Here is a 230,686-nt window from a genome sequence, read left to right as displayed (position 1 = left end):
AATTACTTTTTACCTTGATACTTCGCAATACTCGCTTTGAGGTCTCTGTACTCTTCACAACTAAATAAACATGCCTTGTCGAGTCTTGCCAACATAGCCTCAGCTCCAGGTAAATCCTTCTTCATTAAAAGTAGCTCACCGTAATACTCCAAAGCAGCCCGATGACTTGGGTCGATCTTGAGTGCCGCCTGGTAGTACTTTTCAGATGACACTAAATCTGGTGGCTGTTTTTTACGAAGGCTGTATCCCATGAGATTGTTCCAGTCTGCCGAGTTGACTTCGTTTGCCGACTGCAATTGCTTTATTGCTTGATCATAATTATTGGATTTAATGCTGGCGCGGGCATCCGTTAGCCAAGCTGGATCAGACTTAGCTGGAGTACTGTCAGCAGCTACTGAAACTACCCAGGGTGCTATTGCAAGGGCAAAGGATAAAAATAGTTTGCTAATTAAATTACGCTTCGTTGCCTTAATCATGTGGGGCCTTATATTTATCCTGCTTTGTGCAAATAGTCGCCAAAACTAAAAATAGAGTTTGGTCCCAAAGGAACATCTTCTACTTTTTTAAATGGCGTCTTGATGACCCTCTGAATCTCACCCTTAGATGGCTTATGCACCTTCAATTCTGGATAAGAAAAAGTTTTGCGCTCTGGAGCGGTTTTGGCCTCACTAAATCGCGGCACATAATCTTTAATAGCATCAGAGAGGTTCATATTGGCCATGCAACCAAGCATATAAGTCTCCAAGGATTGATATAACTCACTTGCAATGTCGCAAGCCTCAACCTTACGCTTTTTGATGTAATTCATAGCCAGCACTACATCCTTAATGGTGACCATTCGCGGATCTTGCAGTAGCGTATAACCACCATTACGGCCCTTAGTACCTTTGACGATTCCTGCAGCACGTAAGGCGCTGAGTAAAAGCTCTATTCTGCTAATCGATAATTTTTGGCGTTGCGCCAGCTCTAATCCGGTAATGGGCTGAACGCTGTTTGAATTGGATGCAATATCAACCAAAGTATTTAGGGCGGCCTTCACTGCTGTATTGACGTTCATGATTAATTTAGCAAATATGTTGAATTGAATTCAGTATCAAGTTAAACGCTTCTTTCTGCAGGCCCCCAAGCTTTAACCCTGAGCGGCACATGGTTGCAATCAACCCAAATACGGTCTTAGCTCAGCAAGAAGATTCTTAAATTGCTCGCGCCTAAGAAACTGGCCAACCTCAACCCTTTGTCCCGTTTGCTCAATAAAAAATACTTTTTGATGCTCTTCCGGCTGAGATAGCCTGACCCAGCGAGTATTAAATTCAATCACCGTCTCCTTATAGGCAATAAATTTCCTCACAATTAAGCGGGTCCCGCTAATTTCAATCTCCTCAAAATCTAAAGCATGTCGGCAGTAAATCAAGAAGCCGGCAGTCACAGCGGTCAACTCAATAGCCGTGAAGATGAGGATGATTTTTACACCAGCCAATAGAAAACCAGTGGCTACAGTTAGCGAAAGGCAAACCAAGGCAATGTAGAACTTGAGCAACTGACCTGGGGTCAGCGCACAATTTCGTCTCATCTTCCAGGCTTTCATCATGGGATACGGATTTACTGAATTTGACGGCCTAGTTATTAGTTGCTTTGGCTTGTTTAGCTTTTTCAAGCTGATCAGCGCTGCGCTGCTGAAAATCAACCATCGGGTGATAGCCCATTTGGTAGCAAGGGCAATGCTTACCTAAAATCAAGCGCGCGAGCTTAACTCGTAATTTTTGAATCATGTTAATTCTCCTGTGAACACCATGCAATTTAGCTGAAATCTAGGATTGTTGCCCGATGGATCCAAGAAGGAGGCTATTCCTCGCGAGAGGAGTCTGGGTTACCAGGGGTTGGGTCAACGGAAGGGCTTTTTGCCGATAGGAGGGGTGGCGCGCTCATTTTCTCGCCATCCCAAACTTGGCCACACCAGCACTCCCCTGCTTCATTAATGATGCAAACCCCTGAGCCACAGCAACGTTTATCTGGCGCTTTCATGATTAACCTATTTGTCCTGAACAATTCATAATGAAGTCTATTCTAGGGTTTTTATCGTAATTGCGTACAAACTCCGCCTGGATTTACCAAGCATGAAAAACTCCTTATTCAATCAAGCCAACTCATCTGATCCAATATGCCTATTGGAAAAAGATGGGCGAGCTGAATATTTCAATCATTTTTATGACGCGGATGAATCTGATCATCTTTACAAAAGCTTACTGAACTCTCTTCCCTGGGAGGTGGACGAGATCATGATGTTTGGTAAGTCAGTAAAGACCGCAAGAAAAGTTGTCTGGGTGGGTGACCCAGAGTGCGCATACACCTACTCTGGAGTTCAAAAAACACCTCAGGCCTGGACTAATGAGTTATTGCAAATGAAGCATAAGCTTGAACAATTCACTGGCCATACCTACAACTCCTGCTTGCTCAATCTGTACCACAGCGGCGCTGAAGGCATGGGCTGGCACAGTGACGATGAGAAGGAGTTGGATGGCGCAAGTCCTATAGCATCAGTCAGCTTAGGTGCTCAACGTAAGTTTGCATTTCGCCACAAGCAAGATAAAACAACCTACCCAGTATTTTTGGAGCATGGCAGCCTGCTGATCATGCATCCGCCCACTCAAGAGCATTGGCATCACAGCCTTCTCAAGACGGCAACCATTACAAGTCCCCCGAATTAATATCACCTTTCGGAAAATACTTCCCCGAATATGAAAGAGCCTGGTTATTGTGTCTTGAGTTAGCTTTGAGGCTAAAAGAGATGGGCGCTAAATTACTTCCAACGCGCCATTGCAGCATCGTCAGTCACGCGTGCATCTACCCATTTACTACCTTCTGGGGTTTCTTCTTTTTTCCAAAATGGCGCTGCTGTTTTTAAGTAGTCCATGATGAACTCACAAGCTGCAAATGCTTCACCTCGGTGGGCGCTAGTGACAGCCACCAAAACAATTTGATCTTCAGGTAGAAGTGGTCCCACTCGATGAATGACTAATGTTTTATAAAGATCCCAGCGGCCTCTTGCTTGCTTGATGATTTCCTCTAGGGATTTTTCTGTCATCCCGGGATAGTGTTCCAGCGTCATGCCCTTGACTTGACTGCCGTCATTTATATCTCTGACGGTACCCACAAAAGTGACTACAGCGCCAACGCGCGGATCATTCTTACGAAGCGTTTTCACTTCAGTCGTGAGATCGAAGTCTGCCTCTTGAATGCGGATGGAATCGTTTTGCATCTCAGCCACCCGTAACCGGGGGGAAGAATGCAACTTCAGCACCCTCTACTAGCGGAGTGGAATCAGCCACCATCTCTTGATTTAAAGCGCAACGAATCACCTTAGTGCTAGCCAACACTTCGGCCCAAGGATTTCCCCGCTGAGCAAGATAGCCTCTTAAGTCAGCAATGGTTTTCACTTCCGGCGGCGTAGTGATGCTCTCACCAGAAAGTCCAAGGCCCTCTCTTAAGGAGGCAAAGAATCGTAATTCGAGTTTCATAAGGGAATCGTAATACGATTAGGCAAGGAGCGCGTTAAACGGAATGTACTTCACCAGCTCACCTGCTTTAAAGGTGTGTCCAGGCGGGCAATCTAGCAAGCCATCACCCCATGAAGCGCTTGTAAGTACGCCAGAGCTTTGATTGGGGAATAGATCTAACCCGCCCTGCGCATTGATCTTGACGCGCAGGAACTCATTGCGACGATCGCCTTTAAGCCAATCAAAGTCAGCGCGCATTGGGTAAGACTGAGGCATACCTGCATCTCGCCCCTGTAGCTTCAAAATAAATGGGCGTACAAATAGGAGGAATGTCACAAAGCTAGAGACTGGATTGCCAGGAAGCCCAATAAACCAAGTTTCCCCATCCCTACTCTCGCTTGACTTACGCACAGCACCAAAAGCCAGAGGCTTGCCAGGCTTAATCGCAATTTGCCAGAGATCTAATCTACCCTCAGCGGTCACAGCTGGTTTGATGTGATCCTCTTCACCAACCGATACGCCGCCAGAGGTAATAATCAAATCATGATCTTTGCTGGCCTTGCGAAGCGTTTCTTTAGTGGATTCAAGACCGTCAGGAACAATTCCAAAGTCGGTAGCATCACATCCCAAAGATTTAATACACGCTAACAAAGTATCGCGATTGGAGTTGTAGATGCCACCTGGTTTGAGCGGTTCACCCGGAAGAGAAAGCTCATCACCAGTGAAAAATGCTGCAACCCTGACTTTGCGCTTCACATTTAAATGCGTAAGACCAGCAGACGCTGCAACACCTAGTTCTTGTGGGCGCAGAAAAGTACCTGCCGTCAGAGCTACTTTTCCTGCAGTCAGATCCTCGCCTCTTCGACGAATCCACTGGCCTGATATTGGCGCAATATTGACCTGCACTTGATCGGTTGAGCCCTCTGGAATAGCGCAGTCCTCTTGCATGACAACCGCATCAGCACCTGGAGGAACTGGAGCCCCAGTGAAGATTCTGGCGGCAGTACCTGGCTCTAGCTGCGTACCCATCGAGCCCGCCGGAATTCGCTGGGCAATCTTAAGGGTGCTTCCAGGAGCTTGGGTATCCGAAGTGCGCACCGCATAACCATCCATTGAGGTGTTATCGAGTGGAGGCACGTCGACCAAGCTATTAACATTTTCTGCAAGCACACGGCCGAGCGCAGCTTGCATAGCGACCGTCTCACTCTCACCTACAGCTTTTGTATTTGACAACAGGTGATCTAAAGCCTGCTGAGCAGTCAACATCGGAGGCTTGGTCATAGTACTTTTTCTGAGTTAATTGACGTGGGCAGTAATGAAGTTTTTAACTTGATTGACATCAGCATCGATATTTTCAACGCGCTGGGGCTTTGACTTGATATCTTTAAATGCTGCTGGGCACTCTGCAGGACGACCCAATGCCACCTCAATCGTTTCTTCAAACTTAATAGGTAAGGCAGTCTCTAAAACAAGCATCGGAATACCTGCTTGCAAATGCTCGCGAGCAACTTTTACACCATCGGCTGTATGCGTATCAATCATCACGCCATACTGAGAGTCAATGTTGCGGATCGTCTCAAGGCGGTTTTCATGAGTGCTGCGGCCCGACTGGAATCCATACTTTGCAATATCTTTAAAGACAGCGTCTTTAGAAATATCAAAGCCACCCGCTTCGTCTACCTGCTTGAACATCCCAGCAGTTACCTTACCGTCTTTACCCATGAGATCAAATACAAAGCGCTCAAAATTACTTGCCTTCGAAATGTCCATGGATGGGCTAGAGGTATGCAAAGTCTCAGCAGACTTACGCGCACGGTAAACACCGGTTCTGAAGAACTCATCAAGAACATCGTTCTCATTGGTAGCAGCAATCAAATGCGCAACTGGCAAACCCATCATGCGAGCAATATGGCCAGCGCAGATATTGCCAAAGTTGCCAGAAGGTACAGTGAAAGAGACTTTTTCTGAGCTTGATTTTGTCGCGAGCAAATAACCTTGGAAGTAGTAAACCACTTGGGCAACTACACGACCCCAGTTAATCGAGTTCACAGTACCGATTTGATTGTTTGCTTTAAAGGCATGGTCATTGCTGACTGCTTTGACAATATCTTGGCAGTCATCAAATACACCAGCAACCGCCAAGTTAAAAATATTAGGATCTTGCAAGGAATACATCTGTGCGGATTGGAAAGCGCTCATCTTGCCGCGTGGTGAAAGCATAAATACCTTCACGCCTTCTTTGCCGCGCATGGCATATTCAGCTGCGCTACCAGTATCACCAGAGGTCGCGCCCAAAATATTGAGTTTCTGACCTTTTTTCTTAAGCGCGTATTCAAAGAGATTACCGAGCAACTGCATCGCCATATCTTTAAATGCCAATGTTGGTCCGTTAGACAAGCTCAATAAGCCGATACGGGCACCCTGCTCTTCACCCAGCCAATGCAAGGGAGTAATGTCTTTCGCATTATCTTCAGAGCGGCCATTGCAATAGACCTGCTCTGTATAGGTCTTGCGCAACAAAGCGCGTAAATCTGCCTCAGGAATATCGTCGCAATAGAGGCTCAAGACCTCATAAGCAAGATCGGCATAAGGCAATCCGCGCCAAGAATCTAACTGCTCTTTAGTAACCTGAGGATACTCAGTAGGCAGATATAAGCCGCCATCTGGCGCCAATCCGCCGAGCAAGATTTCTAAAAAGGATTGCTGTGGGCTATTGCCCCGAGTAGATTGGTAACGCATGCTTTGTATTAGGACAGATTTTCTAAACGGATCTTCACCACTTCACCGGCAACAGTTTTCAGATTCTGAATTTCCTGAATCGCTGCCAACATGTGCTTTTCTTTGGTCTCGTGAGTTAGCGCCACTAAATCAGTTTGGCTTTCGCCCTCATCTGCTTCTTTTTGCAAGAGCGCATCAATCGAGATACCGTGAGCTGCCAAAATCTTTGTGATGTCAGCCAATACGCCGGCTTGATCGGCTACGCGTAAACGTAGGTAATAACTGGTGGTGATCTCGCCCATTGGCAACACGGTGATGTCGCGTACTGCATCAGGCTGGAACGCTAAATAAGGAACGCGATTCTCAGGACTTGCGCCTAATAAACGAGTGATATCCACTAAGTCAGCAATCACAGCAGAAGCGGTTGGCTCTGAGCCAGCACCCTTACCGTAGTAAAGCGTAGTACCTACAGCGTCACCAAATACCTGAACGGCATTCATGGCACCTTCTACGTTTGCGATGAGACGCTTAGTCGGAATCAAAGTTGGGTGGACGCGCAACTCAACACCCGTTGTTGTCTTCTTAGCAATACCCAACAACTTAATGCGATAGCCCAACTGCTCAGCGTATTTAATATCAATGGCATCTAACTTCGTAATGCCTTCAACGTGGGCTTTCTCAAACTGCATTGGAATACCAAATGCAATTGCGCTCATGATGGTTGCCTTGTGGGCAGCATCTACACCTTCAATATCAAATGTAGGATCTGCTTCTGCGTAACCTAAACGCTGCGCCTCTTTTAAGACGGTCGCAAAGTCCAAACCTTTGTCGCGCATCTCAGAAAGAATGAAATTGGTTGTGCCATTAATAATGCCGGCGATCCACTCAATGCGGTTTGCAGTCAAACCTTCACGAAGCGCTTTGATGATTGGAATACCACCAGCAACAGCCGCTTCAAACGCAACCATGACACCCTTCTCATGGGCAGCCTTAAAAATCTCATTGCCATGAACGGCGATCAAAGCCTTATTGGCTGTCACAACATGTTTACCGGCGGCGATTGCCTCAAGCACTAAGTCTTTAGCAATGCCGTAACCACCGATCAACTCAACAACGATATCAATCTCGGGATTATCAATAACTGCACGAGCATCGCTCACTACTTGAGCGTGATCCTTAACCAACTCTTTGGCACGCTCTACATTCAGATCAGCAACAGTATTAATACGAATACCACGACCTGCACGACGCAAAATCTCATCTTGGTTGCGCTCGAGAACAGTAAATACCCCACCACCTACGGTGCCAATGCCTAATAGACCAACTTGAATCGGTTTCATGATGCCTTTGTTGCTGTTGAATTAGTCGCTTTACGACTATGTTTTTGACGATAACGCTCTAGAAAACGTGCCAGACGACCAATCGCCTCTTTCAGCACATCTTCATGAGGTAAGAACACTACGCGGAAATGATCCGGCTTGCCCCAGTTAAAACCAGAGCCCTGAACCAATAAAACTTTTTCCTCTTTCAAAAGATCGGCCACAAATTGCTGATCATCTTCAATCGGATACATCTCAGGATCGAGTTTTGGGAATAAGTACAAAGCGGACTTTGGCTTAACGCAAGTCACACCAGGGATTTCTGTAATGAGTTTCCAAGCAAGATCGCGCTGCTTAGCCAGGCGACCGCCTTCATTTACCAAATCATTAATGCTTTGATAGCCACCCAATGCCGTTTGTATGGCGTACTGACCTGGCACATTAGCGCATAAGCGCATTGAGGACAGCATGTTCAGGCCCTCAATGTAATCGCGGATCATCTCTTTATCCCCAGAAACCACCATCCAGCCAGCACGGTAGCCGCAAGAGCGATAGTTTTTGGATAAACCGTTGAAAGTGATAGTGACTACATCGGTAGATAAGGACGCCAAGGAGATATGCTTCTCTTGGTCATACAACATCTTGTCGTAAATCTCATCGGCAAACAGAATCAAGCCATGCTCACGCGCAATTGAAGTTAATTCTGTCAGCACTTCTTTGGAATAGATGGCGCCAGTTGGATTGTTCGGATTAATCACCACAATCGCTTTAGTACGCGGCGTAATTCGTTTACGTAAATCTGCTAGATCTGGAGCCCACTCTTTCGACTCATCACACAAGTAATGAACTGGAGTGCCGCCAGATAGACTGACAGCAGCTGTCCATAGTGGGTAGTCAGGGGCCGGCACCAAAACTTCATCGCCGTTGTTCAGCAATGCGTTCATTGCTAAGACGATTAATTCAGAAACGCCATTGCCGGTATAGATGTCATCCAAAGTAACGCCCTGGATGCCTTTTTCTTGGCAATACTGCATGATGGCCTTACGAGCCGCAAAGATTCCCTTGGAATCGGAGTACGCTGAGGCATTACCCAAATTGCGAATCATGTCCAACTGAATCTCTTCTGGAGGATCAAAACCAAAAACACCCACATTGCCGATGTTTAATTTGATGATTTTGTGACCCTCTTCCTCCATGCGCTGAGCGAGCTCCAGCACGGGTCCACGAATGTCGTAACAGACGTGATTGAGTTTTTCGGACTTTAGGATCGGTTTCACAATAAATTAAAGGGTAAGTTCTTGAAATCTAGGAAAAAACAGCTAGCTATAATCCTCATAATTATGACAGAGAGTCCATGTGAAGCTTCAATCTGACCCCCATTCCGGAGCCAATACGATCACCGGTTACGGCGATGACTACATCGAGATCAATAAGATCCCCTATAGTCACGCGGTTTTATTGAGTTCCGACGGTGAAATCCTCGAATGGGCCATCAAGACCTTTGATGATCTGACCCCAGCAGATTTCACTCAAATGGCCTCTCTTAAGCCTGAATTAATCATTATTGGCACTGGTAAACGCCAGCGCTTTCCTAAGCCCGAGTTACTCAAGACCCTCATAGAGGCCAAGATTGGCTTTGAAGTAATGGATTCTCAAGCAGCCTGTCGCACCTACAATATTCTTGTAGGTGAAGGTCGCCAGGTTCTTCTCGCCCTCATTGTGGAAGCTGCCTAATGCAATTTGGCCAAATTCGGCAGTCAAGCGCCCTCAATCCAGCATCGATTTTGATTCTGGTGCTGATCTATGCCTTGCTATGGTTTGGCACCCTCAACTACCGTCACCTCATACCGTCTGACGAAGGCCGCTATGCCGAGATTGCTCGCGAGATGCTTGTGACCGGAGATTGGGTCACCCCACGCTACAACGGTTACAAGTATTTTGAAAAACCGCCATTGCAAATTTGGGCTACTGCTACCGCCTTTAATCTCTTTGGCATCGGTGACTGGCAGGCGCGCTTGTGGACAGCACTCACTGGATTTCTGACGATCGTATTTATTGGATTTACTGGTGCACGCGTCTACAGCGCAAGAGCAGGCTGGTTGGCTGCTATCGCTTTAGCATCCAGCCCAATGTGGGTGATGGGTGGACACATCAACTCACTAGACATGGGATTGTCAGCTTTTTTAGTTGCTGCACTGTGCAGTCTTTTGTTGGCGCAAACTTCTCATAACTCAAACGACACTAGAAAGTGGATGTGGGCCTGCTGGGCCTTCATGGCCTTAGCAACATTATCCAAAGGCGTCATCGGAGTCGCCATCCCCGGCATGGTCTTCATTGTTTATTCCATTACTGCATGGGACTGGAAGATTTGGAAACGCCTACACATCATTAGTGGCACGATTTTATTTTTAGTAATTACTACACCATGGTTTGTGCTGGTGGCACAACGCAATCCAGAATTTCTAGAGTTCTTTTTTATTCATGAGCACCTGCAACGTTTTACGCAGACAGCGCATAGTAGAACGGGTCCGATTTATTACTTCATTCCACTACTGCTGCTGGGCTTTTTGCCATGGATTGCACAAACCCCTGGAGCCCTTGCTCAGGCTTGGCGGGAACGCAACCGCGAGTTCTCCAGCGGTTGGTTGCTGACTTGTTGGTTTGCGGTGATCATGGGCTTCTTTAGCATGTCCCAATCAAAATTACCCGGCTACATCATCCCGGTTTTTCCAGCGCTGGCAATGCTTGTTGGTCATCGCTTAGACCGCAATCTGGGTTTCAGTAATTCAATGGGATTGCCTTGGAAATTGCAAGCTCTCTTCTTCGCAATCTTGGGCGGCGTTGGCTTTTTCTTTTTAAGCGAAGTTGGCAAACAAGCAAGGCCAGATGAAATTGAATCCTACGCGCAATACACTTACTGGATCATTGCAGCGCTAATCGTATTGATTTCATTTAGCCTAATAGCATTTGTCCAAAGTAAGCGCAATGGCTTGAGCAGCATCACCAGTTTTGCTTCTGGCTTTTTTCTCTGCACAATCATCGCGGGTACAGGTCATGAAACCCTTGGTCGTGCAGTCTCGGGTATAGATTTAGTTGAGCAAGTTAAAGCGGGCATTCCGGAGAAGGTCAACTTCTATTCAATCAGAATCCTCGATCACACAGTACCCTTCTATCTTGGTAGAACCATGATCATGGTGGAATCTCCAGATGAACTTGAGTTTGGTGTGAAGCAAGAGCCTGAGTTGTGGCTCTCCACCTTCGACGCCTTTATTGAGCGCTGGAAAGAAGATCAAACTGCTTACGCTCTCATGGTTCCAGAACAATTTATTGAGCTGCAAAAACTCAATGTGCCAATGCAAGAAGTGGGGAGAGATTCTCGGCGCGTCATTGTTAAACACCCAGAGTCACTAAGTAACTCTGCACAATAATTTTTAAGGCTCCCATGTCAGTCACTCAAAACTCCCTGCCTTTTATTCCTTTTACGCGTCCACACTTTAATCAAGAAACGATTGATGCGGTTGCAGAGGTATTGCGCTCTGGTTGGGTAACCTCAGGACCGAAACTGGCGGAGTTTGAAGCTACTCTGAGTGAATACTTTGGCGGCCGTCCTGTGCGTTGCTTTGCCAATGGCACTGCCACCATGAAAATCGCCCTCCAGGTTGCTGGTATTGGGCCGGGTGACGAAGTCATTACCACCCCAATCTCTTGGGTAGCTACCTCCAATGTGATTCTGAGTGTTGGTGCAACACCTGTCTTTGTGGATATTGATCCCATCACCCGCAATATTGATTTAAACAAGCTGGCCGCAGCGATTACACCGAAGACGCGCGCCATCATGCCCGTCTATTTAGCTGGGCTACCTGTCAATATGGATCAACTCTATGACCTAGCCAAGCAATATAAGCTACGTGTGATTGAAGATGCAGCGCAAGCATTTGGGTCAGAGTGGAAAGGTCGCAAGATTGGCAGCATTGGTGATCTCGTGAGCTTTAGTTTTCAGGCAAATAAAAATTTATCCACTGTTGAGGGTGGCTGCCTTGTTCTCAACAATGCTGACGAAGCTAAACTTGCAGAAAAGTTTCGCCTGCAAGGGCTCACACGCCAAGGCATTGATGGCATGGATGTAGACGTCTTAGGCGGCAAAGATAATTTGACTGATGTGAATGCTGTAATTGGCTTGCATCAACTCAAACAGCTGCCAGCATTTCAGGCGCGTAGGAGTGCATTAGCCAAACAATACTTTGATGCCATTCGCAGTGAAATGAAATCCGCCGGCCTAGCTAATCTCAATTTAGAGCTGCCAGTAGAAAACTTCACCGATAGCAACTGGCACATGTTCCAAGTTGTTCTTCCGCTTGAGCAATTGAATGTAGATCGCGCGCAAGTGATGACTGAACTTAAAGATTTAGGCATTGGCACTGGCGTTCATTACCCCATCATTACTGGATTCACGCTTTACCAAAAACTGGGTTACAAAGTTAATGCCACCCCAGTAGCAGAGCGCATTGGCCGCGCCATTTTGACCCTCCCCCTCTTTCCGGGCATGGCAGATGAAGATATTGGCCGTATAGCTAGTGCTTTGACTGGAATTCTGAAGAAACATCGTAAAAACTAGTATCGAGAGCGGAATCAGGCAAAATTGCAGCATGACTGCAAATTTAGCTACCCAAGCCTGCAATCCGATACTCAGTATTGTCATTCCCGTTTACAACGAGGAAGATGGTCTTCAAGCCCTCTTTGATCGCCTATATCCTGCGCTAGATGTCATGGCGAGCAAGCGCAACATTGCTTATGAAGTGGTGTTTGTAAATGATGGCAGCAAAGATCGTTCTGCCGGCATTTTGGCTAAACAAGTTGAACTGCGCCCGGATGTAACTCGCGCAGTGCTATTTCATAGCAACTTTGGTCAGCATATGGCGATCATGGCTGGCTTTGAATACTCCCGTGGTGAATACATCATCACGCTGGATGCAGACCTACAGAATCCTCCCGAAGAAATAGACGCCTTAGTAAATGAATTACTCAAGGGTCATGATTACGTTGGCACTATTCGTGCGGATCGTCGCGACAGCTTCTTCAGAAAATTTGCCTCTCGCGCGATGAATCATTTGCGCGAAAAAATTACTCGTATCACGATGACTGACCAAGGCTGCATGCTTCGCGGCTACAGTCGTCGCATCGTCGATCTCGTTCGTCAGTGCGATGAAAGCAATACCTTTATTCCGGCGCTGGCTTACACCTTCGCATCCAACCCTACCGAAATCAGCGTCAAGCACGAAGAGCGTTTTGCCGGTGAATCCAAGTACAGCCTCTATCAACTCATTCGCTTGAACTTTGATTTGGTGACCGGCTTCTCCGTGATGCCTTTGCAGATTTTCTCAATCTTGGGAATGCTGTTGGCAATGGCAGCTGGCAGCTTGTTTATATACCTCTTAGTTCGCCGGTTCGTTTTAGGTGCTGAGGTTGAAGGCGTATTTACCTTATTCGCTCTCACCTTCTTCTTAATTGGCGTAATGCTATTTGGCCTTGGTCTACTTGGTGAATACATTGGTCGCATCTATCAACAGGTACGCGAGCGTCCACGCTATGTTGTGCAAACTGTTTTAGAGAAAAAATAATTGCACGCAGTCGTCTTTGCTTATCACGATGTTGGCGTTAATTGCCTCAAGGCATTGCTGAATGCGGGCATACAAATTGATCTAGTAGTTACCCATCAAGATGACCCCAATGAGAATGTCTGGTTTGGGAGTGTTGCCAAGCTCTGTGAGGAAAAAAAGATTCCTTACATCACACCAAATGCAAATCAGTTGATGGATCTTGTACCGCAGATTCAGAAGCTAGCACCCGATTACCTCTTCTCCTTTTATTACCGCCACATGATTCCAGCGGAGCTCTTGGCATGCGCCAAAATTGCCGCACTAAATATGCACGGCTCACTGCTACCAAAGTATCGCGGCCGCGCTCCAGTCAATTGGGCCATCCTTCATGGGGAAGCGAAAACTGGTGCCACATTGCACATCATGGAAGTTAAGCCGGATGCAGGCGATATCGTGGGGCAATCTGCAGTCTTAATTGACCCCAATGAGACTGCTACAGAAGTCTTTGGCAAAGTTAGCCAAGCAGCTGTTACCGTAATGAACCAAGTCCTTCCGGAACTTGTTCAAGGCCACATTCCCAGAAAACCCAATAATCTAGCCGAAGGAAGCTATTTTGGAGGCCGAAAGCCTGCAGACGGGCAAATTCGGTGGGATCAGACAGCTCAGCAGGTTCACAACCTCGTCAGAGCCGTTGCACCCCCTTATCCCGGGGCTTTTACCGACTGGCAAGGTCAGCGCATGATCGTGGCTCGTACCAGCCTAGAAGGGCCATTTCCGGGGCAGCTAGATCTTCAGGCTTCCGGTATCCAAGTGGTTGATAATCAGGTATTCGGCGTTTGTGGCGACCAGAGAGCGGTAGCGATATTGGACTGGTTCCCAGCAAACAGCTAACAAATTAAAAGCAGCACCCTTTAGATTAAATACGAGGCAGTAAAGATGAAAAAAGTACTCATTCTTGGCGTAAACGGCTTTATTGGTCACCACCTTTCAAAACGCATCCTAGAGACAACCGATTGGGATGTCTATGGCATGGACATGCAGAACGATCGCCTCGGTGATTTAGTAAATCATCCTCGTATGCATTTCTTTGAAGGTGATATCACCATCAATAAAGAATGGGTTGAATATCACATCCGCAAATGCGATGTCATTCTGCCTTTAGTTGCTATCGCGACACCAGCGACTTACGTTCAGCAGCCATTAAAAGTATTTGAACTCGACTTCGAGGCAAACCTTCCAATCGTTCGCTCAGCCGTTAAATACAAAAAGCATTTGGTATTTCCATCCACATCCGAGGTCTATGGCATGTGTGAAGATAGTGAATTTGATCCCGCTAAATCCAATATGGTTTACGGCCCAATCAATAAGCCACGTTGGATTTACGCTTGCTCTAAGCAATTGATGGATCGTGTAATTTGGGGTTACGGTATGGAAGGTTTGCGCTTCACCCTCTTCCGCCCATTTAACTGGATTGGCCCTGGTTTAGATAGCATCTACACACCAAAAGAAGGCTCCTCCCGCGTAGTAACTCAGTTCTTGGGTCATATCGTTCGCGGTGAATCTATTAACGTGGTTGATGGTGGCGCTCAGAAACGTGCCTTTACTTATGTTGACGATGGTATCGACGCTCTAATGCGCATCATCGATAACAAAGATGGTGTTGCTAATGGCAAGATCTACAACATCGGGAATCCAAAGAACAATCACTCTATTCGCGAACTAGCTAATCAGATGCTGGAAATCGCTCGCAGCATTCCAGAGTATGCAAAGACAGCCAATGAAGTGAAGATTGTAGAAACTACTTCTGGTGCTTACTACGGTGAAGGCTATCAAGACGTTCAGAATCGCGTTCCTGCAATTGATAACACGATGAGTGAATTAGGCTGGAAGCCAACTACCAATATGAGCGATGCGCTGAAGAATATTTTCGAAGCCTATCGTGAAGATGTAGAAAAAGCACGTCACTTGGTTGATAACGAATAAGCATAGGGGTTCATGGCTAAGATTGCTCTCAAGGTAGACGTTGACACCTTACGTGGCACCAAAGAAGGCGTACCCAATCTAGCGCGTACGCTTGAGCGTTTTGGCCTCAAAGCCACCTTCCTATTTAGCCTAGGCCCCGACCACACTGGCTGGGCTCTCAAGCGGGTCTTTAAGCCGGGTTTCCTAAAGAAGGTCAGTCGCACTTCGGTTGTTGAGCACTACGGCATCAAAACCCTACTCTATGGCGTCCTCTTACCTGGACCTGACATTGGTAAACAAGCTGCTGCCGAAATGCGCGCAATTGATGCAGCCGGCCATGAGACTGGCATTCATACTTGGGATCATGTGGCTTGGCAAGACGCCGTACGCAATCGTGATGCCCAATGGACTAAAGCGCAGATGCAAAAAAGCTGGGATCGTTTTGTGGAGATCTTTGGCCATCCGCCAGTTACTTATGGCGCTGCTGGCTGGCAAATGAATGAGGCGGCATTCGAGCAACTCGATCAATGGGGTATTAAATATTCCTCCGATGGCAGAGCCGAGCCTAACTTAATGCCCTATCGCTTTGACCTACCTTCTGGCAAAGCTAAGCACGTGCAATATCCAACGACCTTGCCCACCTTTGATGAATTGATTGGCATTGATAATGCCGACGAGTTTAGCGCCGTAAAGAAACTCTTGGAAATCACCCAAAGTAATCCAAATGATCAGGTATTTACCTTGCATGCAGAATTAGAAGGTCAAAAGCTGCTTCCCGCCTTTGAGCAATTGCTCGCTGGGTGGCTAAACCAAGGCCACGACCTGGTCACCATGGGCGAGCTCCATCAATCCTGGGAAGCCACTAAGCAACTCGATAAAATAGCAGTGCAGCCAGTAACCTGGGGCGAGATCCCCAACCGAAGTGGCGAACTCATTTTGCAAGCAGTTTAAGTAACATCAGATTACGTAATACATAAAGTTAAATTAGAGAGACCATCATGACAGTAGAAATCGGCAAGCTAATGCCCCAGTGCGCAATCCCAGCAACATCGGGATTAACTTTTACGCCAGATTCCGCTAAAGGCAAAAAGCTGGTTATCTATTTTTACCCAAAAGATATGACTCCTGGTTGCACCGCTGAGTCTGGTGAATTCCGCGACAATATTGACGCCTTCACCAAAGCTAATACCTTGATCGTTGGCGTATCTCGAGATAGCCTCAAATCACACGACAACTTCCGTAGCAAACTTGAGCTGCCATTTGAGCTCGTTGCCGACACCGAAGAAACCCTATGTCAGCTCTTTAGCGTGATGAAGCTCAAGAATATGTATGGCAAGCAGGTGCGCGGTGTAGAGCGCAGCACCTTCCTCTTTGACTCATCGGGCAAGCTCGTTAAAGAGTGGCGCGGTCTGAAGGTTCCCGGGCATGTGACAGAGGTATTACAAGCAGCTCAAGCCGCTAAATAATTTTTTAAATTAATTTAATCCGGGGTACTTGCAAAGCCCAAAATTTGGGGTAAAGTTGTTTATATGCACCGTAAACGACGGGAAAGTCTAACAATCCGTTTGACTCATCAGCCTGAATATTTAAGAACAGGCTCGGTAAACAACCCCCGCCGTTTTACAGATCGTTTTACACCCAGTTTCGTTATAAACCGTCAATGCAATCCGCTTGACGGTTTTTTCTTTTAGGAGAGTCTGCATGCCATTGCCCCCAATCCCAACTCAAATTGCTGGCCAAGTAAAAATTAGCAGTAAGGACACTCCAAACTTAAAGAAGCGTCCTGCACCAGCAAAAACTGTTGTGATGGAAAGCCATGCGCCAGATTGGGCCACAGATGCTGAAGAGGATCTCTCTGCTGCTGAAGTAGCGCTTGAGAAAATCAAAAGTGATCGCAGTCCAGTTGCGCCACGTAATGAGCGCAGTGATAAGAGAGTATCAAGCGTTCCGGAGAAACCAAAGCGCATTATTCGCACTGGACCTCCAACTCTATTTGTCTTGGATACCAATGTATTAATGCATGATCCAAGCTCCCTGTTCCGCTTCTCTGAGCACGACCTCTTCCTACCAATGACTACTTTGGAGGAATTGGATAACCATAAGAAGGGTATGACTGAGGTTGCGCGTAATGCTCGTACCGTTAGTCGCTCTTTAGATCAATTGGTTGCTGGCACTAGTGGCACGCTGGATGAAGGTATTCCGCTCAATAAGCTGGGTAATCAGGATGTCTCTGGTCGGCTCTTCTTCCAAACCAAACTCACTACCCAGGCATTACCTGAGGGCTTACCTGAAGGTAAAGGTGATAATCTCATCTTGGCGGTTGTTAGTGAGCTACAAAAGACTCGTAAGGGTCAAGAGGTGGTATTGGTATCCAAAGATATCAATATGCGCATTAAGGCACGCGCCTTAGGATTGCCTGCTGAAGACTACTTCAATGACCAAGTACTAGAAGATCGTGACTTGATGTATTCAGGAGTCATGACCTTACCAGCAGACTTTTGGCCTAAGCATGGCAAAGACATGGAAAGTTGGGCTGATGGTAAATCCGGAACGATGTTCTATCGCGTAACTGGCCCTTCAGTACCTAGCATGCTAGTCAATGAGTTCGTGTATCAAGAAAATCCTGATGGCTCCACACCTTTCTACGCTCAAGTAAAAGAAATTAATGGCAAGACTGCCCTCCTCCAAACTTTGAGAGACTTTTCACATCAGAAAAACAATGTGTGGAGTGTGACTGCGCGTAACCGCGAACAGAACTTTGCCATGAACTTGCTCATGAACCCTGATGTGGATTTCATCACACTATTGGGTCAAGCAGGTACCGGTAAAACCTTGCTAGCCTTAGCTGCCGGCCTTGAGCAAGTTCTAGATAGTAAGCGCTATAACGAAATTATCATCACCCGCGCTACCGTTCCTGTTGGTGAAGATATTGGTTTCTTACCAGGCACTGAAGAGGAGAAAATGCAGCCTTGGATGGGTGCATTTGACGACAACCTTGAGGTATTACAACGCAATGAAGATGGCGCCGGCGAATGGGGTCGTGCCGCCACTCAGGAGCTAATTCGTTCACGCATCAAAGTGAAGAGCATGAACTTCATGCGCGGCAGAACCTTTGTGAGTAAGTTTGTGATTATTGATGAAGCGCAAAACTTAACACCTAAACAAATGAAGACTTTGGTTACTCGTGCAGGTCCAGGAACGAAGATTGTTTGTTTAGGCAATATTGCCCAGATCGATACGCCTTACTTAACTGAGGGTTCCTCAGGCTTAACTTATGTAGTCGATCGCTTTAAAGGCTGGCGTCATGGTGGACATGTGACTCTTGCCCGCGGTGAGCGTTCACGTCTTGCGGATCATGCTGCTGACGCACTCTAAGCAACCCCTCTCATGCCGCACTCTAATGGGGTGCGGCATTTTTATTTGTGCCCTGCTCTCGCTATCAGGATGCACTAGCTTTGGCTCAAAAAATAATGCAGCTAAAGTTTCTCAATTCAAACAAGATACGAGTGTAGGCACAGAGGACATCTCTATTGCGGCAGTAGGTTTAGTTGGCGTGCCCTATCGCTACGGCGGAAACAATCCTAAGGGTGGATTTGATTGCAGTGGGCTGATTGCTTACGTCTACCAAAAGTCGGCCAATATCAAGCTACCGCGAACTATTCAAGAAATGAGCACCAAAGGGCAAAGCGTTGAAAATCAACCCCCTGCACCAGGCGATCTGATTTTCTTTAACACCACCGGTGAAAAGTATTCCCACGCAGGGATCTATGTGGGTCAAGGCAGATTTGTACATGCCCCAAGCGCTGGAGGAACTGTGCGCCTGGAGTACATCACTACGCCCTACTGGGCAGCTAGATTTACCGAGGCAAGAAGACTGACCTCAACTAATACACAAAACTAGTTACAAGCCAACCGTATAGGTAGCCATTACTGTAGTTGAGGTAAGCGCTTGATAAGCCTCTTGACGATAGATGGCTGAAATTCCGATCCGTTCATTGATGCTGAGATCATGAAAAACACCCAAACTTGCTGTTGGTCTTGTGGTTCGGTAGTTGTTATTCATCGCAATATTGAAGTAGCCATTACCAGTAGTCACTAAATTTCCAACGTTAGTATTGGTATCTTTTTCTACGCCGGCACTCGCAAGTAAGCTTGTTTTTTCACTCAACTTATGAACTCCAGAAACTCCTGCGAGCACAGTGGTAGTGTAGTTATTGATAGCGTTGTAACTTAATGGACTAGAAACAGTGCTGGATTGACCCTCACTATATCCACCCATTCCTCCCACTAGGTAACGCATCCCAGCATAAGGTGACACAACAGTTTTATTGCCGAGACCAAAACCATATTTGAGCAATCCTAGAACACCTTGCGAGGTTAAAGAGGTGGAGCCTGAGCCAGCCTCAGAGACCCCAACCACTGGACGAGTTAAGGTTGCACCCTTGTTGGCATATCCCGCTGAAAGCTTTGCCTCTGCACCAGTACCATCAGGGTTTTGCGACCACACCCCAAATACCCCAACCATCGGGCTGCCATTATTTAATTGAGCGATGCCGCCTGGCGTACTTTGAGACAGGTTTTGATCTAGGTATCCACCAATTCGAATATTATTTGACAAGCGATATCCACCAATAATCAGAGCACTACTATTGTTATATGGATATGCACTGACATTGGTGAATCTACCACCGGCAGAAACGCAAACATTATTAGCCCTGAATAGTGAGCAGTCATAGCTCATGCCGTTTATCACGCCGGCAGATTGCATTGCAAAGAGGCCTTGAAGAGCGGTACCCATCGAGGATAAAGCAACTTGAGTGTCATACTCAATCGGTGCAATTAAATAAGACTGTGTAGCAAGAGTCTCCTCAAGTGCGACTAAAGTCGGCTGTACAACAGTACTCAATACCAAATCTGTCTGATCAGCAGATCCATTAATACGATGCACCAGTGCCCATTGATACTGAGTACCCCCGATAGTTACATTGCCGTAGGAGTTACCAAGATTGTTGACCTTGATCCCCGAGAGCACGGTGGAGTAAGTTGTTGCAGAAACAGTTGAGCCATTAGCAATTGCGAAATTCATCACGCCAGTTACAGTGCCATTACTAGCATCCAACTTACCGTAAACGGTTGGGCTTGCAATGGCCGCATTGTAATTTGTCGGCATTACACCAGAAAATGTCAGTGGATTAGAGCCGCCCTGTGAGTTAGTCAAAGTGCTGATTTTTCCGGCACTATAAATACCAAATGAATTTGCTCCATTGGTTGTAATGGTTCCGGTGTTTTCAATGGTGACAGCGCCCACCCCTGATACTTGAATGCCGTGAGCTGCCGAGCCATTAGTAATAATGGTTCCGCTATTAACAATAGAGTTCACTACGGTGCTTGTAGTAGCACCAGATACTAAGCGTATGCCTGCAGCACCAGTGCCATCAGTCTGAATACGTCCATCATTCGTTAAGCTATTGGCAGCTGAGGAGGCATTCGTAGCACTGACATACATGCCTGCAGCATATCCACCTCCGGTATAAATCGTTCCGTTAGACTCATTAACAAAAGTATTGCCACCTGCCTGAGATCGGCCATTTGCACCGGAAGACATGCCATACCCATAATAAAAAGAACTGGTATTTAAATTTCCATGGTTACTAATATTTGCGTTACTACCTATGCCAATAGTAGAACCATCAATAATTAATGAAGTTCCATTGGCAATATTTACGGTGACATTATTTCCAACAGTTGTGGTGTTCTGAGTAGAAATTACACCAGCCGTTGCTACCGGAGTAATGCTCGAGTTACAGGCAACTGTCTGTGAAGAGCCACTTGCTGTGTTTGGCGTGTAGCTGTCGCAACCACCTGCCGCCACTGCCGAAGCGGCATTGGGCATCAAAATAAATGCGCTCGCCAAAATAAGAGCGGCTGAATATTGGGGTAATTTTTCTATAAATTTCATAGCTTTAAACTGAAATTAGGCAGATGAAACGGCTTAAAAAGCACGTGTATGTGAATACTAGTTATGATAATTAGCTATAAAGTTAATATCTATTAACCCTAGAGCTAATACTCTTAGGTCTACTTATTGGAAATAATGGATTACAGCCTAAAAATTATTTGAATTCCAAACCAAGGAGAAGTTCGCATGAAGAAAATCATTATCGCTTTAAGCATTGCATTCAGTTTTGCAATTCCATCTATCGCTTTTGCTGATCAAGCCGCTTGTGAAGCTAAGGCAGTAAGCAAAGAAGGTAAGCCACTACACGGCGCAGCCAAAGATGCGTCCATTAAAAAATGTATGGGTGATGCCAAGCCTAATGATTGCGAAGCTAAGGCAGTAAGCAAAGATGGCAAGCCACTGTATGGTGCTGCTAAAACTGCATCCATCAAGAAGTGTGAAGGCGGCAAGTAAACACTTCTCGTATCAAGTTAAAAGCCTCGCATTGCGAGGCTTTTTCTATTGAGTTAGAAGGGTTCGTATCCACCAGAGGAGTAGCCAACTGATCCCATCGCCAAGTTATCAAACTTAGTATATGGACCTTGCCAGCTTAAGCGCACAGTACCAATTGGTCCATTACGCTGCTTACCAATAATGATCTCCGCCATGCCTTTGTCCTGAGTCGTATCTGGGTGATACACCTCATCGCGGTAGATGAACATAATTAAATCGGCATCTTGTTCGATCGCGCCCGACTCACGCAAGTCAGACATGATTGGACGTTTATTAGGCCGTTGCTCAAGGCCACGATTTAACTGTGACAACGCAACTACTGGGCACTGCAATTCTTTTGCGAGTGATTTGAGTGAGCGAGAGATTTCTGAAATCTCAGTCGCACGGTTCTCAGAACCAGAGCCACTCATCAACTGCAAGTAATCAATCACAACGAGGCCCAGTGTTCCACCAAAGTTACGAGCAATACGACGCGCACGTGCGCGCAACTCTAAACTTGAAAGAGCGCCAGTCTCATCAATCAAAATTTGGGTATTACTTAAGCGGGCAATCGCATCAGTAACGCGCGGCCACTCATCATCCTGCAACTTGCCGGTACGCATACGACCTTGATCAACGCGCCCTACCGAACCCAGCAAACGAGCCGCTAATTGCTCGCCTGACATCTCCATAGAGAACACAACAACCGGCAAGCCCTCAGCCAATGCAACGTTCTCAGCGATATTCAATGCAAACGCCGTTTTACCCATCGACGGTCTTCCAGCAACAATCACTAAGTCACCTTTTTGAAGACCGCTAGTTTGTTTATCCAGATCAATAAATCCAGTTGCAATACCAGTGATATCACTTCCACCTTGACGGTTGTAGAGCTCATCAATACGAGCAACAACGGTTTTGAGTAAAGGTTCAATCTCGAGGTAATCTGCTTTGCGACTACCCTCTTCACCAATTTGCAGAATGCGTGATTCTGCTTCATCCAAGAGCGTTCTCACTGAACGGCCCTCTGGAACAAATGCAGAGTTCACGATGTTGTCAGATACTTCGATTAGGCGACGCAGAATGCTGCGGTCACGAACAATATCGGCATAGCCTTTGATGTTCGCTGCACTTGGAGTACTTTGCGCTAATGAATTGAGGTAATCGATGCCAACTAAATCACCACCCTGCTCGGACTTAACAGCCTCATGAACAGTAATGACGTCAGCGGGATGATTGTCGCCAACTAAACGCTGAATGACCTTATAGATCAAAGCATGTTCAGGACGATAGAAATCTTTATCAGTTAACACGCCACCTAGACGATCCCAGGCTGTGTTATCGATCAGTAGACCGCCGAGCAAAGATTGCTCGGCTTCTACAGAATGCGGCGGTACTTTGAGCGCCTGCAAGACTGGATCCCCAGAACCCATCATGCCAGGATTTGACATAAGAGAGCGTGAGCGGGATTCAGCCATGAGGCTAGCTTACAGATCTAAAACTTACGCTTGCTCGCCAACTACACGGATAGTGATGTCAGCCACTACATCGGTATGAACAGCTACCGCTACAGGGTGATCACCAACCATCTTCAACGGGCCAGTAGGCATACGTACAGAAGCTTTTTCAATTACAAAGCCTTTAGCTTTCAAAGCATCAGCGATGTCATGGTTGGTTACAGAACCAAACAAACGACCGTCAACACCTGCTTTTTGACCGATTTCGAGAACCAAGTCTTTGAGCTTTGCGCCAACCGCTTCAGCAGCAGCCAATTTCTCAGCAGCCAATTTTTCCAACTCAGCGCGACGAACTGCAAAGTCAGCGATAGCTGTTTCAGTTGCACGACGAGCTTTGCGTTGTGGGATTAGGAAATTACGAGCGTAACCGTCTTTAACACGAACGATGTCACCGAGGTTGCCCAGGTTAATTACTTTTTCTAAAAGAATGATTTGCATTGAGGGCTCCCAATTATTTCTTGTGTTGATCGGAGAATGGCAACAAAGCCAAGTAACGAGCACGCTTGATAGCAGTGTCTAACTGACGCTGATATTTAGCTTTTGTGCCTGTCAAACGTGCAGGAGTGATCTTGGCGTTTTCGCCAATGAAGTCCTTCAATGTGTCTACATCTTTGTAGTCAATCTGTTCTACGCCAGCAACAGTGAAACGGCAATAACGCTTACGCTTGAACAATGGGTTCTGAGCTGGTTTCTTTTTGAAATCGGGTTTCTTTCCAAACGCCATGATGATTTCCTCTTTAATTTTTCAATTGAATATGGGTGATATGGAAAACAAGTCTTTGATTACGTAGAGTCTTGGGTGCTAAGAATCCCTCAAACACTGCCTCAGCACCTAAATCCATTTGCTCTAAGCCCTTTTGTATCGGACCAATTGCTATGGCTTCAACACTCATCTGAATTTTCCTAGCCACTCCTACCTCGCTTACCTCACCGCTATGTTCTAGCTGGCAATGCATCACCGGTATTCCTGCTGGTGTAAATCGAATCGCGTCTTTAGCTACCAAGAATGCAGTTAGGGTGAAATGATTCAACGCCGCTCCGTCACTCTGATACGTTTTCTAGTCTGTGTATTCCTCTTCAAATTTCTAACTTAAGCCGCTGCTACAGGAGCGTCGGATTGAGCTGTTTTGCGTGCTTCTTCACGTTGCACTTCTTTCATCATGATGGAAGGCTCTGTTTCAGCTTTCTTAGTCTTGATGATGAGGTGACGCAAAACAGCATCGTTAAATTTGAATGCGTGCTCGAGCTCGTCCAGAGTTTTCTGGTCGCACTCAATGTTCATACAAACGTAATGGGCTTTAGCAAGTTTGTCGATCATGTAAGCCATCTGACGACGACCCCAATCTTCCATACGATGAATTTTGCCGCCAGCAGCAGCTAATGTCGCTTTGTAGCGATCGATCATCGCAGGCACTTGCTCGCTTTGGTCCGGGTGGACGATAAAGACGATTTCATAATGACGCATCTAACACTCCTTAAGGATAAAGTCACCTGGGCGTCTTGCTAACTTCCGATGGTTTTAAAGTTAGCGCCAGTGTGACAAGGTAGTAACAAATTGTAGGTAAAACTAACTACAGAAATTTACAGCTTTTAAGTCCTTACCGAATTTCAGGTAAGTCCGCTATTCTAGCAAAAAAATCCTGCCAAGTCAGGGGTTTACCAGCTTTATTTGCCTGCTTTGCCGCATTTAAAGCCAATTGGAGCGCAACTCTGGCCCTGGGTGCAGTCAACCCCCCAGATGCTCGGCATCCAGGCGCATCTACCTCAGGAATGTTTCGCAAAGTAGCGCCCGCACCGGTTCTAGTCGTTCTCACCAAGGCAATGCCCTGAGCCATTGCTTGCTCCAGAGGTTTTGCCCAGTCATCATGAAAGCCACCATGGCCTGACCCAGCAAGCACAAAGCCCTCTACAGTACTACCCAGCCACTGCAAGATGGTTTCAGGACGAGCGCCTGCATGGCTAGTCAAAATCTCAACCCAAGGCCACTCGCCTTCCTGTGGGATCGGTAAATCTTCATTCCAAGCAGCCTGTACCGCCTTGACACCAGATAACCAAGAAGGATTAATGAGGCCCACTGAGCTTGATGGAGCATCTTGTAAGGGGGCATTGAGGGCTGTGGCGTGTCGCTTAGCTAGATCGAGCGCCATACATCCACGCCCGTCCATTACGGCATAGATGCCGCCAGGACAGTTATCAATCGATGTAGAAGCCCAGCGTAAGGCATCCAATAAATTAGAGGGGCCGTCAGCTCCAGGCGCATTGCTTGGCAGCATTGCCCCCGTCAAAATCACCCGCTTGCCCTGTGTCTGGGCCAGCTTTCCACAAGTTGCTTGCAAAAATAAGCCTGTTTCTTCAATCGTATCTGTGCCATGAGTAATCACAATCCCCTTTACAGCAACATCCAGCAGGGCTTCTTTTACTGCAAGCCCTAGTGCGGCGAGATGGGCATCAGTCAAATTGCGACTATTGATATTTGCCACCTGACAGGACACCAGCTTGACCCCCTCAGGCACTACTGACTGAACATGCGCCACTAAGGCATCCACCCCAACTTGGCCAGCCTGATATTGGAGAGGGTTTTCTTCCGGGTTTGGCGCGAGGCCTGCAATGGTGCCCCCCATGCCTAAGACCAAGAGATGAGGTGTATTTTCAGAAATGCTGGGTTTTGAGCTCATTCCTCCATTATCCGCCTGCAAATTGCTTGAATATTCAAATAGTGCTGTATACAATCCCAGTATGGACATAAATACAGTCGATTTTCAAGAGGAGCTGACTGCCCTCCCCAAACTCACCTCACGTCAAAGTGAGATTTTGGAATTAATCACCAAGGCCATTGATGAAAGTGGCTCACCTCCAACGCGCGCTGAGATTGCAACGCAACTAGGTTTTGCTTCCGCCAACGCTGCTGAAGAACATTTACGTGCCCTGGCAAAAAAGGGATACATCGAGCTAACGCCAGGAACCTCTCGCGGCATTCGGATTCCACAACGCTTTAACCAGACTCACAATCCAAACAAATATCGTCAGATGTCTTTACCTTCTGGCGCGCTTCAGCAACTTACATTGCCACTCATTGGTCGCGTTGCAGCAGGCTCTCCAATCACAGCTATCGAACACATTGAAAAACAAGTGCCGATCGATCCAAGTTTATTTAGCAAGGGTGCTGATTACTTATTAAAAGTAGTTGGCATGAGTATGCGCGATGCCGGAATTTTGGATGGCGACTATCTTGCAGTGAGAAAAACTTCTGAAGTACGCAATGGCGATATTGTGGTTGCACGCTTAGATGATGAAGTCACAGTGAAGCGTTGGAACCAAAAGAAAACTGCGGATGGCATAGTCATTGAATTACAAGCCGAGAATCCAGACTTCAAAAATATTTTGGTAGATAGACGCCAACCGAACTTTGCCGTAGAGGGTCAGGCTGTTGGCCTAATTAGGGCTGGCGGGCTCTGAGCCACCTCACCCGATAAAGCAAAAGGCCTCGTTAGAGGCCTTTTTCTATTCACGATGGAGTAACTATTTTTATTTCTTAGTTGGTGTCACTACGTTTGCATTCTTTGGTGATGCTGTAATCGTGATGATTGTTTTAGGTCCGCCAAATGAGCCTTCGTTTACCTCGATAGTAGAAGTACGATCACCTTTAGTGAAAACCAAAATACTGGTTTTAGATTTCACGGCACTCACAGTAGTCCAACCCACTTTAGGATATTCCGCTTGGAAGAAAGCATAAATATCGGTTGGAGATTGAACGCCAGACAAAACAACTCGACCAACCCAGTTATCACCACGGCCAATAATTAAAGAATCTGAACCAATAATTTTTGATGCCGCAGGTAATGGCATATCACCCAAAAGTTGCGCCTGAATTTCTTGGATTTCACTAGGCGTGCCAGTTGGAGAATCCCCTGAAGATGCACAGGCCGCCAAGAGCACAGATAACGCTAACGCCGATGTGATTGATTGGATTCGTTTGAGTTGGATCATATTCTTGCCCTGGTAATCAATCTAAATTACTGGAGGCGCGTGAGGGAATCGAACCCCCGTACGAAGCTTTGCAGGCTCCTGCCTAACCACTCGGCCAACGCGCCATATGCTTGAATCAAAAATGGGAAGCTTTTTAGGGCTTCCCATCGAACTTGGAGCGGGAAAGGAGGTTCGAACTCCCGACCTATACCTTGGCAAGGTATCGCTCTACCAGCTGAGCTATTCCCGCATAACAGGGCAGTAGTTTAACAAACAATTTGAGGGAACGCATTATTTGTGTTGAAGACTAAAAACTGGCTGGACTCACGTTTCTACCAAACCCTTATCAGCTATGGGTTTGTGGACTTTAGTCAGCCTTATCAACCAGCTGAGGCAAAGCTTTTTTCATGTAATAGAACATTGACCAAAGCGTCAAAAAGCATGCAATCCAAATTAGCCAAGTGCCAACTTGTGCGCAATTTAACCATCCAAATAAAGTGTCGTTTAGCAATAAAAATGGAATGGCGACAAGTTGAGCGGTAGTTTTTAGCTTGCCGACCATGTGAACGGCAACGCTTTTTCCAGCACCCAAGAGCGCCATCCACTCTCTTAATGCTGAAATAGTAATTTCACGACCAATAATGATCAAAGCCACCCAGACTTGGACGCGATCCATATTGAGCAGAACTAACAATGAAGCAGCCACAATTAATTTATCAGCTACGGGGTCCAAGAATTGGCCAAATGCCGACTCTTGCTTCATGCGTCTAGCCAAAAATCCATCCAACCAATCAGTTACAGCCGCAAACACAAAAATAACTGTAGCAGTGAGGTTCTTATCGAAAGGGGTAAGCCAGCTATTTGGCAAATAGAACACTGCAACAACCAGTGGAATTGCAGCGACGCGCAACCAGGTTAGAGCAATGGGTAGATTAAAAGGCATGACCTAAGCATAAACCAATGTGAGCGCACTGGGAAATCAATGGAGTTGCTTATAGATTTGTTCGGCCAATGCGGTGGATATTCCCTCAACACTTGAAAGCTCTTCAATAGTGGCATTGGAAACACCCCGCAAACCCCCAAAACGGGCGAGTAGTTTTTGACGTCGCTTAGCCCCTATTCCCTCGATCTCCTCTAGCTGAGAAACCGTTCTAGCTTTTGCTCGTTTAGCTCTCATGCCAGTGATGGCAAAGCGATGTGCCTCATCACGTATTTGCGCCACTAGCAACAAAGCAGCGCTATCAATACCAAGCTCAAGCGATTGACGTCCATCCGCAAAGATCAGGGTCTCTAAACCCACCTTACGACCCTCCCCTTTGGCAACACCAACAATCAATCCAATGTCCATGCCAAATTCAGAAAGGACTTGTCTTGCCATCTCAACCTGACCTTTGCCGCCGTCGATCAAAATGACTTGCGGCATCTTTTCAACAGGGAGCTCTTGAAAGTTCGCATAACGGCGTTGTAAGACCTGACGCATTGCTGCGTAGTCATCACCCGGCGTAATGTCATTAATATTAAATCGGCGGTATTCACTAGGCTGCATCGCATTTTTGGAATACACCACACAAGAAGCTTGAGTGGCCTCACCAGAGGTATGGCTAATATCAAAACACTCAATACGAAGCTGCTCAAGACTTTCTAATTCCAAAGCTAAGACATCCGCCAATGCTCTTGCTCTTGCTAGTTGACCACCCGTCTCTACCAAGCGCTTTGCGATCGCAATCTTGGCATTACCTTCTGCCATGGCCAACCAATGACGTCTCTGACCTTGTGGCTGGTGCAAGAAAGTAATGCGCTTACCAGCTTGTGCATTCAATAAATCGTGTAGACCTTCCGGGGCTGATTGCTCAGAAAGATCTTCAACACCTTCTTCTGGAGCTGCAATGTCATCAACTAGCTTTCTCAGAGGATGATTCAGAATCAATACAGGCGGAATTAAATTGGTGGTCGCTTCACCATCGCCAGCCTTCTCCTCTAAGTAATGTTGAGCAATAAATGCCTCCAGAATTTCAGCTGGTGGTGGCAACTCTCCAGACGTTGAGCGCAAGCCCTTAGGGAAGTAAGCGCGATCACCCAAATGGCGACCGCCACGAATCATTGCCAGATTGACGCAGACCACACCCTCCATTTGAGCGACAGCAATCACATCCACATCGCCCTCACCATCAGCAACAGTGTCCATCGACTGTTGTTGTAAGACACTCGAAAGATCAGCAATACGATCCCTTAACACTGCCGCCATTTCAAATTCCATGGCATCACTGTAGGCATGCATTTTCTTTTCAAGTTCAGAAAGCACGCGACTATGGTCACCCTCTAAAAAGCGTGTTGCCTGGGCTACGTCCTGCCCATACTGCTCGACACTTAAACGGCCAACACAAGGCGCACTACAGCGATGTATTTGATGCAATAAACAAGGGCGACTGCGGTTTTTAAATACTGAGTCTTCACAAGTTCTCAGACGAAATACTTTCTGCAAAATCTGTACGCTGTTGCGTACTGCCCATGAATTGGGGAATGGGCCAAAGTAGTGATTACGCTTATCCGTCTTTCCTCTATACGAGGCCAAGCGAGGAAATTGATGCCCCGTCAACATGACGTAGGGATAGGACTTATCATCTCGAAAGAGAATGTTGAATGGAGGGGCCAACTCCTTAATGAGATTGTTCTCTAGAATTAAGGCTTCGGTTTCTGAGCGTGTTACTGTAGTTTCGTAACGGGCAATTTTTCCCACCATCAGCTCTATTCGTGGTGAAAGCTGGGTTCGCTGAAAGTAACTAGATACACGCTTTTTGAGGTTGCGCGCTTTACCGACATACAGAATATGTCCCGCCTCATCAAAGAAGCGATACACCCCCGGCAATCCGGGTAGCCGTTTAACATCCTGCTGAAGGGTTTCAAAAAGCGAATTGCTCATGCGTTGGGATATTTTCTGTCAAATCGTAGACAACTATGGTGATGCTGGTGTTTGCTGGCGTCTAGCAAGAAGCTTAACAAGTCTTCATGGCCAAGACGTGCGCATTTTCTGTGACGATCTGCCAACCCTTAATTTACTCGCTTCTGGGGTAGATCCGGAAATTAAGCGCCGTATCGATATCCAACCCTGGGAAGCAAGTCATCACAATAGCCGTCATCCAGTAGAAACGCCTGACGTGGTGATTGAGGCATTCGGATGCGACCTTCCAGAGCGCTACCTTGCGGGCCTGCTAATTGCCCCCAAAAAACCCATCATCATCAATCTAGAGTATTTGAGTGCTGAGCCCTGGATTGTGGACTTTCATCAGAAGGCGTCCCCTCAAGCACACGGCATTCCGAAGTACTTCTTCTTCCCAGGCTTCCAGAAGAATGCGGGCGGTATTTTGATTGATCCAATCCCCAAGGAGCCATCACCAACTGAACAATGGATTCCCAAGAGCCTCGAGGCGAGCTGGAAGCTATTGCGGCCAAATACAAAACGCATCAGTGTTTTTTGCTACCCAGGTGTACCGCTCCTGAAATGGTTGGAGGATCTGGCCACCTTGGATGAGAACTTCGACATTGTTTTGACACACGGTCAACGCGAGCAATTGCAGTTCAGTTCTGCCCATCCCACCCAGCCACTTGCTTTGCCTGACTCCATTCAGTTGATCTCGATTCCATTTGTTTCTCAAGATGAATACGATTGGGTGCTTTCACAATGCGACTTCAATATCGTTCGAGGTGAAGATTCTTTTGTTCGAGCGCAGTTGGCTGGTAAGCCCTTTATTTGGCATATCTACCCCCAAGAAGATGGTGCTCACAAAACTAAGTTAGCTGCATTTTTAGATCTCTACCTTGAAGATGCATCACAAGAGCTTAAACACGCTGTAATAGCTGCGATGACTTGGGCAATGCCTAGCGAGTGGTACCAGTCTATTGATGAATGGAGCACCCATTCCGAGGCTTGGCGAGCAGATTTACTCAAAAAACAAGCTGATGGTGGCTTGGCTGCCCGTCTAATGGGCTTTGTAGCCTGATCTTAGGCGAAATCTGCCTGCGGGCGGTTACAATCTTGTTTTTGATAAAAACCGCAGAAAATCAGCTCTGCACCCAGGAATAGCAAGATGAAAACAGCACAAGAACTCCGCGTTGGTAACGTAGTAATGATCGGCACTGATGCCATGGTCGTTTTAAAAGCAGAATACAGCCGCTCAGGCCGCAACTCTTCTGTTGTAAAAATGAAATTTAAGAACTTGTTAACTGGTGCGCCCAACGAAGGCGTATTCAAAGCAGATGACAAGTTTGATGTAGTGATCTTGGATAAGAAAGATTGCACCTACTCTTACTTCGCAGATCCAATGTATGTATTTATGGATACTGAATACAACCAATACGAAGTTGAAGCTGAATTCATGGGCGATGCATTGCATTACCTCGAAGAAAGCATGCCTTGCGAAGTGGTGTTCTACGAAGGTAAAGCACTCTCAGTAGCAATGCCAAACTCATTGGTTCGTGAAATCATTTACACAGAGCCAGCAGTTAAAGGCGATACCAGCTCAGGCAAAGTATTGAAGACTGCAAAATTGGCTACTGGCTATGAATTGCAAGTTCCATTGTTCTGCAACACTGGTGACAAGATCGAGATCGATACTCGCACTGGTGAATATCGTAGCCGCGCTAACTAATTAGCTCGCTCGATAGTAAAAGGCCCGGCTTGCCGGGCTTTTTTATTTTCTAAAGTGCAGTCATAATGAAATCCATGACTGATACCATTTCCCCAGTAATCACCACATTAGCCCTTGAAGATATTCCCCACCTGATTGACTGCGTTCGACGTTGCTACGGGGAAAGCTATACCAATCCAGTGATGTACGACGCCGCGCTACTGAAAGATGCAATCGTCACACAGAAAATGCACTCCATAGTTGCTAAATTAGAAAATAATCAAATTATTGGGCACTGCGCATTAACCTTTGACGGCGCTAATAATGCCTCACCAGAGGCTGGAAAGATGATGGTTGATCCTGATTACAGGGGGCATCATATTGCTGAGTTGATCGCAAAAAAGCGTATAGAAATTGCCGAATCTTTGGGCTTGCCAGGCTTTTGGACTGAGTGCGTTACCAATCACCCTTATAGCCAGCATGAAATGATTGCATTTAACGCAAAGGAAACCGGCCTTTTTATTGGAGATGTTCCACCAACATTTGCAATGCAGGGTCTGCAAAACTTTAGCGATACCCGTATGTCCTTATTGGCCTTTTATCTCCCGCTAAAAGATCGCCCACATGATATTTATGTTCCAAGTAAACATACTGAGCACTTGAATGCGCTTTTAAGCAGCTTAAATCTCCAGCGCAATATCAGCAATTCGGAGATACAAGGAACTGGGGAAACAATACTTAAAACTGAAATTGACTCTGAAGACCAGGTTGCGAATATATCCGTAGACCATATTGGCGAAGATTTAGTTGCATCAGTCACGGCGGAGCTAAAAAAACTTGAGACTTTAAATATTGCTTCCGCCTATCTTGATCTACCTATTACGCAAGAGGCGGCGGCCAATGCCTATATGGCATTAGAAGATCTGGGCTTCTTTTGGGGCTCTTGGATTCCACACTACTCTACCCAGGGTGATATTCTGCGTTTACAGAAGATCTACCAAACAGTGAACGTTAGTGAAATCGTTTGCGCCAGAGAGCAAGGCGAAGAGGTTAAAAAGTTTGTAGTCTCTGAATGGGAAAGAGTTTCAAAGAAATAGAAGCTCTAGCCAATTAAATTCAGTTGCTGCAGTAAGCCTTTGGCATGTTGATACTGCGCCTCAGACTGCAACTCATCCCACGCTGGAGCTGTGGCAGTTGGCATCAAGCGATTCAATCGAATAGCAGACTCCGCTTGTTTTGCTTTTGAGACTTTCAACTGACTTAGCAATTGATCCGCAAGATCCGGGCGGTTGCAAATCAACACTGCATCGCATCCTGCCTCAAGCGCCATATCAGCACCCTTGACTACAGAACCAGCAACGCTCGCACCTTCCATCGAAAGGTCATCACTAAAGATAACACCTTCAAATCCTAATTCTTGGCGGAGAATGGAATGTAACCAAACCTTAGAAAATCCAGCTGGGTTCTTATCGACTTTTGGATAGATCACATGGGCCGGCATCACTGCAGTCAAACTGAGGTCTAACCACTCATAAGGCTTAGCATCGTCATTCAGAATTTGTTTCAACGGACGCTCATCCACCGGAATGGCCACATGAGAATCCGCTTCCGCCCAACCGTGGCCTGGGAAGTGCTTACCGCAGTTCGCCATGCCTGCAAGTCGCAAACCTTCATTCAAGCTCTTAGCCAAAGCAAAAGTAATTTGCGGATCACGACTAAATGCGCGATCCCCAATTACACCGCTACGACCAAAATCGAGGTCCAGAACTGGAGTGAAACTAAAGTCCACACCGCAAGCGCGCAACTCGGCAGCCAGGACATAGCCGCAAGCTGTTGCTGCAGCCATCGCAATCGCAGCAGATTCAGCGGAATGGGATGACTTATTTTTAGAACCCCAAAGCTCGCCGAGCTTACGCATGGCAGGCAAATGGGTAAAGCCATCAGTCCTACAGCGCTGAACACGGCCACCCTCATGATCAATCGAGATCAATACGTCAGAGCGGAGTTTTTTGATTTCAGCAGTGAGTTTGGTGAGTTGCTTGCGATTAGCAAAGTTTCTGCCAAACAAAATCACGCCGCCAGTAAGGGGGTGCAAGATGCGACGACGATCCTCTGCATTTAACTCAAAACCAACAACATCTAAAGTAACTGGGCCCGGTTTCATAGTCGACTTAGTCATGTATTCCTCGAAATTTTTTAGATTTATATATTTTTGATGCTTATTTATTTTTGAACTACGATGACATGAGCAATTGCCATGTCTTGCTCGTCACTAACGGTGACCTGAGCCTCCCAATTTTTGTCCTGCATAAATTGTGCGAGTGCACCTAAATATGATGTCACTGGCTTACCGCTAGGTTCATTAAGCGTTTGTAGCGATCTCCAAGTCATGGGCATTCTCATGCCTAGACCAATTGCCTTGGAGAATGCTTCTTTTGCAGCAAAGCGCGTTGCCAAGAAAGCAATGCCCCTCTTGTGATTTCTAGCTAAGCGATGCTTGAAAACCAACATCTCATCTGGCCCAAGAATTTTTTCAGCTAAGCGGCCATTGGTGCGATCGTAAGCCGCTTGAAGCCGCTCGATTTGTAAGATGTCTGTGCCTATGCCAATGATCATTTGATATTTAATCTTTTAAGCTTTAGCCCTACCCTGAACCATCAGGACCTTCATGTCGGTAATCGCATTTTGCCAGCCCTTAAAGAGGGCTTCAGCAACAATAGCATGACCAATATTGAGCTCAGAAAGCTCGGCAATAGCGGCAACTGGGATCACATTACCCTCATTTAAACCATGGCCTGCATTTACGCGTAAGCCAATACTCTTTCCAAACTGCGCTGCTTTTCTAATGCGCTCGAGCTCTTGCTTCTGTTGATCACCAGCTAGATCTGCATATCGACCAGTATGTAATTCAACGACTGTTGCACCAACATCTTTGGCGGCTTGAATTTGCTTTTCCTCAGGATCAATAAAAAGAGATACCCGAATACCTGCAGCTTTTAACTGTGTAGTGGCAGATTTAACTGCTTCAAAGTGTCCCACTACATCCAAGCCACCCTCAGTAGTTACCTCTTCACGCTTTTCAGGAACCAGGCAAACATCGTGAGGCTGGACTCGACAAGCAATACTGATCATCTCCGGAGTAACGGCGCACTCCAAATTCATACGTGTCTGTATCAAAGGACGTAAGGCCATTAAATCCGCATCTTTAATATGGCGACGGTCCTCACGCAAATGCAAGGTAATTAAATCAGCGCCCGCCTCTTCAGCCAAATGGGCAGCTTTTAAAGGGTCAGGGTAAACCGTGCCACGTGCATTACGCAAAGTGGCCACGTGATCGATATTGATGCCAAGCTCAAGCTTTGGTTGGGTGTTCATTGAGGTAGATTACTAGATTTTCTTTAGATCAATCAAAATCTGACGGGTGGTAAGCACTTGATCCTGAAGATGCAATCCCAATAAGAAGCGCATTAACTGCTTACTCTCAGAAAGCGTCTCTTGATCAGAAAAGTCTCCTGCAGCAATGGCCAGCAGGGATTTACCACTCAAGACTGGCCAGTGACCTGGATCATCCCCCTGAGCGGGCCTCACACCACGCTCTGGCTGATAAACATATTGCTCATTCGAGATCGGAGCACTATTGGTTTCGACGCAGCGATCAAGCGCTGCTGCATAACCAGTTTCTTGCAAAAGTGTTAACTCAAAGGGACGCAGAATTTCTTCTAAGCCCTTGGATTCAAATTCGAGATTAGATAAAGCGGAGATCGTATCGGTGTAATGGTCGTAGAGTTTTTCATAGTCATCTTCACGAGCCAGGAACTTGACTAACAACTCGTTAAGATAAAAGCCGCAGAGCAATGCATCACCCACCAAAGATGGTGTGCCACCGACCCACTCCGACTTCGTTAAAGTCCGTAACTCAGACTTGCCACTCCAAGAAACCAATAAAGGCTGAAAGCGCTGTAACACTGGACGCAGTACCGAGTGCGGGCGCTTGGCACCCTTGGCAATTAAGGCCATACGACCATGCTGACGTGTAAAGACATCCAGAATTAAGCTAGTTTCCTTGTAAGGAATGCTGTGCAATACAAAAGCGGGTTCGTCAGCAACACGAATAGATGCCATGAATAATTACTCTAGACCTTGCGCCCGTAATTCAGCGCGATCATCTGCCCAGCCACGTTTGACCTTAACCCAAGTCTCCAGGAAGACCTTGCCATCAAAGAGCTTTTCCATATCAATGCGGGCATCGGTAGAAATCTTCTTCAGTCTCTCACCCTTAGCACCAATAATCATTGCCTTGTGGCTATCGCGATCAACCAAAATCGTTGCTGCGATACGGCGCATCTTGCCATCCATCTTGAACTGATCAATTACCACGGTGCTGGTGTAAGGCAACTCTTCGCCGGTAAAGCGGAAGACCTTCTCACGCAAGATCTCGGCAGCCAAGAAACGCTCACTGCGATCAGTAATGGTATCGCCATCGTAGACCGCTGGCGCCTCTGGCAAGTAACCCTCAAGTACATCCAATAATCTCTCAACATCCCCAGGACTCTTGGCGCTCATCGGCACGATTTCAGCGAACTCAGACTTCTGATCTTCATGGCCGCCTAATTCACACCAAGGGCGAGCCATCTCTTTAATAAAGTTCAGTAGCGCCTGATCACGCTCCGAAGGAGTCTGAAAACGGCTATTAAATAGATCTAATTTATTTAAAACCAAGACAATGGGTAAGTCATCTGGCAGTAATTTCAAAACCTTCTTGTCATCCTCACCAAAGTAACCAGCCTCAACTACAAAACAAGCCACGTTTACATCTTGCAAAGCTGTAGTGACAGTGCGGTTCAAGGCCTTGTTCAAGGTATTCATTAAACGTGTCTGAAAGCCTGGCGTGTCAATGAAGATGAATTGCGCCTCTTCACGATTCTGAATACCCAAAATACGGTGACGCGTGGTTTGTGCTTTACGAGAAGTAATACTGATCTTCTGACCAACCAAAGCATTCAAGAGGGTTGATTTGCCCATATTGGGACGGCCAACAATGGCGATAGTGCCGCATCTAAACACGATTAGCCCTTCAGCTTAAGATTTAACTGCTCTTCGGTCGCTACTTTTTTTGCTGCCTTCTTTTTAGCCGACCGAGTCTTTTTAGGTTTACCTAGCGCTTGTGGCAAGGCTTTTAATGCAGCGATTAAGGCGATCTTCGCGGCTGCCTGCTCTGCCGCACGTCTAGATGCACCCTCACCCTTAACCGATACCTTGAGGTTAGGGATTAAACACTCCACCTCAAATTGCTGGTTATGGGCTGCACCGCTTGTGCCAGTAACGTTATAGGTTGGTAATGGCAATTGATAGCTTTGCAAACACTCCTGCAATAAAGTTTTGTCGTCCTTACCCAATGTTTTGGGATCAACATTGGCCAGAATAATGGAATAAAGTTTGCGCAAACACGTCTTGGCAGCATCAAACCCGCCATCTAAGAATATTGCACCAGTGACTGCCTCAAGTGTGTCGGCCAAAATGGATGGGCGACGAAAGCCTCCACTCTTCAGCTCGCCCTCACCTAAGCGAAGGTAGTCAGACAGCGACAGTGTTTGAGCAATCTCATAGAGCGCTTGCTGCTTAACTAAGTTAGCCCGCACGCGCGAGAGATCACCCTCATCTAGATCGGAATAACGCTCATAGAGCATTTCAGCGACGACGCAATTGAGAATAGAGTCACCTAAAAATTCCAAGCGCTCATTATTTTTCTTACTGTGACTACGATGCGTTAGAGCTTGATTCAGCAGCTCTAGCTTTTTAAACGTGTAGCCCAGTTGCGCTTGTAGCGGTGCGGTTTCGATGACGGCGCGGGCGTTCATGACTTTATTCGAAGCCGCCAATGCGACCTAGATTTCCGAGATTTAACCAAACAAAGAATGCCTTACCGACAATATTTTTATCCGGCACAAATCCCCAATAACGAGAATCAGCGCTGTTATCGCGGTTATCGCCCATAGCAAAATAATGCCCCGCAGGCACCTTACATGTGAGGCCAGCATTGATATATTGGCAATTTTCAAATCCAGGAAAACGCTCTGCAGGGAACATGCCGGCAGGACGGTCGGGATCGTTCAGAATCTCATGCTTATTGCCACCTAAATCCGCAGGAAAAGACTCTCCAAACCGTTTGGCATAACGCATGTTTTCTGGATCTAAGTAAGGCTCACCACCACTATATTGAAGTGGCTGAGCATTTACCGTTAAACGCTTATCTTGATAAGTAATAGTGTCGCCAGGCAAAGCCACGACGCGTTTAATGTAGTCAATAGATTCATCACGGGGATAACGGAATACGACTACATCGCCACGTTTTGGAGAACCTAGTTCAACTACCTTCTGATTGATTACTGGCAACCTAATACCGTAGGTAAATTTATTCACCAGAATAAAGTCGCCAATCTGCAGGGTTGGAATCATCGAGCCCGATGGAATTTTGAATGGCTCCACAATAAAAGAGCGTAATACAAACACCGCGCAGATTACCGGGAAGAAACCAGCCGTGTATTCCAACCACAATGGCATGCGATCGATGCCAGCCATACGTCTTTGCGGCGCAAAGTAGTAACGGTCAGCAATCCAGGCGATGCCCGAAACTACTACCAAGATAAATAGGATGAGCGCAAAGTTCATTAGTCGTCTACCTGCAAAATGGCCAAGAAGGCTTCTTGTGGAATCTCCACATTACCTACCTGCTTCATGCGCTTCTTACCTTCTTTTTGCTTCTCTAACAATTTGCGTTTACGAGAAATATCACCACCGTAACACTTAGCCAATACGTTCTTACGCAAAGCTTTTACGTTTTCACGAGCAACGATGTTGCTACCAATTGCCGCCTGAATAGCCACATCAAACATTTGACGCGGAATAATCCCGCGCATCTTGGCAACCACTTCACGCCCGCGATGCTGACTATTGCTGCGGTGAACGATCACCGACAATGCATCAACTCGCTCGCTATTAATCAGGATATCGACCTTAACCACATCGGCAGGACGATATTCTTTGAACTCGTAATCCATCGATGCATAACCACGAGAGATGGATTTCATTTTGTCGAAGAAATCCAAAACAATCTCGGCCATAGGCAACTCATATGTGAGCTTTACTTGGCGACCGAGGTAATTCATATCCATCTGTATGCCACGCTTGCCGACGCACAAGGTAATGATCGCGCCCACGTACTCTTGCGGCATATACAGATTAACTGTCACGATCGGCTCAAGAATCGTATTGATCTTGCTAGCCTCTGGCATCTTCGACGGATTGTCTACCGATAAAATTGTGCCGTCAGATTGCTCTACCTGATACACCACTGTTGGTGCGGTAGTAATGAGATTCATACCGTACTGACGCTCTAAGCGCTCTTGTACGATCTCCATATGGAGCAATCCCAGGAAGCCGCAGCGAAATCCAAAACCGAGTGCTTGCGAAACCTCAGGCTCATACAAGAGTGAGGCATCGTTTAATTGCAGCTTCTCTAAAGATTCGCGTAGTTGATCGTATTCACTCGACTCTACTGGGTATAGACCCGCAAAAACCTGAGGCTTCACTTCTTTAAAACCTGGAAGTGGCTCGGTAGCGGGAACTCGGCCTTGCTGCCCAGGGGTATGGGTAACTGTGTCGCCCACCTTAGCGGCTTTTAACTCTTTAATACCGGCAATCACAAAGCCTACCTGACCAGCAGACAACTCTGGACGATCTACTGACTTTGGACTAAATACACCAACGTGCTCGACGAGATGGCTTGAACCATTGGCCATCAAGGTAATTTTTTCTTTTGGCTTTAAGGTGCCGTTCACAACCCGCACCAACATCACCACGCCAACATAGTTATCAAACCAAGAATCAATAATCAAGGCTTGCAAAGGATCTGCCGCACTGCCTTTTGGTGGAGGCACGCGTGCAATCATCTCTTCGATGACATCTTGAACGCCTAAGCCAGTTTTGGCTGAACAGGTCACTGCTTCAGATGCATCAATACCAATCACATCTTCAATTTCTTTTTTGGCGCGCTCAGGATCGGCCTGTGGCAAATCAATCTTGTTCAGTACTGGCACAACCTCAACACCCAACTCCAGCGCCATATAACAGTTGGCAACGGTTTGAGCCTCAACACCTTGACTAGCATCTACCACCAACAATGCACCTTCACATGCTGATAGAGAGCGGCTAACTTCATAAGAGAAGTCGACGTGTCCCGGCGTATCGATCAAATTGATGTTGTAAGTTTTACCGTCTTTGGACTTATAAGTCAGCGCTGCTGTTTGCGCTTTAATTGTGATACCCCGCTCCCGCTCGATATCCATCGAGTCAAGCACTTGGGCTTCCATTTCACGATCAGATAGACCGCCACATAGTTGAATAATGCGATCAGCAAGCGTTGATTTGCCGTGATCAATGTGGGCGATGATAGAAAAATTGCGGATTAAATCCATAGCGTCTTATGTGGTCTTCAAAAAACGCCTTGTCAGAACGCACCACAATGATGCGCTGCAAAAAGCCGTCTTAAAGTGATTGTAATGGGTGGCGCTAAATTAGCGCCGAACCCGTTTATTCCATGCAAAAACCCAGGTTTTGGCTTATTTTGGCCTGACGGGAATAATCATGGTGCTATCAGCCCTGCGGACAAAAACTGGGACTGACTTATTGGCATCCAGGCCCTTAACTAGCCCCTCAAACTGCTTTACCCCAGTAATGTCAGCATCTGCAATCCGGATAATGACATCGCCAGGACGCACCCCTGCACGCGCTAGGGGGCCGTCTCCTAGGCCCGTAACCTCAACCCCACCGCGGATATTGAGCTCCTTCTTCTTGCTATCTGAGGGCTCAGAAACGGCTACTCCTAGAGAATTAGTATTCCCACCAGATGATCCCGAGTTATCCGATTTCTTAACCGCTGCCTGACCGGCTTCGGTATCGGCCACAGTCACCATTAAATCCTTGGTGCCGCCTTTGCGCCAGACTTGTACTGATGCACCAGTTCCAGGCTTGGTTTCACCAACCGCCCTAGGCAGATCAGTCGACTTACCAATATCACGGCCGTTAAAGCTCAAAATCACGTCGCCTGACTCAATGCCACCCGCTGCCGCTGGACCACCAGGCTCAACATTGCGAACGTAGGCTCCACGCGGTTTGCCCAAGCCCAAGCTCTCAGCAATCTCTTTAGTCATTTCTCCTAAAGCAACACCAATACGACCACGAGTCATTTTTCCATTGGTACGCAATTGATCCGCTACACGCATGGCCTCATCAATTGGAATCGCAAATGAGATACCCATATAGCCGCCAGAGCGGCTAAAGATTTGTGAGTTAATACCAATCACTTGTCCAGCTGTATTCAATAAAGGTCCACCCGAGTTACCAGGATTCACTGCAACGTCAGTCTGAATGAATGGCAAGTAGTCGCCAGTGTCACGACTCTTGGCAGACACGATGCCCGCGGTCACAGTATTTTCCAAGCCAAATGGGGAGCCAATGGCCAACACCCACTCACCCACCCTCACGCGGGAAGAATCACCCAGCGGCAACTTAGGTAAATCGCGTGCATCAATTTTGACAACCGCTACATCGGTACGCTTATCCATGCCTAGTAACTTTGCCTTGTACTCACGCTTATCAGTCAAGGTGACGTAAATCGTATTTGCACCTTCAACCACGTGGGCATTCGTCAAAATCAAACCATTGGATTCAATAATGAAGCCTGAGCCTACGCCACGATCGGCCTCTTGAGGCTTACCAGGATTTGGCTGGGATTGTTTAGGTGTACCAGGCAAACCTGGAATAGGCACTCCGAAGAAGCGACGAAAGAATTCAGCTTGATCCTCTGGCATTCCTGGGAAGCCACCCTGGGCTTGCTGCTGCATCACTTTTTCAGTGGTGCGAATATTGACTACGGCCGGACTGGCTCGCTCGACCAGATCAGCAAAATCTGGAATAGAGACGCGCGGGCTCTGAGCACTAGCCTGAGGAATGAATGCAATTTGCCCCAAGCTGAAGATAGCCAAGAGCGCAATAAGATACTTTTTCATAATGCTATAGACCTGCTTGGTAAAAACCAATAATTAAAGAAACGAAGAAAGGAAATAACCTAGTAAGAATATTAGGTCAGTTTGCCAAAAATCAAGGTACCGTTAGTACCCCCAAAGCCAAAGTTGTTTTTGACGGCATGGTCGATCTTCACGTCACGAGCAGTATTGGCGCAGTAGTCCAAATCGCACTCTGGATCTTGATTGAAGATGTTGATTGTTGGTGGAGACTTCTGGTTATGTAACGCCAGAATAGTAAAGACAGATTCCAAACCGCCCGCACCGCCTAAAAGGTGGCCAGTCATCGACTTAGTAGAGTTAATCAGCGTCTTCTTAGCGTGATCGCCAAGAGCAGCCTTGATAGCGGCAGTCTCGTTCTTATCACCCAAAGGTGTCGAGGTACCGTGCGCGTTAATGTATTGAATCTGATCGGCGTTTAAACCAGCATCGCGCATTGCGTTGAGCATGCAACGACGTGGGCCGTCCATATTTGGGGCAGTCATGTGATACGCATCACCACTCATACCGAAGCCTAAGAGCTCACAGTAGATTTTCGCGCCACGTGCTTTAGCGTGCTCATACTCTTCCAGAACAACAACACCAGCACCCTCACCTAGAACGAAACCATCACGGTCTCTGTCCCATGGGCGTGAAGCTGTTGCAGGGTCATCATTACGAGTAGATAGTGCACGAGCTGAAGCAAAGCCACCAACACCTAATGCAGAAATCGTAGATTCAGCACCACCAGCAACCATCACATCGGCATCACCGTACTGAATTAAGCGTGCAGCCAATCCAATGCTATGCAAACCTGTGGTGCAGGCGGTCACCGCAGCCACGTTTGGACCTTTGAGACCAAACAAGATGCTGAGGTGGCCAGAAATCATATTAATGATTGAGCCTGGCACAAAGAATGGGGAGATGCGACGAGGACCGCGAGCGAGCAACTCAGCGCCAGTCTCTTCAATCATCGGCAAACCACCGATACCTGAACCAACCATGACACCAACGCGCTCGGCGTTCTCTTCGGTTACCTGTAAACCGCTATCGCGAATTGCTTGCGTACCAGCAGCGATACCATAATGGATAAAGGTATCCATATGGCGCGCCTCTTTGGCAGAAACATATTCTTCGACATTGAAATCTTTCACCTCGCCGGCGAAATGCACGCTCAGCGGAGTATGGTCAAACTTAGTGATGGTAGCGATGCCTGATTTGCCCGCGAGCAAATTAGACCAAGCTACATCAACCGAGTTACCAACTGGTGAAATAAGGCCTAAGCCGGTAACAACAACCCGGCGACGGCCATTTGATGCTGACACAGTAATAGCTTTTAACTAAGCTCGGGAATTAACCCTGAGCTTTTGACTGAGCAAAATCGATAGCGAGCTGAACAGTAGTAATTTTTTCAGCTTCTTCATCCGGAATTTCAATTCCGAATTCATCTTCCAAAGCCATTACCAATTCAACAGTGTCAAGAGAGTCTGCGCCCAAGTCGTTCACAAAAGAAGATTCATTCTTGATATCTGCTTCTGCGACGCCCAATTGCTCAGCGACGATCTTCTTAACGCGTTGTTCGATGTTATCCATTAATTCCCCCAAGGGTTGTAAAAAAACGATGAAAAGAATTTTATCAGCTTGGCAGACCGAATTAGCAATTCCGCCAAAAAATGATCAAATTTCTGCTTTATTTTTAGGCTAAATACAGGCCGCCATTGACATGTAAGGTATTACCCGTAATGTACCCAGCTGCCGGGGATGCCAAAAACGCCACTGCCTGGGCCACATCCTCTGGACTACCCAGACGAGCCAAGGGAATGTTCGCTTTTAGGCTATTTTGCTGTTCTTCGCTCAAAGCGCGGGTCATATCGGTATCAATAAATCCGGGCGCCACACAGTTCACGGTGATATTGCGGCTACCGATTTCGCGGGCTAAAGCGCGGGTCATACCTGAAACGCCTGATTTAGCAGCTGCGTAATTAGCCTGTCCAGGGTTGCCCATATGGCCAACGATCGAGGTGATATTGATAATGCGGCCAGCGCGCGCCTTCATCATTGGGCGCATTACCGCCTGTGACAAGCGGAAAACAGCACTTAAGTTGGTGTCGATCACATCGGTCCACTCATCTGTTTTCATGCGCATAGCTAGGTTATCGCGGGTGATACCTGCGTTATTCACCAAAATATTGATGCCGCCAAAATCCTTGACGATCAATTCAATGATGTCCTCACAAGCCTTTGGGTCAGTCACATTCAATACTTCACCACGACCACCGCTCGCTTGTAAACGTGCATTGATAGCCTTGGCACCATCCTCAGAAGTGGCCGTACCAATTACCTTGGCGCCACATTTCACCAACTCATCCGCAATGGCTTGACCAATACCGCGTGATGCGCCGGTTACCAATGCAATTTGTCCGCTTAAGTCGAGATTCATATTTGTCTTCCGTTGTTTCTTTGTTATTTCTTATTTATGTTTTTACTTTACTGTAGCCAAGGCTTCAGTGAGACTAGCTTCATCAAAAATAGGAATGCCAACAACATTCTCATTAATACGCTTAGTCAGTCCAGCTAATACCTTGCCAGGGCCACATTCCACTACTTGAGTGATGCCCTGCTGAGCCATAGCATTAATAGTCTCTTGCCAACGTACAGGTTTGGCGGCTTGACGCACTAAGGCATCTTTAATAGCTGCTGGATCATTCAAAACATTGACATCAACGTTATTGACTACAGAAATAGTGGGGACCTTAAATTCAATATCCGCTAAGTAGCCTTTGAGTTTTTCAGAAGCAGGCTGCAGCAATGATGAATGAAATGGTGCAGATACCGGCAATGGCAGAGCACGTTTTGCGCCAGCTGCCTTGAGTAATTCACAGGCCTTAGTCACCGCATCGCTTCCACCCGCAATCACTACTTGTCCTGGCGCATTGAAGTTCACTGCCTCTACTACACCACCAGAGGCTGCAGCAGCTTCAGCACAAACCGTCTTCACAATTGCATCATCTAAACCTAAGATTGCAGCCATACCGCCAGTACCAACTGGTACAGCCGACTGCATCGCTTCAGCACGAAAGCGCACCAAAGGAACTGCATCTTTAAATGAGATTACGCCAGCAGCAACTAAAGCAGAGTATTCACCCAAACTGTGACCAGCCATCATCTGAGGAACCGCACCACCAGAGGCCAACCAAGCGCGATAAAACGCAATTGCGGCAGTCAACATCACGGGTTGTGTATTGGTCGTTAAAGACAATGCTTCGGCAGGACCTTCAGCAATAAGTTTTGCAACATCTTCGCCCAAAGCCTCTGAGGCTTCCTGCAAAGTCGCACGAACTTCTGGGCGATCAGCAATGGAGTTAAGCATCCCAACTGATTGGGAGCCTTGGCCAGGAAATACAAATGCAAATGTCATAGGAATAATCGCTGAAGAATGGTTATTAATGTATTTTTTGCTTAGTACTTAATTGCTGCTGCACCCCAAGCAAAGCCACCACCCACACCCTCTAACAAGAGGTGTTGGCCGCGTTGAATTTGACCAGAGCGCACGCCGACATCCAATGCAAGCGGAATAGATGCAGCAGAAGTATTGCCGTGCTCATGCACAGTCACAATCACTTTATCCATCGACATACCCATCTTGCGAGCTGTGCTCTCCATGATACGAATGTTAGCTTGGTGTGGCACCAACCAATCAATTTGCTCTGGTTTGAGATTGGCTTTTTCTAGAGCTTCATGAGCAACTTGCTCAAGCACCTTAACGGCCAGCTTAAATACCGCAGGTCCATCCATAGTTAAGTACGCAGAGCCTTCTACGCCACCCTGCTTTGCACGTCCTGGAACACAGAGGATGTCGCGTTGACTGCCATCAGCATGCAAGGCAGTAGCCAAAATGCCAGGCTCTTTCGAGGCTTCGAGAACCACTGCCCCAGCACCATCACCAAATAAAACAGAAGTAGTGCGATCTTGGAAATCCAAAATACGGGAAAAGGTTTCTGCACCGAGAACTAAAACTTTCTTATAAGTGCCTGTACGAATAAATGCATCCGCAATCGCGAGAGCATAAGTAAAGCCGGCACATACTGCCTGGACATCAAATGCTGCGCAATTGGTATGAGCACCCAACTTATCCTGCACTACGCAAGCAGTGCTTGGAAAGCCACCTAAATGATCCGGTGTAGATGTTGCCAAAATAATCAGATCAAGATCTTCTGAAGTACAGCCAGCCGCCTCTAATGCAGCCTCAGCGGCTTTAACTGCTAAGTCACTGGTAAGTTGATTCTCTGCAGCAAAGTGACGAGCAGAAATGCCGCTGCGAGTCACAATCCATTCATCACTAGTCTCAAGACCAATCTTTGCTAAACGCTCAACTAGATCTTGATTGCTTAGACGTTGCTCCGGAAGATAACTTCCGGTGCCTGCTATCCGTGAATAAGTACTCATGATTATTTTGTCTCCGCCACAAAAGCTTGAGCGATACGCTCCACCATGCGATTTTTTGCTGCTTCATATGCGCGATCAAGCGCAAAACCAAAGGCAAACCGATCTGCCGAGCCATGGCTCTTAATCACACAACCGCGCAAACCTAAGAGTACTGCACCATTGTAACGACGATGATCCACGCGCTTGCGTACACGCAACAATGGCACCATGGCGCAAATCGCCATCAGCTTAGTAAGCCATGATCGATTGAATTCTTCTTTGATCAAGCCGCTCATCATCTTCGCCAAGCCTTCGCTTGCCTTGAGGACTACGTTACCAACAAAGCCGTCACACACTACGATATCCGTTGTGCCTTTAAAAATATCATTACCTTCTACGTTACCGTAAAAGTTTAAGTTGGTTTGGCGCAGCAGCTCACTCGTCTGCTTAACCACTTCATTCCCTTTAATCACTTCTTCACCGATATTGAGGAGGCCAATTGAAGGGTTTTGTGTCCCGTCTACTACCTGAACCATCACGTTAGCCATTTGTGCAAATTGCACCAAGTGCATTGGTTCACAATCCGCGTTGGCACCAAGATCCAGCATGGTGGTACCACGCCCTTTTTCGTTAGGGATCGCAGTAGCAATTGCAGGACGATCAACACCATCAAGTGTTTTGAGAATGTAGCGGGAGATTGCCATTAAGGCGCCCGTATTGCCAGAAGAGATGATCGCGTCAGCCAGACCTTCTTTCACCTGCTCGATAGCAACGCGCATGGAAGAATCTTTTTTACGACGCAATGCCACCTCAATGGGATCATCCATTAAGACAACTTCACTGGCGGGAATAATTTGTATGCGCTCAATTGGCGCTTTTGGAAATTTACTCAAAGCTTGTTTGAGCACTTCCGGATTGCCAACTAATGCAATCTTCACATCAGCATGTTTTTCGAGAAAATCACAACAAGCGGGAACCGTGACAACTGCTCCGTGATCTCCGCCCATGGCATCGATAGCAAGAGTGACGCTCATAAAATCATGTATTGCTGCAAGTGGTTTTATCCAAGAAAAAAGCGGCTTTTATTGGAGCCGCTTCTATCTTTTTAGACTAAAGAATTAGTCGTTTTTGGTTTTAACAACTTTACGGCCACGGTAGTAGCCGTTTGGTGAAATGTGGTGGCGCAAATGAGCCTCACCAGTTGTGGCTTCAACAGCCGTAGCAGGTGCGGTCAAAAAGTCGTGCGCACGGTGCATGCCACGTTTGGATGGGGATTTTTTATTCTGTTGGACGGCCATATTGAACTCCTAAGCAAGGCGACATTCTAGCATGAAAATTGCGCTAAATGCTTGATTAATTGATAAAACGGGTTTGAAAAGCCACTCCCAATACGAGAGGTCTAATCAATTTTTCTTCATATTTTTCAATATGTTAAAGGGATTTTGGGGCTTTTCAGCGGCATCTGCAGCCTCCTCGCCCTCCCCGAATGAAGAGGCATGTGGTTTGCAAGTACCCTCTGGATGCTTTGGAATTAAGGGCATAGACAGGAGAATTTCGTCCTCAATTAACCCCAAAAGGTCGAAGTGCTGGCTTGCTACCAAGGGCTCTTGTTGATCATCCTCCATTGGGAAGGCATCCGCTTCCTCCTCAGAGGCCACCATGACAAATCGACTCTCTTGAGCCAAATCTAGGCCGCAGTCCTGCAAACAACTCTGACAAACCAGGTGAATACGGCCTTTTATGGCTAATTCCAGAATTTGCCGGGGCTCAGAACCCGGAGAATCGGCAAAATGGGTCTTTACCTGCCAATGGAAACCATCGCCCGGCTCGATACTGGAGGCCTCCTCAGCCACCCTTGGCAAGGCTGAAATCTCCAAAAAGCCAGACCCTTGATAGGACTGGGGGGCACAAAAATCGATCCGACTCAAAGCCTTGGGATCAGTGGAGAGCTCAACTTGAGGTAAAACTTGATTACGATTCATGACATCAGTCTAAATGAAGGCTTCAGCGAAAGTACAAGTAGTGATGAGTAATTCTGCAAAAAAACTAATTCTGGCATCCACCTCGGTCTATCGTCGAGAGCTCTTAGAGCGCCTGCGCATCCCTTTTGATGTCATCTCACCCAAAGTGGATGAAACCCCCTTACCCGGTGAAAGCACTTTAGATTTAGCCCTGCGCCTAGCAAAAGCCAAGGCTGCCGCAGTTGCAAAAGATCACCCTGAAGCTTGGGTCATTGGCTCTGATCAAGTAGCCGACCTTTGTGGAGCCGCTATCGGTAAACCAGGAAACTTTGAGCGTGCAATGGCGCAACTACAACTCATGCGCGGTGCGACAGTGACTTTTCAAACAGCGCTATGTCTGATGCATGGCGATGTCGAAACAACCATCAATATTCCTACGGAAGTTACCTTTCGCAAACTATCGGATGATGTTCTAGAGGCATACCTCCATGCCGAAGAACCCTACGACTGCGCTGGTAGCGCCAAGTCTGAAGGCTTAGGAATTTCACTCCTAGAATCCATCAAGAGTGATGATCCCACTGCATTAATTGGCTTGCCATTAATTGCGCTGAGCGGCCTCTTACGTGAAGCTGGCTTTGTTATTCCAGCCAAGAAATAAAACAAACATAAAGTTAAGCAACTACATGAGTTCGACACTAGGTACCCTCTTTTTAATTCCCAATACTTTGGGTGATGATTCTCGAGTTGAGCAATTACCTTGGGTCTTGCCAAGTGAAACCATCGCCCAAACCGCCAAGCTCACCAACTGGATTGTTGAGGATGCAAAAACAGCACGTGCTTTTTTAAAAGCAGTCGATAGCGTTTCACCTTTAGCCTGCACCATTCAAGAAATGCAAATGAGTGAGTGGCGTGGCGTTGCGCGCAATGCTAAGTACGGTGATGCCGTTAAACCAATGGATTTACTCAAGCCTCTCATCGCTGGTAAAGACATGGGACTCATGTCAGAGGCAGGTGTTCCCGGTGTTGCGGATCCCGGTGCCGAGCTCGTGCTAGCAGCACACAAGCTAGGCGCTAAAGTAAAGCCCTTGGTTGGACCAAGCTCGATTTTGTTAGGTCTGATGGCGAGCGGTTTGAATGGTCAGCGCTTTGCATTTCAAGGCTACGTTCCTCATGATGCGCAAGATCGCATTGCACGACTGAAACAGTTAGAAGTGGAGTCTAGAAAATTACAACAGACGCAAATTTGGATTGAGACGCCGTATCGCAATACTGCGATGCTGATGGCCTGCCTAAGCGCACTATCACCACAATCATTGCTGTGTCTTGGCATGGATCTCAGCCTTCCAACTGAAACCATTACAACGCTTTCGATTGCAGATTGGCGTAAGCGCTTCCCCAATGAGGCTGCCTGCGCTTCATTACAAAATAGGCCAGCAGTATTTCTATTGCTGGCCTAGGTGTTTTGTTTGCTACCTCGTTGATCTATCGTTTTTTACTTTAGATCAGGAGTTTTAATTAAGGCCTTGCCTGCTGCAGAACCCACCTCAGCCCCAAAACGTTTAGCAACACGTTCAGCGAAATTCTCTTTCATGGTGTAGTCCAGGATATCCGGCGCTTTAAAGATATCGCGCGCTACAGTCTCTACTGTTCCATAGCCATCCACTAAACCAATTTTGATTGCCTGCTCGCCATTCCAAACGCGGCCTGAGAACATTTCTGGAGTTTCTTTTAAGCGATCGCCACGACCTGCTTTAACCACCGCAATAAATTGCTGATGAATCTCATCGATCATGGTTTTAATCATTTCCACTTGTTGTGGATTTTCTTTAGAGAACGGATCCATCATTCCCTTGTTTGAGCCCGCAGTAATCATGCGACGAGTCACACCCAATTTATCCATCAGGCCAGTGAAACCAAAGCCCTCCATGATCACGCCGATAGATCCCACTAAGCTAGCCTTATCAACCAAAATTTGGTCGCCTGCAACAGCAACGTAGTAACCACCTGAAGCGCAGATATCTTCCACGACGACATAAAACGGTTTACTTGGATAGAGTTTGCGTAAGCGATGAATCTCGTCATTCATCATGCCCGCCTGAACCGGAGAACCCCCAGGACTATTGATGCGCAAAACTACGCCCGCACTATTTACATTTTCAAAAGCAGCTGTTAAAGATGAATTGATATCCAATGCATTGGCCATCGAGCTTGAAGAAATCTCACCCTCTAGCGTGACTAAAGCCGTGTGCTTCTCCATTCCCATCCCGCGCCCCGGTAGATGGAAATCAAAAACTGATATCACTACGCCAACAAAGACGATCAGAGTGAGAATACGAAACACCGCTTTCCAGCGGCGGGCCTTGCGAGTCTCTTTTAAATTCTCAAGCAATAAATGCTCGAGAGCTTGACGTTCCCAATTTTGATTGGCGCTCTCGGATTGATTCTGATCCATCTTTTTAATCCTTAATGACTAACTAATTTTTAATTGTGAGATTGTCGCTAAGCCATTGACCTAACTGCGAGACATCATCCACATGAATCAGTGATGGCGCCTCTTTTAAAGTACTCGGTGGGTGCGCCCCATAAGTTACCGCTACCGCATCAACACCAGCATTTGCAGCCATATCTAAATCATGGGTGGTATCGCCAACCATCAACATACGGCGCATCGGCACTTGCATGACATCCGAAAGCTCTAGAAGCATTCCAGGGTGGGGTTTAGAGAAGGATTCATCCGCAGTGCGTGTTTCATGGAACATCTGCTCTAGCTGGTGGTGCTTTAAAGATCGATCCAATCCAACGCGAGATTTACCTGTGGCAACGCCTAAAAGATAGCCATCCTCACGCAAACTGTGAAGTAGCTCACGAATACCTGGAAATAGATCAAGCTCGTGATCCTTAGCGAGGTAGTGATAACGAAAACGTTCAGTCAATTTTGGGAAATGTGCAGGCTCAATCCACGGCACCGCTCTTCTGAGTGAATCTTGAATACCCAAGCCGATGACAGAGCTAGCCAAAGTGTCATCTGGTTCCTTGAAACCTAAATCACGACACGCCTGCTGAATACAGTTCACGATCGTCGGCGTGGAATCTATGATGGTTCCATCCCAATCCCACACAATCAGGTCGTAACGTCTATCGGGTTTTTGCTCTTCAGGCATTGTTGGGCACTTCAAAGGTTTTCATCATCGCTGTAAATTCAGCGGGTAGTGGTGATTCGATACGCATTTTCTCGCCAGTACGTGGATGAGTAAAGCCAGCCAAATGAGCATGTAGATACAGGCGTTTAGATTTGACAATCTTGTCTTGATCTTCAAAGCCGTACTTATCATCACCCAAAATCGAGTGGCCTAGTTTTTGGAGATGTACGCGGATTTGGTGGGTACGCCCGGTTTTCAACTGAGCCTCAGCCAAGGTAATGGCTAGCTCTCCGCGCTTCATCACTTTCGTAACACGCAAAGCAGTATGGCTTGGTAGGCCATCTGGATCAACGCGAACACGGCGCTCACCATTAGCCAATAAGTATTTATGTAATGCAAACTTCAGTTGCATCGTGCCAGCACTCTGAGCAATTTCTCCATGGGCTAGCAAGTAGTAACGCTTGTCTGTTTGACCTTCGCGGATCTGGCGATGCAATTCCACTAGAGCACTACGCTTTTTAGCCAAGAGTAGGACGCCCGAGGTATCTCGATCTAAACGATGAACCAATTCTAAGAATTTGAGCTCTGGACGGGTAATGCGCAGAGTCTCAATTACACCCAGGGCGATACCAGAACCACCATGAACTGCCAAACCTGCCGGCTTATTCACTATTAATAGCGCCTCATCCTCATACAAAATCGGCATTTTGTCGGAATATCCCTGGGCCCGAGACTTGGTTTGAGCGGTATTGACTGCCGCCATTTGGGCGGGCTCAGCGATCCGAACCGGAGGAACTCGAACCACATCCCCCTCAATTAAACGCGTAGTTGGCTCGGCTCTTTTCTTGTTCACCCGGACTTCGCCAGAGCGAATAATCCGGTAAACGTGGCTTTTGGGAACCCCTTTAGCCCAGCGCAAGAGGTAGTTATCCAAGCGCTGGCCGGCCTCTTCCGGACCAATAGTCTGGAGATGAACGGCAGCCGGAGCGGTGGTTTTTACCTGTGAAGGCTTGGAAATGGGTTCGGATTTCATGATTTATCTCTCTTGTCGCCTCGACAGGGGTCGACAAGGGACTCAACAATACCCCATTGTCGTTCAACTTGTGCCGTATAATCAACGCTCTAGCCAATTTATTGGCCCGAGACTGACCTGATTCAGGTTGGAATCGTGGAGCTTGGAGTCGCCCTTAATAGACTCCCGGGGTTGCCCCTCCCCCGTTGTAATGAGGCGCAGGGTTGGTGTGCCGTATGCCGCGACCCGCGATTAGAAGACAGTTTTCAGGCGCGCGCCTGCATTGATGACCTAAAGGAGGTCTCTGCGGCGATCGTCAAGTGTGGCACCGGTTTAACAACATTGAACTTGGTGTACTAGGCAATAAATGCCTGGATTTGCTTGATCCACACTCCAAAACCGCCAATGGGCTATGCCCCAAGCGGTATCTAACTGAACCCTAACGCAGCGCGCAACGACGCACTCCCAATAGGAGAGTGTTATGAAACGCATGTTATTTAATGCAACTCAACAAGAAGAGTTGCGAGTTGCCATCGTCGATGGTCAAAAACTCATCGATATCGATATCGAAGCTGCCGGTCGTGAACAACGCAAAGGCAATATTTACAAAGGTGTTATTACCCGCATTGAGCCATCGCTCGAAGCTTGCTTTGTAAATTACGGCGAAGAACGCCATGGCTTCCTGCCATTTAAAGAAGTTGCCCGTACCTACTTTAAAGAGGGTATTGATGTCCGTAATGCCTCTATTAAAGAAGCCTTACGCGAAGGTCAAGAAATCATTGTTCAGGTAGAAAAAGAAGAGCGCGGCCAAAAAGGCGCTGCCCTCACCTCTTTTGTCTCTCTAGCAGGTCGCTATTTGGTATTAATGCCAAATAACCCACGTGGAGGCGGCGTTTCTCGTCGCATTGAAGGCGAAGATCGTCAAGAACTCCGTGAAGCAATGTCCCAATTACAAGTACCAGATGGCATGAGCATCATTGCTCGTACAGCCGGTATTGGTCGCGACGCTACTGAATTGCAATGGGATTTAAGTTATCTCATGCAGTTGTGGACAGCGATTGATGAAGCCGCTAAAGGCAACTCAGCACCATTATTGATCTACCTCGAATCCAGCCTAGTGATTCGTGCGATTCGCGATTACTTCCAACCAGATATCGGCGAGATCCTCATCGATACGGACGACATCTACGAGCAAGCTGCAGCCTTTATGTCTGTAGTAATGCCAGATAACTTACCTAGAGTGAAGCGTTATCAGGACGATGTTCCATTGTTCTCCCGCTTCCAAATCGAGCATCAGATTGAAACTGCTTACTCACGTACCGTGCCATTGCCTTCAGGCGGCGCGATTGTGATTGACCACACTGAAGCTTTGGTTTCAGTTGACGTTAACTCTGCACGTGCAACCCGCGGCTCTGACATTGAAGAGACTGCTACTCGCACCAACTTAGAAGCTGCCGATGAAATCGCCCGTCAAGCACGTTTACGTGACTTGGGTGGCTTGATCGTGATCGACTTCATTGATATGGAATCGAGCAAAGCTCAGAAGGATGTTGAGAATCGCTTACGCGACGCTCTGCGTCATGACCGTGCTCGCGTTCAAATGGGCAAGATCTCCAAGTTTGGCTTGATGGAGATGTCGCGCCAGCGTTTACGCCCTGCCCTCTCTGAAGGTAGCCACGTAACCTGCCCACGTTGTAATGGCACAGGCCATATCCGTGATACCGAATCTTCTGCATTGCAAGTCTTGCGCATCATCCAAGAAGAAGCAATGAAAGAAAACACTGCCGCTATTCATAGTCAAGTTCCAGTCGAAGTGGCTGCATTCTTGCTAAATGAGAAGCGTGCTGAAGTCATCAAGATTGAGACACGCTTCAAAGTTAATGTCTTGATGATTCCAAACAAGCATTTAGAAACGCCTCATTACAAACTTGAGCGTTTACGTCATGACGATCCACGTCTTGATGATCAAAAAGCGAGTTATGTAATGGCTGAAGAAGCTGCTGCTGAACTCGAGACCGATACTGCAGTAAGTCGTAAAGATGCCGACGTTAAAGTTCGTCCTGAAGCTGCCGTTAAAGGTATTACGCCAAATGCACCAGCACCAGTAAGTCAGCCACGTCCTGCACGCTCTGAAAAAGCGAGCACTGAAACTGCAAGCACTGGTGGATTCTTCGGATTTATTAAGAGCCTATTCTCTTCAGCGCCTGCGCCAGAAGTAAAGCCTGCTCCTAGCGCACCACGCGGTCGCAATCAAAACAATCGCAATGGCAATAACCGCAATCGCGGTCGTCGCGGCGAACGTAACGATCGCGCTGAGCGTCCAACCGAAGGTGCAGCAAGCACTGAAGGTGGAAATGCTCCACGCGAAGCAGGTTCAGGTAGAGGTCGTCAAGACGGTCGTAACCGCAATGGCAATCGTAATCAAAATAATCAAAATCCAAAACCAGAAAATCAAGCTGCGGTAACTCCAGCTACTGAGGCTGCTCCCGGTACTGATACAGCACCAAGCGCGGATGGCGAAGAGCGTCGTGGTCGTGGTCGCAACCGTCGTGGTCGTGGCCGCGGTCAACGTGGCGAGCGCACTGAGTCCAACGGTGATGCAGCAATTGCTTCTGTTGTTGCAATAGCAACTTCATTCTCAGGCCCACCAGTAGGAATGGCAGGAGCATCTGCTTCAATGCCGATTCAGAATATTGCTCAAAGCTTTGGAAATACTGTTGCGCCTGTAGCCTCTAACGAAGTAAAAGAGCGCGCACCCCGCGCACCGAGAGAGCAACGTGCACCACGTCAAAGCAATCGCCCTGATAACGCTGCCGCAGCTCCTGCCCCACAGGCAGTAGCTAAGCCAGCGCCAGCTATTGAGGTAATTGCAAAGCCGATGCCTGAGCTTCCTAAGGTTGCCTTCCAGGCGCTTGAGGAAACTCCATTGCATAGCGTAGTTCAATCTGCTGGCATGGTTTGGGTAGCTACAGACTCAAGCAAGCATCAAGAAGCGCAATCGCAAATCAAAGCTGAGCCAGAAGTTTTGCCTATGGGCAGAACTCCTAAAGCTCCAGTTAGCTTGCAAAATGGTCCAATGGTTTTAGTTGAAACCGGCGGCCAAGAAAAAACGGTTTAATCCAATTTCTCCAGACTGCTATTTATCCCACAAGGATATTTGGCAGTTTGGCAGAAACACCGTTTCACAGCCATAATTAGACATGGTTGAAAAAGTCATCCCCATACGTATAGATGAAGGCAAAGGCCTGACGCCGTCCATTCCTGGACAGCTTGTTGCCGCCAATACTTCAACCAAAGATACTCGGGGACGCCCCCTACGTGATTTACGAATCTCCGTAACGGATCGATGCAATTTCCGCTGCACCTATTGCATGCCTAAGGAAATCTTCGACAAAGACTATCCCTACCTCTCTCATAATGAATTACTCAGCTTTGAAGAGATCACACGCTTAACGAATATCTTTGCTTCTCTAGGCGTGGAAAAAATTCGCCTCACGGGCGGTGAGCCTTTGCTACGTAAAAATCTCGAAGTACTGATTGAGATGCTCGCCAAGATTCGCACTACGGCAAATCAACCCCTTGATTTAACACTCACTACCAATGGCAGTATTTTGCGCAAGAAGGCGGCTGCATTAAAAGCGGCAGGCTTGCAGCGCCTGACTATTAGTCTTGATGGGCTGAACGATGAAATCTTCAAGAAAATGAATGATGTCGACTTCCCTGTTACGGATGTGCTCGACGGAATTGCTGCGGCTCAAGAAGCGGGCTTCACTAATCTTAAAGTCAATATGGTTGTTAAGAAGGGTACGAACGATCAAGAGATTATTGGCATGGCCAAGCACTTTAAAGGTAGCGGTGTGACGCTACGCTTTATTGAGTTCATGGATGTGGGTAGCTCTAACGGCTGGGATATGTCACAAGTACTCCCTTCCCAAGAAGTCGCCAATCGCATTAATGCAGTTTTTCCAATTGAACCCATTGAAGCTAACTATCCTGGCGAAGTTGCTCAACGTTGGCGCTATGTAGATGGCTCAGGAGAAATTGGCTTTATCTCTAGCGTGACGCAAACTTTCTGTCATGAATGCACCCGTGCGCGCATCTCCACAGATGGGCAGATGTATCTCTGCCTATTTGCAAATGAAGGTTTTGATTTCAAAACGCTATTACGTTCCGATAGAAGTGATTTAGAAATTGCCAACGCCATCATGTCCACATGGTCCGGACGCAATGATCACTATTCGGAAATTCGGGGGTCCAATACCGCTGGATCAAAATCCTCGCGCAAGGTAGAGATGTCTTACATCGGCGGCTAATGATTACTTCAGCACAAATTACTGGCCTCATTTTGGCAGGCGGCCGCGCCCAAAGAATGGGTGGGATTGATAAGGGCTTAATACCTTTTCATGGCAAACCCCTCATTGAATCTGCTATTAGCCGACTCAAGCCCCAGGTCAGTACTATTTTGATTAATGCCAACCGCAGCATTACAAAGTATTCGCACTATGGCTATCCAGTACTCATGGACGAAACTCCAGATTTCTCTGGCCCATTAGCTGGATTCTCGGTCGGCCTGAAGCATTGCAAAACACCCTACTTACTAACATCACCTTGTGACTCGCCTTTATTACCAACTGATCTTGCCAAAACAATGTCAGCCGAGCTGGAAGACAATAATTTAGAACTCGTCTTTGCCTCCTCTAAAGAGGCCGATGGAAAGGTTTGGTCACAACCCGTTTTCTGTTTAATGAAAAGCAGCTTGCAGGATTCTTTGAATACCTTTTTAAGTAAAGGCGACTTAAAGATTGACCGCTGGTTTAAAGAGTTACGCTCTGGCACCGTGGTATTTGAAAACCCGCAAGCATTTGCCAACGTCAATACACCTGAAGAGTTAGCTGCCCTAGAAAAAGTATCATCATGACGGATTTAATGAAGCACTCTCCCAACAGCCCCATTCTTCTGACTGCCTCTCTCCATGTGGATGAAGCGCGTAAGGCAATCGCCGGTCTCGTTAATGAATTGATTCATGAGTCTCGTAAGTTGAACAACGCGAGCGATATTGAGTCGGTCACGTTGGATCAAGCGATCAACCGCATTTTGGCAGAAGACTTACTTTCCCCGATTGATGTCCCCGCCGCTGATAACTCAGCTATGGATGGCTTTGCCTTTAATGGCGATTGCTTAGGAGTCGATGAAAATATAGTCGCCCTGAAGATCGTCGGCACGGCCTATGCTGGCAAACCTTATGAGGGCGCTATTGGTTCGGATGAATGCATCAAAATCATGACTGGTGCACTCATGCCTGATGACTGCGATACGGTAATCCCTCAAGAATTTACTGAATCTGCAAATGAATCCGTTGTCAGTTTCAAGCAAAACCAAGTGAAGCGCGGAGAGAATCGTCGCTTACGTGGTGAAGATTTACAAAGCGGAAAAGCTGCTATTGCAGCCGGTCGTTTATTACGACCATCCGATCTTGGTCTAGCTGCATCACTGGGTATTGCGACTCTCAAAGTCCATCGCAAACTCAAGGTTGCCATTCTTTCCTCTGGAGATGAATTGCGCCCTCTTGGACAGAGCCTCGATGTCGGCAGTATCTATGACAGCAATCGCTATAGCCTGACCGGTCTACTCAATCGCCTTAATTTAGAAATCATGGACTGCGGAATTGTGCGCGATGATCCCACCTCACTGAAAGCCGCCTTCATAGATGCCGCCTCTAAAGCAGATGTCCTAATTTCTTCTGGCGGAGTCTCAGTCGGTGAAGTGGACTTTACAAAGCAAATCATGCAAGAGTTGGGTGATGTAGGATTTTGGAAAATTGCTATGCGCCCAGGTCGCCCCATGGCCTTTGGAATGCTCAAGCCAGTTGATGGGTCTAAGCGCAAAACCCTCTTCTTTGGTTTGCCTGGGAATCCAGTTGCAGTCATGGTGACCTTCTACCAATTTGTCCGCTCCGCTTTATTGCAACTGAATGGCGCAAGCCAGACCGAGCCGCCAATGACTCAAGCAATTGCCGAGGCACCGATTCGGAAAAAGCCTGGTCGGACAGAGTTTCAGCGCGCTATTGTGGGGCGCGGCCCAGATGGAAAGCCCACAGTCAAGCTGACTGGTAGCCAAGGTGCTGGAATTTTGCGATCTATGAGTGAGGCAAATTGCTTTGTCATACTGCCCCACGACCAAGGAAATGTTGCCGCTGGTGACTGGGTAGATGTGGCGCTTTTCGACGGACTGCTTTAAGATTGCACCTCATGAAACTCACCAAAAAAGAAATTGCCTTCGTAGATCCAATGCATACCGCCAAAACCCTGGTTTTGGTTTACCTCTGCTTCTCTGTACCGATTGTGTTGTTGGCTTTGTTTGTAGCCTTCATTCGTGACGGTGCCATTCCTGGATTTACCGTTCTCTCCGCACTGATCCTCAATGCCTTACTGGGTTTTGCTTTGCTTTGGATTGCCTGCAAGGTTTACAACTGGGTAGCAGGAAAATTTGGCGGAATTGAACTTGCTCTTCGCGAGCTTCCAGAAGAAATCGAAGCCGACTAATTATTCAGTCGACTTCGTTTCATTTCTTAAGTCTGACTTTTACCCTCTAGTACTTCAGCATTAATTAAGCTTGGTGGTTTTTTTCCATCAAGCGCTGCTCGTAAATTTTCTACTGCGAGATCTACCATCGCTCTACGCGTTTTTTCTGTAGCGCTCGCAATATGCGGAGCCAAAACAATATTGCTGCACTTGAGTAACTCTGGATGCACTTGAGGTTCACCTTCAAAAACATCTAAGCCAGCCGCAAAGATCTTGCCGCTTTGCAATGCTTGTGCCAAAGCCACATCATCCACAATACCGCCACGGGCAATGTTAATCAGGGTTGCAGACGGTTTCATCATCGCAATTTCTGCTGCACCAATCGTATGATGATTTTGTGCGGTGTAAGGTAGCACCAACACCACATGATCAGCAGTGCGGAGTAATTCTTCTTTTGAAACATAAGTTGCACCACAGGATTTTTCATCAGCAACGGAGAGATGGCTGCGGTTGTGATAAATCACTTTCATCCCAAAACCTAAAGCGCGTTTCGCAATTCCTTGTCCAATGCGACCCATACCAATAATGCCAACGGTGCTGTGATGCAAATCCATGCCCAATGGGTTATTCACAATTGACCATTGATCCCACTTACCGGCTCGCACCCAATGCTCCGATTCCGTAATACGCCTTGCAGTGGCCATCAATAATGCAAAGCCAAAATCCGCAGTGGTATCCGTAAGAACATCAGGGGTATTAGTAGCCATGACACCAGCAGCAGTAATCGCTGGGACATCAAAATTGTTGTAACCGACAGAAATATTGGCAACCACTTTCAAATTCTTGGCCTGAGCTAAGGCCACTGCATCGATTCTCTCGCTACCAGCAACCAAAGCCCCCTCCACCACTGAAAGTGCCTTTTGAAGCTCTTCTGGGGTCAAAATCTTGTCAGACTGGTTAGAGTGAACCTCATAGGATTCCTCTAATTTGGCTAGAGCCTCAGGAAATATCGCCCTTGCGACCAAAATCTTCGGTTTGGAGGTGTTTGTAGAGGTATTGGCTGGTGTGTTCATAGCGTGACTTTACCTCAAGTAAATTGATGCTTTTGCCTGAAAAATAGGCTGATTCGGCTAAAATTGAGGTTTTATAACTTGGCAGTCCATTGATTTGGACTCCTCACCTGTTACCCATCATGACTTACGTTGTTACCGAAGCCTGTATCCGTTGCAAATACACTGATTGCGTTGATGTCTGTCCAGTCGATTGTTTTCGCGAAGGTCCTAACTTTTTAGTTATCGATCCTGACGAATGTATTGATTGCGCAGTCTGCGTACCTGAGTGCCCAGTCAATGCGATTTATGCTGAAGATGATGTGCCAGGAGATCAACAGGCATTCATAAAATTAAATGCTGAGTTGTCACCTTCATGGACATCCATTACCAAATCTAAAGCTGCATTACCAGAAGCTGAAGAGTGGAAAGACGTTAAAAACAAACTTGACCAACTGGTAAAGTAAATTGCACTCCCCCATTGAAACCGATGCAGTCATTATTGGCGCCGGTCCGGTGGGGCTCTTCCAAGTCTTCGAGCTTGGTCTCCTAGAAATTAAAGCGCATGTCATTGACTCCCTGCCTGAGGTAGGCGGTCAATGTATCGAGCTCTATCCAGACAAACCAATCTATGACATTCCGGCGATTCCGGTTTGCACTGGTCGAGAGCTCGTTAGCAACCTACTCAAACAAATTGAGCCATTCAAGCCACAGTTCCACCTAAATCAAGAGGTTTCCACTCTTGAGAAGCAGGCTGATGGGCGCTTTTTGATTTGCACATCCCAGGATCAACAATTTTTGAGCAAGGCTATTTTTATTGCTGCTGGCGTTGGCGCATTTCAGCCGCGCACTCTCAATCTGGATGGCATTGAGGCATTTGTAGATAAACAAGTTTTCTATCGCGTCAGAAATCCTGAGCAATTTGTAGGTAAGCGTGTGGTGATTTGTGGTGGTGGAGATTCTGCCCTGGACTGGGCATTACATTTTGTTGATCAAGCGGCAAGCGTGACACTCATTCACCGCAGAGATGAATTCAAAGCAGCGCCTCAATCTATCACTAAGATGCGCGCGCTTTGCGAGGCCGGCAAGATGCAACTCATCATTGGGCAAATTACCGGCCTTGAATCCTCCAATGACAAACTCACTGACATTGCCGTCACCGATATTGATGGTGAAGTACAAAACATTGCCTTAGATGCCCTCTTACTGTTTTATGGCCTCTCACCTAAATTGGGTCCAATTGCCGACTGGGGTCTCGATATCGATCGCAAACAAATTGCTGTGGATACCGCCTGCTTTCAGACCAGTACGCCCGGTATTTATGCCGTTGGCGATATCAACATCTATCCAGGCAAGAAAAAGCTGATTCTGTCAGGCTTTCATGAGGCAGCCTTGGCAGCCTTTGCTGCAGCAGCTTATCTAGCCCCTGAAAAGCAGATTCAACTCCAGTACACCACCACCTCCCCAAAGCTGCATAAAGCGCTTGGGGTGAGCCCGCCAACATTCGAGTAAGCTCTTAATATCACTGAATCATTTAGCTGAATACACCTATGCGTCAATATCACAATCTCATGAAGGAAGTCCTCGAAAAGGGCGTCCAAAAATCCGATAGAACCGGAACCGGAACGATCTCTATCTTCGGCCACCAGATGCGCTTTAATCTGGCCGAAGGCTTTCCGATGGTCACCACTAAGAAGCTCCATCTCAAGTCCATCATCTTGGAACTGCTCTGGTTCCTCAAAGGTAGCACCGATAACAACTGGCTCAAAGAGCGTGGTGTTTCCATTTGGAATGAATGGGCAGCACCTGATGGTGACTTGGGTCCAATTTATGGTTACCAGTGGCGTTCATGGCCTGCACCTAATGGTGAGCATATTGACCAAATCGCTGAAGTTGTAGAGACCCTTAAAAAGAATCCAGACTCTCGTCGCATTATTGTTTCCGCTTGGAACGTAGCTGATATTCCTCGTATGGCTTTAGCACCTTGCCATGCCTTCTTTCAGTTCTATGTTGCTGATGGAAAATTATCTTGCCAACTTTATCAACGTAGTGCGGATATCTTTTTGGGCGTACCTTTCAATATTGCTAGCTACGCTCTACTGACCCACATGATGGCTCAGCAGTGCAATTTAGAAGTGGGTGACTTTGTGTGGACTGGTGGCGACTGTCATCTCTACAGTAACCACTTAGAGCAAGTTGATCTTCAGCTATCTAGAGACTTCTTCCCGTTGCCTAAGCTCAACATCCTGCGCAAGCCAGACTCCATCTTTGATTATGAATTCGAAGACTTTGAAATCGCCGGCTACGAATCCCATCCCGCCATTAAAGCTCCTGTAGCTGTTTAAGAAATTAGATCCCCATGACTGCAGCTAAGCACCCCGCTATCTCAATGATTGTTGCCCGTTCACGTAATCACGTGATTGGCCGCGACAATCAAATGCCTTGGAAAATTTCTGCTGATTTGCAGTTCTTCAAAAAAGTAACAATGGGCCACCCCGTCATCATGGGTCGCAAAACTTGGGAATCGATTGGTCGCCCGCTTCCTGGACGTCGCAATATCGTTGTAAGTCGCAATGCCGATCTCAAGTTGACTGGCGCGGAAGTAGTTAACTCACTCGATGCGGCACTCGCCACCTTGAATGAATTCCCCCGCGTATTTGTGATTGGTGGGGAGCAACTCTTTACTCAAGCTTTTCCTAAGGCGGATCGCCTTTACATCACCGAGATTGATATCGATGTAGACGGTGGTGATACTTTCTTTGAAGTTCCAAACCAATCCGAATGGAAAGAGGTTGAGCGTACCCCAGCCTCTGAAGGTGAAATCACCTTTAACTTTATTACGCTCGAACGCAAGTAATTAGACGGGCTGCACTTCAAAAGATAAAGGGCCCTGAGGGGCCCTTTTCTAATCTACTGATTGCACTTATAGGATCACAGCTTCTTAGCAAAACTGTATTGCGCAAATGCTTGCTCAGCCACGTTAAACCATTGCGCTTCCATATTTCTGAAGGCTCGATAGTCTTCAAATATTTTCTTGAACTGAGGATTCTTGGCAGACTCCTCGGCATAGGTTTCTTGGCTAGCCTTAAAGCAGGCATCCATTACTGAGGTGTTGAACTTACGCAATACTGCGCCACCTTGAACAAGGCGTTGTAATGCCGGTGGATTCAAGGCATCGTACTTGGCGCACATATCAGTGTGAGCCTCAAAACATGCTGCCTGCCATGCTGCCTGGTATGCGGGTGGCAATGAATCCCACTGCTTTTTATTTACCAAGAATGAGAGGCCAGCTGCCCCTTCCCAAAATGCAGGGTAGTAATAATTTTTAGCTACTTTAGCTAAACCTAATTTCTCATCATCGTAAGGACCCACAAATTCAGCGGCATCAATCGTGCCTTTTTCTAGGGCTGAATAAATTTCACCAGCAGGTAACTGTTGGGGCACTACACCTAACTTCGCAAGAACTTGTCCGGCAAAACCAGCGATACGGAATTTAAGTCCCTTGAGATCCTCTGGAGACTTAATCTCTTTACGGAACCAGCCACCCATCTGAGTTCCAGTTTGTCCACCCAAGAAGTTCACAATGTTGTAACTGGCATAGAGCTCACGCATCAACTTCATGCCATTGCCATGCAACATCCAGGCAGATTGCTGGCGCGCTGTCATACCAAATGGCGCGGCCGTATCAAAAATAAATGCACTGTTCTTGCCTAAGTAGTAATAACTAGCGGTATGACCGCATTCCACCGTCCCGTTTTGCACGGCATCCAATACTTGCAATGCTGGGACCACTTCACCAGCGGCAAACACTTTGACATTGAACTTGCCATCAGTGGCTTTACGCAAAGCATTGGCAAATACCTCTGGGGTGCCATACAAAGTATCTAATGATTTTGGGAAGCTCGAGACCAAACGCCAATTGAGGGTTGGCAAGCTCTGTGCAATGGATGGGGCAGCTAATGCTGCTGCACCCGCGCCGATAGTGGCTTTCTTTAAAAAGGAACGTCTTTGCATTTTCTTCTCCTCCAAAATTATTTACCGCCAACAGTCATCGATCCAATCAGAATAGAACCCGTTTCCTTGGTTCCGCGGATTAATGAATCGCTGCCAATCATCTGAATATCCATCAGCATATCGCGCAAGTTGCTCGCAATCGTAATTCCTTCTACCGGGTATTGAATCTCACCGTTCTCTACCCAGTAACCAAAAGCGCCACGAGAGTAATCACCGGTGACATAGTTCACGCCCTGTCCCATGAGCTCAGTAACCAGCAAACCTGTACCCATCTCTTTAAGGAGTGCAGGCAATCCACCCTTAGGCGTCTTGCGACTTTGCAATGTCAAATGATGAGAGCCTCCGGCATTACCGGTGGTCTTCATACCGAGTTTTCTGGCAGAGTAAGTGGATAAGAAATAACCTTGCAATATGCCCTTATCGACTACCGTCCTTGCGCTTGTCTTTACACCCTCTTCATCAAAAGGTGCACTACCTGTCATCGACTTCAGATGAGGATTTTCAAAAAGGCTAACGTGCTTTGGTAAGACTTGTTTGCCTAAGCTATCCAATAAAAAACTGGAGCGACGATACAAAGCGCCCCCGGATACCGCCTGCACCAATCCACCCAGTAGACCAGCTGCTAAGGGCGCTTCAAAGATCACTGGACAGCGTCGAGTAGTTAATGACCTCGCCTTAAGACGTGAGAGTGCACGCTCTGCTGCGTACTTGCCAATCGCAGCGGGATCAGCCAACTCTTCAGGGATACGCGAACTGGAATACCAGTCATCTCTTTGCATAAGTGACTTCTTACCGCCTTCATTTGCAATCGGTGCACAAGAAATATAGTGGCGTGAGAACGGGTAGCCGCCCATAAACCCGTGACTTGTCCCCATCATGAAATGCGCATGATGTGCCGATACCGAAGCACCATCGCTGTTTTTAATTTGTTTGCTAACTGCAAAGGCAGCGCCCTCGGCGGTACGCGCAATATCAATTGCTGTTGCCGAATCTAAATCCCATGGATGAAATAAATCTAGGTCACGCGGATGTTTTTCAAGAAGCTCTTTTTCAGCAGGGCCGGCGCACAGATCTTCGGCTGTATGCTGGGCAATATGGTACGCAGCCTCAACTGTCGCCTTTAAGGAATCCTTAGAGAAATCACTGGTACTGGCGTTACCGCGACGATGACCCAAAAAGACAGTGACGCCAACTTGCTTATCCAGGCTTTGTTCAATGGTTTCAACCTCGCCTTTGCGAACCGTAACCGAAAGACCTTGCCCCTCTGAAACCTCCGCAACAGCATCCGAGGCACCCCGCCTTTTGGCTTCCGTGAGCATGAAATCAATGATTTCTTGAAACTGATTTGATGAGTATGTAAACATGCCCTAATAATAGCTAGAATAGAAACATGAAGCATACCGAAGCCTGGAAAAGATCCTCCCCAAACGAAGTCAAAATCGGCCTAATCTCGATCTCCGACAGAGCGAGCAAGGGCGTCTACACCGACGAGGGTATCCCTGCCCTGCAAATGTGGCTACAAACCGCTATCAGCACCCCCTGCGTCTTTCATGAGCGCCTTATTGCCGATGAACGGGAGATCATTACCGAAACAATCGTGGAGCTGACTGACGATCTCGGCTGTGATTTAGTCCTCACCACAGGCGGTACAGGACCTTCTCGTAGAGATGTGACACCTGAGGCCACAATGGATGCTGGAACCCGCGAAATGCCCGGATTTGGCGAGCAAATGCGCCAAATTAGCCTACGCTTTGTACCTACAGCGATTTTGTCCCGTCAAACAGCTGTTTTACGAGAAATCGATGGTCACGCTGCCCTGGTCATCAACCTGCCAGGTCAACCTAAATCTATCAAAGAAACACTCGAAGGATTAAAGGATGCCGAAGGTAAATCCATTGTTCCCGGTATCTTTGCCGCCGTCCCCTACTGCATCGACTTGATCGGTGGCCCCTATATCGAGACAGATGAATCTATCGTCAAGGCTTTTAGACCCAAGAGTGCCATTAAGAAATAAGGCGAGCGGTCATTTTGGGAAAGCAAAAGGGTCTATTAAATAGACCCTTTTTTATTACTCGTTGCGCACTTTTAAATGCCACTCACTCCGGCAAAGGCACGATGAACTTTTCTCGGTAGTACTTGAGTTCCTCAATGGATTCTTCAATGTCTGCCAAGGCGGTATGAGCCTGCTTTTTAGTAAAGCCCTTCACCAGCTCAGGATGCCAACGCTTGCAGAGCTCCTTGAGGGTAGAAACATCGATATTCCGATAATGAAAAAATGCTTCAAGCTTAGGCATGTATTTAGCCATGAAGCGTCGATCTTGACCAATCGTATTGCCGCACATAGGCGCAATTCCGGGTTTGATGTATTTCTTCAGGAAGGCAATACATTCAGCTTCGGCAGTGGCTTCATCTGTGGTTGAGGCCTTGACCTTATCAATGAGGCCAGAGCGTCCATGGGTGCCCTTATTCCAGGCATCCATCGCATCCAATAAGGCGTCGTCTTGGTGAACCACCCAAACAGGGGCAGTAGCAATCGTATTGAGGTGTGCATCGGTCACGATCACGGCAATTTCCAAAATGCGCTCTTTTTCAGGGTCTAAGCCTGACATCTCCATATCCACCCAAATCAGGTGTTCATTGGCTGGCGCCGCCTTTGGTGCAGGGGTACTTGTTTTTTCACTCATATCTATAATCATCTCATGACATTCACAATTGTTTTTCTAATCGCCTTCATCGCCAGCTTTGGTCTACGCCACTGGTTATCCCAACGCCAAATTCGTCACGTTGCACTCAACCGTGATGTGGTGCCCGCTGAGTTCGCCTCACAGATCTCTCTGGCCGAACACCAAAAAGCTGCCGACTATACGATTGCCAAACTACGCCTCGGTATTTTAGAGAATGGCTTCAGCGCAATTGTTTTGATGGGCTTCACGCTCTTGGGCGGTTTACAGATTTTGAACTTTTCTCTTCTGCAACTATTGGGAGAGGGCATTGCACAGCAAATGGCTCTATTGATATCGATTGTCTTGATCTCCGGAATTATTGACCTACCCTTCTCCTGGTACAAACAGTTTTACCTAGAAGAGCGCTTTGGTTTCAACCGCATGAATGCCAAACTCTTTTTTAGTGACATGTTTAAGGGCTTAGGCGTTGGTGGTGCAATTGGCGTTCCACTGCTCTGGGTCATTCTCAGCTTAATGGCTCAAGCAGGTGACTTCTGGTGGCTATGGGCGTGGGGTGTTCTTACTGTTTTCAGCTTATTGATGCAGTGGATATTTCCAACTTTTATCGCGCCTATCTTCAATAAGTTTGAAGCACTAGAAGAGGGCGCACTAAAGACCCAAATCGAAGCTCTGTTGACGCGTTGTGATTTTGCAAGCCAAGGCCTCTTTGTGATGGATGGCAGCAAACGTAGCGCGCACGGCAATGCATTTTTTGCCGGCATGGGTAAAGCCAAGCGTATTGTCTTTTTTGATACCCTAATCGAAAAACTCAACCCTGGAGAAGTGGAAGCGGTTCTGGCTCATGAACTAGGCCACTACAAGTGCAACCATATTCGTAAACGTTTACTGGTTTCCTTTGCTTTGAGCTTTGCGACATTTGCACTCCTAGGTTGGATCAGTACGCAGCCTTGGTTCTATAGCGATCTTGGTGTGATGCCCAACCCTAATGGCTATAACGGTGGCCTAGCCTTAGCGCTCTTCATGTTGGTATCGCCCGTCTTTAGCTTCTTCCTGACTCCGCTATCGAGCTTGGCATCACGTAAACATGAATATGAGGCAGATGGTTTTGCTGCAGATAAATCCTCTGCAAGCGATTTGATCTCTGCCTTAGTCAAGCTCTATCAAGACAATGCATCGACCTTAACGCCAGATCCGATCTATACCGCGTTCTATAGCTCGCACCCCCCTGCTCCATTGCGCATTTCCAATCTCAAACGTTTTAACTGAGTAAGCCGGAACATATTTAGTTAATGGAACAATTTCACGCGCTACTCACTGCCTCCTACGGAAGGCATTATTTAGCGCAACGCTTAGTCAAAGATGAGCGTGGGAATGAATCCCCTGTCGGTGAATTAATTCAGGTAAGTACGCCAGCTAAGCAACACATTGGTGCAGTAGGTGATCGCATGCTCCTGGAGATGACCTCAGTAGATCAAGCACGCATTGTTCGCATCGAGCCACGAGAAAATTTACTCTATCGATCTGATGCCTTTAAAAGTAAATTGATCGCCTCGAATGTGGATCAAATATTAGTCGTCCTGGCTACGCAACCCGCCTTCTCCCCCGATCTTTTGGGAAGGGCTGTTGTCGCCGCAGAGACAAATCAAATTGGCTTGCACATCCTATTGAACAAATGTGACCTCAAAGATAACTTAGAGCACGCTCGCAAAATCATTGCGCCATACGCACGTATGGGCTATCCCGTAACTGAGGTATCCGCCAAGTTTGATGAAGCCTCCATCGAAGCATTGCGCCCTGCTATCTGCGGCAAAGTCTCGGTGTTTGTAGGTCAATCTGGCATGGGCAAATCAAGTCTACTCAACGCCTGGGTTCCAAATGCAGCAGCAATTACTCAAGAGTACTCAGTTCGCCTCGATACCGGCAAACACACCACCACAGCTTGCCGCTACTTTGAGTTACCTGAGGCTTGGGGGCGGGGTGAGAACGGCAAATTGGGTGCTTTAATCGATTCTCCAGGCTTTCAGGAGTTTGGCTTGGCACATATGTCGGTTAGCGAACTCGAGCATGCCTTTAGGGAGTTTCATGACTTGCTGGGCAAGTGTCGCTTTCATAACTGTGCTCACCAATCTGAGCCGGACTGTGCAATACGAGAAGCTGTAGACAGAAATGAAATAGCGCCAGAAAGACTGGCGCTATTTAGGCAATTACGATCCGATTCAAAAACGGCCGATACGCAGATTCAGGGAATTAGCCAAGCCAAAGAGCGATGGTCAGCATTAGCAATAAAGCCATCCAAGCGATAACTAAGCGCCACACCAAACCAATTGCAGAGCGCATCGTGCGCTCATTCGGCTCAAGGCCTACTTCGTAAACAACGGGCTCACCAGCTTCAGCCATGCGCAAAGCTTCATCGCTATCAGGCTCGCTCATAGGCTCACCCAAACGAACACCCAGGGCACCACTACCGGATGCCAAGATCACTGCTGATAAAGAGTCAGACCATTTACCAGTCAAGTGACGCCATGCATAGACTGCGCCTTCAAAGTTGCCCACAATCGCAAAGCCCATCGCGGTAATACGTGCAGGAACCCAATCCAATACGTAGAAGAAATGACGCGCTGCTTCACTTAAATTGAAATCGCCCTTTTCTGACCAGCGCTGAGCAGCTGTATCAGCCAGGCGATATAAGACCACGCCCGCTGGACCCATTGGCATTAAGAACCAAAACAGCACACCAAATACATGGTGATGAGAACCAATGATGGCGCGCTCTAGTGCAAGAGAAATTACTTCAGTCTCTGTGAGATTGGATGCATCTAATTCAGGGCCATACCACTCAGCCAGAGCCGCACGCGCCGCTGGCAAATCATGATTTGCAATCGCCTCATGGACCAATGTGAAGGAGTGACTAAATTGGCGAAAGCCAAAAAATAAATACGCAATTAATACGTTCCACAAGAATCCCAAAATTGGGAAGGTCACCATGAACACAACATAGAGTACAAATACTAAAAATGTTGGCAGAATGAAAGCTACCAAGCACGCCATACGAGCACCCACTGGGCTCGCACCTTCTTCGGTCTTACCACCGAATTCACCGGCGACCCAATCTAACCAGCGAGCGCTCATGCGCGCGATCCAATGGGTCGAAGTTACTGGGCGATATTGCTCAGCAATGAGGGCAAAGAGAATAGAAAAGAAAGTCATACTTTTAATAAATGATAAAGGTTACGCAACATACCAGCAGTAGCACCCCAGATAAAACGATTTTCATAGGGCATTGAATAAAACCGACGACTACCCTGATCACTCTCCCAGACTCGTACTTGATGATTTGCAGGGTCCATTAAAAAATGTAAAGGCACTTCAAAAACATCTGCGACTTCAAAGGCATCTAAGGCATATTCTGCCTGAGGTTTTACCAATCCCACAACTGGCGTCACACTATAGCCCGAAACCGTTAAATATTGAGGCAAATGGCCAATGATCTCCACCCCCTGCCGATCCAAGCCAATTTCCTCTTCGCTTTCTCGCAAAGCGGTGTCATTGGGACTGGAATCGCCTGGATCCATACGCCCACCCGGAAAGCTAATTTGACCAGCATGGTCGTGTAAATGATCGGTCCTTTGGGTTAGCAGCACTGACAGTCCATCGGCTTTCAACAGTAAAGGGATGAGCACTGCTGCCTGAGTTATTTTTCCAGCGGCTTGGCGGCTTTGAATAATGCCTGCTGCAATAACCTGTCGATTCTCATCCGTGATCTCTGGCTGCCAATCGGGAGGACTTAGAAAACGACTCTTTAGATTCTCTGGATGCAAATGATGGTCAGCTACCCTGGGTTGATCTGCGCATACTCCATGAATCGGAATCGCCTGCGCATCAAAGCTCAATGGAGTGGCTGCACTCAATTTTTGCTCTTGGGGTTTCTGATTCTGAGTCATTAGCTTATTTTAGGGCAATAAAAAAGGCGACCTAGGCCGCCTTCTTTTTGGATTAAAGCAAACCTTATTCCGCTACAGTCTCAGCAACTGCTTTAACTTTGCGTGCAGGAAGTTTTTCTTTAATACGTGCAGACTTACCTGAACGATCGCGCAAGTAGTACAACTTGGCACGACGTACATCACCGCGACGCTTCACTTCAATGCTAGCGATCAATGGTGAGTAAGTTTGGAATGTACGCTCTACACCTTCGCCAGATGAAATCTTACGAACGATAAAGCTTGAATTCAGTCCGCGATTGCGCTTAGCAATCACAACGCCTTCAAAGGCCTGGGTACGCTTACGTGTACCTTCAACTACGTTTACGCCAACAACTACTGTGTCGCCAGGAGCGAAAGTAGGAAGTACTTTGTTAGCACTTAAGCGAGCAATTTCTTCTTGCTCAATTTTTTCGATCAAATTCATTATTAATCCTTAAACATCTTGTCAGCGTTTAATCCCGAGACTTTCATCAACGGACCAGACAGAGGATGCAGTTAAAACCATTTCACTAAATCAAAACACAAACACTTCATTCAAAACCATAATTACTTACAGCGTTCGAAGAAATTGCTCATCTTCTTTACTTAGCAACCCAGTAGCTCTTGCTGATTTAATTAAATCAGGTCTAAGCCTTAGCGTCAGCTCTAAAGACTTCTGCCGACGCCAATCCGCTATTTTAGCGTGATGTCCGCCCAAAAGCACGTCCGGAACAGATAAATTTTCATATATTTCAGGGCGGGTGTAGTGCGGATAGTCCAAAAGACCATTAATAAAGCTATCTTGGACGGCAGATTCTCCATCGCCTAAGGCCCCTGGGATGAGGCGAATAACTGCATCCATCATGGTCATAGCAGGCAATTCCCCGCCGGAAACCACAAAATCGCCCATAGAAAGCTGTAAATCGACGTTTCGATCAATAAAACGCTGGTCAACAGCCTCATATCGACCACAAATAAAGGTTAAATTACCGTAATTGAGTATATCTGTCGCTATCTTCTGGGAAAAGATCTCCCCTTGAGGTGCCAGGAGACAAATTGGCCCAGAAGCGACATTTTGAGATTGATGTGCTGCTTTAACAGCGGATATCGTGTCTTCCAATGGTTTTGCCATCATGACCATACCAGGGCCACCGCCATAGGCGCGATCATCCACAGTCTTACGGGGATCAGAACAATAGTCACGGGGATTCCAGAGATTGACACTGGCAAGACCCTGCTCACAAGCGCGCCCAGTAATACCCCACTGCGTTAAAGCAGGGAACATTTCAGGAAATAAGGTGACTACATCAAAGCGCATATTGGAAATAGAAGATCAATTACTGTTTTGCATTTAGCGCCAACTACCAGTCGGCTTGCCAATCTAAAGTAATGAGCCTGTTCGGCAAGTCGACGTTTTGCACCGCTTCTTTTACGAAAGGTACCAACTGTTTTACTGTTTTGGTTTCTGGATCGCCAAGGGCAATGATTCCGTGGGCGCCGTTATCGTTGATGTCAATTACCTCACCAAGACTTGCGCCTTGAAGATTAATTGCCTTGCAACCAATCAGATCAACCCAGTAATAACTATCGCTCTCTGCTTTTGGAAATACTTCACGAGCAACTAAGATGCGAGCGCCTTTTAAAGCCTCAGCCTGGTCACGATCAGTTATGCCATCTAAAGCAATCACTACAGTACCGCTATGCATCTTGGCCTGCTTCACCTTGTACAGCTTTAATGAAGCCTGCTCATGAGACGCAGCAACACCCGCACTCCGTCGAGGAATGAGAGATAACCAAAGTTCTTTGCTAGATAAGAGTGCTACGGGATCGGAAGAATGAGGGCGAACCTTAATCTGACCCTGTAAGCCTTGAGCGTCCTGAACTGCACCGAGCTCAATCAAATCATCTAGGGAAGGTGTATTCATATTGAAGCCACCTCAACTCCCCAAATAACACTACAAGTAAATTCTGCTACCAAAGACTTCATCACTAAGAAAAAGTCTTTGGATTTGAAGTCTTTAGACCGCAGGATTGTTTTTGATCAAACGAACTACTGTTGGAGAGATCTGCGCGCCAACACCAGTCCAATAGGTCAAACGATCTTGAGCAATACGCATTGCTTGCTCTGTCGCTGCTGCCTGTGGATTGAAGTAACCAATACGCTCGATAAAGTTCGAGTCGCGACGATTGCGCTTGTCTGTAGCCACGATGCTATAAAAAGGGCGCTTCTTTGAACCGCCGCGTGCCAGTCGAATGACGACCATACTTATTCCTTAAAATCTAAAATGAAAACAGGTTGATTACAACCCAATGAAATTACTACAAAATCTTGGGCTCCAACTAACTGAGCAAATTAACAAAACAAATGCACGGTATAGCGGAAAACCTCATATTCTAGACGAAAACCCCTACTTGATCCACCTATTTAAGCGGGCACCCTTTTGGCTTCAACAGTAGAATAGAACCCAGTAGCTCATTAAATAATTATTAAAAACAATAACTTACAGAAATACCGCTATGAAAACTGCCATTTTTAGCCCCTCCAGAGGCCCTATAAAGCGCTTTTTTCTTGTTCTTTCTTGCCTTGGCTTAGGTTTTTTGACCGCCTGCGCCAATGTCATTCCGCCCTGCAATGCCAAAACCAGCCCTCCAAGCAGTGAATTCAGAAACACTAAATGGGAGTTAGTGCGCTGGAATCTCGCACCCAATGCTAAAGGTGAGGTACGTGCCCGACAAATTCCACAGGGCGACAACAGCAACCCAATCCAAATAATCTTTGATGCGAATGGTGAGCGTGTGAGTGGATCTACAGGATGCAATCGCTTTACAGCTCGTATTACTGAAGATGCCAGAGGCTTTACGCTGGATCAAATTGCCGCTACAAAGATGGCCTGCACGCCACAAAGAATGGAGCTAGAGAATGACTTTCTCTATGAATTAAATGATTACCGCTCGATTGTGCGCAACGGCGATCAACTTCTGATGATTGGCGCAGATCGTGAAGTTTTAAGCTTCATGCAAAAAAATAATTCTGCAAAATAACTCAATACTTAGATAAGCACATTACTGAAAGTCCGCATGAAAAAATACAAACTCCTATTCTGCTCACTCGGATTATTTTTTCCCGGGACTGGTTTGAACTGTTTTTATTTGCAAGGATTTAAATCCTTCTGGGGATGGGCTCAACTATTTTCATTTATTGGCGGAATCGCCGGCTGGTTGATTCTTAAAGATACGCACTTCCACTCTGCACCAGGTTGGGTTCTCATCACCTTCGGCTTCATCACCCTTGAGGCAAGCTGGTTAACCACCATCGCTTATGGCTTACGCGCCGATGAAAAATGGGATGCCCAATTTAATCCGGGTTTAGAGCCTAGCCGAGCAACTCAATCTGGTTGGCCAGTTGTGCTGACAGTGATTTTTTCTTTGGTCTTTGGTGCAGGCGTCATGATGACCTTCTTGGCAATTGCATTTGAACAATTCTTCATTTCTCAACTCCAAGAAGCAAGAAAGCTATCCCAGTAATGCGGATAGCTTTTTAATGGCGGTGGCAATTTTTTAAACCTTAAAACTGCTCCGCCGTTAGTGCATTAGTGGAATGACCGCTCTCTAAGATCGATGTTGCGAGAGCTTGCGATTGTGGCAATAGATTTTCCGCAAAGAAGCGAGCAGTAGCAATCTTGGCATCATAGAAATTCGGATCACCGGCACGTAACTCTTGCGCAGCCAATAAAGCGCGTGCCATTTGCCAGGCACCCAATACCAAACCACATAAACGCAAGTATGCAAAACTACCTGCATAGACTGCTTTGATATCCGTTTTGGCATTCGCCACAATGTAAGCCACCGAAGCTTCAAATGCTTCACGCGCTGAAGTTAATTGCTTCAACACTGCTTTTGCATCTGCGGTACCGCTGCTTGCGAGATCTTTTTCAGTTTGCTGGATTTTTTCTGAGAATAGCTTTGCAGTTGCGCCACCATCACGCACTGTTTTTCTACCGATCAGATCATTTGCCTGAATAGCTGTGGTGCCTTCATAGATTGTCAGAATACGAGCATCACGATAGTGTTGTGCTGCACCAGTCTCTTCAATGAAGCCCATGCCGCCGTGAACCTGCACACCTAAACTGGCAACCTCAATCGACATCTCAGTTGAGAAACCTTTCACAATCGGAACCAGAAATTCATATACCGCTTGGTTCTGCTTGCGAGCCGCCTCATCAGGGGATGCATGCTGCGCATCATATGCAGCTGCGGCGTAATACGCCAAAGCTCTAGATGCTTCAATGTAGCCACGCATAGTCATCAGCAAGCGCTTCACATCGGGCTGATGAATAATTGCTACAGGGCCTGGAGAGCCCGTCAGATCGCGACTCTGAACTCGGTCCTTGGCATACTGCACTGCCTTTTGATATGCACGCTCTGCAACTGCAATACCTTGCATACCAACTGCAAAGCGAGCGGCGTTCATCATGACGAACATGTATTCAAGGCCACGATTTTCTTCGCCAACTAAGTAGCCGACTGCGCCACCATGATCACCAAACTGCAAGACTGCAGTTGGGCTGGCCTTGATGCCAAGCTTGTGCTCGATCGAGACACAATGAACATCATTACGCTCACCCAGTGAACCATCCGCATTCACCAAGAACTTCGGCACTACAAATAAAGAGATGCCCTTCACACCCTCTGGCGCATCTGGTGTTCTAGCCAATACGAGATGGACAATATTCTTTGCCATGTCGTGCTCACCATAGGTGATATAGATCTTGGTACCAAAAATTTTGTATGTGCCATTAACGTCGGGTACGGCGCGAGAACGAACCATCGATAAATCGGAGCCTGCTTGAGGCTCAGTGAGGCACATGGATCCAGTCCACTCCCCAGAGATCATCTTAGGCACATAGCGCTCTTGTAACTCAGGGCTTGCTGCAGTTAATAAAGCCTCAATCGCACCATCGGTCAGCATCGGACATAAGGCGAACGACAAGCTAGCTGAATGCACCATCTCAAAGCAGGCGGTGGCAATCAGCTTAGGCAAGCCTTGACCACCAAACTCTGCAGGGTGCACGACACCCTGCCAACCTGCCGCAGCAAATTGCTCAAAGGCCTCTTTGAACCCAGGGGTAGTAGTGACAACACCGTCCTTTAATGAGCTGGGATGCTGATCACCTGGCCAATTGAGAGGCGCTACAACGTCTTGATTGAATTTGGCAGACTCCTCCAGAATCGCTGGGGCCAAATCAACATCAGCACCGGCCTCAGCGTAGGAGGGATAAGAAACAACCTCAGATAGCCCCGCTAGTTCGTTCATCACAAATAGCATGTCTTTTACTGGGGCTACATACGGCATAAGTATTCCTATAAATCAGAGGTAAAGATAGTTAAAAAATATCTCGAATCGCCTTAACCGAGTAAGTTAGTCAGTTCAGGAACGGCGGTATTTAAATCCGCAACCAAGCCGTAATCAGCAACACTAAAGATTGGCGCTTCAGGATCTTTGTTAATCGCTACGATCACCTTAGAGTCTTTCATGCCCGCTAAATGCTGAATCGCACCAGAGATACCTACTGCGACATATAACTGTGGAGCAACAATCTTGCCAGTCTGACCTACCTGATAGTCGTTAGGAACATAGCCAGCATCTACTGCAGCACGTGATGCGCCAAGTGCCGCACCAAGCTTGTCAGCCAAAGGTACAACAATCTCTTGATACTTCTCACCAGAACCTAAACCACGACCACCGGATACGATAATCTTGGCAGCAGTGAGCTCAGGACGGTCTGACTTAGTGAGTTCACGACCCACGAAAGAAGATTTACCGGAAACTTCAGTAGCTGCTTGCTTTTCAACTGCAGCTGATCCACCGCTTGCAGCGACTGGATCAAATCCAGTAGTACGCACCGTAATGACCTTAACTGGATCGCCAGACTGCACGGTAGCAATCGCATTACCCGCATAAATCGGACGCTCAAAGGTATCAGGTGAGACAACCTTAGTGATATCCGATAGCTGTGCTACATCTAACTTGGCGGCAACGCGTGGCAATACGTTCTTACCATTAGCAGTTGCTGGCGCCAGGATGTGGCTGTAGCCATTAGCAATAGAGAGAATCTGTGCAGCCAAAGGCTCAGCAAGTTGATCAGCCAAAGATGGGGCATCTACTTGAATCACTTTACGCACGCCAGCGATTTGGGCCGCGGCGGAAGCTGCGGTATCAGCGCCGCTACCAGCTACCAATACATCCACCTCAGGGGAGCACTGCAAAGCAACCGCTACCGCATTGAGCGTAGCTGCCTTTAAGGATTGATTATCGTGTTCAGCAATAACGAGTGCGGCCATTTAAATCACCTTCGCTTCATTTTTAAGTTTATCTACCAAAGCCGCTACATCAGCCACCATCACACCAGCAGAGCGCTTTGGCGGCTCTTCTACTTTGAGGGTTTTAAGACGTGGAGCAATGTCAACACCCAGTTCTTCAGGCTTCACGATTTCTAAAGTCTTCTTCTTGGCTTTCATGATGTTTGGCAAAGTCACATAACGTGGCTCATTCAAACGCAAGTCAGTTGTAATGACTGCAGGTAAAGTAATCGCAATGGTTTCTAAACCACCATCCACCTCACGAGTAACACTCGCTTTACCATCTGCAACGACCACTTTGGAAGCAAAGGTTGCTTGTGGAATATCCATCAAGCTCGCCAACATCTGGCCGGTTTGATTGCTATCGTCATCAATTGCCTGCTTGCCCAAGATCACAATCTGCGCTTGTTCTTTTTCAGAGAGCGCCTTGAGAATTTTTGCAACTGCTAAAGGCTGTAATTCAGCATCGGTTTCTACCAAGATGGCGCGATCTGCACCAATCGCCAATGCAGTACGCAAGGTTTCTTGACATTGCGTTGGGCCAGCAGAAACAACTACTACCTCAGTTGCCACACCTGCTTCTTTTAGTCGAACTGCTTCCTCAACTGCAATCTCATCAAATGGGTTCATGCTCATTTTGACGTTTGCCAGATCGACACCAGAGTTATCTGATTTCACCCGAATTTTGACGTTGTAATCAACGACACGCTTTACTGCTACTAAGATTTTCATGCTGAATTCTCTATTTTTGAGTAACTTTTCTATTTTATCCGTCTAGTGCCAGGTAAGGCTAGACGTCGATTGCTGAAGCGGATCCCGCCTGCTTTCGCAATTCAAACTTCTGAATCTTGCCAGTAGAGGTCTTGGGTAACTCACAGAACACAATCGCTCTTGGAACCTTAAATCCAGCCAGATGCTGCTTGCAATGGGCGATGATGTCAGCAGGGGTCACTTCCATACCAGGCTTAATTTCTAGGAAGGCGCAAGGCGTTTCGCCCCACTTAGGATCAGGCTTCGCAACAACCGCAGCGGCTATTACTGCAGGGTGACGATAGAGAACATCTTCAACCTCTACGGAAGAAATATTTTCGCCGCCAGAAATAATGATGTCCTTGCTACGATCTTTCATCTTCACATAGCCATCAGGGTTCATCACCGCTAAGTCGCCCGAATGAAACCACCCTCCCTCGAAGGCCTCTTTGGTTGCCTTCTCGTTTTTAAGGTAACCCTTCATGGCGATGTTGCCCTTAAACATAATTTCACCCATCGTCTCGCCATCAGCGGGAACGGGTTCGAGGGTTTCAGGATCAAGAACGGCAATTGCTTGTTGCATGTGATAGCGAACTCCTTGGCGAGCATTAAGACGAGCTCTCTCACCAATATCCACTTCATTCCACTCATCCTGCTTCACACAAACAGCTGCCGGACCATAAACTTCAGTTAATCCGTAAACGTGTGTCAAATCAAAACCAAGCTTTTCCATGCCCTCAATAATTGAAGCAGGAGGTGCAGCACCTGCAATTAAGCCTTTCACGCCAGCAGGCACTCCCTCTTTTAATTCATCAGGGGCATTCACTAATAGGTTATGCACAATCGGGGCGGCGCAGTAATGCGTGACAGCGTGGTCTTTGATAGCGGCAAAAATATGTTGTGCATCCACGCGACGTAGGCAGACGTTAATACCAGCGCGTGCAGCTACCGTCCATGGGAAACACCAGCCATTGCAATGGAACATTGGGAGCGTCCAGAGGTAAATGGGGTGCTTATTAATATCCCAATCCAAAATATTCGACACAGCGTTAATCGCTGCGCCGCGATGGTGATACACCACACCCTTTGGATTGCCAGTAGTTCCCGAGGTGTAATTCAGGCAAATCGCTTGCCATTCATCTGCAGGGACTTGCCATGCAAATTGAGGATCGCCCTCAGACAGGAATTTTTCATAAGTGAGTTTGCCAAGCTTCTCGCCAGGAACATCAAATTCTTTTTCTTCGGCATCAATCACTAAAAACTCGCGCCCACTTTCTTTCTTGGCGATCTCGAGAGCTTTTTTCATTACCCCAGAAAATTCTGGATCTACGATCACGACTTTTGCTTCGCCATGATTCAACATAAAGGCAACTGACTCTGCATCAAGACGCGTATTCAAGGCGTTTAATACCGCTCCAGCCATCGGAATACCAAAATGCGCCTCAACCATAGGTGGCGTATTGGGCAACATCACAGCAACCGTATCCCCTAAGCCAATGCCATGCTTTTGCAGCGCGCTTGCAAAGCGACGGCAACGTTCATAGGTCTGACCCCAAGTCTGACGCAATTTGCCATGAATGATTGCCAAGCGGTCTGGATAGACTTCAGCTGATCGCTCAAGAAACAATAGTGGAGTAATCGGTGTGAAATTCGCTGGGTTACGATCTAAACCCTGCTCAAAAATATTAGCCATGCGTTCCTTGAATGTTGCTCTTTTTTAATCTAAATTTCGATGACGTTTAAATGTCGGCAAGTGCCTTTACGTGCGCCACCACACTACGGCCTAATGCGGAAAGGTTGTAGCCACCCTCAAGGCAACTGACGATGCGGCCTTGGGCATATTGGTTTGCAATGACTTTAAGCTGCTTGGTAATCCAGGCATAGTCATCTTCTACCAAGCCCATCTGCCCTAAATCATCCTCACGGTGAGCATCAAAGCCCGCAGAGATGATGATGAGCTCTGGTTCAAAATCCCGTAGACGCGGCAACCATTGCTCTTCAACAATCGAGCGCACGACATCACCTCGAGTAGAAGCCGGCAAGGGGACATTCACCATATTATTGGCGCCATCCAAGCCGCTGTATGGATAAAACGGGTGCTGGAAGAAGCTACACATGAGCACACTAGGATCATTAAAAAATGCAGCTTCAGTTCCATTGCCGTGATGCACATCAAAATCGATGATGGCTACACGTTCGATGCCGTATGTCTCCATCGCATAGCGCGCAGCTACAGCAACGTTATCAAAAACACAAAATCCCATGGAGCGAGTTGGCTCTGCATGGTGACCAGGAGGGCGAACTGCACAAAATACATTTTCAACCTCGCCCTTCATCACCGCATCAACACCCGCAATAGCGGCACCTGCTGCACGGAGCGCAGCGCTCCAAGTGTGCGGGTTCATGATGGTGTCACCATCGAGCATGAAATAGCCGCTGGCTGGTGAGCGCTCTTTAACAAAGGCAATGTGATCTGGACTGTGAACCAACTCCAGTTGATCTTCAGTTGCTAACGGCGCATCGAGATGGTGCAGAAAGCGATCGATGCCGCTACGAATGAGTTGATCATTGATTGCCTGAATGCGCTCTGGGCACTCGGGGTGATGACTACCCATCTCATGTTTTAGAAAATCTGGATGAGTTATGTATCCTGTTGTCATTACTAGAAATCCTCAATAGCAAAACTATAATTTTTATAATCTAATAAAACCTGCCAACCCTTCAAAAACCCATTTTCTTATCCATGAATTTTCGTGTCTCCTACCTTGCTTCAACACTCTTCATAACGCTACTACTTGGCGCCTGCTCAAGCACCCCTATCCAGCAAGTTAGCCCTACAGAGACTATCGTAAACCAGTCTGAGGATGCCGCGACAGAAGCCCGTTTTAGCCAAAACCTCAATCAATTAATCGCCCAAATTGCCCAAACCCAGGAAATCCCTCAGGCAAGCCTTGAATCAGGCTTCTCAGATGCTAAAACGATTCCGTCCATACGCAAATTGGTGTTACCCCCATCGGGCACCTTTAAAAAGAATTGGGTGGCCTATCGCAAGCGTTTCATTGAACCGGTTCGCATCAAGGCCGGCAAGGCCTTTTGGGAGCAAAACCAGGCTTTCTTGAGCAAGGTTGAGCAAGAATCAGGAGTTCCAGCGGAAGTCATTGTCTCCATTATTGGGATCGAAACCATCTATGGCCGTCAAACTGGAAATTTCCGGGTAAAGGATGTGCTCTCTACATTGGCCTTCAGCTATCCAGATACACCTAACAAAGCTAGCCGAGAACAGCTCTTTAAAGACCAGCTTAAAGAACTCATCCTCATGTGCTGGACCGAGGGCGGCGGCAGCTTGCCCGCCAACAATAGTAAGCAAGGATTGAATCAAACTCGCTTCAATACCTGCTTAAATCAGAACAGTTCTTATGCTGGCGCCATTGGATTACCCCAATTCATGCCAAGTAGCATTCGCAGCTTTGCAGTAGATGGTGATGGCGATGGGCACATTGACCTCAAGCAGAGCCCTAAGGATGCGATTGCTAGTGTGGCTAACTTTATGAGAAAGCATGGCTGGCAACCGGGAATGCCGATTTACTTCCCTGTGCAGGAGGGAGCCATCAGTGAGGCGAGAGCCCTAGCTGACGGCGAACCTCAGCTGAAATACTCAGTTCAAGAACTCATCGCAAAAGGCATATTGACTAAAGAGCAAGGCGACCTTCAATCAGGTGGAGTTGAACCACAAAGTAAGGCGCTCATTGTTGATCTTCCCTACCCCGATAAGTATGGCAATGATCAGGTTCGTTATGTAGTTGGTTTAAATAATTTCCTGACGATTGTGCAGTACAACCGCAGTTACTTTTATGCACAAAGCGTTGCTGAGTTTGCAGAAGCATTGGGATACAAGAACCAAAGTGTGGTTCCCATAACTTCAACTAAAGCGAAGCCAGAAGTAAAGTCAGGTGAAGCGGTTAAATCCAAACCCAAGAAGACTGCTGGCAAGAAAAAACCAAAGCAGACTTAATTCACTTTTGGCTGAATGTATTACGCCGGGAACACTCCGGTCGACAGATAGCGATCACCACGGTCGCAGACGATAAAGACAATCGTCGCATTCTCTACCTGGCGAGCGATTCGCAAGGCAACTACTAAAGCACCGCCAGCTGAAATCCCACAGAAAATACCCTCTTCAGCCGCAAGGCGGCGGGCCATTTCTTCAGCATCCGCTTGGCTCACATACTCGATGCGATCAACCTTGTCGCCTTGATAAATCTTCGGCAGATACTCTGGAGCCCATTTACGGATACCTGGAATTTGCGAACCGTCCTCTGGCTGAGCCCCAATAATTTGGATATTGGGATTCATGGACTTCAGATAGGTAGAAACTCCAGTGATTGTTCCAGTAGTTCCCATCGCAGAAATGAAATGGGTCACTTGGCCATCCGTATCGCGCCAGATTTCTGGACCAGTAGTTTCAATGTGAGCACGTGGATTATCAGGATTCGCGAATTGATCAAGCAATCTGCCGCGGCCCTCTTTCTGTAATTGCAGCGCATAGTCACGGGCAAATTCCATGCCACCAGAAGCAGCCGTCAAAATTAGCTCAGCACCATACGCAGCCATACTTTGTCGACGCTCAATACTCTGGTTCTCAGGCATCACTAAAACCATCTTGTAACCCAACATCGCAGCAGTCATCGCCAATGCGATGCCAGTATTGCCGCTAGTAGCCTCAATGAGAGTGTCGCCAGGTTTAATTTCGCCACGCTCTTGGGCGCGCAAGATCATCGACAGCGCAGGCCGGTCTTTCACCGACCCCGCTGGATTATTACCCTCCAACTTTCCTAAGATCAGATTATTTTTGGAATCATTTTCTGCGCCAGGAATGCGTTGCAAACGAACCAAGGGCGTATTACCCACGGTCTGAGAAATAGTTAGGTATGAAGGTGTGCTCATGAAACCATTTTAGCCATAAGCCAGGCTAGACGTAAAAGGGTTTAATTTCGGCGGCTTGGTTCCGCACGATCCGCAGGATGGCGCGAACCGCTTTGACCGCGTGAGCCACGTCTGCTAGCCTTGGAGCCCTCTTTATTAGTCCTGCCGTGCGGTTCACGAAAAGAACTCGGGGCCTCAATGGTTAAACCGTTATCCACCATCTTTTCTACGGATTTCATGCCAATACCGCGCACCCGTTTTTGCAGGTCATTGGCATCCTGAAAATGCCCACCATCCAAACGTTCGGCAATAATTGTTTTCGCTTTGGATGGTCCGATCCCTTTAATACTTTCCAACTCAGACTGAGTTGCGGTATTAACGTTGACTGGTGAGGCTGCGGCTAATCCTGAGACAGCTACAAATACTGAAAATACCAAAGACTTTAATAATTGATTCATTTAATCTCCATCGGTTAATAAAAAATCCACTTACACGAAGTGCAAGTGGATCAGTTACAACGAATGAAGATTCAGTCGGTTGACTATTTTTACCTACTTATAGCGGGCTTGCCAAGAAATCTGCATTGGCCGATAGCCAGGCAATATAACGACTGACGCCCTGCTCCACATTTAAGAAGGGCTCTGAGTATCCAGCCGCGCGTAGCTTGGTTAAATCCGCTTGTGTAAAGCACTGATACTTGCCTTTAAGTGCATCTGGGAATGGTATGTACTCAATCGCTTTTTCTTTTACCAACTCTTCTAAGCTAGCAGGATTGGCATTATCAATTTTGCGCATAGCGTTTGCTACTGCATGAGCAACATCATTGAATGGCTGTGCACGACCGCTACCCAAATTAAAGATACCGCTGATTTCTGGGTGGTCCAAGAAATACAAATTCACTTTTACTACGTCCTCTACCGAGACAAAGTCACGACTTTGCTCGCCAGCGCCATAACCACCATATTCACCAAAAAGCTTAACTTTGCCATTGGCCTTGTACTGGTGGTATTGATGAAAGGCTACGGAGGCCATGCGACCTTTGTGGGATTCACGTGGGCCATAGACATTGAAGTACCTAAATCCGACCACTTGAGCGGCAGTGGATTTTTCAGCAAAGCGCTTGCGCATCACCTGATCAAATAAGAACTTAGAGTAACCATAAATATTTAATGGCTTCTCATGCTCACGGCTCTCTACAAATACATCAGAACCACCATAAGTGGCGGCTGAAGAGGCGTAGAGTAACTGCACTTTTTGTTCAGTGCAGATATCGAGCAAGTCCATGGTGTAACGGAAATTATTCGCCATCATGAAGATGCCGTCAGTTTCCATCGTATCGGAGCAGGCCCCTTCATGAAACACTGCCCTCACCTTGCCAAAGCGACCACTTCTAAATGCTTCCAGAAATTCGTCTTTATCAAGGTAATCAATGATGTCTAAGTCCGCAAGATTGCGGTACTTATCAGCGGGACGTAAATCATCGACCGCAATAATATTTTTCTCACCACGCGCATTGAGCGCCTGAACAATATTGGCACCAATAAACCCAGCAGCGCCAGTTACGATAATCGTCATTGCAATTCCTCAGAAGTTACGGTGGCTGTACCTAACTTGCCTACCACTATGCCACCAGCTCGATTAGCCAAAGCCATCGCCCTTTCAAGTGGCCATCCAGCTGCTAAGGCCACTGCGAGCGTGCCAATAACAGTATCGCCCGCACCAGACACATCAAATACTTCACGCGCCTGCGCCTTAACGTGACTCACTCCGGCATCGGTAAATAAGCTCATACCCTCTTCAGAGCGAGTAAGCAGAAGCGCCTCAAGGTCTAAAGATTTTCTGAGATCCTGCGCTCTCTTTGTGAGATCTTCTTCGCTAGTCCACTGACCAACTACCTGACGCAACTCACTGCGGTTTGGTGTGAGCACTGTGGCACCACGATATTTGGCGTAGTCATCACCCTTAGGATCAACCAGGATCATTTTCTTTTGAGCGCGTGCTTGCTCAATCATCAAGGCTACCTGACCTAAGGCGCCTTTGCCGTAATCAGACAAAATCACCACATCAGCATCGCCCACCAACTTCTCGTAGCGCTCTAGCTTGTGAGCCAAAGCAGCCTCACTAGGAGCCTCTTCAAAATCCAAACGAATCAATTGCTGCTGTCTTGCAATCACACGCAACTTCACAGTAGTCGGAACTTTGCTATCAATTTCAAGCTGGCTATCGACACCACTTGACTTGAGCAACTCGGTAACGCGATTACCAGGCTCATCATCACCAATCACACCCAGGATAGTTGTCTTTGCGCCAAGGGCCGCAACGTTGCGTGCCACGTTGGCAGCGCCACCTAAACGCTCATCAATCTTGCCAACTTGAACAACTGGTACCGGTGCCTCCGGAGAAATACGATTCGTATCGCCAAACCAGTAGCGATCAAGCATGACATCACCCACCACTAATAAGCGGGCTTTAGAAAATTGTTCTCGGTTAGCTTTTTCCACGATGTAACTAATCTCTCTAATTGATACTTTTTACTTCTAATTAATTATGACGACCAATACCTTGGTACTCAATGCCTAATTCTTGCATAGCTTGAGGCTCATATAGATTTCGGCCATCAAAGATGATGGGGTTCTTGAGTTTGGCTTTGAGAAGCTCAAAATCAGGGCTATGGAAGGCCTTCCACTCAGTAACGATTACCAAGGCATCCGCATCTTGGGTTGCTGCCATCGGGTCATCCACCAACGTAACTTGTTTAAGGCCTTCTGGGTTGCCTTTAAAGTCCATCTCCAGGCAATGTTTGGTTTCTGGCATCGCTACTGGATCGTGAGCCACAATCTGGGCTCCGCGTTTGACCAGCTCTTGAATAATCACTCGACTTGGGGCCTCACGCATATCGTCAGTATTGGGTTTAAATGCCAAACCCCACATAGCGAACTTCTTACCCTTAAGGTCAGCACCAAAGCGTTTTTCAATCTTTTCTACCAAGATGTACTTTTGGGCTTCATTGACCGCTTCAACGGCATCGAGGATCTTCAGATCTCTGCCATGCTCAATAGCTGTTTTGGATAAAGCGGAAACATCCTTTGGAAAGCAAGAACCGCCATAGCCAGTACCAGAGTACAAAAATCCATAACCAATACGAGAGTCTGAACCAATCCCCTGGCGCACTGCTTCAATATCAGCGCCGACTAAGTCAGCCAGATTGGCTAGCTCGTTCATAAAGGAGATGCGGGTAGCTAACATGGCATTGGCGGCGTATTTAGTGAGCTCGGCGCTTTTGACATCCATGTAATAGGTGCGCTCATGATTCCGGTTAAACGGGGCGTAGAGCTTGCGCATTTGCTCTTTAGCGCGCAGACCCGCTGGGGTATTTTGCGTACCAATCACAATGCGGTCTGGGCGCATAAAGTCTTCTACTGCAGCACCTTCTTTAAGGAACTCAGGGTTCGAGACTACGGAGCATAGCTCTGGTGAGAGGCTTCTTTTTTGAAGCTCTTCAGCAATAGCAGCGCCAACCTTATCAGCGGTGCCAACAGGTACAGTCGACTTATCGACAATCACTTTAGGGGTGGTCATATGACGACCAATATTACGAGCAGCCGCTACAACGTACTGAAGATCAGCTGAGCCATCTTCATCAGGAGGGGTGCCAACAGCAATAAATTGAATATCGCCATGAGCGACAGAAGCGGCAATATCGGTAGAGAACTGCAAACGGCCAGCAGCACGATTACGCCCAATCATCTCTTTGAGGCCTGGCTCGTAAATCGGTACGCCACCAGAATTGAGAACCTCAATCTTCTTAGGATCTACGTCAACGCAAAAGACGTTATTACCCTGCTCTGCTAAACAAGCGCCGGTAACAAGACCAACGTAACCACTGCCGATGATGGTGACTTTCAAGATATCTCCAAGTAATTCAGATTACATTGAAGGGCCGCTAGGAACGGCTCCCTCACTACGTCTTGGGGAGTAAGCCTCCCAATGGTTGCAACCCGGGCACTGCCAGTAAAAACGTCTCGCACGGAAACCACAATTGCCACAGGTATAGCGGGCCAAACTAGTTGTGCGCTGTTTCAACAAGCTGAGTGTTGCCTGTAAATCCGATACTCGCTCTGGCGTACCGTTACTTTCCGCTAAGGCCAAACGTGTCTCGGCCAACTTAGAAAGCGCACTTAAGCTTGGTGAATGCTGCATCACTTCAACTAGCATCACTTCAGCAGCTTGAGCTCCACGAATTTGAGTCATGTGCTTTTGAACAATATCGAGCAACTCACCAGAAGCTTGTGTTTTTAATAATTCGCAGAGCGCGCTTAAGCCTTCATCCGCTTTATTCAGAGCGGTGTGCGCCGCCATCCAACGATCTGCGAGTAAATGCATATAGGCAGGATGTGTTTTAGCAATGACAGCCCATACCTCGATAGCTTGTGCTGGACGATCCATTGCAATCAGATAATCCCCTTGCAAAATCAGCGCACGCGCATGATGCGCAACTGCTTGCAAGGCCAATTGAACTGATTGCTCTACCTCTGGCAAATCCTTGCGGCGCAATGCTTCTTGACCCAACTCGCAATGAAACTGGGCAATCTCAGTATGGTGGGATTTTCCTTGCAAGCCCTCAAGCTCACTAGCAGCAATAATGGCTTTCTTCCAGTCTCGCTCGATCTGATACATCTCCAGCAAACTCTCTTTTGCAGGGGCGGCGAACTTGCCTTCACCCACACGATTTAATGATGCTTCGGCACGATCTAATAGACCTGCACGTAAAAAGTCACGGCCTAATTCATATGCGGCATGATCTCGATCGCGCGGCTTTAAGTCATCACGATTAGCAAGGTGCTGGTGAACTCGAATTGCACGCTCGGTCTCACCACGGCGACGGAATAAATTCCCTAAAGCAAAATGAAGTTCAATGGTTTCAGGATCAAGTTGAGCGATTTTGACCAAGGTTTCAATCGCCTGATCCGGCTGCTCATTCAATAAGAGACTTAAACCTTTAAAGGTTGAACGCTGCTGGCGCATGCGCTCGCGCTCATCCATGCGATTCTCAAGACGCAAATCCCAGCGCGAAGCCAACCAGCCAATGCCAAACATGACTGGTAGTAATAGTAGCCAGGAGGTTGCAATCTGAATCATGCTGTGCAGATCTTAAATAAAAAAATGGTCCGAATGGACCACTGGATATGCGCTATGTGACTAGGCACCAGAACCCTCTTTAGGGCTCACTTGCTTCAGAGGCTTGTAATCCACGCGCTCACGTAATTCTTTGCCAGGCTTGAAATGGGGTACACGTTTTTCTGGGATCAACACCTTCTCACCAGATTTTGGGTTGCGACCAGTACGCGCAGGACGGTGATGCAAAACAAAGCTGCCAACACCCCGCAACTCAATCCGCTTGCCCTCGGCTAAAGCGTGAGTCATGGTGTCTAACAATGTTTTTACTGCCAACTCCACATCGCGAGGTAAAAGCTGGGGAAACTGTTCCGCCAAGCTCTCCACGAGTTCGGAGCGAGTAATTGCTTGTTGCTCTTGATCTGACATGATCTATCAATAAAAAACCGCCGCTCTCCTAATGGAGAGCGGCGATATTGATTTAGCCTTGATTGTCCAACTTCGCTTTTAACAAAGCACCCAAGTTGGTTGTGCCGGACTGCGCATCACCTTGGAGTTTGCTCATAGCGTCTTGTTGGTCAGAGCTGTCTTTAGCTTTGATTGAAAGATTGATTACACGTGACTTACGATCAATGTTAATGATCATTGCAGTTACGCTATCGCCTTCTTTCAATACATTGCGTGCATCTTCAACGCGATCTGTTGAGATCTCAGAAGCACGTAAGTAAGCTTCAACTTCATCAGCCAAGTGAATAGTTGCACCCTTAGCATCAACAGCCTTCACAGTACCAGTTACAAGGCTACCCTTGTCGCTTACGGATGTGTAGTTATTGAATGGGTCACCAGACAATTGCTTGATACCGAGAGAGATACGCTCTTTCTCAACATCAATGGCCAATACAGTAGCTTCAACTTCGTCGCCTTTTTTGTATTTCTTAACAGCTTCTTCTCCTGGCTCATTCCATGAGAGGTCTGAGAGGTGAACTAAACCGTCGATACCGCCAGGCAAACCAATGAACACACCAAAGTCAGTAATAGACTTGATTGCGCCAGTCAGCTTGTCGCCTTTTTGTTGGCCACGTGAGAACTCTTCCCATGGATTAGCTTTGCACTGCTTGATGCCCAAGCTGATACGACGCTTGTCTTCATCAATATCCAGAACCATTACTTCAACTTCGGTTCCTAATGCAGTAGCTTTGCTTGGAGCAACGTTCTTGTTAGTCCAGTCCATTTCAGAAACGTGTACCAAACCTTCGATACCAGATTCGATTTCAACGAATGCGCCGTAGTCAGTCAGGTTAGTTACCTTACCGAATAAACGGGTGTTTGGTGGGTAACGACGAGCGATACCAACCCATGGATCATCACCAAGTTGTTTCACGCCGAGTGAAACACGGTTCTTCTCTTGATCGAACTTCAAAATCTTTGCTGTAACTTCTTGACCAACAGTCAACATCTCGCTTGGGTGACGCACACGACGCCATGCCAAATCGGTAATATGCAAGAGGCCATCGATACCACCGAGGTCCACGAATGCGCCGTAGTCAGTGATGTTCTTAACGATACCTTGAACAACGCTACCTTCTTTGAGGTTAGACATCAACTTCGCGCGCTCTTCACCTTGGCTAGCTTCAACAACCGCACGACGTGACAACACTACGTTGTTACGCTTACGGTCAAGCTTGATAACCTTGAACTCCATCGTCTTACCTTCGTAAGGGCTGGTGTCTTTGATTGGGCGTGTATCAACGAGTGATCCAGGCAAGAATGCGCGGATACCGTTAACCATGACTGTCAAGCCACCTTTAACCTTACCAGTAACAGTACCGGTAACGATCTCAGCTTGCTCGAGAGCTTTTTCCAAGTTCATCCATGATGCCAAGCGCTTAGCTTTGTCACGGGAAAGGATTGTGTCGCCATAGCCGTTCTCAAGAGCGTCAATAGCAACAGAAACGAAATCGCCAGGAGCTACTTCAATCTCGCCAGCGTCGTTATGGAATTCTTCAACAGGAATAAACGCTTCGGATTTCAATCCAGCGTTAACAACGACGAAGTTATGGTCGATGCGAAGTACTTCAGCCGAAATAACTTGGCCGGTCTTCATATTCGATCGGGTTAATGATTCTTCAAATAGTTCTGCAAATGATTCAGACATTTATATATTCACTTTGTGCCGCCAGAAGGCCTGACGGGTTAGGTTAAAAAAGCCCCAAGAAACACGCTAAATTAGAAAATCGCGTTGTAGAGTTTCTTAAGACGCCAAAACAACTTCTACTGCCCACCAAAAATTAAGCTATTTTTGATTGATACCAATCCAAAACCGTCTTAACTGCTTGATCTATCGATAATTCTGATGTTTCAAGTACTTTGGCACCGTCTGCAACTAACAAAGGTGCGGCACCTCGACTACTGTCTCTGGCATCGCGCTCTTGTAAATCATGCAGCAAGTCGTCTAGTTTAGCAGAAATTCCCTTAGCTATCAATTGCTTATACCGACGTTCGGCTCTAGCCTGAGCTGTTGCGGTGAGAAAAACCTTCAAAACTGCATCCGGAAATATGACACTTGCCATGTCGCGCCCATCAGCAACCAAGCCTGGAATAGCCCTAAAACCATGCTGAACACCGACTAAAGCTTGTCTAACCTCAGGATGCACCGCAATTGCGGAAGCGCGCAAACCAATACTTTCAGTGCGAATGGCATCCGTAACATCTTCAGAATTGAGCAAAATTTGGCCATTTTTGAAGGAAATCACGAGTTTTTTGGCCAAAACACCAAGTTCTGGGCCATTTTGGGGGTCAATGGATGCTTTTTGACTACCTAAGGCAACCAGTCGATATAGCGCCCCACTATCCAAATAATGAAAGCCCAGTTTTTCAGCTACCAAGGAGGCGACCGTCCCTTTGCCAGAGGCGGTAGGTCCATCAATCGCGATGACTGGAGGTAGATTCATCAAAAAAGACTTTTAGGAAACAATCTTTGCAAATTCAGCAAAGTAAGTGGGGAAGGTTTTTGCAACGCAATTGGGATCATTAATCTGTAGTGCATTAGGACCGAAAGCGGCCAATGAGAAACACATCGCCATGCGGTGGTCATCATAGGTATCAATACCTTCAGCAGGAGACTTCCAATCAACAAGTGATGCAGGCGCCTGAACCACGATGTAATCTGCGCCCTCTTCAACAATAGCGCCAACTTTTTTTAATTCTTTTGCCATCGCAGCAATACGATCGGTTTCTTTCACGCGCCAACTGGCAATATTGTTTAAGCGGGTTGGGCCTTCAGCAAATAATGCAGCAACAGCGAGCGTCATCGCTGCATCTGGAATTTCAGTGCAATCAATTGTGATGCCATTAAGCTTGCCATTCGCATGCTTCACGCCGGCAACTTCAATCCAATCTTCACCAGAAGAAATCTTTGCACCCATTAATGCAAGCGCATCAGCAAAAGCAACGTCACCTTGAATACTCTCGCTACCAACGCCTAAGACGCGCACTGGTCCTCCACCAATCGCGCCAAGCGCTAAGAAGTAAGAGGCGGAAGATGCATCACCCTCAACCGATAAGGTACCAGGGCTTTGATATACCGCATCAGAAGTCTTAGCAGGAATTACAAACGACTGCGCATCAGGGCAAGCCACTTTGACACCGAAGCGCGCCATTAATTTCAGCGTGATATCGATGTAAGGGCGAGAAATCAATTCACCAATCACTTCGATCCTGACGGGCTCTTTTGCCACTAAAGGCAAAGCCATCAATAAGGCAGTTAAGAACTGACTAGAAACATCGCCGCGCACTCTCACAACATCTTTGATTTCAATATCAGCAGCAAGAATCTTGATTGGCGGATAACCTTCTTGCGATTCGTAATCAACCTTTGCACCGACTTGTCGCAAGCCATCCACTAGATCCCGAATAGGACGCTCATGCATGCGGGGCACACCTGACAAGCGGTAGTTACCGCCCTGCATTGCTAAAGCCGCCGTTAAGGGACGAATGGCTGTACCTGCATTACCCATAAAGAGGTCTGCATTCTGAATCGGGAACTTACCACCGCAACCTTCAACCACACAAACTTTGTCGGCATGATCGGTTACCGATAAACCCAACTGGCGAAGCGCATTACGCATCACTTGCGTATCGTCAGCATCCAATAAATTTTTAAGGGTTGTTGTACCAGTAGATAACGCCGCCAATAACAAAGCGCGATTTGAAATACTTTTAGAGCCCGGCAAAACAATCGAGCCTTGCGCTCGCTTGAATGGTCCAATTTTAATATCCGGCAATCCACTCATCAAAGCACATCCAAATCTTGACGAGCTTTACTTGCTTTATTAAATAATTTCTCTAAGCCTGCACCATCATTATCAGCAATCAATTTACGCATGTGATTGACGATGAGTAGATATTGATCTAGCTCTTTCAGAACTGCTGTGCGATTACCCAAGCAAATATCACGCCACATCTCTGGACTCGAGGCAGCGATGCGCGTGAAATCTTTGAAACCTGCACCAACATGACTCAGTTTTTGATCGGCATCTTCAGAGTTCACTACGCTTGCCATTAAGGCGTAAGACAGAATATGTGGCAAATGAGAAACAGCTGCGTAGATCGCATCATGTTGCACACAAGAAATCTTTTTCACTACAGAGCCAACCGACTGCCAAAAACCTTCAATAAGATCTGTATCTTGCGGAGAGTTTTCTTGTAGCGGACAAAGAATCGTTTGCTTGCCTTCAAATAAATCTGCTTTAGCAGCGCTAGCGCCATGTTGTGCGCCACCTGCTATCGGGTGGGCCGGCACAAACTGGCAGGCCTTTTTACCCAAGACTTCCTTGGCAGCCAAAATCACATCGCCTTTAGTGCTGCCAGCATCTGTCAGCATGGTCCGGGACTCTAGGTGCGGCTCAATCACTTCAAAAGCAGTACGCATCTGCGCCACTGGCACACACAAAACAATCACATCAGACTGTTTTGCTGCTTCGACTAAATCGACTACAGCATCAATCGCACCCATCTTGAGCGCTTGATCTAAATTTGCAGCACTACGACCAACACCCAATACCTTATTCACTACGCCTGCTTTTTTTAATGCCAAGCCCAAAGAGGCGCCGATCAAGCCAACGCCAACAATGGTGACGGTACCGTAATTACTAGATGGATTAATGATGGCCATTGATTGATGAAATTTGTCTGTTCGCTATTAAATTACTGCTTCGCCAAAATATCTTTAAGCCCAGCAATAAAGGCTGCATTCTCTTCAGGCAAGCCAATCGAAATACGCAACCATTGTGGCAAGCCATAATTTCCGACTGGGCGAACAATAATGCCGCGCTTAAGGAGTTCTAAATTAATGCGAGCGCCAGCACCATCATCTTCGCCCACCTTCACCAGCACAAAGTTTCCAGCAGATGGGAGGTAAGTCAGACCAAGCTCATCAAAGGCTTGGGTTAATTGGGCAAAGCCAGCACGATTGAGCTCAAAGCCTTGCTGCAAGAATGCAGAATCCTGAAATGCTGCAATCGCTGCGGCTTGTGCAAGACTGTTCACGTTAAATGGCTGACGGATGCGATTCAATAAATCGGTCAAAGCGGGTTGAGCTACCCCGTAGCCAATACGTAAACCCGCTAAACCGTATGCCTTAGAAAAGCTGCGCGACAAAATCATATTAGGGAAACGTTTTACCCAAGCAATCGCGTCATAGCGCTGATCAGCAGAAAGGTACTCGTTATAGGCCTCATCTAAGACCACCACCACATGAGCTGGAACCGCGGTGAGGAAATCTTCAATTTCTTTTGCAGTCAGGTAACTGCCAGTAGGATTATTTGGGTTGGCTACGAACACCAACTTGGCTTTATCACCAGCAGCTTTTACTGCTTGCAACATGGCAGGCAAGTCATGGCCGTACATTTCAGTTGCAGCTACTTCAACCGCTTTAGCGCCAACAGCTTGAGTGGCTAATGGATAAACAGCAAAGGCATGTTTAGAAAAAATCACTTCATCACCAGCCTGCGCAACTGCACGAGCAGCCAACTCTAAAATATCGTTACTACCATTACCTAAGGTAATCCAATCAGTTGGAACACCTAAGCGCGCCGACAATACATTCTTTAATTCAAAGCCATTGGAGTCTGGGTAACGACCCAAGTCTGCAGCTGCCTTAAGCATGGCATCTTGCGCTGACTTTGGCATGCCCAGTGGGTTCTCATTAGAGGCTAACTTCACAATCTTGTTTTCATCAAGACCGTATTCGCGCGCAACTTCACTAATGGGGCGCCCACCGACATAGGGCGCTATCGCATGAATATGCTTTAAACCAATATTGGACTTAGAACTCATGCTGAGTGGGGATAAGAGCCGAGATTTTTATAAAAAGCGGCTGTTATTTTTAATTCATTCAAGGCTTTGGCAACTTTTACATCGTCAGCATGTCCTGCTACATCGATATAAAAGTGATACTCCCAAGTTCCCTTGCGAGCTGGACGAGACTCAAAGCGATTCATGGAAACACCATGCTTAGCCAATGGCTCTAACAAGCGATGTACCGCACCCGGCTGGTTATCCACCGACAACACCAAAGAAGTTTGATCTTTGCCAGTTGGCTGACACTCGTAAGTACCAACTACGACAAAACGTGTACGGTTATGCGGGTCGTCCTGAATCTGTGCGGCCACTGCCTGCAATCCATAGGCCTCTTGCGCAGGATCGCCAGCAATTGCAGCCAAGCTTGGGTCAAGGGAGGCCATGCGCGCCGCCTCAGCATTGCTACTGACTGCCTGGCGCTTCAATTGAGGTGCATGCACACTCAACCATTGCTGACATTGGGCTAAAGCCTGAGCATGCGCACAAACGGTTGTAACACCATCCAAATTTCCACTCTTAGTTAAAAGATGGTGACGAATAGGCAGCACCACTTCGCCGCTAATACGCATTGGAGAATCTAGAAGTAAATCTAAAGTACGAGAGATGGCACCCTCGCTAGAGTTCTCAACTGGAACTACTCCGAATTGAGCTGCGCCCTTTTCAACCGCCTTGAATACTTCATCAAGGCTATTGCAAGGCAAACCAGCAATCGAATGACCAAAATAGGTTTGCGCCGCTTGCTCAGAAAATGTTCCTACTGGTCCAAGATAGGCGATTGTCTGACGAGCCTCTAAGGCGCGACAAGCGGACATCACTTCACGCCAAATTGCGGCAATGCCATCCGGTAATAGCGGGCCTTTACTGAGCTCCTGTAAGCGCGCAACAACTTGACGCTCACGCTCTGGCCTAAATACCGGAGATGAAAAACCACCTTTGATATGGCCAACCTCTTGAGCTGCTTTTGCACGCTGCGACAACAAATCCAAAATCTGTGCGTCCAGCGCATCGATCTTGTCGCGGATTGGCGCAAGGCGCTGTTCTTCGGTACTCTGATCTTTAGAGCTCATTAGGCACGCCTTTCAAAGTCACGCATAAATTCCACTAAGGCCTTAACGCCTTCGAGCGGCATTGCGTTGTAAATACTGGCGCGCATACCCCCGGCCGCCTTATGACCACGCAAGGCAACCAAGCCAGCCGCATTAGATTGCTCTAAGAACTGAGCATTTAAATCTTCATTCTTCAAGAAGAAGGTGACGTTCATTCTGGAGCGATATTCTTTAGGAATACGATTTTCGTAAAGACTGCTTTGATCCAAGAAGCTGTAGAGTAATTCTGCTTTTTCTTGATTACGCTTCTCAATCGCTTTTACGCCACCTTGTTTTAGCAACCACTTAAATCCTAATCCAGCCATATAGATTGAAAAGGTTGGAGGCGTGTTCAACATCGAGTCAGTTGAAGCCTGCTTAGACCAATCCCAAATCGATGGAGTGATCTTCATGCTGTGCCCCATCAAATCTTTCCGAACGATGACGATAGTTACCCCGGATGGGCCGATATTCTTTTGCGCACCACCAAACCATACGCCACACTTTGTGACATCCATTTCTTTGGAAAGGATATTGCTAGAAATATCGGCAACCAATAACTTACCGTTTACATCTGGCACATCTGGAAACTCTACGCCACCAATAGTTTCATTGGCACAGTAATGAACGTAAGCAGCATCATCGGATAACTGCCAAGTAGAACGTTCTGGAATCGTATTGAATTTTTCAGAAGCTGAAGATGCAGCTAAATGAGCCACACCATATTTTTCAGCTTCTTTAAATGACTTTTCAGACCACACACCAGTTACCAAAAAATCCGCTTTGGGGCCATTCTTGGCTAATGGCATGAGGTTCATTGGAATAGCAGCATTTTGACCTAAGCCACCACCTTGAAGCATCAATATTTCATAAGAATCTGGAATACCCATGAGGGTGCGTAAATCTTGCAGCACTTCCTCATAAAGAGCCATGAACTCTTTGCCGCGATGGCTGACCTCCATGACGCTGGCACCTAAGCCTTGCCAATTCAACATCTCTGCAGCAGCCTGCCGCAATACCTCTTCAGGCAAGGTAGCAGGCCCCGCAGCGAAATTGAAAATGCGGCGGTCAAACGTCATGATGAATTAATTAACCTTGTATGAATGCCAATTAGGCATCACCAGCTTCATCAGAATTGGAGTCAACTGCTGGATCAGCGGAAACATCTTCCTCTTCACCATCATCCAAATCATTCTCATCATCAGAATCGCTTTCAGCAATACGCTGCAAGCCAGACAAACGCGTACCTTCATCGACGTTGATCAAAGTGACGCCTTGTGTTGCGCGTCCCATCTCACGAATCTCTGAAACACGTGTGCGCACCAAGATGCCGCCAGTAGTGATCAACATAATTTGATCTTCAGGGGACACCAAAGCAGCGGCAACAACTTTACCGTTACGCTCAGTTGTCTGAATTGCAATCATGCCTTTGGTGCCGCGACCATGACGGGTGTATTCACCAATCGGAGTGCGTTTACCAAAACCATTTTCTGTTGCAGTCAATACGCTGCTTGGAATAGCGAGGCCATTCGCATCAACCACAACTGCTTCGGCACCTTCAGCAGCTTCAGCTGGGGCAACTAACATGGCAATCACTTGATGACCTTCACCCAAGTTCATACCGCGCACGCCGCGCGCTGTACGACCCATTGGACGAACATCATTCTCATCAAAACGCACCGCTTTACCAGCGTCAGAGAACAACATCACATCATGCTGACCATCAGTAATGGCTGCACCAACTAAGAAGTCGTTTTCATTTAAGTCAACAGCAATAATTCCAGCTTTACGTGGATTGGAGAAGTCAGACAAACGCGTCTTCTTCACTGTACCCAGGCTCGTTGCCATAAAGACGTAATGATCATCTTGATATCCCTTGATTGGGAGAATCACAGTAATCTTTTCGCCTTCAATCAATGGGAACATATTGACGATCGGCTTGCCACGTGAGTTACGGCTACCTTGTGGAACCTCCCACACCTTGAGCCAGTACATGCGTCCACGATCAGAGAAACACAGAATGATGTCATGCGTATTCGCAACGAAGAGTGTTTCAATCCAATCTTCATTCTTAGTAGCTGCAGCTTGCTTGCCACGACCACCACGTTTTTGCGCACGGTATTCACTCAGAGGCTGACTCTTCATATAACCAGTGTTAGAAAGTGTGACCACCATATCTTGCGGAGTGATCAAATCTTCTGTGAACAACTCGGTTGCATTCATTTCAATAAATGAACGACGACCAGTGTCACCACCAGCAATACCAAATTCAGCTTGCACTTCTTTTAATTCAGACTCAATGACTTGAGTGACGCGCTCTGGCTTAGCAAGTAAGTCGAGTAAGTCAGAAATCTCTGCCATCACATCTTTGTACTCATTAACGATCTTGTCTTGCTCAAGGCCAGTCAAGCGTTGCAAACGCATCTGCAAAATTTCTTGCGCCTGGCTATCAGACAAACGATAGAGGCCGGTAGATTGCATGCCGTACTCAGGCAATAAACCTTCAGGGCGATAAGCGTTGCGACCGCCCGGAGTATCCGTCTCAGCGCGCGCTAACATCTCGCGCACCATAGAAGAATCCCATGCCTTGCTCATCAATTCTGACTTAGCAATCACTGGGTTTGCAGCAGCTTTAATGATGGCAATAAATTCATCAATGTTTGCTAATGCAACAGCCAAACCTTCTAAGACATGACCACGCTCGCGTGCTTTGCGTAATTCAAAAATCGTACGACGTGTAACCACTTCACGACGATGCTGCAAGAAGTACTCAAGCATTTGCTTCAAGTTCAACAGGCGCGGTTGGTTATCTACCAATGCCACCATGTTCATACCGAAGTTATCTTGCAGTTGAGTGCTCTTGTACAAATTATTGAGAACTACTTCAGGCACTTCACCACGCTTGAGCTCGATCACGACGCGCATACCTGACTTATCAGATTCATCGCGCAGATCAGAAATACCTTCTACTTTTTTCTCATTCACCAACTCAGCAATTCGCTCGAGCAAGTTCTTTTTATTTACCTGGTATGGCAACTCATCGACGATGATGGCCTGACGAGCACCCTTATCAAGGTCTTCAAAGTGGGTCTTGGCGCGCATCACTACACGGCCACGGCCAGTGCGATAGCCCTCACGAACACCTTGAACCCCATAAATAATGCCGGCGGTCGGGAAATCTGGGGCCGGAATGATCTCAATCAGCTCGTCGATCGTGCATTCTGGGTTGTGTAGGACGTGTAAACAGGCTGTAACGACCTCATCCAGGTTGTGCGGGGGGATATTGGTCGCCATACCCACGGCAATGCCTGAGCTGCCGTTAATCAGCAAATTAGGCACTTTTGCAGGAAGAATCAGGGGTTCTTTCTCGCTACCGTCGTAATTTGGCCCGAAATCCACGGTTTCCTTGTCCAAATCGGCCAATAACTCATGGGCGATCTTACGAAGGCGGATCTCGGTATACCGCATTGCAGCAGCGTTATCGCCGTCTACGGAGCCAAAGTTACCCTGTCCGTCAACCAGCATATAGCGCAGAGAGAAGTCCTGGGCCATGCGAACAATGGTGTCATACACCGCAGAATCGCCATGTGGGTGGTATTTACCGATCACATCGCCAACTATACGGGCAGATTTTTTGTAAGCACGGTTCCAATCGTTGTTTAATTCATACATCGCAAATAAGACCCGGCGATGAACCGGTTTGAGGCCGTCACGTACGTCTGGCAGGGCTCTGCCGACAATGACGCTCATTGCGTAGTCCAAATAGGACCGCCGCATTTCGTCTTCTAGGGATATTGGTAGTGTTTCTTTAGCGGCTTGTTCCATTTAGAAATAATATCATTTTGATGACTGATAGCCCCTATGCTAATATTCTGTCAGTTTGTACGAAATTGAGATGTGTCGCTTTGCGGTTTTTTGCTTCAAAGTAGGGCGAATTACATTTAAGTTTGACTTTAATTAAAAAAGAGATTTTTGAGGACTAAAAATGAACAAAACCCTAAAAGTGTTGCTAGCTTCTGTTATCACTGTTTCTGCTTCTGCAGCAATGGCTTCTGATAACTGGGAAAACAGCTCTGGCTTGAATTGGAAAAACGGCGACGGCACATTGTGCTGGCGTGATAACAACTGGACACCTGCAACTGCTGCTAAGGGTTGTGATGGCTGGTTAGCTCCTAAAGCTGCTCCAAGCATCAGCCAAAGCAAGATCACTTTGCAAGCTGACACACTCTATGACTTCGACAAAGCTACATTGAAGCCAGAAGGTAAAGCTACATTGGACAAGATCGCTGCTGACTTGAACAAGATCAAATTAGAAGTAATTATTGCTGTTGGTAACACTGATAGCGTTGGTACTGATGCTTACAACATGGCTCTCGGCCAGCGTCGTGCTCAGTCCGTTAAAGCTTACTTGGTAAGCAAAGGTGTTGACGGTAGCCGTATTTACACAGAATCAAAAGGCAAGAGCAATCCAGTTGCATCAAATGCAACTGCTGAAGGCCGCGCTAAGAACCGCCGCACTGACATCGAAGTTGTTGGTACAGCTGCAGTTAAGTAATTCTTTTTACTTGTAAAAAAGCCCGGTTCTGCCGGGCTTTTTTATTTCCGCTATATTCGTAATTCATTCATCTCCACGCGCTTCTGCGTCTTTAATCCTATGAACGTCGATCAATCTGAAATCGCTAAATTTAGCGCCCTAGCCCATCGCTGGTGGGACCCCCATAGCGAATTCAAACCCTTACATGCGATCAATCCGTTGCGCCTCAATTGGATTAAGTCTTTTGTTGATCTCCAAGGCAAGAAGGTTCTGGATGTCGGCTGTGGCGGTGGAATTCTGGCGGAATCTATTGCTCAATCTGGAGCTGATACGTGCGGCATTGATTTATCTGAAAAAGCCCTTAAGGTCGCTGAATTACACGCCCTCGAAGTAGGCGCTACCCTCAAATACCGCTCTATATCAGCAGAGGCGCTAGCTGAAGAAGAGCCAGAACAATACGACGTTGTGACTTGCATGGAGATGCTAGAACATGTTCCAGACCCTGCCTCAGTAGTTCGAGCTTGCGCAAAGCTCTGCAAGCCGGGTGGTACCCTCTTTTTTAGCACCTTGAATCGCAGTCCTAAGTCCTACTTATTTGCCATTATTGGCGCGGAATACATCCTGCGCCTCCTCCCTAAAGGCACTCACGAATACGCTAAATTCATTAAACCTTCTGAATTGCTTGCATTTACACGCCAAGCAGAGTTGGACATGATCGGCATGAAAGGCATGAGCTACAACCCCATCACCCAGGTCTATAGCCTTGGTGAAGATGTTGACGTGAACTACATGATTGCGGTGCGTAAATGAGTAGTGGGTTAGCCAGTCCTTACAAGGGTGTCTTTTTTGACCTAGACGGTACCCTTGCCGATACTGCCCCAGACCTTGTGGCAGCTGCAAATCAACTCCTAATCGCCAGAAATCTCACGCCTAAACAATATGAAGTCTTGCGCCCTTGCGCCTCTGCTGGAGCCCGTGGCCTGATTGGTGGGGCATTTGGAATTAACCCTGACCACCCTGACTTCATTCCCTTGCGGGATGAGTTTTTTGCGAACTATGAGAAGGCTTTGCTAGTCAACAGCGTGCTTTTTGAGGGCATAGATCACTTATTGAATCAACTGGATGGCGCTAAGCTTCCTTGGGGCATTGTGACAAACAAGAGCGAGCGCTTCACCAACCCCCTTACTGATTTAATGGGCCTGCGCCAAAGAGCCGCATCAACAGTCTCTGGCGATACTACCCCTCATTCAAAACCACATCCTGAGCCAATTTTGCACGCCGCCAGAATCGCCAATGTTGACCCAGCTAGCTCCGTATACGTTGGTGATGACATTAGAGACATCTTGGCAGGCAAAGCAGCGGGTATGAAGACGATTGCAGCAGCCTACGGCTATTGCGGCTGTGATGAGCCACCAGAAGCTTGGGGCGCCGACTATCTTGTGCGCCACCCAAAAGAATTGCTAGAAATCATCTTCCCGCGATAGGGCTTAATTGGGAATCTGCAAGATATCCAACAATTTAAGGCTAAGAGCCTTAAAATAGAGCTTCCAATGCATGAACTCCGGGGTCGACATGGTTTCGACGTGGATTACAAAGCATCAAGGGCATACCGAGGACCCGTTATCTCGTAAATCAATGGGAATGTAATAACTGCAAACGACGAACGTTTCGCACTAGCCGCTTAATTGCGGTTGCCCCTGAACTGATTCTCTCTTGGGTCAGCTAGCGCAAGCTAGATCAGGGTCATTTACAAGAGATAAGATCATTTCATGTCACGGGGAATGGTTCGAAAACTTAGTGAATCGCCAGCGTGGAACATGTCAGTCTGTGACTAGCTAGCTAAATTAAATGATATGACTAAGTATGTAGAACTTGTTGTAGAGGATTTGCGGACGCGGGTTCGATTCCCGCCGACTCCACCAATTAGCAGTCAATTGATTTGATCAATAGGCAAACGCCACCTTCTTAGGTGGCGTTTTTCTTTCCTTCTCTTTTTTACTTCACATTGATTACATCAACGCTTTGGTGTCTTACCAATAATCTTCACTGCCCTCAAGAAATCAAAGTCGACACCCTTATCTGCTTGTGTGACTGTATCCAAAAATAGTTTTAGGTAGCCACGCTCTGCAGTCGGTTCGATCACTGGATTGTCTTTTGCACGCTTCGCTAACTCTTCATCCGAGATCAATAAACTAATCTCGCGATTCTTCACACTGAGCCGAATACGATCACCATTCTGCACATGCGCAAGCGGCCCACCTACCGCCGCTTCTGGAGTCACATGCAAGACGATGGTTCCAAATGCAGTACCGCTCATGCGGCCATCAGAAATCCGCACAATATCTTTTACACCAGCACGAGCCAGCTTCATCGGAATCGGAATGTATCCCGCTTCAGGCATGCCTGGAGCGCCCTTCGGGCCAATGTTCTTAAGCACCAAAATATCGTCAGCCGTTACGTCTAGATCTGGGCTATCAATACGATTGGCGAGGTCTTCACTATTTTCAAAGACAACAGCGCGACCCTCATGCTCCATGAGTTTTTCATTAGCAGCAGATTGTTTAATGATGGCGCCGCCAGGAGCTAAGTTTCCATGCAGGACCGCAATGCTGCCACGCGGATAAATTGGGTTATCAAACTTGCGCACGACATCTTGCTTAAAGCTTGGCGGAGCCGCGTCAATCTCCTCACCTAAAGTGCGCCCTGTTACTGTCATCGCATCTAACTTTAATAAAGGCTTGAGCTCACGTAGCAATGTTGTCATACCGCCAGCATCGTGGAAGTTCTCCATGTAATGATCACCAGAAGGCTTTAGGTCTACCAACACCGGCGTCTCATCGCCCATCTTATCGAGGGCATCCAAATCAATCTCTAAACCCATACGGCCAGCGATAGCGGCTAAATGCACGATGCCGTTTGTAGATCCACCAATCGCTAATAAAACGCGCATTGCGTTTTCAAAAGCGTCTGCTGTTAATACCTTATCAATGGTTAGGCCGTCTTTTGCCATTTGCACAGCACGAGTACCAGTCTCTTCCGCAACCCGAATGCGGTCTGCAGTTACTGCCGGAGGGGTTGCACCACCAGGCACTGTCATCCCCAATGCCTCAGAGATACAAGCCATCGTGCTTGCCGTACCCATCACAGAGCAAGTGCCTACGCTGGCCACCAGTTGATCATTAACTTCATCTTTTTCAACTTCATCAATTTCACCAGCGCGGAATTTTCCCCAATAGCGGCGGCAGTCCGTGCAAGCACCCACACGCTCGCTACGATGAGAGCCGGTCAGCATGGAACCAGTGATCAACTGAATTGCTGGAAGACCTGCAGAAGCAGCGCCCATCATTTGCGCTGGCACTGTTTTATCGCAACCGCCAATCATGACTACAGCATCCATCGGCTGAGCTCGTAGCATCTCTTCGGTATCCATCGACATCAGGTTACGCAAATACATACTGGTCGGAGCAGCAAAACTCTCATGAATAGAGATCGTTGGAAAATCCATCGGCAAACCACCAGCAAGCATCACACCACGTTTCACAGCCTCAATGAGTTGCGGCATATTGCCGTGGCATGGGTTATATGCGCTACCGGTATTAATGATGCCGATAACTGGACGATCTAGCGCGCTATTAGTGTAGCCTGCACCTTTAATAAATGCTTTACGCAAAAACAAAGAGAAGCCTTTGTCGCCATAGCTCGTTAAGCCCTTACGCAAACCACTCTCTGTGGATTGCTTTTTCTCTTTGTCAGCATTACTTGTCATAAATAATTCTTTAAATAAAAAAATAAATAGAAATTACTACTCAGCTTTGATGTCCGCTTCTTTAATCACTTTTTCCCAGCGTTTTACTTCTGCAGCCAACAACTCTGCAGATTGCTTAGGTTTTGTCGGCGTTGCAGCATAGACTCCCTGCTTTAAAAAAGCCTCTTTAACCTCTGGGTTTACCAAGAGTTTAGCGATAGCGCTGTTGAGTTGATCAATGATCGCTACCGGCGTGCCAACTGGGGCTAAAACGCCAAAGGTGGAGCTCACCTCTAGAGCCGGCATACCCGACTCAGCGGTGGTAGGAACATCTGGCAACATCGAGATGCGCTTAGCAGTTGTCACTGCCAACGGACGCAATTGACCAGCGGTAATGAATGGCAATGCTGCTGGAACCGTCTCCACCATCATATTGACCTGACCTGCAACCAAATCGGTCATTGCGGGGCCACTACCTTTATATGGGACATGCGTGATTTTGATGCCCGCTTCTTTTTGGAAAATCTCAGCACCCATTCTTTGAGGCGCACCCGCACCGGAAGAGGCGTAATTTAATTTATCTGGATTAGCCTTTGCATAATCAATTAAGCCTTTCAAAGTTCTTACCGGGACATTGGGATTCACAACGACCACCAAAGGTACTGAACCAACAATCATGACTGGCGTGAAATCCTTCAGTAGGTCGTAGCGCAATTTACCCTTTTCGAGAGTCGCCATAGTTGAATGCGATGTAACGGCTCCCATCAATAAGGTGTAGCCATCTGGGTTTGCCTTAGCAACAGCCTCTGCACCTATATTGCCACCAGCACCACCGCGATTTTCAACTAAAACTTGCTGCCCTAAGGATTCACCAAGATTCTTAGCAAGAATGCGTCCAATCACATCAGTAGCCCCGCCTGGAGGATAGGGAACAATCAGCTTAATAGGTCTATCTGGATAGGCGGCGTGCACTGCAGCAGAAAATCCAAGAATGAGGATACCCCGAGCTATAGCACGACATAATTTACCGAATTGAAACGTAATCATTTTTGTCTCCGTAAACAACTTTATTTTTATGATCTCAATATACTAAACTTTGCTTTCGCACACATTTGAGCGTGCTAAGCTCAGCACCACATTAATGCCAAGGACCACCATGTCAACTATTCAACCTTTTCATCTTGCGTTTCCCGTAGATAACTTGGAAGCAGCCCGCACGTTTTACGGAAGTACCTTAGGTTGTGCAGAGGGTCGTAGCTCAGATGAATGGATTGACTTTGACTTCTTTGGACACCAACTGGTTGCCCATCTTGCACCCCAAGAATGCGGCAATGCAGCCTCAAATGAGGTTGACGGTCATCAAGTTCCCGTAAAACATTTTGGGGTGGTTCTGACGATGCCGGATTGGCACGCTTTAGCTGATCGACTAAGCAAGAGTGGCATCAAATTCATTATGGAGCCGCAGATACGGTTCAAGGGCAAAGTTGGTGAACAAGCTACGATGTTCTTCTTAGATCCTGCTGGCAATGCTTTGGAGTTCAAGGCATTTGAAGATCCAAGTCAGCTATTTGCTAAATAATTTCTGATTTCTTGCGTTGACTACTTAATACTCAATCGCCAGAGTGAGGTGGTTTCAGCGGCCCTAGCAAAGTAAAGTAAATCAGCCTCATCCCCTGATTTTGGATGCTTGGGCTTGGTATCAATACGCCCCAGAACAACTAAGCCAGCACTCTCAATCCAAGAGAGTAGCTCTTGCCGAGTTCTTAACTCGAGATACTCAGCCAAATCAGACAGAATTAACCAAGCCTCACCCTCCGGCAATAAATGATCTTTTAATCCCGCTAAAAATCCTTTGAGCATTTGACTGTCCGGATCGTAAACCGCATGCTCTAACGTAGAGCTAGGTCTTGCAGGAACCCAAGGTGGATTGCACACAATCAACGAAGCTTTTCCTGGTGGGAATAAATTGGCTTTCACAATTTCTATTTGCGAGCCCAGATTTAGAAGTGCGATATTTTCTTTGGCACAAGCAAGCGCTCTATCATCTTGATCGGTGGCAACAATTTTCTGTATGTCACGCATTGCCAAAATAATAGAGAGCACCCCAGTACCAACACCAATATCAAAGGCCGTAGATTCAGCATCTAAAGCCTTGGGCAATGGAGCGTTACAGACTAGCTCAATGTACTCACCACGAACAGGTGAGAAAACACCGTAATGAGGATGAACAAACACTGGCTCACCATTTTCATCAGCAAGAATAGGCAAGCCATTTTTGCGCCACTCATGAGCACTAATTACACCCAAGAGCTCACGCAAAGAAACCACATAAGACTGACTAACAGCGCCATATGCTTCTTCACATGCCTGTGAAATATTCGGTGCACGACGCAATGAAATCGTATGGTCTGGGCTGCATTGGATTAACAACATACCCAGTATTCGGGCTCGTTGAGACTGAACGAGTCGATGCTGATTGAAGATATCTTTTGCTGTTTTCTTTGGGGTAGCGTCATCCGACTTAAATACCCTCTTGCCTGCGCGCTTGGATTTTTTGGAAGGTTTATCTATTCGTCGAACCAAAGCCTGTAATAGCTGGCGGGCATTCTGGAAATCACCTTTCCAAAGAATTGCAGTACCCTCGCAGGCTAAATGATAGGCATCATCTGCCGTCAAAGTGTCATCAGCAGTGACCACTTTCTTATGGGCTGCAATACCATTCTCAGAATGCCAAACTGCAGAGCAAGCTTGACCGCCCTCTTCCCAGCAAATGGAAACATCTTGCATCATGGCTTACTCAGGAGGATGCTCCTCTGGATTGACATTTAAAGCAATTAAAAAACGAGAGACCATGTTGTAAGCTGCCACCACCGTCACCAACTCCACCGTGTCAGTATTTCCTAAGGTAGCTTGCAAACGCTTCATCAAAGCGCTATCGACCTGAATATTTCGCGTCATCTGAAAAGTCAACTCTGCAGCATCATTTTCAACATCTGAGAAAAGAGCCTTCGGGAAGCTAGGCTGCCCAATTAAGCGCAATGCCTGAACCTGCTCTTCAGTACCGCCAGCTTTGATAAACGGAGGTGCGTGATGAAAGAACTCATATTCCGCACCATTGAGAACTGCGACGCCACACATTGCAAGTTCACGCAATTTTGGATCTAAGGAAAGATTGTTGCGGATCTCACCTACAAAATGATTCCATCCCTCAGCAATGGGGGTGCTATGCAAGAGCATGCGGTCTAAATTAATAAACTGACCACCACGCCTCTTGCGAATAGCTGCCACAAGCTCAGCAGGCTCAGCCAAATCCATCGGCTGGTAAGGAATTAAACGTTCACTCATCTTTAATCCTTATTGCGTTTCTTTAATATTGTTTTCAATGACAAACTTGCCCCAGACTGCAATTTGCTTGCCAATAAAGTCGCGCAGAGTCTCTGGATTGCCAGCAACAATTTCAATGCCCTGTGTTTTTAATTTCTCAGAGACTGATGGTGTCTTGAGCGCCTTCGTCACAGCCTGATTCATCGCATTCACAATTGCTGGGGGTGTTTTACCTGGAGCCAATACTGCCCACCATGCTGGCGCATTAAAGCCAGGGAAGCCGCTTTCAGCGATGGTCGGAACATTTGGCAACTGAGGAGATCTTTTGGCAGTTGTGATAACCAGAGGAATTACGCCGCCACTATCAATGTGCGGCTTAACCAAAAACTCTGAACCAATAGCCAACTGCACTTGACCGCCAAGAACATCTTGCATTAAAGGGCCGCCGCCGCGATAAGGAATGTGATTCCAATCAAAGCCAGCTTGTTTAGCCAAACGTGCCATTGCTAAATGACCTAAGCTACCAATCCCGATAGAGCCATAGCTAAATTGTTTGCCAGCCTTGGATAGATCAACTAATTGCTTAAAGCTGGTGATTCCAGAATTCTTACTTGCAACCAGAACCATTGGCGAGGTACCAATTAAGGTTACAGGCGCGATATCTTTAATCGTGTCGTAGGGAAGCTTATCTTTGAGGCTTGGATTTACGCCATGCGTGTCAAATACAACCGCAAAGGTATAACCATCTGGATCCGATCTTGTTAAAGCTGCAGTGCCAATTACACCGGATGCCCCACCTATGTTTTCAACAATGACGTTTTGCTTTAATTCAGCCTGTAGTGCTGGGGCTAAGGTTCTCGCCACTTGGTCCACAGACCCACCTGGCGGGAAAACAGCAATCAAGCGAATTGGCTTTTGGGTGGGCCAGGTACCTAGTCCAGCCGTCTGAGCGCTAACAATAGAAGCGCCAAACATTAGAAATACGCTCAATAAGAGCGCTTTTTTAGTTATTTTCCAGAAAATCGGCATTACATCATCTCCCTCGATTAAGACTGCAAGATTAACACCCATCTCAGCAGCTTGTTCGATAATAGATGCCGGAGCCAGATGAGATTAACCATGAAACCAATTTTGAACATAGCCGCCTATTTATTTGTCAGCCTAGACAATTTGACGGAGCTACGCGCCAAGATATTGGATGACTGCAATGCTCGCCATCTAAAAGGAACTATTCTCTTGACTGCTGAAGGCATCAACATGTTCTTGGCAGGAGATGAAGCGGAATTACGCGGCTTTCTAGATTGGCTGCGCCAAGATTCTCGCTTTACTCCCCTTCAGGCAAAAGATAGCTGGTCTGAAACACAGCCGTTTAAAAAAATGTTGGTCAAGATTAAGAATGAAATCATCCGCATGAACCATCCGACGATTCGTCCGGAAGAAGGTCGCGCAAATTTCATTACGCCAAAAAAATTACAAGAGTGGCTTGACCGAGGTACAGATGACTTCGGGCGCCCTGTTGTGATGGTGGATACACGCAACGCCTTCGAGGTCGAATACGGCACCTTCGAAAATGCACTGCATTTCAATATTGAGAAATTTACAGAATTTCCCGCAGCAATTACTGCGCATAAAGATGAGTTGGCTGATAAAACTCTAGTGAGCTTTTGTACTGGCGGAATCCGTTGTGAAAAGTCCGGCCTCTACATGCGTGAAATTGGCATGCAACATAGCTACCAACTTGAAGGCGGCATTCTCAAGTACTTTGAAGAAGTTGGCTCCGCACACTACACCGGTAGCTGCTTTGTATTTGATGAACGGGAAGCGCTGGAGCCTAACTTAGACTCCATCCCACTAGAGCGCTCTATCCGAAAGAAACAAACTACCTAAATAGCAAAGGTCTTAACCCGATTTACCCACCAAAGTCATATGCTCAACAAAAGGTGGTTTTACAAAAAATGGGCCAACAATTGCACGCCATTCAGCAAAGGCGTCAGAACCCCTGAAGTCCACCGTATGGTTCTCAAGGCTATCCCAATAAATCAATAGCAAGTAGCGCGCTGGGTTTTCAATGCTGTGATTAACTTTAAATCCTCGAAACCCTTTAGCTTTGGCAATGACGGTATTAACGCCACGCAAAATAGCCTCTTCAAACTCAGCGGCCTTACTAGGGTCAATTTCTAGATCGCAGTGCTCCAAAATCATGGGAATTTCCTTTGTCAAAATTGCTTAGGGATCGATAGTAAACTCAAACAGAATAACAAATCAGCAAAGAGAGACATGGCCAATTTACCCAATATTGTCGTCCTAGGAGATTACGAACGCGCCCTGCGTCGCTTCTCTGATTGGAATCGGATAGAGCAAAGCTCAAATCTCACCATTCACCATGAGCCATTCCGCGATGAAGCTTTATATGAAGCGGTTAAGGATGCCGATGTCATTGCCATTGTGCGTGATAGATCGCCTTTTAATGAGGCCATGATTGCGAGACTGCTAAAACTCAAATTATTAATGTTCACAGGCAAACGCAATGGCACTCTAGATAGCGCTGCCCTCCTTTCGCGGAATATTCCGATCGCCTGCACGCCAGGAGGCCCATCTAAAGAAACTACCACTGAGCTAACTTGGGCCCTAATCTTGGGAGCATCAAAACAACTGGTAGGCCAAAACAATCTGCTGACTTCTGGTGGCTGGCGTAATGAACTCTCGGTCCTGCCGATGCTTGCGGGTGAGCGCCTCGGAGTTATTGGTCTGGGCGCCATCGGCAGCTCTGTTGCTCGCGTTGGCAAAGCATTCGGGATGGAGCTTGTCACTTGGAGCCCCAATATGACGCCAGAGCGCGCCGCCGTTGAAAACGCAAAATCCGTTAGTCTTGATGAGCTACTCAGCACATCAAAAGTAGTTACCATGCACTTAGTGGCTGGCCCAGGAACCAAAGGCCTCATTAGCGCTGATCAACTTGCCTTAATGCGTCCAGACTCGATTCTGGTAAACACATCACGATCCGCATTGATCAATATGCCTGACTTATGCGCCGCCCTTAAACAGGGGCGTCCTGGCCAAGCTGCAGTAGATGTATTTGATATTGAACCTTTGCCATCCAATGATCCGCTACGCAATACCCCGAATCTACTGGCAACTCCGCACCTTGGTTTTATTGCAGAACCTATTTTTGAAACTTTCTCAAAAGGTATTACTCAAACGCTAGAGGCTTGGCTTGACCAAAAGCCAGTGCCGCATCCTTTTGAACCCTAATACTTTGAAGACACTCACCCCATCGCAATTATTTATCAGCTTCAGCAAAATCGGCATGTCTGGTTTTGGTGGGGTGTTGCCATGGGCACGACGTACCCTAGTTGAACGCGACAAGGTATTGAGCTCGGAAGAATTTAGCGCCATTTTGGGCATCTGCCAAATTGTTCCAGGCCCGAATATTGTGAATCTTGCGGTGTGTATTGGCTCTCGCTTTGCTGGCGCCAGAGGCGCATTGGCAGCCGTCCTTGGTTTAACACTGGGACCCATCTGCATTGTGATGCTGTTGGCCATTCTCTATACACATTACAGCTACATGGAGTCGATACAAGGTGTGCTGCGAGGAATTTCTGCAGTTGGGGTTGGTTTAATCGCCTCCACTGGCATCAAAATGTTGCGCGACGAGTTACGCTTTCCGGCAATGCTACTGGTGGTACTGGTTACCGTAATCGCAGCCAGCTATTACCAGCTAGGACTTGGTTGGGTAGTGCTCATAGCCTCACCACTTGCCTGGTTCTTGGCGCAAAAGAAGGCTCGCAAACTATGAGCATATTGCTAAGCCTATTTTTAAAACTCTCTGCCTTTTCTTTGATTGCCTTTGGCGGCGTAAATGCCTTGCTTCCAAGCTTGCTGAAATTATCGGTTTATCAAGAGCATTGGATAGACCTTCAAACTTTTGCTGATTATTTTGCGATTGCGCAAGCTGCACCAGGGCCGAACTTTATGACGGTCACGTTAATTGGCTGGCATGTTTATGGTGTTTTAGGAGCGCTAATAGCTACTGTTGCAATTTCATGGCCATCATCCATTCTGGTCTTTCACTTACAGCGCCTGATACTAGGCATGCAGGATGCTCATAAAAAGAAGTCGATTCAATATGCGGCTGCAGCTCTAGCCATTGGCCTAGTGCTCTCTTCAGCCTGGCAGATTGCTTTACAAATCAATCATAGCTACGCAGCCTATGCGCTGACACTATTCACTATTGGAATCACTGTTTTTACTCGTTGGCATCCTTTGTATTTAATTGGACTTGGTGCCGCTCTAGGAGCATTGGGGCTTATATGAAGATATTCAAAATATTGCAAATTGCTCTTTTGTGTTCAGCGAATATCCTCATTGGATCCGCACATGCGCAAGCAAACTATCCCAGCAAACCGATCAATTTGATCGTGCCTTATGGCGCTGGTGGTAGCGCTGATTCTCGCAGCAGGCAGCTAGCTCAGAAAATGAGTTTGATTTTGAAGCAACCGATTGTGATTGATAACAAACCTGGCGCCGGTGGAAATATTGGTACCGAATTTATTGCAAGATCAGCGCCGGATGGCTACACGATTGGCATGGGGAACTTTGCACCCATGGCAGTTAATAAAACCTTGTTTGGCAACCTCCGCTACGACCCTGAAACCGATATCAGCCCAATCATCTTGATTGAGAAGGGGCCCTTAGTTTTAGTTGTTCACCCAAACTCACCCTATAAAACTATTCAAGATATTGTCACGGCAGCGAAAGCGAAACCAGGCACCCTCACCTTCTCTTCAGGGGGTATTGGCGGCAGTCATCAATTATCTGCAGAACTATTTATGCAGAATGCCGATATCAAAATGATTCATGTTCCGTACAAGAGTGGGTCTGCTGGTTTAACAGACCTCATGGGTGGCAACGTCGATATGATGTTTGATCAAATGTATTCAGCAGTGCCCAACATCAAAGCAGATAAGTTACGCCCTATCGCCATCACAAGTAAAAAGAGATCCCCGCTCCTGCCAAATGTTCCTAGCTTTGCCGAGGTTGGTTACCCCAAGGTTGAGGTACTAAATTGGCAAGGATTTATCGCGCCCGCTAAAACTCCCAAGCCGATTATTGACAAGCTAAATGCTGCAGCTAATGAAGCTCTAAAAGATCCACAAGTACGTGAAATCATGCTTTCTCAAGGAAATGAAATTGGCGGTGGAACTCCAGCTGATTTCGCAGCACTGATTAAGTCTGAGGCCGCGAAATGGAGTACCGTAGTCAAGGCCGGAAATATCAAGCCCGAATAGGCATGACTGAAAAGCTTACTTCAGTGCTTGGTAAGTCAAAATACCCAAGAAAGTAAGGCACAGCGAGCCGAGCAAATGCAAGAGCGCAGTACCCAGCGCCCAAGTCACCTCACCACGCTGCATAAATCCTACAACTTCAGCAGAAAAGCTGGAGAAGGTTGTAAGACCACCCAAGAAGCCGGTAATCACAAACAGCTTCCATTCTGGAGAGAGATTGGGATTATTGCCAAAGAAAGCTACCGCAATACCAATCAGATACCCGCCCACCATATTGGAAATAAAGGTTCCCAAAGGAAGCATTGAGGCAACGCCCACTGTTGCAAGATTAAAACCTGCCCTCAGTAATGCGCCAAGACCGGCACCGAAGAAGATTGCAAGGATAGATAGCCACATAGAAATATTTATTGGATTGTAAAAGTAAGCATACCGATGGAACCCATTTCTATTCCATCAACTTGCGTCTTAGGCATCTCACCCTGCTCTTGCTGGGCGAGCACATACAATGCCGGCCAATAGTGCTCGGGGGTTGGAATAGATAAATGAGCAGCATCACCAAATTGCTCCCAATGAATCAGAGTCTCATGGTGATTAGCTTTCATTTCTGAAACAAAGAAATCGTTGAACTCTTTAGCCCATGGATAAGGGGTTGCCCCCTCCTCCCAATGGATTGTGCGCAAGTTATGCACCACATTGCCGCTTGCCAGAATCAAAATGTTTTCATCACGTAAAGGGCGCAATTTTTTAGCCAGCTCGTAATGCTCATTTGCAGATAAGGAGCCATCTAAACTCAACTGAACCACAGGAACATTGGCGTCTGGATAAAGATATTTGAGAACAGACCAAGCGCCGTGATCAATACCCCATTCATTCTCTTCAAGTACGACAGGAACGCCAAGTAATTCTTTTACGCGATCGGCAAGCGCAGGACTTCCTGGTGCTGGATACTGAATATCAAACAAGGCTTGCGGAAATCCGCCAAAGTCATGAATCGTTTTTGGTTTGGGCATTGCGGTAACCCATACTCCACGGGTTACCCAATGAGCCGAGATGACTAAGATAGCATCTGGCCGTTTGAGTGATTTACCAAGATTGGCCCAAGCAGCTGTATAGCGATTGGGCTCGATGGCGTACATCGGACTGCCATGGCCAGCAAATACTGCAGGTTGGCGATGGCTAGTCATTAATGCAGATTAACCGAATACGTAACCAGTATGAGCTGCAACCAATGCAAACAAAATAGCCAAGCTTGTAGCGGCTGCCAACATCACGATCAAAGTAATGATCTTCTTGTTGATTTCGTCTTTCGTTTCTTTATGCCATTCGTTCATGCTAAATCCTCATTAAACACATTAATTAGTAGCGTAATTATCCACTATCGGCCGCGGCCAGCCTTACGCATCATGGCTTTTCCGCCTCCAAAGCCTGCCTGAGGCCTACCACCAGGACCAGATGGGCCTTTGGGGGCTGGTGGACGGGCTACTGGCTTCGCCGCTACTGGCTTGGCTGGGGTTTTTGATTCAGGTTTTTTATCGTCAGTCACTTTTTGCTCCTATGGATATCATATTGCCATGATTACTGACTATTCTATCCAAGCTGTCGCAATTAATGCGATTCCCTTGATTTTTGCCATCACTATCCATGAGGCCGCCCATGGCTATGCAGCACGTCAATTTGGTGACAATACAGCCTATATGCTGGGTAGAGTAAGCCTTAACCCTATTAAACATATAGACCCCGTGGGGACAATCCTCATCCCCTTGCTATTGATTTTGTCAGGATCCCCTTTTTTAGTTGGCTATGCCAAGCCAGTGCCCGTGAACTTTGGGCGCCTACGCAACCCCAGAATCGACTCCATTTGGGTAGCTTTAGCTGGCCCTGGCTCCAACTTCATTCAGGCCCTAATTTGGCTAATCCTGCTTATTGGATTTGTTGGGCTTGGCATCAATGAAAAGTTCCTCATATCCATGTCACAGGCTGGCATTACCTGGAATTTAGGTTTGCTGGTTTTCAACCTATTTCCGCTTCCGCCTCTCGATGGGGGCCGGATACTTGCGGGCCTTCTCCCGGCGCGGCAATCCATTGCCTTGGGTAAGTTGGAGCCCTGGGGCTTTTTTATCGTTCTCGGCCTAGTGTTTACTGGGATTATTGGTAGCCTTTGGATGACTCCTTTGATGGCCTTTTTTGAGTGGTTGATTCTCTTGCTGACCAGCCCCTTAAGAATGATTTTCTAAGGAAATTCAAATCGGCAAAAATCAGCATTCGAGAGTATGCTGAACCAATACAGCGTCGTATCTTCCATCTATTGAAATCATTGGAGTCCTCATGAAAATCAAACATCTTGTTTTAGCCACCCTTGCACCAACACTATTGCTGAGTGGAATTGCCTATGCGCAATTTAAAAAACCTGAGGATGCAATTAAGTACCGTCAAAGCGCGTTTACTGTGATGGCAAATTCTTTTGGAAAAATTGGCGCCGTAGTTAAAGGCGAAGCACCATTTAATAAAGATGAAGTTGCTAAGAATGCAGCCGTTGTTGCAATGCTTTCCACTTTGCCATGGCAAGCATTTGGTCCAGGCACTGAAGGTGGCAACGCACTACCAGCAGTATGGTCTGATAACGCCAAATTTAAAGCTGCAGGAGAAAAAATGCAGCTAGCTGTAGCCAACCTCAATACTGCTGCGCAGTCAGGCGATCAAGAAGCAATTAAAAAGGCATTTGGTGCAGCCGGCGCTACCTGCAAAGGTTGCCATGACGACTTCAAGAAAAAGTAATTAGTTCGTTATCAAGTAACCCACAATCACCGCAATTAGGCTGAGCAGCAACATCGCCAAGCCGCGTTGCCAAGCTCCATCCTTGGAGGCTTGACCCAAGTCAGCAGGTAGATATTTTGCCTCCTCGCTTGGGTCGATTTCTTTATCGCCCAGCAACATTGGCTTAATTAAATTCTCACCCTTGAATTTTTGATAATAAAAAATTGCACAGAGGTGAACAACAATCAAAATAATCAGAACCTTTTCATTCTGATGATGAATCGAAGTTAAAAGCTCAACCGTTCCATTGGAAACATGTTTTGCTAGCGGCCCCTCAAATGCGATATCGTCATTTGCAAAAAGACCGGTCACCGCTTGAAGGCCAATCGAAAAGAGTAAACCCAGAACAGATAGCGCGCCCAAGGGGTTGTGGCCAAGACTCGCCTTAGCTTTGCCAGATAAATAATTCAGAAGGCCTTTTGGGCTTGGCACGAAATGAATGAAACGGGCGTGGCGAGAGCCAATCAAGCCCCAGCAGATTCGAAAAACAACTAAGGTCAGAACGCAATAACCGACTCGCGCATGGAACTCCATCGCATTACCGCCAATCTTGACGGTCACAAAACTCAAAATAATTCCGAGAACCAAAAGCCAATGAAAGAGGCGGATCGGCAAATCCCAGACGCGAATGATTTTTTTCATAACTTAAGAATAAATCACCACATGGGATTGCTCCCGATTTATTTAATCTCCGGCAGATCCTTCTGAATGATCTTCAAGCCTTCACGTAAAGCTTCTTGATAACGCTCTCGCTCTGCTTTCATCGTCTCTGCCGTCCAAGAATAAAAACCTTCACCAGTTTTCATTCCCAACTTGCCACTAGCGATACGATCGCTCAAACATTTTGCAATATCTGGAGAGTTATTCAGAGTGGGATAAATTGTTGCGCCACCGGCACCATGCACATCTAAACCGGCGTGGTCTCTCTGCATTGCTGGTCCAGCAGCGATATAGCGGAAACCAAAACCAAAACGCACTGCCTTATCAATATCTTCTAAGCTCGCAATACCTGCATCGACCATGGCGAAGGCTTCACGTGATAAAGCGTGTTGTAAGCGATTTGCTAAGAAACCTGGCAGATCTTTTTTAACAGTAACTGGCACCATACCGCAGGCCGTCATCAATCGAGAAAGGCTTTCGCCAACCATGGGGGAAGTCTTCGCTCCATAAACCACTTCTACACAAGGCACTAAGTGGGCAGGCATAAAGAAATGCAGTCCAATCATTCGCGCTGCCGTTTTCAAGCCTTTTGAAATATCACTAATCGGGAAGCTCGTGCTATTACTTGCCAAGACCGCTTCTGGCTTTGCATATTGTTCAAGCTTGGCAAACAACTCTTGCTTAATATCTAAACGCTCAGGCACGCACTCAATGACTAAATCCACCTCTGGCCAATCTATCTCCTCTAGTGAGCCGGCGGTAGAGAGCAAATGCAGGCGATGCTCGTAGCCCAAATCAATCATGGTGTTGGCAAAATAATCGGGCAACAGTGCCCTGCGCTCAGTAGTGGGTTCTAGAACCTGCACAGCACAACCCCCGCGAGCGCAAACAGCCGCCACATCAGCGCCCATAGTGCCGCCACCAACGATGACGACTTTAGTTTCGGATGGGGTAAACAACATCTCAATTTCTCCTTCGGGGGCAAGATAAGGATTACAAATCCTCTTACAATGTTTTCATTATTCCAATAAAAAAGTAAGTGAGACATGATCCCAGTCAATTCGGTACTGCAGGTCGGACAATTTCCAGAAATAATGCAATTGGAGATTGATAAGCGACTGAGCACCACTAAACTACTCGATCCCCAGGGCGGCCTTCCCGATGGCAACTTCACCGCCATCCTTACCCGTTCAAATACTCAAATCCCAAAAGAATTGCTGGAGAAAATACCGGGCATACAAATGGTCGCCACTTGTGGTGTGGGCTATGACAACCTCCCCCTGGACTATCTCAAGACCAATGGAATCAAAGCCAGCAATACCCCGGGCGTTCTGAATGATGCGGTCTGTGAGTTAGCCATTGGCATGCTGTTTGGCTTATTGCGCCGCATTCCTGAGGCTCAGGACTTTGTCAAAAGCACTGCTTGGTCCAAGACTCCCTTCGCCATCACCACCACCCTCGCAGGGAAATGCGTTGGGATTGCAGGGATGGGTCGTATTGGACAAGATCTAGCAAAACGCTTAGAACCTTTTAAGGTCAAACTGGCTTACACCGGTCCCACTCGAAAAGAATTGCCTTACGAGTACCTTAGCGACATTAAGTCCCTGGCCAAGGCATCGGACATTCTTATTCTTGCGTGCCCCGCTAGTCCAGAAACAGAAAAAATGATTAATACAGAAGTTCTAGAAGCTTTAGGGCCGAAAGGCTATCTGATTAATATTGCACGAGGCAGCGTAGTGGATGAGGCTGCACTTTTAGTTGCACTGCAGCAAAAAATGATCGCTGGCGCAGCCCTCGATGTATTTGAAAATGAGCCAAATCCAAACGTCGGCTTCTTAAATATTGATAATGTCTTACTAACCCCGCATATTGGAAGCGCCACTTCTGAAACGCGACAATTGATGACGAACCTAGCAATAGATAATTTAGAAGCTTTCTATAATAAAAAACCACTTCTGACTGAAGTAAAAAATTAAATTGGAGTAAGCATGACGATTTCCCTACACCCTTCCACATTACCTGCAGTGCTCTCGCCTGTATTAACTCCATTTAAAGAAGATGGCACTCCAGACGCCAAAAAATTACTGAAGCAATGTCAATGGCTCGAAGCCAATGGTGTTGGCCAAGCAATCTTCGGTACAAACTCAGAAGCCAACTCTATGTCTGCTCCACAAAAGATGGGCACATTAACAGCGCTTATTGAAGGCGGCTTAAATCCTGCGCATATGATGCCTGGTACGGGCGCCACGTCGATTGATGCCACAGTGAATATGACACGTCACGCAGTTCAACATAAGTGTGCGGGTGTCTTAATGTTGCCACCTTTTTATTACAAAGACGTCACTGACGATGGTCTCTTTGCCTACTTCTCTGAAGTGATTCAAAAAGTAGGTGATGCTGCATTACAAATTTACATCTACAACATTCCGCCGGTTACCAAAATCAATCTGAGTCTTTCTTTGTTGGAGCGCTTAACCAAGGAATATCCAAAAACCGTTGTAGGCATGAAAGATAGTTCTGGTGATTGGGCTTATACAGAATCAGTCATTAAACTTTTAGCGCCTTCAGGCTTCCGCGTATACGCAGGTAGCGAAGTCTTCTTAATGCGCGCCCTGCGTGCAGGTGGCGTTGGTTGCATCTCCGCCACTGCTAACGTAAACCCTAGGGCTATCGCTGAATTAGCGGCCCATTGGAGAGAATCTGACGCAGATCAACGTCAAGCCGCCTTAGATCAAGTACGCTCAGTATTTGCTCAATATCAAATGATTGCCGGTATGAAAACTGCAGTTGCCCATTTCAGCAAAGATTCAGAGTGGTTACGCGTACGCCCACCACTCATGCAGCTCAGTGCCGACCAGCAAGCCAAGTTGCTTGGCGAGCTACAAAAGATTAATTTCAGCATGCCCGGCCTTTAATTAAATAGAAATAAAACAGGAGACAAAAATGAAGCTAATTAAAATAATTGCTCTATCGCTCACTATGTTGTTTAGTGCAGCACAAGCACAAAATATTTCAGTAGCAACCGGTGGTACTGGCGGTGTTTATTACCCAATGGGTGGTGGACTTGCCTCAGTACTCTCTAGCAAGGTTCCTGGAATGTCTGCAACCGCTGAAGTTACTGGCGGCTCAGTAGATAACCTAAACCTCATCGGCACAGGCAAGCCTTATGTTGGCTTCTCGATGGCCGATGCTGCTAAAGATGCTAAAGATGGTGAAGGTAAATTCACTAACAAGAAAATTGATTTGCGCACACTCTTGGTCCTTTACCCAAATCTCATGCACGTTGTGACAGTAGACTCTACTGGCATTAAGTCCATGAAGGATCTCAAAGGTAAGCGCATTAGTACAGGTGCCCCAGGTAGCGCAACTGAAGTGATGGCATTTCGTTTGCTTGAAGCTGCTGGCTTAGATAAAGACAAGGACGTCAAGCGTGAGCGTTTGAGCGTAGCCGAATCTGTTAACGCAGTAAAAGACCGCAAAATTGATGCATTCTTCTGGGTTGGTGGTTTACCAACTGCCGCTGTAACTGACCTCGCTAATAGCCCTGGCATGAAAATCGTCATGATTGATAACGCTGCTGAAGTCGCTGCCATGAATAAGAAATACGGCAATTTGTATTTCGCTGCCAATATTCCTAAAGAAACCTATAGCGGCATGGGCAAAGACAATAAGGTTGCTGGTGTAGCCAACATCCTCGTAGTTAACGCCAATATGCCTGATGATGAAGCCTACAAAATTGTGAAAGCTGTCTTTGATAACAAGCTTGAATTGGTTCGTACTCACAAGGAGTACATCAACGTAACCCTTGAGAATCAAAAACAAAGCTCCTCACCAATCGCATATCACCCAGGTGCAGCAAAGTATTTCAAAGAAAAGAACATTAAATTAAATTAATTTAATTTCACACTGACATCAGGAGTGCCTACAAGCACTCCTGAATTTTTTGATAGTTCCGCATTAGCAAGACAAAAAAAGACGTATATAAAAAAATAGGTAGAGACATGACACAAGCTGTGATTGATAACGAAACACAAGAAAAATTAGATGCCTTCATTAAGCAAGAGGAAGGTGATTCAAATGACTACAAAGGTCTCTTGGCCAAGTTCATCACCTTGGTGGCGGTTGGCATGTCACTCTTTCACCTCTATGCTGCTTACTCGATTGTTCCAACCCAGCAACTGCGTGTTATCCACGTAGCCTTAGTACTGTTTTTAGTTTTCCTAAGCTTTCCGATTGCAGCCCGATTTAAGAACCGCCTCATGTGGTGGGACATCCTATTTGCTGTCGGCTCGATAGCTGTCGCCTATTACATCCTCAGTGGAGGTGACGATCTTTTTGATCGCAATACCGCCCCGAATTCAACTGACGTCATGTTTGGCGTCTTTCTCATCGCCCTAATCCTAGAGAGCGTCAGAAGAACGAATGGCATGGTCTTGGTAGTAGTGACCTCTCTTTTCTTGGCATACGCCCTCTTTGGCAACTACTTACCTGCCCCATGGACACACAAAGGCTACGACCTTGATCGTCTGGTTGGTTACATGTTCATGACGCTGGAGGGTATTTATGGAACTGCGGTAGACGTATCAGCCACCCTCATTATTCTGTTCACTATTTTTGGCGCCTTCCTCCAGTTCACCGGTGCTGGCAAATTCTTTATTGACTTCTCTTTTGCTGCTATGGGCGGTAAATCTTCTGGTGTTGGTAGAACGATTGTTCTCTCCTCATTCTTGTTGGGCGGCCCATCAGGTTCCGGCGTAGCTACTACTGTTACCGTTGGTTCAGTAGCTGCTCCAATGCTCGATAAAGTCGGTTACGAAAAAAATGCGGCAGGTGGTTTGCTAGCTGCCGGTGGTTTAGGCGCAATCATCTCTCCGCCTGTTCTTGGCGCAGCAGCATTCTTGATCGCTGACTTTTTAAAGATTTCTTATTTAGATGTGTTGCTAATGGCAACCATTCCAACCATCCTTTTTTACCTTGGCTTATTGGTCATGGTGGAAATTGATGTACGCAAGTATGGAATGAAGAACATCCAGTTCAAAGCAGCAGAATCTGCCTGGCAGTTAACCAAAAAATATTGGTTCCACTTTTTCTCATTAGTCTCGATTGTGGTCTTCATGATGTTTGGCTTCTCGCCAGTCATGTCCGTGTTCTGGGCGACCGTGGTATCGGCGCTCTCGAGCATGCTGCGTCGTGACACCGCCATCATTCCTTGGGAATGGTTCCAAGGCAAAGAGAAGATTTTTTCTGGTCTTTACAACTCCAACCTTACTAAAGCGCTGGCATCTGGCTCTACCGGTGTTCTAGCTATTGCAGTAACCTGTGCTGGAGCTGGATTAATTGTTGGCACTGTTACATTGACCGGTTTAGGCTTGAAGTTCAGCTCTATCGTCATTCAGTATGCGGGTGGCTCGCTCTTGCTTACCGCCATCTTCACAGGCCTCGTAGTTTGGGTTGTCGGGCTTGCTGTTCCAGTAACTGCGTCATACATTATTTGTGCCGTGATCGCGGCACCTGCGCTGATTAATCTCGGCGTTCCAGAATTTGCAGCGCATATGTTTATTTTCTATTACGCGGTACTTTCTGAGGTATCCCCTCCGACAGCGCTTTCCCCTTTTGCAGCTGCAGCTATTTGTAAAGGTAATCCATACAAAACCACTTTGCAAACTTGGAAGTATGTTGCCCCAGCAATCTTGGTGCCATTCATGTTTGTGCTTGATAAGTCGGGTGTGAGCTTATTGCTAATGGGCTCCACTACTGCTTTAGAGCAAGCGGATTGGGCTCAGATTGCCTGGGTTTCATTTACAGCGGTAGTTGGCATCATTTGCTTGGCTGGTGGACTGCAAGGCTGGTTTATTGAAAAGACCAAAATCTTTGAACGCATCATTATGGTTATCGCAGGTGTGGCACTGGCCTACCCATCAACCGAGGCTGACATCATTGGATTTGTAGGATTTGGTTTGGTACTGATTACTCAGTCAATCACCCATTTCAGATTGAATCCGAAATCCAGCTAAGAGTACTTACGCGGTTTCAGAACATAAAAAATCCCGCCTCATGTGCGGGATTTTTTATTGTTACAAATTTAAATAGAACAATTATGCGATCTTTGTCCAAGCAGTCTTACCGGCATACTTTTTAATTGCAGCCTCATCAAACTCAAATCCTAGTCCTGGAGTTTTGTGCAGGATCAAGTCACCATTCTTAAAAGTAAGTTGCTTATTGATCAATCTGCGGAAATTCAAGACCTGATCATCTAAGAAAAATTCTACGAAGCGGGCATTTGGTGTTGCTGCTACTAAAGGTGCATGCAGATCATGCATCCAATGCGGGCAAACAATCACACCTTTTAAATCGGCATAAGCAGAAATACGGCGCCACTCGGTAATGCCGCCACACACAGCTGCATCAGACTGCAAAATCGCCGCCCCGCCAGCATCGATAAGCTCTCTGAAACGCCAGCGGCCAGCCTCCATCTCACCAGTAGCAACGTTGATTTTGGTTTGGCGCGCTAGGGCTGCATGTAGATCAATGGCATCGGGTGAAAATGGCTCTTCAATCCAATAGGGGTTATAAGCCTCAAAGCGACGAATGTATTCCAGGGCAGTCGGTAGATCACGCCAAGCGTTATTGGCATCCAATGTCAGTAAAACATCCTCACCAACGGCCTTACGAGCAGCCTTAACACGCGCTTCTTCCTCTCTTGGGGATAGGCGCCCTACTTTCATTTTGACGGCCTTAAAGCCCTGTTTGACGTAGGACTCCATTTCCTTGCCTAACTTGGCAGGAGTTTTACCGTCTAAATAGTAGCCACCACTGGCATAAGCTGGGACACGATCGTCTACGACTGATCCCAAATAATGGTGAAGGGGTAACTTGGCAGCACGGGCATTTAAATCCCAGAGTGCCGTATCCAAAATCGAGATACCGCGCATGACTGCACCAGCACGCCCTTGCAAAATCGACTCGTTATACATATCCATCCACAGACCTTCACTGCGATGGCTATTTTGACCAATTAGTTTTGGGGCCAGCAATTGCTCTACCGCAATCTTGGCAATATCGCCACCAGCACTACCCACATAGCAAAAGCCAATACCCTCATTACCATCCTTGCCACGTACCTTGACTAGGCAATAGTGACGCTCTGAAACCGTCCGAGTGGAAAAAGAGGTAACTTTATCTAGAGGCACCGCTACTGCAGCAACTGATACTGACTCAATGATGGGCATAGGGACTCCTGTATTGAAAAAATTATTGTAGCCATAATTAGGAATGTATGACGACTCCCAAATAAGGAATAATGAGTCGCTTAAGAATTCGGAATCAGCTTCATCTACGATGATTTGGAGACATTATGAGCAAAGTTGTTGTCATGGGAACGGGCACTATGGGGGTGGGCATTGCAGCCAGCTTTCTGGCTTATGGCGCCAAAACAATTTTGTTAGGTAGGGATCTCAACAAAGCAGAGTTCAACCTTTCTAAGGTGGAGGCCTGCGCCGATACTATCAATCCCACATGGCGAGATAGTGGCTCCCAGCTAGTTGCTGGCAGCATTGCAGATTGGTCTGATTGGCAAAATACCGACCTTGTTATTGAAACCATCTCTGAGCGTCTTGATCTTAAAAAGGCGTTGTTTAAAGAACTTGATCAGCGCGTGCCGCCTAATATTCCGATTGGCAGCAACAGTTCAGGCTTTCCTATTAGCGATATTGCGCAAGGCCTCGCAACAGGCCATCGCATGTTCAACACCCACTACTTCATGCCAGCTCACATTGTTCCCTTAGTGGAAGTGGTGTTGGGTGAAAAATCTGATCCACAGATAGCTGAGCAAATTTGTAATCTGTATCGTAGCCATGGCAAAAAGCCAGTCTTGGTCAAGCGAGATATCCCAGGATTTTTAGCCAACCGAATTCAGCATGCCTTAATGCGCGAGGCACTTTCTTTGGTGCAAGAAGGAATCGCCTCGCCAGATGATATTGATACTGCAGTGCGCTATAGCTTTGGCTTTCGGTATGCTGCAGTTGGCCCAATGACTCAAAAAGAAATCTCTGGCTGGGAAGGCATGACACTAGCTGCAGAGGTAATCTACCCCTCTCTCTCAAATATCCAAGCACCGCCTGCCTGCGTTATGGATCTGGTCGATTCTGGAAAAACAGGCATTGCCAAAGGCGCAGGTTTTAAAGAGTGGTCACCGGAGGAAGCAGCTCAAATGAAGCAAGTCTATGAGACTCGTCTTAAGGCAGCCTTTGAAGTGCTAAAAATAGCACCTGAATTGAATTAAATCAGACTTATTGCGATACAACACACTTCAAAATGCCTCGATCTTCCACAACAATATTGGATAATTGCAGTGTGAAGAAAAATGTCTGCGCGCGGCCCCTCTTTTTAAAAGGGGCAATCAACATCATTGGATTTGCCTTAGTTGGCCTCATTCAACTGCCAGGGATTGAACTCGTCTCTAGCGCTCTAGCGCAAACCACAAGTCAAACCAGCAAGGCTCCGCAAGTTAAACAAAAGACCGTTACACAAATCAGCAAGCAAGCCGGACTTAAAGTTAAGCCAAGCTCACCAAATCAATCCTTCAAAAGCATGAGCCTGAACCCTGAGCTATTCAAGCGGATTGAGGGCGAGTACAGCAATGATGGTGGCTCGAATTTAGACTACCGCGTCCAACGTGGCTGCCTACGCCGCAGTTATAACGAAGAGAGTCTCCCAGCGAATCTAGGTCTTGATGATCGCAACTTCAATGATTTTTTTAAAGCACAAACCAAAGGCTTCTTTGATCGGATGCGTGGCAATTGCATTCCATATGCGCTGGCCCTAGGAAGTCGCAACCGCTTTGAATCACTCAGCATCATGAACGGCCCCATGCAGGACGCCAAGACAGAGATTTGGACTTTTACGCCGTCAGTGGCAGGTAGCTTCTTAATTCAACAAGACTATCTTAAAGATGAGTCGAAACGCTTTACAGAAATTCAGTTGCCATTACGCGATGTTTTATATGACCCCAAAAAAGTAGGCGACAAATTACCGGTAGAGCTGATTTGGGAATTGAACTCTGTCATCAAACAGATCTACCCCGAAGAAAGTAGTGCCCTAGAAAACACCAACAGCGTTGTGCGTTTGATAGTGGACTTCGGCGATAAAGAGCGTTGGGCGCAAATATGGGCTGCTGAAATTATTGATCCGGCTTCTGGTGAAGTATTTTCTAGTGCGTTTTGGGTTGAGAGAAGCGATATTCCCGGCGCCTTTTATACCGCCAGTGGCGAGTCTATCGAACGCACCTTTTGGACCAACCCCTTGAGTTATCGCCGCATATCCAGAGGTGTTGGAAGCGTAAGGGCATCTAGTAAGAAAGTTGCTTCATCTAAAAACACCAATGCAGCAGTAGCAGCGCCGAAGCAACGATATCGAACCCACATGGGGATTGATTACTCAGCACCGATCGGGACGCCAATCTTTAGTGTAGCGACCGGTAAGGTAGTGCATTTGGGCTATAGCGGCGCATTTGGCAATCTCATCATCCTTGAGCATCCTGGAAACTATCGTACCTACTATGCGCACTTAAGTAATTACAACGCTGAACTAGAGGTTGGTAACGAAGTGCGACGTGGTTTAGAGATCGGCTATGTTGGATCAACTGGACGCTCTACCGGCCCCCATCTTCACTTTGAATTAAGAAAAGATGGTATCTATGTTGACCCTTATGGCGCTAAAACTGAATTAGATTTATGGAATATGCGCGATAGCGATAGCGGATTACTTACTAGAGAAATTCTGTTGCTGGGTACACCCCCAAAAAGTTAGATAGTGTTTAAAAATTCAGAAATAAAAAAGGGGCCACTAGGCCCCTTAATTTTTTTAGTCTCGCGTATTAGCCGAGAACCAATACTGGCAACTTAGCATGCACAATCACTTCATGTGTTTCGCTGCCCAACAAAACACTCTTAATACCAGTGCGCTTATGTGAAGCCATCACGATCACATCTGCCTTGGCCTTCTTGGCACCCTCCAAAATACCCTCAGATAAATTACTATCTGCGATATGTAAGGTATTAACCTTAATGCCAGCGCCTAATGCAACGGTTGATTTTTTAAAGATATCCTTAGCAAACGCCTCACATACCTTCTTATGATCCTTTTGAGAAATGCCATAACCCATGGTGCTATCGGAATACACCATCGGCGGCATTGGATCGGAAACATAAACCAGTGTCACAGCCGCTTTATCTGCCTTAGCAAGCGCAGCAACCTTTTTTAAGGACTTTTTACTTACATCTGAACCATCAACCGGTACTAATAAGTGCTTGAACATATTGACTCCTGTTAAATTAAACCCTAATACCTTTCATTCCATCATAATCCTTATTATTGATCTATAAAAGCATAAAAGGGACACTGAATTGCTCAAGTACTTAGCGGTCTATTTTTCATTTTTACTGTCATTGGTCGTCATTGATTTAATTTGGCTTCTAGGTATTGCCAAGAACCTCTATCGCGACGACATGGGCTCGCTCATGGCTAGCGAACCTAAATTGCTGGCTGGGCTCGGTTTTTACCTTTTATATGCGCTTGGTGCATCCATTTTTGTCATCCTCCCAGCAATTTCTAAACAGTCTTGGATATATGCAGCGCAATATGGCGCCCTATTTGGTTTCTTTTGCTATATGACTTACGACTTAACCAACCTCGCAGTCATTCGTGACTTTCCTATTCGATTGGCATTTATTGATATCGCCTGGGGTTCCGCAGTGACAGCACTTTCCGCTACCGCTGCCTACTGGGTTGGTAGTCGCATAGCCTGAAGTTCTTTCCCCAATGAATTTCTTTCACCCGAAACTACTCGATTCTTTTAAAGGATATAGCGGGGCCCTGCTCAGTAAAGATATATTGGCGGGCATTACGGTTGGCGTAGTTGCGCTGCCATTGGCAATGGCATTTGCGATTGCCAGCGGACTTAAGCCTGAAGCAGGCCTCTTTACAGCAATCATTGCTGGTGGCCTGATTTCAATACTAGGCGGTAGTCGCGTTCAAATTGGTGGTCCAGCTGGCGCCTTCATAGTGATTGTGTACGGCATTGTTGAGCACTATGGCCTTGCAAATCTACTCTTAGCGACCGCTATGTCTGGAGTATTTTTATTTCTGATGGGGCTCTTTCGCCTTGGCACTTTAATTCGCTTTATTCCAGTCGCCGTCATTATTGGATTTACCAATGGCATTGCCGTACTAATTGGTCTATCTCAAGTGAAAGAATTTTTTGGCCTGCAAATTACCAAGATGCCTGCTGAATTTTTTCAGGCCATTCAAACTCTTTATGCAGCTGCAGACACGGTGAACCCTACCGCCCTCATGCTATCGATGGGGAGCCTTGCTCTGTTAATTTCTTGGCGGGCATTTCAAAAGCATCTCGGCTACCTAAGTCACATTCCAGGAACAGTCATTGCAATGGCTGTAGCTACCATAGTTACCGGAATATTTAATCTTCCTGTGGATACGATAGGTAGTCGCTTTGGTGGCATACCCTCAGGGCTACCTAGTTTTGAGTGGATCCCCATTAGTTGGGGTACCGCACAGTTTGTGATCGTACCGGCAATTACTCTCGCCCTCCTTGGTGCAATTGAATCGCTACTATGCGCACGGATTGCCGATGGACTCATCCACGATCGCCACGAGTCAAACCAAGAGCTTATGGCTCAAGGCATTGCCAATGTGGTTAGCCCATTTTTTGGCGGCATGCCAGCCACAGGAACAATTGCAAGAACAGTTACCAATATACAGAGCGGTGCAAGCACTCCGATTGCCGGAATCGTTCACTCGATCACATTACTCGTGATTATTTTGTTTGGCGCTCCATTGGCTAAAGATATCCCCTTGGCTAGCCTGGCCGCCATCCTCATGTTTGTTGCCTGGAATATGGGTGAGTGGAGAAAGTTTGCAGACCTTAAACAATTTCGTCTGCCTTATCGCCTAACCATGTTGAGCGTCTTTTTTCTGACAATTATTCTGGATCTCACAGTAGCAATACAGGTAGGCCTACTTTTAGCATTCATTACTTTCATCTATCGCATCTCAAGTCTTTCGCGCTATGAATCAGCAAGTGCTAGCGACTTTCCAGAACTGGAGCAACACCGAGGAAGTATTGCTGCGTTCAGAATTTACGGTGCCATCTTTTTTGGCGCAGTAAAAATTCTAGAACGCATCGAAAATGAATTGCCTTCAAAAGTGTTAGTGCTTGATCTCAAGAATGTAATCTACATCGATGTTTCCGGCATGGATGCCCTGCTTGAGCTTGAAGAGGTTTGCAAAAATCGCGGTATTAAGCTCATGATTTGTGGGTTGGCACACCAACCCTATGAGATGGCGGTACGTGGAGGCCTGTTGGAGCGACTCCCTGCTGATTGTATTTACCCAGATCTACATCACGGTATAGCGGCAGCCGCAAGTTAGAAGGCTAGCTAATACAGAAGCCGCCTTTTAACAAAGCTTCCGGTAAATACCAAGCGCGATAGAGGCCAAATAATCCTGCGGATATCAAAAGGCCAGCGGCAATATATCTCACCCAAATGTATTGCCCAAATTGAGTTAACACTGCCGAAAATTTAGAGATCAGTAAGAGGTTAGGCAAGGTGCCCAAACCAAATGCCAGCATCAGTGCGGCCCCTGTCAGGACATCACCCGATAAAAAAGCGAGAGGTAAAACGCTGTAAACCAAGCCACAAGGAACTAAGCCCCACACCATTCCGCTAAACCAACGAGATGAGCGGCCTGTAAAACTTCCTAAGTATTTAGCCCAATAAGTAGCCATACGTGCACCAAGCCACTTTCCGACTAATAAAGGGCTATTGGACCTTTGGCGCAAAAGACGCACGCCCATCAACAATAAAACCAGAGATGTAAAAGCAAATAAGGGGCGCTGAATCGGCACTATGTTTTGCTGCCAAAGAACTACCCCAACCCAAGCTGCGGCAGCGCCAAGCAACACATAAGTAGTTAAGCGTCCCAAGTGCATGATCAATTGCAGATAAAAGAGCTCAGACTTGCTTTGTAAAGGGATGTGAGCCACCCCCTGGATACTGCCTTGGCGCTCAATTGCTGCAGCGATACCGCCACACATTAAGGCACAGTGCCACCCGCTGACCAGAGCACCTAAAAATACGGCCAACAAAAGGCTGGAAGTCAGCATTTGGGTGTCCAGTAAGGTAGGGAAATATTAAAATTACGCATTATCCGAGTAGAATAAACTCATCTGATAACTTGATCCAATATGAATTACACCAGCTCTGATGCCCCAAGCAGCAAATGCTCAGTATGCGTACTGGGCCAGTTTTGCCTGCCAGTTGGCATTAGCTCAAGTGATATCGCCAAGATTGATACCCTCGTAAAAGAGCGGGTCCACTTACAAAAGGGTGAAAGCCTCTACCGTCACGGCGACCCACTCTCTGCGGTTTATAGCATTCGCTTTGGCACTCTCAAGACTGAGTATGGTCTTGAGGATGGTCGCCAACAAGTCATTGGCTTTCATCTTCCAGGCGAGATCTTAGGGCTTGATGGCATTGGTGAAGGCAGCTATCAATCCGAGGCAATCGCCCTTGAAGAGAGTGAAGTTTGCATTATTCGCTACGAAGCATTTGAAGATTTGGCACGCCAAATTCCAGTACTACAAAAGCAGTTCCATCGCATTCTGAGTCGCGAACTCACGCAAGACCAACGTCACCTACTCTCATTGGGTAGCCTGCGCGCAGAAGAGCGTTTAGCGGCCTTCTTGCTGAATCTATCCCAACGCCTAGCTGCTCGTGGATATCAAAATAATGAATTTGATTTACGCATGAGTCGCGTGGAAATTGGTAGTTACTTAGGCATTCAGATTGAAACTGTGAGCCGTATGCTTTCGCGCTTCGCGGAATCGGGACTAATTCAAATTAAACAACGTCACATCAAACTCATTGATATGGATGGGCTTTATGAATTAGCCAGCATCCCCAACCCAGACCGCGCCATTCAAATCAAGCCAATAAGCGCTTAAGCAATACCGCTTTAAATCAAGCTGCGATCCGAGCCCTTGTTTCCGTCTGCATCAATGCCAGGCAAGATATAGGCAGTCAAAGCGCTTGAGAATGAGCAAAAGATCCAGATAACAAAAAATCCGATGGTGTAAATACCTTCATCGGAAATGTTTGGGTGGTAGCCAAAAAATAATAGCTCAGCAGGATGCACAATGCTAAAGAGTAAACCTTCGGCCAAAATAGAAACCAAAAACGAGGGCCACATAATCCAGATGAATAGGCGGTACTTCATTTGCGATCCTGCTCTACCTTGAGCTGCTCAACTTTGAGCCCTCGCTTCACCACACCATCGCGAACCGGCTTATCCGAATATAGGTTTACTGCCAAATAAATAGTAATCACACAACCAATGGCAGCGACTGCTGGACCACTGATGAGTAGCCATGGCCAAAGCTGCTTAAACCACGGTTTATTTGATTCATGTTGTGACATTTTCATCCTCTCCATCTTTCGCTATACAGCTTAGCGGGGAACAATAAAACTTGATTTTTCATCGCGCGTCCTGGTGATCGTCTCATTACCAGACATCTCTTGGCCAATCACATCAAAATGAATTGGGTAATTACCAGGCTCATGCGCACCAACAGTAGTACTAACTTTAACCGGAATTAATAGATTGCTAGCTGGGCCTACTTCAATCTCAGTAACAACCTGTCCTTGCGAGTTTAGGATTTTTAAATCGTCTAAGCCAGTTGCCTTCACACGAACATTCATACTATTTTCAGAGGCATTCATGATCTGTATACGATAGATATTCTCAATGCGAACCCCGTCTACTTCCCGAGCTAATGCCCCACGATCTCGCATCACATCCACACGCAATGGATTTCGAGTAATCAAGGAAATGAGGAATGCGCTTGTAAGAACTGTGATGAAAGCCATGTAAATCAAAACACGTGGTCGCAAGATATGGCGAATTGCACTTTGATTCGTTTCTTTATCCTCAATAGCTCGCTCAGTCGTATACCGAATCAATCCTTTTGGATAATCCACCTTCTCCATCACTTGATCACAAGCATCAATACAAGCACCACAACCAATACACATATATTGGAGACCATCACGAATATCGATACCCGTTGGGCAAACTTGCACGCAAATACTGCAATCAACGCAATCCCCCAAACCCAGGGTGGCATGATCAGCAGACTTGCTACGGCTCCCGCGTGGTTCGCCACGAACCTTGTCGTAAGTAACCAGAAAAGTATCTTTATCCACCATGACGCTTTGGAAGCGAGCGTATGGACACATGTATTTACATACTTGCTCACGCATGAAACCAGCATTACCCCAAGTTGCAAAGCTATAAAAACACAACCAGAAGGTTTGCCAAGGGCCAAGCGATAAATGCAGAATGGCTGCAGCAAGGGTTTCAATTGGTGTGAAATAACCAATGAAAGTAAAGCCAGTCCAAAAGGCAATTAAGAGCCATAGGGCGTGCTTGGTAACTTTGAGACGCCACTTACGAATACTCCAAGGCCATTCTTCCCCATCCAAACGAATACGCGCGAATCGGTCACCCTCGACCTTACGCTCGATCCACATAAAGATTTCGGTATAGACCGTTTGTGGGCAGGCATAGCCACAAAATAAGCGGCCGGCAATTGCAGTAAATAAAAAGAGTGCTAAGGCGGAAAGAATTAACAAGAGTGTGAGATAAATCACATCCTGCGGCCAAAGTACAAGACCAAAGATATAAAACTTACGCTGTATTAAGTCAAAGAGTACAGCTTGACGGCCATTCCAACTAACCCAAGGAAGACCATAGAACAATAATTGCGTTGCAAATACCAAGATAAAACGCCAGCGGGCAAACAGCCCGCTCACAGATCGTGGGTAAATCTTTCGCCGGACCTCGTAAAGAGATTCCTCGATTACATCAATCGGAATAGGCTTCCCAACCGGCGAATTATCTGACACGGATTACTTGGCTGCAGCAGTTTTGTTGTTAGATAAACCCCAAACATAAGCAGTCAAGAGATGAATCTTCTCAGGACTCAAAACTTTATCTTGAGCAGGCATCATTGCCATGCGGCCCTTAGTCAAAGTCTCAATAATTGTTGCCTCTGATCCACCATATAACCAAGTTTTATCAGTCAGGTTAGGCGCACCCAAAGCAATATTGCCTTTACCATCCGCACCGTGACAAGCTACGCAATTGGCTTTAAACACTTCTGCACCACGAGCTGCTTTTGCTTCATCTACAGGTAAACCTGAAAGACTGCGCACATAGTTAGCCACATCCACAATCTGGTTGCTGTCTAACTGTGGGAACGGAGGCATTACACCCATACGTCCATTAATCAATGTTGTCTTGATATTTTCTGGGGATCCACCGTAGAGCCAGTCGCCGTCAGTTAAATTCGGGAAGCCTTTTGCACCACCTGCATCTGAGCCATGGCATTGAGCGCAAGAATTCAAGAACAAACGCTGACCCATTTCACGTGCTTTTGGATCTGCAGCAACTTGCTCAATATCCATCTTCACGTACTTAGCGTATACCGGCTTTAACTCATCATTCGCTTCTGTCATGGAGCTCATCAAAGCACCATCAGTGGAATAACCCACAACTCCAGGGAATGAACCTAAACCTGGGAACAAAACCAAGTAAACCAATCCAAAGATACAAGAGAGCAAGAACATCCACATCCACCAGCGTGGCAATGGATTATTGAGCTCGCGCAAATTGCCATCCCAAACATGACCCGTATCAGCTACGGCGCCATCGGCTGTGTGAACTACCTTAGCCTTGCGCTGAGAAAACAGAAGCCAGATACACCAAACAATACCGACTAATGAAACTAGCGCGATGTAGTTGCTCCAACCGTTATTAAAAAAGTCACTCATGATTTGTCCTTACTAAATTCATCTGGAAGATCAAATGGAAGTTCAGCTGATTCTTCATTGGCTGACTTTCTACTCGGAGACCAAGCCCACCAAACAATTCCAACAAAAAATAGGAGTCCTATGACTGTTGAAAATGCGGAGAGATAAGCTGTGATCTGTTCCATTTGATTTATATAGTTTTAAGTTAATAACTTTGGCGCTTATTTCGCTACAGCTTCATCAACAATGATGTAGCGACGATTTACACCCAAACCTTGAAGATAGGCAATCAACGCATCTTCCTCAGTCTTGCCTTCCAACTCTTTAGGAGCTTCTGCAATCATTTCATCGGTGTAAGGCACGCCTAAACGACGCATTGCAACCATATGAGACTGAATTGAAGATGCATCGGCAGCATTTTTTTGCAACCAAGGATATCCAGGCATATTGGACTCAGGAACCACATCACGCGGATTGCGGAGGTGAATGCGATGCCAATCATCAGAATAGCGTGCACCAACGCGAGCTAAATCAGGACCGGTACGCTTACTACCCCACAAGAATGGATGATCAAATACTGACTCACCAGCCAAGGAGTAAGGACCGTAACGCTCTACTTCAGAACGCAATGTGCGGATCTGTTGTGAATGACAACCAACACAACCTTCGCGCTGGTAAATGTCGCGACCAGCTAAACGCAAGGCTGTGTATGGCGCTACGCCAGGACTTGGTTCTGTTGTTGTGTGCTGAAAGAACAGCGGAACAATTTGCACCAAACCAGCAATAGAAACAACGATGATCGTAGCAATAATTAACCAACCAACGTTTTTCTCAAGCGTTCCGTGGGAAAAGAATTTATTTTCATTAGACATTTTTCTTCTCCTTAGTGAGTAGTTGCAGTTGTTTGTGGAATTGGGGCGTTCACGAATGTTTTACCAATCACTGTCTTGTAAACGTTGTATGCCATCAAGAACATGCCGCTTAAGTAACAGACGCCACCTAACAAACGAATCACATAGAAGGGGAATGTTGCTTTTACTGACTCAACGAAGCTGTAGGTCAAGGTTCCGTCTGGCTCGAAAGCTCTCCACATCAGACCTTGCATTACTCCGGCAATCCACATCGCAGCGATGTAAAGAACAACACCAATCGTAGCGATCCAGAAATGCACTTCAATTAAGCGCGTGCTGTACATATCTTTTTGCCCAACTAAACGTGGGATCAAATAGTACAAAGAGCCGATCGTAATCATGGCAACCCAACCAAGGGCGCCTGAGTGTACGTGTCCAATAGTCCAGTCGGTGTAATGCGACAAGCTATTCACAGTCTTAATAGACATCATTGAGCCTTCAAACGTAGACATACCGTAGAAAGACAATGCCACTACCAAGAATTTCAAGATTGGATCGGTGCGCAATTTAAACCAAGCACCAGACAAAGTCATGATGCCGTTGATCATGCCACCCCATGATGGAGCCAACAAAATAATTGAAAACACTGTTCCAAGTGACTGAGTCCAGTCAGGCAAAGAAGTATGTTGTAGATGGTGAGGGCCTGCCCACATATAGGTAAAGTTCAAAGCCCAGAAGTGGACGATAGACAAACGATATGAGTAGATTGGACGTTCTGCTTGCTTAGGAATGAAGTAGTACATCATGCCCAAGAAGCTGGTAGTCAAGAAGAAGCCAACTGCATTATGACCATACCACCACTGCACCATGGCATCTTGCACACCAGCGTATGCGGAATAGGATTTCCACAAACTTGCTGGCATTTCTAAGTTATTAAAAATATGCAGAATGGCAATCGTCAGGATGTATGCGCCAAAGAACCAATTGGAAACATAAATGTGTTTTGTTTTGCGCTTCATGATGGTGCCGAAGAACACCACTGCATAGGCAACCCAAACCAAGGTAATCAAAATATCAATCGGCCACTCAAGCTCTGCGTATTCCTTAGAGGTTGAAATGCCCAAAGGCAATGTCACCGCTGCCAACACAATTACAGCCTGCCAACCCCAGAAGGTAAATGCTGCTAGCTTGTCACAAAAGAGTCGTGCTTGGCAGGTACGCTGCACGATGTAATAGGACGTTGCAAACAACGCCGATCCACCGAAAGCAAAAATCACCGCATTGGTATGCAAAGGACGCAAGCGACCGTAACTTAGCCATGGAATATTAAAAGTGATATCAGGCCAAATGAGCTGCGCGGCAAGTACAACCCCCACGAGCATGCCCACAATTCCCCAAAGAACCGTAACGATGGCAAATTGGCTGACAACCTTGTAATTGAAGGTATCTTGATTGTTCCCCACGGTAAGTCCCATGGTTTCTCCTTTTTTTGTGACCAAACAGCGACATAATCCAAATAGACTGAAGCCATTATCAAAGTAAGCCTAAGGGGGTGTTTTGATCTATATCAAAAAGGATGCGTGCATTTACGCTTTTTACAACTCAATTGATTTCGCTATATTGGCTAAATACTTAAAAAATATAGCTATTTTTGTGAGTATTCACTAACATTTTTGGATTTGGGGGTATCATCATCCATCAAAATGGCCTCCGCTGGACCCTCTAAATCATCAAATTGCCCTGCCTTCACAGACCAATAGAAAATCCAGGCCAAAAGGCCAATTAAAAGCAAAGAAATGGGAATTAAGAGAAAAAGGCTTTCCATCCCTCTAGTCTAGGCCTTTCTGAGGCGCCAGGCGTTTAATGTGACTGCAAGAGAGGATAAGGACATACCTATGCCCGCAACCCAAGGGTTGACCCAACCCATCATGGCCGCAGGAATCGCTAGCAAGTTGTAAACCAAAGCCCAGATCAAGTTTTCTTTAATAATCCGCTGGGTTTTATCCGCCAACAGTAGAGATTGAGCTAAAGGAGCTAAAGAGCTCGCAGTCAAAATCGCATCTGCACCTGCAGTAGCAAGAGGTGCCCCAGCTCCAACAGCAATCGAGACATCTGCCCTCGCTAACAAAGGCGCATCGTTAATGCCATCACCAATTGCCCAAACGAAGTGGCCCTCTTTTTGCAAATGCTCAATGTAGTGATACTTATCTTCTGGCGAGCAGGCACCTTTAAATCTGTCGATACCTACACGCTCTGCCCACCACGCTACCGTACCAGGATCATCGCCAGACACTAAATGCACAGTGATCTTGCGAGATTTTGCAGCAGCCAATAATTTTTCAAGCCCCGCTCTTGGAGTATCCAGAAATAGAAAGCTCGCAATTATTCCTTTGTCATCCGCCAAATGCACTTGACCATACTGCCCCTCTTGCGCAATCTGTTGAGCACCTATCCAGACGGCACTTCCTAATCGATATACGCCTGAGCTCAGGCCTTTCCCCAATTGATTAGTAACCGCTTCAGATAAAACGGCTGGTGAGCAATTCTCGGCTTGAGCAGCACGCAATATGGACAGTGCAAGAGGATGTTTTTGGCCCGCCTCAATTGACGCAGCCAGACTGAGAACATCTCCTCTTGAAAACTCTGGGCGAGCAATCAGGACTTCTTTGAGTTCTGGTTGACCCATAGTGAGCGTGCCAGTTTTGTCCAGCACCAAGTCGGTAGATTTGACCAAACCTTCAAGTACGTGGCCACGCACAATCAATAAGCCCAATTTAGTAACAGCACCTTGAGCTGCTGCCATCGCCGTCGGTACAGCGAGTGATAAAGCACAAGGACAACTAGCAACCAATACAGAAACCAAAACTGTCCAAGCCCTGCTGGGATCGACATACCACCAAATTGCTGAAGATAGAAAAGCAGCAATCAACAGAAAGCCGACAAAATATCCAGCCCACTTTTCTGCGAGACTCACCATCAAAGGTTTAGCTTGCAATGCCTGATCAAGTAATGATGCGATACCGGCGATGCGAGTCGACTGACCGACTGCATCGATTCTCATCAACATGGGATTCAGAATATTGTGTGTGCCTGCGTAGACTCGATCGCCAATTTTCTTGTCAATCGGCTTTGACTCTCCAGTAAGAAGCGATTCATCCAGAGCGCTCTCACACTCGATCAAAATACCGTCAGCCGGAACAACATCACCCGGAGGAACACGAAGAACCTCACCAGGGTTGCAGTTAATCACTGGAACAATTTCCACTTGCTGAGACGCGGGATAGTTCGGTACTCTCTCACAAGTCGCTGGCAACTGTTTTGCTAAAGCCTCTGCTCCACCCTGCGCATCTTGACGAGCTAATAACTCCACGTAGCGAGCGGCCAAAATAAAGGCGACAAACATAGTGATGGAATCAAAGTAACCTTGACCGGAACCAGTTGCGAGATTCACGGTACCGGCACTAAATGCTAGCGCCAACGCTAGGGCAATTGGCACATCCATACCGAGCATATGCGTTTGACGAAATGAAGCAACACTTCGCCATGCTGCTTGAAAAATTGGACCAGCTGAATAGACCATTACTGGAACAGTGAGAGCCCAACTAGTCCAACCTAATAGCAGGTCATACTCCGCAGTGATATCGCTATCGCCAACATAACTAGGCCAGGCATACATCATGACTTGCATCATGCCTAATAACGCAACCCCAAGCCTCGTGAGTAATTGACGGCGTTCTTTCTTGGACTTTTCAATAGAAAGTGAGGGCTCAAAAGGCCAGGCCTCATAACCAATACGTTCAACCTCAAATAGTAAACGCGCTAGGCTAGTTTGCTCTGGCGAAAATTCTGCCTTGACCTTTTGGCTCACGTAGTTAATCTGCACATCTTTAACACCAGGAATGCGTCGTAAATGTTGCTCACATAGCCAGACACAAGCAGCACAACGAATTTTCTCGAGCCTTAAGGTAGTCTCTAAATTTCCTTCCTCACCACTGGGTCGGGTATAGCGCCCAAGCAAAGAGGGATCATCATAGGGAACCAGGCTATCGGGAATTTCATTTGAAGCAAGGTAAGCCGCAGGCTTATCGCTTGACTGTGCGCGACGTGCATAGAAGACTTCTAAGCCTTCGCCATGTATGGTTTGTGCAATCGCCATACAACCAGCACAACAGAATTTTCTATTAATGCCACTCAGCTCAAGCTCATATGAGTCACCGGGAAGAATAAAACTTCCACAGTGATAACAGCTATTGCTTGGCAAACTAGAATTCATGAATGAATCATTTATTGTGACTTAGAGGCTTGCTAACCCAACCATTACGACGCTCATACAGAACAAATAACACGCCCCAAACTACTACGGCGGCGTAGGCCCAAACCCAAGACATTTGCGATGCACGTGAACCCGTTAAATCGAGAACAAAACCAAAAATGGCCGGGCCTAATAAGCCGCCTCCAAAACCCATTAAGGAGTGAAGGCCCATCGCAGCACCTTTAATGTTTTCTTGAGCGCTAACCACTAAACCAGCTGTCAAAGTAGCAGAATCTGCCATGATGAAAATGGTGTGCCCGACTGCTAAAGCAACAATTAACCACCAAGATTGTCCAGTTGAAGAGGCCAGCGCCACTCCACATGCCGCGCTAGATAGCATGACAAAGAAGATCCATTTTTGGCGCCCTATTCTTAAGGCAATCTCATTTCCAATGATGGATGCCGGAACACCAAAAAAATTAATCACGCCAGCAAGGGTAGTGGCGGTCAATAGAAAAGGGTCGCCTGTCACAATCGCACAGAAACCAAAAAAAGCCACTATCCAACTACGAGAAGCAAACAACTCTATTGAGTGCACGGTGTAACCAAAAATAAAACCTGAAGCTGTTTTATCTTGCAAGACCAAACGCCATTTATCCACTGGAAAAATATCGTGCAATCGAATCCGAATTGGGCCATGCCATTTTTCATGAGTGAGCGCAGGAATAAATAGAAGCACAATCAATAAAGCGGTGAATGGGCCTAGGGCAATGATTCCGAAAACATAGCGCCAACCTAAACCATCCAAGATCCAACCTGAGCAGAGGTAAGAGAAGCCGGTACCAATGCCAAAAAAAGCTGTATAGAAGGCAATGTGGCGACTTAACTCACCCGTCTTAATACGATCCGATAGAATTTTTAAGCCGGGCATATAAGTGCCGGCTAAACCAGCACCATTCAGAGCCATAAAGATCAAGGCGGTCCAGAAGTTATAGGCAAAAAGACCCATACCTAATAAGCCACAAGTCGCGGAAAGACCACCTATAAGATAAACTTTTTTTGCATCAACGCGATCAGTGAGTGCTGTCGCCAATGGGACCATCAACATATAACCAAAGAAGAAGGCACTGGCAATTAAGCCTGATTGCAAGTTGCTGAGATGCCACTCTTCTTGCAGAGTTGTCAGAACTACGGCGTAACAAGCAAAACCTAAGAGCGCACAAGTTTGCGCCATGAGCATAAAAGGTGTGTAGCCGGTAGGTTTAAGACGCATAAGGGTTTACTGCTGACTACGATTAGGTGAATCCTGGAAGCCATTTGAGCGGAAGGTGAGCACTAAGGTATCCCTAAAACCGTGAGGCCCTAAAGGCTGAATAGGGGTTGATTCATGAATCATTCTTTCATCATTCATGAGCAACAAAGACCAAGGTTCAGTCAGCGTAAACCGCAAACCAGCAGAACCACCTGCATCAAAAATTCGAGTTTCCCCGCCTTTGATACCAACTCGATTAAGTAAAAATACGGCCACAAAATCTACGCCATCGCGATGGGCCCCCTCAGGAGTTGGCCGCCCAATGCCATCTGTCGTATCAATCCTAAATTGGTGCGCCTCAACAAACCAGGTATTGACTTGCTTAACACCATTCAGTACATGAGCCAAACCAAGTAAAAGAGATCCCCAGGCAGGATTGCTTGTGAGTTGAGATTGTGATGGCTCAAACCAGCGCTCTATACCACCATGTAATGCGTTGTAGTTCACAGACTGCCAATGGGCACGATGTGGAACCATAGTCAAAGAATCACCTTTGATCTCAAAACTAGAATGGCGGCGAAAACGATAACGCCCACCATCCCTGAGATAAGGATCACGCGGCAACTCTTCCCAAAACTGGGTGAGGTCTTGCAGTTGATCAAGGTCAACATGCGCTATTTGCGCAACATCACTCGCGGAGACAATCGCAAAACCATCACCCCGAAGAGAATCAGCCAATTCTTTAAGGGGTGTAAGCGGTGGCGACAGGCTGGAGAGGGTCATGTGCTTATTTTAGGCGCTGACCGTTAAACCGATTCGGAATGCAAATTTAAACGGCCGCGTACCTCGCCGACATGCCCTTTTAAGTCATACAACTCTTTGGCATCGAGCATGGAGACTTTGATATTACCTACTCTCCGTTCAATATCCGCCAAATCCTTATAGTTCTTTTCTTTTAACTCTGGGATAGACGCATTTCTTTCTATGATCTTGAGCTCTTCATACACCCTAGATAACTTCAGTCGTAAGAAGAAATTCTTAGCTGCTGGAATATAAGTAAATAAGGGAATGAAAATCACCAACAATGGAATGACAATTTTGGCGAAGCGTCCAATCCAAACTGCCGTCCAGAAAGGAAGGTGGCGATGCAAGAAAGATGGGCCATCTTTTAAGTAAATTTCAGCATCTACATGCAAAGGAAAATCTAGACCAGTGCCAGACGGAAACTCTCCCGGCTTTTGTAGATAAGAATAAGTTTTTAAAATATCGTATGTATCGCCAAGCAATAAAGTTACTAAGGCGGGGCTAATATCATCCTTCCCCACCAAAGTTGCTGTGGCAGCCAAGACCTGGATGTCTTGACGCGGAAGATCGTACGCAATACTGACAACCCCACGTGGAACGGTGACCTTTGATAAGAAAGGGAACAAATGAACATAAGCATCCGCCTGCTCAAAACTCATCAAGCGAATACCGGGGGTTTCATAAAACTTTCTTAGAATGGGTGCCTCAGCAGCGCTAACAATAAAGACAGCATCTAGCTCGCCTTTTTTAAATTTCTCTAAGGCATCAAGAGGCTTCAACTTTTCAGCATGAAAATCATTCATGCCTAATCCGCTTGCTTCAAGCAGCTGGGAAGCCAAAGTCAATGTGCCACTACCGTCATTACCGATAGAAACGCGTTTACCCTTTAGCTGGCCTAATAGACTTAGCTTTCCAGCTTCATTTTTAAAGCTCGACTCTCTGTACCAAACCCAAACTGGCTCATAAAACACACCCGCAATCGAAACTAAGTTGGGATGTTTAGACAGGTCTGCCACACCACCTTGGACCATCGCAAAATCAACGCCAGAGTTCTCGTCAGCTAATAGGGCTAAGTTGTCACCTGTTCCGCCAGTAGTACGTAACTTCATCGATACGCCCTGCTCAGCAAGCTCGCTTTGGAGTCTTTCTCCAAATTTCTGATAAAGGCCAGTTGGGAAACCAGTTGCCAACTCAATTGACCGAGGTGGTGGTGGTACCAAAACCCACAGCGTGGAAAAGAGGATGGCGACCAGAATCAAAAAGGCAATGCCAACTGCCAAGGGGTTATAGATATTTTTGCGTATGAAGTCCATAAGAATTCTTCTCGTTTTTGCCATTATGCCCCGAGCCCAGGGATCGAGAGTAGATTGAATTCATTCCAATTGTTTCGGGATAAGATGGGGGTTTTCAGAGAACTATTAGGATCACAATGAACTCAAGCCCCAATAAGGTAGCCCTAGTAACAGGAGCCGGCACGGGTATCGGCAAGGCTGCGGCAAAAGCACTTTTGCAGGGTGGATTTCGCGTCGTCCTTACCGGTAGAAATCTTGAAAAACTCAATCAAGCTATCCACGACATTGGCGGAACCAAGCAAAGCTGCCTAGCAGTCGCCTGTGACGTAGGGAAGCCAGAGGAAGTAAAGCACTTATTTTCGGCCATCCAAAAACAATTTGGCCGTATTGATGTGCTTTTTAATAATGCCGGCATAGGAGCTCCAGCAATACCTATGGAGGATCTGAGTTACGAGCAATGGATGAATGTCGTTAATGCCAATCTCTGTGGCACCTTTCTATGCTCGCAAGAAGCTATTCGCATGATGAAGGCGCAATCACCTCAGGGCGGCCGAATTATTAACAACGGCTCTATTTCAGCGCACGCACCCCGCCCCATGTCAGCGCCATACACAACTACCAAGCATGCGATTACTGGACTAACCAAATCTATTGCTTTGGATGGGCGTCCATTCAATATTGCCTGCGGTCAAATTGATATTGGCAATGCAGGTACTGAAATGACTATTCCTATGGCAGCCGGTATTTTGCAAGCTGATGGCTCAAAAAAGGTGGAGCCACTCATGGATGTTGATCATGTTGGGCAAGCCGTACTGCACATGGCTCAACTGCCCCTAGAGAGCAATATTCTGTCGATGACCATCATGGCAACCAATATGCCATTTGTCGGTAGGGGCTAATTAAGGCCTGACTTGATTGATCATCAGGCGAGCATTGGTCGTGCCCACCTTGATCGTTTGGGGCGCAGATATCAAGTCACCCGATTCTGGCATGGCCATTCCCGTTTTGGAGATGCGCACCTCAACCGATACTTCAGGTAATTGAGAGATTAAGGCGTTGGGACTCATCGCCAGAGCATCATTTAAAACAAAATTCATCGGGAATGCAGCAACCGCAGTCTTGAGAACTGCAACGGGCATGCGTTCACCTGGCTTACGGGCAATCACCATCAAAGTATCACCCGCTTTAACTTTAGATTGCAGTTCAGAAGAAATGCCAACCTGGCCGCTCACACCTTGATTGCTGATCACTGGAGCACTAGCAGGAGGAAGCCCACCCTTGCTACGAGCTTCAGCAATTGAAGCAGTAATTGCGCGAGTCTCATCTGTATCGGGAGGCAGCTGTTTTGCTAACTTCTCCCAAGACTGCACTGCCACCTTATAGTTTTGCGCATTAAAGGCTGCTGTGCCAGAGAGCCATAGCGCCAGCAAATTATTCGGATCTAGAGCTAATGCTTTGTTAATCAATTGTTGAGGCTTGCCTGCAAAATTGCCATCTGCATTTGCCGCCAACACATCGGCATAGTCTGCCAATAATTGCGGGTCAGAATCGACAAAAGATCCAGCACGCGCGTAGGCTTTTGCAGCCTCAGCATTGCGGCCCAATATTCGATAGGATCGCGCCAGCATGGCCCAGCCCTTCAAATTATCCGGCTCTTTTTCCATCTTCGCTGCAAACTCTGCAACCATCTTTTCAACTGACTCTTGAGTCATTGGCTGCTCGGCATTCTTTTCCGCAATTCGAGAAGCATCACCAAGATAGAAATAAAAGCCTGCTGAAAGCAAGATTACAAAAAGGCAGATTCCAAGGATGGTTTTCTTTGGAGATCTCAGTACAGCGAAATCATCCGCCTCATCCGTATCCTGAAAAAGTCGCTGACGCATTTCTGTATGAGACTGTTCGTAACTACCCGCATCAACAGTACCGGCGGTACGCTCAGCCTCAAGCTTATCGAGCTCTTCCCTGTAAATGGCAGCATTCATCTGACGGCGTGAGGTTGCAGATTCTTTTGCCGGAAAAAATAATGGACGTAGTAAGAGGACCAGAACCAAGATCAACAAAAGGAGAGCGGATATTAAAAAACTAGTCATGTGCATTTTCTGTTGAGCTGGATTTTGCATCCTGAAGTAGCGCATCAATACGACGATTATCCTCAGCGGATAGCGTAGCACTTGGCATACTTTGATTTCTACGGCGTAGATAAACCATTAAACCAATAATTCCGGCAAGCAAAATAACAAAAGGGCCTATCCATAGGAGCCAAGTAATCGGCTTGACAGGCGGACGGTATAGAACGAAATCACCATAACGTTCAACCATAAAATTCCGAATTTGCTCGTCGGTTTTTCCCTCAACAATCAGGACACGAATTTCTCTGCGTAAATCATTCGCCAAATCAGAGCGTGAGCCTGCAAGGGATTCATTCTGACAAACTAGGCAACGCATCTCTTCAGAGATGGTAATGAGACGCTGTTCGGTGACTGGATCATCCGCAAGAGGAGCTGCATCTTTAGCCGAGGCAATATTCATTGCGCAAGCAAGCACAATCGCTGACAGAATGAGAGGGAGAAACTTTTTCAAAATCACTTGAGCTCACCCAGCAGCGGAATAATCTTCTTATTCAATAGATCCATCGTGATTGGTCCAATATGTTTGAACCGGATCACACCAGCCTTATCAATCACATAGGTCTCTGGAACGCCATATACGCCGTAATCAATACCCACTCGACCATTAGCATCAAATGCAGACAAAACGTAAGGGTTACCTTGGCGAGTAAGCATAGCCATAGCATCATCCCGCTTATCTTTGTAATCCAAGCCAATAATCGGTGCGACCTGTAACTTGCCCAACTCTACTAAAACGGGATGCTCTTCACGGCAAGCAACGCACCAAGAGGCCCATACATTCAAAATCCAAGGCTTACCTTTCATGCTTTCAGGCGAAAAGGTTTTTTGAGGATCTGCCAATTGAGGTAATTCAAAAGCAGGGGCTTGTTTACCAATCAGTGGCGAAGGGACTTCATGGGGATCACGATTTAAGCCTACCGCTAAAAATCCAACCAAAATCACAAACAAGAGAAGAGGAATTAAAAACTTAGCCTTCATGCTGCGACTTTCTTCAACTTCATGCGATAGCGCTTATCCGACATTGCCAATACGCCACCCAATGCCATCAACAAACAGCCACCCCAAATCCAATCCACAAAAGGCTTGTAATAGACACGCACTGCCCATGCCTTATCTTCCAACTCTTCGCCCAATGAAACATAGATGTCTCTGGTGAGGCCTGCATCAATTGCTGCCTCAGTCATTGGCATGGTTGAAGAGAAGTAGCTGCGCTTTTCTGGATACATTGTGGCTTCTAGCTTCCCATTACGGCTTAACAAGAAAGTACCTTGCATTGCTTTGTAATTGGGGCCAGGAACAGCGCTGACACTTTTCAGCTGAATGTCGTAACCACCAACACTCACGCTTTCACCTGCCAGCATGCGTACATCTTTTTCTTCTTGATAGGCGCCAACCATGGTGACGCCTATCACGAACACAGCTATACCTAGGTGCGCTACCTGCATTCCAATAAATGAACGCGTTGGCTTACCCGCTTTTGCCTGGCGAATAATTTGCAGAATGCCTGAAGTAATCACCCAGAAAGCCAATAAGAATCCAAGACTGCTAAGCCAGGTAAATTCACCCATGACAAATGGAATCAAAGCTGCGGCAATTACTGCTACTAATGCTGCAATCCATAAGCGCTTGATCACATCCAATAGATTAGAGTTTTTCCAACTAGTCCAGGGCCCTATTCCCATCAGCACCAGTAAAGGAACCATGATGGGCACGAATACGCTGTTGAAATATGGAGGCCCTACTGAGATTTTTCCTAGATGCAAAGCATCAATCAACAATGGGTAGAGAGTTCCCAAGAGTACGGATGCTGCAGAGACCACCAAGAAAACATTGCCGAGCAAAATAAAGGTTTCACGCGAAGTGAAGCTGAACTTACCGCCAAGCGTACTTTTAGGAGCGCGCCAAGCGTAGAGCGTTAAAGAAGAGCCGACTACCAGCACCAAGAAAATCAAAATAAAGATGCCACGTCTTGGATCGGTCGCAAAAGCATGAACTGAAGTGAGCACTCCAGAGCGTACTAAGAACGTTCCTAGAAGTGACAGCGAGAAAGCGGTAATGGCTAACAACACTGTCCAACTCTTGAATCCACCACGCTTCTCGGTAACCGCCAATGAATGAAGTAATGCAGTGCCTACGAGCCATGGAATGAATGAAGCATTTTCAACGGGATCCCAGAACCACCAGCCACCCCAACCCAATTCGTAATAAGCCCACCACGAACCTAGTGCGATACCGAGCGTTAGAAATACCCAGGCAGCCGTTGTCCAAGGACGTGACCAGCGCGCCCAAGCAGCGTCGAGGCGACCAGACAGTAAAGAGGCGATAGCAAAAGCGAATGCTACTGAAAAACCAACATAGCCCATGTAGAGCATTGGCGGATGAAACACCAAACCTGGATCTTGCAGAAGCGGATTTAATGAGCGGCCATCTTGCGCGGCTGGTAAGAGTCTTTCAAAAGGATTGGACGTAGTGAGCACAAATAAGAGTAGCCCTGTGGTCACTAAACCCAAAACACCAATCACGCGAGCGACCATAAATTCATCGAGCGATTTAGAAAGTTGAGCAACCAAAAATGTCCAAGTAGATAGCAAGAAGATCCATAGCAATAAGGAGCCTTCGTGACCACCCCATACCGCACCTAAGCGATAGATAACGGGCATTTGCGAGTTTGAATGTTCTGCTACATAAAGAACGGAGAAATCATTCGAGTAGAAACTCCAGGCCAAAATCACAAATGCTATGGCGAGCAAAAGGAAAACAGTTTGCGCAGCCGGTCTTGCCAACAGAATCCATTCACGACGACCTTGATGTGCGCCAACCAATGGAAGAATGCCCTGAATAATGGCGACACATAAAGCAAGGATTAATGCGTAATGCCCAAACTCAGGAATCATTATTTATTTCCGTTTTTTTGAGCTTGCTCTAAAGCATGCTTAGCCTCTGGAGGCATATAGTTCTCATCATGCTTAGCCAATACTTCGCTAGCAACAAATTGTCCATCTGGATTAAGTCGACCCTGAATCACCGCGCCCTTACCCTCTTTAAATAAATCCGGAAGGATGCCGGTGTACGCCACCGGAATATCCTTCACCATATCGGTAATGACAAAGTGCACCGTTAAACCATCTCGTTTAACTGACCCATCCTTAACCATGCCACCAATTCGGAAAACTTGGCCAGCAGGTGATTTACCAGCAGCCACTTCACTTGGTGTGACATACAAAGCGATATTGCTATTAAGAGCATTCAAAATAAGTACTGCTGCAATACCAATAGCAATGAGTGCGCCAACAATAATGGCTGCCCGTTTATGTCTTGGTTTCACTTGCCACCCTTTTGATCAAACTGCTCCGCCATCACTTCGCGTTGAAGTCTACGAACGATCGCTTTATGGCGTGCGCGGACAGCTAAAGGCTCTAAGAAGAGCACTAAAGCGCAAACACCAAAGCTGCACCACACATATAGTGCGTAACCACCCATTGCAAAGAATTCAGCTGGACTATTCCACATTAAGGCTTTACCTCGTTTAATTGCTTGACCCAGTCAGTATGGGCCTCGCGCTCCAAAATGATGGCGCGTACACGCATTAACCCTACTGCGATTGAGTACATCCAGAAGCATAAAGCCATCAAGAGCATTCCCCAAAGCATGGTCTGGGCCATGGCCGGGGCCTTCGTTAATGAAACTGAAGCACCTTGATGCAAGGTATTCCACCATTTCACTGAAAAATAAATAATAGGCACGTTCACCACGCCAACCAAAGCCAAGATGGCGCCTGCTTTATCTGCACGACGAGCGTTATCTATAGAAGCTTGCAAAGCGATAAATCCAAGATACAAAAAGAGCAGAATTAATTCGGAAGTTAAGCGCGCATCCCATACCCACCAGGCACCCCACATCGGCTTGCCCCAAAAGGCGCCAGTCCATAAAGATAGAAATGCCATCCAAGCTCCAATTGGAGCTAAGGCCTGCGCCATCATGGCGGATAGACGGGTATTAAATACCAAGCCCAAGCCCGCCCAAGCAGCCATGACTAAATAAATAAACATGGACATCCAAGAAGCAGGAACATGGATAAAGATAATGCGGTAACCCTGTCCCTGTACTGCATCTACCGGCGCCACGAAGAAACTCACCCACAATCCGGCAACTCCAAAAATAACAGTGAGCGCCCAGAACCAAGGAATCATTTTTCCAGCCAGCGGATAAAAAGTGCTCGGGCTCGAGAACTTGAACCAGTTCATCACGCGACTAGAGGATAAATTATTTACATTACTCATTCGATAGCAATCTTGACTGCATTAGCACTAACCCAAGGCACAAATGCTAATGCCAAAATGAATAAAGCGCCCAACAGCGAAAAATGTCCTGTGATATCAAGCCCTACGCTGCTGGCATAAACGGCACCAGCACCAAAAATCAATACAGGTATATAGAGGGGCAAGATCAGAAGACTCATTAATACACTGCCACCCCTAACCCCTAGAGTTAAGGCTGCACCGATCGAACCCAGCAGGGATAAAACGGGCGTTCCCAGCAATAAGGCTGCCATCAATACCTTTAAAGACTGAGCATCCAAATCAAACTGAATACCAATCACCGGCGCCAGCAAGACTAAAGGCAGTCCGCAGACCAGCCAATGAGCAACTACCTTGCCAAGCACTAATGCCGTGAATGAATTTGGGGATAGAACTAATTGCTCCAAGGTGCCATCTGCATAATCAGCCGCAAACATTCGCTGCAATCCCAGTAATGTAGAAAGTAAGGCGGCAACCCAAATAACGCCAGGCGCAATCTTTCTCAGTAAAGCGGTATCAGCGCCAATGCCCAACGGAAAGAGACTGGTCACAATCACGAAGAAAAATAATGCAGTCAACACCTCGCTCTTGCGACGCATTACCAACAATAGATCGCGATGGACAATGGCAATAAAGGCGTTCATAGATCCAGCACTCGCAGACCAGGAATGGCTAAGGGCTGATGACTTGTCAGTACCGCAAGCCCACCATTCTCAAGATGTTCCGCTATTAAGCCTTGCAACTCCACTACTGCATGAGTATCTAAAGCATTAAAAGGTTCATCCAAAATCCATACTTGCGCACCACGAGTCAACATACGCGCCATCAACACACGTTTTTTTTGACCCGCTGATAAACAATTGACAGGTAAATCTTCGCGCCCTTTTAAACCAAATCGCCACAAAGAATTAAAAGCATCTTGCTCCGAAAGTGCAATGCCATCGATTGCCGCATACATGCGTAAATTTTCCAGGGCGCTGAGATCTTCTTTCAAGGCATCGCGATGTCCCAAAAACAAAAGCTGACTGTGATATTCCGATACATCTTTTTTGATGGAGCGACCATTCCAAAGAACCTCTCCAGCCTCTGGGGAAGCTAGACCAGTGAGTAAGCGTAATAGACTCGTTTTTCCAACGCCGTTCTCGCCGCGAATATGGAGGCACTGGCCAGGCAATACCTGCAGGCTCAGCCCTGAAAAGAGTTCTCGCTCACCTCGCATACAGGTAATCGCGCGAGCCTCAAGGGTCGCGACTGCTGATGATGGAAAGGAGGAATTAGTGGCTGTCATCGGGAGAAATGGCTTGAATCAAACCACCTCAGGCATTGTCCAAGACCCACTTAGGGCTGTCAAACGGCCTAAAACAGCATTTAAAGAATAAATTTCTTTGAATTCAAGCGCTTAGCCAATTATAAGCGGAGTGAGGGGTAAATGCCCCTCACTTAGACCACGGCGCTATTCAGGCTTGATGCCGGCGCTTTTAATAATCTTGCCCCAGCGAGCGGCCTCTTTCTTCTGAAAAGCCCCAAAAGCTTCAGGCGACATAGCGTAATACTTTGCCCCCTCTGACTCTAGCTTTTTCTGAACAGCGGGCTGTTGCATGATTTTGCCAATCTCCACATGAAGTTTCTTCACAATTGCAGGGGGAGTACCCACAGGAGCAAATAAACCAATCCAATTCTTAACGTCAAATCCAGGTAGCGTTTCACTGATGCTTGGTAAATCTGGCATAGAAGGATCTCTTGTAGCACCCGTTACCGCCAAACCGCGTAATTTATCGCTCTTCACGTAGGGAAGAATTGTGGGCATTGTGGCGAACATCAATTGAGTTTGACCGCCTATTAAGTCAGTAATTGCCAATGCATTTCCTTTATACGGAATGTGCGTCATATCAACCTTGGTCATGAGAACAAAAAGCTCTCCCGCCAAATGACTAGCGGTACCAATTCCGCCAGACCCATAAGATACTTTTCCTGGATTAGCTTTGATATATGCAATCAGCTCACTAACATTTTTTACTGGCACATTTGGATTAACAGCCAACAAACCTTCGGCATCTAGTACAAAAGCCACCGGCACAAAATCTTTCAGCGGATCATAGGGCATGCTCTTTACTAGATAGGGATTTACCGCGTGCGTACCAATACTACCCATGATCAAGGTATAGCCATCTGCTGGTGATTTGGCCACAAAATCAGCCCCGATATTACCCCCACCCCCAGTTTTATTTTCTACGATTACTGGCTGTCCATAGGCCTCACTTAATCCCTGCGCAATGATTCTTGAAAACCCATCAGCAATGCCACCGGTAGCAAATGGGGAAATGATTTTAATTTGATGGTTTGGGTAAGCACTTGCTTGAGCAATAGCGACTTGATGGGTCAAAAAACCACCAACAAAAATAAGGGCTGAGAGTAACTTTTGCATATTAGCTTTCCGAGGAGACGTGAGAGAGTGGTGCAACTGATAGACCCTGCACCTGATATTGCCTAATGAGATCAGCCACCAAACCAGAAGCAATAAATTCTTGAACACAAGTATTCAAAAACTTAATCGCCTCTAAGTGGGATTTTTGAGTGGCAATCGCCTGCTGTATTCCAGTAAATTGACCATCCAAAACCCTTGACCCAGGAATATATCGAGAGGCTGAAACTAGGCCAGTTTTTAAACCCGCCAAAGCATCTAAATTATTACTAACAAACAATTCATTGCTAGCTTGCACACTATCAGCATGAACTAAGCTGGCATGTTTGAGGTTGCGCTGTAGCCAAAGGTCATAAGCACTCTTATGAAAAGATGCAATCCGAATTCCCGGTTGGTCTACCTGCGATAACTCAGTTATAGGGGAGTTAGCGGAAACCAGGTAACTGGCTTCTAGCTCAACATAAGCAGGGGTAAAGGTGACCATTTGAGCGCGAGCAGGATCAGAACCCAACAATGAGATGCCGCACCTTCCGCTGACGGCAGCCTCAACCACCTCAGCCTGTGTATTAAAGCCCAGCAGGCTAAGCTCAACACCTAAACGTTTTGCAATGGCTCGACAGATATCAGGTGCAATGCCGGTAGGCTCACCAGAAGGCGATTGACCAGTAACCAATAGGAAGTTACCTAAATAGACAGCAGCAGAAAGAACGCCATTAGGCGCGAGCTGATCGCGCGCTTTAGCTGAAATGCTATTCAAAAAGGTCTCCAGATTTTTATAGGTTTTTTAAACTATAACGGATAAAGAATAAATACAAAAAAGCCCCGCTACATCAGCGAGGCTCTCCATCAATCCACATCCGCAGTTCGGTTAAGGCGTAATGACAATCGCACCCGAAACTTTTCTACCCTCGGCCGCCTTATGTGCTTCAACTGCTTGCTCAAGCGTGAACTTAGCACCGATCTGCACCTTTACACGACCTTGTGCAATCGCATCAAATACTGCGCGAGCATTTTCTTGAAGCAACTCTGGAGTAGCGTTATGTGGGAACACAGAAGGTCTTGTTAAGAAAAGGCAACCCTTCTTATTCAGAATTTCTGGATGAATCTCTGGCGCTGGGCCAGAGGCGGCACCAAACAAAGCCACCGTACCAAATGGTGCAGCACAATCTAGTGATCCCAAGAAAGTGGTCTTAGCAACTGAGTCGTAAACCACGTTGGCTTTGCGCCCACCTGTTGCCTTAATGACTTCCTCAACCCAATTGGGTTTTGAGTAATCAACCACAGCATCACATCCCGCTTCTTTTGCCGCAGCAAACTTCGCTTCAGAGCCAACGGTACCCACTACAAAAGCACCCAATGATTTTGCCCAGCCTGCCAAGATTTGACCAACACCACCAGCGGCAGCATGCACAAGCACAACATCACCAGCTTTAACCTTGTAGGTCTTTTGAATTAAGTATTGCGCAGTCATTGCTTTGAAGAACACTGCAGCAGCGACTTCATCAGACACATTGTCTGGAACCGACACCAGCTTATCCACGGCCACATTACGTGCGCTCGCATAAGCGCCAATACCAGCATTCATATACATTACACGATCGCCTACCTTGAATCGAGTAACACCTTCACCAAGCGCCTCAACCACGCCAACTGCTTCGTGACCAAGGCCTGTTGGTAATTCGAGTGGATACACACCCGAGCGCTGATACACATCAATAAAATTAAAACCAATTGCAGTTTGACGAAGTTGCACTTCACCTTTTCCTGGAGCTGGCAGCTCTTTATCGATTAATTTAATTACGTCGGCGTTACCGAGTTCTGAGAGACTAACAATTCGAGCAGTTGTCACAAGTCACCTTATTATTTTTATAGAAAAATTTATCTTACCGCAACAGCAGAAGATGAGTTCTCTTCATCTTCAACGATAGCCCAGGTACTATCACCGAGCTTTTTGACTGCCATGACATAGGTCCAGGAATCAGGAATACCGCAACTCCATTGATCGGGGCCATTTTGGATCAACACATTTGTACCAATGCGGCTATCGAAATACAAGTGATAAGTTTTGCCATGCAGAGGATTAAAACCAAATTTAGCGCTGTGCACCATTTCTGTTGCGTCTAATCTTGCTTGAAGAGCACGCGCTTGCTTCATTAGTACTTCAGCCTGCTCCATGATGCGGTCGTATTCAAGCTTGGCATTTTGGCGAGCGACATTGACTGCCTTGTCTTTCTCTTCCAAGACTTTGATCGGCGCAAATACGGGCGCACCCACCTCCATGGGATATTCAATGCCAGCATGCCGTGCTGGATCGGTGTCTTCTATTCGCATTGCAGTCTTTAAGCTATTGATTTAATTGGTCAAAGTGTGACACAAAACCCAGAACCTTGCCGCCCCTGCTTACAGCGCGTTCAGATTGCCCAAAATGGTCTTAGCGTGCCCTTGAATAGACTCTTGATCTCCATCGCTAATGCGGGATAAATTAGCCGTCATTAAACGGGTACGCGGGCTTGCCTCAAACTGCTTGCGATGGTTAATGAGGAAGTTCCAGTAAAGGGTGGTCATTGGGCAAGCGCTCTCCCCAAATCGGACATCGGGCTTGTATTGGCAAGAGCCGCAATAGTTGCTCATTCGCTTGATGTAAGCGCCACTTGCAATATAAGGTTTGCTCGTGAAGCGCCCACCGCTGGCAAATAAGGCCATACCAGCAGTATTGGGCAACTCCACCCACTCGATCGCATCCACATAAATAGCCAGATACCAATCACATACCTCTTTTGGCAGAATTTCTGCGAGCAAGGCGAAGTTACCGGTGACCATCAAACGCTGGATATGATGGGCATAGCCGTACTGCAGCGTTTGCCCAATAGACTCCTGCATGCATTTCATCTTGGTATCACCAGTCCAATACCAGTCCGGCAATGAGTTCTGGTGCATGTAAAAATTATCTTCGGCCATTTGCGGCATGTCGAGGTAGTACATACCACGCACAAATTCTCGCCATCCCAAGATCTGGCGAATAAATCCTTCTACAGTTGCCAACTCTAGGTCATGTTTTTTCCAAGCAAGCAAAACGGCATCGATGACTTCTCTGGGATTAAGTAATTTCAGATTGAGCGAACTAGATAACAGCGAATGCCAACCAAAAGGCGTATCCGTCCACATCGCATCTTCATAAATCCCGAAGGTCGCTAAGCGGTGTTCCACAAATCCCTCTAGGGCTTGCAGCGCTTGCTGGCGAGTCACCGGCCATTGAAAGTGGGCTAGTGAGCCAGGATGATCCTGATAGCGCTCCTCCACCTCAGCCAGGACAATTTGTGTGATAGTGTCTGGCTCGAATAATTCAGGAGGAGGAATTAAACCAGGACCTTTCTTTGGAAAGGGTTTGCGATTATCTCGATCAAAGTTCCACTGGCCGCCTTCAGGGTTACCTTCTTTATCGACCAAAATATTGTGAGTCTTACGCATCAGTCGATAGAAATACTCCAGACGCAATTCTTTCTTGCCAGCAACCCAATTAGAAAATTCCTGACGGGAGCAATAGAAATGTGGATCTTCCTGCATTTCTAATTCAATTTTTAATTCAGAAGCTAATGTTTCAATTTCACACTTGAGTCGATACTCCCCAGGCTCAAGACAAACTAAATTAGTACATTTTTCTTTTTTAATAATCGCTCGTAGCGTGTCACCAATAGATTTAGGAGACTGCTTGATATATTGCAGCGGTATACCAAGTTCTTCTAGCTGCTTAGCAAAGTGGCGCATTGCGGATAAAAACAAAGCAATTTTTGCCTTATGAGACCAAACATACTTGGCCTCATCCGCAGACTCAATCATGATGACCTGGTCGGTCTTGGGATTAAGTTTTTTTATTACCGGGCTATTGATATCTAGTTGATCACCCAGAATGAGAACAAGCTTCTTCAAATATCCATCCTCGCTAATTGCTGGGCTTAGCGCTTGTAAAAGCTCAGGGTAACCTCGCCAAGATCAATACCAAATTTACTCATCTTGGCTTTATTCAACATGACCTTGGGCGTTACAAGGTACATCCAATCATTGAATTGCACGTGATAGATCGTGCCATCTACCGGCAATGCCAAGGTGTAGGTCCAGTTGAGAGCATTGCCCGCTGATTCGCCCAGTGCATCACCTACAACATCATCTGCCCTACCAATATATTTACCAGGGGCGGTTTCAGTCAAAGTCCAAATACGCTTTTGCTTAGTACCATCAGAGTATTCAAAGCTCTCATCGAGGGTACCCACTTTTTTACCGTCAATCACTTTCCACTGGGCAACCAATAGAACAGTAAACCGTTTTTTAACCTCGCCACTACGGTCAGTAAAGATTCCGTAAGCATCTATCGTGCCATTGAAGTATTCGCTAAGATCTAAATTCGGCTTCTCATTTGCGTACTGCGTTACTGAAGGTGAGGAGCAGGCAAACAAACCTGTAATCACTAAACCTACGATCATCCATTTTGCAGCGACATAAGTTTTGCGCATTAACATGCTCCTGAAATAAGCGGTGGTGGGCAACCTTGCCCCAATAATTCTGTCCTGAGTTTTGGCGCACTCGTTTTTGAATCTAACCAAATACCAAAAAAGGCTTTTGCAAAATCAGCCCCCTGAATTTGCGATATCTTCCTGCCCTCATAAAAGAAGCTGGTGCCCTGCTTAGGAATATAGACAGCCGCAATAGTCTGGCCAGGCTCTACATTAGGAAGAATGCTTGCTAGTTCTTTACCCCAAGCTGTTGCCTGAGTATCCGAGACGCCTAAATTTTTCATCTCTTCAGCAGTACGGTTAGCAATTGCTTCGCCAGTAAATGATCTCTGATACTTCAGCTCGAGAGCAAACTCCTGAGAATCCTTAGCGGTACCGCGATATAGATTGGCATCGTAAACATGAAAACCCCAAAAGTTCAGTCTTCCCAAACCCTGCAATTGGACTTGACCCATCATGCTCTTAATATGTGGCGGCTCCTTAGCGAAACTACTTAGAGTAAGTACACCAAGAGCTAAGGTAATTGCCAATGCACGCGAGAGCTTCATATCTTTATCCCTTTCTATTTACTAGCCGTAAAGCAAGGGGTCCAAACAAGGCTGAGATCGCATGGCGATGCTTTGCGAAGAATCGATAAGCTACATTCCAAAAAGGCTTAAGAGCTGGTCTAGAAAAAATCCATGCCAGCTTAGGAAGATTTGCTCGACTATAGGCCGCTGAAAATACTTCAACCCCTTGGATCAGTTCACCATCCTCATATTGCGCGCACATGGAAGCTAAAGCTTGGTCACAAGAGACGCCGACACGATCAGGAATATATTGATCCGAATTGATATCGACAAAGCTGAGTAAGCCCGCCTGATTACGCCCAGAGAGAAATTGAATCTCTGCCTGACATAAAGGACAAAGACCGTCATAGAACATAGTCAGCTTTTTCATGATGCTTATTTTTGCTTGTATTGAGTTGTGCAGTAGGCGCGGTTAACCAATTTGCTGCGGAGAGCCACATGCTTAGTTGCTCTGCCAGTCACCCGCTTACGCCACAATTCAAATGAGTTACGTTTAAGCTGTTTTCTCATCAAAGCAATCACTTGGGGCTCCGAATACCCGAAAGTAGCTTCAATAGCGTCAAAAGGCGTGCGATCTTCCCAGGCCATCTCAATTAACCTCGAGAGATCCGCTTCTGAAAGCGTTTGGGGTAGTCGTGTCGTCATCGAGCAAGTTTAAGACTTATTCAATAAACTGGCTGAACCCCTATTCATTCACCCCATTCATGTCATTGATTCCAAATCCCTTCCGCGCACTCGTGATTGGCTCCTCAGGAACCATTGGCTCTGCCTTTGTGGAATTGCTAGAAAATAATCCGGCATGCTTGGGGGTAACAGGAATTCATCGAAATTCTGACAACCCGATTGATTATCAAGATCTCAGCACCATTGAAGCTGCAGCGAAGGCTCTCTCGGGTGAGGCACCCTTTCAGCTCATTATCAATACCATCGGCATATTGCATTCTGCCGATTGGATGCCTGAAAAGAAACTCGATGATCTCAATGCCGAACAATTGCAGATGTTGATGCAAATTAATGCCATCGGACCTGGATTGACTATCAAACACTTTTCCAAGTTGCTCGACCCCGCTCACTCTGTCATGGCAACGCTCTCTGCCAAAGTTGGGAGCATTGAAGATAATCGCCTTGGCGGGTGGTACAGCTACCGCGCCTCTAAGGCAGCATTAAATATGCTGATCAAGACAGCATCGATTGAGTTCTCTAGAACTAAACCCAACAACGCTTTGGTGGCAATGCATCCGGGGACAGTCAACTCTCACCTATCAAAACCTTTCAAGGGAGAGCAAATTGGCAGGCCTCCTTTAGATGCTGCCAACGATATGTTGAATGTTCTTCTCTCGATCAATAAAGAGGATTCAGGAAGTTTCCTAACTTACTCTGGCGAAAGATTACCTTGGTAACTCACAACACCTTATGAAATATTGCCCCCAATTTCTAATTGCACTGCTTATGTTTGCCGGCGTGCAGACCATGACCCTCGCTCAAACCGAGTTAGCCAGCGCGATGCAAGATGGTCAACATGTCTTACTGATGCGCCATGCTGACGCCCCCGGATATGGCGATCCTCAGGGTTATCAACTGAATCAATGTTCCACACAACGCAACCTAGGAGAGCGTGGCAGGAAACAAGCTCAAGCCATTGGTGAGTGGCTAACCAAACAGGGTATTAGCAAGGCGCAGGTCTATAGCAGCGCTTGGTGTCGATGTCTTGATACAGCAGCCCTTCTCAATAAGGGAGCAGTCACCAAGGAAGCGGCACTTGGCTCTTTCTTTGACGATATGAGTCAATCTAAAAAACAGACTGAAGATTTAGCAAAGCTCATTCAGGCTGAGCGCATTAAATATCCAAAAGCACCAATCATTATGGTGACTCATCATGTCAATATCGAATCTTTTACGGGGAAGGTCCTTAATTCGGGTGACATGATCTTAGTAAAGGTCAATTCCTCAGGCCAAGCCGTATCTCACAAGCTCTACCCTAGCCCATAACTTCGTCAATCAACACATCACTTCCATAAGAACAACCATGTCGACTGAATTACCCCTCAACGTTTTAGGCCAACCGCTGGTCCCCTGCTCCTTTGATCCATTAACAGGATTTTTCAGAGATGGTTGCTGCAAGACCAATGAGCAAGATGCTGGGAGTCATTTGGTTTGCGCAATCGTCAGTAATGACTTTTTGCAATTTAGCCTGAAGCGTGGCAACGATTTAATTACCCCAAGACCGGAGTTTCAGTTTCCAGGGTTGATTGCAGGTGATCAATGGTGTCTATGTCTTAATCGCTGGATCGAAGCTCTAGAAGCCAACTGTGCGCCCATGATTAAGCTAGAAAGCACTCACATCAAAGCTTTGGAGAAAGTCTCTCTAGAAGTACTAGAGCAATATGCGGAAGTAGAAAAACTGTAAAAACTTACTCAGGTGAGAGCCAAAGTTTGCGATAGACTCCCTGAGCATCATGATCCTGAGTTTGCTTGGCAACATTAAATGGCCTGCCTCCTCTAGGATCTGTTCCACGTCCAGCGATATACAGCCAATTACCCTGATTGCTGTAAACGTCATAGTCTATTAACTGAGATTCAAACCAGGCTGCGCCAGCACGCCAGTCGCCCTTCATATCGTATATCCAGTAACTTGCCACAATCTGACGCATGCGATTGGAGAGATAAGCGCTTTGATGTAATTCGAGCATGCCCGCATCCACTAGTTCAGTGCCGGTATTGCCGGTACGCCATTGCTCAAAGCTAGATGTGTACGAGGGACTTACGGGGGCGCCAGTTAAACCACTGGCGCGATACAGCTTCTGACCATACTTAAAGTGAATAAAGCGGAAATAGTCACGCCATAGCAATTCAAACCAAAGCCAATAAGTACCATCATTGGCGCCATGACAATTCTCATACTCATTCAGTTGCGCGGCAATATCACGTGCTGAGATACAGCCCAAGGCAAGCCATGCCGAAAACTTACTGGAGTAATCCATGCCAATGAGTTGGTTGCGAGTCTCTTTATAACTATCAGGCAAACGCCGCTCTAGATATTGCTTCAGGTGAGCTTGCGCATGGCTAGCTCCTCCTAGTAAATAGGGATGTAAAACTGACTGAGCTCTTGAAGGCAATATTGAGCCCTGAGGCAAAGCTGCCGGTAGCGAAGGAATTTTCTTGGGCGCATCGATGGACTGGGCGAACTTGAGCCGCGCTTTTTCAACCTCGCGGCGAAATGCAGTAAATACATCAGGCATTTTTTCCAACTCAAATGGGAAGGTCTGCGGATCCAACATACTGGATTGCCAGAACTCTTTTACATCAGCGCCCTGCTCTTGCAACATTCGCACTTGCTCAATTTCTTCGGGAGCTTCGATTTGTTCGCAATAGATTGCTTGTGCAGACGTATCTTTGAGTAAGCGCAGCAGCACCTGTGCTGACTTACCAGAAAACTCCAACAAGTCTGAACCCTGTGCGCGTAACTGAGACCCTAGGTCATCCAGGGATGCCCTCAAGAAAGCCTGGCGATGCGGCCCTTGTCGCTCAAAACCATAAACTGGTTCTTGCTCTTTTGAGTCATGTACATACACTGGCAGAAGATAATCCGCATTCAAGCAGGCCTGCGTAAATGCCGGGTTATCTGCTAAGCGCAAATCATTACGAAACCAGTAAATCAATGTGCGCATAGATTAGGTCTCAGCCTTAGCGCTAGACTTTTTAGAGCGACAGGAGTCAGAGCAATACTTCACCTCATCCCAGTTTTTAGCCCAAGATTTACGCCAGGTCATCTCTTTGCCGCAGACGAGGCAAGTCTTGCTAGGCAAAAATGATTTATTCCCCTTAAAACCTGCTTTTTCAGAACGAGACATACTTACCTATAGAAAAACGAATAGACTCATGTGCATACTGCATGCGTGAGGCTGGCTTTGAAAGCTTTTTATACCGACCACTATGTTTTACCACTTCCACCGGGGCACCGCTTTCCGATGGAAAAGTACAGTCAGCTACGAGACCTGGTCACCAATCTAGATGGGGTCGAGCTTGTCGAGGCACCAGCCGCTACCGATACGCAGATTCTCTATGCCCATGACCCTCACTATCTGATTAAAGTCATTTCAGGGGGCCTTAGCCCAAAAGAGCAACAGGAGATTGGCTTTCCTTGGAGTGAACTCATGGTGGAGCGCTCTAGACGCTCGGCCGGGGCTACTGTCGCAGCCGCCAAAGCCGCATTAAATGAAGGCTTAGCAGCAAATCTTGCGGGTGGCACACACCATGCCTATCGCAATATGGGTAGCGGCTTCTGCGTGTTTAATGATTCCGCAATTGCAGCAAGAGTATTGCAAAAAGAAATTCATCCAAAACTCAAGGTGGCCATTGTGGATTTAGATGTACACCAAGGTAATGGCACGGCATCCATTCTGCAAAATGATGCCTCTATATTTACCCTCTCTATCCATGGTGAAAATAATTTCCCATTTACTAAAGAGCAAAGCGATTTAGATATTGGGCTACCCAATGGATGTGAAGATGGTGATTACCTCAGCGCTCTTAATCAAGGTTTAGAAAGGCTCAATAGATTCAAGCCTGATTTCATTATTTATCTAGCTGGCGCTGATCCACATGAAGGAGACCGCCTAGGAAAGCTCAGCATTAGTAAAGATGGCATGCGCCAGCGAGACGAATGCGTTTTTCAGTATGGCTTAGATCACCACATCCCGATTGCATTTAGCATGGCAGGCGGCTATGGCAGAGAAATTCAGTCGACCGTAGATATTCACTTTCAAACCATTCAAACTGCACTGCGATACCAACAACAATTTTTGTAAATTACTGACTCTTTGATGGTAAGGAGTTTAAAGTTTTTACATCGTTTAATTGCTTATCGACCAGGTATAGCGTTCCACCATAATTTGCCTGTAGATCATATCCAGACAAACCAACCGTATAAATTGAAATATACGGATTGAAGGAGCGAACAGTTCCACCAGAACCTGCAGAGAAATTGGCATCAACGTCCATGCCGCCACGCTGTCCATCGATTGAAGTTAATAAGAACTGATCGATAGCGTCCGTATTTTTAAAGATGATGACCTGGTACTGCTGCTGATACCCCGCACCGACTCCCTCACCAGTTTTCATTGCCTCCATAAAGACGGGGGTTGGACGGCGCTTATCAAACAGCACACCCTCACCCCTGGCAAGCACCAGCAACACAACATTCACATTCGTTGTATCAAAGACTGCATACCCTGGGGCAGCTTCGATCTCTTTTTGGATCGCTGGATTTTGTTTAATTAAAGCTGCTAAGCCCGTCTTCGACATCGCTAGAGTAGCTTGTCGTTTCTGCAGAATCTCTTGCTCGGTCAAGGGCTTTCCATCACTCCCGGTTGACTGACAGCCCACTAGAATCAATGCAAAAAGAAAAACGAACAACCTTGAGATGAGCAACATAAAGCCTTAAATGAGAAAAATGAAAGCCCACAAAACTTATAAGGCTTATGGAATTTAGACATAAAAACCATATTTTATATGGTTTAAAGAAGCAATATTGGTAATCGTTGACGGTAAATACCAATCAAAATCATCGCCTTTATAGCAAGCACTCGCTAAAATACGAGCGCTATGTATTTCCTTCGAGTCACCTTTCTCTTGTGCACCCTTTTCACGTCATTTATGACGTGGGCAGTCGACTTGCAACCCAACGATATTGTTGCTCCACTGCCCAATAAAAATTATGTGACGATTAGTTACCTCAATACCGAGAACTCTACGCTTTACAGCAATGGCTCTAGTGTCTCGAGGGCGCCATACGCAAGCCCCGTCATCGATACTCAAAGTGCAATTCTGCGTGGCGCCAGAACTTTCTCGCTTGGCGAGCTACCTGCTGTCACCTATATTCAGTTGCCTTATGGAACTGTCAAACCAGCTGGCTCTCTATCAGGCTTTTCTAGTGATAGCGGGATCGGCGATCTCACCCTTGCCACTGCAATCTGGCCGTATCATAACAGAGCGACTAGAACCTATCTTGGCTTAGCAGGATATCTCATTAGCCCAACTGGCAGCTACTCTAGCCAAAGGGCATTTAATACTGGAGAGAACCGCTTTAGAACAGATCTACAACTGGGTTTTCAGACTCCGATCACCAGCAGTATTGATGGGATGATCGCAGTCGATACGATGTGGTTTGGGGGTAATAGTCAATGCGGCCTTGCATGCACTGGAACCACTACCACTGCTTCATTGACACAAAAACCGCTCACCACCACCCAGCTTGGACCAATCTATCGCATTAACGAAATATTCACAGTAGGCGCATCCTATTTTTATGTGACTGGTGGCGCTACCGCAATCAATAACAATTCCTTGAATAATGTCGTCAACACTCAGCGTTTTTTATTAAGCGGTCAAGCACATACGCCAATTGGTAGATTCTCACTGCAATATGGCAGAGACATGGAAGTCAAAAATGGCTTTGTTCAAACGCGCTTACTTGCTGTCCGACTCATGAAAGAGTTTTAACAAATAAGCCTGGCTTATTTATATTGCTTAGTCTGGGTATTTTTGTAAGTGGTCCAGTATTTCTGCATTTCAATAAATAGAAATGAAGCAGACCAAGTAATGAGGATGAAGCCAGTTAGCGCCTCTACCCCAGTGAGATATCTCAAGTAACCCTGCGCCACAATCTCCCCGTAACCTAAGGTCGTAAAGGTAACGAATGATAGATAGGCACAATCAAGCAAGATGCCGTGTCCTGAGAGGTTGCCAACAAGGCCTCCCATGGAAGGGAACTGCAAGGTAAAGAAATAGCCAAAGGCAAATAGCCAGATCTCTGCCACGTGTGCCATGAAGATGGCACCAACCCCTACTAGCACCCTAAAACGGGGGGCAATATGAGCCAACTTAGGCAGCAATCTATCTAACTGAAAAAGCGCCTCGTAATGAAGCAGAATCGCTAGGAGCGCTAGAGATGCATTGACGATGAAGGCAATAATGAGCAACATGAATAAATTATCCCCCATTTACAGGGGGATAAATAAATCAACCATTAATGATGGTGTCGCCTTTTAAAGCATCAACTCTGGCAAAGTATTTTTTAGCGTAAGCCAGCAACTGGCCATCACTTGGATGATCAACAGTCTCAATACCAACTACTTTTTCAGCAATACCATGATCATGCTTAGTAGCATGCTTCATTAAATCCAATTTTGCAGAGCCCGGGCCCACAATCAAAATCTCTTTAGATTCCATGACCGCTTGAATGACTTCATGCAAGTAATGCTGATCTGGTTCAGCACGCGCACCACTGACAGAACCACTTTTGTGATGAACATTTTTATGAGTAGACCGAGTCTTAATGACTTCGCTCTCACTTGCAGTGGGATTGAAATAAATAACGTGGGCTTCTTGATGATCAATCCAAATAACTGAGTGATTAAATGACATATTTTCTCTTTCTAATTAAAAAACGGGTTACTACAACAATAAAAAATGGTTAATCCAAGATCAAATCATGGCTAAATAAGTGAACAGCGCCATCAATGGCATGGCCATTCAGAATCTTTTGCTCGGCTATTGAGAGCAGCTTTAATTGATGGGCCTTAAACAATTGCAAAGCATTTGTTTCAACGCCATCAGGATCTAAATCTTGCAGGGCCTCATAACTAAAGCTGCACTTCAGAGGCTTACCCTCAAGCATTGCTGGGTAAGAGACATCGCCGTTATCTAAAACAGCTGCAGGACCAACAAATTCAAGCTTCATGGGGGCTCACTTTATTAAGAATAATCAAATAACTCTAATATTTTGAACCTAATAGGAAGAGTGTACTTGATACATATCAACTTACTCACCCTTAACTAGCGTGTATCTAGCTTTCTTTGTACTAAAAAGTTCTGAGTGGTTCGAGCCAGATGAATATCGTGAACTTTACTTAAGGCTGCAGATCGCCTCAGAAGATCCTCTGCTGGGGTTTTAAGGCCTGGGTCATTACTCACAAATAGAATTTGATTCATCCGGTCGTCCTCCACTACCAGCACGGATGGATGCTCAAAGACTCGGTCGATTCTCTCTTGATAAACCTGGTTAAGCCCTGCTGCGCCCGAGAAATTAATTACCAAGACGCCATTGGGATTTAAGCATGCCAAGCAGCTGGCATAAAAATCTTCACTGCATAGCTGAGCTGCTTGTCCTAGCTTGGTATACCCATCTACAAGCAACACGTCAAACTTCTCTTCAGTATTTCGTAAGTACGCTGCACCATCAGCTTCTAACACCTTAAAGTGAGTGCTATTTTCTGGAACATGGAACTTATCCTTAAGTGCGATTACCTTAGCGTTGTTCTCTAGCACCAAGATGGATGTGCCTGGCAAATGGTGATGACAGTATTTGGCGAGTGATCCGCCACCCAATCCAATCATGGCGATGCTCTTGGGGTCAGGATGAAATAGGAGGAAACCCATCATGGTCTCGGTGTAGCTGACCACCAATCGTATTGGCGCCTGCATATCCATCAGACTCTGCGTAGAGTCGCTATCAAAATAGAGTGCTTTGAACTTCTTGCTCTCTACAACATAGGGCTCACCTTGGGTGCCGTCAAACCGTTCTTTTAATTTAGAGAGACTCTCTTTAAGGCCTTGGAGCCCGTTTGACTGGATGAGTGACATCACTCATGATAAAGCCCGCTACCAACAATCGAGAAGATACTAGTCTTTTCTGCTGGCAAGGTACTGAACGCCTTGATTGCCATAGCTTTCCGCATGCTCTTGGCTATGCATTAAATGAAATACATCACCCACTAAATAAGTTTGCCTAAGGCCATCAATGACGATATCGATTTGACCTTGGGTGACCAAGGCCTTCACCTCAAATGGGTGGGTATGATTTTCTAGAAAGCCGCTCCGCTCTCGAATCACTAAAACGGGCTCAGGAAATCCATCCTGTCTCAACGCCTTTAGAAAATCATCCTGGTTCATACGGGAGTAATTAGATTAGCTCGCTAATTTCAATCAGATTTTGATCCGGATCTCTGACATAGACTGAGTTAATCTTCGCGGTTGCTCCTGTGCGAATCACTGGTCCCTCAACAATGGGCCAATTCATTTCACCAAGTTTTGAAATCACTTGATCTAAAGGTCTATCGGCAATAAAGCACAGATCAAGAGAGCCTGGCGTTGGGATATCTGCTTTAGGCTCAAACTCTTTTCCCTTGATGTGCAAATTAATCTTTTGATTGCCAAACTTAAATGCCTTGCGCTCTACCGGTGGCGTACCACCAATAAAACTTTCTAACTTCATCCCTAAAACGCGGGTATAAAAGTCAACGCAGGCATCTTCATTTCCTGTAGTTAATACCAGATGGTCTAAATGATCAATCATATCGTTGATAACTCCGCATTAATCAGCTTCAATTTTTGCAGCTTTCACAACCGCAGTCCATCGAGTGTTCTCACCCTTAATGAATTCGTCCAATTGCTTAGGATTCATATAGGTTGCTTCTGCACCCATTTCAATTGCCTTTTGCTTAAAGGCTGGTGTGGCCATGACCTTAGCAATCTCAGCAGTCAATTGATTAACGATGGGGGCTGGAGTATTAATAGGCGCAAACACAGCAAACCAAGATGTGGCATCTAGCTTAGGTAAGCCTGCTTCAGCAGCAGTTGGCACGTCAGGCAAACTTTGTAAACGCTTCTTGCCTGTTGTTGCTAGAGCGCGCAACTTACCAGTCTGAATGTGAGGAATGAATGGTGGAGGCGTGCCAAATGTAAGATCTACTTGACCACCTAACAAATCAGCCAATGCTGGACCAGTTCCTTTGTAGGGAACATGGGTCATTTTGATACCCGCTTGTTGTTCAAGCATTGCGCCTGTTACATGCTGCAAAGAACCATTACCGGAAGATGCGTAATTTAGCTTCCCTGGATTTGCTTTTGCATAAGCAATGAGCTCGTTCATTGTTTTAAATGGCAGATCAGCGCGGACCACGACAATTTGTGGCGCCGAGATCACATTCGCTACGGCTTGAAAATCCTTAAGCTCCCACGGCAACGGATTCTTACTCACCAGGGGAGTAATTACGTGATATCCGGAGTACTGCACTAGTAAGGTGTAACCATCCGGATCAGCCTTCTTGACGGCTGCCGCTGCAATTGCACCAGAGGCACCCGCTTTATTCTCAACAACAATGGTTTGCCCCAATGCAGCACCGAGAGGTTGCGCAAGGACCCTGGCAGTGAAATCCGTTGTGCCGCCTGGCGCAGATGATGCGATGAATGTAATCGGTTTATTTGGGTACTTACCCGAATCCTGACTTTGAGCCACAATCGGCGTTTGTGCAAGCAACATTAAAACCAAGATTTGGAGTGTTGAAAAATATCTGCGCATGAGACTAGCCCTCAAATGAAATCAAAAAGAATTAACGTAACTCTGCCACATAAGCGGGAGCAGGATGCAAATCGCAAGTACTGCCAGCCTGAGCTACCTGCCCCGGAACGGAGTGCCCCACAATCAGCGGTAACTCACGCGCCAAACCAATTAAACGTGCGATATCTATTCCTGTGTCATACCCCATCGCATCGAGCATATGGATGGCATCTTCACTTGAGATGTTGCCGCTAGCGCCTGGTGCATAAGGACAGCCACCAAGTCCACCTAGCGAGCCATCAAAACGCACAATCCCAGACTGCACTGCTGCAAGCACGTTAGCTAGACCCATGCCACGGGTATTGTGGAAATGAAATGTCAGTTGCAAATCAGCAAACTTCTTCTGTAGATCATTCGCCATCGAAGCAACCTGTGCAGGATGTGCCATACCTGTGGTGTCGCAAATAGTCACACCGCGCACCCCTAGATCCGCAAAACGCTGAACAAATTGCTCAACAACAGACTGCGGCACATCACCCTCCATGGGGCATCCAAAAGCTGTTGATAAGGAAACATTGATAGGCGTTCTGCCATCTACATAACGAATCACTTCAGCCAAACCAGCAAAACTCTTTTCTCGGCCCATACGCAAATTAGCTAGGTTATGGGTTTCGGAAGTCGACATTACGAGATTGAATTCATCTGCGCGAGACTCAAATGCACGCTCTGCGCCACGCAAATTAGGCACCAAGACTGTGTACTCAACACCAGGCACGCGTTGAATTCTGCCCATGACCTCCTCAGCGTCACGCAACATCGGAATGGCTTTAGGCGATGTAAAAGAAGTCACCTCAATTTTGGCAAAGCCACATTGACTTAATTCATCAACTAATTTGACCTTGTCATCAGTGGGAATGAAGTTAGGCTCAATCTGAAACCCATCCCTAGTAACAACATCGTTGAAATATATTCGAGTCATATTATTTGGCCATTTATTTAATTGAATTCATTATTTAGTAAATGCAACGCCGCGCTCTTTTAAAGAGGCGAGCTGCGCATCCGTTAATCCAATGCTGCGAAGAATTTCATCGGTATTCTCACCAATATTAGGCGCTAGGGTTTTGATGGACCCTGGTGTACGCGACAACTTAGGAATGACTCCAGGTACATCTAACTCGCTACCATCTTGCATCTGAATCGTCTGAATATTGCCTCTTGCCTTGTAGTGCGGATCGCTAGCTATATCAGCAATGGTATATATCTTGCCAGCCGGCACCGCAACTGAATCTAACAACTGCAATGCCTGGTCTGTTGTCATCGTCTTAGCCCATGCGCCAATGGCTTGATCTAACTCTGCAACGCGCGCTACTCTGCCATCATTATTCTCAAGTGCTGGATCATTGGCCAAGTCATTACGACCAATCATGCCCATTAAGCGCTTGAAGATGCTGTCGCCATTGCCAGCAACTAAAACATACCCACCGTCGGCACAGAGGTAGGCATTACTAGGGGCAATACCTGGCAAGGCACTACCACCAGCCTGCCTGACCTCACCAAATGCGCTGTACTCGGGCAACAAACTTTCCATACAGTTAAATACTGCTTCGTATAAAGCAATATCAATTATTTGTCCCTTGCCACTTTGATGGCGCTCTTGCAGTGCCAACAAAATACCAATCACACCATGCAAAGAAGCCAAGGTATCGCCAATGCTGACACCAACTCGCACTGGCACTCTGCCCGGCTCTGCAGTGAGATGACGCAAGCCACCCATTGCCTCAGCAACCACACCAAATCCCGGCTTATCGCGGTAAGGTCCAGTTTGACCATAGCCACTAATTCTGAGAACGATTAATTTGGGATTGAGCTCAAGTAATTTCTCTGGATCTAAACCCCAACCCTCTAAGGTGCCAGGACGGAAATTCTCAATCAGGATGTCCGCCTCACAAATTAAGGTTCTAACAATTTCCTGAGCCTCGGCTTGCTTCAGGTCAAGCGAAAGAGAACGCTTATTCCGCGACTGCACTTGCCACCAGACGGAAGTCCCATCCTTTAGTAGGCGCCATTTGCGCAAGGCATCGCCCACTTTAGGGGGCTCTATCTTGATGACATCCGCACCAAAATCAGCAAGTGTCTTAGCGGCAAATGGCCCAGCAATTAACTGCCCCATTTCGATGACCTTGAGATTAGCTAAGGGCTCCATAACCTTCCTTTAAAGATGATTTTTACTAAAGTTACGCCATTTTGATCCGCTTGAGAATTGCTATGAGGCGACCAAGCCTTCTCATTTTGCGAAGGCTTAGCTAGAATAAGGGTATGAATCCTCAAATAAACCCTGCCAGAATCGACTTTGTTACTCTCAAGCTGTTCTGTGCAGTTGCCCAAAGTGGAAGTATTACCAAAGGTGCCCATGAATGCAGTCTTGCCCTTTCGGCCGCCAGCCGCAGAATCTCCGAGCTCGAAGAAACGGTGGGCATTTCTCTTCTCGATAGGTCCGCTAGAGGGGTGACCCTCACCCAGGCAGGTCATGCAGTAATGCAACATGCCCTAAGACTATTTCAAGGGTTTGAACAATTTAGCCATGAGTTGGGCGAATACTCCAAGGGCATAAAGGGACATGTTCGTCTCTGGGCGAATATGTCGGCCCTCACAGAATTTCTGCCTTCAGCACTTTCACAATTTTTAAAAGAACATCCAGAAATTCAGCTTGAGGTCGAAGAGCAAATTAGTGGGGATATTGTGAGGGCCCTAATGGATGGTATTGCAGATATTGGAGTTTTCGCCGAGGGATCGCCCACTACAGGATTGGACACTCAAGTGATTGGGAGCGATGAGTTGGTGATTGCCTGTAGCAAGTCTCACCCACTAAGTAAAAAGAAAAACATTTCTTTTGAAGAGTGTTTGAACTATGACTTTGTAGGCCTTAATCGAGGCAGCTCTTTACTAGAGCTCACCTCAAGAAGTGCTGAGAAGCTGGGCAAGCAAATGAGATTAAGAATCCAAGTGCGTAGCTATGATGCAATGTGCCAAATGATTGCCGTTAATCTAGGCATTGGCGTACTACCCATTCAAGCTTGCGCAGCGCAGATCCAGGCTATGGGCCTAGTAGCAATACCCCTCACAGAGTCATGGGCGCAACGTAAGCTATTGCTCGCAATCAGAGAAGGCTCCACCCTCTCACCTTCAGCAACACTACTTCGGGAACATCTACTGCGGCAGTGCGCGTAATGAGCTCACTCAAATAATCCCAAATCACATTACACTGCTTGAATCACTACATTGATGAATCTCAAGGAAGAAAAATGACTCTGATTGATAAGCTGCAATGGCGCTATGCCACCAAAAAAATGGATGCGACAAAATCCGTCTCCCAGGAAAAGGTGTACCAAATTCTTGAGGCAATTAGATTGACTGCAAGCTCAAGTGGACTACAGCCGTATGAAATCTATGTCATCACCAATAAAGAAATTAGAGCGCAAATTAGAACCGTTTCCAATGATCAATCCCAAATTACCGATTGCTCCCATTTGCTAGTTTTTGCCGCCTGGGACAACTACACCGCTGAGCGCATTAATGCTGCGTTTGATATGACCGAAACCATTCGTGATTTCAAGAGTGAGTCTGGAACCGCTTATCGCCAAATGCTTCTCAAAAGCTATCCTGCCAGAGATGCTGAGGTCAATTTCACGCATACCGCTAAGCAAGCCTATATTGGCCTTGGCACTGCCCTGATTACTGCCGCCTATGAGCAAGTGGACTGCACACCCATGGAGGGCTTTAATCCAGCAGCGGTAGATGAAATCTTGGACCTGAAGGCTAAAGGTTTGCGTAGCGTAGTCATGCTTCCCTTGGGCTATCGAAAAGCTGATGAGGACTGGCTAGTGAACCTGAAGAAAGTTAGAAGAGCCAAGGACCAATTTATTTCTTGGATTCAGTAATCTACTAGTAGTCAAAGTAGACAAAAAAATACCAACCCTAGGGTTGGTATTTTTCATCTTGAAAGCTTTTAATTTAATTCAAAGGTCTAGGCTTCTTAGTTTCTGAAACCGGAATGACCTTGCCACCCAAGACCGTTGCATAAACTCCTACATCCTTGATCTTGATTGCAGGTACAGTTTGCGGGTCAGCATTTAGTACTGCGAAGTCGGCAAACTTGCCTGCCTCAATACTACCTACTTTAGATTCAACCCCCAATGTATAGGCAGCATTGATCGTTACCATCTTCATCGCTTCTGCTGAAGACAAAGCTTCTGCTGGAGCCCATACTTTGCCATCGTTATAAACATCGCGACGAGTAACAACAGACCACGCCTCCTTCAATGGATCAGGCGCAGCAACTGGGGCATCCGAATGGATGGAGGTGACGATACCATTACGAACTAATGTACCAACGCGGGTTGCGTATGATGCTCGATCCACTCCAAGGGCGTTATATTGAAGCTTTGCTCGCTCGGATACATAAGTAATATTAGCTGTCACAACTGCGTTGAGAGCTTTAATCTTAGCCACCATTGCAGTAGTAGGAATACCAAAGTGATTTACTGTGAAGCGATGATCAAAGCGTGGCTTGGAATCTTGCAATAGCTGCAATGCATTAATTGTGTGCGCATTACCTACGTCACCGTTGCTATGAACATGAATATGAAATCCTGCGTCCCACCAAGGCTTCATGGCAACAGAGAAATCCTGAGCTGTTTTGTAAGTTGATGTCCCGATAGTTCCATTGACGAAACTAGGATGTTCCATACGCATCGTTTCTGGCATATAGCCTGCATCGCTATAGAATTTAACGCCCTGAAAAATCAACTGATCGTTATCGTTCTGACTCAGGTTTAAAGCCTCTTGAATTGCCTGATCACCATACGTTGCCTTAAACGGATCAGCATAGATTACGGGAACCACTCGAATTGAGCTAGCAGGTGATTTAGAAAATGCCTTAGCCATTTTCATTTCAGCCTCAAGATTAAGTGATCCAAAGGCTAAATCGCCTGTAGTGGTAATTCCGGCCTGTTGCATCAGATCACTCATATAGAGGTAATCATTTGGAACTTCATTTGGCTTCAGGATATCCTTACCAGCAACTTTCATCACATACATTACGGCAGCCAAATCAATAAATTGGCCATTGAGCTGACCATCCTTATCAATACCCACCCCCGGAATACCTTTTACTTTATCTGGAGTAATGCCATAGTGGTTGATCATCCCGCTGTTGACATACATATCATGTCCAGAACCATTCCAAAGAATAATTGGGCGAGTGCTGGAAACTTGATCTAACAACTGGCGATCAGGGACTTTGCCCATCGCAATCTCATCCCAACCCCACGCTAAGAGGGTTTCATTCGGATCTTTAATATCGTTGGAGTACTTCTTCAATGCATCCATAGCCGCAGGTAGATTAGGCACGCCTGCAAAAGGAGCCCCCCAAGGGTTAGGCATTGGTGAAGGAGTAACTAAGGGTTTGTTAAATAAAATTCCACCCAATAAGACGTGAGCATGAGGTTCAACAAAGCCAGGGTACATTACCTTATTGGCAAAATCTCTATTGATCTGGGTTGGGTACTTATCAGTCCAAGGCTTCAGATCTTCCAAAGAGCCTACAGAAAGAATGCGGCCATCAGCCACAGCAACGGCTGTTGCATTCGGAATAGCCGGATCCATCGTCACAATTTTTTTGGCCACAAATACGGTGATATTAGAGACCTTGGGTGTAGATGGAGGATCAATTAACTGAACCGCACTAGTCAGACCCGAGAAGAGTCCAAGAATGCCAATAGAGATAAGTTTAGATTTGAGATTCATAAGTATTCCTGAGGTGAGTCATTTTCGAACATGATACTAAATAAGATAACTTCAACAAACTAGGGTTTGTAAGATGTTGCTAATGTAAACACCCGCCGAAGCGGGTGTTTAGAACAATACAAAATTAGTAAAAACCAAACTAGTTCAAGTTAACTTGCTTACCGCTAACCCAAGTGCCTTTTACCTTGATATTACGTATATCGGCTGGAGCAGTCTGGCGTGGATTCTTTTCAAGAAGAACCAAGTCAGCTTGCTTGCCCACTTCTAAGCTACCAACGATATTGTCAGCAAAGAGTTGATAAGCAGCATCAATAGTCACAGCACGAATTGCGTCATCAACTGAAACAGCTTGATCTGGTCCCAATGCTTTCTGTGGTGGCAACTGCCATAAACGCGTTACTTCCTCACTGATGTAATTCAGAGGGCCCACAGGGGATACAGGGGTATCACTATGCAGAGTAAATTTGCCGCCTGCACGCTTAAAGTCTCCAGCAGGGTCAATACGCTTTGCACGGTCTGGACCAACCAAATGATTATTAAAGGCAGCGCCCCAATAATCCACGTGACCAATCGTAAAGCTAGGAATTACTCCTAATTTAACGGCTTTTTTCACCTGAGACTCATTGTTGATCGTAAAGTGCTCAATTCGCAAACGGCGATCTTGCTTAGGGTTATCAGCCAGGAGTTTAGAGTAAGTGGCCAAGGTTTGATCAATGGCTTTGTCACCATTTGCGTGAGTAGAAATTTGCCAGCCTTGATCGAAAAATGATTTTGCAGAAGCGTAAATTTCCGCATCTTTGAAATCCAGCTCTCCACTCCATTGAGAATTCTTAGGGTATGTATAAGGCTTAGTTAACGCAGCTGTAAGCCCCTGGGTAGAACCATCAGAGATATATTTAATACCAATAAAGCGTAATTGATCATCACCTTCGTTTGGCTTAATTGAAGTCTTGCCTGATGGGATGGACTCGCTAAACAAATAGCCACGTATACGAACAGGTGAGGCATTTTTTGCAAAAATAGACTTATAGATAGCAACTTCTTTATCTACGCCGAAATTACCACCAACACTCATCTCAGAAACAGTAGTTACACCAGTTGATGCAATCTTTTTCATGGTGCCCTGAATAGCACCCATTAGCTGAGCTTCAGTTGGTGCTGGCATCTTTGCCATAAATGCTAAATATGAAGGCGGTTCAATCAATTTACCAGTCAGCTTACCTTTTGCATCCTTGACATAAACGCCACCACCCTTAGGATTAGGAGTTTGATCTGTAACGCCAGCAAGCTCTAATGCCTTGTGATTGACATAGCCAATGTGACCAGATTGGTTAACAATAAAAACTGGCACATCTTTTGAAACTTTATCCAAATCATCAGCGTTAAGTTCAGCCATGAAAGGTGTGGTGCGTGATGGATCGACGCCGAAGCCAAATAACCAACCGCCGGCAGGAACATCCTTAAGGGCAACCTTCATTTTTTGAATCAATGACTCTTTGGTGTCATATGGCAACGTAAAGTTGCTTAAATTCAAACCTAGACCTTCAAACACGGAGGTCACAATAATATGTACGTGAGGCTCAACAAATCCAGGCATCAATGTTTGACCCTTGAGATCAATTACCTTAGTGTTATCAGCTTGCCACTCTTTGGTAACCGCGTCTTTAGTGCCAACTGCAACAATCTTGCCGTTCTGCACTGCAAGCGCTTGCACTTCTTCATTCTTGGCGTTGACCGTAACAATTGGGCCGCCATAAAAGATGGTGTCAGCATTGCCTTTGGCAAAGGTGACTGCGCACTGCGCCATCAATAATGCGGAAAGTAACTTTGGTGCGAATTTCATATTGAATTCCTAACTTGAGTAAAAATTACCTCAGAATCACGAGGATGCCTGCTGATATCAGCAGAATTCATCAATATTAAATAAAATTGATACCTAAATCTTACCAATCCCTACAAGATCCCACCCCAAAATACAGGGCAAAAGCTCAAAAATCGCCCCTTAGCATTTCTAATGCGGATTTGTTAGCAAGGTAATATCTAACTACCCAGTCCAGTGAAAGCCAGTCATGTTTTTAGTGAATCTTCTATATACCTACAACCTGAATATTCCCACATGGCTCATTTGCATCGGGGCTATCGTTTTCTCAGTGATTTTTGGCTCGATTGGCCTAATGATATTTAGAAAGGTATTCCCTAACCCATTAAATAAGGCAAACAATGACTGCATTAGCCTGTCCCTAAGTACAGTTGGATTATTTAGCTCCGTATTGATTTCATTAATTGTGGTGAACGTTTGGAATTTCTATAACGACGTGGATCGCAAGGTGAATATTGAGGCTCGAGGCGTAGAAGATTTCTATCACCTAACCCAAGCAATGCCAGAACCGATTAAATCTCAATTGGTTGCCGATGTAGCTAAATATGTTGATGTTGTAGTTAATGAAGAATGGCCTGCCATGGCAGACAATAAGGCAGTGAGTGATAAGGGGAGATTAATATTAATTCACTCCAAGAATCTTCTGCTCTCATTTAAAACAGCCGATTTAGTAACGGCCAATACCCAAGCCGCGCTCTATTCCAAAGTTAGCCATCTGTTTGATGCGCGCCGAGATCGTTTAATTGCGACAAAAGATCATGTGCCTTCGGTTATCTGGTTGGTGATGTTCCTATCAGCGTTTTTGACAGTTGCCGTGAGTTACCTATATACGGCTGAGAGCTTTAAGATGCATTTAATTTCGACTGGCTTTATTACGGCAACCCTATCGGCCAGCTTGTTTTTGATTGTGATCTTTGGTCATCCATTTCAAGGCAATATGCGCATTGAACCAACCAACTTTATTGAATTTAAAAAACAGAATCTTGTATCAACAACTGAGCCTGAGGTTAGCGAAAAACTTGCCAAGCCATAACTGATTGAATGGCTGCATACCCCACCTTCAATTAGTTAATAGATGTCCTGTTTTGACAAAAATTGTGCAGCCTTCCTTACTAAAAGGCTGATGCAAACTCATGTGTGGACTTCGAATCCATGAGCCAGCTGGATAGCGCCCATGCTCATCTTCGAAGACACCCTCCACTACAAAAATCTCCTCGCCGCCATAATGCTTATGCGGATTAAAGTAGGTTTGGGGTGCCCAACGAACTAATGTAGAGCCTGTACCCTGCCTCATTAATGGCATGACAGTTAAGCCCGGAACCATTCCTTGAAACCATGGTGTTGAATGAGTATCTACAATCTCTCGCTCAACTTGCTCAGAGCCAAGATGTCTTAACTTCACAAAAAGGGTGCAACCACTATCGCTAAATGGCGCATGAGACGAGCCGGGAGGATTCATGATGTAAGTGCCGGCAGGATAGCTGCCTGTCTCATCACTAAATACACCCTCTAAAACAAAAATCTCTTCACCCAATTCATGGACATGGGAGGGGAACTTTGCTCCAGCCTCATAACGAACAATTGAGGTAGCCTTCGCTATCTCATCTCCTTGGCGATCCAGCATCCGCCTATCAACACCCGCTGATGGACTAGAAATCCAAGGCAGATCATGATGATTAAGAACTACCCGCTTGCTGTAGTCGGAGTGTATGTCCATTGATAAATCTTTGCGTTAATTGACAGGAATACCCAAGAATACCAATGGAACGGAATTGCCGCTCAAAAGAAAACACCCGCAATTGCGGGCGTTTTGAGGTGATCACATAAATTCTAATTACATTATTTAAGCGCAATAGGCTTGCCATCAATATAAGTACCCATCACTTTAATATTGCGAATTTCCGCAGGAGGCGTTATGCGTGGGTTCTTTGCCAGAACCACCAAGTCAGCCTGTTTACCTACTTCTAGGCTGCCAACAATATTGTCTGCGAACATACTGTAAGCAGGATTAATGGTCACAGCACGGATCGCATCATCAACTGATACTGCCTGATCAGGACCCAATACCTTTTGTGGCGGCAACTGCCATAAGCGAGTGACTTCTTCGCTGATGTAATTTAAAGGTCCAATCGGGGTGACGGGTGAATCACTATGGAGCGAGAATCTTCCCCCTGCACGCTTAAAGTCACCAGCTGGGTCAATACGCTTGGCGCGCTCAGGTCCAAGAATTTGATTATGAAATGTCTCACCCCAATAATCGACGTGACCAATCGTAAAACCAGGGATCACACCCAACTTAACCGTCCTTTTCACTTGAGCTTCTGTACTAACTGTGAAGTGCTCAATACGCAAACGGCGATCCTTTGAATTGCCACCGCTAGTCAATAGCTTTTCATAATTATTCAGAGTTTGTTCAATCGCTCTATCGCCATTCGCATGAATCGCAATTTGCCATCCTTGGTCGTAATACGGCTTCATCAAACCATAAATCTCAGCATCCTTGTAATCTAAGCTTCCGCGCTCTTTAGTGCCTTTAGGGTAAATGTATGGCTCGTTTAATGCGCCTGTTAAACCTTGAAGCGATCCATCGGAGACGTATTTAATACCAATAAACCGTAAGTAATCATCGCCTTCATTTGGCTTAATATTGTTGTATCCCGCTGGGAGGTTATCGCTAAACAAATATCCACGTATTCTGATTGGCGAAGCCTTATTGGCGAATATTCCCCTCCACAGAGCAGCCTCTTTATCAACGCCAAAATTACCGCCAACACTGATTTCAGTAGCGGAAGTGATACCTTTAGCAGCTACCGAATTTAAGGTGGCGAGAATGGCATCAACTAGCTGAGATTGACTAGGCGCAGGCATTAGGGCTACAAAAGGAAGAAAGGCTGGCGCTTCAACCAACTTACCCGTCAAATTACCGTCCTTGTCTTTTACAAAGACGCCGCCCCCTTTAGGATTAGGAGTTTTATTGGTGATACCAGCAATCTCTAGAGCCTTGTGATTAGCATATGCAATATGACCTGAGGTATTCACAACCAGGATGGGTACCTCTGTTGAAACTTTGTCCAAATCATTGGCAGTTAATTCGGCCATAAATGGAGTTGTTCGAGATGGATCCACTCCAAAAGCAGTTAACCATCCACCCTTGGGAACATTCTTTAACTCTGCTTTTAGTTTTTGGACAATACTTTCGATCGAACTTTGTGGCAAAGCATAATTACTTAAATTGAGCCATAAACGTTCAAACATCGTAGTAAGAATCAAATGAGTATGTGGCTCAATGAAACCTGGCATCAAGGTTTGACCTTTGAGATCAACTACCTTGGTATTATCAGCTTGCCATTCTTTAGTAACAGCATCTTTAGATCCAACAGCAACGATCTTGCCGTTTTGCACTGCAAGTGCTTGAACCTCTTCATTCTTGGCATTGACAGTCAGAATTGGTCCGCCATAAAAAATGGTGTCGGCATTGCCCTTAGCAAATACCAATGCGCATTGCGCCATCAATAAAGCAGAAAGTAGTTTTGGTGCGAATTTCATATTAACTCCTAACATGTAAATTTATTACTTCAAAATAACAACAGTTGCCGTTGCTCGTGCACCCCAGCCCGAAGGGCCGCCTGGCGTATTGCTAACGTAATAGATTGGGCCTGCTCCAAAAGAGAAAGGCACACCGTCAATTACAAACAATTTAGAAACACCGGCATAAAGCGGATTGGTCGTACGATGGGAATCATAGTTATATTGCGCTTCCATATTGGCGGTATAGGTCCATGCCGTTTTAGTTGTGTATGCAACAAAAGGCTGACCATAGAGATTGTTTTGGGTACCAAAGGCTGGATTGCCACCGACATTCCATGATTGGTAGCCTAGCAAACCGTATGTCCAAGGGCCGTCACGATTGAGAACAACACCGGTGACACCGGCACCTGTTTGCTGGGAGCCAAACTTACCGCTATTACCTGATGGTGATTGCGCATACGGACCAATACCCCAAATCCATGAAGAGTTAGTGTTTGGCGCGTAAAAGGATTCAAGCGTCACGCTGGCAATACCGTAACCAGAAAAAGAATGTCCTGGAGCAGATTGGATACTTGTCTCTCTCACACCGGCAACAATCGGACGAACGATAAAGGTATCACCACCGCCCAAATTAAATGGCATCACTGGCTGAAACAGCAAGGTTTGCTCTGAACCACCTTGATTAAGACCAAGGCCACGGCTGAACTCGTACTGCAAAGGTACGGAGATCATGTTGGCAATCGGGTTAGCCAACTTCTTGGCAATATCGACACTATCAACCGCTGGTTTAGCTGGCGCTAACGCTCCAGATTTTTCAGCAGCAATGGTTCCAGTGCGAGCAGCTGCTTCTTGAGCTAATGCAGAAGATGCAAAAGTCAACGCTGTAGATGCGATGACTGCAATTTTAAGAATATTGTTCATGAGAATCAGGTATGGAAATTAGAAGTTAAATGTAGCCATCACCTGCGGGCCATGGAAGATGCCCTTGAGCAATGTTGAGTCGTTGTTGCCGCTCTTGATTTCAAAGCCAATAGCGCGATAGGTTAACGACAGGTCCACCATTTTGCTCAGTGCAACACCTACGCCAGTTGATGCCTGCCAAGTTTGATGATTAGGGCCGCCAGCAGTGCCAATATCAGCATAAAGAGGAACATACCAATTAGAGCCTAGGATGCGATAGCGGCTATTAAAGCCGACAACACCATAAGTCGCAGGCGTAGCTGATGAGACATTTTCTCGCATGGAAGGATCGGACTGTAGCGCCACATCAAATGAAGTGGTCAAACTAATCCAACGCACACCAAGCAAAGCATCTACATAGGCATCTTGGTTATTGAATACGGTGTAAGTACCCATCAAGTTAAATAATGACGCTTGTAGAGTTGATTTATCGCCAGCTCTAAATGCCGGATCACCTTTGAAATTAAAGCTACCTGATTTTTGTAAGGTAGCAGTAGCAAAGTCAGCCAACACACCCCATTTACCGTAATGCGCTTCACCCGCAATCATCGCACCTGACTTGAGATTGCTAAGTAGATTATTCATCGAGATGTCGGCATTTTTAGATCCAGTGCCACCAGCACTAACCGTAGTGTTTACCTGTGGAATCCAGCCGTATGGGGAGACTGAAAAACGCCATCCATCTGCCACTTGAGGAATTGGTGAAAAAGCTTCTTGAGCTTGGGCAGCGCTAGTCAAAGCAAATGACGCGCAAGTTATCAGGAGGGAGGCAAGGATTTTTTTAGTCATAAGAGTGGGATAAGTGAAATACGAATTAAGAAACTGATTCATCGATTGAATCCTTACTGGTATCTAAATAATGATTCAAGGAATTAACCATTGAGATGGTGGATGATGCTGCCCAGGAAAATGAAAACAGTCCTGAGAATGCAATAAAGGCTGGGATTAAATGCCAACCATCTGGAAGCACACCCGGAAAATCACCTAAGGTCGTATAACTGCTAGCACTTAAGCGGACCGCAGAAATCCAATCGGGAGAAAGTCCTGTAGACAGCAAAGCAATTGCCCAAATTGAAATAGCGCCAAGCTGTGCAAGAGCAAGAACTTGGGTGCAAATGATGAAGAAAAAAGTTGCTCTGAGTTTGGATGGCTTGGGCGCAGTCCCAACAGAGGATCTGAAAAAATGAATCATGCCCACATTAACAAACCCATTTACACCTAAGACTAGCCCAACCAAAAAAATACCAAATGCAGCCTCTTTCATCGTGGCATATAGGTAGGCTGTCGTTGAAAGAAACATGATGCGAGCTTATATTTGGTGTGGGTTGTAGGGGTAAAGCCATTCAAAATAACTGGCCCTCAATTTAACCAAATTCGTGTTCTGAGACTTGCGAATACTTTCTATTCCTTGCAATTCCTTACAAGATGATATGCACGCTCACTAAAAGCTGATACCCATTGCCCCGCAAGGCCCGAAATGACTTTTCAACCCCTACCTCAACAAATTTCTTACGCAAACGCGTAATCCGAACCTCCAGACCAGCCTTGCTAGTCTCATCTACTGGCTCATTACAAATCTCCAGCAGCCTGTAATAAGGCAAATTCGATGATGGGGACTCGCTTAAAGCCTTAACAATTAATGCCTCTTGCCTATTAAGTTCAACTGCTTTTAGGCCGGATAAGGTCAAGCTTTTGAGATTGAGCGTGATTTCTGGGGTGACCTTTTGGGAAATTACACGCCTAGAGATACTTCCAATGACAGCCAATAATTCAGGATTTGAAACTGGCTTAGTAAGATATAAATCAGCACCAGACTCATAGCCCTTTATCTTGTCTTCTGCTGATGTGCGAGCAGTGAGCATGACAACCGTAAGATAGGTATTCAGTCTTTTATAGCGGGCAGCTATATCAAAACCGCTTTCTCCAGGTAAATTGACGTCAGCGATCAAAACATCAAAGTTATTGACTGCAAAAATTTCATCCAACTGCTCACCAGAATCGGCACCCTGAACAAAATACCCTGCAATAGAAAGGTCTTGAACCAATAGCGACCTTAAGTCGTCATTGTCTTCAACAATGGCAATTTTTAGATTGGTATCCATACCGTAAATGTAATTTGATTATCGTTAACGGACAACTTTACCTCACCCTGCAAGGCGTGAACCAACTCTCGTACCAGAAATAAGCCTAAACCAGAGCCGCTAATTTTGCTTGCGGCTGGGCTTCTGTAATATTTCTCGAAAGCTAGCACTGGATCTGGCGCACCCATGCTACCGATCCTATTTTGAACGCTAAATTGCAGGCGCCTTGATTCATGCTCATCGAGGATATCTACACGAATATCGATGTCAGTTCCTGGTGCCGAGTATTTAATGGCATTACCGAGAAGATTTGAAACAACAATACTCACGATATCTGGATCAGACTCAACATTGACGTCTGCATGACCATGAATTAAAAATCTTTTATCCAGCCTTCCGTCTGAAATAATTGAATTTAATAAAACTAAAAAATTAAAATTAGATTTATTGACCTGCAGAACATTCAACTCAAGACGATCGAGCTGTATACATTTATCAATAATAGAGTCAATATTATTGACCGCCCTATTGGCATATTCTTCTAACTCAGATCCAGTAACCTTGCGATCTACCACTAGCTTTAAAACTGAGAGGGGTGTTCTTATCTCATGGGTAAGCATTGACATCAACTTACCCTGCTCCTCTCGCCGAATACGCTCATTCTCAACCTCTTCCTTAAGCGCGGCAGACTTAAGGGCTTCATTTTTCAATATGAATTTAGCGCGATATTGTAATATCCAGCAAAAAATTAAGCCGCTTAACGCACTGTAAATAATATTAGAGTGCGCCGCTAACTCATTGGATGGAGCAACTCCCAGGGCTGGGAACACAACCATTGCCCACATGAATAGATTTAATGTGAAATACACGCGCAGTATATTGATCGGCAGATTGGTATTTTTCACACCATCTATGCCGGTACCAAAAAGTGATGTTACCCAAAATAGAATCGCTACCAATATGACAAGTAATGCATTTATCTTTAAGGCAAGCCCTGGATTCACAAATATCAATATGGCAATAATACAAATAGAGATGCAAATCGCACCATTAAATAAATACGCATAAAAACGTTTTAAAGCGTACTCCCTAAAAAGAAACTTGTTCGCCAAGACCCCAATTACTGGGTAGATCACAACTGAGACATAAGTAAAGTAATTAATGACTGATTGATCAATGTGAGGATCAAAGAGAATTCGTGCATACCCGTACAAAAAGAACACATGACAAAATGAAATGAATTGCTGAATAACAAACATTCCCAAAACAATCTCTCGATTACTTAGCCAGGCACCTAAAAGCCATAAGCCAAGTGAAAATACAAAAACGATGTAGGCCACCAAAATGAGACTGCTTGTATGCTCTGCATCTAAAAAATCCGAGAGAGGCATCACCTCAAAATTCAGCAAGTAAGTTCGGACTGATTTAATCTTTAAATAAATAACTCGCTCATGAGTATTTGCGCCCAAATAGAAACCATGGTTAACGGATCGTACCTCTGCATCACTTGTACTGTATTTAGCGCCCGTTAGTCTTATACCGTTGGGTTCCAAAGCATCAAACAATTGAATGCTTTCTACATAAGCTGGTCGTACCCTTAAAACTAAATCCCTATCTGAAGGGCGTACATCTAATTTGATCCAGTAGGTTGATGGTCGATAGCCTTGCGATAACCAACCTTCATACGCAGTGAACTTTTCTTGCCTTACCTGCTCAAGAGTAAGCGCATTAGTCGTATCTTCAAAATAGGCCTGACTCTGTAGATAACCATCACTAGCACTAGCACTAGCAATCCTTACGGAGAGAGTCAGAAGCAAAATGAGGATTGAGAAGAGGGTCTTCAGCATGCAAGGAAAGGTCTATTCAGGGCTTAAGTAATCATAATCAGTAATGGCAATAAAAAACCACTCCGAAGAGTGGTTTTAGCTTTCCAGAACTGCAATTACTTCAAAATAACAACAGTTGCCGTTGCTCGTGCACCCCAGCCCGAAGGGCCGCCTGGCGTATTGCTCACGTAATAGATTGGGCCCGCTCCAAAGGAGAAAGGCACACCGTCAATTACAAACAATTTAGAAACACCGGCATAAAGCGGATTGGTCGTACGATGGGAATCATAGTTATATTGCGCTTCCATATTGGCGGTATAGGTCCATGCCGTTTTAGTTGTGTATGCAACAAAAGGCTGACCATAGAGATTGTTTTGGGTACCAAAGGCTGGATTGCCACCGACATTCCATGATTGGTAGCCTAGCAAACCGTATGTCCAAGGGCCGTCACGATTGAGAACAACACCGGTGACACCGGCACCTGTTTGCTGGGAGCCAAACTTACCGCTATTACCTGATGGTGATTGCGCATACGGACCAATACCCCAAATCCATGAAGAGTTAGTGTTTGGCGCGTAAAAGGATTCAAGCGTCACGCTGGCAATACCGTAACCAGAAAAAGAATGTCCTGGAGCAGATTGGATACTTGTCTCTCTCACACCGGCAACAATCGGACGAACGATAAAGGTATCACCACCGCCCAAATTAAATGGCATCACTGGCTGAAACAGCAAGGTTTGCTCTGAACCACCTTGATTAAGACCAAGGCCACGGCTGAACTCGTACTGCAAAGGTACGGAGATCATGTTGGCAATCGGGTTAGCCAACTTCTTGGCAATATCGACACTATCAACCGCTGGTTTAGCTGGCGCTAACGCTCCAGATTTTTCAGCAGCAATGGTTCCAGTGCGAGCAGCTGCTTCTTGAGCTAATGCAGAAGATGCAAAAGTCAACGCTGTAGATGCGATGACTGCAATTTTAAGAATATTGTTCATGAGAATCGGGTATGAAAATTAGAAGTTAAATGTAGCCATCAACTGCGGACCATGAAAGAGGCCTTTAATTAAGTCTTGATTGTTGCTACCAGACTTGACGTCAAAGCCAATAGCACGGTACGTTAAAGAAACGTCTACCATTTTGCTAAGTGCTACGCCCACACCGGTTGATGCCTGCCAAGTAAAGTGATTTGGGCCACCAGCAGTACCAGCGTCGGCATACAAAGGAACATACCAATTAGAGCCCATGATGCGATAACGGCTGTTCACACCAAGAACACCATAGGTAGCTGAAGCTACAGATGAGCTGCTAATTTTGTCAGTCGTTCCGACTAAATTCAAATCCAAAGTAGTCGTCAAACTAATCCAACGCACACCAGCCAAAGCGTCCACATAGACATCTTGATTGTTAAATGCAGTGTAAGAACCCATCAAATTAAATAATGAGGCTTGTAAAGTGCCCTTATCTCCAAATTGGTATGCTGGGTCGCCATGATATTTGAAGCCGCTTGATTTTGATACAACTGCATTAGCAAAATCCAGAGACACGCCCCACTTACCGTAATGCACCTCACCCGCAATCATCACGCCTGACTTAAGGTTGCTGATAATGTTGTTCAGGGAGAGATCTACACTTTTAGATCCAGGCCCACCACCACTATCAGTAGTGCCAACAGTTGGGAGCCATGCGTATGGAGAAACGGAAACGCGCCATCCATCTGTCACTTGAGGAATTGGTGAAAAAGCTTCTTGAGCTTGGGCAACGCTAGTCAAAGCGAATGATGCGCAAGTTACCAGGAGGGAAGCAAGGATTTTTTTAGTCATGAGAGTGCACTGTATTGGGTGTTATTAAAGGGATATTGGTACTAATTTTGAGAGCTATTATAGACTGCAGAGCCAATTAAAGTGGGCTAATGCGCTAAAAATTGAAGGAGATCTTTGCATAAGCAGACCAGTCATATTGTTTATAGGTTTGCACTACCTGTTTGCTGCCGCCGACCGCAAAAACCCAGTTTTTAGCAAAGCGATGGGTCACCATGGCATCAATTGGCACAAACCACCCTCCTCCAGCGGAGTTATAGACCATCCCGTTCTCATCCCAAAAGCGCAGCATCGTATCAGGAGTCAACTGGAAGCCAATTGTAGGAAATAACTGCAAACTCCTTAACAAGGCTGGCTGACTAGGATTGGCGCTCACACTATTGTTTTTCGTGTCAAAGCCATACATATAGCGAATTAACGGTGAGAAATCGGTTACATGCAAGAGGGTATCGATCTCCGGCTGGAATGACCACCCCAACTGAGGCCCTACTGCCCACTGCCCATTATTCCCAAAAGGAAAGATCACGCGCCCACCAACTAACGCACCTAGAGACTTTAATAAACCATTGTCTTGCCCCCAGACAGTGACCATGGTTTGACCAGCGCTGTACTGCCCTGAATTATTGGCGGATGATATTGAATTGAAATTAGATACATAAGCAGTATCCAAACGAATACGCCCACGCCATTCACCAAGCGCTAAGGGGTTGTAATAGCGCAGCCTAAGCGTATTTTGATAATTATCATCACCGTTGTAATTGTGATACGCCCAAAATTCCAGCACCTTACTATCTGTGAGCTGCTGCGAATCATTGTCAAATTTTGAAACGGGCACTAATAAATCTTCGGCATGGGCTACCGAGACAAATAAGCAGATGAGAAGCGATAAAAAATATTTCATTACTGGGAACTAGTTACTGTTTGACGATTTTCATATTTGCATCCTTCATGATCTTTTGAACTTCTGGAGAGCTGAGGATAATTTTTTTAGCAGCAGCTCTTAAGCGATCTACTGCCTCAGGAGGCAATGAAAACGAAGTAGGCAAGCCATTAAGGTATTCATATTCTGCTTTGTCATCGAGCATATTAAATGCAACATTCACAGCATATAAACCAATATCAGGCGTATTTACAATCTTGGCTAATGCAGGATCTTTGTTACTGGCAAACAATTTAGATTTACGTAATTTGCGCATGCTATTCCAGCGGGCCTGAGTATCCTTCAAGGTCTCAACCTCTTCATAAGAATAGTGATCAATCGGAACACCAGTGGCCTTAATTAGCAAATCAATACTGCCCGGGCCGTTAACCGATTTATTCCATGAAGTTTCAGGGGAAGAAAGGGAGTTGACTACCACGACAATAATTCGCTTTACACCATCAAATGGTGTTGATAAGCCCGCGAGTTGCATGGCCTCAAGCCCTTCTAAAAAATCAAGCAGCTCACGCATAGCGAGATTATCGGCAAGACCACCATCGACTACATGTATGTACGGATTATCTTTTTGATCGTGATATGCCTTTAATTCTTGCATCGATTTAATTAAACGTGCAGCTGGCCTTGGAGCATTAGCTGAGTTTTCAAAATAACGCAGGTAATCAGGCTCAGTAAATTTGCACTGGCCAGCATAATTGTTATAGCTTACCGGCGATAAGACAAAAGGAACTGCAGAAGAGGATGCAGCCGCACGGGCTAAAGGTACGCCATACACATCTGAGCACAGGTAATCGAAAAAATCTTGATCAAAAGCAAAGCCAGCACCCGAAGAAATATCAGTGCCTGAGGCTAAAACAAAGGGGGCATTGCGCTTTGGTAGATCGCCATAGGTAGCACCATGAAATAAAATCTCATCATAGAGTTCGGCGGCTAATTCAGAACGCCCCCACCCTGTTGAGGCTAAGTTGGTCCAATTTACAGGATTGACTGCTCTACTTATTAACTCACCCTGCACATCACGCTTTAAAAAATCGGCATCATAAAAATCAAATAGCTTTTCACCATGCAAGCCATAAGCAAGTGCGGTAAAGCTACCACCTGATACACCAGTAATGAAATTGACCTGATCAAGAGCGCGAATTTTTTTACCATCTGATTTAACTAGCTCAATTTCGCGAAGAGCCTCGAGTACGCCATAGGAGAATGCAGCGGCCCTAGTACCACCTCCAGAAAAAGCCAAGACCACCAAAGTCTCGGGCATTATTCCATTCTCAAATCTATCTGGATTTAAAAAACGGTAGCCTTTTTGCAGCTCAATTTTATCTATGGCTGGATTGATTGGCCTGCTGGCACACCCCACCACACCCAAAAGCAAAAAAGCGCTTACTAGCATTAGAAGCGCAGATCTTGCCTCGTGACGAGTGGTATTTAGTGACTTCAAGAAATTATTTCAATCTAATTGCGATTAATCGACATTTAAAAATGCAAAGAAACCACCCGTAGGTGGCTTCCGATTCATTGCATCAGCAATAAATTATGGCGTTACAACATGCCATGCATTGTTGACGTTATCACCAGTCTTATCTCCAGGATTCTTATCCTTTATGTAGAAATAAAGTGGCTTGCCCTTGTAGGTCAATTGCTTCTGACCATTGTTACGGGTGATAGAAGAAAAATCTCCGGAAAGCATGATGCCTGGCTCTACGTAGACTGGAGGCCAATTATCTGCACAGGTTAATGTGCACTCAGATTTACCTGAGCCAGCCTGATCTTTATCAAAGGTATAAACGGTTTTGCCATAACTGCTTGTCAAAATTCCATTAGTAACTTTTACAAAATCCGCTGAAGATGTTTTTACATCAGGCGTACCTGAGCATGCAGCCAATGACAGCGCAACAATTGCTAGCGCACAAATTTTCATTAAATATTTCATTCTTTATCCTTTACTTGTGCTGTGAATTAATTACCTGGTCCAACCAAGGTAACTTCAATACGACGATTTTGTGCGCGACCATCTGGGGTTGCGTTAGAAGCTACAGGATTAGATTCGCCCATACCTTGCGCAGAAATCAAACTTTGACTTACGCCTTTACGAATCAGGTAATCAACTACGTTATCTGCACGCTTAGAGGATAAATCGAGATTAGTTGTAATACCTTGATTGCGCAACTCAGGCCCAATTGAAAGATTGTCTGTGTAACCACGTACAACTACCTTGGTATTTTGGAAGCCAGAAAGTGTTGGCGCCATTTTTGCTAGCACTTGATCTGCTTTTGCATTTAAACGGTAGCCACCCTCTGGGAACAAAATCTTGTCGCGAATAGTAATGCGCAACTCGCCCTGTAATTGACGAATCTCGACCTCATCACCTTGATAGGCTTGTTGAAGCTGGGTGTACGCCTGGTCTAGCTGATTGTATTTATTTTGGCTTACACAGGCACTCAAAAGGGCCAGTGCTGCAATGGAAAACGCGATAAAACCTTGTTTCATGAAGCTCATGTATTTTCTCCAGAATCTTTAAAAATGGTTGCTTAGATGCTTAGTTAATATAGCCCAAAGGCGTACTCAAACCTTACAAAAGCCTACAAAACCCAAAATAACGACCCATAAAGGGGTATTTTTAGGGTCCGTCATTCATAACAATCCCCCCGCAGGGCTTTCTAGTTTTGAGGGCATCCATTAGCCAATGGCTTACCAGCCACTCGATCCTTCACCCACTCAAGATACATCGGCGCTGAAACTCCAGGGGTTGTGAAGTGAGTTTGCTCACCAGGCAACTGGTTTCTTCCTACGTTCGCACCCATAGCGCACATTTGCTTTTGATAAAGCTCATGCATGACTGGAGGAACTGCAGTGTCTTTAGTGCCCCAGTAAATTACAACTGGCGCTACCGGCTTAACAGGCTTCACGCTACCATTAACAAATGCCTTTACCCATGCTAAAGAATTACTGGGTTCTGGCTTTAAAAGAGATTTATAGCTATCTCCATAGGCATAGTTGAAGGTATCTGCTAGCGCATGGATACATTTATTTTTCGCCAGCTTATCGACAACCTTAGCCCCATCCTCTGTTAGCACATCAGTCAGCTGTAAACCAGGGAATGCCGCTTGAGTACCCCAAAGACCGATCATATAGTGAGCAAATAAGAATACATTGGGGACGTTAGCCTGAGTAAATCCATTCATGAGCTTTTTTGCGGCAGCTTCATCGGTCGGTATATTGGATAACATGGCTGCCACGTCATCTGGCGCTAGGGCAACAAATCCAAGGTACTGCAAGTTATCCGCAGCAGTGCCCTGAAGAGCTTGATACTCAGGCAGGCTTGCTGCAGCAATAGTGGCACCACCACCCTGCGACCAACCGTAAACTAGAGTCTTCTTGCCGGCACCCACTTCTTGCATAGAGCTAGCCGCTCTTGCAGAGTTAATAACATCTCTACCGTTTGTTTGTGCCACAGCATATTGATGCTTGCCGCCTCCACCAAGACCTTGGTAGTCTGTAGCTACAACAACATAACCCTGATTAATAAACTCTTGACCATTTGGAATGCCGTAATCAGTCCAAGAGTTGCCGCCCATCAAGAAATATTCATTTAAAGCAGCCGTTGGATCAATGATTTGCGATGGCCCACAATTTTGCGCTGATCCCGTTGTGCCATGAGCCCAAGCAAGAATAGGCCTACCTTCTTTTGGAGCCGAACCAACTGGAGCAATGATGGTTCCTGTAGCAATCGTTTTGCGTCCCGCCACATCGGATGAGATATAGGCAATCTTCCAAGCCTGCGCACCTTTAATAGAAGTCTCTATTTTTTCTTTCTTGATCACTTGCCCTAACTTACCTTCGGGAGCCATTTTCATGACGGAGGCATAAAAAGGTGGCATTGGTGGATCTGCGTACACAACCGGAGAAAGAATACTCAAGGCTGCACCGAGCGCCAATACTGAAAGGATGGAAGTTTTTTTCATGATCTAAGGGAAATTTGGCTTTGAAAGTCATATTAAACACTAAACCCGTATGGGCCCACAATCATATTTGAATATTTCAAATGCGTTGAACGGCCAAAAGAAAAAACCACCCCGAAGGGTGGCTTTTATTTAATGGCGCTCTAACGCTAAAACAGAAATTAATTAGAAACTGTTTTATAGCTAGAAGATTTAGGAATAGACCACTGCTTACGTTCCTTGGCATTCCAATCGTAATCCTTCATATTGAATTTGAAGATATCACTTCCACCAAAGAATCTTGCATAGTAGGTCAGATTTTTTTGATCGCCAACAACAGTTTGTTGTGTGTGATCATAAAAATACTTGCCTTTTGCATCGGCCTTACCACCATTGGAGAGGCTCGTGCCAGGCGGAATGTCAAACATATTAGCAATATGCCAAGCAAGCTCTACTCTTGGTAGATCAGCAGCGTACTTGTCTGCCGCCTGCGAATACTCAACAGCTCTTAAGAAGCGGCTCTGACTCATAAAGTCGCCTGGAAGACCGTGCATACCGCTGCCAGCACTTTTAGGGGTGAATTTAACTCCGCCAATTGTCTTGGTGCCTACATCTACGGGAGATAAATTCAAATAATTTGTGAGATTTGTCATCATCCAGTCAAATGGTGGATCATTTGCCATTGCGCCAATTGGGTTATCGTAAAGATTAAGTTGACCCTTCACATATTCAATAACAACGCTCTTGCCATTTGCATCGTGGAAGCCAAAATGCATTTTCACAACTTCATTATTCCACTTATCAAACTTTGAATTGTTGACAAAAATCTTCTTCATTCCCGCTTTGATTTCTTCAACGGTAGCGAAGTTACTCAAAATGTAATTGACTACTTGGTACGAAGCGATACTATTTTTGGCATCAGCACCGGTTGGATTTTGATAATCAGAGGAAACGGGCAAATACTGCATACCGCCCATCAAGCCTTTTTCGTTCATGCCATCGCCGATAAGATCCATATCATAGGCATTAAGACCAATAAGAGCATATTTACCATTCCAAGCTAAACCAGAACCAGCCACACCATCAGGGCCAGTTGCCTTGAATTGGTGATTTCTTGGATACAAAGCAATTTTCATCGGCAATTCCATAGCGAATTCAATTGTTCTGGCATATACAAGGCTGCCGTCCTTGTTTTTTAAAATAAAACTGGTGCATGCATTGCTAATTGCAGGTGCAATACCAAATGCAGCTATCAGCACGATGCTGACAATTTTGGCTAAATTAGTTTTCATGGAGTCTCCATATAGAGTTGTAATCAAGGGCGAAATTTAACAAAAGCAGCTAGAGATTTCTTACAAAACATTTCACACCCATTAAAGCCAGCCGAATTGGGGTGATTTCAGGCCAATTCGGGGTTAAAGCACGAAAATACGCTTTATAGACCCCAAATAGAAAAACCACCCAAAAGGGTGGCTTTTCTTGTTAAAACTTAAATATAAGAATTAAGACAAATTACTTCATCTTTTTATAGGAAGAAGTGCTTTCGTTATTCCACTGCCTTACTTCTTTGGCATTTAAGTCATAGTCATTCATATTAAATGCGTAGATGTCACTGCCACCAAAGTATCTTGTGTAATAAGTCAGATTTTTTGCGTCTGCAACAGTGGTGTATTGAGTGTAATCCGAGCCATAGTTTCCTTTTGCGTCAGGCTTAGCGCTTCCCAACACTGATCCAGGCGGAATATCAAACATATTGATCAGGTGCCAGGCCATCTTCACCTTAGGAACATCTGGGGAATACTTATCTGCTGCCTGTGAAAACTGAACAGCTCGTAAGAAGCGGCTCTGACTCATGAAGTCGCCAGGCAATCCATGCAAACCACTTCCAGCACTTCTTGGTTTAAACGGAACGCCATCAATTGTTTTGGTGCCAATCTCGACAGGCGATAGATTCAAATAATTTTCGACATTCATCATCTGCCAATCGAATGGCGGCTCATTGGCTAGAGCTCCAATTGGATTATCGTAAATATTCATTTGGCCTTTAACGTACTCAACCACAATACTCTTGCCGTTCAAATCATGGAATGTGTAGTGCTGCTTGACCGTATCACCACCCCACTGTGCCAACTTTGAATTGTTCACAAATATCTTCGATAAGCCCGCCTTAATCTCGTCCGTATTTGCAAAATTACTCAAAACATAAGCAATCACTTGATATGAGGCAATACTATTTTTTGCATCATTACCAGTTGGATTTTGATAGTAAGCTGCAACAGGCAAATTCTGCATACCGCCTGTTAAGCCCTTCTCATTCATACCATCGCCGATAATATCCGTATCGAATGCACGTAGACCCATAAAAGCATACTTGCCATTCCAAGCTAAGCCAGAACCAGCTACGCCATCTGGGCCAGTTCCTTTGAATTGATGGTTTCTTGGTGTTAGAGCGACTTTCATCGGTATTACATACCCGTACTCAATGGTTCTTGCATATACAAAGCTACCATCTTTATTTTTTAAAATAAAACTAGTGCACGCGTAGCTGATTGCCGGCGCAATAGAAAAAGTAGCTATCAGCATAACGCTGATTGCTTTAAATAATTTCATCTTCATTAGTTCTCCAAATTGATTTGTAATGGAGATTGAAATCTAACAAAAATTATTTTTAATTACTTACAAAAAATTTCATGAGAATGAAAAGAGGGGGGTTGGCAATACAAGTGATCTATAAATATTTCAAAAGATTTCAAATCTTTACAAATTATTGCAATACGATCTGAACATCAACAAGAAGCTGATAGCCATTTCCTCGCAAAGCGCGAATAGATTTTTCAACGCCTGCCTCAACAAATTTTTTACGTAGTCTGGTGATTCGAACTTCTAGACCACCTTTAGCAACTTCATCAAGATCATCGTTGCAAATTTCTAATAGTCTGAAATACGGCAAGTTAAATGATGGCGACTCACACAAGGCCTTAATCATGGATGCCTCTTGCTTACCAAGGTCAACGGTTTTAAGGGGGCCAGTGAGGGTTAGGCTCTTGAGATTGAGCAATATTTCCGGTGCAACACTCTGCGCAATGACGCGCCTAGAAATACTCCCAATCACTGCCAGTAGTTCAGTATTTGAAACTGGTTTTGTCAGGTATATGTCCGCTCCAGACTCATAACCTGCCACCTTGTCCTCCTCCGAAGCCCTAGCTGTAAGCATCACAACGGTGAGATAGGCATTCTGTCTTTTATAGCGAGCTGCGATATCAAAACCGCTCTCACCTGGTAAATTCACGTCAGCGATCAAAACGTTAAAGCTATCCAAAGAAAAAATTTCTTCCAGTTGCTCGGCTGATTCCGCCCCTTTAACAAAATACCCAGCGTTGGATAAGCCCCTGATTAGTAGGGCTCTTAGGTCAGCATTGTCTTCGACAATAGCTATTTTTAAATTGGGATCCATACGGTAAATGTAATTAAATTATCTTTGATGCTTAACTTTACCTCACCGCCTAAGACATGCGTCAACTCTCTCACCAGAAATAAGCCCAATCCCGAACCACTAACCATAGTGGCTGAAGGACCTCGGTAATACTTCTCAAACGCAAGCTCTGGATCAGGCACACCCATGTTACCGATCACGTTCTGAACACTAAATTGAAGGCGTCTTGGTAAGTTACTTTCCAGAATTTCCGTATCAATAACTATTTCGGTCTCTGGAGCGGAATATTTAATGGCATTACCCAGCAGATTAGAAACGACAATGCTCAGAACTTGAAAATCAGATTCGATATCAATATCCCCCTGCTGCAATATTGAGAATCTAGTTTCCAGCCGAGTATCAGAAATGGTAGTTATCAATAAATCTGAAAAATTAAACTTTGTCTTATGGATTTGAATCACATTCAAGTCAAGTCTATCTAGCTGAATACATTTATTAATAATAGAGTCAATATTAGTCACTGCTCTATTGGCATATTCCTCAAAATCAGACCCAACAACCTGCTGATCTATCACGAGCTTTAAAACCGACAAGGGTGTCTTGATTTCATGGGTGAGCATTGACATTAACTTACCCTGCTCTTCGCGCCTAAGTCTTTCATTTTCGACCTCTTTTTTGAGGGCGGCAGATTTAACAAGTTCATTTTTTAGAATAGATTTGGCACGGTACTGAAGTATCAGGCAGAAAAATAGGCCGCTTAATACGCCATAGATTAGGTTGTAATGAATCGCCAAATCATTAGACTGGGTAAATCCAAGTAAGGGCAGAATCACTATTGCCCACATTGCTAAATTGAATGTGTAATAGAGTCGCAGGATATTGATAGGGAGATAAATATTTTTTTGTGTGCCAGAAGCGCTGGTACCAAAAAATGACGTTACCCAAAACAATACCCCCATTAAGATAATGAACGATGCGTTGATCTTTAGGGCGGTGCCGGTGTTACCTACCACCAACATGGCAATAATCAGCACTGAAATACAAATCACACCATTAAACAAGTACTTATAGAAACGCTTTAAAGAATACTCACTAAAGAGAAATTTGGTTGCTACAACTGCAGTAAACGAGTAGGTCACCACCAATACAAAGGTCATGTAATTAATGACAGATTGATCGATGAAGCGGCCTAATAAGAGCCTTGCATACCCATACAAGAAAAACGCGTGGAGAAATGAGACGAATTGCTGGATAACAAACATCCCCAGCACAAGCTCACGGTTGCCAAGCCAAACCCCAAAAAGCCACAAGGCCAGCAAAAATATAAAAATAATATAGGCCGCATAAATCAGGCTACTGGTGTACTCGGCACTGAAAAATTCTGAGGCCGGCATCACCTCAAAACCCAGTAAATAGGTTCGGACTGATTTAACCTTTAAATAGATTTGACGTTCATGCTCATTCGACCCCAAATTAAAGTTGTGATTGAGCGTCTGTATCTCAGAATCTGATACCTCGTGCTTAGCTCCTGTAACTCTGTTAACTTCCAGGGCAGATGAATCAAAAAGTTGAATGTCCTCTATAAAGACTGGTCGTATTCTGAGAACTAAATCTTTATCTGAAGGACGAATATCCAACCTAATCCAATAGGTAGATGGCTGATAGCCTTTTGCCAACCATCCTGCGTAAGAAGTAAATTTTTCCTTCTTTACCTCTTCGAAGGTAAGCGAATTAGTCTTATCTTCAAAGTAGGCCTGACCTAATAGATAGCCTTCACTTGCACTGGCGCAGCCAATAAAGAGAGCAACAACTAAAAAGAGAGATTTGACTAAAGTCTTCAAAATTAAAAAGCTTCTTTATAACTATGGACGAGCGTACAACTCTTTACCATTCTTAATAGTCTTTACAACTTGAATATCTTTAATTTCGATTGGATCTACTTTCAATGGATTGCGATCGAGTAAGGCCATATCAGCGAGTTTGCCAGTTGTAATACTACCCTTGGACCCCTCTTCTTTGTACTGATATGCGGGTACAGATGTAAATCCACGCAGAGCCGTGTAGGCATCAATTCGTTGATCAGCCCCCAAGGTACTGCCACCATAAGTCTTACGATTTACAGCAGTCCAAATCGTAAACAAGGCACTTGGCCCAGATGAAGGAGTGTCATTATGAATACCAAACTGGATTCCTTTGGTTTGAGCTAGATTTAATGGGACCATATTGCTAGCCCTCTCTTCTCCCAGAATTTTTCTATACACATCGCCATACATCCAGATATGGTTAGGCATAAATTGAGGAAGAATCTTATTGGCCTTGTATTGATCTAATTGATCATCGCGAATAAAGAAGGAGTGCGCAATTGCTGTTCTGCGATCTTCAGTAACACCTGTTTCTCGGATTGCCTTGGTAATCCCAGCAAGAGTCATATCAATTCCGGCATCACCATTGGAATAACCATAGTATTGAATATTCTTTTCATAGGCCAACTTAGCATAACGATTCACTAAATCCTGGGTAGCAACAGCCATGCCACGCCAATCTTTTGGGAACCCCGTAGTGTCGTTATAAGGCTTAGTGAAATACGCCAAACGTAATTGGGGTGCGCCATCAGTAGAAACTAAAATTCCAGCAACTTTGAAGCCACCATCACCCTTTGTGTAAACACCAAATGGGTATTTTTGATTTGTTGCCAGCAATTGATCAACCACATCGTAGGTTGGTAACGCAATCAGATCCAGGCTAATCACATTGCGATCTACTGCTTGACGCATATTGCGCATGTCCTCAAGCGTAACCTCATAGCTTTGTGCAGTAGTAAAGCCATTGGAGGCATAAATCCTCTCGGCTTTGCGATAGGTTTCCATTGTCAAATCTTGAGAGTACTTACCAAACACCTTGGCTGTCGCGCTTATATTTGGGCTGCCGATCAATTCGCCGGTGAGCTTTCCAGTTTTGGGATCGACAGGAATCATCCCTTGCACTACTTTGGTGGATTTAGTAATACCCAATTTTTTCAAGCCTGCGGAATTCACAATTCCGGTGAGAGTAGAAATGTTATTAATGAATACCGGTTGATTCGGAAACGCTTCGTCCAATTGCGCAATTGTCAAAGGTCCATCCGTTAGAAAAGCATCTGCATACTCTGCACCAATGATCCAACCATTGAATGGTCGAGCCTCGGCTTTCAAACGACCTATGAGCTCCTGAGTGGTATGGGGAGGTTTCTTGGAAAAATAACCAAGATTCACAGCCAGAGTATTTTGAGCAATTAAAGTGAAGTGGCCCCATGCATCGATAAAACCCGGGATCAAAGTTTGACCTTTTAAATCATGAATATCTGGATTAGCCCCGGCCTCATTTAACGCGTCTCTCATGCTGCCGACATAAGCGATCTTCTTGCCTTTAACTACAACCGCTTCAACATACTGCGGTTTATCACCTTCCATCGTCAGAATGTCGCCATTGAAATACACGCTTGCACTACCAGCACATACTTGGTTGGCAATCAAAAGCAGAAAAGCGGGTAAACCTATCTTGAGAATTTTCATCGCGAAATTGCTTTTTTAATAAATAGAGGAACCTGCGAGGGCAAGTGATAAACTGCTAATTCGGAACCGAACGTGCAATTTCCTGGCTCACCTTAACAAATGCCCGGGTCTGCGCACTTACCAGAGCATCTACCCCAGTACCAGTAACTGGCTCGCGTACTAATGAGCGACCCATCAAATTTGCTGACTTTGTCGCCGCATTTTGACTTGGGGCCTTTTCGGCAGATTGGTTCTTAGCCAGAGCCGGCTTGATAGTCCAGAGCACATCAACTAAAACACTGTCACCTTGTTTGCTCTGAAGATTTTGCACATCCAGCAGCACTTGGTAATCAAAATTGGTTTGGGTGCTTTGTGCGAAATTCCAAACATTTGAAGTGCCGATATCCTTAGCTAGATTTGAGGCAATCACTCGCCCAATTTCACTCTTGAGTGAACCAGCCCAACGATCGTATTCATATATTTGAACTTGATTGTCGCTACCTAGGATCACCATTTGCGGCTGATCAATCATCTCAGGCAATGAAACTGGCCCAACCATCACTCTCGTATTTTTAGCCCCCGCTAGTGCTGGAGATATAGGGTCTGCATTGAGTGTGTAATAAGTCGTTTTGGGTGAGCTACATCCACCCAAAAAAACTACAAGAAATGTAAACGTTAAAAATAGTCTCATTTTTTCACTGCCTCTGCAGGCTTACCAAATATCAAGGATTGTGGCTGTTGATCCAGCATATCTGTAAGTGTTTTCATTGAGCTAGCTGCTTTTGCAATTTCTCGTAATGAATCTCGCATATCCGTTTGCAATGGTGAATCACTCGCAGTTACAGCATTCAGATTCTTCAGAGTTTTATTCAACTCAGGAACCAATTCTGTATCAAGCTTCTTCATTAAGCGATCGGAATTTTTAAGAACATTGGCCACAGTCTTTTCGGCATCCTCTAAGGCGCTTGGAACCACTGGTAACTCAGGCGGATATAGAGAAGCATTAAACGTATATTTTGGAGCATCCGTGAAAAAGTCTATGGCAATGTACTGCTGACCAGTTAAGTAACTAGCAGTCCGCATTTGTGCGCGAAAACCTTTTTTGATTAATCCCCTCAATCGCTCCACCTCATTCACAGGCGGTGGCAATATACCGCCGGTTTTCAGTGAGCGTATTTTGAGTCGATCAGGATATAAGAATATTTCGACCGGCTGAATTACTTCATAAGTCTGCGGGTCCATAGCAGTATCAATGCTGACCACCTCACCGACATTGACCCCCCTAAACTCTACCGGGGCACCCACAGATAAGCCGCGGACAGATTCCTTAAAGTTCAACACAAAGCGCTGAATACGCGTATCAGGCTGCTTCATGGCCATTACGCGAGTCTGGAATAGCGTAAATATCGCATCCTCTTTGGCGCGCTCAGTAAGGGTGGAGGTTGTGCGTGAAGAATTAGTTACATCCACCTGACCCGGATGATTGGTGATTCGATCAGTATGGTCCTCAACGCTCTGCGGAGCCTCAAAAGCAATACCACCAGCTACAACTGCAACTAAGGACTCTGTTTGCAACTGAATACCTGAAGCACCGATGCTCACATCAATACCACTGGCATTCCAAAAGCGCGTGTTGTTAGTTACATATTGATCATAGGGTGCATCGATAAATACTCTAATAGAAATATTCTTGCCATCCTTATCAAGATCGTAAGCCACCACTTGACCGACATTGAGTCGACGGAAATACACTGGCGTACCGATGCCATGAGATCCTAAGGTGGGAGCCCTTAATATGAACTCACGCCCAGGATTGCCATCCGTTAAGATTGGCGGAACCTCAAGTGCCACAAAGCGATCACTCTTTGAGGCTGACTTACCCAAATCGGCAGCAATAAAAGGTCCATCAAGCAAAGTACTTAAGCCCGAAACTCCACTAGCGGTAATGCGCGGTCTAACAATCCAGAATCGCGTATCGTCTCTTGCAAAATCCGCTGCATCTTTATCAAGTTTGATAGTGGCAATGACTTGCTGATGATCTTCAGACAAGATTACCGTCTTCACTAAACCAATATTGACCTCTTTGTATTTCACAAAGGTTTTTCCGGCTATCAATCCATCGCCAGATTTAAAGGCAACGGTAATCGTGGGGCCGTGATCGACTACCGCTTTATATGCGAGTCCAAGACCTACCAAAATAGCTATGATTGGAATAATCCAGATAATCTGCGGAGCCCAGCGTTGCTTAGCCCTTGCTAGTGCAGATGGAAGATCAGAAAGCTTGGGGCCTTGAGACATATCAGACATGTAAATCCTCAGCTAATTGATTATTTTTCTCTGGAAGATCCGCAGCATCCCAAATGAGCCGAGGATCAAAACTTTTTGCAGCAAAAATGGTGATCACAACTACTGTAGCAAATGCGATGGCACCAGCACCAGCACGAATAGTCATTAAGTTACCAAATTGTACGAGAGCCGTCAGCATAGTGGCTACATAGACGTCAATCATGGACCAACGGCCAATTGCCTCCACCATACGGTACAGGCGCGCACGGAATCTTGGGTTCCAGCGTGAATGGCGCTGGACGGATATCAGAAGAAAAGTTAATGAAAAGAGCTTAGCAAAGGGGATAACAATACTTGCGCAAAATAGGATGATTGCCAATATCTGTGAATCAGAAGTCCACAAAAAAACCACTCCGCCAAAAATAGTGTCCTTTTCAGTGCCAAATAGCGAGCCCGTCGCCATTACAGGCATCAAGTTGGCGGGAATAATTAAGACATAGGCTGCAATCACCAATGCCCAAGTTCTGCTAATGCTATTGGGCTTGCGAAAATGCAAACCAGTGCCACAGCGGGTGCAGTGCAATTTGCCTGAATTAGGTGATTCCTGCTGAACTAGTCCGCAGGCTTCGCAACCCACAAGATTTTGAGAGGCTGCCGAGATCATGATGCCCCCTCTACCTTCTTCAGCTCATCAACCCGCCTCCAGAAAGTGTGAGGGTCAAAGTTAGCAGCTGCAGCAGTTACCGAGATCATCAGCAACACAAACGAACCCAAAGCGATATCCGGTGCGACTGAGGCAAAGGCATTGAGTTTGGTGATAGTCACCAATAGGCCCATCATAAATACCTCTACCATCGCCCACGGCTTAACTAGATATATCAACCTAAATGCTAGGGATAGGTGTGGCGGAAGGCGCTCAAACTTTAAAGGTAGTAGCAAATAAATTAACGCTGCAATTTCTAGAGCAGGCATCAGAAAGGTCGTCGCAAATACTAATGTCGCAATACTCGGGAGACCATCATCAATCAATCTACCCGCAGCATCTAATAAGGTTGTTGAGTTAGTGAGGCCTTGAGAGCTAATCGTGACAATGGGGAAAGAATTTGAAATCAGAAATAAAGCGGCGGCAGTCAAAGCAAAAACGAGGCTACGCTCTAGACCTCTAGGTTGGCAGCGAAACAATACATTGCCACATCTGCCACACATAGCGGTGCCGCCCGGCTCCAATACCGCTTCTCGCTGTAATAAGTCGCATTGCTCGCAGACTACTAGCTCATCTAATTTCATGCCACCTATATCCAGCTATAAAAAGAATCTCGCCGCCCTATATAAGACTTACGACTAAGATAATTCAGGGGTTTTACAAGGATACAGGGTTTTATTTCTGATCTTTTGGAGCGGCAAGAAAAAAGCTGAGCATGGTGTACAGACCAGCTCCTGAGATGGCAAAGGAAAATAAGCCCGCAAAAGCGATGATGATCGATAGACTTTGAAGCTCTTCCCCAGGCTGATTATTGGAGCCGATAGTGGTGTACATTCCGCTCACGTAATAGAGCGTAGTGGTAGGGTCGGGGAATATTTTTAAAGAATCTAGAACCCAAGTCAAAATGAAGATATCGTCAAAGTGGGCAATTACAACAAGCACAATTGCTAACAGATAGGAAAAAAAGCTTGCTTGCCAACTATTGCGCAACTTTGAATCAATAACAAATTTCTTGAACAAGCGCGTTAGTACCAGTATGTAAATCCCATGGATTGTCAAAATAATAATGACATCAAACAATACGAGTTGAAATTTCTCTCCAAATGCATGACTGAGATAGAAAGATGCCAACTCAAATGGGTTTGATAGCGAAGTGATGTGGTTTAACCAATTCATGATGAGCGACCCATTTTTATCGATATGTAAATATTAAATTGCATCTTCATTACTTAGGTAGCAATACGGTTAAGCCTGCATAAGCCCCAACCCCCTTAGGACTGTAGGGATTGCTTGTGACCATGTAAGTTGGCCCCACTTGCCATTGAATGTGATAACCCGTCACTTTGAATGTTTTACCACCACTAAAAGTCAGCTGATTTGTCGCCGCTTTAGAGTCATAGTTGTACATGATCTGACTAGAGAGGTTGTAAGTCCAGGCATGATCCGTCGTAAATGAAATCGTTGGCTGTACATTTAAAATATTAGCAGTACCACCAGAAATATTACTGCCAACACCCCATGAGTTAAACATAGCAGCACCGATAACCCAGTTATCAGGGGTAAAGAATGCACCAGCCGAAACCCCGAGTCCAGCTTGTTTCGGGCCATTATTGGTATTGCTAGCTGGCGTCTGTATATAAGGCCCAATTCCGTAGTACCACTGCTTTGCATATCTTGGCGCAAAAAAAGTAGCTAACTGTATTGGTTGATATTGGTTGGTAACTTGCTGATTATTCGCGTTATGGTTGTATGTCAGCATGGGATTGACTATCAACTGCAAATCACTATTGATGTCGACAGGAATGATGGGATTAAATCCTATCTCAGTTTGCTGAGAGCCATTATTCAGGCCCAATTTAGGGTTGTAGTTATATGTTATTGGTAGCTGTATCTGGGGATATAGCGGGTTCTGCATTTTTTGCCCAGCCTTAGCCTCCTCACTCATGGTACTTGATGATGTTTGAGCCATTACTAACTCACTCATACCAATCAAAATCAGCGCAGCGAGTACATAAGGGAATCGGCAGTATTTCAATGCAAAAGTCATTAATCCCTCTAAATAATCAAACTCTCAAAACAACAAAGCCACCCAAAGGTGGTTTTATTATTCATTCTCAATACCTATTGCGATACGCAAAACTTAGAATTGCGCACAATCTATTTTCTTCTAATTACCCTAGGATATCTACATACTTTCTAGTGGTAAACCCGAGCTCACTTTAGTCATGATGAAAAACACTTCGAGACGTCCAATTGACATAGATAAAGACGCTTAGAATAGTCAAAATCGATATTGAAAGATAAATATGCTTACCGAAGAAAAGAAATCTCTAATTCAAGCTGAAGAGCGTTTCCGGCATGAAGTGGCTAGCAAAATTCGATCGGAGCTTGGCGCTGTAGGCGAAGAGGTTCGGGACGTTGAACGCGGCATTTGGGATAAGGTCAATGAATTTTTAAATAGCAATGTAGGGATGTGGCTTTTGTCTTCAGTCTTAGTTACCGGTGGTGCCGGCGCTTATCAAACTATGCAACATCACTATGAATTGAAGTTGCGCAATCGAACCCAACTGATCACCCATCAATTTGAAATCGCTAACCGCATTCAGAATATGAAGTATTTTTTGCGTAAAGCCCAAACCATAGGTGATGCTCAGCTTGCATTGAAGAGTGTCTTTGTCAGCAAAACCCCAGTCAATCCAGATGTTGAAAAGCTGAGTCTATCGGTCATCTATTTCAACTTCTACCAAATGATAGGCACTCAAAACAAAGAGGCACTTGATTTAGTCAGAAAACTGGAAGATCGGGAGTACATTCTTCAAACCCAAAAACCCAGCGACCCATTACCAGACGCAGAAAAGCAGAAGCTATTAGGGTGGGTTGAAGCACTAGAGCAAATTGAGATCAAAGAATCTCATACTCGTTGAGTTCTCTATTAAGGCCCCAGAAAAAAACCACCCGAAGGTGGTTTTTTAATTTGGCAACTAGAACCCAGTCTTATTTGTAGAACAAATTAAACGTATCAGCACCGGCCTGATCTACCTCATATGTTGAGATAGACTTCATTTGCGTCACATTCTTTAGCTTGTTCATATCAATCATTGACCAGTTCATGGCGTTAATCGATTTGACATAGAACCTATTTCTAGATAAATCACCCATAGTGGTCCACTGAGTAACTTCACTAGAGATAGTCTTAGCCTTGCCGCCATCACCAGATGATCCAACTGGATCTACAGTGAGTTCATTTGGCCTGTCAAAGTTATTAATGATGTGCGCTAATAAATTCACAGCCTCATCAGGTGTTTTACCTTTTTGAACGTAATTGGTATAGAACGCACCTTTTACAAAACGTCCTGTCGCAGTTTGAGCTGAGGGCAAGGCTGTGAGGGCAATGCCTGCATCTGCTGTTTGCAACTGCTGCTTACCTAATTGGCCAGTATTTTTATTGACGTTATTAAATGTGTAGTTATTCAGATTCGTCAAATGCCAAGGGAACTCAGGTAGGTTAGTCATTACGCCCACAGGATTGTCATAGACATTCTTTTTATTGTTCACAAACTCAATAACCAGCCCGTTGCCAGCTTTATCAAAAATGGCGTAATGCAATGGCAATGCTAAGTTACCTAAAAATGCTGTTGGTGGAAGCCAATGTTCGATGTCACTACTCAACACTGCAGCCTTCAATTCAGCCACCGTCTTGTGGTTACCCAAAATCCAAGTTCCAAAATCATTGGTAGACATGATTTTTGCTGGGTTATTGCCCACAGGAGGTGCAGAGGATGGAATCATGGCGTTAGCTGAAAAGCTCAATCCCTGATCATTCATACCATCTAGCAGTAAAGGCATCTTTGCGCCTTTGACCAAGGCTCCAGTCATTCCCAAAATGGGATATTTGGTATTGAAAGTCATACCCACTGCACCTGAGGGCGTTACAGACTCAACCTTGGTTGCAGCTGGAATGTAAGACAAGGAAGATGGAATTGGAAGCGTGTAAGGCAGCTCCATGGTTCGTGCGTAATAGCCCTTGCCATTCACATCCGTAACCATGAGGGCTGTACAAGCAAATGCATTTCCCACGGAAGAGAGAATGAGTGAACTTGCCAGCGTGAGGCTAGTAATGATCTTGATATTTTTCATATTTATATGTTTTTTTAATTGGTTAATGAATCTAGGGAAATATTACCAGCTATACCCTCCCTCGACCAAAAGAAAAGCCACCCGGAGGTGGTCTTTTTCTATGTAAATAAGCTACAGAAGATTAACTGATGAGGTTAATTTACTGGGACCATTAATTTTGGTTGATTCAACTTTGTGTACTTAATTTCTTTAGCATTCATATCCATTTTTTTCATATCAAATGTATAGATATTATTGTTTTCGTACATCTTGACGTTGTAGGTCATGCTCTTGTTGTTAGCAACAACAACCCACTCGGTAGTTTCATATCCACCCGCGCCACCACCATAAGGATTGCTGGCTGGCAATGTAACTGACCCCGGAGGAATATCAAAGCTACCTAAGATATGCCATGCCGCAGAATCCATGTCGGCAGTTGTAAATGTCTTTGGGACTGAATCGGCCAAGAAGAGTGCACGAATGAAGCGGCTTGGGCTTAAGAAATCCCCTGGAAGGCCATGCAGGCCATTACCAGAGCTAGGCGCTGGGAATGCAACGCCATTGATGACTCGAGGTGGCTGCTCTACCTTAGAGAGATTGGAGTAGTTGCCAATACTATTCAGATGATCTTGAAATGGTGGATCATTGGTCATTACGCCTACAGGATTATCAGCAAGTACTAATTGTCCTTTGATGTACTCAACAACTACACTTTTTCCAGCAGCATCATGGAAGGTGAAATGCGCTGCAGGCACTTGATTGCCATAGAACCCAAGCTTTGCACCATTCACTTTGAGGCTGCGTAAGCCAGTCTTAATCTCATCTACAGATGAATAATTAGTGAGTACGTAAGTTAGCACCTGACTTGCGTTGATGCTATTAGCAGAGTCTGCTGGAGCAATTACTGGGAAAGAGGCGCTAGTTGGGAAATTCAGGAGTCCGCCAGTTAAACCTTTTTCATTCATACCATCAAACAAGATGGGTTGATTGAGACCATTCATTCCTACGGCAGCGTACTTGGTAGTCCAGCTCATTCCAGAGCCATACTTACCATCGGTGCCGATGCCCTTAAATTGATAGCCTTTTGGAACAGCCATCATCTGCGAGGCAAGCTGTATACCAAACTCCATTGAACGGCCATAAACAGTACCGCCATCACTTCCCTTCAGCAAGAAGCTGGTGCAGGCATTACTTGTCAGAGGCGCAAAAGCCAGAGTTGATGCAACTGATGCAGCCACTATTTTTTTAATCATTTTTTGCTTCATTGTTACGCCCCTAAAGTAGGTGATTAGAATACGAAAATAATAACATTTATGATGGTTTTAAGGCTTACTTAAAGCTAAAAAAGTGGTCCCCTTCTTTCAATATTAGAAATTGAATGAGAAAACATAAAACTCCCTAAAATAAAAATGCACCGGCTTTAAAAATAGCATCCCAAAAGACAAAACCCCCACCATTTCTGATGAGGGTTTGCTTTTCTGGTGGGCCCACCAGGACTTGAACCTGGGACCAAAGGATTATGAGTGTTAATTGTCAGTAATTTCTACAGCTAAGACATTAGCTTAACCATGCCAAGAAAGTGCCGCGTTATATACAGCCACTTTTATGGATTTTTGCGGTTCGAGTTGAACACGAAAACGCATATACACCCACCCATCGGGGTTTTAACCCCCCTACCCCCTTCTCATTTGATGGGTAAATAGTATTGATGGCGGGACACGGAAATCAGCAATTTATTCCTGCTAACATTTAACCAATAACAGGAAAAATCATGCCAAACCCACAACAAATACTTGAAGAGATCTTAATTAAATCACGCGATCAAGCAGAAGATAAAACTATTGAAGGTAAAGATATTTCCTGCATTCCTGAAATTGGAATAGCCTTTGACGGATATGCCGAAGATGAAGAAACTGGATACCTTACAGATACAACCAATGAATCCTATGCAATTTATATTGCTAAAGATGCGTCCAAAAAAGGATTTGTCTATTCAGAAAAAAGATCAGGGTTGAAGGGAACGGGCAATGTGTTCTGCGCTTATGCCTGGCTTAATCATAAAGAAGGTAAGTGGGAATTTACCAATCTTGATTGGCCAGAAGATAAATCCAATCTTACCTATGCAGATATTGAGAAAACTTTAAATGAGCTTTATGCCAAGTACTTCGAGGCGCCTAAGCCAATAAAAGAAAGCAAAATGAAAACTTATAACTACACACTAATATTCAAAGGTAGGTACTCACTAGACATCAGGATTGATGCTATATCGGAAGAATATCTCACAGAGCTACGCAATACACCCGATGATGATCTTTTTAATAAGATGTACAACGAAAATTACGGGGACGAACTATGCGTCTATGGAATTAGTGCCTACTCTGGATTTATTGAGATATTCAATGCGCCAAAGTCCGACACATCAAGTTATGAGGATTTAGGAAAACCAATCATTACTCTTCATGGTGATGCTACTGGTCAAATAGGCATCGAAATAAATGAACCATCTCCCCAGCCAAATTCATTGATTGCTGGATGCGTGACAAATCAGGATGGGATTATGGGCCATATTGACCTACAGCTAAACGCCCCATTCGATCCAGCTAAGCTATCCGTAATCTACACGACCGCCAAGCGTTACGAAGCTGAAGGCGCAATAACTAGCATCAAATACAAGAATGGCAAAGAGCTGATCGAAGAATACATAGACGGCACATACTACTTAGATACAACACCTAAATCAGAGATCTTCTATTGTTCAAGGTTTGACGAAGACCTAGAAGAAATACCGTTGTTTGAAAATGGGGAGTGGGTAGATTAAGAATAGGGGCATTAAGCCCCTATTCAATTCCGACGATATCTTTTTTATTAGCGCTTAAATCCGCTTCTTAAGCTAGAGCTCGCCTTTTCGATTTGATCATCCAGCTCCCCTGCTTCTACAGCGCCTTTAATAACTTCAAGAGTTTTAATTAGGTCTGCTGGGTTTGCCACTTCAACACTAGGCTTTCCTTTAGCCAGCTCAATAGTCCAACTTCCGTACTTAATAGATACGCAAACTTTGCCCTGTTCTGACTGGAACCACCAAGGCTTAATGCGCTTAGGCACCTCCACCTGCTTACGCAGCCCTGAATCAGGATCGATAACACTACGGAATTTGGTAACGACAAAGGGCTTTCCATCTACTTGACTCTTGGCCAATTGGATTTGCTCCCACAATCTGTTGGATAACTTATTTCTGCGCAATACGACTGACGGAATACTATGCGGCTTGACGAGAGAGACGAGTTTTAAGGTATTCAAGGTATTCATTTTTCTTCCTAAATGGTTAACTTCTTTTATAAATTTAGCTTCGGCCTTATTTAAAGAGCAACCTCTTTATTAAATTAAATGATTTCACTTAATTTTTCTCACAAAAATATACGGTTTTCTTATTCAAAGCTAAATACTTTTGCGAGTTGCTTGGTTACGAAGTTCTAGTCGCAAATAGAAATAGTGTTGCTAGTTGAGTTACTCCAGTTACAAATGAGTAACAACGACTAGCAACTCGAAAACAAGTAACGCCCCCTTGGGTCAGCAACACAACTCAAAGCAACATCTTTTTGAGATCACTCCTTGTGACCAAGCAACACTCGCAACTTTCACACTTAAGGAGATATAAATGAAAGAAGTTGCCGTAAGAGGATTTATTAATGAGAAATTTAATACCACGTTTGGTAAAGGCCTATTCCGTAAAGCCTTATTCAATGGGTCTGTAGAACTGAGAAATCCACAGCAAAAGTATTTAGTTGACTACTACAGTTACGCTAATTGGGAACACAGCGCTCGCACTGATGATCAAATGGCTGCAGTACGTCAGTTGGCTGAGGAACAAATCTCAAAAGAGACTGATGTACTCATGTCCTGGATCGTTCACTACGATAAGGAAACCAAGGTTAAATGCCCAGTTAATGGCTTCTCTGTTTACCTACCCGCTAGCAAAGAGCTTTACCTACAGATCAATGATGAACAACACCAAGTCCAAGATGATTGGACTTTAAATGTTCAGCACTGTAAATCGACGGGTATTAACAAACCTGTCTTTATTGCTACAAATGCGGATCTAACCGCCTGGTAGCTATTTAAAGCCCCGTCAAATCAGCGCGCTGCGCTGTGTTCAATCTAGAACTAAGGGCAGCGTAGCTGATCCATCAAGATCAACGCTAAAAAAACGGTTTAAACGCACATTCGAATTTTTAAGCTAAATACTATTAATAAAAGCACTTAAGAAAAGTATAGTTTTCTTATGTAGATTGCTAAGTCATTGATTTCATTACAGACAATATTCAATCTTTTTCGGTCGCCCTTTTCCGCAAAAGAAAACATACTAATAGCGTGTTTTTATTTACTTAAAGGACATCAAAATGGCTCAAGCTAAAACTCTCACTCAAGCAGAATTGGATCAAGTATTGCGTTTTGTGAGCACTAAAAAATACCCGCTACGCGATCGCGCATTGTTACTTACTAGCTTTTGGGCTGGGCTTCGCGTCGCAGAAATTGCCTCTCTTAAAAATGGAGATGTATTAAATGAGGACGGTACGATTAAACATGAAATAAGGCTAAAGGCTTCGCAAACCAAAGGTGGCGTACCAAGAACGGTATTTCTTCCAGCCAAACTTCAAGTGGAGCTAGCAGCCTACTACGCCACCCGCTACTGCGCTATGCCTGAGATTCCGTTTTTTCACACATCGCGTCGCATGGGGTTCAGCGCAAATAGCCTTTGTCAGTGGTTCTACTGGACCTACCGTAGTGCAGGGATAGCAGGAGCTAGCAGTCATAGTGGTCGCCGCAATTTCATTACCACCCTAGCCAACAAAGGAATCAGCGTTCGCGTATTAGCGGAATTGGCGGGGCACAAGTCGATAGCAGTCACTCAACGCTATATAGATGTAAATCCAGAATTGATGCGTAATGCCGTTGAGTTAGTCTGATTGCTCGTGAAGCTTTGTAAGTCGTTGCTTTTCGGCTCGCTCCCAGATGCCCTTCTCTTTAACCCTCTTTTGGACCTCGAGGTAATCAAATGGCAGTTGGTTAACAGGTCCTTCTAATGGGAATTTTCCACGAGCGGCATTTTCTGCGATTGACTCAAATTTTCTAAGTGCTCTATAGGTGACTTTTGTCATCATCTCCCTATCGTATGCCTCAACACTGTCCTTAGTTCGTCTTGGTGAATTAACGTCTAATTCTCTTGCGTAGCTTTTGCTTACTTCTGCCTTAGCACCCAAACGCCAATCTTCCCATTTTGGCTTAGCAGCCTTGAACCACATCAAACGTAGGCCATTGAATAAAACTTTAGCCCGCAAGCGTTTACCTTGCAATTCAAGTAATGGCTTTTTATTTGGTTGATCCTCAACGTTGGCGTAGTCCATTAACAACTTGATTAATTGCCTTTTCATTTCTGAACGCTTTAAACCTGTTGGCACTGAAATTAATACAGAACTTGCCAATCCTTCCTCAGGTCTTATATTTGTTAAAAAATCTGTTAGCTCGCTTTTTAAATTTCCATATGAGATGGCTTTTCCACCAGCCAAGTGAGCCACCTCATGAACCTTTGGCTTTGTGTAAGGATTACCAAACACTTTGAGTCCTTTGGCCAACCACCAATCGCGAAATAAAACCTTGCGAACGCTTCCTAGCAATCTAAAGGTCTTAAGCACTTCGTCAAAATCATTTGGCAAGGCCACTATTTCTGCCTTTGTAAGCCCCTCCTCCTCATGCTTTCTAGCTAATTCATAACTAGGACTAACTCTTAAAAACTCAAACATGAGCTGATAGCCCACAGTGGCATCCACATGCCAGCCAGGGCTAGAGAAATCTGTTCCGCGTAGAACCCAAGGAAGTCGTATGTTTTTCATTTATCTACAAATAATAACGTATTTCTATATGTTGGCTAATTTATTTGTGTATTTGGATATTCTACATATAACAACTAAGCAAACGAAACAAGGCATCCCGCCAAGCAAAGTTGGAGCAACTAAACAGAAAGGCATCAAATGGAAAACATCCAAAACGCAGTAGCAGCAAATGTTCAAGCGTCAGCTCCTTCAGTGAAGTTATCTGACATCAGCGCGAATGTAAACGTAACAACTGAGGGCAAGTCAAAAGCTATTGATGCGCTTATTCAGTACACCTCTAAAGTTAGCGTTGAGAGCGCTGCTAGTGAGACTGATTCAATCGAAGTTAAGAGCAAAGCTCAATACATCAACGACTTCAAGGTTGGCGTAGAGAAAACAGCTCGTAGCACCCTTGAGATGTGCCGCGTAGTTTATGAGGCTAACCGCACACTTGAAGGCTTTGAATTTAGCGAGTTCTGTAATGCGATTGGGTTTAAGGACTACAGCAGCACAACACGCAAGTTCATTGCGATTGGCAAGCTGTATCCACGTTTCATCCAATACGCTGATGTCATGCCACATAGCTGGACGAACATCTACTTGATTACTCAAATCCCATCTGAGACTTTCGAGCAATTAATCAAGGAGGGCACTGCGCTGAACAAGATCTCAGGCTCTAAGTTAGTTCAGCTAGCAAAAGGTACTCGTGATATTGGCAGTATTGAGAAGCCTTTGACCTTTGATAAAGCTAATACAGGTTATGTTTTCGGCAAGCTCTTATTTACTAAGAAGCCAGACGATACAGACTGGAGAGCAATGGAGAAGGCGATAGCAGAACTATCAGCTCGCCTACCAATCAAGTTCGTAGTAAGCAAGGAAGTAACTGAGATTGTTAATAGTCGTCGCGCTCAGAAGTATGAGAAGACTAAGAAGGTCTACAACGGCATGGAAATGCGTCCTGATTTATGGGACCTGGGGGTTGAAGCTAATTCTGTCTTCGATAAGAAGGTACAAGCTAAGACTATCGATCAATCTGAAGCTGTAACTATCTAATGGCATTGCCGCCCTACGGGGCGGCAATTGTTCCGAATTGAACAAACATTAATTTATACATAAAGGACTTACACAATGAAATTTACTACTATCCCAGGTACATACGCTAAAGCCACCATTAACAAAATGGAGCGGGTACAAGACGTTTACGCACTAGAAGTAAAGAATGCTAAGTATCGTGGCGCTAACTTTAGCGGAATTATTGAACTTGTTAATGGTTTAGATAGCATTAAGAAATATAAAGGCGCATATCGTGCCAACGCTAAATTAGCCTGGTTTGGTCGCGTACTCAAGAAGCGTAATCCCTTCATCAATCTGGAAGGCGCATCAGTGACGATTATTCCTTGCTACTCAGGTGATGTTGTAGCAGGCTTAGGTTTAGCAGCTTGACCCGCGAGCTGTTCAGCAGACATCATGGGCGTCATTTTGGAATAATGACGCTCAATCATCAAAATAGAAGTTCCCATTTGTCTGGCGAGGGTGTGAATATCGATACCCTCTGCCAGCGCTAATGTGGCATAGGTATGACGCAGACTATACAAGGTCCTTTGCCTGCCAGCTGCGTCCTTCCCAAGCCCACTATCACGCATCAAGTTATGGAAAGTACATTCAAGGCTACGGGGCTGTAGTCCACTGGGCAGAATAAAGATCAAGCGATCTGGCTTTGACTCTATAACCATCTCAAGATTCTCATATGGCAGCAGCTGCCAAACAATCAAATCCTCCAGTACATCAATCAAGGCGTTTTTTGCAATTAGATATCTGGGGCCAGTCTTACCAGAAACCCAAACCTTGATATACCGCTTATCCCCTATCCAATGCCACTGAATATGCCGCCATCGTAAAGGCATTGCCTCCGTTCCATGACGAACGCCTGTATTGATTAAGAACTCTATATAAAACGATGCGAGCTTTCGCATTTGGTTAATGCGATCATTAAAGCCAGTATCAACCCATTGCGGCAAGAACTGCCGTATTAGCTCAATTTCTTGCGCAGTAAACGCGGGTCTTGCTTGCCCTTTATCTCCTTTTGAATCTAATAATGGAATCTTGTAGTCTGGCGCCAATATGCCCTGCGCTCTAGCTCGCTCTATAACTCTGTTATAGGCCGAAGCATGGGTTCTCTTAGTGCTGGCCTTAGGAATTCGCCCCATCTCAGATATGCGCCAGGATTCAAAGTCCTCTATCAATCCTTGGTTAATCTCTATTAGGACGTATTTTCCAAAGAACGGAATAAGGTATTTGTTGATGGCAAATTGATAGTCTCTGTAGACCCTCTTTCCAATTCCGCTTTGTAGATCTTTAGATAATTCAACCAGCTCTTCTTCAGCCAATACCTTAAACTTCTTGAGCTTCAGAGCCATGCCAAATTCAACCTTTGCCATTGTCCTTTCATAAATCCGAATTGAGGCTAACTTTGCTTGTTCAAGCTCAGAACATTCTGTTGATATCGCATACCACTGACCATTAGGTAATTTGAAGCGGCACTGCCAATTGATGCTCTTTACTCTTTTAAATAAACCTACTAATCCTTCGTGACACTGAATCGACCCACCTACTTGTGAAGTATTTTGATGTGAAAATAATTGTTTAAGGTTTGTCAAAAATCAATTGTGGGTAATTTAGTAAATGTATTGTGCTTTCAGAAAGGAATTTGGTCGACAAAACGGTTAATTTTTCTTTGGGTAAATAAGTTCAATCCAGAACAATGTTTGGATTTAAAACTAACCATCACAACAGAAAGCATCTATGGCCAATTCACTTATTTTCGATACAGAAACAACAGATAAAACCAATCCCATCATTATTGAAGCCGCATGGCTTGAGCTAGATAGCATTTCCCCATTTGCTATTGGAGAGTCATACGTTCAACGCTATAACCCTGGTGAGCTTATTAGCCTTGGCGCTCTGGCAACACACCATATCCTGGATGAAGAACTGGTTGATTGCCCGCCAAGCAGCTCATTTTCGCTTCCAGAAAATATCGAATATTTGATTGGGCATAACGTAGACTTTGACTGGCAAGCTATTGGCAGCCCAAATGTAAAACGTATTTGTACATTAGCCTTATCTCGAATGCTATGGCCTCATTTAGATTGCCATAGCCAAGGTGCCATGCTTTTCTTTCTTGAGCGCAGTTCGGCAAAGGAACTACTCAAGAGTTCTCATGATGCTTTAGCGGATACAGGAATTTGTAGCATTGTTTTGCAACATATCTGTACAAAGCTTGAAGTGAAAACAATAGAAGAGCTGTGGATTAAATCAGAACAGGCAAGAATTCCATCTGTTATGCCTTTTGGAAAACATAAAGGGCTATTACTAAATGAATTACCTGGAGACTATAAACAATGGCTGCTGACCAAAGCAGATATTGACCCTTATTTGAGGCAGGCTTTAGCTTAAGGTCAACGGCCGCTTTCGACCCGAAGCAGACTTTCGCAAACAACAAAAAACCCGCCAAAGCGGGTCTTCTGCAAAGCTGGATAGCGTTACTCATAGACCGACTGTATATGTTGCCATCACAGTAGTTGTTTGAACGGCTTGGAATGGCTCCTGACGATAGATGCCAGTAACCCCTACTCGCTGATTCTTTTCAACATCGTAGTACGCGCCAATAGTGGCTGTTGGTCTAGTCTTAACCGGATTGGCATTGAAGTTTATTGGTGTCAGGCCACTCAATCCAGTGGCTGAATATGTGCCGTTCGCCGTGTTGGTATCAGTCTCAACACCAGCACTTGCAAATAACGTTGCCTTCGGAATAAACCTGTAGCTTGCTCCTAACCCTACTAATGCAGTTGTAGCATTCGTATTGAGGGCCGAGTATGTAAGTGGTGCCGTTACTGTTGCGCTAGTACCTTCGGTATAGCCACCCATATTGTTCTGGGTGTAACGAATTCCAACGTATGGAGAAACAATCACTGCTGGTAGTACCGCAAAGCCATACTTAGCTGTAACTTGTGCGCCCTGGCTATTGAGCTGCGAAGAGCCGGTGCCCGCTTCAGATGTGCCGACCACCTGACGATTGATAGTCGTATTCTTCTGACCGTAGGCAGCAGATACCTTTACTTCAGTGCCCGTTCCATCAACACGCTCATTCCAAGCGCCAAACAGACCAATCAATGGCGTGTTGTTGCCAAGGTTAACTGTTGAACCAGCATTGTTTACGGATAGGTTTTGGTCAACGTACGCACCAACACGATAGTTTTGATGTGGACGATATGCTGCAATCAATAAACCACTAGTGTTGTTCAGGCCATTGGCAGCAGATACAGCGGTGTTACGACCGCCCACTGAAATACAAACACCATTTTTACCAAACTCATTACAGTCGTACGAGAAGCTATTCGCTAGAACAGAATTTTGCAGTGTGTAGATGTTTTGTAGTGCCGATGCAGTATTTGCTAAAGATTGCTGAGTGTCAGCAACGTTAGGAGTAAATACCAAATACACGTCATTGGCATCGTAAGTTAATCCATAACCCAACCTTGTGTAAGAAGACAGGTTGGTTGTTAGATTACCAAATGAACCAGTGACCCCACCATTTGCGGTTAGTAAGGTGTACTTACCCGGGGCATAAGAACCAGAGGTAGCAGTTAGAGATAAACCACCAGCCAAAGAAGCCGCACCCAGAACCTTGAGTTGTTGAGTGGCACTTGGAGCCAAATTCATCGCCAAATTACCAGTCGCGCCTTGGTTATAGCTCTTAACGGTCACATTGCCGCTCTTGCCGGCGATGTTTAGCGTACCGTTATTGGCCACGCCACTCGATTGAGAAACTGAGCCAGCGCCTGACAGCGCCAAAGTGGCACCACTATTAATTGTGGTTGATCCGGTATAAGTGTTTTCACCAGAGAACGTTACGGAACCGCCGCTACCACTATTGGTGATAGTCATCGAACCTGGAGAGCTGGCAGAGGCATTTGAAATCACGCCAGTAAAGTTTGATGCGACACTATTTTGATCGATCACGCCATTATTGCTATTAACAGTAAAGTTATTTGCAATATTGCCAGTCGAAGAGACTTGCAATGTGCCGCCATCAAAGACAGGATTTACTGTCGTGCCAAGATTGGAAGACTGATAGATAGTTCCAGCACCAGTAATATTGGTTGTAACTGGTGGTGGAGGTGCGAGTGCAGCAACCACCAAATTCCAAGTTGTAGAGTTTGCACCAGCGATTAACTCCCACTTGTATGAGCTATTGAAGTTAGTCCAGGTATTGAAGATGGAGGAGTAATTGGTAATTCCAAGGCTATCTACACCCAACAGAACACCAGAATAAGTGTTCGCTGACAAAGTGGATAAAGAGGACACACCAAATGTAGTGGATCCAGTAATTCCAAGCCTTGCATCTAACGCTCCAAAACCAGTGGGGGTAATGATAATGTTGTAATTCGTTGGCATTACCCCGAAGTACTTAAGCCCACTTTGTGCGTTGTTCAGCGTTCCAATCGATGCACTACTTAAGCCATTATTATTATTAATTCCACCTAGAGAACCAGTGAGAGCGCCCCAGTTCGTGATCTGATCAATTCTTGCTGCTGCAGGGCCATTATTATGGTTATAAATAGCAAAGTCAGCTCCGGAGATTGTTCCGCTATTAACAATCGATTTAATCGTGCCGCCTGCATTTTCAATACCATAGCCTATCACGCTAGTGATTTGCCCACCGACAGCATTACTAATGCCAACAGTACTAACAGTACCAATTGAGCCGCCGTCGTTGTAAATTCCATTGCCATTACTACTATTTACAGTTCCCGAGTTTGTTATAGCGCTGATTGTTCCTGAGTTATAAATACCAGCATCAGAGCCCCCCAGCATGGATCCAGTTGCGGCATTAATAAGAGAGCCAATGGAGGAATAATTTGCGACCCCATAGGTATCGCTACCAATGGTTGAATTGTTTACTAAATTAGTAATTTGTCCGTTGTTATATACGCCAGATCTACCCAATGTAAAACTTGCGTCATAAGATGTTATGACGCCATCATTAGTTAGATTGGTAATTTGGCCATTGTTATTAATACCGTCTACAAAATAAGATGTTCCCGTAATTTGGCCTCTATTCCAAAAATTTTCGACAACAACTCCGGTGTTAATTTGAGTAGTAGTGGCGGTACCTGTTATTTGGCCCGTCACTTCATTTGTAAAATTTATAAATGAAGACTGTGCGACAAATGGGTATTGAGCAGACAGAAGTCCAGCATTAGAAATCGAGTTTAATTGCGCATTACCAACCGACACATTAATGCCATAGGCTGGGCCAGACAGATTACCGCCCGTTGTTATGGTTAAATTTGTGGCAGTTGTTGGCAAATAACAAGAATCGGTTGACCCACTAATAGTGTAATCATTACCGGAATTCGTTCCGCAATCTGCCCTTGAATTTGATGTAACAAGCAGCGCTCCAAGCGCGAATGCTAATAGCTTAAGTTTCACAGCAGTAACCTCTAATTTATTTAGGCTCAACTGTAGAGAAATTTGCGTTTCTGCTGTTTGATTTTTTACATGAATTGCGTCCAAAATTACATGTAATCCTGCTATTTACCTTGGGTATTTGTTGTGTGTAATATCTGCTCATGCCTACATCTACAGAACTAGTCAATTTCAATTGGTTACTAGAGGACTCCGAGCCAACATCGGAAACCTTGAACAACCAAGATATCCCTTGGACTGAGGCCCCAATACCAAAGCAAATTGGGGTGGGCGGATATGAAGGCTTGTTTCTAACCAATGACATTGTGATTTATCACTCCAACTTTCAATTCAATCCGAAAGTTAGTGGACAGTTGGTGCCTTTGGCTGCTGTAACAACTAAATTCAAAGAGCCAACACTAATGATCCAAACCCTCGCCAAGGGAAGAGTCATTCACAAAGATAAGTTATCTACTAATGATTTGATTTTTGGCGAAGGGGTTGACCTATTTCGCCTCTGCAAAGAGATCTCTGTTACCCCAATAATGGACACCTCCACTGAAATCGATATGATCTTGGTGATGATTGGCAGGGCATCCCTCACAACACTCATCGGAGAAGATTTAGCAAGCCAGCTCCTTAAGAACCTGAAGCTACTGCCTTCACCAAAGGTTGTGGTCAAGCAAATCCCCAGCTATGTCAACCACGCTCTTCAGACATGCTTAAAAAATGAATACTCCCCAATCCTCAGGAAGGTGTCTGCTCAGTCCAAAGTATTAGAGTTTTTATCTGAACTAACAAAATACTTGTGCGAAAACCCTGATAAAAAAGACCTAACAAGTAGGCAAGCTAAAAAGCGTTTAAAAGATATTAAACAATACCTTATGGAACTAGAGGGCAAGCTGCCCACCCTGAATTCTCTAGCGGCTCAGTTTGATAGATCCCCTCGCTTGCTAAATGATGAGTTTCAACAAGAGTACGGAGAATCCATCTTTAATTTTGTAGTCAATCACAGACTCAACACAGCGCATAAAGTAATTGCACAATCCAATGTTGCCCTTAAGCATTTGGCCAAGAGGCTTGGATACGCCCACGTGAACCACTTCAGCGCTGCATTCAAAAAGAAGTTTGGCTATGCTCCGGGCAGCCTAAGAAAGTAGAGATGTCTCCTACTGGCCGATTTGAGACTCCTGAGTCAATTTACTCAACTAGACTGCTCTCGACCCGAAGCAGACGATAGACTATTAATATCCACCCCCCTATTTTTTCACAACAGATTTAGGTGGGGAGTTTGCCTTCACGCAACTGATTGATCCCAGTGAATTTGCTTCATAAACCCATTTGCCATCTACCTGCTTTCTAGAGGCTGTCTCGGGCATCAATACATAACAAATAACATCATCAGACTGGTCATAGAGCTTATAGATTCCAGCGCCAGGCTGACCTGCCTCATATGTACCCACATACTGCATCTGAGCCTTTTGCTGAGTTTGGCTATTCTGAGCAAATGCAGTTGATGTGAATAGGCAACCAACCGCAAAGGACAGTTTAGCTATCGTCTTCATGATTAGAAACTCACACCTAAGCCGGCACCAGCAGTGTAGTTACCGGTAGAAGAACTACCGGACACCTTGAACACCACGTTCTCCGATAACCTAGCCTGAGCACCAATGGCGATTGCACTAGCGCTGATGTAGTTACCAATACCAATACCCAATGCAAACTGCTTATTAGTCTCTAATGCTGGGATATTAGCAACTGCACTAACACCAGCAACACCTCGCTGAGCGATTAAATTATTTTGATTAACTTGACTTTGTAAGTTATTAACTTGATTTTGAATGCCATTAACCTGATTTTGGAGTGCTGGTGATGCGCCACCCGCATTAGCTATTAACTGGTTAACTTGACCCAGGTTGACAGCATCAGTTAGAGCTGTTGCTGCCGCGATATTTTGCAGTTTGTTGTTGTTAAAGCTCACAGTCGAAGTGCCAACGCCACCAGTTTGGTTACCCACTGTGACCGTAGAGTTTGCAGCCGAACCAACCGTTGTATTGCCTGTTGCATTTAAGGTGCCGGCCTGTACAGCCCCAGTAGTTTGAATCATGCCGGACCCGGCATTCAGACTGCCCACAGTTGCGTTTCCAGCAACTCCAATGGTATTTGTAGCAATATGACCAGTATTTGTTATGCCGTTGGTAGCTGTGGTGCCAGTGATAGCTAAATCACCACCAACTGAGGCGTTATTGACAATGATGGCACTATTTAATGTGGCCGCACCTGACGTGCTCAAAGCGCCGGACTGTACAGCACCCGTTGTTTGAATGGTACCCGACCCAGCATTAACACTCGAAACAGTTAATGCCGTTGTTCCATTTTGCAATTGACCCAAATTAACAGCGTCAGTAGAGCTGGTTGCAGCAGCAATATTTTGGATCTTATTATTATTAAATGAAATATTGGATCCAGTTACCGTAGCGGGATCCGCCCCAATAGAAATGCTAGCGCCAGAATTATTACCAATCTGAATACTCTGTCCAAAAAGTTGGGTTGTTGATGCCGTTCCACTTCCAATAGTTGTACTGCCTGTACCTGAATTATTTATTTGAACGGAAGTCCCGTACAAGGAAACAGACCCACCTCCAGAGTGGCCAATCTGCGTGGTAGATGTGCCAGATGTATTAATTGAAGTGGTACCAGTGATATTGCTTGTGCCTGTTTGAGTTAATGCGCCGGTATTTGTAACGCCGGTAGTGGTGGAGGCGCCAGAAACACTCAGGCCAGTAAAGGATGCCGCCCCCAATGTAGTGATGGAAGCTGTTGTAGCATTACCTGCTGAAGGATTTTGAATATTTACAGTTCCGCGGAAATTTGATGATTCATTGACGTACAATCCACCACCATTTAATGAGGTAACGCTACCATAAATTTCTGTCCCCCCATTACCTGCTGCCGTATTACCAATACGGGTTGTTGTCGTGCCATTGGTATTAAATTGAGCAGCGTCTCCAGTTCCAGTCGATCGAATATCAATCAAGCCATTGCTAGAGTTAATTAAAACCCCAATAGAACCAGACCCTGCCGTAGCATTAGTATTGGTTCCGGTAATGACAGTGCCTGCCGTACTACTATCGTAGACGGCAGTTGATCCATTAATCGTAGTGGTTCCAGTTCCCGCAGAATTTAAGGTAGTCGCTGCACCAGCCGTAGGATTAACTGCATCTGTAGCTGATGGCTGTGCAAATACACTTATTGCACTTAAGCTCAACACTCCCCCAATAATTAGACTTGTTAATATGTATTTAATGTGGGGCTTGTGATGTAGATTGATATTCATGTGCGTCTTGGCAAATTTCTTTGATTTTTGGGATTGCCAAAATTTTCACAGCGAACAAAGTGCATAGCTATGTCTATCTTCTATGAATTGATGTCTTTCTTCTATGAAAGACGGTTTTGGAATAATTCATAGAATCAAAACTGCTTAAAATGGCCCGATGCAGAGCAAACTAAAGATCGACTGGTTAATTAAGAATCAATTAATTGAGTCGGCGTCACTAACTTCTGGCGATAACCAGGTTCAAAGGGTTAACTATCAGATCCCCAGGGAGCTTGGCGCTGGTTACTATGAGCAGCTCGAGATTCTTCCCGGCATCCTGATCGTCCATGGCGTGCAAGAGTTCACTCCTGCTGCCGCAGGCCAAATGATCTCCATTGGCCGATTCTCATTTAACTTTCCCGAGCCAACCCTTGTAGTTCAATCCATTACCGGCGGCATTGCTGTTCATCAAGAAGAAATTCCCAAGATGGATATTATTTTTAAACCAGGAATTGATTTTTTTAGACACGCACAGGAATTTAGCGTTACCCCACTAGCAGATGGAAGCAGTACCCTGCTACGAATGAACGGTGTCATAGCTTCTGACTCAAGCCTCAAGAAGTTATTAGGAAATGAGATTGTTAATAATCTCTACGAAGCATTGGAGCTAGACCCAACACCAGCTATTAAGGCGATACCAACACCAATCAGCATTTCCAAATTCTTACGTGAGAGCTTTTCCCATACCGTGTCTGGTGATCTGCAAAAACTCTACGCCCAATCAAAAATCATTGAATACTTCTGCGCATTGGCTTCCTATATCAATAAGCCCGTTGAACATAAGAAAAATGATAAGAAATTAATTGATGCCGCCCATTCTGCCCGGGAATACCTACTTAACCTAGATGGCAAGCTGCCGACCCTAGATGAACTTGGCGGAAAGTTTGGCATCTCATCCAAGAGACTTAATGAACAGTTTGCCGTTGAGTTTGGTCAGTCAATGTACTCTTTTATTACAGACAGGCGCTTAACTGAGGCCTACGAGGCAATAAGGCAGAGTGATGTTCCATTAAAGACGATTGCGGCCAGACTAGGCTATTCGCACGTAAATAACTTCATCGGCGCATTCACAAAGAAGTTTGGCTATCCTCCAGGGAAACTCAGACAGAAACTCTAATAGTCATGAATGTCTTCTATTGGCCGAAAACGGCCAATAGACTTAATTCGATAAATTAAACTTTTGACGATGATATTCAAGGAATTCTTTTTGCTCTTCCTTGAACTTTCCCACATTCAAGACTTCACCAATCTTCCAGGCACGTAATACATCCCTATCCAGCTTGGAAGAAATAATCAAATCACCGTTGTCACTAAAACCAATCATTCCATTATTGAAAAGATGGTCTACGTGAGGCGCAAGTAGCAATCCATTACAGCCATTGAGCTTTTCAATATCTGATGACTCACTCCAAGGCTTTATGTGACTGGCAATTAAATGCTTTATGTTTGTAATGCCAGTAATGCGGCAGCCCTTCTCATTTAGCCGCACGTTGGATTTAAATATTCCCTGTCCGCGTCGTGATTTAACAAGTTGTGACTTTGTTGTAGGGCCTATATCCGTCCTACCAATTAAGGCCTCCTCTAAGGCCATATCAACTGCTGGCTCAGATATAAGATCAATCTCATCCGTTAACTGTGCAACTTTTATATCAACTTCATTACCAATTAGCCTCTCTAGCTCCTTGGCAAAAGGCTCAGGAAGTTCAGTTAAGTAAAACTCGCGGCCATCGCCATTGTCTTTAAGCGGCGCATACTTGTCTGGCATTAGCGGCAAAAGAACAGAAGCATAGTCTTTGGGTTTGATGGGGTTGTCTAATGGCTTGAACTCAACTTTTACATACCAACCCTCAGATGACCAGTTATCACCTGCTTTACCAAAGTCAGGCTTGATTGCGGTCTGCGCTGGCTCTGTCACTACACCCACTGCCTTGATCTCGCCAAAGTAGTAGGAAAACACAACATCGCCCACTTCCATAAGAGTCATGTTGTCCCAAAACTGATTGCGAGCTCCATTTGACTTAATCTTTGGAGACCAAAGGAAGCCGCCAGGAATCTCCTGCTTATGTGTTTTCTTTTGATTAACCCACCAATATTTCATACTCATAGCTTAGCGCATTTGTTCCAGATTGAACAAGATTGCCGAAAATAACAAAACCTGAGATAGTTCTAGGAATTACAAAGGAAAAATATGGCAGAACTTGTTTATGATTGCCCCCGCTGCGGATCACAAAAAATCACATTTGATGTTTTAGCCACACAACTACAAGCTATTAACTACGACTGGCAAGAAGTACACGAATCTTTTTGTACATGCAGACATTGTGGCAAGGGAACAATATTCGTTCTTGAGCAAAAAGATTACACCTCAAAGTCATTAATTGGAGGCGGCAAATTTGTATCATTAAAAATTACCTTAAACGATTACTTAAAAGTAAAAGGATTTATCAATACATCCAATAGAAGCATAGGTCAACTGCCCGAGCATTTACCGGACAATGTTAAGAATGCATACTCAGAGGCGCTTAAATGCCAATCAATAGATTGTTTTAATGCGTCTGGGGCCATGTTTAGACTTTGTTTAGATTTAGCAACAAAAGGCCTGCTCCCACCAGAATCTGAACAAGATATCCCTCAAAAAACAAGAAGGGATCTTGGTCTTAGGCTAACCTGGCTGTTTGATAATAATAAGATTCCCGTCTCACTAAGGACGCTGGCTACTTGCATTAAAGATGATGGCAATGATGGGGTTCATGATGGAAGCCTATCGCTACATGAAATAGAGGATCTAAAAGACTTTACTCACTCCTTGCTCGAGAGGATCTATACAGAACCCGAGAAACTGAAGCTCGCAGAAAAAAGAAAGTTAGAAAGAAGGTCTGCGAATATCGAAAAACCAAGATAAAAACTTTAATGAAGATTAAGACAGTAACCGCAATGATTCCTAACGGATGGCCGCATTCTATACAGAACACCTCAGATAAAAAAATAATTTGTGAGAATTTGCTCGAAGAAGCTATTAGGCAAATAAATTCAGAAAATAGAAACCCATCTAAATGGGAGCTCGATAGACTAACTGAAGCCTTAAAAGCAATAAAGTTTGGTAATTATGCTCAAGCTAGCTATGAGGTAATTTCCGCTTTTGCCCCAAAGGAAAAAATTGCAAATGGTGAAATGCTGTCACTTCCTATATCTGATCATCACCTTCTCAATAACTTGGGTCGAGAGCTTGCCCGCCTTAAAGGCGAGCCCCCAAGAATCTCTTAGAGTAAATCTATCCCCACCCATTAAAGCTTCCAGTGCAATCACAGCCTGCTCCAGATTGAATATTTAGACCCCATAAAGAAAAAAGCCACCAACGCTATTCACGTTAGTGGCTCTGTTGCTGGTGGGCCCACCAGGACTTGAACCTGGGACCAAAGGATTATGAGTCCTCTGCTCTAACCAACTGAGCTATAGGCCCGTTAGTCTTTGGATCAATCTTCTTCGAGGAAGGTCTTGAGTTTGTCGCTGCGGCTTGGATGACGCATTTTTCTCAAAGCTTTAGCTTCGATCTGACGAATACGCTCACGCGTTACATCAAACTGCTTACCTACTTCTTCGAGAGTATGGTCTGTACTCATCTCAACACCAAAGCGCATACGCAATACTTTTGCTTCACGTGGTGTTAATGAATCGAGAACGTCTTTAACAACATCGCGCATGGAGTCATGCAATGCCGCTTCAGCCGGAGCCAAAGTATTGCCATCCTCAATGAAGTCACCCAAATGAGAATCTTCATCGTCACCAATTGGTGTTTCCATTGAGATTGGCTCTTTAGCGATCTTCATAATCTTGCGAATCTTGTCCTCAGGAATTTCCATCTTGAGTGCCAAGGTTGCAGCATCTGGTTCATGACCAGTTTCTTGCAAGATCTGACGGCTAATACGGTTCATCTTGTTGATCGTCTCAATCATATGAACTGGGATACGGATCGTACGCGCTTGGTCAGCGATAGAACGGGTAATTGCCTGACGAATCCACCAAGTTGCATAAGTAGAGAACTTATAACCACGACGGTATTCAAACTTATCTACCGCCTTCATCAAACCGATATTGCCCTCTTGGATCAAATCCAAGAACTGCAAACCGCGGTTGGTGTATTTCTTAGCAATCGAGATTACCAAACGTAAGTTGGCAACGGTCATCTCACGCTTTGCTTCACGCGCACGCTTCTCGCCCGCGATCATTTGCTTGTTCACTTCTTTTAATTCTGGAAGTGGTAATACAACACGAGTTTGAATATCAATTAACTTCTGTTGAAGTTCTTGAATCGCTGGAACATTACGTTGCAACAATGCTGTGTATGGCTTGTTTTCTTTAAGTAACTTAGCAGTCCACTCGAGGTTCATTGACATCTTAGGGAAGTCTTTTAATACTTCACCACGATTGACGCCAACCTTATCAACCAACAAGCTCACAATACCGCGCTCGAGTTTCCAAACTTGATCCACTTGTGAACGCATGGTGTCACATAACTTCTCAACACTCTTTGCAGTCAAACGGAAACCAAGCAACTCACCACGAATAGCTTCTTGTGCCTTGATATAAGCGGGGCAGTTGTAACCCTCCTTATCAAATGCACGACGCATCTTGTCAGCTTGCGTACGAACAATCGCAAACTTCTCTAGGGAGATTTGCTTCAACTCTTCTAATTGCTTGGCATTAGCTGTAGCTGCGCCACCGCCGCCACCGCCGCCTTCGTCTTCACCCTCTTCGCCACCCTCTTCAGCATCTGGGTCAACTTCTGGCTCTTCTGGTCCGAGCTTAATATCTTCTGCATTAGGGTCAACCAATCCATCTACGAACTGATCAATCTCCATCTCACCACTAGCAATCTTATCTACGTTAGCCAAGATCTCGCCAATCGTGACAGGGCAAGCGGCCAAAGCCATCACCATGTCTTTAAGACCAGCTTCAATCTTCTTCGCAATGACGATCTCGCCTTCGCGAGTCAAGAGATCAACAGTACCCATCTCGCGCATATACATACGCACTGGATCGGTTGTACGACCGAACTCTGAATCAACAGTAGCTAAAGCGGCTTCCGCCTCTTCTTCAGCCTCTTCTTCAGAAGTTGTTGCCGAGGCATTCTCATTTAAAAGAAGCGTTTCAGCATCTGGAGCTTGCTCGTAAACAGTAATGTTGATGTCGTTTAATAGACTGATGAGTGTTTCTAATGCATCCGCATCAGACAATTCATCTGACATCACGTCATTCATTTCGCCATGAGTTAAATAACCCTTGGACTTACCCATCTTGATCAATGTCTTCAAGCGGGTACGGCGTAATTCTTGTTGCTCTTCAGAACCCAACTGTTGTGCTGCGAATTCTTTTAAGAGTGCTTTTTCTTTTGCTTTGCGCTCACGTGCTTTTTGACGATCAGTTAATACTGGCTCAGCACCTTCTGCAGGGGCATCCGCCTTTGGCTTGCGACCTTTTTTAACTTCCTCAGTAACCACGCCCTCTACTAGAACTTCCTTAGCCTTTTTGCCTTTAACTTCTTTAGCTTCTTTGGCTGGCTTGGCTTCCTTCACCGCTTCAACTTTGGGTGCGACAACTTTGCCTTTTTTAGCAGGATCAAGCTTTTCAACTTTAGCTGACGCCTTTGCAGGAGCCTTTACTGGTTTAGCTGGTGCTTTCGCTACAGGCTTAGCTGCTGCCTTAGCTGGTTTAACTGCTGCCTTTGCAGGAGCCTTCACTGGTTTGGCTGGTGCTTTCGCTACAGGTTTAGCTGGTGTCTTTGCCTTAGCAACTGGCTTAGCCGCTTTAGCCGGAGCCTTCACTGGTTTAGCTGGTGCTTTCGCTTTTGCTACAGGTTTAGCTGGAGCCTTTGCTTTCGGTGCTGGTTTTGCTGGCGCCTTAGCTGGCTTAGCTGCTGCTTTCACTGGCTTAGCCGGAGCTTTTGCCTTGGCAACTGGTTTAGCTGGTGCTTTCGCTTTCGCCACTGGCTTTGCTGGTGCTTTGGCTTTCGCTACTGGCTTGGCTGATTTAGCTGCTGGTTTTTTCTTAATATTTGGCATTTATTAGCACTTACTCACGTTACTGATGATTGTTCTCGACTGCTTAGGCGCAGCTACTTTGTCCACTTGCCCCAAATTTCTTCAAAATAAAGCGCAAGTGGCTGAATTAAATCGGTTTTTTTCTGGGAATAGAGGATTATAGTCGATTGCGACTTTTTTACCCCCTTCCACACTCAAAATATGGGGTAAATTTCGGGTTTTTCTAGGGCTAAATCAGAAAATTCTTAGGAGAATTTCAATCTTTCGCCCAACTCGCGATATCGAGCCCGATCTTGCTCGCTAGCCGTGCTTCCAGCGATCTTTTGGGCGATTTCCGTCATTTCCATCTTGAGATGGGTAAGTTCCAGTTTTTTGAATGCCCCCTCAAGATCGGCAACAGCACCATCAAGGTCTAAATCAGAACCCATCACCCGCTTTCTCAATACTTCATAGAGTGGGGCAAGCTCACTACGGGATAACTGATCTTGGAAAAGTGCAAATGCGCCAGCGCCTACTGATGGTGGCTTGCCATTCTCACCAGGAATCAATTCAACCTGATCACATTGAGCTAACAAATCCTTCATAAGCTCTAAGGCTTTTTCTGAACGCAATTCAGAAGCCTGCAAAGCAAGTGCCCTCTTATTGGCATCTAAAGCTTTTCCTAAATGCGGAAACTGAATCAAGACACGCAACATCTGCTCCGCTAAATCTGTAGGTGCTTGAGGTGGTGGAATATTTTGGACGGGCGCTCTTTTGGCTGAGCCTTTAGATGCTTGCCACGGTGCACCTTGCGTCCTATTGCCGCTATTAGCTTGCACGAAGTTGGGTGCACGCTGATTCGTTGTCGCATAAGACCCTTGCTGCACTGGTGCAGGCGCTACCGTCAACCCACAGAAAGACTCCAACTCTGCAGGCGTTGAATTGGTTCGAATAGCTAACTCACGCAAGATTTGTGTACGCAGAGCAATTGGTGGCATTGATAGCAATAAAGGTTTTGCCGCGTGATGCGTTTGCGCTCTGCCCTCTGGTGTAGTCAACTCATGGTCTTGGCTAGCAATCTTGAAGAAGAAGCTCGAGATCGACATGGCTTCTTTGATGACTTTTTCAAAGGCAGGCGCACCATAGGCTCGGACATAGCTATCTGGGTCATGCTCTGTTGGCAAGAACAAGAAACGAATCTCTTTGTCATCAGACATTAAGGGTAGACATGCTTCCAACGCACGCTGAGCGGCACGCTGACCAGCAGAGTCACCATCAAATGAAAACACGATGCGATCGGTTTGACGCAACAACATACGTACGTGATTTGCGGTACAGGCTGTGCCCAATGTGGCTACAGCATTAGGGAAACCCAATTGCGCAAGTGCCACGACATCCATGTAGCCCTCACACACGAGAACATATTCTTGTGAGCGAATGGCTTGTCTCGCTTCAAACAATCCGTAGAGCGTATTGCCTTTAGAGAACAGCGGCGTCTCGGGAGAATTTAAATACTTGGGCTCACCTTGATCGAGAATGCGTCCACCAAAGCCAATCGTCTGACCTTTGGGATTGCGAATCGGAAACATGATGCGATCACGAAAGCGATCGTAGCGTCTTGCAGTTTGGTTATTTTCAGTCTGCTCACTCTGAATAAGTAAGCCGCCTTCAAGCAAAGTCTTTGCCACTTCATCATTTGCATAAGTACCAAAGACTGCTTCAAGTCCTTGCCAACCATCAGGCGCATAACCTAAGGCATAGCGCTTAGCGATCTCACCAGTGAGGCCACGCCCCTTGAGGTATTCAACTGCACGAGGCGCTACTTTAAGCTGTTGGCGATACCAATCTGCAGCTGAACTCATGACCTCACTTAAGGCCATGGTTTGCTGTTGGCGCGCAACGTCATTCGCAGTCCGCTCTTCACGCGGTACATCTAATCCCGCAGAGCGTGCCAAGTCTTCAATGGCATCTACATAACCAAGACCGGAATACTCCATGAGGAAACTAATGGCAGAGCCATGTGCTCCACAACCAAAGCAGTGATAGAACTGCTTGGTAGGTGATACCGAAAATGAAGGGGACTTCTCAGAATGGAAGGGGCACAAACCTTGATAGTTCGCACCCGCTTTTTTTAACTTCACGTGCTGCCCAACCACATCTACGATGTCAACCCGATTTAATAAATCGGCAATGAAGGATTGGGGTATGAGAGCCATCAGTAGTGGATGAGGCTTACTTTTACTTTACTTGGCGAGCGCAGCTTTTACTAAACCAGAAACTTTGCCCATGTCAGCTTTACCAGCCAACTGACCTTTAAGAACACCAATCACTTTACCCATGTCTTGCGGGCCAGCCGCACCAGTAGATGCAACTGCTGCAGCCACGGCCGCTTCCACTTCAGCATCAGATAGCTGTGCAGGTAAGTAATCCTGCAGAATGACCATCTCAGCAGCTTCAATCGCGACTAAATCATTGCGATTGGCTTTTTCAAATTGAGAGATGGAGTCTTTACGCTGCTTAATCATCTTCTCAACGGTAGCAATCACACTCGCATCATCCATCACAATGCGATCATCCACTTCACGTTGCTTGATAGCTGCCAATAAAAGACGAATAGTTCCAAGGCGCGCCACTTCTTTTGCACGCATTGCGTTTTTCATATCTTCGGTGATTTGATCTTTCAGACTCATGGCATTTTTCCCGGTATTCAGTATCTAATAAATTGCTGGCGATTCAAAAGCAAAAACCCGCTGCGTTTCACCGTCAGCGGGTTTCAAAGCCTCTCGGTGAGGAGAGCTTTTAAATTCGATTAGTAAAGCTTTTTAGGCAACATCTGGCTGCGAATACGCTTGTAATGGCGTTTAGCAGCAGCGGCCTTTTTACGCTTACGTTCAGCCGTTGGCTTCTCGTAGAACTCGCGGGCACGCAAGTCTGTCAAAAGACCATTTTTTTCAATGGTGCGCTTGAAACGGCGCAATGCCACTTCAAAAGGTTCGTTCTCACGGAGGCGGACTGTAGTCATACTTGTTTAACTCGTATATGCTCGAAAAATATCGAAAAATTAACTGAAACGCGATTCTAGCACGACCAAGCAAAAAAATGATTGTTTTAGGCATAGAAACTTCTTGTGATGAGACCGGGGTGGCCGTATACGACACCTCCCCCTGGGAAAACCACGCCCCAGCCCATCAAGGCATCCTAGGACAGGCTTTGCACTCCCAAATAGCCATGCACCGGGACTATGGAGGCGTTGTCCCAGAATTAGCCTCTAGAGACCATATACGACGGGTTTTGCCCCTTTTGGACGATGCTTTGCATGAGGCTGGACTCAAATTAAAGGATATTGATGCTGTTGCCTATACCCAGGGACCCGGCTTGGCTGGCGCCCTGCTTGTAGGGAGCGCTTTTGCCAAATCCTTGGCCCAAGGCCTGAATTTACCCTCCATCGGGGTTCATCACCTTGAAGGACACCTACTTTCTCCGCTTTTAGGGGTTTCAGTGCCGGAATTCCCCTTTATTGCCCTCTTAGTCTCGGGTGGACATACCCAGTTAATGCTGGTCAGCGGGGTTGGCAAATACCAACTTCTGGGAGAAACCTTGGACGATGCTGCTGGCGAAGCTTTCGATAAAACAGCCAAATTGCTAGGCTTGGACTATCCGGGTGGTGCCGCCATCTCTAAATTGGCAGAAAAAGGCCAATCTGGAAGATTCGACCTACCCAAACCCATGCTGCATTCGGGAGATTTGGATTTTTCCTTCTCCGGACTCAAAACGGCGGTTCTGAACCAGGTGAAAAAATTTGAGGCACTAGGCGTTACTGATGCTGATGAAATTGCAACATTTCATGCGGATCTCGCACGCAGTTTTGTCGACTCATTGGTGGCGGTTCTGGTTAGCAAATCAGAGAAAGCATTGAAGCAAACTGCTTGCAAACATTTGGTGCTTGCGGGTGGAGTGGGTGCTAATTCGCAATTACGCGCAGCTCTCAATGCCAGCGCTAAGAAGAATCGATTTGAAGTGCACTACCCACCAGTCGATCTATGTACTGATAACGGCGTGATGATTGCATTTGCTGGAGCACTACGCATGTTGGCAGAAAATAATGGCTCAACTACTTCGGGTGCTTTTGATATCAAACCCCGTTGGGATTTGGCGAGCAATAATCTCGCTTAAGTAAATCTCGTTTTAATGCTGCTTACTTCGTCAGACTAATTTTGGCGTAGGCGCTGTGATTGTGAATCGACTCAAAGTTCTCAGCCTCAACTACTAAAGACAAAATGCGATCATCGCCTTTAAGTTGGCCGGCAACATCGCGCACCAAGTCCTCTACAAACTTTGGATTGTCATACGCACGCTCAGTAACCCACTTCTCATCAGGACGCTTGAGCAAGCCCCACAACTCGCTAGAGGCTTGGCTCTCAGCGGCTGCAACTAAATCTTCTACTGTCATCTTGGTCTGTGGATCAAGCTCAACAGACATCGTTACATGTGAGCGTTGATTATGTGCGCCATATTCAGAAATCTCTTTCGAGCAAGGGCACAAACTCATCACTGGAACTAAGGCACGAAGGTTTAACTCAACGTCGATTGCGCCAGACGAAGTTTGTTTAGCTTTCGCAATCCAAGTTACTTCGTAATCCATTAAGCTTTCAACACCAGATACAGGCGCAGCTTTTTTGACGAAGTGCGTATACGTAAATTGAATGCGGCCTTCTGTTGCATTGAGTAGCGGCAACATCTCACGGACCATTGCAACTACAGATGCGCTATCAATAGGCTCATTGTGTTTTTGCAAGAGCGCAATGAAACGGGACATATGGGTGCCCTTCACATGCGCAGGCAAAGCCACATCCATTTCAAAATTACCAACAGCAGGCATGACGCCTGTCTGAGTGCGAATAGTTAATGGATGACGCAATCCCCGAATCCCCACCTGCTCAATTGGCAAAGCGCGTTCATCATGCGAGGATTGAATATCCGGCATGGCTTGCGGCTTGAGAAAGGCGGTGTTGATGTCGTTCATGACTCTATTTTCAGGCAAAAATGACTTATTTGCCTGCAACCACAGGTTTTGCAGCAGTTTTCATAGGAAAACGCAGGGAAATAGCCTTCGCAATCCCCTCAGAGTCTAGGCCACACTTACTCATCAAGAGTTTGTAATCGCCATGCTCCACGAATTCATCTGGAAGACCTAGTTGCAATAGGGGCTTATTGATACCCATAGCGGAGAGCGCTTCTAAGCAAGCACTGCCAGCACCACCCTGAATCGCACCATCCTCAATCGTCACAAAATAATCATGGTCCTGCGCCAAAGATTTAAGAAGCTCAAGATCTAATGGTTTTACAAAGCGCATATTAGCAACTGAGGCATCAATTTGTTCGGCCACTTCAAGTGCTGGGTAAAGCAAAGTTCCGAAAGCCAAAATTGCAATACGCTGACCTGCAGGTGCATTGGACTTACGGCGCAACTCACCTTTGCCCAATGGCACGGTACGCAATTCTTTTGAAGGAATGGTTCCAACACCAGCGCCACGTGGGTAGCGAACTGCGCTTGGGTGTGGCTGATGAAATGCTGTAGTCAATAAATCACGACACTCTGCTTCGTCAGCAGGCGTCAAAACCAACATATTCGGAATGCAACGTAAGAATGGGATGTCATATGCGCCGGCATGCGTTGCGCCATCTGCGCCAACTAAGCCAGCACGATCCAATGCAAACAACACTGGAAGATCCTGAATCGCAACATCATGAATCAGTTGATCATAAGCACGTTGCAAGAAGGTTGAATAGATCGCCACTACTGGCTTCATACCTTCGCATGCCATGCCAGCAGCAAAAGTGACCGCATGCTGTTCTGCAATGCCGACGTCGTAATAACGCTTCGGGAAATTCTGCTCAAACTCTACGAGACCAGAGCCCTCGCGCATTGCTGGCGTAATACCAATTAATAATGGATCGGCATGCGCCATATCGCAGAGCCACTCACCAAATACTTGGGTAAAGGTTTTTTGAGTTGTGCCAGTAGATTTCTTAACACCCTCTTCTGGATTGAACTTACTGGGGCCGTGATACAAAACTGGGTCTGCTTCAGCCAACTCATAGCCTTGACCTTTGCGCGTCACGACATGCAAGAACTGTGGGCCACGCCCCTCAAGCGCCAAGCGGCGTACGTTTTGCAACATCGGAATGAGCGCATCTAAATCGTGACCATCGATTGGTCCAAAGTAGTTAAAACCAAATTCTTGAAAAATGGTTGATGGTGAAACCATGCCCTTGGCATGATCTTCCAATCGTTTTGCAAACTCACGCAATGGAGGGGCAATCGATAAAACGCTATCAATACCCTTCTTCGTTGCAGAGTAAATATTGCCACTCAATAATCTGGCCAAATGTCGATTGAGCGCACCCACTGCTGGCGAGATCGACATATCGTTGTCATTCAGAATCACTACCAATGGCAAGTCGTCATACACACCAGCATTGTTCATAGCTTCAAACGCCATGCCACCAGTCATGGCGCTATCGCCAATCACCGCAACCGCAACTTGTTTTTCACCTTTGGTTTGGAAGGCACGTGCCATACCCATTGCCGCAGAAATACTCGTTGAAGAGTGGCCAGTACCAAAGGCATCGTATTCACTTTCAGCGCGACGCGGAAAACCAGATAAGCCTTCAAACTGACGCAAGGTATTCATGCGCTCACGACGACCGGTCAAAATTTTGTGTGGGTAGCTTTGATGACCCACGTCCCAGACGATTCGATCCTGTGGTGTATCGAATACATAGTGCAGCGCAATCGATAACTCAACCGTTCCTAAATTAGATGAAAGGTGTCCACCTGTTTTAGAAACAGAATCCAACACAAACTGACGCAACTCATCGGCAAGCGCAGCAAGCTGTTCGCGAGGAATTTTTTTTAAGTCTGCAGGGGAGTGAATGGAATTTAAAGTCATCAAATCTTCAGTAATCTTATTTGCCTCTATTAACTACCAACAGAGCCAAATCTTTTAGAGCCTGGGCTTTAGAGCCAAAACTCTCTAAGCTAGCAATTGCGGTTTCTTGCAAATCTTTTGCTGCTTTCTGTGCATAGTCTAAACCCATC

The 230,686-nt window shown here is 45.9% G+C and carries 244 protein-coding genes, 3 tRNA genes, 1 other RNA gene and 1 pseudogene (1 of these 249 cut by a window edge); 75 read left to right on the top strand and 174 right to left on the bottom strand.

Features of this window, described 5'->3' with window-relative positions:
• Positions 1–2 precede the first annotated feature (2 nt).
• From ICN25_RS06565 to ICN25_RS06545, 5 genes are all read right to left on the bottom strand, one after another.
• The gene (locus ICN25_RS06565; RefSeq protein WP_216180375.1) at positions 3–476 is read right to left on the bottom strand and encodes a tetratricopeptide repeat protein; all 474 of its coding nucleotides are present in this window, start codon (positions 474–476) and stop codon (positions 3–5) included.
• A 14-nt stretch (positions 477–490) separates the two neighbouring features.
• The gene (locus tag ICN25_RS06560) at positions 491–1,057 is read right to left on the bottom strand and encodes an Rrf2 family transcriptional regulator (protein WP_216180372.1); all 567 of its coding nucleotides are present in this window, start codon (positions 1,055–1,057) and stop codon (positions 491–493) included.
• A 99-nt stretch (positions 1,058–1,156) separates the two neighbouring features.
• Positions 1,157–1,570 (bottom strand): DUF2244 domain-containing protein, encoded by a 414-nt coding sequence (locus ICN25_RS06555; protein WP_255536710.1) that lies wholly within the window; start codon positions 1,568–1,570, stop codon positions 1,157–1,159.
• Between the two features lie 46 nt (positions 1,571–1,616).
• The gene (locus tag ICN25_RS06550; protein ID WP_216180369.1) at positions 1,617–1,769 is read right to left on the bottom strand and encodes a hypothetical protein; all 153 of its coding nucleotides are present in this window, start codon (positions 1,767–1,769) and stop codon (positions 1,617–1,619) included.
• Positions 1,770–1,842: 73 nt separating this feature from the next.
• Positions 1,843–2,022: a DUF1513 domain-containing protein gene (locus ICN25_RS06545; protein WP_216180367.1), complete on the bottom strand. Its 180-nt coding sequence runs from the start codon at positions 2,020–2,022 to the stop codon at positions 1,843–1,845.
• A 92-nt stretch (positions 2,023–2,114) separates the two neighbouring features.
• Here ICN25_RS06545 and ICN25_RS06540 point away from each other — a divergent pair, with 92 nt between their 5' ends.
• Complete coding sequence (locus ICN25_RS06540; protein ID WP_216180365.1) at positions 2,115–2,705, top strand: alpha-ketoglutarate-dependent dioxygenase AlkB; 591 nt, start codon at positions 2,115–2,117, stop codon at positions 2,703–2,705.
• Between the two features lie 92 nt (positions 2,706–2,797).
• On the opposite strand, the gene moaE is transcribed toward ICN25_RS06540, so the two are convergent.
• The 6 genes from moaE to ICN25_RS06510 are packed head-to-tail and all read right to left on the bottom strand — an operon-like array spanning position 2,798 to position 8,808.
• The gene (gene moaE / locus ICN25_RS06535) at positions 2,798–3,256 is read right to left on the bottom strand and encodes a molybdopterin synthase catalytic subunit MoaE (RefSeq protein ID WP_216180364.1); all 459 of its coding nucleotides are present in this window, start codon (positions 3,254–3,256) and stop codon (positions 2,798–2,800) included.
• A gap of 1 nt (position 3,257) precedes the next feature.
• Positions 3,258–3,515 (bottom strand): molybdopterin converting factor subunit 1, encoded by a 258-nt coding sequence (gene moaD / locus ICN25_RS06530; RefSeq protein WP_216180362.1) that lies wholly within the window; start codon positions 3,513–3,515, stop codon positions 3,258–3,260.
• A gap of 18 nt (positions 3,516–3,533) precedes the next feature.
• Positions 3,534–4,760 (bottom strand): gephyrin-like molybdotransferase Glp, encoded by a 1,227-nt coding sequence (glp, locus tag ICN25_RS06525; protein WP_216182146.1) that lies wholly within the window; start codon positions 4,758–4,760, stop codon positions 3,534–3,536.
• Between the two features lie 30 nt (positions 4,761–4,790).
• Positions 4,791–6,233: a threonine synthase gene (gene thrC, locus ICN25_RS06520; RefSeq protein WP_216180360.1), complete on the bottom strand. Its 1,443-nt coding sequence runs from the start codon at positions 6,231–6,233 to the stop codon at positions 4,791–4,793.
• Positions 6,234–6,241: 8 nt separating this feature from the next.
• Positions 6,242–7,552, bottom strand: coding sequence for a homoserine dehydrogenase (locus ICN25_RS06515; RefSeq protein WP_216180358.1), 1,311 nt, complete (start codon positions 7,550–7,552; stop codon positions 6,242–6,244).
• Positions 7,549–8,808, bottom strand: coding sequence for an aminotransferase class I/II-fold pyridoxal phosphate-dependent enzyme (locus ICN25_RS06510; RefSeq protein ID WP_216180356.1), 1,260 nt, complete (start codon positions 8,806–8,808; stop codon positions 7,549–7,551). Before ICN25_RS06510 ends, ICN25_RS06515 begins: the two co-directional genes overlap by 4 nt.
• Positions 8,809–8,887: 79 nt before the next feature.
• Between ICN25_RS06510 and ICN25_RS06505 the strand changes: the two genes are divergently transcribed.
• The 10 genes from ICN25_RS06505 to ICN25_RS06460 all read left to right on the top strand — a co-directional run bounded on the left by ICN25_RS06505 (position 8,888) and on the right by ICN25_RS06460 (position 18,991).
• A complete protein-coding gene (locus ICN25_RS06505; RefSeq protein ID WP_216180353.1) occupies positions 8,888–9,265 on the top strand; it encodes an MTH938/NDUFAF3 family protein in 378 nt (125 codons plus the stop codon).
• On the top strand, positions 9,265–10,959 hold the full coding sequence (locus ICN25_RS06500) for a glycosyltransferase family 39 protein (RefSeq protein ID WP_216180350.1): 1,695 nt from the start codon (positions 9,265–9,267) through the stop codon (positions 10,957–10,959). The genes ICN25_RS06505 and ICN25_RS06500 overlap by 1 nt, the downstream gene beginning before the upstream one ends.
• A gap of 14 nt (positions 10,960–10,973) precedes the next feature.
• Positions 10,974–12,146 (top strand): DegT/DnrJ/EryC1/StrS aminotransferase family protein, encoded by a 1,173-nt coding sequence (locus ICN25_RS06495; protein ID WP_216180346.1) that lies wholly within the window; start codon positions 10,974–10,976, stop codon positions 12,144–12,146.
• 31 nt (positions 12,147–12,177) lie between these two features.
• Entirely contained in the window at positions 12,178–13,149 is a 972-nt protein-coding gene (locus ICN25_RS06490) for a glycosyltransferase (protein ID WP_216180343.1), read from the top strand.
• Complete coding sequence (locus ICN25_RS06485) at positions 13,150–14,019, top strand: formyltransferase (protein WP_216180340.1); 870 nt, start codon at positions 13,150–13,152, stop codon at positions 14,017–14,019.
• Between the two features lie 45 nt (positions 14,020–14,064).
• Entirely contained in the window at positions 14,065–15,111 is a 1,047-nt protein-coding gene (locus tag ICN25_RS06480) for a bifunctional UDP-4-keto-pentose/UDP-xylose synthase (protein WP_216180337.1), read from the top strand.
• Positions 15,112–15,123: 12 nt separating this feature from the next.
• A complete protein-coding gene (locus ICN25_RS06475) occupies positions 15,124–16,041 on the top strand; it encodes a polysaccharide deacetylase family protein (RefSeq protein ID WP_216180334.1) in 918 nt (305 codons plus the stop codon).
• Positions 16,042–16,088: 47 nt separating this feature from the next.
• A complete protein-coding gene (locus tag ICN25_RS06470; RefSeq protein ID WP_216180332.1) occupies positions 16,089–16,556 on the top strand; it encodes a peroxiredoxin in 468 nt (155 codons plus the stop codon).
• A 235-nt stretch (positions 16,557–16,791) separates the two neighbouring features.
• Entirely contained in the window at positions 16,792–18,465 is a 1,674-nt protein-coding gene (locus ICN25_RS06465) for a PhoH family protein (protein ID WP_216180329.1), read from the top strand.
• A gap of 25 nt (positions 18,466–18,490) precedes the next feature.
• Positions 18,491–18,991: a C40 family peptidase gene (locus ICN25_RS06460; RefSeq protein ID WP_255536709.1), complete on the top strand. Its 501-nt coding sequence runs from the start codon at positions 18,491–18,493 to the stop codon at positions 18,989–18,991.
• Here the strand turns inward: ICN25_RS06460 and ICN25_RS06455 are convergent, their stop codons facing one another.
• Positions 18,992–21,049: an autotransporter domain-containing protein gene (locus ICN25_RS06455; RefSeq protein WP_216180323.1), complete on the bottom strand. Its 2,058-nt coding sequence runs from the start codon at positions 21,047–21,049 to the stop codon at positions 18,992–18,994.
• A gap of 186 nt (positions 21,050–21,235) precedes the next feature.
• Here ICN25_RS06455 and ICN25_RS06450 point away from each other — a divergent pair, with 186 nt between their 5' ends.
• Positions 21,236–21,502, top strand: a complete 267-nt coding sequence (locus ICN25_RS06450) for a hypothetical protein (RefSeq protein ID WP_216180308.1) — start codon at positions 21,236–21,238, stop codon at positions 21,500–21,502.
• Between the two features lie 53 nt (positions 21,503–21,555).
• Here ICN25_RS06450 and dnaB read toward each other — a convergent pair whose 3' ends face one another.
• The 6 genes from dnaB to ICN25_RS06420 form a co-directional block, all read right to left on the bottom strand.
• A complete protein-coding gene (dnaB, locus tag ICN25_RS06445; RefSeq protein WP_255536708.1) occupies positions 21,556–22,995 on the bottom strand; it encodes a replicative DNA helicase in 1,440 nt (479 codons plus the stop codon).
• 24 nt (positions 22,996–23,019) lie between these two features.
• A complete protein-coding gene (gene rplI, locus ICN25_RS06440; RefSeq protein ID WP_015421571.1) occupies positions 23,020–23,472 on the bottom strand; it encodes a 50S ribosomal protein L9 in 453 nt (150 codons plus the stop codon).
• 13 nt (positions 23,473–23,485) lie between these two features.
• Complete coding sequence (gene rpsR / locus ICN25_RS06435) at positions 23,486–23,758, bottom strand: 30S ribosomal protein S18 (RefSeq protein ID WP_011902267.1); 273 nt, start codon at positions 23,756–23,758, stop codon at positions 23,486–23,488.
• 13 nt (positions 23,759–23,771) lie between these two features.
• Positions 23,772–24,065 (bottom strand): primosomal replication protein N, encoded by a 294-nt coding sequence (gene priB / locus ICN25_RS06430; RefSeq protein ID WP_216134092.1) that lies wholly within the window; start codon positions 24,063–24,065, stop codon positions 23,772–23,774.
• Between the two features lie 59 nt (positions 24,066–24,124).
• Entirely contained in the window at positions 24,125–24,499 is a 375-nt protein-coding gene (gene rpsF, locus ICN25_RS06425) for a 30S ribosomal protein S6 (protein ID WP_114653629.1), read from the bottom strand.
• A gap of 133 nt (positions 24,500–24,632) precedes the next feature.
• Positions 24,633–25,709 carry an asparaginase domain-containing protein gene (locus ICN25_RS06420; RefSeq protein WP_216180305.1) on the bottom strand — a complete coding sequence of 359 codons (1,077 nt, stop codon included), beginning with the start codon at positions 25,707–25,709 and terminating at the stop codon, positions 24,633–24,635.
• Between the two features lie 61 nt (positions 25,710–25,770).
• Here ICN25_RS06420 and lexA point away from each other — a divergent pair, with 61 nt between their 5' ends.
• Positions 25,771–26,490, top strand: coding sequence for a transcriptional repressor LexA (gene lexA, locus ICN25_RS06415; protein WP_216180302.1), 720 nt, complete (start codon positions 25,771–25,773; stop codon positions 26,488–26,490).
• A 69-nt stretch (positions 26,491–26,559) separates the two neighbouring features.
• Here the strand turns inward: lexA and ICN25_RS06410 are convergent, their stop codons facing one another.
• The 5 genes from ICN25_RS06410 to uvrC all read right to left on the bottom strand — a co-directional run bounded on the left by ICN25_RS06410 (position 26,560) and on the right by uvrC (position 29,920).
• The gene (locus ICN25_RS06410; protein ID WP_216180299.1) at positions 26,560–27,021 is read right to left on the bottom strand and encodes a hypothetical protein; all 462 of its coding nucleotides are present in this window, start codon (positions 27,019–27,021) and stop codon (positions 26,560–26,562) included.
• Between the two features lie 30 nt (positions 27,022–27,051).
• Positions 27,052–27,125, bottom strand: a tRNA-Cys gene (locus tag ICN25_RS06405).
• Between the two features lie 49 nt (positions 27,126–27,174).
• Positions 27,175–27,250 (bottom strand) — tRNA-Gly (locus ICN25_RS06400).
• A 117-nt stretch (positions 27,251–27,367) separates the two neighbouring features.
• Positions 27,368–27,943, bottom strand: a complete 576-nt coding sequence (gene pgsA, locus ICN25_RS06395) for a CDP-diacylglycerol--glycerol-3-phosphate 3-phosphatidyltransferase (protein WP_216180296.1) — start codon at positions 27,941–27,943, stop codon at positions 27,368–27,370.
• Positions 27,944–27,979: 36 nt separating this feature from the next.
• Positions 27,980–29,920: an excinuclease ABC subunit UvrC gene (uvrC, locus tag ICN25_RS06390; RefSeq protein ID WP_216180293.1), complete on the bottom strand. Its 1,941-nt coding sequence runs from the start codon at positions 29,918–29,920 to the stop codon at positions 27,980–27,982.
• On the opposite strand from uvrC, the gene earP reads away from it, so the two are divergent.
• From earP to ICN25_RS06375, 3 genes are all read left to right on the top strand, one after another.
• Entirely contained in the window at positions 29,919–30,998 is a 1,080-nt protein-coding gene (gene earP / locus ICN25_RS06385) for an elongation factor P maturation arginine rhamnosyltransferase EarP (RefSeq protein ID WP_216180290.1), read from the top strand. The genes uvrC and earP overlap by 2 nt on opposite strands.
• Before the next feature lie 87 nt (positions 30,999–31,085).
• Complete coding sequence (gene efp, locus ICN25_RS06380; RefSeq protein ID WP_046330550.1) at positions 31,086–31,646, top strand: elongation factor P; 561 nt, start codon at positions 31,086–31,088, stop codon at positions 31,644–31,646.
• 74 nt (positions 31,647–31,720) lie between these two features.
• Positions 31,721–32,722: a GNAT family N-acetyltransferase gene (locus ICN25_RS06375; protein WP_216180287.1), complete on the top strand. Its 1,002-nt coding sequence runs from the start codon at positions 31,721–31,723 to the stop codon at positions 32,720–32,722.
• A 5-nt stretch (positions 32,723–32,727) separates the two neighbouring features.
• Here ICN25_RS06375 and nagZ read toward each other — a convergent pair whose 3' ends face one another.
• From nagZ to ICN25_RS06290, 17 genes are all read right to left on the bottom strand, one after another.
• Positions 32,728–33,804 carry a beta-N-acetylhexosaminidase gene (gene nagZ, locus ICN25_RS06370; protein WP_216180283.1) on the bottom strand — a complete coding sequence of 359 codons (1,077 nt, stop codon included), beginning with the start codon at positions 33,802–33,804 and terminating at the stop codon, positions 32,728–32,730.
• A gap of 44 nt (positions 33,805–33,848) precedes the next feature.
• Positions 33,849–34,241, bottom strand: coding sequence for a holo-ACP synthase (acpS, locus tag ICN25_RS06365; RefSeq protein ID WP_215354301.1), 393 nt, complete (start codon positions 34,239–34,241; stop codon positions 33,849–33,851).
• 15 nt (positions 34,242–34,256) lie between these two features.
• Entirely contained in the window at positions 34,257–35,000 is a 744-nt protein-coding gene (pdxJ, locus tag ICN25_RS06360) for a pyridoxine 5'-phosphate synthase (protein WP_216180280.1), read from the bottom strand.
• A gap of 12 nt (positions 35,001–35,012) precedes the next feature.
• Positions 35,013–35,747, bottom strand: a complete 735-nt coding sequence (gene recO, locus ICN25_RS06355; protein WP_216180277.1) for a DNA repair protein RecO — start codon at positions 35,745–35,747, stop codon at positions 35,013–35,015.
• Positions 35,748–35,753: 6 nt separating this feature from the next.
• Positions 35,754–36,689 (bottom strand): GTPase Era, encoded by a 936-nt coding sequence (era, locus tag ICN25_RS06350; RefSeq protein ID WP_216180274.1) that lies wholly within the window; start codon positions 36,687–36,689, stop codon positions 35,754–35,756.
• Positions 36,690–36,691: 2 nt separating this feature from the next.
• The gene (gene rnc, locus ICN25_RS06345) at positions 36,692–37,483 is read right to left on the bottom strand and encodes a ribonuclease III (RefSeq protein WP_216180271.1); all 792 of its coding nucleotides are present in this window, start codon (positions 37,481–37,483) and stop codon (positions 36,692–36,694) included.
• Positions 37,484–37,487: 4 nt separating this feature from the next.
• Positions 37,488–38,294 (bottom strand): signal peptidase I, encoded by an 807-nt coding sequence (lepB, locus tag ICN25_RS06340; RefSeq protein ID WP_216180268.1) that lies wholly within the window; start codon positions 38,292–38,294, stop codon positions 37,488–37,490.
• Positions 38,294–40,099 carry a translation elongation factor 4 gene (gene lepA, locus ICN25_RS06335; RefSeq protein ID WP_216180265.1) on the bottom strand — a complete coding sequence of 602 codons (1,806 nt, stop codon included), beginning with the start codon at positions 40,097–40,099 and terminating at the stop codon, positions 38,294–38,296. The genes lepB and lepA overlap by 1 nt, the downstream gene beginning before the upstream one ends.
• Before the next feature lie 144 nt (positions 40,100–40,243).
• On the bottom strand, positions 40,244–41,692 hold the full coding sequence (locus tag ICN25_RS06330) for a DegQ family serine endoprotease (RefSeq protein WP_216180263.1): 1,449 nt from the start codon (positions 41,690–41,692) through the stop codon (positions 40,244–40,246).
• Positions 41,693–41,763: 71 nt separating this feature from the next.
• A complete protein-coding gene (gene fabF, locus ICN25_RS06325) occupies positions 41,764–43,011 on the bottom strand; it encodes a beta-ketoacyl-ACP synthase II (protein WP_216180261.1) in 1,248 nt (415 codons plus the stop codon).
• A gap of 28 nt (positions 43,012–43,039) precedes the next feature.
• Positions 43,040–43,279 carry an acyl carrier protein gene (acpP, locus tag ICN25_RS06320; RefSeq protein WP_015421596.1) on the bottom strand — a complete coding sequence of 80 codons (240 nt, stop codon included), beginning with the start codon at positions 43,277–43,279 and terminating at the stop codon, positions 43,040–43,042.
• A 103-nt stretch (positions 43,280–43,382) separates the two neighbouring features.
• Positions 43,383–44,126: a 3-oxoacyl-ACP reductase FabG gene (gene fabG, locus ICN25_RS06315; protein WP_216180258.1), complete on the bottom strand. Its 744-nt coding sequence runs from the start codon at positions 44,124–44,126 to the stop codon at positions 43,383–43,385.
• Positions 44,127–44,168: 42 nt separating this feature from the next.
• Complete coding sequence (fabD, locus tag ICN25_RS06310; RefSeq protein WP_216180255.1) at positions 44,169–45,104, bottom strand: ACP S-malonyltransferase; 936 nt, start codon at positions 45,102–45,104, stop codon at positions 44,169–44,171.
• Positions 45,105–45,145: 41 nt separating this feature from the next.
• Positions 45,146–46,132, bottom strand: a complete 987-nt coding sequence (locus ICN25_RS06305; RefSeq protein WP_215333594.1) for a beta-ketoacyl-ACP synthase III — start codon at positions 46,130–46,132, stop codon at positions 45,146–45,148.
• A gap of 2 nt (positions 46,133–46,134) precedes the next feature.
• Positions 46,135–47,145, bottom strand: a complete 1,011-nt coding sequence (plsX, locus tag ICN25_RS06300; protein ID WP_215375149.1) for a phosphate acyltransferase PlsX — start codon at positions 47,143–47,145, stop codon at positions 46,135–46,137.
• Positions 47,146–47,229: 84 nt separating this feature from the next.
• Positions 47,230–47,409, bottom strand: a complete 180-nt coding sequence (gene rpmF / locus ICN25_RS06295; protein WP_011902241.1) for a 50S ribosomal protein L32 — start codon at positions 47,407–47,409, stop codon at positions 47,230–47,232.
• Positions 47,410–47,514: 105 nt separating this feature from the next.
• Positions 47,515–48,093, bottom strand: a complete 579-nt coding sequence (locus ICN25_RS06290) for a DUF177 domain-containing protein (protein WP_216180252.1) — start codon at positions 48,091–48,093, stop codon at positions 47,515–47,517.
• Positions 48,094–48,106: 13 nt separating this feature from the next.
• Here ICN25_RS06290 and ICN25_RS06285 point away from each other — a divergent pair, with 13 nt between their 5' ends.
• Positions 48,107–48,730, top strand: coding sequence for a Maf family nucleotide pyrophosphatase (locus ICN25_RS06285; RefSeq protein ID WP_370624706.1), 624 nt, complete (start codon positions 48,107–48,109; stop codon positions 48,728–48,730).
• A gap of 25 nt (positions 48,731–48,755) precedes the next feature.
• Entirely contained in the window at positions 48,756–49,529 is a 774-nt protein-coding gene (locus ICN25_RS06280) for an SAM-dependent methyltransferase (protein ID WP_216180249.1), read from the top strand.
• 35 nt (positions 49,530–49,564) lie between these two features.
• On the opposite strand, the gene ICN25_RS06275 is transcribed toward ICN25_RS06280, so the two are convergent.
• Genes ICN25_RS06275 through ICN25_RS06265 form a run of 3 tightly spaced genes read right to left on the bottom strand, consistent with a single transcriptional unit; the run spans position 49,565 to position 52,245 of the window.
• Positions 49,565–50,524, bottom strand: a complete 960-nt coding sequence (locus ICN25_RS06275; protein WP_216180246.1) for a S49 family peptidase — start codon at positions 50,522–50,524, stop codon at positions 49,565–49,567.
• A 22-nt stretch (positions 50,525–50,546) separates the two neighbouring features.
• Positions 50,547–51,233, bottom strand: coding sequence for an HAD-IIIA family hydrolase (locus ICN25_RS06270; protein ID WP_216180243.1), 687 nt, complete (start codon positions 51,231–51,233; stop codon positions 50,547–50,549).
• Positions 51,226–52,245: an RluA family pseudouridine synthase gene (locus ICN25_RS06265; RefSeq protein WP_216180240.1), complete on the bottom strand. Its 1,020-nt coding sequence runs from the start codon at positions 52,243–52,245 to the stop codon at positions 51,226–51,228. Before ICN25_RS06265 ends, ICN25_RS06270 begins: the two co-directional genes overlap by 8 nt.
• A gap of 460 nt (positions 52,246–52,705) precedes the next feature.
• On the opposite strand from ICN25_RS06265, the gene ICN25_RS06260 reads away from it, so the two are divergent.
• From ICN25_RS06260 to ICN25_RS06240, 5 genes are all read left to right on the top strand, one after another.
• Positions 52,706–55,342: an Rne/Rng family ribonuclease gene (locus ICN25_RS06260; RefSeq protein ID WP_216180237.1), complete on the top strand. Its 2,637-nt coding sequence runs from the start codon at positions 52,706–52,708 to the stop codon at positions 55,340–55,342.
• Positions 55,343–55,424: 82 nt separating this feature from the next.
• Positions 55,425–56,537, top strand: coding sequence for a GTP 3',8-cyclase MoaA (gene moaA / locus ICN25_RS06255; RefSeq protein ID WP_216180234.1), 1,113 nt, complete (start codon positions 55,425–55,427; stop codon positions 56,535–56,537).
• Positions 56,537–57,142 (top strand): molybdenum cofactor guanylyltransferase MobA, encoded by a 606-nt coding sequence (gene mobA / locus ICN25_RS06250; RefSeq protein WP_216180231.1) that lies wholly within the window; start codon positions 56,537–56,539, stop codon positions 57,140–57,142. Before moaA ends, mobA begins: the two co-directional genes overlap by 1 nt.
• Before the next feature lie 8 nt (positions 57,143–57,150).
• Entirely contained in the window at positions 57,151–58,461 is a 1,311-nt protein-coding gene (glp, locus tag ICN25_RS06245) for a gephyrin-like molybdotransferase Glp (protein WP_216182137.1), read from the top strand.
• 11 nt (positions 58,462–58,472) lie between these two features.
• Positions 58,473–58,766: a hypothetical protein gene (locus ICN25_RS06240; protein WP_015421612.1), complete on the top strand. Its 294-nt coding sequence runs from the start codon at positions 58,473–58,475 to the stop codon at positions 58,764–58,766.
• 26 nt (positions 58,767–58,792) lie between these two features.
• Here the strand turns inward: ICN25_RS06240 and ICN25_RS06235 are convergent, their stop codons facing one another.
• Positions 58,793–59,818, bottom strand: coding sequence for a D-glycerate dehydrogenase (locus ICN25_RS06235; protein ID WP_216180228.1), 1,026 nt, complete (start codon positions 59,816–59,818; stop codon positions 58,793–58,795).
• A gap of 119 nt (positions 59,819–59,937) precedes the next feature.
• On the opposite strand from ICN25_RS06235, the gene fdxA reads away from it, so the two are divergent.
• The 4 genes from fdxA to ICN25_RS06215 are packed head-to-tail and all read left to right on the top strand — an operon-like array spanning position 59,938 to position 62,651.
• Positions 59,938–60,261: a ferredoxin FdxA gene (fdxA, locus tag ICN25_RS06230; protein WP_041485149.1), complete on the top strand. Its 324-nt coding sequence runs from the start codon at positions 59,938–59,940 to the stop codon at positions 60,259–60,261.
• Between the two features lies 1 nt (position 60,262).
• Entirely contained in the window at positions 60,263–61,306 is a 1,044-nt protein-coding gene (locus ICN25_RS06225) for an NAD(P)/FAD-dependent oxidoreductase (protein ID WP_216180220.1), read from the top strand.
• A 38-nt stretch (positions 61,307–61,344) separates the two neighbouring features.
• On the top strand, positions 61,345–62,139 hold the full coding sequence (locus tag ICN25_RS06220; protein ID WP_216180217.1) for a thymidylate synthase: 795 nt from the start codon (positions 61,345–61,347) through the stop codon (positions 62,137–62,139).
• Positions 62,140–62,153: 14 nt separating this feature from the next.
• Positions 62,154–62,651, top strand: a complete 498-nt coding sequence (locus ICN25_RS06215; RefSeq protein WP_216180214.1) for a dihydrofolate reductase — start codon at positions 62,154–62,156, stop codon at positions 62,649–62,651.
• 74 nt (positions 62,652–62,725) lie between these two features.
• Here the strand turns inward: ICN25_RS06215 and ICN25_RS06210 are convergent, their stop codons facing one another.
• Both ICN25_RS06210 and pmbA read right to left on the bottom strand, forming a co-directional pair.
• Positions 62,726–63,808, bottom strand: coding sequence for a TRAP transporter substrate-binding protein (locus ICN25_RS06210; RefSeq protein WP_216180211.1), 1,083 nt, complete (start codon positions 63,806–63,808; stop codon positions 62,726–62,728).
• 17 nt (positions 63,809–63,825) lie between these two features.
• Positions 63,826–65,172, bottom strand: a complete 1,347-nt coding sequence (gene pmbA / locus ICN25_RS06205) for a metalloprotease PmbA (protein ID WP_216180208.1) — start codon at positions 65,170–65,172, stop codon at positions 63,826–63,828.
• 26 nt (positions 65,173–65,198) lie between these two features.
• Here pmbA and mog point away from each other — a divergent pair, with 26 nt between their 5' ends.
• Positions 65,199–65,822, top strand: a complete 624-nt coding sequence (gene mog, locus ICN25_RS06200; protein ID WP_216180205.1) for a molybdopterin adenylyltransferase — start codon at positions 65,199–65,201, stop codon at positions 65,820–65,822.
• An 82-nt stretch (positions 65,823–65,904) separates the two neighbouring features.
• Here the strand turns inward: mog and orn are convergent, their stop codons facing one another.
• On the bottom strand, positions 65,905–66,492 hold the full coding sequence (orn, locus tag ICN25_RS06195) for an oligoribonuclease (RefSeq protein ID WP_216180202.1): 588 nt from the start codon (positions 66,490–66,492) through the stop codon (positions 65,905–65,907).
• A gap of 15 nt (positions 66,493–66,507) precedes the next feature.
• Here orn and ICN25_RS06190 point away from each other — a divergent pair, with 15 nt between their 5' ends.
• The gene (locus ICN25_RS06190; protein ID WP_216180199.1) at positions 66,508–67,758 is read left to right on the top strand and encodes a M48 family metallopeptidase; all 1,251 of its coding nucleotides are present in this window, start codon (positions 66,508–66,510) and stop codon (positions 67,756–67,758) included.
• Positions 67,759–67,781: 23 nt separating this feature from the next.
• Positions 67,782–68,795 (top strand): ribosome small subunit-dependent GTPase A, encoded by a 1,014-nt coding sequence (rsgA, locus tag ICN25_RS06185; protein ID WP_216180196.1) that lies wholly within the window; start codon positions 67,782–67,784, stop codon positions 68,793–68,795.
• Here the strand turns inward: rsgA and ICN25_RS06180 are convergent.
• From ICN25_RS06180 to rpsP, 6 genes are all read right to left on the bottom strand, one after another.
• Entirely contained in the window at positions 68,740–69,699 is a 960-nt protein-coding gene (locus tag ICN25_RS06180) for a CobD/CbiB family protein (protein ID WP_216180193.1), read from the bottom strand. The two genes, rsgA and ICN25_RS06180, sit on opposite strands and share 56 nt — an antisense overlap.
• Entirely contained in the window at positions 69,696–70,433 is a 738-nt protein-coding gene (locus ICN25_RS06175) for a CoA pyrophosphatase (protein ID WP_216180191.1), read from the bottom strand. Before ICN25_RS06175 ends, ICN25_RS06180 begins: the two co-directional genes overlap by 4 nt.
• 64 nt (positions 70,434–70,497) lie before the next feature.
• Positions 70,498–70,896, bottom strand: a complete 399-nt coding sequence (gene rplS, locus ICN25_RS06170; RefSeq protein ID WP_215375214.1) for a 50S ribosomal protein L19 — start codon at positions 70,894–70,896, stop codon at positions 70,498–70,500.
• Between the two features lie 126 nt (positions 70,897–71,022).
• Positions 71,023–71,769: a tRNA (guanosine(37)-N1)-methyltransferase TrmD gene (trmD, locus tag ICN25_RS06165; RefSeq protein ID WP_216180188.1), complete on the bottom strand. Its 747-nt coding sequence runs from the start codon at positions 71,767–71,769 to the stop codon at positions 71,023–71,025.
• Between the two features lie 43 nt (positions 71,770–71,812).
• Positions 71,813–72,376: a ribosome maturation factor RimM gene (gene rimM / locus ICN25_RS06160; protein WP_216180186.1), complete on the bottom strand. Its 564-nt coding sequence runs from the start codon at positions 72,374–72,376 to the stop codon at positions 71,813–71,815.
• A 93-nt stretch (positions 72,377–72,469) separates the two neighbouring features.
• A complete protein-coding gene (gene rpsP / locus ICN25_RS06155; protein ID WP_011902362.1) occupies positions 72,470–72,715 on the bottom strand; it encodes a 30S ribosomal protein S16 in 246 nt (81 codons plus the stop codon).
• Positions 72,716–72,968: 253 nt separating this feature from the next.
• On the opposite strand from rpsP, the gene ICN25_RS06150 reads away from it, so the two are divergent.
• Positions 72,969–73,493: an META domain-containing protein gene (locus ICN25_RS06150; RefSeq protein WP_216180185.1), complete on the top strand. Its 525-nt coding sequence runs from the start codon at positions 72,969–72,971 to the stop codon at positions 73,491–73,493.
• Between the two features lie 36 nt (positions 73,494–73,529).
• The gene (locus tag ICN25_RS06145; protein ID WP_216180183.1) at positions 73,530–73,976 is read left to right on the top strand and encodes a hypothetical protein; all 447 of its coding nucleotides are present in this window, start codon (positions 73,530–73,532) and stop codon (positions 73,974–73,976) included.
• A gap of 40 nt (positions 73,977–74,016) precedes the next feature.
• Here the strand turns inward: ICN25_RS06145 and ICN25_RS06140 are convergent, their stop codons facing one another.
• From ICN25_RS06140 to ICN25_RS06120, 5 genes are read right to left on the bottom strand one after another with little or no spacing between them, the layout of a single operon-like run.
• Positions 74,017–75,804: an acyl-CoA dehydrogenase gene (locus tag ICN25_RS06140; RefSeq protein ID WP_216180181.1), complete on the bottom strand. Its 1,788-nt coding sequence runs from the start codon at positions 75,802–75,804 to the stop codon at positions 74,017–74,019.
• 53 nt (positions 75,805–75,857) lie between these two features.
• Positions 75,858–76,793: an electron transfer flavoprotein subunit alpha/FixB family protein gene (locus ICN25_RS06135; protein ID WP_216180179.1), complete on the bottom strand. Its 936-nt coding sequence runs from the start codon at positions 76,791–76,793 to the stop codon at positions 75,858–75,860.
• On the bottom strand, positions 76,794–77,543 hold the full coding sequence (locus tag ICN25_RS06130) for an electron transfer flavoprotein subunit beta/FixA family protein (protein WP_216180178.1): 750 nt from the start codon (positions 77,541–77,543) through the stop codon (positions 76,794–76,796).
• 58 nt (positions 77,544–77,601) lie between these two features.
• Positions 77,602–79,254, bottom strand: coding sequence for an acyl-CoA synthetase (locus ICN25_RS06125; RefSeq protein WP_216180176.1), 1,653 nt, complete (start codon positions 79,252–79,254; stop codon positions 77,602–77,604).
• Positions 79,255–79,300: 46 nt separating this feature from the next.
• Positions 79,301–80,221, bottom strand: a complete 921-nt coding sequence (locus tag ICN25_RS06120; protein ID WP_216180174.1) for a histone deacetylase family protein — start codon at positions 80,219–80,221, stop codon at positions 79,301–79,303.
• A gap of 83 nt (positions 80,222–80,304) precedes the next feature.
• On the opposite strand from ICN25_RS06120, the gene mltB reads away from it, so the two are divergent.
• Positions 80,305–81,573, top strand: coding sequence for a lytic murein transglycosylase B (mltB, locus tag ICN25_RS06115; RefSeq protein WP_216180171.1), 1,269 nt, complete (start codon positions 80,305–80,307; stop codon positions 81,571–81,573).
• A gap of 20 nt (positions 81,574–81,593) precedes the next feature.
• Here the strand turns inward: mltB and cysM are convergent, their stop codons facing one another.
• The 15 genes and pseudogenes from cysM to gyrA all read right to left on the bottom strand — a co-directional run bounded on the left by cysM (position 81,594) and on the right by gyrA (position 98,869).
• Entirely contained in the window at positions 81,594–82,505 is a 912-nt protein-coding gene (cysM, locus tag ICN25_RS06110) for a cysteine synthase CysM (RefSeq protein ID WP_216180167.1), read from the bottom strand.
• 41 nt (positions 82,506–82,546) lie between these two features.
• A complete protein-coding gene (locus ICN25_RS06105) occupies positions 82,547–82,942 on the bottom strand; it encodes a helix-hairpin-helix domain-containing protein (RefSeq protein ID WP_216180164.1) in 396 nt (131 codons plus the stop codon).
• A gap of 97 nt (positions 82,943–83,039) precedes the next feature.
• Complete coding sequence (rfaD, locus tag ICN25_RS06100; protein WP_216180161.1) at positions 83,040–84,059, bottom strand: ADP-glyceromanno-heptose 6-epimerase; 1,020 nt, start codon at positions 84,057–84,059, stop codon at positions 83,040–83,042.
• A complete protein-coding gene (gene rfaE1 / locus ICN25_RS06095) occupies positions 84,056–84,985 on the bottom strand; it encodes a D-glycero-beta-D-manno-heptose-7-phosphate kinase (protein ID WP_216180159.1) in 930 nt (309 codons plus the stop codon). The genes rfaD and rfaE1 overlap by 4 nt, the downstream gene beginning before the upstream one ends.
• Before the next feature lie 40 nt (positions 84,986–85,025).
• Positions 85,026–86,390: a UDP-glucose/GDP-mannose dehydrogenase family protein gene (locus ICN25_RS06090; RefSeq protein ID WP_216180156.1), complete on the bottom strand. Its 1,365-nt coding sequence runs from the start codon at positions 86,388–86,390 to the stop codon at positions 85,026–85,028.
• Between the two features lie 21 nt (positions 86,391–86,411).
• The gene (lapB, locus tag ICN25_RS06085; RefSeq protein WP_216180153.1) at positions 86,412–87,623 is read right to left on the bottom strand and encodes a lipopolysaccharide assembly protein LapB; all 1,212 of its coding nucleotides are present in this window, start codon (positions 87,621–87,623) and stop codon (positions 86,412–86,414) included.
• Between the two features lie 108 nt (positions 87,624–87,731).
• Positions 87,732–88,028: pseudogene (locus ICN25_RS06080) on the bottom strand (integration host factor subunit beta); the annotation flags it as partial.
• A 52-nt stretch (positions 88,029–88,080) separates the two neighbouring features.
• The gene (rpsA, locus tag ICN25_RS06075) at positions 88,081–89,754 is read right to left on the bottom strand and encodes a 30S ribosomal protein S1 (protein WP_015421646.1); all 1,674 of its coding nucleotides are present in this window, start codon (positions 89,752–89,754) and stop codon (positions 88,081–88,083) included.
• A gap of 133 nt (positions 89,755–89,887) precedes the next feature.
• Positions 89,888–90,550 (bottom strand): (d)CMP kinase, encoded by a 663-nt coding sequence (gene cmk / locus ICN25_RS06070; RefSeq protein ID WP_216180150.1) that lies wholly within the window; start codon positions 90,548–90,550, stop codon positions 89,888–89,890.
• A gap of 12 nt (positions 90,551–90,562) precedes the next feature.
• Entirely contained in the window at positions 90,563–91,882 is a 1,320-nt protein-coding gene (gene aroA / locus ICN25_RS06065; protein ID WP_216182134.1) for a 3-phosphoshikimate 1-carboxyvinyltransferase, read from the bottom strand.
• Between the two features lie 8 nt (positions 91,883–91,890).
• Positions 91,891–92,772 carry a prephenate dehydrogenase/arogenate dehydrogenase family protein gene (locus ICN25_RS06060; protein ID WP_216180148.1) on the bottom strand — a complete coding sequence of 294 codons (882 nt, stop codon included), beginning with the start codon at positions 92,770–92,772 and terminating at the stop codon, positions 91,891–91,893.
• Positions 92,773–92,804: 32 nt separating this feature from the next.
• Entirely contained in the window at positions 92,805–93,935 is a 1,131-nt protein-coding gene (gene hisC, locus ICN25_RS06055) for a histidinol-phosphate transaminase (protein WP_216180145.1), read from the bottom strand.
• Entirely contained in the window at positions 93,932–95,026 is a 1,095-nt protein-coding gene (gene pheA / locus ICN25_RS06050; protein WP_216180142.1) for a prephenate dehydratase, read from the bottom strand. The genes hisC and pheA overlap by 4 nt, the downstream gene beginning before the upstream one ends.
• Complete coding sequence (gene serC, locus ICN25_RS06045; RefSeq protein WP_216180139.1) at positions 95,026–96,123, bottom strand: 3-phosphoserine/phosphohydroxythreonine transaminase; 1,098 nt, start codon at positions 96,121–96,123, stop codon at positions 95,026–95,028. The genes pheA and serC overlap by 1 nt, the downstream gene beginning before the upstream one ends.
• A 31-nt stretch (positions 96,124–96,154) precedes the next feature.
• Complete coding sequence (gyrA, locus tag ICN25_RS06040; protein WP_216180136.1) at positions 96,155–98,869, bottom strand: DNA gyrase subunit A; 2,715 nt, start codon at positions 98,867–98,869, stop codon at positions 96,155–96,157.
• 160 nt (positions 98,870–99,029) lie between these two features.
• Here gyrA and ompA point away from each other — a divergent pair, with 160 nt between their 5' ends.
• The 4 genes from ompA to ssrA all read left to right on the top strand — a co-directional run bounded on the left by ompA (position 99,030) and on the right by ssrA (position 101,500).
• Positions 99,030–99,599 carry an outer membrane protein OmpA gene (gene ompA, locus ICN25_RS06035; protein WP_216180132.1) on the top strand — a complete coding sequence of 190 codons (570 nt, stop codon included), beginning with the start codon at positions 99,030–99,032 and terminating at the stop codon, positions 99,597–99,599.
• A 99-nt stretch (positions 99,600–99,698) separates the two neighbouring features.
• Positions 99,699–100,388: a bifunctional 2-polyprenyl-6-hydroxyphenol methylase/3-demethylubiquinol 3-O-methyltransferase UbiG gene (gene ubiG / locus ICN25_RS06030; RefSeq protein ID WP_216180129.1), complete on the top strand. Its 690-nt coding sequence runs from the start codon at positions 99,699–99,701 to the stop codon at positions 100,386–100,388.
• Entirely contained in the window at positions 100,385–101,062 is a 678-nt protein-coding gene (locus ICN25_RS06025) for an HAD family hydrolase (protein WP_216180126.1), read from the top strand. Before ubiG ends, ICN25_RS06025 begins: the two co-directional genes overlap by 4 nt.
• 79 nt (positions 101,063–101,141) lie before the next feature.
• Positions 101,142–101,500: a transfer-messenger RNA gene (ssrA, locus tag ICN25_RS06020) on the top strand.
• Between the two features lie 92 nt (positions 101,501–101,592).
• Here the strand turns inward: ssrA and ICN25_RS06015 are convergent.
• Entirely contained in the window at positions 101,593–103,344 is a 1,752-nt protein-coding gene (locus tag ICN25_RS06015) for an IlvD/Edd family dehydratase (protein WP_216180123.1), read from the bottom strand.
• 36 nt (positions 103,345–103,380) lie between these two features.
• A complete protein-coding gene (locus ICN25_RS06010; protein WP_216180120.1) occupies positions 103,381–104,370 on the bottom strand; it encodes a tripartite tricarboxylate transporter substrate binding protein in 990 nt (329 codons plus the stop codon).
• A 109-nt stretch (positions 104,371–104,479) separates the two neighbouring features.
• Between ICN25_RS06010 and ICN25_RS06005 the strand changes: the two genes are divergently transcribed.
• Positions 104,480–104,902, top strand: coding sequence for a VOC family protein (locus ICN25_RS06005; protein ID WP_216180117.1), 423 nt, complete (start codon positions 104,480–104,482; stop codon positions 104,900–104,902).
• Between the two features lie 20 nt (positions 104,903–104,922).
• Here ICN25_RS06005 and ICN25_RS06000 read toward each other — a convergent pair whose 3' ends face one another.
• From ICN25_RS06000 to ICN25_RS05990, 3 genes are read right to left on the bottom strand one after another with little or no spacing between them, the layout of a single operon-like run.
• A complete protein-coding gene (locus tag ICN25_RS06000; RefSeq protein WP_370624705.1) occupies positions 104,923–106,113 on the bottom strand; it encodes a methyltransferase in 1,191 nt (396 codons plus the stop codon).
• A 3-nt stretch (positions 106,114–106,116) separates the two neighbouring features.
• A complete protein-coding gene (locus tag ICN25_RS05995) occupies positions 106,117–106,668 on the bottom strand; it encodes a carboxymuconolactone decarboxylase family protein (protein ID WP_216180114.1) in 552 nt (183 codons plus the stop codon).
• 9 nt (positions 106,669–106,677) lie between these two features.
• Positions 106,678–107,718: a tripartite tricarboxylate transporter substrate binding protein gene (locus ICN25_RS05990; RefSeq protein WP_255536706.1), complete on the bottom strand. Its 1,041-nt coding sequence runs from the start codon at positions 107,716–107,718 to the stop codon at positions 106,678–106,680.
• Between the two features lie 48 nt (positions 107,719–107,766).
• On the opposite strand from ICN25_RS05990, the gene ICN25_RS05985 reads away from it, so the two are divergent.
• A complete protein-coding gene (locus ICN25_RS05985) occupies positions 107,767–108,534 on the top strand; it encodes a sulfurtransferase (protein ID WP_216180111.1) in 768 nt (255 codons plus the stop codon).
• A 12-nt stretch (positions 108,535–108,546) separates the two neighbouring features.
• Here the strand turns inward: ICN25_RS05985 and ICN25_RS05980 are convergent, their stop codons facing one another.
• On the bottom strand, positions 108,547–108,849 hold the full coding sequence (locus tag ICN25_RS05980) for an antibiotic biosynthesis monooxygenase (RefSeq protein WP_216180108.1): 303 nt from the start codon (positions 108,847–108,849) through the stop codon (positions 108,547–108,549).
• 75 nt (positions 108,850–108,924) lie between these two features.
• On the opposite strand from ICN25_RS05980, the gene ICN25_RS05975 reads away from it, so the two are divergent.
• The 4 genes from ICN25_RS05975 to ICN25_RS05960 are packed head-to-tail and all read left to right on the top strand — an operon-like array spanning position 108,925 to position 111,935.
• The gene (locus ICN25_RS05975) at positions 108,925–109,899 is read left to right on the top strand and encodes a D-2-hydroxyacid dehydrogenase family protein (RefSeq protein WP_216180106.1); all 975 of its coding nucleotides are present in this window, start codon (positions 108,925–108,927) and stop codon (positions 109,897–109,899) included.
• 4 nt (positions 109,900–109,903) lie between these two features.
• Positions 109,904–110,443 carry a chromate transporter gene (locus ICN25_RS05970; protein WP_216180104.1) on the top strand — a complete coding sequence of 180 codons (540 nt, stop codon included), beginning with the start codon at positions 109,904–109,906 and terminating at the stop codon, positions 110,441–110,443.
• A complete protein-coding gene (locus ICN25_RS05965) occupies positions 110,440–110,961 on the top strand; it encodes a chromate transporter (RefSeq protein WP_216180102.1) in 522 nt (173 codons plus the stop codon). The genes ICN25_RS05970 and ICN25_RS05965 overlap by 4 nt, the downstream gene beginning before the upstream one ends.
• The gene (locus ICN25_RS05960) at positions 110,958–111,935 is read left to right on the top strand and encodes a tripartite tricarboxylate transporter substrate binding protein (RefSeq protein WP_216180099.1); all 978 of its coding nucleotides are present in this window, start codon (positions 110,958–110,960) and stop codon (positions 111,933–111,935) included. The genes ICN25_RS05965 and ICN25_RS05960 overlap by 4 nt, the downstream gene beginning before the upstream one ends.
• 15 nt (positions 111,936–111,950) lie before the next feature.
• On the opposite strand, the gene crcB is transcribed toward ICN25_RS05960, so the two are convergent.
• From crcB to ICN25_RS05940, 4 genes are read right to left on the bottom strand one after another with little or no spacing between them, the layout of a single operon-like run.
• The gene (gene crcB, locus ICN25_RS05955) at positions 111,951–112,328 is read right to left on the bottom strand and encodes a fluoride efflux transporter CrcB (protein ID WP_216180096.1); all 378 of its coding nucleotides are present in this window, start codon (positions 112,326–112,328) and stop codon (positions 111,951–111,953) included.
• A gap of 8 nt (positions 112,329–112,336) precedes the next feature.
• Positions 112,337–113,116 (bottom strand): 4,5-DOPA dioxygenase extradiol, encoded by a 780-nt coding sequence (gene ygiD / locus ICN25_RS05950; protein ID WP_216180093.1) that lies wholly within the window; start codon positions 113,114–113,116, stop codon positions 112,337–112,339.
• A gap of 9 nt (positions 113,117–113,125) precedes the next feature.
• Complete coding sequence (locus ICN25_RS05945) at positions 113,126–113,263, bottom strand: hypothetical protein (protein ID WP_173960827.1); 138 nt, start codon at positions 113,261–113,263, stop codon at positions 113,126–113,128.
• Between the two features lie 44 nt (positions 113,264–113,307).
• The gene (locus tag ICN25_RS05940) at positions 113,308–113,475 is read right to left on the bottom strand and encodes a hypothetical protein (protein WP_015421675.1); all 168 of its coding nucleotides are present in this window, start codon (positions 113,473–113,475) and stop codon (positions 113,308–113,310) included.
• Between the two features lie 28 nt (positions 113,476–113,503).
• Here ICN25_RS05940 and ICN25_RS05935 point away from each other — a divergent pair, with 28 nt between their 5' ends.
• Complete coding sequence (locus ICN25_RS05935) at positions 113,504–114,166, top strand: site-2 protease family protein (RefSeq protein WP_216180090.1); 663 nt, start codon at positions 113,504–113,506, stop codon at positions 114,164–114,166.
• A gap of 91 nt (positions 114,167–114,257) precedes the next feature.
• Complete coding sequence (locus ICN25_RS05930) at positions 114,258–114,707, top strand: cytochrome c (RefSeq protein ID WP_216180086.1); 450 nt, start codon at positions 114,258–114,260, stop codon at positions 114,705–114,707.
• Here ICN25_RS05930 and ICN25_RS05925 read toward each other — a convergent pair whose 3' ends face one another.
• Both ICN25_RS05925 and ICN25_RS05920 read right to left on the bottom strand, forming a co-directional pair.
• Positions 114,708–115,388: a cytochrome b/b6 domain-containing protein gene (locus ICN25_RS05925; protein WP_216180084.1), complete on the bottom strand. Its 681-nt coding sequence runs from the start codon at positions 115,386–115,388 to the stop codon at positions 114,708–114,710. It abuts the gene before it with no gap.
• 38 nt (positions 115,389–115,426) lie between these two features.
• A complete protein-coding gene (locus ICN25_RS05920; RefSeq protein WP_216180081.1) occupies positions 115,427–116,368 on the bottom strand; it encodes a 3-hydroxyacyl-CoA dehydrogenase family protein in 942 nt (313 codons plus the stop codon).
• Positions 116,369–116,452: 84 nt separating this feature from the next.
• Between ICN25_RS05920 and ICN25_RS05915 the strand changes: the two genes are divergently transcribed.
• The 4 genes from ICN25_RS05915 to ICN25_RS05900 all read left to right on the top strand — a co-directional run bounded on the left by ICN25_RS05915 (position 116,453) and on the right by ICN25_RS05900 (position 121,420).
• Positions 116,453–117,382 (top strand): 2-hydroxyacid dehydrogenase, encoded by a 930-nt coding sequence (locus tag ICN25_RS05915; protein ID WP_216180078.1) that lies wholly within the window; start codon positions 116,453–116,455, stop codon positions 117,380–117,382.
• Between the two features lie 12 nt (positions 117,383–117,394).
• Positions 117,395–118,321 carry a dihydrodipicolinate synthase family protein gene (locus ICN25_RS05910; protein ID WP_216180074.1) on the top strand — a complete coding sequence of 309 codons (927 nt, stop codon included), beginning with the start codon at positions 117,395–117,397 and terminating at the stop codon, positions 118,319–118,321.
• 28 nt (positions 118,322–118,349) lie between these two features.
• Positions 118,350–119,300, top strand: a complete 951-nt coding sequence (locus ICN25_RS05905) for a TAXI family TRAP transporter solute-binding subunit (protein ID WP_216180071.1) — start codon at positions 118,350–118,352, stop codon at positions 119,298–119,300.
• A gap of 107 nt (positions 119,301–119,407) precedes the next feature.
• On the top strand, positions 119,408–121,420 hold the full coding sequence (locus ICN25_RS05900; RefSeq protein ID WP_216180069.1) for a TRAP transporter fused permease subunit: 2,013 nt from the start codon (positions 119,408–119,410) through the stop codon (positions 121,418–121,420).
• An 81-nt stretch (positions 121,421–121,501) separates the two neighbouring features.
• On the opposite strand, the gene ICN25_RS05895 is transcribed toward ICN25_RS05900, so the two are convergent.
• The gene (locus tag ICN25_RS05895; RefSeq protein ID WP_216180065.1) at positions 121,502–122,635 is read right to left on the bottom strand and encodes a mandelate racemase/muconate lactonizing enzyme family protein; all 1,134 of its coding nucleotides are present in this window, start codon (positions 122,633–122,635) and stop codon (positions 121,502–121,504) included.
• A gap of 125 nt (positions 122,636–122,760) precedes the next feature.
• Here ICN25_RS05895 and ICN25_RS05890 point away from each other — a divergent pair, with 125 nt between their 5' ends.
• Complete coding sequence (locus tag ICN25_RS05890; protein WP_216180062.1) at positions 122,761–123,687, top strand: 3-hydroxyacyl-CoA dehydrogenase NAD-binding domain-containing protein; 927 nt, start codon at positions 122,761–122,763, stop codon at positions 123,685–123,687.
• A 71-nt stretch (positions 123,688–123,758) separates the two neighbouring features.
• Positions 123,759–125,213, top strand: a complete 1,455-nt coding sequence (locus ICN25_RS05885) for a M23 family metallopeptidase (RefSeq protein WP_370624704.1) — start codon at positions 123,759–123,761, stop codon at positions 125,211–125,213.
• Positions 125,214–125,280: 67 nt separating this feature from the next.
• Here ICN25_RS05885 and ICN25_RS05880 read toward each other — a convergent pair whose 3' ends face one another.
• A complete protein-coding gene (locus ICN25_RS05880; RefSeq protein ID WP_216180056.1) occupies positions 125,281–125,721 on the bottom strand; it encodes a universal stress protein in 441 nt (146 codons plus the stop codon).
• A gap of 88 nt (positions 125,722–125,809) precedes the next feature.
• On the opposite strand from ICN25_RS05880, the gene ICN25_RS05875 reads away from it, so the two are divergent.
• A complete protein-coding gene (locus ICN25_RS05875; protein WP_216180053.1) occupies positions 125,810–126,211 on the top strand; it encodes a DUF2177 family protein in 402 nt (133 codons plus the stop codon).
• 13 nt (positions 126,212–126,224) lie between these two features.
• Positions 126,225–127,853: a SulP family inorganic anion transporter gene (locus ICN25_RS05870; RefSeq protein ID WP_216180050.1), complete on the top strand. Its 1,629-nt coding sequence runs from the start codon at positions 126,225–126,227 to the stop codon at positions 127,851–127,853.
• A gap of 4 nt (positions 127,854–127,857) precedes the next feature.
• Here ICN25_RS05870 and ICN25_RS05865 read toward each other — a convergent pair whose 3' ends face one another.
• Positions 127,858–128,589 carry a sulfite exporter TauE/SafE family protein gene (locus ICN25_RS05865; protein WP_216180047.1) on the bottom strand — a complete coding sequence of 244 codons (732 nt, stop codon included), beginning with the start codon at positions 128,587–128,589 and terminating at the stop codon, positions 127,858–127,860.
• A gap of 81 nt (positions 128,590–128,670) precedes the next feature.
• Between ICN25_RS05865 and ICN25_RS05860 the strand changes: the two genes are divergently transcribed.
• Positions 128,671–129,429 (top strand): helix-turn-helix domain-containing protein, encoded by a 759-nt coding sequence (locus ICN25_RS05860; protein ID WP_216180045.1) that lies wholly within the window; start codon positions 128,671–128,673, stop codon positions 129,427–129,429.
• Between the two features lie 11 nt (positions 129,430–129,440).
• Here ICN25_RS05860 and ICN25_RS05855 read toward each other — a convergent pair whose 3' ends face one another.
• From ICN25_RS05855 to ICN25_RS05800, 12 genes are all read right to left on the bottom strand, one after another.
• A complete protein-coding gene (locus ICN25_RS05855; RefSeq protein ID WP_216180043.1) occupies positions 129,441–129,701 on the bottom strand; it encodes a hypothetical protein in 261 nt (86 codons plus the stop codon).
• Entirely contained in the window at positions 129,698–129,901 is a 204-nt protein-coding gene (locus tag ICN25_RS05850) for a FixH family protein (protein ID WP_216180041.1), read from the bottom strand. Before ICN25_RS05850 ends, ICN25_RS05855 begins: the two co-directional genes overlap by 4 nt.
• A gap of 30 nt (positions 129,902–129,931) precedes the next feature.
• Entirely contained in the window at positions 129,932–131,389 is a 1,458-nt protein-coding gene (ccoG, locus tag ICN25_RS05845; RefSeq protein WP_216180039.1) for a cytochrome c oxidase accessory protein CcoG, read from the bottom strand.
• A gap of 3 nt (positions 131,390–131,392) precedes the next feature.
• Positions 131,393–132,316 (bottom strand): cytochrome-c oxidase, cbb3-type subunit III, encoded by a 924-nt coding sequence (ccoP, locus tag ICN25_RS05840; RefSeq protein WP_216180037.1) that lies wholly within the window; start codon positions 132,314–132,316, stop codon positions 131,393–131,395.
• A complete protein-coding gene (locus tag ICN25_RS05835) occupies positions 132,313–132,480 on the bottom strand; it encodes a cbb3-type cytochrome c oxidase subunit 3 (RefSeq protein ID WP_216862885.1) in 168 nt (55 codons plus the stop codon). The genes ccoP and ICN25_RS05835 overlap by 4 nt, the downstream gene beginning before the upstream one ends.
• Before the next feature lie 36 nt (positions 132,481–132,516).
• The gene (gene ccoO, locus ICN25_RS05830) at positions 132,517–133,167 is read right to left on the bottom strand and encodes a cytochrome-c oxidase, cbb3-type subunit II (RefSeq protein ID WP_216180034.1); all 651 of its coding nucleotides are present in this window, start codon (positions 133,165–133,167) and stop codon (positions 132,517–132,519) included.
• Positions 133,168–133,178: 11 nt separating this feature from the next.
• On the bottom strand, positions 133,179–134,621 hold the full coding sequence (ccoN, locus tag ICN25_RS05825) for a cytochrome-c oxidase, cbb3-type subunit I (RefSeq protein WP_216180032.1): 1,443 nt from the start codon (positions 134,619–134,621) through the stop codon (positions 133,179–133,181).
• A gap of 170 nt (positions 134,622–134,791) precedes the next feature.
• The gene (ccoS, locus tag ICN25_RS05820) at positions 134,792–134,971 is read right to left on the bottom strand and encodes a cbb3-type cytochrome oxidase assembly protein CcoS (protein WP_216180029.1); all 180 of its coding nucleotides are present in this window, start codon (positions 134,969–134,971) and stop codon (positions 134,792–134,794) included.
• Positions 134,972–134,980: 9 nt separating this feature from the next.
• Entirely contained in the window at positions 134,981–137,419 is a 2,439-nt protein-coding gene (locus ICN25_RS05815; RefSeq protein ID WP_216180026.1) for a heavy metal translocating P-type ATPase, read from the bottom strand.
• A gap of 7 nt (positions 137,420–137,426) precedes the next feature.
• On the bottom strand, positions 137,427–138,671 hold the full coding sequence (locus ICN25_RS05810; RefSeq protein WP_216180023.1) for an MFS transporter: 1,245 nt from the start codon (positions 138,669–138,671) through the stop codon (positions 137,427–137,429).
• Between the two features lie 6 nt (positions 138,672–138,677).
• Complete coding sequence (locus tag ICN25_RS05805; RefSeq protein ID WP_216180020.1) at positions 138,678–139,433, bottom strand: 2OG-Fe dioxygenase family protein; 756 nt, start codon at positions 139,431–139,433, stop codon at positions 138,678–138,680.
• Between the two features lie 23 nt (positions 139,434–139,456).
• A complete protein-coding gene (locus ICN25_RS05800; RefSeq protein ID WP_216180017.1) occupies positions 139,457–140,767 on the bottom strand; it encodes a TAXI family TRAP transporter solute-binding subunit in 1,311 nt (436 codons plus the stop codon).
• 116 nt (positions 140,768–140,883) lie between these two features.
• Here ICN25_RS05800 and ICN25_RS05795 point away from each other — a divergent pair, with 116 nt between their 5' ends.
• Positions 140,884–141,645, top strand: a complete 762-nt coding sequence (locus ICN25_RS05795) for an SDR family oxidoreductase (protein ID WP_216180014.1) — start codon at positions 140,884–140,886, stop codon at positions 141,643–141,645.
• On the opposite strand, the gene ccmI is transcribed toward ICN25_RS05795, so the two are convergent.
• The 18 genes from ccmI to ICN25_RS05705 form a co-directional block, all read right to left on the bottom strand.
• Positions 141,646–142,836, bottom strand: coding sequence for a c-type cytochrome biogenesis protein CcmI (ccmI, locus tag ICN25_RS05790; RefSeq protein WP_216180011.1), 1,191 nt, complete (start codon positions 142,834–142,836; stop codon positions 141,646–141,648).
• Positions 142,829–143,326, bottom strand: a complete 498-nt coding sequence (locus ICN25_RS05785; RefSeq protein ID WP_255536705.1) for a cytochrome c-type biogenesis protein — start codon at positions 143,324–143,326, stop codon at positions 142,829–142,831. The genes ccmI and ICN25_RS05785 overlap by 8 nt, the downstream gene beginning before the upstream one ends.
• A 2-nt stretch (positions 143,327–143,328) precedes the next feature.
• Positions 143,329–143,853 (bottom strand): DsbE family thiol:disulfide interchange protein, encoded by a 525-nt coding sequence (locus ICN25_RS05780; RefSeq protein WP_216180008.1) that lies wholly within the window; start codon positions 143,851–143,853, stop codon positions 143,329–143,331.
• Positions 143,850–145,769, bottom strand: coding sequence for a heme lyase CcmF/NrfE family subunit (locus ICN25_RS05775; protein ID WP_216179993.1), 1,920 nt, complete (start codon positions 145,767–145,769; stop codon positions 143,850–143,852). The genes ICN25_RS05780 and ICN25_RS05775 overlap by 4 nt, the downstream gene beginning before the upstream one ends.
• Positions 145,769–146,200 (bottom strand): cytochrome c maturation protein CcmE, encoded by a 432-nt coding sequence (gene ccmE / locus ICN25_RS05770; protein WP_216179990.1) that lies wholly within the window; start codon positions 146,198–146,200, stop codon positions 145,769–145,771. Before ccmE ends, ICN25_RS05775 begins: the two co-directional genes overlap by 1 nt.
• Complete coding sequence (ccmD, locus tag ICN25_RS05765) at positions 146,197–146,385, bottom strand: heme exporter protein CcmD (RefSeq protein WP_216179987.1); 189 nt, start codon at positions 146,383–146,385, stop codon at positions 146,197–146,199. Before ccmD ends, ccmE begins: the two co-directional genes overlap by 4 nt.
• On the bottom strand, positions 146,385–147,155 hold the full coding sequence (gene ccmC, locus ICN25_RS05760; protein WP_216179984.1) for a heme ABC transporter permease CcmC: 771 nt from the start codon (positions 147,153–147,155) through the stop codon (positions 146,385–146,387). The genes ccmD and ccmC overlap by 1 nt, the downstream gene beginning before the upstream one ends.
• Positions 147,152–147,817, bottom strand: a complete 666-nt coding sequence (ccmB, locus tag ICN25_RS05755; RefSeq protein WP_216179981.1) for a heme exporter protein CcmB — start codon at positions 147,815–147,817, stop codon at positions 147,152–147,154. The genes ccmC and ccmB overlap by 4 nt, the downstream gene beginning before the upstream one ends.
• Entirely contained in the window at positions 147,814–148,461 is a 648-nt protein-coding gene (gene ccmA / locus ICN25_RS05750; protein ID WP_216179978.1) for a cytochrome c biogenesis heme-transporting ATPase CcmA, read from the bottom strand. Before ccmA ends, ccmB begins: the two co-directional genes overlap by 4 nt.
• Before the next feature lie 165 nt (positions 148,462–148,626).
• Complete coding sequence (locus ICN25_RS05745; RefSeq protein WP_216179975.1) at positions 148,627–149,598, bottom strand: tripartite tricarboxylate transporter substrate binding protein; 972 nt, start codon at positions 149,596–149,598, stop codon at positions 148,627–148,629.
• A 1-nt stretch (position 149,599) separates the two neighbouring features.
• Entirely contained in the window at positions 149,600–150,352 is a 753-nt protein-coding gene (locus ICN25_RS05740; RefSeq protein WP_216179972.1) for a transporter substrate-binding domain-containing protein, read from the bottom strand.
• Between the two features lie 111 nt (positions 150,353–150,463).
• Positions 150,464–151,444 carry a zinc-binding dehydrogenase gene (locus ICN25_RS05735; RefSeq protein ID WP_216179970.1) on the bottom strand — a complete coding sequence of 327 codons (981 nt, stop codon included), beginning with the start codon at positions 151,442–151,444 and terminating at the stop codon, positions 150,464–150,466.
• Positions 151,445–151,473: 29 nt separating this feature from the next.
• Entirely contained in the window at positions 151,474–151,926 is a 453-nt protein-coding gene (locus ICN25_RS05730) for a DUF2452 domain-containing protein (RefSeq protein WP_216179967.1), read from the bottom strand.
• Positions 151,927–151,995: 69 nt separating this feature from the next.
• Positions 151,996–153,522: a cryptochrome/photolyase family protein gene (locus ICN25_RS05725; RefSeq protein WP_216862884.1), complete on the bottom strand. Its 1,527-nt coding sequence runs from the start codon at positions 153,520–153,522 to the stop codon at positions 151,996–151,998.
• Between the two features lie 26 nt (positions 153,523–153,548).
• Positions 153,549–154,103: a DUF3833 domain-containing protein gene (locus ICN25_RS05720; protein ID WP_370624703.1), complete on the bottom strand. Its 555-nt coding sequence runs from the start codon at positions 154,101–154,103 to the stop codon at positions 153,549–153,551.
• The gene (locus ICN25_RS05715) at positions 154,103–154,651 is read right to left on the bottom strand and encodes a chalcone isomerase family protein (protein ID WP_216179964.1); all 549 of its coding nucleotides are present in this window, start codon (positions 154,649–154,651) and stop codon (positions 154,103–154,105) included. The genes ICN25_RS05720 and ICN25_RS05715 overlap by 1 nt, the downstream gene beginning before the upstream one ends.
• 4 nt (positions 154,652–154,655) lie before the next feature.
• Complete coding sequence (locus tag ICN25_RS05710; protein ID WP_216179961.1) at positions 154,656–155,042, bottom strand: thiol-disulfide oxidoreductase DCC family protein; 387 nt, start codon at positions 155,040–155,042, stop codon at positions 154,656–154,658.
• Between the two features lie 5 nt (positions 155,043–155,047).
• Complete coding sequence (locus ICN25_RS05705; protein ID WP_216179958.1) at positions 155,048–155,317, bottom strand: TIGR03643 family protein; 270 nt, start codon at positions 155,315–155,317, stop codon at positions 155,048–155,050.
• A gap of 59 nt (positions 155,318–155,376) precedes the next feature.
• Here ICN25_RS05705 and ICN25_RS05700 point away from each other — a divergent pair, with 59 nt between their 5' ends.
• The 3 genes from ICN25_RS05700 to ICN25_RS05690 all read left to right on the top strand — a co-directional run bounded on the left by ICN25_RS05700 (position 155,377) and on the right by ICN25_RS05690 (position 157,079).
• The gene (locus ICN25_RS05700) at positions 155,377–156,072 is read left to right on the top strand and encodes an SDR family NAD(P)-dependent oxidoreductase (protein WP_216179955.1); all 696 of its coding nucleotides are present in this window, start codon (positions 155,377–155,379) and stop codon (positions 156,070–156,072) included.
• 70 nt (positions 156,073–156,142) lie between these two features.
• A complete protein-coding gene (locus ICN25_RS05695; protein WP_255536704.1) occupies positions 156,143–156,661 on the top strand; it encodes a histidine phosphatase family protein in 519 nt (172 codons plus the stop codon).
• Positions 156,662–156,698: 37 nt separating this feature from the next.
• Positions 156,699–157,079, top strand: a complete 381-nt coding sequence (locus tag ICN25_RS05690) for a DUF2237 family protein (protein ID WP_216179950.1) — start codon at positions 156,699–156,701, stop codon at positions 157,077–157,079.
• 4 nt (positions 157,080–157,083) lie between these two features.
• Here the strand turns inward: ICN25_RS05690 and ICN25_RS05685 are convergent, their stop codons facing one another.
• On the bottom strand, positions 157,084–158,340 hold the full coding sequence (locus ICN25_RS05685; protein ID WP_216179947.1) for a DASH family cryptochrome: 1,257 nt from the start codon (positions 158,338–158,340) through the stop codon (positions 157,084–157,086).
• Between the two features lie 3 nt (positions 158,341–158,343).
• A complete protein-coding gene (locus tag ICN25_RS05680; RefSeq protein ID WP_216179943.1) occupies positions 158,344–158,523 on the bottom strand; it encodes a DUF2256 domain-containing protein in 180 nt (59 codons plus the stop codon).
• 57 nt (positions 158,524–158,580) lie between these two features.
• On the opposite strand from ICN25_RS05680, the gene ICN25_RS05675 reads away from it, so the two are divergent.
• Positions 158,581–159,480 (top strand): histone deacetylase, encoded by a 900-nt coding sequence (locus ICN25_RS05675; protein WP_216182114.1) that lies wholly within the window; start codon positions 158,581–158,583, stop codon positions 159,478–159,480.
• A gap of 1 nt (position 159,481) precedes the next feature.
• Here the strand turns inward: ICN25_RS05675 and ICN25_RS05670 are convergent, their stop codons facing one another.
• Positions 159,482–160,021 (bottom strand): hypothetical protein, encoded by a 540-nt coding sequence (locus ICN25_RS05670; RefSeq protein WP_255536703.1) that lies wholly within the window; start codon positions 160,019–160,021, stop codon positions 159,482–159,484.
• A 306-nt stretch (positions 160,022–160,327) separates the two neighbouring features.
• Between ICN25_RS05670 and ICN25_RS05665 the strand changes: the two genes are divergently transcribed.
• On the top strand, positions 160,328–161,173 hold the full coding sequence (locus tag ICN25_RS05665; protein ID WP_216179912.1) for a transporter: 846 nt from the start codon (positions 160,328–160,330) through the stop codon (positions 161,171–161,173).
• Positions 161,174–161,187: 14 nt separating this feature from the next.
• Here the strand turns inward: ICN25_RS05665 and ICN25_RS05660 are convergent, their stop codons facing one another.
• The 9 genes from ICN25_RS05660 to ICN25_RS05620 all read right to left on the bottom strand — a co-directional run bounded on the left by ICN25_RS05660 (position 161,188) and on the right by ICN25_RS05620 (position 167,214).
• Positions 161,188–161,655, bottom strand: coding sequence for a potassium channel family protein (locus ICN25_RS05660; RefSeq protein WP_216179909.1), 468 nt, complete (start codon positions 161,653–161,655; stop codon positions 161,188–161,190).
• A gap of 37 nt (positions 161,656–161,692) precedes the next feature.
• Positions 161,693–162,097, bottom strand: a complete 405-nt coding sequence (locus ICN25_RS05655) for a translational machinery protein (RefSeq protein ID WP_216179906.1) — start codon at positions 162,095–162,097, stop codon at positions 161,693–161,695.
• 49 nt (positions 162,098–162,146) lie between these two features.
• Entirely contained in the window at positions 162,147–162,413 is a 267-nt protein-coding gene (locus ICN25_RS05650; protein WP_216179903.1) for a DUF1488 family protein, read from the bottom strand.
• Between the two features lie 95 nt (positions 162,414–162,508).
• Positions 162,509–163,315, bottom strand: a complete 807-nt coding sequence (locus ICN25_RS05645; protein ID WP_216179901.1) for a hypothetical protein — start codon at positions 163,313–163,315, stop codon at positions 162,509–162,511.
• 39 nt (positions 163,316–163,354) lie between these two features.
• Positions 163,355–163,624, bottom strand: coding sequence for a cupin (locus ICN25_RS05640; protein WP_216179899.1), 270 nt, complete (start codon positions 163,622–163,624; stop codon positions 163,355–163,357).
• Between the two features lie 10 nt (positions 163,625–163,634).
• On the bottom strand, positions 163,635–164,027 hold the full coding sequence (locus tag ICN25_RS05635; protein ID WP_216179897.1) for a VOC family protein: 393 nt from the start codon (positions 164,025–164,027) through the stop codon (positions 163,635–163,637).
• An 18-nt stretch (positions 164,028–164,045) separates the two neighbouring features.
• Positions 164,046–165,032 (bottom strand): tripartite tricarboxylate transporter substrate binding protein, encoded by a 987-nt coding sequence (locus ICN25_RS05630; protein ID WP_216179895.1) that lies wholly within the window; start codon positions 165,030–165,032, stop codon positions 164,046–164,048.
• Between the two features lie 31 nt (positions 165,033–165,063).
• Complete coding sequence (locus ICN25_RS05625) at positions 165,064–165,990, bottom strand: hydroxymethylglutaryl-CoA lyase (RefSeq protein ID WP_216179893.1); 927 nt, start codon at positions 165,988–165,990, stop codon at positions 165,064–165,066.
• A gap of 30 nt (positions 165,991–166,020) precedes the next feature.
• Complete coding sequence (locus tag ICN25_RS05620) at positions 166,021–167,214, bottom strand: CaiB/BaiF CoA-transferase family protein (protein ID WP_216179891.1); 1,194 nt, start codon at positions 167,212–167,214, stop codon at positions 166,021–166,023.
• A gap of 113 nt (positions 167,215–167,327) precedes the next feature.
• Here ICN25_RS05620 and ICN25_RS05615 point away from each other — a divergent pair, with 113 nt between their 5' ends.
• Together ICN25_RS05615 and ICN25_RS05610 are read left to right on the top strand one after the other, a co-directional pair.
• A complete protein-coding gene (locus tag ICN25_RS05615; RefSeq protein WP_216179889.1) occupies positions 167,328–168,239 on the top strand; it encodes a LysR family transcriptional regulator in 912 nt (303 codons plus the stop codon).
• Between the two features lie 74 nt (positions 168,240–168,313).
• The gene (locus ICN25_RS05610; RefSeq protein ID WP_216179886.1) at positions 168,314–168,949 is read left to right on the top strand and encodes an NAD(P)H-dependent oxidoreductase; all 636 of its coding nucleotides are present in this window, start codon (positions 168,314–168,316) and stop codon (positions 168,947–168,949) included.
• Between the two features lie 73 nt (positions 168,950–169,022).
• Here the strand turns inward: ICN25_RS05610 and ICN25_RS05605 are convergent, their stop codons facing one another.
• Positions 169,023–170,816 (bottom strand): amidohydrolase, encoded by a 1,794-nt coding sequence (locus ICN25_RS05605; protein ID WP_216179883.1) that lies wholly within the window; start codon positions 170,814–170,816, stop codon positions 169,023–169,025.
• Positions 170,817–170,955: 139 nt separating this feature from the next.
• Positions 170,956–172,659, bottom strand: coding sequence for an amidohydrolase (locus ICN25_RS05600; RefSeq protein WP_216179880.1), 1,704 nt, complete (start codon positions 172,657–172,659; stop codon positions 170,956–170,958).
• 226 nt (positions 172,660–172,885) lie between these two features.
• Between ICN25_RS05600 and ICN25_RS05595 the strand changes: the two genes are divergently transcribed.
• A complete protein-coding gene (locus tag ICN25_RS05595) occupies positions 172,886–173,728 on the top strand; it encodes a DUF4239 domain-containing protein (protein WP_216179877.1) in 843 nt (280 codons plus the stop codon).
• A gap of 27 nt (positions 173,729–173,755) precedes the next feature.
• Here ICN25_RS05595 and ICN25_RS05590 read toward each other — a convergent pair whose 3' ends face one another.
• The 25 genes from ICN25_RS05590 to ICN25_RS05475 all read right to left on the bottom strand — a co-directional run bounded on the left by ICN25_RS05590 (position 173,756) and on the right by ICN25_RS05475 (position 199,784).
• Positions 173,756–174,412: a cupin domain-containing protein gene (locus tag ICN25_RS05590; RefSeq protein ID WP_216179875.1), complete on the bottom strand. Its 657-nt coding sequence runs from the start codon at positions 174,410–174,412 to the stop codon at positions 173,756–173,758.
• Positions 174,413–174,534: 122 nt separating this feature from the next.
• Entirely contained in the window at positions 174,535–176,241 is a 1,707-nt protein-coding gene (locus ICN25_RS05585; RefSeq protein ID WP_216179872.1) for an amidohydrolase, read from the bottom strand.
• Positions 176,242–176,265: 24 nt separating this feature from the next.
• The gene (locus ICN25_RS05580; protein WP_216179857.1) at positions 176,266–177,144 is read right to left on the bottom strand and encodes a hypothetical protein; all 879 of its coding nucleotides are present in this window, start codon (positions 177,142–177,144) and stop codon (positions 176,266–176,268) included.
• A gap of 18 nt (positions 177,145–177,162) precedes the next feature.
• Positions 177,163–177,972, bottom strand: coding sequence for a hypothetical protein (locus tag ICN25_RS05575; RefSeq protein ID WP_216179870.1), 810 nt, complete (start codon positions 177,970–177,972; stop codon positions 177,163–177,165).
• Between the two features lie 25 nt (positions 177,973–177,997).
• Positions 177,998–178,483, bottom strand: coding sequence for a hypothetical protein (locus tag ICN25_RS05570; protein WP_216179867.1), 486 nt, complete (start codon positions 178,481–178,483; stop codon positions 177,998–178,000).
• A 118-nt stretch (positions 178,484–178,601) separates the two neighbouring features.
• Positions 178,602–179,285 carry a response regulator transcription factor gene (locus tag ICN25_RS05565; protein WP_216179863.1) on the bottom strand — a complete coding sequence of 228 codons (684 nt, stop codon included), beginning with the start codon at positions 179,283–179,285 and terminating at the stop codon, positions 178,602–178,604.
• Positions 179,270–181,111 carry an ATP-binding protein gene (locus tag ICN25_RS05560; protein WP_216179860.1) on the bottom strand — a complete coding sequence of 614 codons (1,842 nt, stop codon included), beginning with the start codon at positions 181,109–181,111 and terminating at the stop codon, positions 179,270–179,272. The genes ICN25_RS05565 and ICN25_RS05560 overlap by 16 nt, the downstream gene beginning before the upstream one ends.
• Before the next feature lie 95 nt (positions 181,112–181,206).
• The gene (locus tag ICN25_RS05555) at positions 181,207–182,085 is read right to left on the bottom strand and encodes a hypothetical protein (protein WP_216179857.1); all 879 of its coding nucleotides are present in this window, start codon (positions 182,083–182,085) and stop codon (positions 181,207–181,209) included.
• 18 nt (positions 182,086–182,103) lie between these two features.
• A complete protein-coding gene (locus ICN25_RS05550; RefSeq protein ID WP_216179854.1) occupies positions 182,104–182,910 on the bottom strand; it encodes a hypothetical protein in 807 nt (268 codons plus the stop codon).
• Between the two features lie 94 nt (positions 182,911–183,004).
• Entirely contained in the window at positions 183,005–183,808 is an 804-nt protein-coding gene (locus tag ICN25_RS05545; protein ID WP_255536702.1) for a hypothetical protein, read from the bottom strand.
• A gap of 13 nt (positions 183,809–183,821) precedes the next feature.
• Positions 183,822–185,105, bottom strand: coding sequence for a patatin-like phospholipase family protein (locus ICN25_RS05540; protein WP_255536701.1), 1,284 nt, complete (start codon positions 185,103–185,105; stop codon positions 183,822–183,824).
• A gap of 273 nt (positions 185,106–185,378) precedes the next feature.
• Positions 185,379–185,777, bottom strand: coding sequence for a hypothetical protein (locus ICN25_RS05535; protein ID WP_216179852.1), 399 nt, complete (start codon positions 185,775–185,777; stop codon positions 185,379–185,381).
• Positions 185,778–185,803: 26 nt separating this feature from the next.
• The gene (locus tag ICN25_RS05530) at positions 185,804–186,343 is read right to left on the bottom strand and encodes an OmpA family protein (protein ID WP_216179849.1); all 540 of its coding nucleotides are present in this window, start codon (positions 186,341–186,343) and stop codon (positions 185,804–185,806) included.
• A gap of 161 nt (positions 186,344–186,504) precedes the next feature.
• Positions 186,505–187,809, bottom strand: a complete 1,305-nt coding sequence (locus tag ICN25_RS05525) for a lipase family protein (protein ID WP_216179847.1) — start codon at positions 187,807–187,809, stop codon at positions 186,505–186,507.
• Between the two features lie 158 nt (positions 187,810–187,967).
• The gene (locus ICN25_RS05520) at positions 187,968–189,077 is read right to left on the bottom strand and encodes a linear amide C-N hydrolase (protein WP_216179844.1); all 1,110 of its coding nucleotides are present in this window, start codon (positions 189,075–189,077) and stop codon (positions 187,968–187,970) included.
• Between the two features lie 220 nt (positions 189,078–189,297).
• The gene (locus ICN25_RS05515) at positions 189,298–190,401 is read right to left on the bottom strand and encodes a linear amide C-N hydrolase (protein WP_216179842.1); all 1,104 of its coding nucleotides are present in this window, start codon (positions 190,399–190,401) and stop codon (positions 189,298–189,300) included.
• Positions 190,402–190,549: 148 nt separating this feature from the next.
• Positions 190,550–191,239, bottom strand: a complete 690-nt coding sequence (locus ICN25_RS05510) for a response regulator transcription factor (protein ID WP_216179840.1) — start codon at positions 191,237–191,239, stop codon at positions 190,550–190,552.
• A complete protein-coding gene (locus ICN25_RS05505) occupies positions 191,224–193,059 on the bottom strand; it encodes a 7TM-DISM domain-containing protein (RefSeq protein WP_216179838.1) in 1,836 nt (611 codons plus the stop codon). Before ICN25_RS05505 ends, ICN25_RS05510 begins: the two co-directional genes overlap by 16 nt.
• A 21-nt stretch (positions 193,060–193,080) precedes the next feature.
• Positions 193,081–194,769 (bottom strand): amidohydrolase, encoded by a 1,689-nt coding sequence (locus tag ICN25_RS05500; RefSeq protein WP_216179836.1) that lies wholly within the window; start codon positions 194,767–194,769, stop codon positions 193,081–193,083.
• A 55-nt stretch (positions 194,770–194,824) separates the two neighbouring features.
• Positions 194,825–195,439 (bottom strand): membrane integrity-associated transporter subunit PqiC, encoded by a 615-nt coding sequence (locus tag ICN25_RS05495; protein ID WP_216179834.1) that lies wholly within the window; start codon positions 195,437–195,439, stop codon positions 194,825–194,827.
• Positions 195,436–197,055: an intermembrane transport protein PqiB gene (locus tag ICN25_RS05490; RefSeq protein ID WP_216179832.1), complete on the bottom strand. Its 1,620-nt coding sequence runs from the start codon at positions 197,053–197,055 to the stop codon at positions 195,436–195,438. Before ICN25_RS05490 ends, ICN25_RS05495 begins: the two co-directional genes overlap by 4 nt.
• A complete protein-coding gene (locus ICN25_RS09975; RefSeq protein ID WP_255536700.1) occupies positions 197,048–197,698 on the bottom strand; it encodes a paraquat-inducible protein A in 651 nt (216 codons plus the stop codon). Before ICN25_RS09975 ends, ICN25_RS05490 begins: the two co-directional genes overlap by 8 nt.
• Entirely contained in the window at positions 197,695–198,321 is a 627-nt protein-coding gene (locus tag ICN25_RS09970) for a paraquat-inducible protein A (protein WP_255536699.1), read from the bottom strand. Before ICN25_RS09970 ends, ICN25_RS09975 begins: the two co-directional genes overlap by 4 nt.
• A gap of 91 nt (positions 198,322–198,412) precedes the next feature.
• Positions 198,413–198,913 carry a hypothetical protein gene (locus ICN25_RS05480; protein WP_216179830.1) on the bottom strand — a complete coding sequence of 167 codons (501 nt, stop codon included), beginning with the start codon at positions 198,911–198,913 and terminating at the stop codon, positions 198,413–198,415.
• A 49-nt stretch (positions 198,914–198,962) separates the two neighbouring features.
• Positions 198,963–199,784, bottom strand: a complete 822-nt coding sequence (locus tag ICN25_RS05475) for a hypothetical protein (protein WP_216179827.1) — start codon at positions 199,782–199,784, stop codon at positions 198,963–198,965.
• Positions 199,785–200,043: 259 nt separating this feature from the next.
• On the opposite strand from ICN25_RS05475, the gene ICN25_RS05470 reads away from it, so the two are divergent.
• Entirely contained in the window at positions 200,044–200,661 is a 618-nt protein-coding gene (locus ICN25_RS05470; RefSeq protein ID WP_216179824.1) for a hypothetical protein, read from the top strand.
• 70 nt (positions 200,662–200,731) lie between these two features.
• Here ICN25_RS05470 and ICN25_RS05465 read toward each other — a convergent pair whose 3' ends face one another.
• Together ICN25_RS05465 and ICN25_RS05460 are read right to left on the bottom strand one after the other, a co-directional pair.
• Positions 200,732–201,874, bottom strand: coding sequence for a linear amide C-N hydrolase (locus tag ICN25_RS05465; RefSeq protein WP_216862883.1), 1,143 nt, complete (start codon positions 201,872–201,874; stop codon positions 200,732–200,734).
• A gap of 134 nt (positions 201,875–202,008) precedes the next feature.
• Complete coding sequence (locus tag ICN25_RS05460; protein WP_216179821.1) at positions 202,009–203,118, bottom strand: linear amide C-N hydrolase; 1,110 nt, start codon at positions 203,116–203,118, stop codon at positions 202,009–202,011.
• A gap of 506 nt (positions 203,119–203,624) precedes the next feature.
• Here ICN25_RS05460 and ICN25_RS05455 point away from each other — a divergent pair.
• Entirely contained in the window at positions 203,625–204,671 is a 1,047-nt protein-coding gene (locus tag ICN25_RS05455; RefSeq protein WP_216179819.1) for a hypothetical protein, read from the top strand.
• 47 nt (positions 204,672–204,718) lie between these two features.
• Here ICN25_RS05455 and ICN25_RS05450 read toward each other — a convergent pair whose 3' ends face one another.
• A complete protein-coding gene (locus ICN25_RS05450; RefSeq protein ID WP_216179817.1) occupies positions 204,719–205,159 on the bottom strand; it encodes a DUF6641 family protein in 441 nt (146 codons plus the stop codon).
• Positions 205,160–205,508: 349 nt separating this feature from the next.
• Between ICN25_RS05450 and ICN25_RS09965 the strand changes: the two genes are divergently transcribed.
• Positions 205,509–205,964, top strand: coding sequence for a hypothetical protein (locus ICN25_RS09965; RefSeq protein WP_255536697.1), 456 nt, complete (start codon positions 205,509–205,511; stop codon positions 205,962–205,964).
• Between the two features lie 286 nt (positions 205,965–206,250).
• A complete protein-coding gene (locus ICN25_RS05440; protein ID WP_216179815.1) occupies positions 206,251–206,817 on the top strand; it encodes a site-specific integrase in 567 nt (188 codons plus the stop codon).
• Here the strand turns inward: ICN25_RS05440 and ICN25_RS05435 are convergent.
• A complete protein-coding gene (locus tag ICN25_RS05435; RefSeq protein WP_216179813.1) occupies positions 206,809–207,741 on the bottom strand; it encodes a hypothetical protein in 933 nt (310 codons plus the stop codon). The two genes, ICN25_RS05440 and ICN25_RS05435, sit on opposite strands and share 9 nt — an antisense overlap.
• A 138-nt stretch (positions 207,742–207,879) precedes the next feature.
• Here ICN25_RS05435 and ICN25_RS05430 point away from each other — a divergent pair, with 138 nt between their 5' ends.
• Both ICN25_RS05430 and ICN25_RS05425 read left to right on the top strand, forming a co-directional pair.
• The gene (locus ICN25_RS05430; RefSeq protein WP_216179811.1) at positions 207,880–208,773 is read left to right on the top strand and encodes a hypothetical protein; all 894 of its coding nucleotides are present in this window, start codon (positions 207,880–207,882) and stop codon (positions 208,771–208,773) included.
• 75 nt (positions 208,774–208,848) lie between these two features.
• Entirely contained in the window at positions 208,849–209,163 is a 315-nt protein-coding gene (locus tag ICN25_RS05425) for a hypothetical protein (RefSeq protein WP_216179809.1), read from the top strand.
• On the opposite strand, the gene ICN25_RS05420 is transcribed toward ICN25_RS05425, so the two are convergent.
• Positions 209,121–210,158, bottom strand: a complete 1,038-nt coding sequence (locus ICN25_RS05420) for a tyrosine-type recombinase/integrase (RefSeq protein WP_216179807.1) — start codon at positions 210,156–210,158, stop codon at positions 209,121–209,123. The genes ICN25_RS05425 and ICN25_RS05420 overlap by 43 nt on opposite strands.
• Positions 210,159–210,522: 364 nt before the next feature.
• Between ICN25_RS05420 and ICN25_RS05415 the strand changes: the two genes are divergently transcribed.
• Positions 210,523–211,176 (top strand): putative quorum-sensing-regulated virulence factor, encoded by a 654-nt coding sequence (locus ICN25_RS05415; protein WP_216179804.1) that lies wholly within the window; start codon positions 210,523–210,525, stop codon positions 211,174–211,176.
• A gap of 90 nt (positions 211,177–211,266) precedes the next feature.
• Here ICN25_RS05415 and ICN25_RS05410 read toward each other — a convergent pair whose 3' ends face one another.
• Positions 211,267–214,215, bottom strand: a complete 2,949-nt coding sequence (locus ICN25_RS05410; protein WP_216179801.1) for an autotransporter outer membrane beta-barrel domain-containing protein — start codon at positions 214,213–214,215, stop codon at positions 211,267–211,269.
• A gap of 140 nt (positions 214,216–214,355) precedes the next feature.
• Between ICN25_RS05410 and ICN25_RS05405 the strand changes: the two genes are divergently transcribed.
• Positions 214,356–215,351: a helix-turn-helix transcriptional regulator gene (locus ICN25_RS05405; RefSeq protein WP_216179798.1), complete on the top strand. Its 996-nt coding sequence runs from the start codon at positions 214,356–214,358 to the stop codon at positions 215,349–215,351.
• Between the two features lie 99 nt (positions 215,352–215,450).
• On the opposite strand, the gene ICN25_RS05400 is transcribed toward ICN25_RS05405, so the two are convergent.
• The gene (locus ICN25_RS05400; RefSeq protein WP_216179795.1) at positions 215,451–215,756 is read right to left on the bottom strand and encodes a hypothetical protein; all 306 of its coding nucleotides are present in this window, start codon (positions 215,754–215,756) and stop codon (positions 215,451–215,453) included.
• A gap of 2 nt (positions 215,757–215,758) precedes the next feature.
• A complete protein-coding gene (locus ICN25_RS05395; RefSeq protein WP_216179793.1) occupies positions 215,759–217,459 on the bottom strand; it encodes an S-layer family protein in 1,701 nt (566 codons plus the stop codon).
• A 226-nt stretch (positions 217,460–217,685) separates the two neighbouring features.
• Here ICN25_RS05395 and ICN25_RS05390 point away from each other — a divergent pair, with 226 nt between their 5' ends.
• Positions 217,686–218,684, top strand: a complete 999-nt coding sequence (locus ICN25_RS05390; protein ID WP_216179790.1) for a helix-turn-helix transcriptional regulator — start codon at positions 217,686–217,688, stop codon at positions 218,682–218,684.
• Between the two features lie 42 nt (positions 218,685–218,726).
• Here the strand turns inward: ICN25_RS05390 and ICN25_RS05385 are convergent, their stop codons facing one another.
• Positions 218,727–219,671, bottom strand: a complete 945-nt coding sequence (locus ICN25_RS05385; RefSeq protein WP_216179787.1) for an HNH endonuclease — start codon at positions 219,669–219,671, stop codon at positions 218,727–218,729.
• Positions 219,672–219,755: 84 nt separating this feature from the next.
• Here ICN25_RS05385 and ICN25_RS05380 point away from each other — a divergent pair, with 84 nt between their 5' ends.
• Positions 219,756–220,469, top strand: a complete 714-nt coding sequence (locus ICN25_RS05380) for a DUF4145 domain-containing protein (protein WP_216179784.1) — start codon at positions 219,756–219,758, stop codon at positions 220,467–220,469.
• Positions 220,470–220,477: 8 nt separating this feature from the next.
• Positions 220,478–220,831 carry a hypothetical protein gene (locus ICN25_RS05375; protein ID WP_216179782.1) on the top strand — a complete coding sequence of 118 codons (354 nt, stop codon included), beginning with the start codon at positions 220,478–220,480 and terminating at the stop codon, positions 220,829–220,831.
• A gap of 119 nt (positions 220,832–220,950) precedes the next feature.
• On the opposite strand, the gene ICN25_RS05370 is transcribed toward ICN25_RS05375, so the two are convergent.
• From ICN25_RS05370 to rpsU, 5 genes are all read right to left on the bottom strand, one after another.
• Positions 220,951–221,027, bottom strand: a tRNA-Ile gene (locus tag ICN25_RS05370).
• A 13-nt stretch (positions 221,028–221,040) separates the two neighbouring features.
• On the bottom strand, positions 221,041–223,626 hold the full coding sequence (gene rpoD / locus ICN25_RS05365; protein ID WP_216179779.1) for an RNA polymerase sigma factor RpoD: 2,586 nt from the start codon (positions 223,624–223,626) through the stop codon (positions 221,041–221,043).
• 224 nt (positions 223,627–223,850) lie between these two features.
• Positions 223,851–225,800 (bottom strand): DNA primase, encoded by a 1,950-nt coding sequence (gene dnaG, locus ICN25_RS05360; RefSeq protein ID WP_216179776.1) that lies wholly within the window; start codon positions 225,798–225,800, stop codon positions 223,851–223,853.
• Between the two features lie 27 nt (positions 225,801–225,827).
• Entirely contained in the window at positions 225,828–226,274 is a 447-nt protein-coding gene (locus tag ICN25_RS05355; RefSeq protein WP_216179773.1) for a GatB/YqeY domain-containing protein, read from the bottom strand.
• A gap of 119 nt (positions 226,275–226,393) precedes the next feature.
• Complete coding sequence (gene rpsU, locus ICN25_RS05350; protein WP_011903537.1) at positions 226,394–226,606, bottom strand: 30S ribosomal protein S21; 213 nt, start codon at positions 226,604–226,606, stop codon at positions 226,394–226,396.
• Between the two features lie 77 nt (positions 226,607–226,683).
• Between rpsU and tsaD the strand changes: the two genes are divergently transcribed.
• The gene (gene tsaD, locus ICN25_RS05345) at positions 226,684–227,757 is read left to right on the top strand and encodes a tRNA (adenosine(37)-N6)-threonylcarbamoyltransferase complex transferase subunit TsaD (protein ID WP_216179770.1); all 1,074 of its coding nucleotides are present in this window, start codon (positions 226,684–226,686) and stop codon (positions 227,755–227,757) included.
• A 22-nt stretch (positions 227,758–227,779) separates the two neighbouring features.
• On the opposite strand, the gene folE2 is transcribed toward tsaD, so the two are convergent.
• The 3 genes in view from folE2 to ICN25_RS05330 are tightly spaced (at most 25 nt apart) and all read right to left on the bottom strand, a layout consistent with a single transcriptional unit that may run on beyond the window.
• On the bottom strand, positions 227,780–228,607 hold the full coding sequence (folE2, locus tag ICN25_RS05340; protein WP_216179767.1) for a GTP cyclohydrolase FolE2: 828 nt from the start codon (positions 228,605–228,607) through the stop codon (positions 227,780–227,782).
• 25 nt (positions 228,608–228,632) lie between these two features.
• Positions 228,633–230,537 carry a 1-deoxy-D-xylulose-5-phosphate synthase gene (gene dxs, locus ICN25_RS05335; RefSeq protein WP_216179764.1) on the bottom strand — a complete coding sequence of 635 codons (1,905 nt, stop codon included), beginning with the start codon at positions 230,535–230,537 and terminating at the stop codon, positions 228,633–228,635.
• 16 nt (positions 230,538–230,553) lie between these two features.
• Positions 230,554–230,686 carry the 3' portion of a polyprenyl synthetase family protein gene (locus ICN25_RS05330; protein ID WP_370624728.1) on the bottom strand. The gene runs 752 nt beyond the window's last position, so the window shows 133 of its 885 coding nt (coding positions 753–885); the start codon falls outside the window, past its right edge; its stop codon occupies positions 230,554–230,556.

It is taken from the genome of Polynucleobacter sp. 80A-SIGWE, from assembly GCF_018882295.1.
GTDB lineage: Bacteria > Pseudomonadota > Gammaproteobacteria > Burkholderiales > Burkholderiaceae > Polynucleobacter.
This window is presented reverse-complemented; position numbering and strand designations above follow the sequence as displayed.

Bases quoted from the DNA above. Each gene is read 5' to 3' on its own strand.
- ICN25_RS05800 (WP_216180017.1), bottom strand. From the start codon at position 140,767: ATGGACTTCATACGCAAAAATATCTATAACCCCTTGGCAGTTGGCATT.
- ICN25_RS05440 (WP_216179815.1), top strand. From the start codon at position 206,251: ATGGCTCAAGCTAAAACTCTCACTCAAGCAGAATTGGATCAAGTATTG.
- ICN25_RS06210 (WP_216180211.1), bottom strand. From the start codon at position 63,808: ATGCAAAGACGTTCCTTTTTAAAGAAAGCCACTATCGGCGCGGGTGCA.
- recO (WP_216180277.1), bottom strand. From the start codon at position 35,747: ATGGCATCTATTCGTGTTGCTGACGAACCCGCTTTTGTATTGCACAGC.
- ICN25_RS05815 (WP_216180026.1), bottom strand. From the start codon at position 137,419: ATGAATTCTAGTTTGCCAAGCAATAGCTGTTATCACTGTGGAAGTTTT.
- ICN25_RS06290 (WP_216180252.1), bottom strand. From the start codon at position 48,093: ATGAATCGTAATCAAGTTTTACCTCAAGTTGAGCTCTCCACTGATCCC.
- ICN25_RS05555 (WP_216179857.1), bottom strand. From the start codon at position 182,085: ATGAACAATATTCTTAAAATTGCAGTCATCGCATCTACAGCGTTGACT.
- ICN25_RS06010 (WP_216180120.1), bottom strand. From the start codon at position 104,370: ATGATTACGTTTCAATTCGGTAAATTATGTCGTGCTATAGCTCGGGGT.
- ICN25_RS06375 (WP_216180287.1), top strand. From the start codon at position 31,721: ATGACTGATACCATTTCCCCAGTAATCACCACATTAGCCCTTGAAGAT.
- fabG (WP_216180258.1), bottom strand. From the start codon at position 44,126: ATGAATCTCGACTTAAGCGGACAAATTGCATTGGTAACCGGCGCATCA.
- ICN25_RS05510 (WP_216179840.1), bottom strand. From the start codon at position 191,239: ATGGATCCCAATTTAAAAATAGCTATTGTCGAAGACAATGCTGACCTA.
- ICN25_RS06125 (WP_216180176.1), bottom strand. From the start codon at position 79,254: ATGGCTAATATTTTTGAGCAGGGTTTAGATCGTAACCCAGCGAATTTC.
- ICN25_RS05490 (WP_216179832.1), bottom strand. From the start codon at position 197,055: ATGTCTGATATGTCTCAAGGCCCCAAGCTTTCTGATCTTCCATCTGCA.
- ICN25_RS05495 (WP_216179834.1), bottom strand. From the start codon at position 195,439: ATGAGACTATTTTTAACGTTTACATTTCTTGTAGTTTTTTTGGGTGGA.
- fdxA (WP_041485149.1), top strand. From the start codon at position 59,938: ATGACTTACGTTGTTACCGAAGCCTGTATCCGTTGCAAATACACTGAT.
- ccoP (WP_216180037.1), bottom strand. From the start codon at position 132,316: ATGAGTGACTTTTTTAATAACGGTTGGAGCAACTACATCGCGCTAGTT.
- ICN25_RS06450 (WP_216180308.1), top strand. From the start codon at position 21,236: ATGAAGAAAATCATTATCGCTTTAAGCATTGCATTCAGTTTTGCAATT.
- rfaD (WP_216180161.1), bottom strand. From the start codon at position 84,059: ATGACGATTATCGTAACTGGCGCTGCTGGGTTTATTGGTGCCAATATT.
- ICN25_RS05635 (WP_216179897.1), bottom strand. From the start codon at position 164,027: ATGATTGATCATTTAGACCATCTGGTATTAACTACAGGAAATGAAGAT.
- rpoD (WP_216179779.1), bottom strand. From the start codon at position 223,626: ATGCCAAATATTAAGAAAAAACCAGCAGCTAAATCAGCCAAGCCAGTA.
- ICN25_RS06495 (WP_216180346.1), top strand. From the start codon at position 10,974: ATGTCAGTCACTCAAAACTCCCTGCCTTTTATTCCTTTTACGCGTCCA.
- ICN25_RS05630 (WP_216179895.1), bottom strand. From the start codon at position 165,032: ATGCGCAGATATTTTTCAACACTCCAAATCTTGGTTTTAATGTTGCTT.
- gyrA (WP_216180136.1), bottom strand. From the start codon at position 98,869: ATGGAACAAGCCGCTAAAGAAACACTACCAATATCCCTAGAAGACGAA.
- ICN25_RS05880 (WP_216180056.1), bottom strand. From the start codon at position 125,721: ATGTTCAAGCACTTATTAGTACCGGTTGATGGTTCAGATGTAAGTAAA.
- ICN25_RS05680 (WP_216179943.1), bottom strand. From the start codon at position 158,523: ATGTCTCGTTCTGAAAAAGCAGGTTTTAAGGGGAATAAATCATTTTTG.
- ICN25_RS05665 (WP_216179912.1), top strand. From the start codon at position 160,328: ATGACGTGGGCAGTCGACTTGCAACCCAACGATATTGTTGCTCCACTG.
- ICN25_RS05380 (WP_216179784.1), top strand. From the start codon at position 219,756: ATGGCAGAACTTGTTTATGATTGCCCCCGCTGCGGATCACAAAAAATC.
- lapB (WP_216180153.1), bottom strand. From the start codon at position 87,623: ATGATTCAGATTGCAACCTCCTGGCTACTATTACTACCAGTCATGTTT.
- ICN25_RS06105 (WP_216180164.1), bottom strand. From the start codon at position 82,942: ATGAATCAATTATTAAAGTCTTTGGTATTTTCAGTATTTGTAGCTGTC.
- ICN25_RS06240 (WP_015421612.1), top strand. From the start codon at position 58,473: ATGAAACTCACCAAAAAAGAAATTGCCTTCGTAGATCCAATGCATACC.
- ICN25_RS06490 (WP_216180343.1), top strand. From the start codon at position 12,178: ATGACTGCAAATTTAGCTACCCAAGCCTGCAATCCGATACTCAGTATT.
- thrC (WP_216180360.1), bottom strand. From the start codon at position 6,233: ATGCGTTACCAATCTACTCGGGGCAATAGCCCACAGCAATCCTTTTTA.
- ICN25_RS06455 (WP_216180323.1), bottom strand. From the start codon at position 21,049: ATGAAATTTATAGAAAAATTACCCCAATATTCAGCCGCTCTTATTTTG.
- ICN25_RS05895 (WP_216180065.1), bottom strand. From the start codon at position 122,635: ATGCCCATCATTGAGTCAGTATCAGTTGCTGCAGTAGCGGTGCCTCTA.
- ICN25_RS06470 (WP_216180332.1), top strand. From the start codon at position 16,089: ATGACAGTAGAAATCGGCAAGCTAATGCCCCAGTGCGCAATCCCAGCA.
- ICN25_RS05525 (WP_216179847.1), bottom strand. From the start codon at position 187,809: ATGAAAAAAACTTCCATCCTTTCAGTATTGGCGCTCGGTGCAGCCTTG.
- ICN25_RS06420 (WP_216180305.1), bottom strand. From the start codon at position 25,709: ATGAGCTCAAAACCCAGCATTTCTGAAAATACACCTCATCTCTTGGTC.
- ICN25_RS05585 (WP_216179872.1), bottom strand. From the start codon at position 176,241: ATGAAATTCGCACCAAAACTACTTTCTGCTTTATTGATGGCGCAATGC.
- ICN25_RS06475 (WP_216180334.1), top strand. From the start codon at position 15,124: ATGGCTAAGATTGCTCTCAAGGTAGACGTTGACACCTTACGTGGCACC.
- pmbA (WP_216180208.1), bottom strand. From the start codon at position 65,172: ATGTTTACATACTCATCAAATCAGTTTCAAGAAATCATTGATTTCATG.
- ICN25_RS06285 (WP_370624706.1), top strand. From the start codon at position 48,107: ATGAAGGCTTCAGCGAAAGTACAAGTAGTGATGAGTAATTCTGCAAAA.
- ICN25_RS06560 (WP_216180372.1), bottom strand. From the start codon at position 1,057: ATGAACGTCAATACAGCAGTGAAGGCCGCCCTAAATACTTTGGTTGAT.
- ICN25_RS05590 (WP_216179875.1), bottom strand. From the start codon at position 174,412: ATGGACATACACTCCGACTACAGCAAGCGGGTAGTTCTTAATCATCAT.
- glp (WP_216182137.1), top strand. From the start codon at position 57,151: ATGAAGCACTCTCCCAACAGCCCCATTCTTCTGACTGCCTCTCTCCAT.
- ICN25_RS05855 (WP_216180043.1), bottom strand. From the start codon at position 129,701: ATGAAGTACCGCCTATTCATCTGGATTATGTGGCCCTCGTTTTTGGTT.
- ICN25_RS06005 (WP_216180117.1), top strand. From the start codon at position 104,480: ATGTCAACTATTCAACCTTTTCATCTTGCGTTTCCCGTAGATAACTTG.
- ICN25_RS05450 (WP_216179817.1), bottom strand. From the start codon at position 205,159: ATGAATACCTTGAATACCTTAAAACTCGTCTCTCTCGTCAAGCCGCAT.
- ICN25_RS09970 (WP_255536699.1), bottom strand. From the start codon at position 198,321: ATGAAATTAGATGAGCTAGTAGTCTGCGAGCAATGCGACTTATTACAG.
- ICN25_RS05455 (WP_216179819.1), top strand. From the start codon at position 203,625: ATGCCAAACCCACAACAAATACTTGAAGAGATCTTAATTAAATCACGC.
- efp (WP_046330550.1), top strand. From the start codon at position 31,086: ATGAAAACAGCACAAGAACTCCGCGTTGGTAACGTAGTAATGATCGGC.
- ICN25_RS05870 (WP_216180050.1), top strand. From the start codon at position 126,225: ATGAATTTCTTTCACCCGAAACTACTCGATTCTTTTAAAGGATATAGC.
- ICN25_RS05780 (WP_216180008.1), bottom strand. From the start codon at position 143,853: ATGAAGGCTAAGTTTTTAATTCCTCTTCTCTTGTTTGTGATTTTGGTT.
- ccmC (WP_216179984.1), bottom strand. From the start codon at position 147,155: ATGAGTAATGTAAATAATTTATCCTCTAGTCGCGTGATGAACTGGTTC.
- ICN25_RS05910 (WP_216180074.1), top strand. From the start codon at position 117,395: ATGACGATTTCCCTACACCCTTCCACATTACCTGCAGTGCTCTCGCCT.
- ICN25_RS05730 (WP_216179967.1), bottom strand. From the start codon at position 151,926: ATGCGAATAGAAGACACCGATCCAGCACGGCATGCTGGCATTGAATAT.
- ICN25_RS05625 (WP_216179893.1), bottom strand. From the start codon at position 165,990: ATGACTCGAATATATTTCAACGATGTTGTTACTAGGGATGGGTTTCAG.
- ICN25_RS05795 (WP_216180014.1), top strand. From the start codon at position 140,884: ATGAACTCAAGCCCCAATAAGGTAGCCCTAGTAACAGGAGCCGGCACG.
- mog (WP_216180205.1), top strand. From the start codon at position 65,199: ATGAAGCATACCGAAGCCTGGAAAAGATCCTCCCCAAACGAAGTCAAA.
- ICN25_RS05405 (WP_216179798.1), top strand. From the start codon at position 214,356: ATGCCTACATCTACAGAACTAGTCAATTTCAATTGGTTACTAGAGGAC.
- ICN25_RS05385 (WP_216179787.1), bottom strand. From the start codon at position 219,671: ATGAGTATGAAATATTGGTGGGTTAATCAAAAGAAAACACATAAGCAG.
- ICN25_RS05465 (WP_216862883.1), bottom strand. From the start codon at position 201,874: ATGAAAAATATCAAGATCATTACTAGCCTCACGCTGGCAAGTTCACTC.
- ICN25_RS06260 (WP_216180237.1), top strand. From the start codon at position 52,706: ATGAAACGCATGTTATTTAATGCAACTCAACAAGAAGAGTTGCGAGTT.
- rplS (WP_215375214.1), bottom strand. From the start codon at position 70,896: ATGAATTTGATCGAAAAAATTGAGCAAGAAGAAATTGCTCGCTTAAGT.
- rpsR (WP_011902267.1), bottom strand. From the start codon at position 23,758: ATGGCGTTTGGAAAGAAACCCGATTTCAAAAAGAAACCAGCTCAGAAC.
- rimM (WP_216180186.1), bottom strand. From the start codon at position 72,376: ATGAATACACCTTCCCTAGATGATTTGATTGAGCTCGGTGCAGTTCAG.
- ubiG (WP_216180129.1), top strand. From the start codon at position 99,699: ATGAACGTCGATCAATCTGAAATCGCTAAATTTAGCGCCCTAGCCCAT.
- ICN25_RS05995 (WP_216180114.1), bottom strand. From the start codon at position 106,668: ATGAGTGAACGTTTAATTCCTTACCAGCCGATGGATTTGGCTGAGCCT.
- nagZ (WP_216180283.1), bottom strand. From the start codon at position 33,804: ATGACTAAGTCGACTATGAAACCGGGCCCAGTTACTTTAGATGTTGTT.
- ICN25_RS05610 (WP_216179886.1), top strand. From the start codon at position 168,314: ATGACTCTGATTGATAAGCTGCAATGGCGCTATGCCACCAAAAAAATG.
- cmk (WP_216180150.1), bottom strand. From the start codon at position 90,550: ATGAATCTACCTCCAGTCATCGCGATTGATGGACCTACCGCCTCTGGC.
- ICN25_RS06015 (WP_216180123.1), bottom strand. From the start codon at position 103,344: ATGACAAGTAATGCTGACAAAGAGAAAAAGCAATCCACAGAGAGTGGT.
- ICN25_RS05865 (WP_216180047.1), bottom strand. From the start codon at position 128,589: ATGCTGACTTCCAGCCTTTTGTTGGCCGTATTTTTAGGTGCTCTGGTC.
- ccmA (WP_216179978.1), bottom strand. From the start codon at position 148,461: ATGACAGCCACTAATTCCTCCTTTCCATCATCAGCAGTCGCGACCCTT.
- ICN25_RS06545 (WP_216180367.1), bottom strand. From the start codon at position 2,022: ATGAAAGCGCCAGATAAACGTTGCTGTGGCTCAGGGGTTTGCATCATT.
- ICN25_RS05925 (WP_216180084.1), bottom strand. From the start codon at position 115,388: ATGAAAAAAATCATTCGCGTCTGGGATTTGCCGATCCGCCTCTTTCAT.
- ICN25_RS05400 (WP_216179795.1), bottom strand. From the start codon at position 215,756: ATGAAGACGATAGCTAAACTGTCCTTTGCGGTTGGTTGCCTATTCACA.
- dnaG (WP_216179776.1), bottom strand. From the start codon at position 225,800: ATGGCTCTCATACCCCAATCCTTCATTGCCGATTTATTAAATCGGGTT.
- ICN25_RS05810 (WP_216180023.1), bottom strand. From the start codon at position 138,671: ATGCGTCTTAAACCTACCGGCTACACACCTTTTATGCTCATGGCGCAA.
- lepA (WP_216180265.1), bottom strand. From the start codon at position 40,099: ATGGATTTAATCCGCAATTTTTCTATCATCGCCCACATTGATCACGGC.
- ICN25_RS05935 (WP_216180090.1), top strand. From the start codon at position 113,504: ATGATTACTGACTATTCTATCCAAGCTGTCGCAATTAATGCGATTCCC.
- ccmI (WP_216180011.1), bottom strand. From the start codon at position 142,836: ATGACTAGTTTTTTAATATCCGCTCTCCTTTTGTTGATCTTGGTTCTG.
- ICN25_RS06270 (WP_216180243.1), bottom strand. From the start codon at position 51,233: ATGCCTGAAGAGCAAAAACCCGATAGACGTTACGACCTGATTGTGTGG.
- folE2 (WP_216179767.1), bottom strand. From the start codon at position 228,607: ATGAACGACATCAACACCGCCTTTCTCAAGCCGCAAGCCATGCCGGAT.
- ICN25_RS05905 (WP_216180071.1), top strand. From the start codon at position 118,350: ATGAAGCTAATTAAAATAATTGCTCTATCGCTCACTATGTTGTTTAGT.
- ICN25_RS05600 (WP_216179880.1), bottom strand. From the start codon at position 172,659: ATGAAATTCGCACCAAAGTTACTTTCCGCATTATTGATGGCGCAGTGC.
- ICN25_RS06190 (WP_216180199.1), top strand. From the start codon at position 66,508: ATGACATTCACAATTGTTTTTCTAATCGCCTTCATCGCCAGCTTTGGT.
- ICN25_RS06000 (WP_370624705.1), bottom strand. From the start codon at position 106,113: ATGATGCAAGATGTTTCCATTTGCTGGGAAGAGGGCGGTCAAGCTTGC.
- moaE (WP_216180364.1), bottom strand. From the start codon at position 3,256: ATGCAAAACGATTCCATCCGCATTCAAGAGGCAGACTTCGATCTCACG.
- ICN25_RS05620 (WP_216179891.1), bottom strand. From the start codon at position 167,214: ATGGAGCCCTTAGCTAATCTCAAGGTCATCGAAATGGGGCAGTTAATT.
- ccoN (WP_216180032.1), bottom strand. From the start codon at position 134,621: ATGGGACTTACCGTGGGGAACAATCAAGATACCTTCAATTACAAGGTT.
- ICN25_RS06150 (WP_216180185.1), top strand. From the start codon at position 72,969: ATGAAAACTGCCATTTTTAGCCCCTCCAGAGGCCCTATAAAGCGCTTT.
- ICN25_RS06480 (WP_216180337.1), top strand. From the start codon at position 14,065: ATGAAAAAAGTACTCATTCTTGGCGTAAACGGCTTTATTGGTCACCAC.
- uvrC (WP_216180293.1), bottom strand. From the start codon at position 29,920: ATGAGCAATTCGCTTTTTGAAACCCTTCAGCAGGATGTTAAACGGCTA.
- ICN25_RS05480 (WP_216179830.1), bottom strand. From the start codon at position 198,913: ATGAATTGGTTAAACCACATCACTTCGCTATCAAACCCATTTGAGTTG.
- ICN25_RS05420 (WP_216179807.1), bottom strand. From the start codon at position 210,158: ATGGCAAAGGTTGAATTTGGCATGGCTCTGAAGCTCAAGAAGTTTAAG.
- glp (WP_216182146.1), bottom strand. From the start codon at position 4,760: ATGTTGACTGCTCAGCAGGCTTTAGATCACCTGTTGTCAAATACAAAA.
- ICN25_RS05430 (WP_216179811.1), top strand. From the start codon at position 207,880: ATGGAAAACATCCAAAACGCAGTAGCAGCAAATGTTCAAGCGTCAGCT.
- pgsA (WP_216180296.1), bottom strand. From the start codon at position 27,943: ATGCCTTTTAATCTACCCATTGCTCTAACCTGGTTGCGCGTCGCTGCA.
- ICN25_RS06140 (WP_216180181.1), bottom strand. From the start codon at position 75,804: ATGCCGTATGTAGCCCCAGTAAAAGACATGCTATTTGTGATGAACGAA.
- lexA (WP_216180302.1), top strand. From the start codon at position 25,771: ATGGACATAAATACAGTCGATTTTCAAGAGGAGCTGACTGCCCTCCCC.
- ICN25_RS06410 (WP_216180299.1), bottom strand. From the start codon at position 27,021: ATGATCCAACTCAAACGAATCCAATCAATCACATCGGCGTTAGCGTTA.
- ICN25_RS05920 (WP_216180081.1), bottom strand. From the start codon at position 116,368: ATGTTGTTTACCCCATCCGAAACTAAAGTCGTCATCGTTGGTGGCGGC.
- rplI (WP_015421571.1), bottom strand. From the start codon at position 23,472: ATGCAAATCATTCTTTTAGAAAAAGTAATTAACCTGGGCAACCTCGGT.
- ICN25_RS05545 (WP_255536702.1), bottom strand. From the start codon at position 183,808: ATGAAATATTTTTTATCGCTTCTCATCTGCTTATTTGTCTCGGTAGCC.
- ccmD (WP_216179987.1), bottom strand. From the start codon at position 146,385: ATGTGGAATAGTCCAGCTGAATTCTTTGCAATGGGTGGTTACGCACTA.
- ICN25_RS06130 (WP_216180178.1), bottom strand. From the start codon at position 77,543: ATGAAAATCTTAGTAGCAGTAAAGCGTGTCGTTGATTACAACGTCAAA.
- ICN25_RS05470 (WP_216179824.1), top strand. From the start codon at position 200,044: ATGCTTACCGAAGAAAAGAAATCTCTAATTCAAGCTGAAGAGCGTTTC.
- ICN25_RS09965 (WP_255536697.1), top strand. From the start codon at position 205,509: ATGAAAGAAGTTGCCGTAAGAGGATTTATTAATGAGAAATTTAATACC.
- trmD (WP_216180188.1), bottom strand. From the start codon at position 71,769: ATGCGCTTTGATGTAGTCACCTTATTTCCTGAAATGTTCCCTGCTTTA.
- ICN25_RS06215 (WP_216180214.1), top strand. From the start codon at position 62,154: ATGACTGCAGCTAAGCACCCCGCTATCTCAATGATTGTTGCCCGTTCA.
- acpP (WP_015421596.1), bottom strand. From the start codon at position 43,279: ATGGATAACATCGAACAACGCGTTAAGAAGATCGTCGCTGAGCAATTG.
- ICN25_RS06305 (WP_215333594.1), bottom strand. From the start codon at position 46,132: ATGAGTACTTATTCACGGATAGCAGGCACCGGAAGTTATCTTCCGGAG.
- ICN25_RS05685 (WP_216179947.1), bottom strand. From the start codon at position 158,340: ATGCGCACATTGATTTACTGGTTTCGTAATGATTTGCGCTTAGCAGAT.
- cysM (WP_216180167.1), bottom strand. From the start codon at position 82,505: ATGAGCACACCTTCATACCTAACTATTTCTCAGACCGTGGGTAATACG.
- ICN25_RS06540 (WP_216180365.1), top strand. From the start codon at position 2,115: ATGAAAAACTCCTTATTCAATCAAGCCAACTCATCTGATCCAATATGC.
- ICN25_RS05435 (WP_216179813.1), bottom strand. From the start codon at position 207,741: ATGAAAAACATACGACTTCCTTGGGTTCTACGCGGAACAGATTTCTCT.
- hisC (WP_216180145.1), bottom strand. From the start codon at position 93,935: ATGAGTTCTAAGTCCAATATTGGTTTAAAGCATATTCATGCGATAGCG.
- ICN25_RS06515 (WP_216180358.1), bottom strand. From the start codon at position 7,552: ATGAAACCGATTCAAGTTGGTCTATTAGGCATTGGCACCGTAGGTGGT.
- acpS (WP_215354301.1), bottom strand. From the start codon at position 34,241: ATGATCATTGGCATAGGCACAGACATCTTACAAATCGAGCGGCTTCAA.
- ICN25_RS06330 (WP_216180263.1), bottom strand. From the start codon at position 41,692: ATGAAAAAGTATCTTATTGCGCTCTTGGCTATCTTCAGCTTGGGGCAA.
- ICN25_RS05850 (WP_216180041.1), bottom strand. From the start codon at position 129,901: ATGTCACAACATGAATCAAATAAACCGTGGTTTAAGCAGCTTTGGCCA.
- ICN25_RS06120 (WP_216180174.1), bottom strand. From the start codon at position 80,221: ATGACAACAGGATACATAACTCATCCAGATTTTCTAAAACATGAGATG.
- ICN25_RS06180 (WP_216180193.1), bottom strand. From the start codon at position 69,699: ATGACTTTCTTTTCTATTCTCTTTGCCCTCATTGCTGAGCAATATCGC.
- ICN25_RS05390 (WP_216179790.1), top strand. From the start codon at position 217,686: ATGCAGAGCAAACTAAAGATCGACTGGTTAATTAAGAATCAATTAATT.
- ICN25_RS05515 (WP_216179842.1), bottom strand. From the start codon at position 190,401: ATGAAGATGAAATTATTTAAAGCAATCAGCGTTATGCTGATAGCTACT.
- plsX (WP_215375149.1), bottom strand. From the start codon at position 47,145: ATGAGCGTCACTCTTGCTATCGATGCCATGGGCGGAGATCACGGAGCA.
- ICN25_RS05645 (WP_216179901.1), bottom strand. From the start codon at position 163,315: ATGTCACTCATCCAGTCAAACGGGCTCCAAGGCCTTAAAGAGAGTCTC.
- ICN25_RS05775 (WP_216179993.1), bottom strand. From the start codon at position 145,769: ATGATTCCTGAGTTTGGGCATTACGCATTAATCCTTGCTTTATGTGTC.
- ICN25_RS06220 (WP_216180217.1), top strand. From the start codon at position 61,345: ATGCGTCAATATCACAATCTCATGAAGGAAGTCCTCGAAAAGGGCGTC.
- ICN25_RS05575 (WP_216179870.1), bottom strand. From the start codon at position 177,972: ATGACTAAAAAAATCCTTGCCTCCCTCCTGATAACTTGCGCGTCATTT.
- ICN25_RS05375 (WP_216179782.1), top strand. From the start codon at position 220,478: ATGAAGATTAAGACAGTAACCGCAATGATTCCTAACGGATGGCCGCAT.
- ICN25_RS05475 (WP_216179827.1), bottom strand. From the start codon at position 199,784: ATGACTTTTGCATTGAAATACTGCCGATTCCCTTATGTACTCGCTGCG.
- ICN25_RS05580 (WP_216179857.1), bottom strand. From the start codon at position 177,144: ATGAACAATATTCTTAAAATTGCAGTCATCGCATCTACAGCGTTGACT.
- serC (WP_216180139.1), bottom strand. From the start codon at position 96,123: ATGACGTTTGACCGCCGCATTTTCAATTTCGCTGCGGGGCCTGCTACC.
- dxs (WP_216179764.1), bottom strand. From the start codon at position 230,537: ATGACTTTAAATTCCATTCACTCCCCTGCAGACTTAAAAAAAATTCCT.
- ICN25_RS05980 (WP_216180108.1), bottom strand. From the start codon at position 108,849: ATGATTTTGGAGCACTGCGATCTAGAAATTGACCCTAGTAAGGCCGCT.
- tsaD (WP_216179770.1), top strand. From the start codon at position 226,684: ATGATTGTTTTAGGCATAGAAACTTCTTGTGATGAGACCGGGGTGGCC.
- pdxJ (WP_216180280.1), bottom strand. From the start codon at position 35,000: ATGAACACCCAACCAAAGCTTGAGCTTGGCATCAATATCGATCACGTG.
- ccmB (WP_216179981.1), bottom strand. From the start codon at position 147,817: ATGAACGCCTTTATTGCCATTGTCCATCGCGATCTATTGTTGGTAATG.
- ICN25_RS05975 (WP_216180106.1), top strand. From the start codon at position 108,925: ATGGCCAATTTACCCAATATTGTCGTCCTAGGAGATTACGAACGCGCC.
- ICN25_RS05695 (WP_255536704.1), top strand. From the start codon at position 156,143: ATGACCCTCGCTCAAACCGAGTTAGCCAGCGCGATGCAAGATGGTCAA.
- ICN25_RS06555 (WP_255536710.1), bottom strand. From the start codon at position 1,570: ATGAGACGAAATTGTGCGCTGACCCCAGGTCAGTTGCTCAAGTTCTAC.
- ICN25_RS05520 (WP_216179844.1), bottom strand. From the start codon at position 189,077: ATGAAAACTAATTTAGCCAAAATTGTCAGCATCGTGCTGATAGCTGCA.
- mltB (WP_216180171.1), top strand. From the start codon at position 80,305: ATGAATTTTCGTGTCTCCTACCTTGCTTCAACACTCTTCATAACGCTA.
- ICN25_RS05715 (WP_216179964.1), bottom strand. From the start codon at position 154,651: ATGAAGCTCTCGCGTGCATTGGCAATTACCTTAGCTCTTGGTGTACTT.
- ICN25_RS05560 (WP_216179860.1), bottom strand. From the start codon at position 181,111: ATGCTGAAGACCCTCTTCTCAATCCTCATTTTGCTTCTGACTCTCTCC.
- ICN25_RS05960 (WP_216180099.1), top strand. From the start codon at position 110,958: ATGAAGATATTCAAAATATTGCAAATTGCTCTTTTGTGTTCAGCGAAT.
- ICN25_RS06565 (WP_216180375.1), bottom strand. From the start codon at position 476: ATGATTAAGGCAACGAAGCGTAATTTAATTAGCAAACTATTTTTATCC.
- lepB (WP_216180268.1), bottom strand. From the start codon at position 38,294: ATGAACTTTGCGCTCATCCTATTTATCTTGGTAGTAGTTTCGGGCATC.
- ICN25_RS05605 (WP_216179883.1), bottom strand. From the start codon at position 170,816: ATGAATCTCAAATCTAAACTTATCTCTATTGGCATTCTTGGACTCTTC.
- ICN25_RS06550 (WP_216180369.1), bottom strand. From the start codon at position 1,769: ATGATTCAAAAATTACGAGTTAAGCTCGCGCGCTTGATTTTAGGTAAG.
- ICN25_RS05615 (WP_216179889.1), top strand. From the start codon at position 167,328: ATGAATCCTCAAATAAACCCTGCCAGAATCGACTTTGTTACTCTCAAG.
- rpsP (WP_011902362.1), bottom strand. From the start codon at position 72,715: ATGGTCGTCATTCGACTGGCACGCGGCGGTTCAAAGAAGCGCCCTTTT.
- ICN25_RS05530 (WP_216179849.1), bottom strand. From the start codon at position 186,343: ATGAGCTTCATGAAACAAGGTTTTATCGCGTTTTCCATTGCAGCACTG.
- ICN25_RS05710 (WP_216179961.1), bottom strand. From the start codon at position 155,042: ATGAAAAAGCTGACTATGTTCTATGACGGTCTTTGTCCTTTATGTCAG.
- ICN25_RS06025 (WP_216180126.1), top strand. From the start codon at position 100,385: ATGAGTAGTGGGTTAGCCAGTCCTTACAAGGGTGTCTTTTTTGACCTA.
- ccoS (WP_216180029.1), bottom strand. From the start codon at position 134,971: ATGGAAAGCCTTTTTCTCTTAATTCCCATTTCTTTGCTTTTAATTGGC.
- ICN25_RS05930 (WP_216180086.1), top strand. From the start codon at position 114,258: ATGAAAATCAAACATCTTGTTTTAGCCACCCTTGCACCAACACTATTG.
- ICN25_RS05500 (WP_216179836.1), bottom strand. From the start codon at position 194,769: ATGAAAATTCTCAAGATAGGTTTACCCGCTTTTCTGCTTTTGATTGCC.
- ICN25_RS05640 (WP_216179899.1), bottom strand. From the start codon at position 163,624: ATGAACCAGGATGATTTTCTAAAGGCGTTGAGACAGGATGGATTTCCT.
- ICN25_RS05595 (WP_216179877.1), top strand. From the start codon at position 172,886: ATGTTTTTAGTGAATCTTCTATATACCTACAACCTGAATATTCCCACA.
- ICN25_RS05415 (WP_216179804.1), top strand. From the start codon at position 210,523: ATGGCCAATTCACTTATTTTCGATACAGAAACAACAGATAAAACCAAT.
- ICN25_RS05690 (WP_216179950.1), top strand. From the start codon at position 156,699: ATGTCGACTGAATTACCCCTCAACGTTTTAGGCCAACCGCTGGTCCCC.
- ICN25_RS06265 (WP_216180240.1), bottom strand. From the start codon at position 52,245: ATGAAATCCGAACCCATTTCCAAGCCTTCACAGGTAAAAACCACCGCT.
- ICN25_RS05650 (WP_216179903.1), bottom strand. From the start codon at position 162,413: ATGAAGCTTGAATTTGTTGGTCCTGCAGCTGTTTTAGATAACGGCGAT.
- dnaB (WP_255536708.1), bottom strand. From the start codon at position 22,995: ATGGCTGAATCCCGCTCACGCTCTCTTATGTCAAATCCTGGCATGATG.
- ICN25_RS05860 (WP_216180045.1), top strand. From the start codon at position 128,671: ATGAATTACACCAGCTCTGATGCCCCAAGCAGCAAATGCTCAGTATGC.
- rpsA (WP_015421646.1), bottom strand. From the start codon at position 89,754: ATGTCTGAATCATTTGCAGAACTATTTGAAGAATCATTAACCCGATCG.
- ygiD (WP_216180093.1), bottom strand. From the start codon at position 113,116: ATGACTAGCCATCGCCAACCTGCAGTATTTGCTGGCCATGGCAGTCCG.
- ICN25_RS05540 (WP_255536701.1), bottom strand. From the start codon at position 185,105: ATGCCCGAGACTTTGGTGGTCTTGGCTTTTTCTGGAGGTGGTACTAGG.
- rsgA (WP_216180196.1), top strand. From the start codon at position 67,782: ATGGAACAATTTCACGCGCTACTCACTGCCTCCTACGGAAGGCATTAT.
- ICN25_RS05535 (WP_216179852.1), bottom strand. From the start codon at position 185,777: ATGAAATATTTAATGAAAATTTGTGCGCTAGCAATTGTTGCGCTGTCA.
- ICN25_RS06235 (WP_216180228.1), bottom strand. From the start codon at position 59,818: ATGAACACACCAGCCAATACCTCTACAAACACCTCCAAACCGAAGATT.
- fabD (WP_216180255.1), bottom strand. From the start codon at position 45,104: ATGACATTTGCATTTGTATTTCCTGGCCAAGGCTCCCAATCAGTTGGG.
- ICN25_RS05565 (WP_216179863.1), bottom strand. From the start codon at position 179,285: ATGGATACCAATCTAAAAATTGCCATTGTTGAAGACAATGACGACTTA.
- ICN25_RS05705 (WP_216179958.1), bottom strand. From the start codon at position 155,317: ATGACGACACGACTACCCCAAACGCTTTCAGAAGCGGATCTCTCGAGG.
- ICN25_RS06135 (WP_216180179.1), bottom strand. From the start codon at position 76,793: ATGGCCGCACTCGTTATTGCTGAACACGATAATCAATCCTTAAAGGCA.
- rpsU (WP_011903537.1), bottom strand. From the start codon at position 226,606: ATGACTACAGTCCGCCTCCGTGAGAACGAACCTTTTGAAGTGGCATTG.
- ICN25_RS06175 (WP_216180191.1), bottom strand. From the start codon at position 70,433: ATGACTCAGAATCAGAAACCCCAAGAGCAAAAATTGAGTGCAGCCACT.
- ICN25_RS06145 (WP_216180183.1), top strand. From the start codon at position 73,530: ATGAAAAAATACAAACTCCTATTCTGCTCACTCGGATTATTTTTTCCC.
- ICN25_RS06465 (WP_216180329.1), top strand. From the start codon at position 16,792: ATGCCATTGCCCCCAATCCCAACTCAAATTGCTGGCCAAGTAAAAATT.
- ICN25_RS05965 (WP_216180102.1), top strand. From the start codon at position 110,440: ATGAGCATATTGCTAAGCCTATTTTTAAAACTCTCTGCCTTTTCTTTG.
- ICN25_RS05985 (WP_216180111.1), top strand. From the start codon at position 107,767: ATGAAACCAATTTTGAACATAGCCGCCTATTTATTTGTCAGCCTAGAC.
- ICN25_RS05720 (WP_370624703.1), bottom strand. From the start codon at position 154,103: ATGCGCAAAACTTATGTCGCTGCAAAATGGATGATCGTAGGTTTAGTG.
- ICN25_RS05570 (WP_216179867.1), bottom strand. From the start codon at position 178,483: ATGTTTCTTTCAACGACAGCCTACCTATATGCCACGATGAAAGAGGCT.
- ICN25_RS05900 (WP_216180069.1), top strand. From the start codon at position 119,408: ATGACACAAGCTGTGATTGATAACGAAACACAAGAAAAATTAGATGCC.
- ICN25_RS05835 (WP_216862885.1), bottom strand. From the start codon at position 132,480: ATGGAACAGATCACAGCTTATCTCTCCGCATTTTCAACAGTCATAGGA.
- moaD (WP_216180362.1), bottom strand. From the start codon at position 3,515: ATGAAACTCGAATTACGATTCTTTGCCTCCTTAAGAGAGGGCCTTGGA.
- earP (WP_216180290.1), top strand. From the start codon at position 29,919: ATGCGTTGGGATATTTTCTGTCAAATCGTAGACAACTATGGTGATGCT.
- ICN25_RS06500 (WP_216180350.1), top strand. From the start codon at position 9,265: ATGCAATTTGGCCAAATTCGGCAGTCAAGCGCCCTCAATCCAGCATCG.
- crcB (WP_216180096.1), bottom strand. From the start codon at position 112,328: ATGTGGCTATCTATCCTTGCAATCTTCTTCGGTGCCGGTCTTGGCGCA.
- ICN25_RS05355 (WP_216179773.1), bottom strand. From the start codon at position 226,274: ATGAGTCTGAAAGATCAAATCACCGAAGATATGAAAAACGCAATGCGT.
- mobA (WP_216180231.1), top strand. From the start codon at position 56,537: ATGATTACTTCAGCACAAATTACTGGCCTCATTTTGGCAGGCGGCCGC.
- pheA (WP_216180142.1), bottom strand. From the start codon at position 95,026: ATGAGCTCTAAAGATCAGAGTACCGAAGAACAGCGCCTTGCGCCAATC.
- ICN25_RS05805 (WP_216180020.1), bottom strand. From the start codon at position 139,433: ATGACCCTCTCCAGCCTGTCGCCACCGCTTACACCCCTTAAAGAATTG.
- ICN25_RS05700 (WP_216179955.1), top strand. From the start codon at position 155,377: ATGTCATTGATTCCAAATCCCTTCCGCGCACTCGTGATTGGCTCCTCA.
- rnc (WP_216180271.1), bottom strand. From the start codon at position 37,483: ATGAACGCCCGCGCCGTCATCGAAACCGCACCGCTACAAGCGCAACTG.
- ICN25_RS05990 (WP_255536706.1), bottom strand. From the start codon at position 107,718: ATGGGTGTTAATCTTGCAGTCTTAATCGAGGGAGATGATGTAATGCCG.
- moaA (WP_216180234.1), top strand. From the start codon at position 55,425: ATGGTTGAAAAAGTCATCCCCATACGTATAGATGAAGGCAAAGGCCTG.
- ICN25_RS05745 (WP_216179975.1), bottom strand. From the start codon at position 149,598: ATGCAAAAGTTACTCTCAGCCCTTATTTTTGTTGGTGGTTTTTTGACC.
- ICN25_RS05425 (WP_216179809.1), top strand. From the start codon at position 208,849: ATGAAATTTACTACTATCCCAGGTACATACGCTAAAGCCACCATTAAC.
- ICN25_RS05660 (WP_216179909.1), bottom strand. From the start codon at position 161,655: ATGTTGCTCATTATTGCCTTCATCGTCAATGCATCTCTAGCGCTCCTA.
- ICN25_RS05550 (WP_216179854.1), bottom strand. From the start codon at position 182,910: ATGACTAAAAAAATCCTTGCTTCCCTCCTGGTAACTTGCGCATCATTC.
- rpsF (WP_114653629.1), bottom strand. From the start codon at position 24,499: ATGCGTCATTATGAAATCGTCTTTATCGTCCACCCGGACCAAAGCGAG.
- ICN25_RS05460 (WP_216179821.1), bottom strand. From the start codon at position 203,118: ATGAAGCAAAAAATGATTAAAAAAATAGTGGCTGCATCAGTTGCATCA.
- ICN25_RS06460 (WP_255536709.1), top strand. From the start codon at position 18,491: ATGGGGTGCGGCATTTTTATTTGTGCCCTGCTCTCGCTATCAGGATGC.
- ICN25_RS06280 (WP_216180249.1), top strand. From the start codon at position 48,756: ATGAGTTCGACACTAGGTACCCTCTTTTTAATTCCCAATACTTTGGGT.
- ICN25_RS06060 (WP_216180148.1), bottom strand. From the start codon at position 92,772: ATGGCCATCATTAATCCATCTAGTAATTACGGTACCGTCACCATTGTT.
- ICN25_RS05890 (WP_216180062.1), top strand. From the start codon at position 122,761: ATGAGCAAAGTTGTTGTCATGGGAACGGGCACTATGGGGGTGGGCATT.
- ICN25_RS05945 (WP_173960827.1), bottom strand. From the start codon at position 113,263: ATGAACGAATGGCATAAAGAAACGAAAGACGAAATCAACAAGAAGATC.
- ompA (WP_216180132.1), top strand. From the start codon at position 99,030: ATGAACAAAACCCTAAAAGTGTTGCTAGCTTCTGTTATCACTGTTTCT.
- ICN25_RS06275 (WP_216180246.1), bottom strand. From the start codon at position 50,524: ATGGATCAGAATCAATCCGAGAGCGCCAATCAAAATTGGGAACGTCAA.
- orn (WP_216180202.1), bottom strand. From the start codon at position 66,492: ATGAGTGAAAAAACAAGTACCCCTGCACCAAAGGCGGCGCCAGCCAAT.
- ccoO (WP_216180034.1), bottom strand. From the start codon at position 133,167: ATGTCTAATGAAAATAAATTCTTTTCCCACGGAACGCTTGAGAAAAAC.
- ICN25_RS05915 (WP_216180078.1), top strand. From the start codon at position 116,453: ATGATCCCAGTCAATTCGGTACTGCAGGTCGGACAATTTCCAGAAATA.
- ICN25_RS09975 (WP_255536700.1), bottom strand. From the start codon at position 197,698: ATGATCTCGGCAGCCTCTCAAAATCTTGTGGGTTGCGAAGCCTGCGGA.
- ICN25_RS05655 (WP_216179906.1), bottom strand. From the start codon at position 162,097: ATGTCATTTAATCACTCAGTTATTTGGATTGATCATCAAGAAGCCCAC.
- rpmF (WP_011902241.1), bottom strand. From the start codon at position 47,409: ATGGCCGTCCAACAGAATAAAAAATCCCCATCCAAACGTGGCATGCAC.